This window comes from Gryllotalpicola daejeonensis, assembly GCF_039538145.1.
Classification (GTDB): domain Bacteria; phylum Actinomycetota; class Actinomycetes; order Actinomycetales; family Microbacteriaceae; genus Gryllotalpicola; species Gryllotalpicola daejeonensis.
The window spans coordinates 706038-930945 of record NZ_BAABBV010000001.1 but is presented as its reverse complement, the minus strand read 5'-3'; the positions used below and the strand labels follow the sequence as shown (position 1 = coordinate 930945).

The window sequence follows — 224908 nt, the reverse complement described above, 5'->3', positions numbered from 1 at the left end:
CCAGCGGAACGAGGCATGCCGCAGCGGAGCGAGAACGGGCGACGACACCATCGGGGATTAGCAACGGGCGGGCGACGTGTTCGGGAAGCGCGATCGGGGAACCGCCAGAGCGAACCGAGTCAGCAGCACGAAAGGCATGGAAGATGGCACGCGCGACCGCAAGCACGAGGACCTCGACCCGAACCGCGGCGAAGAAGCCGACCCCGCGCGAAGGCGCCGCGCGCTCGAAGAAGGAGAACGCCGAGAACGGGTTCCTGGCCTCTGAGCAGCTGACGGGGCACCTGCAGCGGGTGCTCGTCGACCTGATCGAGCTCTCGCTTCAGGCAAAGCAGGCGCACTGGAACGTCGTCGGCAAGAACTTCCGGGATCTGCACCTGCAGCTCGACGAGATCACCGAGTCGGCGCGTGAGTTCAGCGATGTCGTCGCCGAGCGGCTGCGCGCGCTGCACGCCGCGGTCGACGGCCGTAGCGCGACGGTGAGCGCCGAGACCTCGCTGCCGCCGTACCCGAACGGAGAGGTCGCCACGACCGACACCGTCGACCTGATCACCGTGCGCCTCGAAGCCGTCGTCGGCACGATGCGCGAGGTGCACGACGACGTCGACGAAGAGGACCCGACGACCGCCGACATCCTGCACGAGATCATCTCGACCCTCGAGCAGTACGCGTGGATGGTGAGCGCCGAGAACCGCACGCCGTCGGTCTAGCGGCTACACCTTCGCGTCCTGCCGCGGGATCACGAGCTGCTGCACGATCAGCAGCACCGATGCCGTGACAGGGATTGCGACGAGCGCCCCGAGGATGCCGAGCAGGGTGCCGCCCACCAGTGCGCCGATCACGACGAGCGCACCGGGGACGGCCACCGCCCGGTTCATCACTCGGGGCGTCAGCACGTATGCCTCGATCTGCATATAGATGAGGTAGACGACCGCGAACACGAGGGCCGCGACGGGGCCGCTGAGCAGCGCCACCACACCGCCGAAGACCCAGAACACGACCGAGCCGACGAGCGGCACCAGCGTGACGGCGAAGGCGATGACCGCCATCAGCACGGGAAACGGCAGCCCCAGGAACAGATAGAGCAGGAACACGACGACCGCGTTGAAGAAGGCGAGCACGACCATCCCGCCGAGGTAGCTTCCGATCGAGTCGGCGATCTGCGCCAGCATCCTCGAAGCAGTCGGCCGGCTGCGCGCCGGCATGAGCCGCGTGAACGCGGCTTTGATGGCCGGCAGGGATGCCAGGAAGTACAGGCTCAGCACCAGCACGATCACGGCCCCCGAGAGGCCGGTGCCGATCGTCACGGCGAGGTGGGCGACGCCGCCGCCGAGGTCGGCGAGCCGCACCGGGTCGCCCGCGAGGTTCTCTGCCTCGGAGAGCGCGGTGTCGACGCCGCTTCCGAAGGCATCCCTCAGCCACTCATAGAACTCGCCATGTCGAAAACTCGCGATCGTGCCGGGCAGATCGTGCAGGAATGCGGTCTCTTGAGTGAGCATCGCCGGCACGATGAGCCAGAGCACCGCGGCGACCAGCACGGCGAAGCCGGCATAGACGATGACGATGCCCCGGGCGCGTCCGATCCTCGCCCGCTCGAGGCGCCTGACGACCGGGTCGAGGCCGAGCGCCGCGAACAGCGCGATCGAGATGTAGGCGAGCACCTGCGAGAGGCTCTCGATCGCGAGGCCGAGCACGAAAGCGGCCAGCCCGCCGAGCGTCAGCATGAACCCGACGGCGAACGGGTTGCTGAGGCTGGCCCAGAACGTGTGCGGAGCAGGCTGGCGTTGCATCGCACCTCCCGCGCTCAGAGTAGGGGCGCGAGGGATGCCGCGTCGATGACAGACCCCCCAAATGGGGGTGCGTGCCTGTTAGCCTGAGCGAACCTCGCCCGGCACCGCCGGGCTTCCGACCACAAGGGGGAACCATGTCATTCGCTTCACGATGGGCCGCCGGGGCGGCCGTCGCTCTCGTTGCGGCAGGTGCGCTCGCAGCCGCGGCTCCGGCCGGCGCCGCGCCGGCTCACAGTGCGCAGACCGCGCAGACCGCCTCGGCTGTCCATGCCGTCTCCGGCCAGCACCGCTTCTTCCCGGGTCCCGGCGGCCGCGGGCACCGCCTGCCGACGACCACGGGCTCGACGAGCGGCGCGCAGTCGTCGTACAACTGGGCGGGTTACGCCAAGACGGGCACGTTCTCGTCGGCGTCGGCCACCTGGACGGTGCCGACCACGCTGTCGACGAAGTCCGGGTATGCCTCGACCTGGGTCGGCCTCGACGGCTACGCCGACTCATACCTGACCCAGACCGGCATCGAAGAGGATGTCGTGAACGGCCGCGTCACCTACGGCGCCTGGTGGGAGGTCATCACGCCGACCAACGTCGCCCCTGAGGTGGCCTTCAGCGGCTTCACCATCAAGCCCGGCGACTCGATCACGGGCACCGCGACCCGCAACGGGTCGACCACCACACTGACACTCAAGGACAACACCACGGGCAAGACCGCCTCGCACACCGCGTCGTTCGCCGGCCCGGGCGCCTCGGCCGAGTGGATCCAAGAGGACGTCGACGTCAACGGCTACATCTCGACCGCGCCGGACTGGCAGAAGGTCACCTTCACCGGGGTCAAGACGAACGGCGTCTCGGCTGGGCTCACGAGCAGCCAGTCGATCGACATCGTCGACACGCAGGGCACTCGCGAGACCTCGACCAGCGCACCGAACTCGACCAAGGACGGTTTCACCGTCACCTGGCTCGCGACCGGAACGCGGACGCGGGCCGACTGAGCCGCCGCCGCTACGCGATCAGCTGATCCTGGTCTTCGTCTCGATACGAGGCGGAGACCAGGATCGGTTTGTGATCGGAGACGCCGGCGGGAAGCGTCGTGACGCTGCCGATCTCGAGACCGGTCGACGTCGCGAAGTCGAAGTGCCCGCGGAAGTACTTGTAGCGCGCGTAGGTGGTCTGGTCGCTGCGCGAGAGCTCGTAGCCCGACTGCACCATGCGGGCGCGCAGCCCCTTGTGGAACCAGGGATAGTTGAAGTCGCCGACCATGAGGGCGGGAAGGCCGGGGCCGAGCTCGCGCAGCCGGGCGTGCGCGGCGTCGATCTGCGCGCGGCGCAGCGAATTGACGGCGGTCAGCGGCGAGGCGTGGAACGACGCGATCACGACCTCGCGCTCTTCCTCGGTGTCTTCGAGGCGCGTGCCGACGACCCGCTCCTCCGCGGGAGCGAGCACATGGTCGTGCAGCGACTTCTTCAGTGCGAAGTTCTCTGAGGTGACCAGCTCGAAACGGTGCTCGCGGAAATAGAGCGCGAGTCCGAGGCGATTGCGCAGCGTCGCGCCCGCCAGCTTGAGCTCGCCGATGCGGTCGGGAAGACCGGTCGATCCGCACTCCTGCAGGCACAGCACGTCGGGGTCGTGGTGCTCGACCAGAGGCACGAGCTCGCCAGCGGCGTGGTTCTCACGGAGGTTGTAGCTGATCACTCTCACGCGGCCAGGGTACGGGGCCAAGCCGCGAGCCGCCCGGGATTGCGCGCGAGCCGCCGGTGTGTCATCGCGAGTTACAGAAGGATTCACTGCCGGGTCACTGCCAGACCTCAGCAGCGATAGCCACCACTTCGCGCACCTTCGCCCACTGCTGGGCTTCCGTGAGCGCGTGCCCGTCCTGCGTCGAGGCGAAGCCGCACTGCGTGCTCAGCGCGAGCTGGTCGAGGCCGACATAGCGCGCCGCTTCGTCGATGCGCGCCGTGACGACGTCCGGGTTCTCGAGTGCGCCGTCTTTCGAGGTGAGCAGCCCGAGCACGATCTGCTTCGCCGTGCCGTTCGCCGGAGCCGGCACATGTCGCAGCGGCTCGAAACCTCCCGCGCGCTCGGTGTCGTACTCGAGGAAGTAGCCGTCGTAGTCGGTGCCCGCGAGCAGCTGCTCGGCGACCGGTTCGTAGTCGCCGGTCGAGATCCAGGCCGAACGGAAGTTGCCGCCGCACACGTGCGTGGTCACCGTGAGATCCTTCGGCTTGCCCGCGAGCGACGCGTTGATCAGGCTCACGTAACGCTCGGCGAGGCCGTCGACGCGGATGCCGCGCGCCGCTGCCTTCTCGCGCTCGGCGCGCGAGCAGAGGTAGGTCCAGGTCGTGTCGTCGAACTGCAGGTACCGGCATCCCTCGTCATAGAACGCGCGCACCGCGTCGCGATAGGCGGCGGCGAGATCGTCGAAGAGCTCGTCGTGGTCGACATAGGCGCCGCCGGCGAGCCCCTCGCGGTCGAGGCGGAAGTGCAGCACGGCCGGCGACGGGATAGTCATCTTCGGTGTGACGCCCGCAGGAACGTGGTCGCGCAGGAAGCGGAAGTGCTCGAGCATGGGGTGCTCGCGCGAGAACCCGAGCCGGCCGCCGACGAACATCGCCTGGTTCGTCGTGCGCACGCCGCCCACCTCGATCGCACCGCCCGCGCCGGTGACCGAGACGCCGTCGAGGCCCGCGAAGAAGTCGTACTGCCAGGAGCCGCGGCGGAACTCGCCGTCGGTGGCGACCTGCAGCCCGGCATCCGCCTGCTTCGCGATCACGTCTTCCACCGCGGCGTCTTCCACCGCGCGCAGCTCGTCGGCGTCGTTCCGGGCCCGCGCGCGGCGAATGCTCGCCGGCCGCAGGAAGCTGCCGACGACCTCGGCGCGGAACGGGGGAGCGGCGGCCGCAGGGCCCCGGCGGCGAGTCGTGGGGCGCCGACTCGGCGCGAGTGCGGCGGCCTGGGTGCGCAGTGCCTCGAGCACGGCGCGCACGCCCCGGCGGTGCAGCGTGTCGGGCCGCGCGAGCACGTCGATGCGCCGTGTTGCGGCGATCTCGGGCGCGAGCGGGCGCAGACGCACGCCGGCTGTGCGGTAGGCGGTGCCCGTGTGCCGCGGCATGAGCGCGATGCAATCGGATGCCTCGAGCATCGCCGCCGCGACGGCGAAGTCGTTCACCCGGTGCGCGATGACGGGCTCCGCGCCGGTCGCGGTGCCGATCGCCTGCACGGCGGCGGCGAGCGGAGCGTCGTCGTGCACGGCGATCCACGGCAGGCCGCGCAGTTCGGCGGCGGTGATCGGCAGGGCGTCGGGAGCGCCGGTGCCGGCGCTGTCGAGCCGGTGGCCGGCGCGGAACGCGAGGTCGAGCTGCTCGGTGAGCAGGGGCACGACCGCGAGCTGCGCCGGCCATTCCTCCGCGCCGACGAGCCGCTGGGCGATGACGAGGTCGGTGTCGGCGACGAGGCCGGGGTAGTCGGCCTGCCTGACCTCCTGATCACGCAGCACCAGCTGGGGCCGGCCGGCGATCGCCGCGCCCATCAGCCGGGGGAAGAGCGCGACCGCGGCCGAGTGGAAGGCGCTGACCGAGACGGGAGCCGCAGAGTCGTCATGGAACTCGGTGATCGAGTTCGCGGCATCGATGAGCGCGGATTCCACGGCCACGGCCGCGTCGGCGAGAGCCGCCCCCGCGGCGGTGAGCACCGTGCGCCGGCCCTCGAGCTTCGTCAGCGGCACCCCGACCGAGCGCTGCAGGCCGGCCAGCTGCTGCGAGACGGCCGACGGAGTCACGCGGAACGCGGCGGCGACGGCGGCGATGCTGCCGCGGTCGCGCAGCTCGCGCAGAGCGCGCAATTGAGCCAGTTCCATTAGACCAAGCTAATCCATGCGTGAAGAGATTGGCGGCTGGTCTTACGCATCGCTCGATCGCAGGGTGGAAGCATGAGCACGCCCTTCCCCACCGGAACCATCCTCGGCTACCCCCGCATCGGCCGCCGCCGTGAGCTGAAGCGCGCCATCGAGTCGTTCTGGCGTGGCGAGATCGACGCGGCCGAGCTCGAGTCGCGCGCTGCGGACTTGCGCCGTGCCACCCGCGAGCGCCTGGCGGACCTCGGCCTGGGCCGCACCGACTCGTCGATTCCCGAGTCGTTCAGCTACTACGACCAGGTGCTCGACGCCGCCGTCACCGTGGGCGCCGTGCCGGCCGCCGACCTCGACGGCTACTTCGCCTTCGCCCGCGGCACGGCCGCGCAGGCGCCGCTCGAGATGACGAAGTGGTTCGACTCGAACTACCACTACCTCGTGCCCGAGATCGGCCCGGAGACCGAGTTCCGGCTCGCGAGCGACCGGATCGTCGCCGAGTTCGAAGAGGCGAGGGCCGACGGATTCCTCACCAGGCCCGTCATCGTCGGGCCGGTCACCCTGCTCGCGCTCGCGAAGCCGAGCGCCGGGGCGCCAGAAGGCTTCCGGCCCCTGGCGCGCCTCGCCGAGCTGCTGCCCGTCTACGCACAGCTGCTCGAGAGGCTCGCGGTCTCAGGCGCCGCCTGGGTGCAGCTCGATGAGCCGGCACTCGTCAGCGAGAGCCTCGGCGACACGACTGCCGAGCTGCGCGCCGCGGCCGGCACGGCGTACGCGCACCTCGGCCGCCTCGAGAAGCGTCCGCAGATCTTCGTGGCGGCGCCGTACGCGTCGCTCGACGCCACGCTGGCCACGCTCGCCGGCACACCGGTCGAGGCGATCGGCCTCGACCTCGTGCGGGGCGCGATTCCCACCGAGCTGCACGACTGCACGCGCGAGGCGCTCACGACGAAGACTCTCATCGGCGGCGTCATCGACGGCCACAACGTCTGGCGGGGCGACCTCGCTGCCGCCTTCGCCAAGCTCGGCCTGCTGCGCGAGCTGAGCCCGCACGTCGCCGTCTCGACCTCGACCTCGCTGCTGCACGTTCCCCACGACACGGGTGACGAGCCGCAGCTCGACGAGCGACTGAAGTCGTGGCTGGCCTTCGCCGACCAGAAGGTCGAGCAGGTCGCGACGCTGGCCACGGGACTCGAGCGTGGCGCCGTCGCGATCGACGGTGCGCTGGCACAGGCATCCGCCGCCCTCGATGATCGCCTCACCGCACCGGGGGTGCGCGTGCCCGCGGTGCGCGAGCGCCTCGCGGCACTTCGCCCGTCCGACTTCAGCCGCGCGCCCTACGCAGAGCGCGTCGCCGCGCAGGACGCAGCGCTCGACCTGCCCGCGCTGCCCACGACGACGATCGGGTCGTTCCCGCAGACCGGCGACATCCGCCGCGCGCGTGCTGCGCTGGCGAAGGGCGAACTCGACGCGGCCGCCTATGACGAGGCGATGCGGAACGAGATCCGCCACGTGGTCGAGCTGCAGGAGGACCTCGGCCTCGACGTGCTGGTGCACGGCGAGCCCGAGCGCAACGACATGGTGCAGTACTTCGCGGAAGGGCTCGACGGCTTCGCGGTGACCGTCAACGGCTGGGTGCAGTCCTACGGCACGAGGTGCACGCGCCCGTCGATCCTCTGGGGCGACGTCTCGCGGCCGGCGCCGCTCACCGTCGAGTGGTCGCGCTTCGCGCAGAGCCTCACGAGCAAGCCGATGAAGGGCATGCTGACGGGGCCGGTGACGATCCTCGCGTGGTCGTTCGTGCGCGACGACCAACCGCTCGGCGACACCGCGAACCAGGTCGCGCTCGCTCTGCGCGACGAGATCGCCGACCTCGAGCAGGCGGGCATCCGCATCATCCAGGTCGACGAGCCCGCGCTGCGCGAGCTGCTGCCGCTCAAGCGCGCGGCCCAGCCCGCGTACCTCGACTGGTCGGTCGGGTCGTTCCGCCTCGCGACCGGCGGCGCCCACCCCGCGACCCAGGTGCACACGCACCTCTGCTACTCCGAGTTCGGTGTCGTCATCGATGCGATTCGGGCTCTCGACGCCGACGTCACCTCGATCGAGGCGGCGCGCAGCCGCATGGAGGTCGTGCACGACCTCGAGCGCTCGGGGTTCGATCACGGTGTGGGCCCCGGGGTCTACGACATCCACTCGCCGCGCGTGCCGAGCGTCGCCGAGCTGACCGAGCTGCTGCGGCGCGCGGCAGCTGCAGTGCCGGAGCGGCAGCTGTGGGTCAACCCCGACTGCGGCCTCAAGACACGGGGTTATGACGAGACCGTTACGAGCCTGCGTCACATGGTTCAAGCCACTCGCGCCGTGCGGCAGGGGGCTGACAAGATCGCGGTGTGACCGATCGAGACCTCGGCGAGCTTGCCGCCGCATACGGCGTTCAGACCGAGTACTGGGACTGGCAGGGCAAGCACGTCGAGGTCTCGGCCGCCACGCTGCGCGCGATTCTGAGCGCGCTGGGCGCGGACGTCGCGGACCCTGCGGCCGCGCTCGAAGAACGCCGGCTGGCGCCGTGGCGACGGATGCTTCCACCGGCCGTCGTCGTCACCGAGGGCCGCCGCGCGCAGGTCGAGGTGCACGTCGCCGACGGCAGCGACGTCGAGGTGTGGGTCGACCTTGAAGGCGGCGCCGGCCGCCGCGGCCTGCGGCAGCTCGACAACTGGAACGCGGCGCGCGAGATCGACGGGGAGCGCATCGGCGAGGCGTCCTTCGAGATCCCCGGCGACCTGCCGCTCGGCTATCACCGGCTTCACGCCCGGGCGGTCGCGCGCGAGGCCGACGTACTGCTCGCGGTGACACCCGCGCGGCTCGAGCTGCCGGAGCACCTGGCGGCGACGCCGGGGTGGGGATTCGCGGTGCAGCTCTACAGCGTGCACTCGGCCGGCTCGTGGGCGACGGGCGACCTCACCGACCTGACCGACCTGAGCGTCTGGGCCGCTACCGAGCACGGCGCCGACTTCGTGCTCGTGAACCCGCTGCACGCGGTCGCACCGAGCGAGCCGATGACGCCGTCGCCCTACCTGCCGGTGACTCGGCGGTTCACGAATCCGCTGTACGTGCGGCCTGAGCGGGTGCCCGAGTGGCTCGGCCTCAAGAGGGGTCTGCGCAAGCAGCTCGAAGAGCGCCGCGCGCAGCTCGCCAAGGCGACGAAGAAGTCGACCACCGTCGAACGCGACGCCGGCTGGAACCTCAAGCGCGCCGCGCTCGAGGCCGTGCACGCGGTCACGCGAACGCCGGGGCGCGAGGCGTCCTACCGCTGGTTCGTAAAGCAGAGCGGCCGCAGCCTCGAGGACTACGCGCGCTGGTGCGCCCTCGCCGCCGAGTACGAGGACGACTGGCGCGAGTGGCCCGAGGAGTTGCGCGACCCCGACTCGCCGGCCGTCGCCGCCTTCGCCGACGAGCACGAGTGGCAGGTCGACTTCCACCGCTGGCTGCAGTGGCTCGCCACCGAGCAGCTGGACGAGGCGCAGGCCGCCGCGCGCCGCCACGGCATGGCGCTCGGGGTGCTGAACGACCTCGCCGTCGGCGTGCACCCCGGGGGAGTGGACGCCTGGCGGCTGCAGCAGGTCTATGCGCCGGGGATGCTCGTGGGTGCGCCGCCGGACGCCTACAGCCAGACCGGTCAGACCTGGGGTCAGCCGCCGTGGAGTCCCGACGCGCTCGCCGAGGCGGCCTACGAGCCGTTCCGCGAGATCGTCGCAGGCGTGCTGCGTCACTCGGGCGGCGTGCGCATGGACCACGTCGCCGGGCTCTTCCGCCTGTGGTGGGTGCCAGAGGGGCGCTCGGCGATCGACGGCACCTACGTGCGCTACGACCACGATGCACTCGTCGGCATCCTGTGCCTCGAGGCGCGGCGCGCCGGCGCGGTCGTGGTCGGTGAGGACGTCGGGGTCGTCGAGCAGTCCACCCGCGAGTACCTGGCCGGCCGCGGCATCCTCGGCACCTCCATCCTGTGGTTCGAGCGCGACTACTTCGGCGACGGGCGGCCGCTGGCGCCCGAGCGATGGCGTGAGCTGTGTCTCGGCTCGGTGACGACACACGATCTGCCGCCGTCGCTGAGCTACCTCGCCGGCGACCACGTCCTGCTGCGCGAGAAGCTGGGGCTGCTGACGCGGCCCGTGGAGACCGAGCTGGCTGAGACGCGCGCCGAGCGCGAGCTGTGGCTCGAGACGCTGCGCTCGCGGGGTCTCGTGGGCGAAGACCCTGGCGAGGAGGAGATCGTGCTTGCCCTGCATCGCTTCCTGGCCGAGACACCCGCGCGCCTGCGCGCGCTCTCGCTCGCCGACGCGGTCGGCGACCGGCGCACGCAGAATCAGCCGGGCTCGGTCGACGAGTACCCGAATTGGCGCGTGGCGCTGACGGATGCCTCGGGCAAGCCGGTGCCGCTCGAGAAAGTGTTCACGTCTGAGCGCGCGGCGCGGCTGATCGCGGCCGTGAAGGGTGGCGGCGCCAGCGTGTGAACGCCCACCTGCTGATCACCCTCGGTCTGCTGGCGGCCGCGATCGCGATGTTCGCGATCGGGCGGCCGCGGCTCGACGTGGTCGCGGTGCTGATGATCGTGCTGCTGCCGATCACCGGCGTGCTCACCGTGCCTGAGACACTCTCGGGCTTCGCCGATCAGAACGTGGTGCTGATCGGTGCGCTGTTCGTCGTCGGCGAGGCGCTGTCGCGCACGGGTGTGACCTATCGCCTCGGCGACTGGCTGTCGCGCACGGCCGGCACGAGCAGCACCCGGCTGCTGGTGCTGCTCATGGTCTGCGTCGCTCTGCTCGGCGCGGTGATGAGCTCGACGGGAGTCGTCGCCATCTTCATTCCCGTCGTGCTGAGCATCGCGAGGCGGCTGCGAGTCTCGCCACGGCAGCTGATGATGCCGCTGAGCTTCGCGGCACTCATCAGCGGCATGCTCACCCTGATCGCGACCGCCCCGAACCTCGTCGTCGACGCCGAGCTGCGCCGGCTCGGTCACGCGGGGTTCGGATTCTTCACCATCACGCCGTTCGGGCTGGCGGTGCTCGTGCTCGGGATCGTCTATCTGCTCTTTGCGAGACGGTGGCTCGCTGGCGGCGAGGTCGGCGAGTCCGAGGCCGAGCGGGCGACCTTTCCCGCGCTGATCGCGAAGTACGGGCTGGCCGCCCGCGAGCGGCGGCTCAGGGTGGGGCGGCGATCGCCGCTGATCGGGCTGGTGCCGAACGCGGCCGAGGTGCGGCGCGAGTACGGCCTGCGCATCCTCGCCGTCGAGCGCAGCCGCTGGGGCCAGAAGACCCTGACGCTCGGCACCGAGCCGCACGGCCTGACCGTGCGCGCGGGCGATGTGCTGCTCGCGGACGTCTCGGGGGAGGGGGCGGGCCCGTCGCTGGAACGGCGCCTGGGCATCGCGGAGCTGCCGCTGGGCGACGGCGTCTTCGTCCAGACCTCGCGCGAGCTCGGGCTCGCCGAGATCATCCTGCCGCCGAACTCCGGTGCTCTCGGGCGCACCGTCGCGGAGCTGCGGATGCACCACGACTACGAGGTCGACGTGATCGGCATCCGCCACGGCTCCACGGTCGTCTCGCGCGCGCTCGCCACCGAGCGGCTGCGGCTCGGCGACACCCTGCTCGTCGTCGGCAGCTGGGAGGCGATCCGCCGCCTCGGTGCCCCCGGCGGCGACTTCATCGCGCTCGAGCTGCCCGCAGAAGTGGAAGAACGCGTGCCTGCCGCGAGCCGTGCCCCGCTCGCCCTGCTGAGCCTCGCCGTCATGATTGCGCTGATGGTCACGGGCATCGTGCCGAACTTCGTCGCCGCCCTGATCGCCTGCCTGCTGATGGGGCTGTTCGGCTGCATCGACCTGGCAGCCGCCTACCGTGCGATCCACTGGCCGACGCTGCTGCTCATCGTCGGCATGCTGCCGTTCGCCGTCGCCCTCGAGAAGACCGGCGGCATCGACCTGGCCGCGTCGGGGCTGGTCGACTGGCTGGGCGGCGCGGCGCCGAGCCTCATCCTGACCGGCCTGTTCGTCGTGACGGCGGCGATCGGGATGTTCGTCAGCAACACCGCCACCGCCGTGCTGATGGCGCCGATCGCGATCAGCATCGCGAGCCACCTCGGGGCGTCGCCGTACCCCTTCGCGATGGTGGTCGTGCTCGCGGCATCCGCGGCGTTCATCACGCCCGTGTCGTCACCGGTGAACACACTCGTGCTCGACCCGGGGCGGTACCGCTTCGGTGATTTCGTGAAGGTGGGCGCGCCGTTCACCGTCGTCGTGCTGCTGGTCGCGGTGTTCCTCGTGCCTGTGCTGCTGCCGATCCACCCCTGACGGGCAGCGGTCAGGGCAGGTCAGAGCCGGTCGGGGTCGAGGTTCAGGGTCGTGCCCGCATACAGGTACTGCTGATCGCCGAAGACCTGCAGATTCGCGTTGAGCCAGATGAGGTCGGTGACCGAGATGCCGAAGCGCTCGGCGACCACCGAGGTGATGTCGCCCTGCGCCACGAGATAGCTGCGCGGCGCGCGGGTGCTCGTGGTCGCAGTCACCTTGCCCGCTGCGTAGCTGCGGGCGCCGTGGTCGACGGGGTGAACGTTCGTGGCGCGCACCGGGATCGACCAGTGCACGGTGTTGACCGCGAGCACCTTGTTCGGCCCGAGCTCCACCGGGATCCCGTCGCTCGTCGGCGCCGACGAATACGTCACGAGCGTCGTGAGATACGAGGGCTGGCCGAGATTTCCCAGGGATGCCGTCGATGCGGTCGCCTTCGTCGTCGGGCCGCCGAGCACGTGGTCGCCGACGCCGTGCCACGTGAGCCCGTCACCCACGCGCGGCGGGATGTCGATGAGCGTGACAGACACCGGCACCGGGATCGTCGACGTGAAGCCCGAGTAGCGCACGGAATAGGTGTTGTTGCCGTTCGCCACCGCCTGGTAGTGGAAGTGGATGCTGCCCTTCGGCGAGGCGACGTCGCCCTGCGCGACCACCGTGCCGGCCGGCACAGGGGTCAGCGTCGGCTGCACGACCGGGGTCGTCACCGGCTCCGGGGTGGCGAGATGCGATTCGGTGGGATTCGGCGCGACCGAGGGCGTCGCCGGCGCCGACGTGGCCGTCTCTTCGGGCGTCGCCGTCACGCGGGGATCGGGCGAGGCGGTGGTCGACTTCTGGCCCGAAGCGCTGGCCGAGTCATCGGCGAGCAGCGAGCAGCCGGTCAGCAGCGCGGCCAGCGTGAAAGCAACGCCGACCGCGGCGAACCCCCGTGTTCTCACAGAGGCGATCCTTTCACAACAGCAACTACCTCATTGGCCCCCGAAAGGGAGGGCATCACGCAGGTCGCGCCGCTGTGACCTCCTGCAGCTTCTCCTTCGACCGGAAGTCGATGCCCTTCGCCTGGCGGCCGAGCGCCGTCAGCAGGATCACCGCGACGGCGGCGCCCGCGACCGTCCACGTCATCGCCCAGGGGTAGCCGATGTGCGGTGCGAGCGACTGCTGGATCGGCAGGTTGAACGCCGCGATCACGTTGCCGAGCTGATAGGTCACACCGGGGTAGAAGCCGCGGATCGCGTTCGGCGACATCTCGTTGAGGTGCGCGGGGATCGCTCCCCACGCGCCCTGGGTCGTGAGCTGGATGAGCGCGGAGCCGAGGCACAGCCAACCCGCGGTCGTCGAGAACGCGAACAGCGGGATGAGCGGCAGGGTGAGGGCTGCGCCCAGGATGATCGTCGCCTTGCGCCCCCAGCGGTCTGACAGCGAGCCGAGCAGGACGCATCCCACGATCGCCCCCACGTTGTAGATGACCGCGATCCACGTCGCCGTCGCGGGGGAGAGGCCGGCCCCGCCGTCATCCGTCGCCTTCAAGAAGGTGGGGTAGATGTCCTGCGTGCCGTGCGACATCCAGTTGAACGCGGCCATCAGCACCACGAGGTAGATGAAGCGGCGCAGGATCTTCCCGTTGAAGAACACGGTGCGGATCGAGGTCTGCGTGATCTTGAGGTTCGTCTGCGTGGTCTCCCACACCTCCGACTCGCGCACGCGCGTGCGGATGATCAGAGAGATGAGGGCGGGCAGGATGCTCAAGGCGAACAGCCACCGCCAGCTGAGTCCGGCGGCCGAGACGACGAGCAGGAACGCGAGAGAGGCGAGCAGGTAGCCGGCGGAGTAGCCCGCCTGCAGGATGCCGCTGTAGAAGCCGCGCCGGGTGGGAGGCACCTTCTCCATCGTGAGCGCCGCGCCGAGGCCCCATTCGCCGCCCATGCCGATGCCGTACAGCAGGCGCAGGATGAACAGCGCCGTGAAGTTCGGCGCGAAGGCGCACAGGAACCCGACCAGCGAATAGAAGCAGACGTCGACGATGAGCGGCGTGCGGCGGCCGATCTTGTCGGCCCAGAGGCCGAAGAGGTATGCCCCGACCGGTCGCATCAGCAGCGTGATGGTCGTGAGAAACGCCATGCGCTCGAGCGAGACGCCGAAGTCCTTCCCGATGTCTGCGTAGACGAGCACGATGATGAAGTAGTCGAAGGCGTCCATCATCCAGCCGAGGAACGAGGCCGCGAAGGCGCTGCGCTGGTCCGAGTTCAGGCGGAATGGCGGGGTATGAGCGTCGCTGGTCATGATCTTCAGTTCATCCCCTGTTCGAGGGGATTTCACGCAGGCGCGCCAAGTTCGGATGCATGAGCAAACTCCCCATTCTGCGCCGCCGCACCCGAGTGCTCCTCGCGGCCGGCGCCACCGCTGCCCTCGCCTGCACCGGCGTCGTCGCCGCCCAGGCGAACGGCTGGGTCACCGCCCCGACGCACGACTTCAGTGCGGCATCCGACACGTTCTCAGGCCACGGTGTCGTGACCGGCAACGTCCTGCGCAACGACCGAGGTGCGAGCGCCGTCGTGCGCAACACGGACCCCGCGAACGGCACCGTCACGGTGAACGCCGACGGCTCGTTCACCTACACGCCGAAGGCGGGCTTCACCGGCACCGACACCTTCACGTACACGACGACGGATGCTGTCGAGCTGTTCCGCGACACGACGGCGAAGGGCGCGCCCCTGCCGCCGCTCGGCACGGTCGCGGGACCCAACGGCACCACCACGACCCTGTCTGGAGAGGGCTACGGCTCGTCGCTCGCACCGGTGCCGGGGAAGAACGGCTGGTTCTACGGCCTCACCGACCGCGGCCCGAATGCCGACGACCCGCTGGGCAACAAATCTGAGCCGCTGCCCGGCTTCACGCCGCAGATCGGCGAGTTCAAGCTCGTCGACGGGAAGGCCGAGCTGCAGAAGACCATCACGCTCAAGGGACCGAAGACCGTCACAGGCCCCGCCGGCCAGAAGGGCCAGCCCTACAGCGGCCGGCCGCCGCAGCCGGACACGAAAGAGACCATCGACGACGTGGCGAAGAGCAGCGGTGCGACGGGCGTGCCCGTCGCACCTGACCCCGACGGCTACGACTCCGAGGGCCTGGTGGCGCTGCCCGACGGCACCTTCTGGGTCTCCGACGAGTACGGCCCTTACGTCACCCACTTCGACGCGAACGGCTACGAGCTCGGCCGCCTGACCCCGTACAAGGACAGCCCGAACAACGCCTTCCACAAGATCGTCGGCTACCTGCCCGCCGAGCTCGCCTACCGCTCGAACAACAAGGGCATGGAGGGCCTGACCGTCACGCCCGACGGCTCGACCCTGGTCGGGGCGATGCAGGCGGCCCTGCAGCTGCCCGACCTCGGGTCGACCAAGGCCTCGAAGGTGGCTGCCACGCGCATCGTGACGATCGACCTGCACACCTTCAAGACCCACGAGTACCTCTATCTGCTCGACGACCCGGATGACACCGGCGACGCCGTCAGCGAGATCACCGCGCTCTCGAAGACGAAGTTCCTGGTCGACGAGCGCGACGGCAACGTCGAGCCGTTCGCCAACAAGGACCTCTACGAGATCGACCTGAACGGCGCGACCGACGTCAGCGGCCTGACGGTCGGCGGCAAGTCGCCAGAGGCGCTCGTCGGCAAGTCGGGCACCAACGTCGCGCTGGCCACCCTGACCGCGGCGGGGATCCACGTGGCGCAGAAGCAGCCGTACGTCGAGGTCGGCCAACTGGTCAGCCAGCTCGACCCGACGGGCAAGCTGTTCGGCCACGACAAGGTCGAGGGCGTCGCCACGACGGATGCCGGAAAGACGCTGTACCTCTCGAACGATGACGACTTCGGCATCGACTACATCGGGAACAACGGCGACGACGAGCCGCAGGCGGACGCCGACGGCACCTGGGGCGTGCACCAGAAGGTGCTGCCGGCGACCGGCGCCGAAGACGACGGCGAGATCCTCAAGGTCGACACGACCAAGCTGCCGGCCGTGCTGAAGACCGTCACCGTGACGGTGCACGTGCGGTAGGCCCCGTGGGCTCGCGGTTACGCCTTGGTGACCGCGAGCTCCACGACCGCCCACGACAGCGCAGGCAGGGTGACCTTCAGATCGCCGTGCTCGTCGACGCCGACGCCGTCGAGTCGGGTGAGCCCCACGGCGTCCTGCGCCTGCTCGGTGTTCGCGGTGAAGCGGTCGCCGCCCTCCGGCACCGTCAGCGCCTCGGCCCGCGTGACCTCGCCGGCAGCCAGGCCGCGCAGGGTGACGGTCACGTCCGCTGCTTCGTCGAGCCCGCGGTTCGCAAGGAAGACGGCGACGCGGCCACGCTCTTCGTCGTAGGTCGTGCTCGCGTCGACCACCGGTGCATCCCCGTATTGAGTCGAGTCGAAGCGGTCGCCCGTCTGCGCCGTGCGCAGGATCTGACCGCTCGCGAGCTCCGCCATCCGGGCGAACGGCCAGAAGATCGTCTGGCGCCATGCCGGACCGCCCTGCTCGCTGCGGATCGGGGCGATCACGTTGACGAGCTGCGCCTGGTTCGCGATCGTCACACGATCGCCGTGCCGCAGCAGCGAATTGAGGAAGCTGCCGACGACGACGGCATCCGTCACGTTGTAGGTGTCCTCGATGAGGCGCGGGTGCTCCCGCCAGACGCCCGCCTTCTCGACGACGTGCGGCTGGTCTTCGGTCTCGAGACCGCGCTGGTACCAGACGTTCCACTCATCGAACGACAGGTTGACGTTCTTCGTCGACTTGCGCTTCGCCTTCACCGCGTCGACGGTCGAGATGACCTCTTCGATGAAGTAGTCCATGTCGTTGGAAGCCGCGAGGAATGACGCGACGTCGCCGTCGAGCTCCTGGTAGTAGGCGTGCAGCGAGACGTAGTCGACCTCGTCGTAGGCGTGCGAGAGCACCGTGTGCTCCCACTCGCCGAAGGTCGGCATGTGGCGCCCGGACGACCCGACGGCCACGACCTCGATCGACGGGTCGACGAGCTTCATCGCCTTCGCCGACTCCTGCGCAAGGCGCCCGTACTCGTCGGCCGTCTTGTGGCCGATCTGCCAGGGGCCGTCGAGTTCGTTGCCGAGGTTCCAGACCTTGATGCCGAACGGGTCCTTCGCGCCGTTCTTGACGCGCAGGTCGGACCAGTAGGTGCCGCCGGGGTGGTTCGCATACTCGACCAGTGCGCGCGCCTCTTCGACGCCGCGGGTGCCGAGGTTGATGGCCTCCATGATCTCGACGCCGGCCTTCTTCGCCCAGCCGGCGAACTCGTGAAGGCCGAAGGCGTTGGTCTCGACGGTGTGCCAGGCTCCGTCGAGGCGGCGGGGGCGGTCTTCGACCGGCCCGATGCCGTCTTCCCAGCGGTACCCCGAGACGAAGTTGCCGCCGGGGTAGCGCACGATCGACACGCCCATCTCGCGCGTCAGGTCGAGCACGTCACCGCGATACCCGTTCTCGTCGGCGGTCGGGTGGCCGGGTTCGAAGATGCCCGTGTACACGCAGCGCCCCATGTGCTCGACGAACGAGCCGAAGAGGCGGCGCGGCACGGGGCCGACGGTGAAGTCGCGGTCGACGATGATGCGCGCTGAAGTCATGCGGTGATCTTTACATCGTTGTAATACAGGTCGCAAGTCCGGGTGGCGGCGCGTCGCTAACGGCGTGCGACGCTGTCCCGATGCACGAGCTCGTGCGGGATCACGATGTCCGAGGCGGGGGCGTCGGGCTCGGCGATCCTCTTCGCGAGGGCGGTCAGCGCGGCATCCGCAATGCTGCGCTTGTCGAATCTCACGGTCGTGAGGGCGGGAATCGCGAACGCCGCCTCGCCGATGTCGTCGAAGCCGACGACCGACATGTCGTCCGGCACCCGGATGCCGCGCTTCGCGAGCACGTGCAGCACGCCGAGCGCCATCGAGTCCGTGAAGCAGAACACGGCGTCGGGCAGCGCGCCGCCCGCGTTCTCGAGGTGGTCGAGAAGCCCGGAGAATTCGGATGCCGCCGCGGCCGGCGTCCACTCGGGGGCGACCACATTCAGGGCGGGCTCCTCGGTCAGCCCCGCTTCGGTGAGCGCCGCGCGGTAGCCCTCGTGCCGCAGCAGGCTCGTCGCCGAGCGGAACCGGTCGTCGGAGCCGCCGACGATGGCGATGCGCCGGTGGCCGGTCTCGATCAGGTGGGCGGTCATCTCGCGCGCCGCGGCAGGGCTGTCGACGTGCACCTGATCGATGCCGTACGGCTCGACCTCGCCGATCACGACGATCGGCGGCAGCCGGACCCCGTCGAGATCTGCCTGCGCGTTCTGCTGCGCGACGACGCTCATCGACAGGAGCGTCGGGTTCAGGATCAGCCCGTCGACGAGGTGGGTGCGGGCACGCGAGACGAGCTCGACCTCGCGGTGCGGGTCGTTGCCGCTCTGCTCGAGCTGGATCGCCCAGCCCCGCTCGTGCGCGAGTTCGACGAAGTGTCGGGCGAGCTCGGCCGAGTATGCGGTGCTCAGATCGGGCAGGGCGAGCGCGATGTTTCCCGAGCGCCCGTTGCGCAAGCCGCGCGCCGACATGTTGGGCACGTAGTCGAGCTGGGCGAGCGCGGATTCCACGCGCTCCCGCGTCTCAGCTCGCACCGGCACGACGCCGTTGATCACGTTGGAGACGGTCTTCGGCGACACTCCGGCCAGCTTGGCCACGTCCCGTACGGTTGCGCGCATCGTGGCCAGAGCATATCGAGCAACGAAGCTCTTGCGCGAAGATTCCAACGATGTAATGCTCAGGCGCAGTGCCCCAGGACAGGGGCACACGCCACATGACGAGGAGGTCAAGATGGCGCAAGCATCGGGACTCTCGCGACGGGGATTCCTCGCCGCGGGTCTCGCCGGGCTGGCAATCCCGGCACTCGCCGGCTGCGCAGGGCCCGTCGCCGCGGGTCTCGCCGGCTCGCAGCTCAACCCCAAGACACTGGTCTACTGGAACCTCTTCGGAGGCGGTGACGGCGGCCGCATGCAGACCATGGAGGCCGGCTACCGGAAGACGCACGGGGGAGCGAGCTCCCTCCAGGCCACCACGTTCACGTGGGGCAACCCGTATTACTCGAAGGTGACCCTGTCGACCGTGGGGCACAAGCCGCCGGACGTCGCGGTCGCGCACCTCACCCGCGCGAAGCCGCTGTGGGAGGGCGGCATCCTCGATCCGATCACCGACGAGGACCTGGCGTCGGTCGGCCTCAGCGCCGACGACTTCAGCGAGGCGCCGTGGAAGGCCCAGAAGACGAACGGGCACAACATCGCGATCCCGCTGGACACGCATCCGCTCGTCATGTTCTACAACGTCGACGTGATCAAGAAAGCCGGCCTGCTCGGCTCCGACGGCACGATCGTGCCGCTCAACTCGATGGACGAGTTCGAGGCGGCGCTCGCGGCGGTGAGCAAAGTCACGAAGGGTCCGGCGATCACCTCGGCGAACGTGGCGGGCGAGACGGCAACGCCGTGGCGAGTGTTCACGACGCTGTACAACCAGCACGCGGATGCCACGCCGTTCCTCTCGGACAACGGGGCGAAGCTCACCGTCAACTGGGACGTCTTCGAAGACGTCGTCAGCCGCATCCAGTCGTGGGTGAAGAAGGGCTGGCTCAACAGCGGCCTCGACTACGGCACCGCGCAGTCGTACATGTTCACCGGCAAGGCGGGCATGTACCTCGAGGGCGAATGGGAGCTCACCACGGCGCAGCTCGTGAAGGGGCTGAAGTTCGACATGGCGCCGCTTCCCACGCTGTACGACAAGCCGGCCGCGCAGGCCGACTCCCACACCTTCATCCTGCCCAAGAAGGACCGCTCGCCCGAGCAGCGCAAGCAGGCGATGGAATTCATCAAGTCGATGCTCGACCAGAGCATGACCTGGGCGCAGGGCGGTCACGTGCCCGCCTACCTGCCGGTGGCGAACAGCGACGACTACAAGAAGCTCAAGCCGCAGGCGCACTACGCATCGGCGGCCGACCACGCGGTCTACGACGACCCTGCCTGGTACGGCGGATCGGGCTCGACCTTCGAGGGGATCGTCGGCGCAGAGCTCGGGCTCGTGCAGCAGCGCGCCGCGACGCCCGCCCAGGCCCGGGAGTCGATCACGAGCCAGCTCAAGATCTACCTCAACACCCCCAGCCCGCTTTAGAACCGGAGGTACAACGACGTGACCACCGCACAAGCCCCGGCTGCCGCGCTGATCAAGCCGCGCGCGGCCCGCACAGCACCCATTCCCCGATCGGTCTCGCCGCTGCGCCGCGGCGACGGCCGCAGCGGGTGGCTGTTCCTGGCGCCGTTCGGCGTGTTCTATCTGGTGTTCCTGATCGGCCCGACGATCTACATGATCGTCGCGAGCTTCTTCAACACCTCGATGGTGCACACGGACCTCGGCTCGTTCGCGGGCTTCGCGAACTACGCGGAGATGCTGACGCGGCCGGACTTCTGGAGCGCCATGTGGCACACGCTCCAGTTCACGATCTACACGACGCCGCCGCTCGTCATCCTGGCGTTCATCTTCGCCGTGCTGACGAACCGAGTGCGCCGCGGGCAGTGGTTCTTCCGGCTCGCGTTCTTCCTGCCGTTCATCCTGCCGAGTGCGACCATCTCGCTCATCTGGGTGTTCGTGTTCACACCGGCGACCGGCCTGTGGGCGTTCATGCAGCAGTCGCTCGGCATGACGCCCGGCAACGGCATCCTCGCGAATCCGAACACCGCCATGATCGGGATCGCGATCGCGACGGTGTGGTGGACGCTCGGGTTCAACTTCGTGCTCTACCTCGCCGGCCTGCAGGACATCCCGCGCGAGCTGTATGAGGCGGCCGCCGTCGACGGCGCGTCGAACTGGTCGCAGATCCGCTACATCACACTGCCGCTGCTCGGCCGCACGACGACGCTCGTCATCCTGCTGCAGATCATCGCGAGCCTGAAGATCTTCGACCAGGTGTATCTGATGACGAGCGGCGGGCCGGGCGTCTCGACGCAGGTCGCCCTGGGGCTCGTGACCGGAACCGCCTTCACCGACAACCGTGTCGGCGCGGCATCCGCCGCCTCTGTCCTGCTCTTCATCGTCATCGTGGCTGTCGCCGTCATCAGGCAGCTGTTCGACCGCGCCGCAGCCAGAAGGGAGGCGTGAGATGACCACGACCGCAGTTCGGCCGGGCAAGCGCCCGTCCTACGTCTCAGGTGCCGCGCCCGCCGCCAACGCCGGCCGCATCGGCACGAGCGGCAAGACGTTCCAGATCGTCTCGGTGATCGTGCTCGTCGTGTTCGCGATCATCTGGCTCATTCCGAGCCTGTTCGCGCTCAAGACCTCGCTCACCGACAACGGTGTCGCGGCGCTGGGCGCACAGGCGATCCTCACGAACTGGAACCCGACGCTGCACTCGTTCGCGTCGTTCTTCCAAGCCGGCGACATCTGGAACTGGTACCTCGCGAGCGGCATCACCTCGGTGATCACCGCGCTGCTGACCGTGTTCTTCGCGTCGATGGCGGCGTTCGCGCTGTCGCGGCTGCGGTTCCGCGGCCGCAACGTGTCGTTCCTGCTCGTGATCCTCGGCATCATGATCCCGACGCAGGTGCTGATCGTGCCGATCTTCCAGATGCTGAACTGGATGTCGCTGCTGAACACCTACTGGTCGGTGATCTTCCCGCAGGTGCCGGCCGTGATCGCGGTGTTTATCTTCAAGCAGTTCTTCGACGGCATCCCCGCCGAGATGGAAGAGGCCGCGCGCATCGACGGCGCCAACCGCTGGCAGGTCTACTGGTCGCTGATCCTGCCGCTGTCGCGGCCGGTGCTCGCGGCGGTGTCGATCCTGACCTTCGTCGGGGTGTGGAACAACCTGCTGCTGCCGCTGTTCGTGCTGTCGAACCCGAACCTGATGACGATTCCGGTCGGCCTCGCGACGGTTCAGTCGAGCTTCGGCCAGCGCTACGCCGACATCCAGGCCGGGGCGATCCTCGCCGCGCTGCCGCTGATCATCCTGTACCTGATCTTCCAGCGGCAGATCGTCGAGGGCGTCACGGGCAGCGGGCTGAAGGGGTAGGCATCCGCTCTATTCACGCCAGTCGTCGCTCGTCAAGTGCGAGCCCGCCTGCGGGCCCATCTGCAGCATGCCGCCGTCGACGGCCCACGAGGCACCGGTGACGTAGCTCGCCTTCGGCGAGGCGAGGAAGGCGACGACGTCGGCGATCTCGCGCGGGTGGCCAGGCCGGCCGAGCGGGATTCCGGGGCGGTGGGTGCGATACGCATCTGCCGCCTCGGCGTCGTTCATAGGCGTATTAATCTCCCCGGGGGCGACGGCGTTCGCGGTGATGCCGTATTCCCCGAGCTCGAGCGCCAGCGTCTTGATGAGCCCGCCGAGTCCGTGCTTGGCGGCGTCGTAGGCGGCCGAGCCGACACGCGGCTGGTGCTCGTGCACGCTCGTGATGGCGATGATGCGGCCGCCGTCGCGCGGGTCTGCGCCCGGCCGCCCGCGCTCGGCCTTCGCCTGCTCGACCATGTGGCGCGCGGCGCGCTGGATGCACACGAACGCGCCGCTCAGGTCGGCGGTGATGGTCTGCTGCCAGGTGTCCCAGTCGGTGTCGAAGAGCCGGGGGCCGCCGTTGATGCCGGCGTTGTTGACGAACACGTCGATGCGGCCGCCGAGCTCGTCGATGAGGCGTTCGATCACGTCGCCACAGGCGGGGGAGTCGGTCGTGTCGAGCTGCGCGACGACCGCCTTCCGGCCCCGCTCGCGCACGAGCCGCGCGGTCTCGTTCGCGCCGTCCTCATCGCTGTGCCAGGTGATGCCGACGTCGAAGCCATCTTCCGCGAGGGCGATGGCGCTTTCGCGGCCGATGCCGGAGTCGGATCCCGTGACGATGGCGGTGCGGGTGCTCGTTTCTGTGCTGTCGCTCATGTCGGGCAGGTGCCCGCCGAACGCCGCCCGCATGCAGTCGGCGCGGCTCAGATCTGGATGAGCACCTTGCCGACCGCGCCGCCGTCGACGGCGTCGTGCGCCGCCGCGGTCTCGTCGAGCGGGAAGCGGTGCAGCGGCAGGCCGTGCTCTTCGCCGACTTTGAGCACCCCCGCGGCGACCGCCGCGCTCACGTCGGCGACTGCGGCCTCGAGCAGCTCGGGGGCGAGCGTGTAGAGCAGCAGCCCCTGGTAGCGCAGGCCCAGCGAGAAGGTCGGCCTGATGTCGAGCACCAGCTGGTCGCCGCCGTTGTTGGCGTAGAACGCGATCGTCGCGCCCGTCTTCACGACCTTCTGGTCGAGCTCGTTGTTGACGGCAGGGGCGACCTCGACGATCAGGTCGACGCCGTCGGGCGCTGCGTCGCGGATGCCCGCGGCGGCATCCGTGTGCTTGTAATCGACGACGTGGTGCGCGCCGGCCGCGCGTGCGAGCGCGCCCTTCTCGTCGCTGCTCACGGTGGCGATGACGGATGCCCCGGCCCAGCGTGCCAGCTGAATGGCGGCGTTGCCCACCGCGCCCGCGCCGCCGTGCACGAGAACATGCAGGCCGGCGAGCGAGCCGGGGGAGAGCCGGGCGACGGGGCCGCTCGTGAGCGCCCGGTGCGCGGTGATGGCCGGCACGCCGAGGGCGGCGCCGAGGTCGAACGCTTCGGGGCCCGTCACCGTGTCGGGCAGGCGCACCGCGCGCTCGGCGGGAACGGTGACGTACTCGGCCGCGGTGCCGTGCGGTTGCCCGTGCTGGGCGAGATAGAGCCAGACGCGGTCGCCGACGGCGAGGCCCTCGACGCCGATGCCGACGGCGTCGACGGTTCCCGCGCCGTCCTGGCCGGGGGTTACCTCGTCATGGTCGCCGCGAGCTGCCGCGCCCGAGCGGCTCTTCACGTCGGTCGGGTTGACGCCGGCGACCACGAGCTTCACCCGCACCTCGCCGACGCCGGGCTCGGGCACGGGCCGGTCGACGAGCCTCAGAACGCTGGACGGACCCTTTTCCGTATAGACGATGGCACGCATGGACTCCACGCTACGCCGCGGCGTGTTTGGCGTGCGCGAGCTTTCCGTCGTGCAGCTGCAGCACGCGGTCGGCGTACTCGGCCATGCGCGGATCGTGCGTCGAGACAATGGCGGCGACGCCCTGCTGGTGCGCGAGCTGCGCGATGAGCGCCATCATCTGGGCGGCGGTGCCCGAGTCGAGCTGCCCGGTGGGCTCGTCGGCGATGAGCACCCGCGGGCGGTTCGCGAGGGCGCGGGCGATGCCGACGCGCTGCTGCTGGCCGCCCGAGAGCTCATACGGCCGCTGGTTCGGGTGATCGGCCAGGCCGACGGCGGCGAGCAGTTCGGTGACGCGCGCCGCGCGCTCGGCGACCGGCGTGTGCACGATGCGCAAGGGCACCTCGATGTTCTCGGCCGCCGACAGCACGGGCAACAGGGCGAACGACTGGAACACGAAGCCGATGTCGCGGCGACGGATGCCGGCGAGCTCGTCCTCCGACGCCGTCGTCAGCTCGACGCCGCCGAGCGACACCGTGCCGGTGGTCGGCCGGTCGAGGCCGCCGAGAAGGTTGAGCAGCGTCGTCTTACCGCTTCCAGACGGGCCGCGCAGCAGCACCAGCTCGCCCGGGTGGAGCTCCAGCGAGACGTCGGCGACGGCCTCGACGCGGGTGTCGCCGCTGCCGAAGACGCGCGACAGCCCGCTCGCCGAGATGATGGCGTCGCTCATTCCGTGTCTCCCTTCCGCACCTGCACGTGGTCGGTCTCGAGCGAGAGCTTCACGCGGCGCCGCAGCTCGAGTGCCTGCACGTAGTCGGGCGGCAGCTGCAGACGGCCGACGCGGTCGAGCACCGCGAATTCCTCGGCGATGTGCCGCTCGGCTCCGTCGTCGCTGACTTCGGTGCGCCGCAGCGTCTCGGTCGAGGTGCGGCCGTCGCGGATCTGCACGGTGCGCCGCACGTGGTCGGAGACGCCGGGATCGTGCGTGACGATCAGCACCGTCACCCCGAGGCGCTCGTTGACATCGCGCATCGCCTCGAGCACGAGCGCCGAGTTCGCCTCGTCGAGTTCGCCCGTCGGTTCGTCGGCGAGCAGCACCTCCGGCGAGTTCGCGAGCGCGACGGCGATCGCCACACGCTGCTGCTGGCCGCCCGAGAGCTGCCGGGGCACGCGGTCGCCGAGGTCGCCGATGCCAAGCAAGTCGATCAGCTCCCCGGCGCGGGCGGCGCGGTGCGCCCTGGGGTGGCCGGCCACCGCGAGCGTGAGCGAGATGTTCTCGGCCGCAGTGAGATAGGGGATCAGGTTGCGCCCCGTCTGCTGCCAGACGAAGCCGACGACGTTGCGGCGGTAGCCGATGCGGTCGCGCTCGCGCATGGCCAGCAGGTCGAAGCCCGCGACGGATGCCTGCCCTGCGGTGGGCACGTCGAGTCCGGACAGGATCGACAGCAGTGTCGATTTGCCCGACCCGGAGGCGCCGACGAGCGCGGTCAACTCGCCGCGCGCGACCTCGAGGTCGAGGCCCTGAAGCGCCTGCACCTCGACGCCCTCCGCAGAGAAGATGCGCACCAGCTCGCGGCAGTGGATCGCGCTCGTGGGCTGTGCGCTGGTTGCTGTCATGGTCATTCGGCTCCCATCTTCACAGCGCCGGTCGGGTCGGTGCGCCGCGCGACGAGCACGGCGACGAGGGTGGCGGCCGCCGCGACGGCGAGCACGCCGGCGAGCAGGGCGGCGAGCCGCGGCCAGTCAGTGGTCACGGCGAGCCGGGTGGCGCCGCCGGTGAACGGCGCGAAGTCGGTCGTGGCGACGAGCAGGTGGGGCAGCACGAGGCCGAGACCGAGGCCGACCGCGGCGGCCGCTATGACGATCGGTACGATCTCCCACACGACCAGGCCGAGCGACTGGGTACCCGTGAGGCCCATGGTGCGCAGCATGGCGATCGCGCTGTTCCGCGAGGCCGCCGCGGCGACCGAGCCGGCGAACACCGCCACCGCGGCGAGCACGGCGCTCGTGATCGCGGCGATGATCAGAGTGACACGCAGACCGGCGGTCGAGGGGGCCGCGTTGATCTGGGCCAGGCCGGCCGCGGCATCCGTCACCGCCGCGTATGGCACCGCGCGCGCGATCACGCGCGTCACGGGAACAGAGGATGCGCCGGGCCGCAGCGCGACCATCAGCTGGGTCGCCTCGAACGCCGGCTCGCCGAGCTGCTTCGTGAACGAGCGGTCGACGAGCACCCAACGAGAGTCGGCGCCGAGCTGCGCGTCGCTGGGCAACGAGCCGGCGATGACGACCGGGATGCCGCCGAGCTTCTGCTTGGCGCCCAGGGGGTGCGCATCGAGCAGATCGGCCGAGACGACGACCGGCACGCGGCCGGCGCGCTTCGCGGCAAGCGCCGCGGGAACGTCGCCGCGCACGGCGCGCAGTTCGCGGGCGTCGGCGATGATCGGCTGCACCGTGGTGGTCCTGCCGTTGAGGCCGAGCTCGACGTTGTGAGCGGACATGACACCGGCGACATGGGCGACGCCCGGTGCGGCGCGGACGGCCGCGACGGCTTTGGCGTCGAACAGCGCTCCATCGGCGCGCACGTCGGCGCCGACGGAGGCGACGGCCTGCGCGTGCGCGCCCGACTGGATCGTGGCGAGCACCCCGGAGGACAGCACCGCCACCGAGACCCCGACGACGACCGCAAGGGCGGCCGCGACGCCGAGGGCGGGGTCGCGCATCGCGCGCGCGGCGCCGATGAACCCGACCGCTCCGCGAGATCGGCGGGCGACGGCAAGAGCGCCCCGCAGTGCGAGTGGCAGCACTCGCAGCACCACGACGCTGACCGCGAGCGCGAGCAGCAGCGGTGTGAGCGAGAGCAGTGCGTCGAAGCCGCTGCCGGCGACCGGCCCCCGCCGCACGAGCAGGTACGTCGCGACGGCGGCGGCGCCGACGACGCAGGCTTCCACGATCCAGCGCACTCCGCCGCGAGTGCGGGCAGACAGGTCGCGCCGGGTGCCGCGCAGGCCGCCGTCGGGAGCGGCGCCGAGCGCGGCGAACAGGACGGCCGGAACGAGGCCGGCCAGCAACGGGGCGACCCAGGCCCAGGCATCCGCCCCCGGCAGTATCAGCGCCGCGACGAGGGCGCCGAGCGCCGCGGCGGGCAGGCCGGCCGCGAGCCCCTCCAGAGCAGCGGCGGCGCGCAGCTGCGCACGCGAGGCACCGCGGGCGGAGACGAGCGCGAGCACGGGCGCACGTCGGCTGACCACTGCGCGCACCCCGAGGGCGAAGACGGCGACCACCACACCTGCGGGCCCGCTGACGAGCACGGCGATCACCGCGAGCGTTGCCGCGATGCGGCCGACGCTCTGTGCGATGGTCGTGCCGAGGTCGGTGTTCACCGGCACGCGCACGGTCTGGCCCGGGGTCGCTGCCGGCATCGCGATCTGCCGTGCCTCGAGCCCCCGGATGCCGGCCTCGACGCCGTGCGCGTTCGAGTTGGTGATCGCCGAGGCGGCGATGGGGAACCAGAACGTGCCGTTGAACGCGCCGAGATCTTGGAACGCGAGCAGCGTGAGTGGGTTGACGTAGCCGGTCGCCGTGTACTGCGGCGGGTGGTTGTGGTCGTCCTCGAGCTCGGGCTCGACGATGCTCGGCGTGTGCTGCCAGTAGTCCGAGTGCGGCGCCACCGGTGTGAAGATCCCGCTCACGCGCACCCGCACTGCGAGGTCGCTCACCGTCGTCGCGAGCACGTCGCCGACTGCGAGGTTCATCCTTGTGGCAGTCTGCGCCGAGATCACCATGTCGATCGGCGGCGCTGTTGCGGTGCTTCCTTCAGGCGCCTTCCACTGGTGAGGCTGCGCTCCCGAGGTGAGGGTGATCTGCTGTTCGTAGCGCGGGTCGGCGGCGAGCGCCACGAAGTAATCGCCCTTCGCGTCGACGGAGGCGGGCGGCTGCGCGCTCTTGCGCTCCGTGCGGGCGACGACGTGCGGGTCGCCGAGCACGGCGCGCAGCGGGGCGGATGCCTGCTCCCGGGCGCCCTCGAGCGCAGAGTCGACGCGCCCGAAGGCGGCTTCCGCGCTGCCTGCGGCGGGTGGCGTGCCGGGCCCCGGTCCAATCAGGAACGGGACGACCGCGCCGCTGACATCGCGGCGCGTGTCCGCGAGGCCGGTGACCGAGTAGTGCAGATCGGATGCCTGCAACCCGCTGAACGCCCGGGGGATCAGGCCGCAGCACAGCGCCACGATGAGCGTGAGCAGCGCGATCAGCGCGGTGAGCGTGCGTTCGGGCGCGATGGTGCGCACGAGCAGGCCGACGGTGCCGGTGCGGTCGCGGCTCATCGCGCCCCCTCCCGTGGGACCGCCGTGCGCGCCTGCTGCGCCACCTGCGCGCCGTAGACGGCGACGATGGCCCACACCGCGACGGCCAGCGCGAGGACGGCGACGCCGAGGCCGATCGGGTCGAGTCGCAACGGCTGAGGAAGTGCGTCGAACGGCGCGTCGATCGCGATGCGCGCGAGGCCGGGAACCGTCAGCGCGCTGACGATCACGCCGCTGAGGGCGGCGCCGACCGCGGCGCCGACGCAGACGGCGACCAGTTCCCACTGGCGCAGCCGTGCGAGTGTGCGTGGTGCGTAGCCGAGCGCCCGCAGCACGCCGACCTCGTCGGCACGCAGGCGCAGCAGCTCGCCCGCGACGGCGGCGAGGGCGATGAGCGCCAGCACGACGCCGCCGGCCATGCCGAGCCACAGGGCCACAGGCACGGCTGCCAGAACCCCTGAGCCGGCGGCGATGGCCGGGCCTGTCACGCGAGCGCCCGGCAGCGCCTGCTCGATGGCCGCGGCGCTCGCCCGCGGGGACGTCGAGCGCACCCAGACACGGTCGACGGGCAGCGGATCGCCGCCGCTCGTGATGCGCTGGGTCTGAACGGCGGCGAGGTCGGCGACGACCGCGTTGGCTCCGCTCGACCCGGGCAGCGCCGGCGCGAGCTGCGCCACCGTCGTGGTGAGCGAGCCGCCCACGCTGCCGCTCAGATCCAAGGTGAGCTCGCTACCGCGGCGCGCATGTGTCGTGGCCGCGAAGGGCTGCGACAGCGCGACCTGCACCGCCTGGCTGCCTGCCGGAACGTAGCGCAGTCGATAGCCGCCGGGGCTCGCCGTGCCGGTGAAGCCGAGCGTGCCGTTCGGGGTGGGGTCGCCAGGGGATTCACCACCGGCCGGCTTCCATGCCGCGCCGAGGTCGACGGGCTGCGCGTCGCCGTCACCGCCCGAGGCGGTGACGGCGGTCACCTGGAAGGACACCGCCTCTGGCGTGAACACCCAGGTGTTCGGGTTCTGCGGGTCGAAGGCGCCGGTGACCGGCTGCTGCTGCGGCACGTCGATGTCGAGGGCGACCAGCCGTCGGGCGGCGCCCGTGGGAAGGTCAGCGTGCAGGTGCCCCGGGGCGGTCCCGGTCGTCGCAGCCAGGGGCACGCGGGTGGCGATGCCGTCGGCGTCCACGAGGTAAGCCGCGAGGGTGGGCATCGGCCCGCTCGAGGTCGCGGTGACGTCGAGAGCGGTCGCGCCGGCGGCGATCGACGCTCCGAGCAGGCGGCCGCTGACGGCGCGGGCCAGGGCAGCGGGGTCGACCGCCCCGTCGGCGGGGGAGATCGCGTGGCCGAGGCCAGAGGCGCCGAGCGCCGAGAGGTTCACGTCGGCGCCATCGTCGGTCTGCCACGAGAACGTCACGGTGGGAGCCGCGGCGCGCACCCCGGGCAGCTTTGCGATGGCCGCGGCATCCCCTGGCCCTGCTCCCGTAACGACGAGGTCGGCGCCGGCGTGCAGCGCGGCCGTTCGGCCCGCGGCGAGCTGCCAGGTCGGGGTGTACGCGGCGGCAACCACCAGACCTCCGCCCGCGAGCGCGATCAGCACGATGGGAGACGCGGTCATGCGCGGCCGCCGAGCGAGCTGACCCGCGACGAGCGAGAGCTTCGCACCCTCGCCGCGGGCGGCGAGACGCTCGACGAGCCGGGCGATCGGGGCGAAGACGGCGAGGCAGAGCACGGCCAGCGCGGCGAGGCACAGTGCCGGCGCGAGCACGGCGATCGGGTCGACGGCGGCGCCGGTGCTGGTGGGCGAGAGCGGCGAGCCGAACTGCAGGTACCGCCACAGCGACAGCGCCGCCGCGGCCACGAGCAGCACCAGCAGCCCCGGCGCCGCGAGCCGTCGCGCGCGCCCAGAGTCGTCGACGGTGTCCCGCCGGAACGCGAGCCGAGCCGAGTTGAAGGCGACACCCGCGACGAGCACTGTCGCGGCGACGACAACCGCGAGCACGATCGCGATGAGCGGCGACCAGTCGAGCGGATGCTCGCCCAAGGCCAGCAGCACCCCGGTCGCGATGCCGGCGCCGAGCAGTGCTCCGACCCCCGCGACGATCAGCGCCTCGAGCGCGGTGGTTCGGGCGACGCGCACGGCCGAGGCTCCGCGCGAGCGCAGCAGGGCCGTCTCGCGCAGGCGGACGCCGTCGAGCAGTCGCGCGAGTTCGGCCAGCGTGACGAGCCCGATCACCGTGACAAGGAGCAACGGGACGGGCTGGATGCTTGCGAGCGGCGCCACCCGCGCGGCGAGCGCCCTCGCCTGGCTGTCGAGCGAGCCGGACTTCTCGACGCCCTGCGCACCCACCGTGCCGTCGTCGAGCATGGCGGTGTGGATCGCCGAGCCGGCGCGCGCGAGCACGGGCAGGTCGGCGGGGGTGATGCGCGAAGCATCCGCTCGCACCGTCCAGATGATGTCGTCGCCGTCGTCCGCGTCGCGGTGCGTGACCGTGACGGGAACGGGCGCGCCGCCACGGCGCAGCTCCCGCGCGATGATCGCGTTCGCGCGACGCAGCTGGGCGGCGGTGTCGTCGGACTTCGGCGCGTCGAAGCGCAGCTCGGCCTGCGTTCCCGACAGCTGGGCGATGCCGGCGCGGACGCCGTCGAGCGCTGCCGAGTCGAGGTGGCCGACGAGCCCGACGCCGAGCCCGGCGAGCAGTGCGCACACGCACAGCAGCGCGGCGAAGAGCGCACTGTGCTCACGCACGCGTCGGGCCGCGATCATGCCGTAACTCTATGGGGCACAGGGGACTCGGCCTCGGTACGTTGGCCTTATGGACTTTGCGCCGCGAACGGATCCGGCCCTCATCGACGATCTGCGCTCGCGGCTGCGGGCGACGCGGTGGCCGGAGCCGTTCGAGAGCCCCGGCTGGAATCTCGGCGCAGACACCGAGTACCTGCGCGACCTCGCCCAGTACTGGGCAGAGGGCTTCGACTGGCCCGCGCGCGAGGACGAGCTGAATCGCCTGCCGCGCTCCTTCGTCGAGGTCGGCGGCACAGGCATCCATGTCGTTCACTCGGTCGTGAACCGGGAAGAGGGCGCGGCCCCGGCGCCGGCGCTGCTGCTCGCGCACGGCTGGCCGGACTCGTTCTGGCGCTACCTCAAGGTGATTCCGCTGCTGGCGGGGGAGTTCGACCTCGTCATTCCCGACATGCCGGGCTACGGCTACTCGGACAAGCCGGTCGGGCCGCCGCTCGACTCGCGCGCCGTCGCCGCGCTGTGGGCGCAGCTCATGAGCCGCCTCGGCTATGAGCGCTTCTTCGTCGCCGGCGGCGACATCGGGTCGGGTGTCGTGCGTTTCCTCGCGCTCGATTTCCCCGAGCGCGTCGTGGCGATGCACAGCATGGGTGCGCAACCGGTGCCGGGCACGGATGCCTCGCAGCTCACGCCTGAGGAGCAGGCCTGGCTGCGGCGCAGCCAGGAGTGGGCGTTCGCCGAGGGCGCCTATGCGGCGATGCACCGTACGAAGCCCGACACCGCGGCGGCCGGGCTGCTCGACTCGCCCGTGGGGCTCGCCGCCTGGATCGTCGAGAAGCTGCGCTCGTGGAGCGAGCGCGGCCTCGAGTCCTACACGCAGGACGAGATCCTGACGAACCTCTCGATCTACTGGTTCACCCGCACCATCGGCTCGTCGATGCGCATGTACAACGCGAACTCCCTGGTGCCTGCGGACCAGCTGGCGCGCCGTGTCGAGGTGCCGTCGGGCTTCTCGATCTTCCCGGCGGACATGGTGCGGCCACCGCGCGAGTGGCTCGAGCGCTCGACCAATCTCGCGTACTTCTCGGAGCCCCCGGCCGGCGGCCACTTCGCACCGTTCGAGGTGCCCGAGCTCTATGCGCAGGAGCTGCGCACCTTCTTCGCGCCGTATCTGTAGGCGTTGCGCGCCGACGGCGACAAGTCGTGCCAGGTTGAGATTGTGAATAATTCGGATGCCCTGAGCGGCGCCCTCATCATCGCGTGGGTCTTCGCGGCGCTGCTTCTGCTGCTCGCGGTGGCCGCGACGCTCGCCGGAAGGGGAGTGATCAAACGGAACCCGATCATCGGAATCCGCATCCCGTCTCTCTTCGCGAGTGACGAGGCCTGGGCGCGCGGCCATGCTGCCGCCGCGCGGCCGAGTTGGATCGGATTCGTCGTCGCACTGCTGTCGGCGCTCGTGGGCGTCTTCGCGCCGGTCGTGTATTGGCTCACCATCGCGGTGTTCGTGGTCACGACGGTCTGGATGTTCATCGCAGCCAGCCGTGCGGCGAAGGCATCCTGACGATCACCTGAATTAAATTGTGCGCAATCTAATTGCGTGCAACGATCGTGGCATGGCACCTGCAGCGCCGACCTCAGCCGCCGAGGCACTCGACCCAATGCTCTGCTTCGCCGTGTACTCGGTCGAGCGTCGGTTCGGGCAGCTCTATCGCGAGCTGCTCGCCCCGTGGAAGCTCAGCTACACGCAGTACCTCGCGCTCATCGCGCTGAGCAACGACGACAAGCTCACAGTCGGTGGCCTCGGCGAGCTGCTCGGGCTCGACTCCGGCACGCTGTCACCCCTGCTCAAGCGCCTCGAGTCGCGCGGCCTCGTCGCCCGCACGCGCGCTGCCCACGATGAGCGCGTGGTCCAGCTCGGGCTGACGGATGCCGGGCGCGACCTCTACGCAGAGCTCGACGACGTTCCCCGCTGCTTCGGCGACCGCACCGGTTTGAGCCATGAGGAATACGTGCAGCTGCTCGCGCTCGCGAAGACGCTGAGCGCGCGAATGACCACCCACAAGGAGAAGGAAACCGACTGATGGACATCCTCTACACCGCTGAAGCGCTCTCAACCGGCGAAGGCCGCAACGGGCACGTCACCACGATCGACGGCCGCGTCGACCTCGACATGGCGATCCCGCAGGCGATGGGCGGCTCGGGCAACGGCGCCAACCCGGAAGAGCTGTTCGCCGCCGGCTACGCCGCGTGCTTCCACTCGGCGCTGCTCGGCGTCGCCCGGTCGCAGAAGCTGAAGCTGGAAGACGAGACCGTCGGCGCCCGCGTGCACATCGGCCCGAACGGCCAGGGCGGGTTCCAGCTCGCGGTCGAGCTCGAGGTCGCGATTCCGACTCTGCCGCATGACCAGGCGCAGGCGCTGGCGGATGCCGCACACCAGGTGTGCCCGTACTCGAACGCCACCCGCGGCAACATCGACGTGACGATCACCGTCACGGACGACTGAGCCCCAGCCACCAAGTCGTCGCCACTTTCTGCGCCCTCGCAGCTTGCGAGACCGCAGCAGGTGGCGACGACTTTCTTATCTGCTGTAAATGAGGGCGAACCGCTCGCACACCACCGGCATGTCCGGTGCGAAGCCGCGCGGAGAGTGCGTGCGCCAGAAGCGCTCGTGCACCTGGCGCCAGTGGGCCAGGCTGCGATCACCCTCTCCTTCGGCGAACGCGTGGCCGGCATCCACCTCGCGGAATTGCACCACTGAAACGGCGACCGTCTGAATGACGGCTCGTGGCTCTTCGCTTCCGTCAAGGATCACGCTGGCATCGCCCACGGCCGGAAGCGGCTCGCCTTCCGCCTCGTAATCCCAGGCGGACGACGCCGTGCCGGTCTTCACGCCGGCGAGCACAAGCGCGAGCAGCTCATCGGCCTGCTGGGCGGTTGCGCCGAACGCCCAGGCCTCTGGCTGCGAGGCCGGCAACATCGGCACCTCGGCACGTGCACGAGCCCAGAACTCCGCAAGCGTCGTACCGGTCACGTCGGAAAGGCTATCGAGCCGGTTCTCCTCTCAGCGCGACAGTGTCACGCGGTGAGGAAAAGCGCTCACGCGAAGCTCTGCGTGCCGACCACCCCGAGCAGTGCGAGCTTCTCGGCGGCTTCGGTGCGAGGCGGGGCGGTGAGCACGAGCAGCGCCTGCGACTGGTCCTCGGTGAACAGCACCTGGCAGTCGAGCTCGATCGGGCCGAGCTCGGGGTGCACGAGCACCTTGTGGTCTTCGAAGCGCCGCGCCACCTCGTGCCGCTGCCACAGCTCCGCGAATTCCGCGCTCTCGGCCGACAGGGCCCGCACCAGCTCACCGGCCCGCGACCGTTCGCCGTCGACCCCATAGGCCGCCCGCAGATTGGCGACGAGCGCTCGACTCTGTCGCTCGCGGTCGTCGGCGGGACAGAGCAGGCGTGTCTCTGGCTCCGTGAACCAGCGCCACACGTCGCTGCGCGCGAAACCGGTGCGAGCGGATGCGTCGCCGAACAGCGCCGTCGCGAGCCGGTTCGCCACCAGCGTCTCGCCGAGGTTCGACAGGATCATCGCAGGCGTGTCCTCCAACCTGTCGAGCACCCGCAGCAGCGCGGGCGCCACGTGCGGCAGCCCGCTCGAACGATCGGGTGCGGCATGCCCGGCCACGCGGAACAGGTAGTCGCGCTCGTCGTCCGACAAGCGCAGCGCCCGCGCAAGCGCCGCGAGCATCTGCTCGCTCGGCTGTGGGCCGCGGCCCTGCTCGAGTCGGGTGTAGTAATCCGCCGACATGCCCGTGAGCGCGGCGACCTCTTCACGCCGCAGCCCCGGCGCCCGGCGGCGCGCGCCCGCCGCGAGGCCGACGTCGGCCGGCTGCAGCTCGGAGCGCCGGCGGCGCAGGAACTCGGCGAGGGCGGTGCGGTCCATGCATCCGATCATCACATCCGCGTGCGCACGCAACCAGGGTCTCCGCAATCAGGGACCGCGAGTCCCACGATCGCCGCGTCCATTTTCATCGCGAGCGGATGCTTGCATCGTGGACTCATGAACATCAGCGGGAACACCATCTTCATTCCGGGCGCGACGAGCGGAATCGGCCTCGCGCTGGCCTCGCGCCTCAAGGACGCAGGCAACACGATCATCATCGGCGGGCGTCGCGCCGGCCTGCTCGCCGAGCTGGGCGAGAAGCACGGCTTCGACACGGTGCAGCTGGACACCGCGGATGCCGCGAGCATCAGCGCGGCAGCAGAAGAGGTGGTGGCGAAGCATCCCGACCTCAACGTCCTGATCACGATGGCGGGCATCATGCGCGCCGAGGACTGGCACCGGGCCGACGGCTTCCTCGACAGCGCAGAGCAGACCATCACGACGAACCTGCTCGGGCCGATCCGGCTCATCGGTGCGTTCGTCGAGCACCTCCAGACGCGGCCGGACGCCACGATCATGACGGTCACGAGCGGCCTCGCGCACACGCCGCTCGCCTTCACGCCGAGCTACAACGCGACGAAGGCGGCGATCCACATGCTGTCCGAGTCGATCCGGCTTCAGCTCGCCGACACGACCGTCAAGGTGCTCGAGTTGGTGCCGCCGCTCGTGGCGACCGAGCTGATGTCGGGGCAGTCCGAGGACCCGAACGCGCTGCCGCTCGACGCCTTCGTCGACGAGGTGATGCAGCTGATCGAGTCGCAGCCCGACGCGAAGGAGATCCTCGTCGAGCGGGTCAAGTTCCTGCGCTTCGGCGAAGCGCGCGGCGACTACGACCAGGTGGTCGCGACGCTCAACGGCGGCCACCGGGACGTCACGGCGTGACAGACTGAATCCTCGATGCGGCCAGCCTTACGCCTAAGACGGCCCGCCACTGGGTACCCTCTGCGCATGGCCTTCTTGCACAGGAACAAGGTGCCCAGCGGCGGGTCGCTGCCGCGCAACGTCGCAGTCGCGAAGGCGGAGACGACCGTCGCCTGGGGTGACGCGTTCGGCCGGTTCGCCACGCGCTGCATCCAGATCATCGCGGTGCTCATCGTCGCCGCGGTGCTCGTGCTCGCGATCACGCAGGTCAGCCTCGTCTTCATCCCGGTGACTCTGGCGCTGATTCTGGCGTGTGCGATCCACCCCTTCATGGCGTGGATGCGTCGCCATGGTGTGCCCTCGATGCTCGCCACCTGGATCGCGCTGTTCTCGATCCTCATCGTGATCGGCGGCCTCACCATGCTGATCATCTGGGCGGTGCACTCGCAGTGGGACGAGCTCGTCAAGAACGCCACCGACGGCATCAACCAGCTCGAGGGCTACTTCAACCAGCTGCCGGCCAACCTGATCAGCCAGCAGAACCTGCACGACGCGCAGAACGCGATCGTCGACTTCCTGACCTCTGCGCAGTTCGGCCGTGGAGCGCTCGCCGGCGTGGGCGCCGCGGCCGAGGGCGTCACGGGGCTCTTCCTCACGATCGTCACGCTGTTCTTCTTCATGAAGGACGGCCCGAAGATCTGGGAGTTCCTGCTGCGCCCCCTGCACGGCGAGACCTTCAAGCGCGCACAGCGCATCGGCGACAAGACGGTCACGGTGCTCGGCGGCTATGTGCGCGGCACCGCGATGGTCGCCGCGGCTGACGCGGTCGGCATCGGCATCGGCCTCGCGATCGTGGGCGTGCCCCTGGCCTTCCCGCTCGCGGTTATCGTCTTCATCACGGCGTTCATCCCGATCGTCGGCGCGGTGCTGGCGGGCGGCCTCGCGGCGCTCGTGGCACTGGTCGCGAACGGGCCGCTGGCGGCGATCATCGTCGTCGCCATCGTGGTCCTCGTGAACCAGCTCGAGAGCCACCTGCTGCAGCCGCAGATCATGGGGCACTCGCTCAACCTGCACCCGCTGGTGATCCTGCTCTCGCTGGCCGCGGGCTCGCTCATCGGCGGCATCGTGGGCGCCGTGCTCGCCGTGCCGATCGCCGCGACAGCCTGGGGCATCATCACGGTCTGGAACGCCGAGACCGGCGGCCCCTTCGCCACCAGGGCGGCGGTCGAGGCGAAACCCGCGCGGAACTAGCGCTTCGGCGTGAGGAACACCCCGCTCGCGGCATCCTCGATCGCCTGCTTCTTCAAGATGAAGTGCTGCTTCTTGCCCGTCGCCGTGTAGGGAAGCTCGTCGACGAACGCGTAGCGGCGCGGGCGCTTGAAGTCCGCGAGTCCGGGGTGCGCGCGGCAGTGGGCGTCGAGGTCGTTGGCGGCCGCCTGCGGGTCGGCTGGTGCGCCGCCCTTGTGCCGCACGTAGGCCACCACCAGCTCGCCCCACTCGTCGTCGGCGAGGCCGGTGACGATCGAGTCGGCGACTCCGGGGTGCTCGGCGAGCGCCTCTTCGACCTGCACGGGGTGCACGTTCTCGCCGCCGGAGATGAGCATGTCGTCTTTGCGGCCGACGATCGTGACGATCTCGTTCTCGTCCCAGGTGGCGAGGTCGCCCGGGTACATCCAGCCGCCGCGGAACTTCTCGGCCGTGCGGGCCGGGTCGGTGTAGGCGTAGCCGGCCTTCACCGTGCGCATGATGACCTCGCCGACGGTGTGCCCGTCCTTGGGAACGGTGTCGCCCGGCTCGGCGAAGCGGTCCTCATAGACATGCACCACGGCGACGTCGTCGTCGATGCACGCGCGGCCCGCACTGCCGGCGAAGGTCGGCAGGTCCTCGGGCCGCAGGAAGGTGTTCCAGAACGCCTCGGTAGTGCCGTAGCCGTTCATCAGCCGCGAGTGCAGCGTCTTCTGATAGCGGATCGCCGCCGCCTTCTCGAGCGGCGCGCCCATCGTCACGATGCCGCGCAGCGACGAGATGTCGCGCGGCGTCGCCTCTTGCTCGTCGGCGAGGCGCTCGAGGTTGGTCGGGGCGCCGATGACATAGGTCAGGCGCGAGTTCTGGATGGCGTCGAGCACGACGGCCTCGTCGAAGCGGCGCAGGCACACGGATTCCGCACCCACGAAGAACACCGGGTTCGGCCCCGCGCAGTAGTTGCCGCCGCGGTGGAACCACGGCGACATGTTCATCGTCTTGTCGGTCGAGGCCAGCGGGAACGCCATGATGACGTCGTGCGCCGACAGTGACTCGTTCAGCGAGGTCAGCGGCACGGCCTTCGGCATGCCGGTCGTGCCGCTCGTGTAGAGCCTGCTCGATTCGTCCCACACGCTGCCGTCCTCCGGCGCGCGGAAGGTCGGGGCATCCGCCACCAGCAGCTCTTCGAACGCGATCGAGCCGGGAATCAGCGCGCCCTTGCCCACGCCCGCCACGACAGCCGGCTTGTGCTGCGCGAGTTCGAGCGCTTGCGCGACGACGGATGCCTGCTCGCGCTCGTACACGAAGACCTTCGGCTTCGACTCGTCGAGGATGAACGCGGTCTCGCCGGGGGAGAGGCGGAAGTTCATGGGCGAGCTGACCGCCCGCAGACCCTGCGCCGCGACGTAGAGGAACGCGAACTCGGGCGAGTTCATCAGCTGGTAGGCGACCAGGTCTCCCACGCCGACGCCTGCACGGCGAAGGCCCGCGACCAGCTGTCCGGTGACGACGCCGAGTTCGGCGTACGTCCACGAACGCCCCGTCTCGGGGTCGCTGATCGCGGGCCTGTGCGCGTAGCGGTGGGTGTTGCGCTCGAAAGCGGTCGCCCACGTGAAGTGGTTCTCGAAAACGCCGCGGAGCTGGCTGATGTCATAGCCGGTTCCGTTGGCGGCGAACTGGGGCTCGGGTGACTCCAACGTCATAGGGCGAGTCTATTGAGCCCGGGCGGCAATCAGTGGTCAGTCGCCTTGTGGAAGGCATCCTTGATCGCGTCGCCGGCCTTGCCGACCTTCGCGCCGACCTGGTCGGCCTTGCCCTCGTTCTCGAGCTTCTCGTTGTCGGTCGCCTTGCCGGCGGCTTCCTTGCCCTTGCCGATGGCGTCGTCGGCGGCGTGGCGGCCCTTGTCTTCGATCGACATGTTGTCGCTCCCCTCTGTGTCGTTCACAGGGGAAGTACCCGACGGGCGCGGCCTAAAAACGCGGCTTCTCGGCCTGCTCCGCCGCGACGACGGCGAACACCGCTGCGGCGACCATGAGCGTCACGAGCACGGCCTGCACGATCACCTGCACGATCGGGATGAGCGGAAGACCGGAGAGGATGCACCAGGCCGCCGCGATGATCAGCAGCCCGAGCCACCCGAGCGTCTTGCGCGCGAAGAAGGCGACGCCGACAACGAGGACAGCCGCGACCGTCGTCTGGAAGAGCGGGGTCGAGAGGTCGCCGTGGCCGATCCAGGTCACGACGAGCGTGTAGACCCAGAACAGGAACACGAGCAGCGCGAGCAGCGTGACGAGCAGTCCGCCGAGAGCCGACGGGATGCGCCGGGCGAGGAAGCCGACGAAGGACTGGTTCTGAACGCCGTCGTCGTGGGTGACGGCCGGGGATGCTGCATTCACGGTCACGGTGTCAGCTTATCGAGTCATCTCGGTGTCAGAGAGCGCGTCGACGGCGCGCACGAACGCGAGGTGCGAGAGCGCCTGGGGCGTGTTGCCCGCCTGTCGCTTCGCCTTCGGGTCGTACTCCTCGGACAGCAGCCCGACGTCGTTCGCGATTGCCGCGACCCGGTCGAGCAGCGCGATGGCGTCGTCGCGTCTGCCGGAGCGCGCGTACTGCTCGGCGAGCCACAGCGAGCAGGCGGTGAACGGGTTCTCACCCGCGGGCAGGCCGTCGACCCCGGTCTCCGAGACGTAGCGGTCGACGAACCCGTCGTGCAGCAGCTCCTCCTCGATGCGGGCGACGGTCGCGAGCATGCGCGGGTCGTCCGGGGCGCAGAAGCCGATCTGGGGGAGCTGCAGCAGGGCGGCATCCACGTGGACTGCGCCCGCGTACTGAACGAACGCGCCCGTCGCGTGATCGACGTGGTGCTGATCGATGGTGTGACGGATGCTGTCGCGCAGCTCTCGCCAGCGCTGGCCGGGCCCGTGCAGCCCGTGCTTCTCGACGGCCTCGACCCCGCGGTCGAACGCGGCCCACGACATCGCCCGCGAGTGCGTGAACGCACGGGGCTCTCCGCGGATCTCCCAGATGCCCTGGTCGGGCGTCGCCCATACCTTCTCGAGGTGACCGAGCAGGGCGCGCTGCAGCCCCCACGAGACGGCGTCCTCGGTGAGCCCCGCCTCGCGCGCCGCCGAGAAGGCGAGCATGACCTCGCCGATGACGTCGGCCTGGAACTGCTCTGAGGCGGCGTTGCCGACTCGCACAGGGGCGGCGCCCTGATAGCCGGGCAGGGACGCGAGTTCGCGCTCGGGGAGCCACCGCTCACCACCGAGGCCGTACATGATCTGCACGTCGGCCGGGTCGCCGGCGATGGCGCGCAGCATCCACTGCCGCCAGCGGTCGACGACATGGTTGTAGCCGTGCTGTGCGAGCACGTGGATCGTGAGCGCCGCGTCGCGCAGCCAGACGAAGCGGTAGTCCCAGTTCCTGCTGCCGCCGAACTGCTCGGGCAGCGAGGTGGTCGCCGCGGCCGCGATGCCGCCGGTCGACTCGTGGGTCAGCGCACGCAGCACGAGCAGCGAGCGCAGCACGAGCTCTTGGTAGCGGGGGTCGTCGTCGTGCTGCCCGCGGTCGATGAATTCCTGCCACCACTCGCGCGTACGGTCGAGGGCCGCGTCGACGTCGAGCGGTGCCGGCAGCTCGCGGTGGCTCGGGAACCAGGTGAGCACGATGTCGACGGTCTCGCCTTCCGCCACGGTGAAGGTGCCGGAGTGCTGGTGGTCGTGGCCGCGAACGGCCGGGCCGCGCAGCACGACGGCATTCGGGCCGGCGATCGCCACGAGCTCAGCGGGCTCGACGCTGCGGTTCTGGCTGACCCAGGGAATCGTCGCGCCGTAGTCGAAGCGCAGCCGGAGCTCCTGGTTCAGCTCGACCGAGCCGCGCAGGCCGCGCACCCGGCGCACGACATCGACGCGGCCGCGGCCGATCGGCATCACGTCGATCACCTCGACTTCGCCGGTCGGCGTGGTCCAGCGGGTGATCAGCGAGAAGCCGGCCCCGTCGTAGCGTCGCTCGGCCGAGGCATCCGTCTCGGTGGGCGCGATGACCCAGCGGCCGCTCTCTTCATCGCCGAGCAGCGCGCCGAAGACGCTGGGGGAGTCGAAGCGAGGCAGGCAGAGCCAGTCGATGCCGCCGTCGCGGCCCACGAGGCCCGCGGTGAAGCAGTCGCCGATGAGTGCGTAGTCCTCGATCGCCAGTGACATGCCTGCAGGTTACGCAGAGAAGCTATGCGGCCTTGTCGTGCGTCACGGTGTCGTGGGTGATGACCGCGACCTCGCCGGTGACCGGGCGCTTGAGGTCGGCCCAGCGGGTGATCGGCGCGGGCTCCCAGCTGAGGGCGGCGGGCTCGTCGGCGGATTCCTCTGCGGCTGCTTCAGTCGCGTTCGACTCGACGCGTGGCGCGCGCAGCAGGCCGAGAGGGCCGCCGGTCGGCACCAGGGTCTCGCGGGCCGCGGCCACCGAGGCGGTCACCGAGGTGGCCAGCGAGTGCACCAGCACGTCGTGGAAGATCAGGTCGTCCTGGTCGGGGGAGCGGCGCGCCACCGTCCAGTCGCCGTTCTCGCCGAACACATCGTTCAGGCTCTTCTGCACGGCGGCGAAGATGAGCTCATCGGTGAGCTGGGGCGCGGCGGGCGGCGCGCTGGCGAGCACAGCCGGTGCCGGGGTGGGTGCGGCATGCTTGCGGCGACCGAAGAACATGCCTGTAATTTTCGGGGCTAATCAGCGCCGATTCGTGGAGACACGCCGCGCGGAATCCTCACGGACCGAGACGATGGCGGCGGCCGTGCCGAGTGCCCAGCCCGCCCAGAGCACCCACGAGCGCTGACCGAGCTGCGGCTTGCGCGTCGCCCTGACGACCGGCAGCACCGCGAGGGCCGACGCGTACAGCCGAGGACTCAGCACGTACTTTCGGAGGGTCATGCCTTCACGCTAGCCGCTGATAGCCTGGCTGACGAGCTTGGGGGTGCCGCATTTCCGCAGCGAAGTCAGCAGATCAACACTCGGGTAACCAGCAGTACGAGCTGGTGATCGTCTCGAACCGGCTTCCGGTCGACCACGTCTCGGGCGAAGGCGACGACGCCGTCTGGCGAACGTCCCCCGGCGGTCTGGTCGCGGCTCTCGAACCCGTGATGCGCGAGCGCGACGGGGTGTGGATCGGCTGGCCCGGCATGCCCGACGTGCATTTCGACCCGTTCGAGGCCGACGGCATCGACCTCGTGCCCGTGCCGCTGTCGGCCGATGAGGTGGCCGACTACTACGAGGGCTTCAGCAACGACACGCTCTGGCCGCTCTACCACGACGTCATCTCGCCGCCGAGCTACCACCGCGAGTGGTGGGAGGCGTATCAGCGGGTGAACCGCCGCTTCGCCGACGCCGCCATCGCCGTCGCGGCGCAGAACGCGATCGTGTGGGTGCACGACTATCAGCTGCAGCTCGTTCCGAAGATGCTGCGCGACGCGCGGCCCGACCTGATCATCGGATTCTTCAACCACATTCCCTTCCCGGCATACGGCATCTACTCGCAGCTGCCGTGGCGCCGCCAGATCATCGACGGACTGCTCGGCGCCGACGTCGTCGGCTTCCAGCGCGTCGCGGACGCGGGCAACTTCGCCCGCGCCGTGCGCCGCCTGCACGGCTACGAGACGCGCGGCAACCTCATCAACGTGCGCCTCGAAGAGACGCAGGCCGAGATGACGCTGCGGCACAGGGCGACGGCCCGCCGCGGGCAGCCGGTGCGCACCGTGCTCGCCCGGCCGTTCCCGATCTCGATCGACGCGCAGGCCTATCAGAAGCTCGCCGCAGACCCGAAGATCAGGGCGCGCGCGCAAGAGATCCGCGAAGAGCTCGGCAACCCGCGCGTGCTGATGCTCGGCGTCGACCGGCTCGACTACACCAAGGGCATCCGCCACCGCATGAAGGCGTTCGGCGAGCTGCTGGAAGACGGTGTGATCTCGGCGGAGGACGTCGCACTGGTGCAGGTCGCGAGCCCGAGCCGCGAGCGCGTCGACGCCTACGCGCAGCTGCGCGACGAGGTCGAGATCACGGTCAGCCGCATCAACGGCGATTTCTCGCAGCTCGGCCGGCCCGCGATCCACTACCTGCACCAGGGCTACCCGCGCGAAGAGATGGTGGCGCTCTACCTCGCGGCCGACATCATGCTCGTCACCGCGCTGCGCGACGGTATGAACCTCGTCGCCAAGGAGTACGTCGCGAGCCGCACCGACCAGGACGGCGTGCTGATCCTCTCCGAGTTCGCCGGCGCCTCCGACGAGCTGCGCCAGGCGCTGCTCGTCAACCCGCACGACATCGACGGGCTCAAGTCGGCGATCGTGCATGCGATCCGGATGCCGCAGCGCGAACGCACGCGCCGCATGCGCGCCCTGCGCAAGAGAGTGCTGAGCCACGACGTGCAGCGCTGGAGCGCCACGTTCCTCGACGCCCTCGTGCGCGAGGACCACAACGACCCGGCGAACCACCTCGACATCCCGAAGCGGGCGCAGGCCGCGCGCGACACCGGCGACTGAGCATGGCTTCAGACCCTCAGATCGACGAGCTGGCCGCCGCCCGGCGCCTGCTGGTCGCGCTCGACTTCGATGGCGTGATGGCGCCCCTCGTCGACGACCCGTCGACCTCGCGCATCACCCCGGCAGGCGCGGCGGCGCTGGAGCGCCTGCGCGCGCTGCCCGCGACCTGGGTCGCGTTCGTCTCTGGCCGCCCGCTGGGCGAGCTGGCGCGACTCACCGAGTCCGGGCCGGACGCCCTGCTCGTCGGCTCGCACGGCGTCGAGGTGTCGATCCGCGGCGAGCTCGCCGACGTCGCCCTCACCGACGACGAGCGCGCGCGCATGGCGCGCCTCGAGGCCGCGCTCACCGAGCTCGTGACCGCGGTGCCGCGCGCCCGCCTCGAGCACAAGCCGGTCGGCTTCGGCGTGCACACGCGCCGAGTCGAGCACACCGAGCTCGTCGCGCCCCTGCAGCGGGCGGCGCGCGAGGCCGCAGACTCCATCGGCGGCTTCACGACCCGCGCCGGCAAGGACATCGTCGAGTTCAGCGTGCGCGCGGTGACGAAGGGCGACGGCGTGCGGATGCTTCGCGAGCTGCTCACGGCGGAAGAGAACGCGCCGACCACCGTGCTCTACGCCGGCGACGACGTGACCGACGAAGACGCCTTCGCGGTGCTCGAACCCGGCGACCTCGGCGTCAAGGTCGGCGAGGGCGAGACGGCCGCCACCGCGCGGGTCGCCGACGTCGCGGCCTTCGCCGAGCTGCTGTCACGGCTCGCGACTGCTCGTGAGGCATCCGCTCGGTCTCTGTGATCCTTTTCGCCTCAGTAGGCTTTGTTCATGTCCGAAATCGACGTGAAACCTCGCAGCCGAGTCGTCACTGACGGCATCGAAGCCACCACCAGCCGCGGAATGCTCCGCGCCGTCGGCATGGGTGATGCGGACTGGGACAAGCCGCAGATCGGCATTGCGAGCTCGTGGAACGAGATCACGCCGTGCAACCTCTCGCTCGACCGCCTCGCGCAGGCCGCCAAGGAAGGCGTGCATTCCGGCGGCGGCTACCCGCTGCAGTTCGGCACCGTCTCGGTCTCCGACGGCATCTCGATGGGCCACGAGGGCATGCACTTCTCGCTGGTCTCGCGCGAGGTCATCGCCGACTCGGTCGAGACCGTCATGATGGCCGAGCGCCTCGACGGCTCGGTGCTGCTCGCCGGGTGCGACAAGTCGATCCCCGGCATGCTCATGGCGGCGGCCCGACTCGACCTGGCCTCCGTCTTCCTCTACGCGGGCTCCATCGCGCCGGGTTGGGTGAAGCTGTCGGACGGCACCGAGAAGGACATCACGATCATCGACTCGTTCGAGGCGGTCGGTGGCGTCAAGGCCGGCACGATGAGCCTCGAAGACGCCGAGCGCATCGAGTGCGCGTTCGCCCCCGGCGAGGGCGCCTGCGGCGGCATGTACACCGCGAATACCATGGCGTCGGTGGCAGAGGCGCTCGGCCTCTCGGTGCCGGGGTCGGCATCGCCGCCCTCGGCCGACCGCCGCCGCGACTACTACGCGCACCGCTCGGGCGAGGCCGTCGTCGGCCTGCTCAAGAAAGGCATCACGGCCCGCCAGATCCTGACGAGGGATGCCTTCGAGAATGCCATCACCGTCGCAATGGCGCTCGGCGGCTCGACCAACGTCGTGCTCCACCTGCTCGCGATCGCGAACGAGGCCGACGTGCCGCTCACCATCGACGACTTCAACCGCATCGGCGACAAGGTGCCGCACCTCGGCGACCTCAAGCCCTTCGGCCGCTACGTCATGAACGACGTCGACCGCATGGGCGGCATCCCCGTGCTCATGAAGGCGCTGCTCGACGCCGGCCTGCTGCACGGCGACGCGCTGACGATCACGGGCAAGACCGTCGCCGAGAACCTCGCCGACATCAACCCGCCCGCACTCGACGGCGAGGTGCTGCGCACGCTCGACAACCCGATCCACCCGACCGGCGGCCTCACGATCCTCAAGGGGTCCTTCGCGCCCGAGGGCGCCGTGGTCAAGACAGCCGGCTTCGACCTCGACGTCTTCGAGGGCCCCGCCCGCGTGTTCGAGCGCGAGCGCGCCGCGATGGACGCGCTGACGAACGGCGAGATCAAGCACGGCGACGTCGTGATCATCCGCTACGAGGGCCCGAAGGGCGGCCCCGGCATGCGCGAGATGCTCGCCATCACCGCAGCCATCAAGGGCGCGGGCCTCGGAAAAGATGTACTACTCTTGACAGACGGACGATTCTCAGGCGGCACAACCGGCCTGTGCATCGGCCACATAGCTCCCGAGGCGGTCGACGCTGGTCCGATCGCATTCGTGCGCGATGGTGATCTGATTCGGGTCGATATCGCTGCTCGCTCGCTCGACCTACTCGTCGACGAAGCTGAGCTGAGGGCTCGCCGCGAAGGCTGGGCCCCGCTTCCCCCGCGCTATACCCGTGGCGTTCTCGCGAAGTACTCCAAGCTCGTGCACTCGGCAGCCGAGGGCGCGATCACGGGGTAGTTCTCGTCACCCATTCGATCACCTACGCATCAAGGGGACTCTCCTCATGCCCACTGATCCACGACCTGTGCCGACGCCGCGCCCGACGGCCGCCGCCCCGGCCGCGCAGGCGGCCCCCGAGCTCATCACCGGCTCCGCCGCCATCCTGCGCACGCTCGAGAAGCTCGGCGTCACCGACGTCTTCGGGCTTCCGGGCGGCGCCGTCCTTCCGCTGTACGACGAGCTCATGGCGCAGAGCGGCGTGCGCCACATCCTCGTGCGCCACGAGCAGGGCGCCGGCCACGCCGCCGAGGGCTACGCCGCCGCGAGCGGCAAGGTCGGCGTCGCCATCGCGACCTCCGGACCCGGTGCGACGAACCTCGTCACAGCCATCGCCGACGCCTACATGGACTCCGTCCCGCTGCTCGCGATCACCGGTCAGGTGTTCTCGACGCTGATGGGCACGGATGCCTTCCAGGAGGCCGACATCGTCGGCATCACGATGCCGATCACCAAGCACTCCTTCCTCGTGAAGACGGCGGAGGAGATTCCGGCGGCGATCGCCTCGGCGTACCACATCGCCTCGACCGGCCGCCCCGGCCCGGTGCTCGTCGACATCACCAAGGACGCGCAGCAGAACCTCATGGAGTTCAGCTGGCCGCCGAAGATCGAGCTGCCCGGCTACCGCCCGGTGACCAAGGCGCACGGCAAGCAGATCCAGGCGGCGGCGCAGCTGCTCGCCGAGGCGAAGCGGCCGGTGCTGTACGTCGGGGGCGGGGTCGTGCGGGCGAAGGCATCCGCTCAGCTCCGCGAATTCGCCGAGGCGAGCGGCGCGCCCGTGGTGACCACGCTGATGGCGCGCGGTGCGTTCCCCGACTCGCACGAGCAGCATCTGGGCATGCCCGGCATGCACGGCACGGTGCCCGCGGTGCTCGCGCTGCAGGAATCCGACCTCATCGTCGCCCTCGGCGCGCGCTTCGACGACCGCGTCACCGGCAAGGTGAGCGAGTTCGCGCCGGGCGCCAAGATCGTGCACGTCGACGTGGACCCCGCGGAGATCTCGAAGATCCGCACGGCCGACGTCCCGATCGTGGGCGATCTCGCCGAGGTGCTTCCGGACCTGACGGCGGCCTTCAAGACGGCGTCGGTCGAGGCGCAGCCCGACCTCGACGGCTGGTGGACCAGGCTCAAGGGCCTCCGTGAGGAGTTCCCGCTCGGCTACACCCCGACGAGCGACGGCCTGATCGCCCCGCAGCACGTGATCCAGCGCATCGGCGAGCTCACGGGCCCCGAGGGCGTCTACGTCGCAGGCGTCGGCCAGCACCAGATGTGGTCGGCGCAGTTCATCACGTACGAGCGCCCGAACGCGTGGCTCAACTCGGGCGGCGCGGGCACGATGGGCTACTCGGTGCCGGCGGCGATGGGCGCGAAGGTCGCCCAGCCCGACCGCGTCGTGTGGTCCATCGACGGCGACGGCTGCTTCCAGATGACCAATCAGGAGCTCGTCACCTGCGCGATCAACGACATCCCGATCAAGGTCGCGATCATCAACAACTCGTCGCTCGGGATGGTCAAGCAGTGGCAGGCGCTGTTCTATGACGGTCGCTACTCGCACACCGAGCTCAACACGGGGCACGGCTCGCGGCACATCCCCGACTTCGTGAAGCTGGCCGACGCCTACGGCGCACTCGGCATCCGCGTCGAGAAGCCGGAGGAGATCGACCCGGCGATCAAGCTCGCGCTCGAGACGAACGATCGGCCGGTCGTCATCGACTTCGTGGTGTCCGCCGACGCCATGGTGTGGCCGATGGTGCCGCAGGGCGTGAGCAACAGCTACGTGCAGTACGCGAAAGACCACAGCCCGAGCTGGGGAGAGGAGTAAGCCATGAGCACCCACGTCCTGTCCCTTCTCGTCGAAGACAAGCCGGGCCTCCTGACCCGTGTCGCCGGGCTGTTCGCGCGCCGCGGCTTCAACATCAACTCGCTCGCCGTCGGCACGACCGAGGTCGAGGGTCTCTCGCGCATCACCGTGGTGGTCGACGTCGAAGAGCTTCCTCTCGAGCAGGTCACCAAGCAGCTGAACAAGCTCGTCAACGTGATCAAGATCGTCGAGCTCGACGTCGCGCAGTCCGTGCAGCGCGAGCACCTGCTCGTGAAGGTGCGCGTCGACGTCACCACGCGCTCGCAGGTCCTCGAGGCCGTCAACCTGTTCCGCGCCCGCGTCGTGGACGTCGCGACCGATGCGCTCGTCATCGAGGCGACGGGGGATTCCGGCAAGGTGCAGGCCCTGCTGCGGGTGCTCGAGCCCTACGGCATCAAAGAGCTCGCGCAGTCCGGCATGCTCGCGATCGGCCGCGGTTCCAAGTCGATCACCGATCGCGTCTTCAAGTCCTAGACCCAACCTTCGAAGAAGAAAGCAAAGCAATGGCAGAGATCTACTACGACAACGACGCCGACCTCAGCATCATCCAGGGCAAGAAGGTCGCGGTCATCGGCTACGGCTCGCAGGGCCACGCGCACGCGCAGAACCTGCGTGACTCGGGCGTCGAGGTCGTCATCGGCCTTCGCGACGGCTCGAAGTCGATCCAGAAGGCGACCGAGGCGGGCTTCGAGGTGAAGTCGAACGCCGAGGCCACCAAGTGGGCCGACGTGATCGTGATCCTCGCGCCCGACCAGCACCAGCGCCACCTCTTCGCCGACGACGTCGAGCCGAACCTCTCCGAGGGCAAGGCGCTGCTGTTCGGCCACGGCTTCAACATCCGCTTCGGCTACATCAAGGCGCCCGCGGGCATCGACGTGATCATGGTCGCGCCGAAGGCCCCCGGCCACACCGTGCGCCGCGAGTTCGTCGCCGGTCGAGGCATCCCCGACATCATCGCGGTCGAGCAGGATGCCTCGGGCCAGGCCTGGGACCTCGCGAAGTCGTACGCCAAGGCGATCGGCGGAACGCGTGCCGGCGTCATCAAGACGACCTTCACCGAAGAGACCGAGACCGACCTGTTCGGTGAGCAGACGGTGCTCTGCGGCGGTGTCTCGCACCTCGTGCAGTACGGCTTCGAGACGCTGACCGAGGCGGGCTACCAGCCCGAGATCGCCTACTTCGAGGTGTTGCACGAGCTCAAGCTCATCGTCGACCTCATGTGGGAGGGCGGCATCGCCAAGCAGCGCTGGTCGGTGTCCGACACGGCCGAGTACGGCGACTACGTCTCCGGCCCGCGCGTCATCGACCCGTCGGTGAAGGAGCACATGAAGGAGGTCCTCGCGGACATCCAGGACGGCACCTTCGCCAAGCGCTTCATCGCCGACCAGGACGCGGGTGCCCCCGAGTTCCTGAAGCTGCGCGCCGAGGGCGAGCAGCACCCGATCGAGAAGACGGGCCGCGAGCTGCGCGCGCTGTTCGCCTGGAACACCAACTCCGACGACGACTACGTCGACGGCTCGGTCGCGCGCTAAGCGACGCGCCTCCACGAGGGGTGCCGTGATGGGGTATTGCTTCGGCAGAACCCCATCGCGGCACCCCTCGGAGTCAGAGCGCATCTCCGCGCATCGAGTACGCCGTACTAGTGGTTCATGGTGCGGAATCGGCGCGACTACTGCGTAGTCGCTTCGCGATCGAGTAGCGCGAGCAGCTGCGCGTTGCGGCGCGCGATGAGCCGCCGCAGGTAGGGCACCAGGATCAGCGGCTCAACGAGCGGCGCGAAGATCGGCGACGCGAGCGTGATCGTGTCGGTCATGCGCGTCACGTCGCCCAGCCGCTCGAAGCGGTGCTCATGCCGGAACTCCCGGAACGGCCCGGCGATCTGCGCATCGACGAACCGATGCGGCCGATCGAGCTCCAGAATCCGCGACGTCATCGTGAAGCGGATGCCGAGGTGCCAGGCCTTCCAGGTGACGGTCTCGCCGAGACCGATCCTTCCCGTGGTCACCCCGGCCACGGCGCGCTCGCGACTCCCGTGCATCGATGCGACGTGCGCACCGATGTCGAGGGACAGATCGAAGAGCGCCTCGACCCAGTGGTGCGTCTCGGTCACCAGCGTGAAGGTGCGAGCCACGCTCAGCCCACCGGCAGCACGAGGGTGAACGCCGTGCCGACGCCCTGCTCGCTCTCGATCTCGAGGCGGCCGCCGTGGGCCGTCGCGATCGCGCGCACCACGGTGAGGCCGAGCCCGACTCCGGGAATCGCCTGCGCCGTCGATGCGCGGAAGAACCGCTCGGAGAGGTGCGCGACCTCATCGGCCGGGATGCCGACCCCCGTGTCGCGCACCGACAGCAAGGCATCCGTGCCCCTGAGCTCGGTCGCCACCGTGACGGTGCCGCCCGCCGGCGTGAACTTGATCGCGTTCGAGATCAGGTTGTCGCACGCCTGGCCGAGCCGCTCGAAATCGCCGTCGAGCCCCACGGAGTCCGCAAGCCGCGCCACGAGCGTCACACCTGCGTCCTCCGCCGACGGCTCGGCGGACTCGACCGCCTGCCGCACCACCTCGTTGAGGTCGACCCGCGCCCGTTGCAGCGTGAACGCTCCCGCTCCGGCCTGCGCTGTGGTCAGCAGGTCGCCGACCAGGTGGCGCAGCCGCCGCGCGTTGCGGTCCGCCACGCTCAAGAATCCGCGCTGCTCGTCCGTCAGGTTCTCGCCCGTCATCCGCAGCAGCTCGAGATAACCGAGCACGCTCGTCAGCGGGTTGCGCAGCTCATGCGAGACGAGGCCGAGGAACTCGTCCTTGACGCGGTCGCGCTCCTCGCCGGCCTCGCGCAGCCGCCTGGCGATCTCGTTGATGATGATCGCCGCGACGATGTAGACGAACGGGGTCAGCAGGTCGCGGGCGACCTCGCCGAGCGAGATCGGGGCGCCGTCGAGGTACTCCGGAAGTAACAGAGCGAAACACGTGCCGATGCCGGCGATGAGCGGATTCCACGCCCCGGGCTCGCTCGCCACCCAGACGGTCGGAATGATCAGCAGCACCCCGAACGGCGAGTCCGTGCCGCCGGTCGCGAGCCGCAGCAGCGCGATCGCGACGAAGCTCGCGCAGGGGATGAGCACGCTCCAGTACGGCCCGATACGCCGCCAGGGGAGCGCGAACGAGGCGATGGTCGCGACGAGCTCGATGATGACGGATGCCAGCAGCAGGCCGCCGCTGCTCACGGGCATCCGCGTCGCCAGCAGCACGAGCAGCGCGACGGCGAAGGTGAGCACCGTCGGGATCTGCTTCACCCACGGTGTCAGCCGGCCCGCGGTCAGTCGCAGGAACAGCGCGCGCAGCGGCCTCATGGCGTCACTCTCCCAGATGCGGGGCCGGTAGGGTTGGTGCAACGCCCACTGAAGCCACCGTAGGAAAGATGCGCTCGTGACGAAACCGGTCGTGCTGATCGCCGAAGAACTGTCCCCTGCAACCGTCGAGGCGCTCGGCCCGGACTTCGAGGTCCGAGGCGTCGACGGCACCGACCGGCCCGCGCTGCTCGCGGCGCTCGCCGACGCGAACGCGGTGCTGATCCGCTCCGCGACCAAGATGGACGCAGAGGCGATCGCCGCGGCGCCCAAGCTGCAGGTCATCGCCCGCGCAGGTGTCGGCCTCGACAACGTCGAGATCCCGGCCGCGACCAAGGCCGGTGTCATGGTCGTGAACGCCCCGACCTCCAACATCATCTCGGCGGCCGAGCTCACCATCGGCCACATCCTGAGCCTCGCCCGCCACATCCCGGCCGCCCACGCCTCGCTCAACGCGGGGGAGTGGAAGCGCTCGAAGTACACCGGCACCGAGCTGTTCGAGAAGACCGTCGGCATCATCGGCCTCGGCCGCATCGGCACGCTGATCACCCAGCGCCTGCAGGCGTTCGGGGTCAAGGTCGTCGCCTACGACCCGTACGTGACGGCGGCGCGTGCGCAGCAGCTCGGGGTCGAGCTCCTCGACCTCGATGCGCTGCTGAAGACATCCGACTTCATCACCATCCACATGCCCAAGACGCCGGAGACGACCGGCATGATCTCGGGCCCGCAGCTCGCGCTCATGAAGCCGACGGCGTACATCGTGAACGTCGCCCGCGGCGGCTTGATCGACGAGGCGGCCCTCGCCGAGGCGCTGCGCAACAACGTGATCGCAGGCGCCGGCCTCGACGTGTTCACGAGCGAGCCGCCGAAGGACGACGCGCTCACCTCGCTGCCGAACGTCGTCGTCACGCCGCACCTCGGCGCCTCGACCGATGAGGCACAGGAGAAGGCGGGCGTCTCTGTCGCGCGCTCGGTGAAGCTCGCGCTCGAGGGCAACCTCGTGCCCGACGCGGTCAACGTCGCCGGCGGCGTCATCGACCCGTTCGTGCGCCCCGGCATCGCGCTGGTCGAGAAGCTCGGCCAGGTGTTCGCGGGCCTCGCCGGCAAAGAGGCGCTGACGAGCCTCGACGTCGACGTGCGCGGTGAGCTCGCCGCCTATGACGTGAGCGTCTACAAGCTCGCGGCGCTCAAGGGCTACTTCACCAACATCGTGAGCGAGAAGGTCTCGTACGTGAACGCGCCCCTGCTCGCCGAGCAGCGCGGCATCGAGGTCACCCTCACGACCGGCGACGAGTCGAAGGACTACCGCAACACGACCACCCTCAAGGGCATCCTCGCCGACGGCACGGTCGTCTCGGTCGCGGGCACCCTCTCGGGCACCAAGATGGTCGAGAAGATCATCGGGCTGAACGAGTACGAGATCGAGGTGCCGCTCGCCGCGCACCACGTCGTCATGGTCTACGCCGACCGCCCCGGCATCGTCGCGGTCTACGGCAAGGCGTTCGGCGAGGCGAACATCAACATCGCGAACATGCAGATCGCGCGCGACGAGCAGGGCGGCAAGGCCCTGTCGGTGCTCACGGTCGACTCGCCGGTGCCGACCGAGATCCTCTCGTCGGTCGCCGACGCGATCAGCGCTGAAGAGCTGATCGAGATCGACATCACCGAGTAGGGGCGAGGGATGCCTGCACCGCGGCGCTACGTCGAGGTCGACGTCTTCGGCAACACCCCGCTGACGGGCAACCCCGTCGCGGTCGTGGTCGACGCCGAGGGGCTCGACGACGTCGCGATGCAGCAGTTCGCGTCGTGGACGAATCTCTCTGAGACGACCTTCCTGCTGCCGCCCACCGACGCCGCCCGCGAGCAGGGCGCCGACTACCGCGTGCGCATCTTCACGCCCGGCAGCGAGCTGCCCTTCGCGGGGCACCCGACCCTCGGCACGGCGCACGCGTGGCTCGAGGCCGGCGGCGTGCCCGCGCGCGACGGCGTCGTGGTGCAGGAGTGCGGCATCGGCCTCGTCGAGCTGCGGCGCGACGAGCACGGGCTCGCCTTCGAGGCGCCCGGATTCCTGAAGACCGGCCCGGTCGACGAAGCGACGCTGGCCGAGGCATCCGCCGCCCTCGGCATCGATCGCACCGCGATCGTCTCATCGCAGTGGGTCGACAACGGCCCGGGCTGGTTCGCGGTCGAGCTGCCGAGCGTCGACGAGCTGCTGGCGATCGAGCCGAACCTCGCGGGCTTCGGCGAGCACGGCATCGGCGCGTTCGCGCACTACCTCGACGACGACGAGCGGCTCATCGAGGTGCGGGCGTTCATTCCGCAGCTCGGTGTCGTGGAGGACCCGGTGACGGGTTCGCTCAACGCGGGGCTGGCGCGGTGGCTGGTCGAGTCGGGGCGGGCCAGCGGGTCGTATCTCGCCGGCCAGGGGCACGCGATGGGGCGTGACGGGCTGGTGCGGGTGACCGTCGACGGCTCAGGTGACAGCCGGAAGATCTGGGTCGGCGGCCAGACGCAGACGCTTGTGACAGGCACTCTCGCGCTCTGACGGGCCGGTCGGCTCGCCGCGACCAAATAGGCTGGGGCTATGCCCAACGTCGCGTCGAACCCCGTCAAGCTCGCCGTCATCCCAGGTGACGGCATCGGCCCCGAGGTGGTGGCCGAAGCGCTGAAGGTGCTCGACGCGGTCACTGCCGACAGCGACGTGACGTTCGAGAAGACCGAGTACCGGCTCGGCGCAGGGCGCTTCCTCGACGACGGCGAGGTGCTGCCGGCCGCCGAGTTCGAGGAGATCAAGAAGGCGGATGCCATCCTGCTCGGTGCCGTCGGCGGGAAGCCCAACGACCCGCGCCTGGCGAACGCCAACATCGAGCGCGGCCTGCTGCTGAAGCTGCGCTTCGAACTCGACCACTACGTGAACCTGCGCCCCACCGTCGTGTATCCGACCGTCGAGAGCCCGCTGAAGAACCCCGGCGAGGTCGACTTCGTGGTCGTGCGCGAGGGGACTGAAGGCCCCTACGTGGGCAACGGCGGAAGCATCCGCATCGGCACGCCCGCCGAGGTCGCGAACGAGGTGAGCGTCAACACCGCCTACGGGGTCGAGCGCGTCGTCCGGTTCGCCTTCGCGCAGGCGTCCGCGCGCCGCAAGAAGCTCACGCTCGTGCACAAGACCAACGTGCTCGTGTTCGCGGGAAAGCTGTGGCGCCGCATCGTCGACCAAGTCTCGGCCGAGTTCCCCGAGGTCGAGGTCGACTACCTGCACGTCGACGCGGCGACGATCTTCCTGGTCACCGATCCTGCTAGATTCGACGTCATCGTCACCGACAACCTCTTCGGCGACATCCTCACCGACCTGGCCGGCGCAATCAGCGGCGGCATCGGGCTGGCGGCCTCGGGCAACATCAACCCCGACGGCACGTTCCCCAGCATGTTCGAGCCGGTGCACGGCTCAGCTCCCGATATCGCGGGTCAGCAGATCGCGGATCCGACGGCGGCCATCCTGTCCGTCGCGCTGCTGCTTTCCCATCTGGGGCTGGCGGATGCCTCGGCCAAGGTCACGGCTGCCGTGCAGCGCGACCTCGCCTCCCGCTCCGGAGCCCGCTCGACGGCACAGGTCGGCGATTCGATCGTCTCTCTGCTCAATTAAGGTCTAGGTATGTCCCTCTCGCTTCCGCTCACCGACATCTCGCCGCTGCAGTTCGCAGTGACGCAGAACCCCTCGCCGAAGTCCGACGCCGAGCGCGCCGAGATCCTCGCGAACCCCGGTTTCGGCCTGCATTTCACCGATCACATGGCGCAGATCCACTGGAGCGAGCGCGGCGGCTGGCATCGGGCGACCATCGAGCCCTATGCCAAGATCTCGCTCGACCCAGCCGCGGCGGTGCTGCACTACGGGCAGGAGATCTTCGAGGGTCTCAAGGCCTACCGTCACGCGGACGGCTCGATCTGGACCTTCCGGCCCGATCAGAACGGCCTGCGCCTGCAGCGTTCGGCGCGCCGCCTCGCGCTGCCCGAGCTGCCGCTGCCGGTCTTCCTCGACTCGCTGAAGAACCTGGTGCGGGCGGATGCCGCGTGGGTGCCCGAGGGTGGCGAGACGAGCCTCTACCTGCGGCCGTTCATGTTCGCCGCAGAGGCGTTCCTCGGCGTGCGCGCCGCACGCAAGGTCTACTACTTCGTGATCGCCTCGCCCGCAGGCGCCTACTTCACGGGCGGCGTGCAGCCGGTGTCGATCTGGCTGTCGACCGACTACGCGCGCGCCGGCCACGGCGGCACCGGTGCGGCGAAGACCGGCGGCAACTACGCGGCGTCGCTGCTTCCCCAGCAGGAGGCCTATGCGCAGGGCTGCGACCAGGTGCTGTTCCTGCAGGACGGCAACCTCGAAGAGCTCGGCGGCATGAACCTCGTGCTCGTGAAGAAGGACGGCACGCTCGTGACGCCGGCCTCCGACAGCATCCTCGAGGGCATCACGCGCGACTCGCTGCTGCAACTCGCGGAAGAGCGCGGCCACGCCGTCGAGCGCCGCGCCGTCTCGATCGAGGAGTGGCGCGAGGGTGCCGCGAGCGGCGAGATCGTCGAGGCGTTCGCGTGCGGCACCGCGGCGGTGGTGAACCCGATCGCGCGCCTCAAGGCGAAGGACTTCACCATCGAGCTGCCGGTGCTGCCCGAGGACAAGTCGGTCGCGATGTCACTGCGCAAGGAGCTGACCGACATCCAGTACGGCCGCATCGAAGACACGCACGGGTGGCTGTACCGCCTTGACGCCGGTTCCGACGACGAGAGCAGCGCCAAGTGAAGATCGGGCGCTTCCAGCACGAGGGTGTGCTCACCTACGGCATCCTCGACCCTGAAGAGCAGGAGTGGGTGCTGCTCAAGGGCGACCCCATGTTCGCCGGATACGAGACGACGGGCGAGCGCGCCAAGATCACCGAGGTCACGCTCGTCGCGCCCGTGATCCCGCGTTCGAAGGTCGTCGGCGTCGGCAAGAACTATCACGACCACGTCGAAGAGATGAAGTCGGTCACCGGCGGCGACGTGCCGAAGGAGCCGCTGCTGTTCCTCAAGCCGAACACCGCGGTGATCGGTCCGAACGAGCCGATCGTGCTGCCTGCCATCTCGAACAAGGTCGAGCACGAGGGCGAGCTCGTCGTCGTCATCGGCAAGGTCGCGAAGAACGTGCCGGCTGAGCGCGCGCTCGACTACGTCTTCGGCTACACCATCGGCAACGACGTCTCGGCGCGCGACCTGCAGGTCGCCGACGGCCAGTGGGCACGCGCGAAGGGCTTCGATACGTTCGCGCCGCTCGGCCCCGTCATCGAGACCGAGTTCGAGCTGGCGGATGCCGCGATCCAGACGCGCGTCAACGGCGAGATCCGCCAAGACGGCAACATCTCAGACCTGATCTTCGACGTGCCGGCGATCATCGCGCACGCCTCAGCCGCGTTCACGCTGCTGCCGGGCGACGTCATCATGACGGGCACCCCGGCGGGGGTCGGGCCGATCGCGGCAGGCGACACCGTCGAGGTCGAGATCGAGGGGCTCGGAATCCTGCGGAACCCGGTCAAGGCCGCCTGACGCGGTACCAGAGGCACCCGAGCGCTCCGACGACCACCGGCGCCAGCAGCGACCACCCGGTCGCGATCACGAGTGCGAGTGACGCCACGAGCGCGATCATGGTGACCCGACGGCCGGTGCTTCCTCTCGGCAGAAGCCGCAGTGCGGCGACGCTCGAGACGAGGTAGGCCGCGGCGATCGTCGCCGACATGAACATGAGGATCGCCTCGCTGTCGGTGTGCAGGAGGGCGATGGCTGCGAGAGAGGCGAAGCCGAGCAGCGTGATCGTCAGCAGCGCGCGGCGCGGCTCGCCGCGCTGATCGAGGAAGCGCGGAAGCGAGCGCTCCGCGGCCAGCGCGGCGGCGAGCCGGGCCGTGCCGGCGAAGTACGAGTTCATGGTGCCGACGGTCAGAAGCGTCGCGATCACCGTCATGACGGGGCGGGCCGCCGGGCCGAGCCTGACGACGAGCAGCGATGACAGGGGCGCGCTGCCCGGCGCCGCCCCGAGCACGGCGACGGTGACGAAGGCGACGCTCAGGTAGAGGGCTGCGACGACGATGAGCGCCGCAGTGGTCGCTCGGGTGATGCTGCGCGCCGGGTCGCGGTACTCCCCGGAGAGGGAGGCCATCACCTCCCACCCGCCGAAGGCCCACACGAGGGCGCCCGCTGCGGTCGCGATGCCACCGACGCCGTGCGGCGCGAACGGCGTGAGGTTCGACGACTGCGCATGTGGCAGCGCGATGGCGACCGTCACCACGAGCGTCGCGGCGATGGCCGACATGATCACCAGCTGCACGCGTGCCGAGATGCGGATGCCGAACCAGTTCATGGTGACCACCACGAGCATGATTCCGGCGGTGGAAAGCACGCTGACGTGCCTGCCGCCGCCCGTCGCGTCGGCGATGTACGAGCCCGCGAATCCGGCTGCCACGGGGGCCGCGACACCGGTGGCGAAGACCATGGGCCAGCCGAGCGCCGTTCCCGCATAGCCCCCGAAGGCACGGCGCGCGTAGCTCGTGACGCCGCCACCGCCCGGGAAGCGCGACCCGAGCGCGGCGAACGTCGTCGCGAGGGGAATCGACAGGATGAGTAGAGCCGCCCACGCGACGAGCGAGGCGGGGCCGGCGTCGTCGGCGGCGATTCCGGGCAACGAGATCACGCCCGTGCCGAGCAGTGCGCCGATCGTGATCGTCGCGCCCTGGGTGGTCGAGAGGCCGCCGGGCGCCGCCTCCACGGCGAGCTGCTCGACGCCCGATGCGGGCCCATCGGAGGTCATGCAGTAAAGGTACTGAGCACCACCGTCATTGAACGGGCGCCGTGGCGGCCGGCTGCCGCACCGCGTCGACGATGCGGGCGACACCCCGCTCGTCGTTCCACACATGGAACGCGACCCGCGCGTTGCCGGCCCTGCCGGAGACCGTGAGCCCGGCATCCGTCATCGCCTGCACGTCGCGCCCGCCGGGGTCGGCCCACGTGACGATCGCCGAGCCGGTCGCAGGCAGGCCGAGCGCCGCCCGCAGCTCGTCGGCGAGGCCGACGTCGTGCGCCCGCACCGCCTCGAGGTCGAGCCCGGCGAACAGCTCGAGTGACGCGGCCGCGCCGACCCACGCCTGCCACGCCGGTGAGACGTCGAAGCGCCGGGCGTCATCGGCCAGCACGATGTCGGGCCCGTAACACGAGCTGAAGATGTCGGCGCCGGCGTACCACCCGGCCTGCACGGGCCGCAGCTCATGCTGGAAGCGCTCGGAGACGGTCATCAGGCACGCGCCGCGCGGGGCGCACAGCCACTTGTAGGCGTGCGTCAGCGTGGCATCCGCTCGGCTCGCATCGAAATCGAGCCAGCCCGCCGACTGGGTGAGGTCCACGAGCGTGCGCGTGCCGTGACGTGCGGCGGCATCCAGCACGGCGTCAGCATCGGCGATGCGGCCCGTGGCGGACTGCACGAGCGAGAACGCGACCAGCCACGTCTCGTCGGTGACCGAGTCCGCGAGCGCCTCGAGCGGCACCTGACGCAGGCGCACGCCGCGGTGGGCCTGCTGCGCGAACGGCATGAGCACCGAGCTGAAGTCGCCGTTCACGCAGAGGATCTCGGCATCGTCGGGCGCGGCGAGGGCGATGACGGATGCCTGCACAGACACCTGGGCGCCGATGGCGACCCTGCTCGGCGAGACGTGGGAGAGCCGCGCGAACGCGGCGCGCCCTCGATTGGCGATGTCGTCGTAGCCGCCCATGGAGGCGAGGCCTGCGGCCCACAGCTCGAGGTCGGCGCTGATGGCGCGTCGTGTCGAGGCGGGAGCGAGGCCCATGGTGCACGCGGCGAGGTAGCCGCTCGTGGCGGCGAACTCCTCGCGAAGAGACTCGATCATGGCTCAAGATTCGACCTGAGTGATTCATCACACAAGAACATGTGATCGATGGATTCGATAACCGCCGGTTATGCGCCTGGTAGACTGACCAGGTGACACTCACCCCGGCTCCGCAATTCCCCGAACTCGATGCGCAGACGCTGCGCATCGTCGGCGCGATCGCCGAGCAGGGCTCGATCACGGCCGCCGCCGAGGCGCTCGGCTACAGCCAGCCGGCCGTCAGCCAGCACCTGCGGCGCGCGGAGCAGCGGCTCGGTCTGGCCCTCGCCGAACGCGTGGGGCGGTCGGTTCGCCTCACAGAGGCGGGCGAGGTGCTCGCGCGGCACGCGCGCACGATCACCAACGCGTTCGATGCGGCCGCCGGCGAGCTCGCCGGCTTGAGCGGCCTGCGCTCGGGGCGCGTGCGGCTCGCGGGCTTCCCGACCGCCTCGTCGACCGTGGTGCCGAAGCTGGTGAAGGAACTGTCGGCGAAGCATCCCGGCCTCTCCATCAGCTATCTCGAGGCAGAGCCGCCCGAGGCGGTCGAGGCCGTGCGCTCGGGGTCTGTCGATGTTGCGATCACCTTCAGCTACCCCGGCGACCGCGTCGACCCACACCAGGAGAGCGCGCAGGGTCTCACCGTCGACTCTCTCTGGCAGGACGAGATGCTGGTGGCGCTGCCGGCCGCGCACCCGGCGGCGTCGCACCAGCGCGTGCGCCTCGAAGAGCTCGCCGGCGAGACGTGGATCGCGGGCTGCCCGCGCTGCCGCGGCCACCTGCTGCAGGTCACCGAGTCGGCGGGCTACACGCCGACGATCGCCTATGAGACCGACAACTTCTCGGCCGTGCTCGGCATGGCGGATGCCGGCATCGGCATCGCCCTCGTGCCCACGCTGGCCCTCGCCTCGACCCGCGTGCCCGAGGGCATCGTGCTGCGGCCGACGGCCCGCGGCCACTCGCGCACGATCCACGTCGTGACGACCGAGGGCGCGAGCCGCGTGCCCGCCGTCGCGGCGACCCTCGAGACCCTGCACTCGCTCGATCTCGCGCGGCTCGAACTCGCGGAAGCGGGCTCCTCGGCTCGGTAAACTTGCCGTCGTATGTCTGACGCACGCGAGTACCCGTTTTCGACCGCGACCGGCGCCGAGGTGCGCGTGCGGTTCTGCCCATCGCCGACCGGAACGCCCCACGTGGGCCTCATCCGCACCGCCCTGTTCAACTGGGCCTATGCGCGCCACAACGGCGGCAAGCTGATCTTCCGCATCGAGGACACCGACGCGGCGCGCGACAGCCAGGAGAGCCTCGACCAGGTGGTCGACGGGCTGACCTGGCTCGGCATCGACTGGGACGAAGGGCTCGGCGTCGGTGGGCCGTACGCGCCGTACCGGCAGTCGGAGCGCTACGACCTCTACCGCGAGGTCGTGGCGAAGCTGCTCGAGTCGGGCCACGCCTACGAGTCGTTCTCGAACGCCGAAGAGATCGACGCGCGCAACGACGCGAACGGCCGCCCCCGTGCCCAGGGCTATGACAACTTCGACCGCAACCTGACGGACGAGCAGAAGGCGGCGTTCCGCGCAGAGGGCCGCGAACCGGCCATCCGCCTGCGGGTGCCCGACGAGGACATCACCTTCCACGACCTCATCCGCGGCGAGGTCACCTTCCCGGCCGGCTCCTTCGGCGACTTCGTGATCGTGCGCCCCAACGGGCATCCGCTCTACACGCTCGTGAACCCCGTCGACGACGCGGTCATGCAGATCACCCACGTGCTGCGCGGCGAGGACCTGATGCCCTCGACCGGCCGCCAGATCGTGCTCTATCGCGCGCTCATCGACTTGGGCTACACGACGTTCGTGCCGCGCTTCGCCCACATGCCGCTCGTGCTCGGCGAGGGCAACAAGAAGCTCTCGAAGCGCGCGCCTGAGGCCAACCTCTTCCACCACCGCGACCGGGGATTCATCCCCGAGGGCCTCGACAACTACCTCGCGCTGCTCGGCTGGGGCTTCTCGGCCGACCGCGACGTGTTCTCACGCGACGAGTTCGTCGAGAAGTTCGACATCGCCGACGTGAACCCGAACCCGGCGCGCTTCGACCAGAAGAAGGCAGAGTCGATCAACGGCGACCACATCCGCCTGCTCGCGGTCGACGACTTCGCCGAGCGCACGATTCCCTACCTTCAGGCCGCCGGTATTCTCGGTGACACAGTCACAGAGGCCGAGCGCGTCGTGCTGCTCAAGGCGGCGCCCCTCGTGCAGGAGCGCATGCAGCTGCTCGGCGAGGCCCCCGGCATGCTCGGCTTCCTCTTCACCGATGCGGCGTCGCTCACGTATGAAGATGACGCGCTGGCGACGCTGACGGATGTCGCGCCTGCGGTGCTTCAAGCGTCGATCGCCGCCCTCGAGCCGCTCGAGACGTGGCAGACCGCCGAGATCGAAGAGGCGCTTCGTGCGGCTCTGATCGAGAACCTCGGACTCAAGCCGCGCAACGCCTTCGGGGCGCTGCGGGTCGCGGCATCCGGTCGCCGTGTCTCGCCGCCCCTCTTCGAATCGTTCGAGATCCTCGGGAAGCAGGAGACGCTCGCGCGTCTCGCCAAGCTCGATGCCCACCTCGCCGGCTGAGGGCGCGCAGCCCGACGTCGTCATCATCGGGGCCGGTCCGGCCGGCCTCACGGCGGGGCTGAACCTCGTGCGCGCCCGGCGCAGCGTGCTCATGGTCGATGCGAACCGGCCGCGGCACGCGCCCACGCTGCACTCGCACGGCACGCTGGGGCTCGACGGCATCCCGCCCCTCGAGCTGCGGCGGGTGGGGCGCGAGCAGTTCCTCGCCTACCCTGGGGCGGCGCACACGAGCGGCCTGGTCGAGTCGGTCGGCGCTGATCTGACGGTCTCCGTCACCGGGCTGCGCGGCGGGCCCGACCTGGTCGTGCACCCGCAGGCGGTGCTCGTCGCGACGGGGCTGACCGAGGTGCTGCCCGCGATCGAGAACCTGCGCGCGTACTACGGCACCGCGCTGCACTCGTGCATCGAGTGCGATGCGTACGAGAAGAGCGGGCAGGCGCTGGCGCTGCTCGGCTCGGGGCCAGATCTGGTCGACCGGGCGCTCGAGATCGCGCACTGGGCGCCCGACCTGATCGTGTTCTGCGGAGATCTTTCGGATGCCGATGCGGAGACGCTTGCCGCTGCCGGAATCGGCCTCGAGCGCGAGCCGGTGGTGGCGATCGAGGGGGAGCGCGCGGTCATGACCGGCGTGCGCCTCGCATCGGGCCGCGTCGTCGCGCGCGAGGGCGGCTTCGTGCGGCCCGACTGGATTCCGCAGGCGGATTTCCTTGCTGAGACGGATGCTTCGCGTGACGCCCACGGCCGCGTGGTCGTCGATGCGCGCTTCCGCACCTCGGTGCCGGGGCTCTACGCGGCCGGCGACGTGACAGCCCGCGAACCGATGCAGATCGCGGTCGCCGCGGGGGAGGGCGCTGTTGTGGCGCGCACCATCCACCGTGACCTGCTCGGGCGACCCGTCGCGCGGGACGGACGGCTCGCCGAGGGCTCGCCCGATTTCAGAGACGGCGAGTTCATCGGGTAAAGTGTTCTCTTGTGCCCGAGCTTCGGTTCTGGCCATTGGGGTATGGTGTAATTGGCAACACGGCTGATTCTGGTTCAGTTGTTCTTGGTTCGAGTCCAGGTACCCCAGCACTGAGAGAGACCCGCTTTCGAGCGGGTCTTTTTGTTTGCTCGAGCCAGTGGACTACGGCATCTGGTGTCGGCGACGCTGCACCACGCGCACGACGACCGTGGCGATCACGGCGACGAGGCCGACCGCCATCAGCACCTCGCCGAGACGCATAAGGTAGACGAACGCCGGATTGTCGACGAAGCTCACGTACCAGTCGCTCGTGTTGCCCGAACCGCTGTATGTGCTTATGCCGCGAGGAATCGAGAGGGCCGCCGCTTCGTAGATCGCCGCGCCGCCGGTTGCCATGAACGCACCGACGAGCGCGACCCACCAGCGCTGGAACCAGCGCGAGAATGTGGGAGTGCCACCAGCCATGACCGTCAAGCTACTCGCCGTCGCGAGCACCCTGCTCGAGGAACTTCTGTGACAGGCATCCGGCACGCAAGAGTCGACACCGTTCTCGGCGAACTGACTGTCACCGCCGACGGCGATGCCGTGACGGGCGTGTACTTTCCTGGCCACTGGTACCCGCCGACCGCTGCGGAGCTTGGCGACGAGGTCGCTGAGTCCGATGACGCGCTGGTTGCCGAGGCGGGCGCGCAGTTGCGCGCCTATCTGGCGGGGGAGCGCGACCGGTTCACGATCGCGACGATGGCGACCGGGGATGCTTTCCAGCACGCTGTCTGGGAAGAGATCAGCCGCGTGCCCTACGGCCAGACGACGACCTACGGCACGATCGCGGCGACGCTCGGGAACCCGAATCTCGCCCAGCGCGTCGGCCAGGCGGTCGGCCACAACCCGCTCAGCATCATCGTGCCGTGTCACCGCGTCGTCGGCTCGACGGGGAAGCTCACCGGATACGCCGGCGGCCTCGAGCGCAAGCGACACCTGCTCGCGCTGGAGTCGCCCGTGCCCGAGGCCACGTTGTTCTAGAGGCGCGGTGCCTCAGCCGCCCGACGGGTTGTCGATCGGTTCGCCGTTCTGGTTCGTGCCGCTCTCCGGGTCGACGTCGTCGGGGTTCTCGCCCGAGTCGCCGGAGCCCGAGTCGGGCGAGTCCGAACCGTCCGAACCCGAGTCGGGCGAGCCGCCCGAGGCGGTGTCGGCGTCGGTCGAACCGCTGTTCGGCGCGCCCTGGATGTTCTGGTCGTCGTCGGAATTCTGCTCGTTGTATGCGCGCTGGTCGCTCATGGCTGAGCGGTACCCGGCACCCGCTCAATGAAACGGGCAGCGCCCCACGAGGACGCCCGAGCGCGGCTTGGTGGGCAGCCGGCGCCGGTTCACCTCGAGCCCCTCGTCGAGGACCCGCACGCGCGGGTCGCTCAGCGCCGCGACCGCCGCCGCGAGCCCCGCGATCGCGAGCTTCTCGCCGGGGCAGCGGTGGCCGGTTCTGACATCCGCCCCGCCATGCGGAATGAACGCGGTCAGTGCCTCGTAGTCGTCGACGTCGACGAAGCGCTCCGGGTCGAACTCGCCCGCGCGTTCCCACGAGCGGTCGTCAGTGTCGGTGCCGAGCACGTCGATCAGCACGCGCCCGCCCGCGGCGAGCTGCTCGCCGTCGAGCGACACGTCGGTGGTCGCCCAGCCGGGCAGCATCGGCACGAACGGCGCGGTGCGGCGCACCTCCTGCGCGAAGGCACGCGCGAGCGGCCCGCCCACCAGTGAGCCGCGCTGTTCTGTTTCGGTCGCGATGCGCTCGCGCCACTCGGGCCGGTCGTGCAGCTCCTTCGCGGCGAAGGCCACGAAGCGCGCGACGGCGATCATCGGGCGGAAGCTGTTCTGCAACTCGACGCCCGCGACGCGCGATGGCAGCGGGCGCCCGGCAGCGTCGCGATGCCAGGCCCACGCGTGCAGCGCCGTGCCCTCAGCGGCGTCGAGCGACCCCGCGCGCACGGCCTCGATCAGCCGCTGCGCATGCCGATCGGACCACACGCGGTTGCCAAGCGCGCGCAGGTATTCGGGCGAGTACAGTGCGCCGAAGCCGTCGACGATCTGCGCCTGCCGCACCGCCCAGCGCGTCTTCGCGGCCGCGGTGCCCGGCAGCCCGGCCCACTCCATGCTCGCGCGGCCGAAGACCCCGACGGCGGTGTCGTATGCGCTGCCGCGGCCGCCATCGACCCAGGCGGCGAGGGCATCGCCCCATTCACGCTCGAGCAGGGGAAGCATCCGCTCGACCTGTTCATCCTCATACAGGGCGTCGACGAACGTCGCCTTGCGGTGCCGGTGCTCATCGCCGTCGAGGCTGTGCACCGAGCCGTTGCCGAACAGCGACTGCTGAATGAAGGCGGGCATCGCGCCGTGCCTGCGTACCTTGCTCTGGTCATAGAACAGCCTGACGCCCTCTTCGCCGCGCACCAGCAGCGCCGGTTTGCCGAGCAGCCGCAGCGGCACGGCGCGGGCGCCGTCTCGGGTGCGGCTCCAGATGTGGGCGCCGAAGTCGTAGCCTCGGGTGATGAACGCGAGCGAGTCGTCGAGCATGCGGCCATGCTCGCAGTCGACGCCCGGCGCATCTAGGGGGTGGCGCGAGCCGGGTACCGCACCTGCATGAGCAGCTTTCCCGCCGATCTCGTGCCGCCCACCGTCGCGCTCGCAAAGGCCGTTCCCGCGATTCCCGAGAGCAACGGCCTGCCAGGCGGCGCGGTGTACGAGCCGAAGTGGGACGGCTTCCGGCTCACGATCATCAAGGACGGCGACGTGCACCTGTGGTCGCGTCAGAAGCGAGAGCTGACGGATGCCTTCCCGGATCTCGCCCGCGCGGCGCACGATCAGCTGCCAGACGGTGTGATCGTCGACGGCGAGGCGATCGTCTGGAGCGAGGGACGTCTCGACTTCGGCGCACTGCAGCAACGCCTCGTGCTGCGGCACGAGCGCCGCGAACGCGAGGTGAGCGCCCGGCCCGCGGCATACGCCGCCTTCGACGTGCTCGCCGTCGACTACCGCGACGCGCGCGAGCTCGGCTTCGCCGACCGCCGCAGCCTGCTCGAAGAGCTCGCCGGTGGGTGGCAGGAACCGCTCACGCTGTCACCGGCGACTCGCGACGAAGATGAGGCGGCCGAGTGGTTCGCGACGCTCCCAGAGCAGGGCATCGAGGGACTGGTCGTGAAGGGCGCCGCGCAGCCCTACCGCGGCAACCGGCGCGACTGGGTGAAGGTGAAGCACCGCGACACCGTCGACGTCATCGTGGGCGCCGTCAACGGCACGATCGCGCACCCACGCGAGCTGATCATCGGACTGCCGGACGACGACGGCGCGCTGCGCATCGTGGGCCACAGCACGGCGCTGTCGAGCGCAGCGGCCGGTGAACTAAAGGGCGTCATCGCCAAACCCGCGGGTTCCCACCCGTGGCCGAAGACGCGGGAGGCGAACCGCTGGCGGCACGAGTCCAGTGAATTGACGCTCGTCGAGCCGTTCGTGATCGAGATCAGCGCCGACACGGCGCGAGATGACGGCGTGTTCCGGCATCCCGTTCGCTTCGTGCGCCTGCGGCCCGAGATGACGCCCGCCGATCTCGGCCGGCGGCGCGCGTGACGCGCAACCCGTAGCGCGGCGCATGGTGCTGGGCCAGGGTGGATACGGATGAGGTGAAGGGGGAGACGTGACAGAGATCGGCCAGAGTCAAGACCGCGACGACGCGCCCAGCCCGGACGACAAGCGCAAGCCGCAGTCGCCGCCCAAGCTCAAGAAGCGCTCGTGGAAGTACATCTTCCGCCGCACGCTCGCGGAGTTCTCGGCGGACCAGGGGCAGGATGCCGCGGCGGCGCTCACCTACTACGGGGTGCTCTCGGCGTTCCCCGCCCTGCTCGCCGTCTTCTCGCTGCTCGGCGTCGTCGGGCAGGGCACGAGCGCGGCGGACGCCGTGCTGAAGATCGTCGGCGAGGTCGCCCCCGGTGACACCGTGGCGCTCATCAGGGACCCGATCCACCAGTTCGCGTCGTCGTCGGCCGCCGGGTTCGGCCTGGTCGTCGGCATCGTGCTGGCGGTCTGGAGCGCCTCAGGCTACGTGGGCGCGTTCAGTCGCGCGATGAACCGGATCTACGAGATCGACGAAGGCCGCCCGTTCTGGGTGCTGAAGCCGTCGCAGCTGCTCATCACGCTCGTGCTCGTCGTGCTGGTCGCCATCATGGCCGTGCTGCTGATCATCTCGGGCCCGCTCATCGACGCGATCGGCAACGCGATCGGGGCCGGCGCGGTGTTGACCTCGGTCTGGTCGATCGCACGCTGGCCGGTCATGGCGCTCGCACTCATCTTCGCGGTGGCGCTGCTCTACTGGGGCACGCCGAACGTCAAGCAGCCGCGGTTCCGCTGGCTCTCGCTCGGCAGCCTGCTCGCGATTGTCGTGCTGGCGATCGCGACGGTCGGCTTCGCGTTCTATGTCGCGAACTTCGCGAACTACAACAAGTCGTACGGCTCACTCGGGGGCGTCATCATCTTCCTGGTGTGGCTCTGGATCGTGAACCTGGTGCTGCTCATCGGCGCCGAGTTCGACGCAGAGCTCGAGCGCGGGCGCGAGCTGCAAGCAGGCATGGATGCCGCGGAGGAGATCCAGCTGCCGCCGCGCGGTACCCGACAGAGCGAGAAGGCGCTCGAGAAGGCGGAGAAGCTGATCGCCGAGGCGAAGGAACTGCACAGCCCGGACTCATAATCTCGTCTCACGATGAGCGGGCGACGGCGGGGCAGGGCGCGGAAGCGCAGCGCGGCCGCGCGCGTCGCGATCGCCCTCAGCATCTCGGCGGCGGTCGTGGTCGGGTTGCTGGTCGCGGGCGTGGTCGGGGTCGCCATCGCGGCGAGCAGACCGCTGCCGCAGGCATCCGTCTCACCCCAGCTGCCCGCCTGCCCCGCGGCCGACCCGGTGACGATCGGCGACATCGTCGTTCCGCGTGGGCCGGTGGCCGGCTACTGCCAGGCCGAGCTCATCAACGCCGCACACATCATCAACGCGGCGCGCTCGCTCGGCATCGGCACGCATACGCAGGCGGTCGGCGTGATGACGGCGATCGGCGAGACGCACCTGCGCAACCTCGACTACGGCGACGCGGCCGGCCCCGACAGTCGGGGGCTCTTCCAGCAGCGCGACAACGGCGCCTGGGGAACGCTCGCCGAGCGGATGGACCCGTACACGGCGGCACTGCACTTCTTCCAGAAGGCGATCAAGGTGCCCGGCTGGCAGACCATGGAGCCGACGCTGCTGGCGCACACGGTGCAGCGCAACGCCGACCCGTACTACTACGCGCAGTACTGGTCGCAGGCCGAGGCGATCGTCGCGGCGCTGGGCTCCTGACGCACCCGCCAGAAGCCCGCGCGCGACGGGCTACTGCCCCGACTTGCTGACCTCTGCCGCCTTGTCCTCGAGGCGATCGAGCGCGCGGGCAGCGGCTTCGCGGCCGCCGACGCCGAAGGCGAGGGCCGCCGCCAGTGCGCCGCCGACGACCACGGAGCCGAACGCCAGGTTCACGATCGAGTCGGCCAGGCCCATGTTCTTGAGGCCCATGGCGGCGAACAGGGCGATCGTGACCCAGCGCAGCACGCGGCTCGGCAGCGGCTGGGTGACGACCTTGCCGATGAGGCCGGCGATGAGGAATCCGGCGACGATGATCGCGCCGCCGAGCAGCACGTGACCCGCGATGCCGAGGATGGTGTTCAGCGCGTCCGTGATCGGCGCGAAGCCGAGCAACTGAGCGGCCATGATGCCGAAGAACACCATGATCGCGATCTCGACGATGCGCGAGACGACCGATGCCAGCTGCTCGCCGCTCGCCTCGATGCCGGCGAGGCGCACGGCCTTGTCGAGCCCGACGCCGGGCAGGATCGAGCGCAGCAGGCGCCCGAGGAACACGGCGATCGCGAAGCCGATTCCGAGAACGATGGCGGCACCGAGAATGGCGGGCAGGGCGGCGAGAATGGATGCCAGCAGCTGCTGCGCCGGGCCAGAGATGGCGTCGAGGCCAAGCGCCTGCAGAGCGGCGATCGCCACGAGGAACACGATCACGCCGAACACGACGTTGCCAACGATGGCAGGGATGTTCGTGGTGGCCGGCACATTGGCCTTGCCGAAGTTGATCGTGCCGAGGCCCGCGACGATCAGCTTCTTGGCGATCGTGGCGAAGACATAGCCGATGAAGAAGACGAACGCCGCCCCGAGCAGGTGGGGCAGGAAGGTGAAGACCCCGGTCAGCATGCCCTGCAGCGGTGCGACCACCTGCGTCAGCCCGAACAGCTGCAGCAGCGCGATGAGGCCGAAGAGCCAGACGAGCAGGCCGGCGACCTGGCCGAGCGATTCGCCGAGCTGTCGCCCGTCGCTGCCCTGGCGCTGCAGGAAGCCCACGCGCGAGACGAGTTTGCGGATCGCCCAGCGCACGAGGCGCGCGACGATCCAGGTGACGAGCGCGATGACGATCGCCGAGCCGATTTTCACGAGCATGGTTGACAGGTCGAAATCCGACCAGAATCCGTTGTCCACGATTTCTCCTCTTTCGCGGGCGCCCGCAGGCGCCGTTGCCGATTCATCTGGAGAAGACCCCAGCTCGGGGGATTCGTGACGGCCGCGCGGGGTACTGATTCTGCATGGCCAAGATCTATGACGAGACGGCCCTCGAGGCCGGCCACGGTCAGCGGTTCTCGCTCGGCGAGCTGCAGCTGCACATCAACCGCACGCCGGCCGGCGACTGGATGGTCGACGCCGGTGGCACGGATGTCGTGAAGATCAGGCCCGCGCAGGGCGGTGGCTTCTTCGTCGACGCCGGGGCGGCGCCCGCCTACCGCAGCGCGTTCCCCTCGGCGATGCAGCTGGCGCTGCGACGGCTCAACTTCTAGGGCGTTCGGAGGGCCGTGACGGCCTTGATCACCGGCGCCCAGCGCGCCGCATAGTCGGCGAGCTTCGGGTCGTCGAGGTAGGCCGAGTCGAGTTGATAGAGCCCGGGCGCGGGGGTGATCGCGCCGAGCTCGACGAGCACCGGCTTGAGCAGCACTTCGGGCGCGAGCGCGTGGCCGGGCCCCGCGCCGAGCATGAGCGGCACCGCGACCACGCCCTCGAGGCCCGTCGCGGTCGCGAACTGGTCGAGGAACAGCTTGAGGAGGCCCGTGTAGGTCGCCTTGAACGTGGGCGAGGCGAAGATCGCGAGATCGGATGCCTGCACCTTCGCGACCGCGGCCTTGACGCTCTCGTCGCCCCAGCCGATCAGCCCGGGGCCGAGTTCGATCAGATCGATGAGCTCGACCTCGTCGGCGCCGAGCGCGGCGGCGAGCCGCTGGGCGGCGTCGGCGGTGCGGGAGGCGGGCTTCGGGTTGCCGACGACGGCGACTGCTCTCATGGCGACAAGTCTGTCGCGCGGGCCGCTTCTAAGGTGGCTGTATGACGGATGTTGCGCCCAAGCCCCATGACGCAGAGGTGCGCGGCGCGCGCCTCAGGTGGACCGAGGTGGGCGACGGCCCCACGGTGGTCTGGGCCCACGGGATGACCTCGAGCGGCTGGGCGCAGGAGCGCTCGGGCATGTTCGACTGGTCGCCGGTCTCCGCCGCGGGCCACCGGGTCGTGCGCTACGACGCGCGCGGGCACGGCGAGTCGAGCGGCACGACGGAGGAGGCCGCGTATACCTGGCCCGAGCTTGCACAGGATCTGCTGGCGCTGCTCGACCAGATCGCGCCGGGGGAGCAGGTCGACGGCATGGGCTCGTCGATGGGTACCGCGACCCTGATCTACGCAGCGCTCGCCGAGCCGCAGCGGTTTCGCCGCCTCGTGCTGACGAGCGCGCCGACGGCCTGGCAGACGCGCCCCGCCCAGGCGGAGCTCTACCGCAGCTTCGCGACGCTGATCGAGACGCAGGGGCTCGCCGCGTTCACGCAGGTGGCGGAGTCGGCCGACCTGCCCGTTCCCGAGCCGTTCGTGGGGCTCGACCGCAGCGCCGCGGCTCCGCAGGTGAGCGAGGCGCTGGCGCCGACCATCCTCCGGGGCGCGGCGATCAGCGATCTGCCGCCGATCGACGCGATCCGCGCCCTCGAGGTGCCCGTGCTGCTGCTGCCCTGGAGCGACGACCCCGGCCACCCGGTATCGACCTCGCAAGCGCTTCTCGACGCGCTGCCGGACGCGCGCCTGCAGCTCGGCCAGAAGCTGACCGAGCTGCAGGGCTGGGGCCGCATCGCAGCGGAGTTCCTGGCGGAGTAGGCGCGTGGCTTCGCGTCGCTGAGTCGATATGCGGAGATGAGCCGCTAGGACGGACGGTCGGGCTCAGATGCTCCCGCTTATCGACCCATGTCCGCTGAGCGAACGCGGTGCCCGCAGCAAAGAGAGGCCCGGGGAAGCATCCCCGGGCCCCTCGCTGATCGATGCGGTTACCGCTTCCCGCCCGCGGCGAGCTCGGCGGCGATGAACGAGCCGTTCGGTACGCCGAGACCGGTCTCGTCGTCGTAGCCGTAGGTCGTCTTCTGCGTGTCGCCGGCGTCGAAGGTGCCGAGGTAGCTTCCCGCGGTGCTCGCGAAGTGGATGCCGGGGTGCGGCGTCACGTCGGAGATGCCGACGCCGCCGACCTGGTAGAGCAGCGGGTTGGCGAAGCCGATCGCGACCCGGCGGTTCTGCTGCGCGAGCGCCTGGATGCCCGCGATCAGCGGGCAGGCGAGGCTGGTGCCGCCGAGGGACGTCAGCGTGAAGGTGCCGTCGGTCGTGATGCCGTAGTACATGCCGGTGTACGGGTCGGCATCCGCCGCGATGTCGGGAACCGTGCGCATCTTGGTGGCGCCGCGTGCCTGCGACAGCGAGTTCGGCACCTTGCCGCTCTGGTACCAGGGCTGCGTGAACAGCTGGCTGGTGCCGCCGCCGGCTCCGCCGTAGAAGTACGAGCCGGGCAGCGGGTCTTCGTAGACGGGCGTGTCACCCGAGTAGTCGACCAGATCGAACAGCGTCTCCCACCCGGTGCGGGCGACCAGCTGGTCGTTCTTGCCGAGGATCTCGCTCGTGCCGCCGACGCCCGTGACGTAGGGGTCAGAGGCCATGTATTCGGGCTGCGGGTTCTGGCCGTCGATCACGGTGTCGCCGTCGTCGCCGCTCGAGAAGTAGAAGCCGATGCCCTCAGCAGCGGCCTGCGCCCAGATCGAGTGCTCGAGCTGGATCTCGGCCTGGCTGTCGGCGTCGGTGGGCTCGCTGCCCCAGCTGTAGGAGTTCGAGACGATCGAGGCGGCGTGAGTCTCGACGACCCAGTTGGCGGCGTCATCGAGGCCGGTGTCGCAGTCGGTCGCGCCGACGTAGAGCACGTTGGCGCCGGGCGCCATGCCGTGCACGGATTCCACGTCGAGGGCTTCCTCGCCGTTCCACCCCGCCTCGCCCTGGCAGGCGTCCTGCATGCCGAACGCGCCCATGATGTGCTCGCGGTACTGGCCGGCCGCGAACGGCTTGTCACCGACGGCGACCGCGGTCTGGTTCGCGTCCGAGAGCATCGTCGGGTTGGCGTAAGCGTCGAGGATCGCCACCGTCACGCCCTTGCCGGTGTCGCCCTTGGCGACGGCGGAAGCGGTGCCGTAGGTCTTGCGCAGCTGCGCGGGCGTCACGCCGCACAGGTAGGTGTTGAAGCTCGTCTGGCCGTATGCCTCAGGCAGGGTCTGCTGGTACTCGCCCCAGTAGTCCGAGCACTGCGAGGCCGGCGGCTTGGCGGCCGCAGGCGCGCTCGCCGCAGGCGCGCCGCTCGGCGTCGCCTCTGGTGATTCGGTGCCCGGCGTGCGCACGGTCTGGCCCTGCGCGAGACCGGTGACACCCGAGATCACACCGGCGACGGATGCCGGAACGGAGATGCTCGACGACGGCGCGTACTGCTTCCGGCCGTTGTGAGAGTACGTCGACAGCGAGGTGTCGAACGCCTTGTTGACCTGCGCTGCGGTGCCAGAGGCCTCGACCCACTTGTTGCCCTGCGCGACACCCGTGACCGAGATGCCCTGGCTCGTGAGGAACGACTCGACCGCCTTCACGTCGGCGGCACTCGGCCCGAAGCGGGCGTCGTACTGCGCGGGCGTCAGGTACTTGCCGTAATCCTTGCTCTTCGGATCGGTGACGTCTTTGATGAACGCGTCGATGCTCTGCTGGTGGGGGTTCTTGACCACGACTCGGAACGGGATCCGCTGGCCGCCGGGGACGGCACCTTGGCGGTGCCCCGCGGTGGCCCACGACGGCGCGCCGCCGAGGGAGTGCCGGCTGTCGGCCGCGTTGGCGGCCGCCGACCCGGCGAAGGTGGTGAGCAGCAGCGCACCGGCGGTGACCGCGACGGTGAGCATGCGTGGGCGGCGAGATCGCACGAATACCTCCATTGGAGTGCGAGAGAGGCCCCCTTGTTGGGGGCCGTGCAACCTCTCTAGTGCCGCCGCAGTTGCTTAGTCAATAGCAACTACCGGCCGGTGACGGAACGGTTACATGTCCGCAACACCGGCGGCCGGGTCAGCCCGCGAGCGCGAGCCGCAGCCCGAGCGCGATCATGACGACGGCGATCAGGCCGTCCAGCACGCGCCAGGCGACCGGCCGCGAGAACAGCGGCCGCAGCAGCCGGGCGCCGAAGCCGAGCGCGAAGAACCACACGAAGCTCGCGGCCACCGCGCCGCCGACCCACCACCAGCGTGCAGCGGGCGCCTGCTGATTGGCGAGCGAGCCGAGGAACACGATGGTGTCGAGGTAGGCATGCGGGTTGAGCCAGGTGAAGAACGCGACGGTGGCGATGGCGCTGCCGAGACGGATGCCTGTGCCAGAGCCGCCGGCTGAGGCATCCGTCGTCTCACTCATCGCCTCTCCGCTGCGCTTCAGCGCGCGACGCGCGGCGAGCAGGCCGTACACGATGAGGAACGTCGCGCCCACGATGCGCACGACGACGAGCACGTCGGGTGCGCGCTGCACCACCGCGCCGACGCCTGCCGTGCCCGCCGCGATCAGGACCGCGTCCGAGAGGGCGCAGAACAGCACGATCGGCAGCATGATGCGACGCGCCGCGACGACGCCGAGCTTGAGCAGGTAGGCGTTCTGTGCGCCGATGGCGACGATGAGCGACAGCCCGGTGCCAAGACCGAGCAGCGCGGGAAGGAGGGTGGAGCTGAGGGGCACGGTTCGACGCTAGGTAGCGACGTGGCACAACACCAGCTAAAGAATCTGAACCGGCATAAGCTGTGCTTATGGCCGAGCTCAACACCGATCAGCTGCGCACGCTGGTCGCCGTCATCGACGAGGGGACCTTCGATGCGGCCGCCGCGCGGCTGCACGTCACGCCCTCTGCGGTGTCGCAGCGCATCAAGGCGCTCGAGCAGTCGGCAGGGGCCGTGCTGGTGCGGCGCGTGACGCCGATCCAGGCCACCGAGGCGGGGTTGGTGGTGCTGCGCCACGCGCGCAAGCTCGCGCTGCTCGACCTCGACCTGACGCGCGAGCTGAGCGCGGCCGGGCGAGAGGCAGGGGTGCTGTCTGTGCCGATCGCCGTGAACACCGACTCCCTCGACACCTGGTTCCTCGACGCGCTCACAGCGCTCACGCCGCGGGCGGACATCGTCTTCGATCTGCGCCGAGAGGACCAGGAGCACACGCTCGAGCTGCTGCGCTCCGGTGAGGTGGCGGCCGCGGTGACGAGCATCGCCGAGCCGGTGCAGGGCGCCGTCAGCGTTCCGCTCGGCTCGATGCGCTATCGCGCGGTCTGCTCTCCGGCGTATGCCGAGGCGCACCTCGGCGGCGTCGCGCACATCAAGCGCATCGCGGCGGCGCCCTATGTCGACTTCGACCGCAAGGACCAGCTGCAGCACCGGCTCTATCACGCCGTCGTAGGCACGGAGGGGCAGGCGCCGCGGCACTACGCCCCGACCACCGGCGCGTTCACGCGCGCGATCTTCGGTGGCCTCGGGTGGGGGCTGCTGCCCGATCAGCAGTGCGCGGCGGCGCTCGAGAGCGGCGAGCTGGTGCGCCTCGGGGGAGCGCGCTCGGTGCGGGTGCCGCTCTATTGGCAGCGCTGGGCGATCTCTTCGGGCGTGCTCGACGAGGTGACGGATGCCGTGCGCACGGCGGCGCGCGCGAGCCTGGTCCGCTGATGTCAGACGGCGGGGTTACCCTGACCGCATGACGCCGCACACCCTGTTGCTCGACTTCGACGGAACGCTCGTCGACTGGGTCGGCGCGCTCGAGGCGGGGGTCACGGCGGCCGCTGCGCACGTCGCCCGTCTGCACGGGCTCGACGCCGCCGAGGTTGCGGCGCGCACCATGGCCTTCGAGGAAGAGGTCTTCGAGCTGCACGCCACGGGGTGGACGCTCGGCGGGGTCGGCGCCCCTGAGCTCGGCCTCGCGATCTGGCGCCGGCTGCTCGGCGAGTACGGGCTCGACGACGAGCCCGCCGAGTTCCTCGCCGCCGCGCAGTGGCAGGCAGAGCTGGCGGCCTATCGCGCGTTCGACGACGTGGCAGCCCTGCTCGCGGGGTGCGCCGCTGCAGGCATCCGGCTCGGCCTCGTCACCAACGGCCCGAGCGCCGTGCAGCGCGCGAAACTCGAGCGTGTCGGGCTCACCGGCGCCTTCGACGAGCTCTTCATCTCTGCGGAAGTCGGCGCAGCCAAGCCCGACACCCGCATCTTCGAGGTTGCGCTCGAGCGGCTCGACGCAGACCCCGAACGCACCTGGCACGTCGGCGACAGCCTCGAGTTCGACGTCGCAGGGGCCCAGGCCGCAGGCATCGGCAGCGTCTGGCTGAACCGCTTCGACTGGCCGCGCGGCAAGCACCAGCCGGCACCTGATCGCGAGATCGCGACGCTCGACGAGCTGACGCAGGTGCTCGCCAAAGCCGCGTGATGGCGGCGCCCACCGGCGTCGACGTCAGGGGCCTCAGCAAGACATTCGGAGTCGGGCGCGGTTCGGTGCAGGCGCTCGACCGCGTCGAGCTCGGCACCGCGAAAGACACGCTCCTGTCGGTGATCGGGCCGTCGGGCTGCGGCAAGTCGACACTGCTGCGCATCCTCGCCGGGCTCGAGACGCCGACCGCGGGCACGGTCGCCATCAACGGCAGGTCGGCCGATGAGGTGCGCCGCAGCCATGAGATCGGCATCGCCTTCCAGGACTCGGCACTGCTGCCCTGGCGCACGGTCGCGAAGAACATCCGCCTGCCGCTTGAGGTCGCGGGTATCACGCCAGAGCCCGGGCTGATCGAGGGCCTCATCGAGCTCGTCGGCCTCGCCGGCTTCGAGAACGCGAAACCCGCGCAGCTCTCCGGCGGCATGCGGCAGCGCGTCTCGATCGCGAGGTGCCTCGCGGTGCAGCCGAGCATCATGCTGCTGGACGAGCCGTTCGGCGCGCTCGACGACATGACCCGCCAGCGCATGAACGTCGAGTTGCAGCGCATCATCGGCGAGCGGCCGGCGACGACGCTCATGGTCACGCACGGCATCGCCGAGGCGATCTTCCTCTCCGACGTCGTGGCCGTCATGGGGCCGCGGCCCGGGCGCATCGTCGAGGTCGTCGACATCGACCTGCCCAGGCCGCGAACCCCCGAGCTCATGCGCTCGCCGGAGTTCCACGCCTATCACGACCGCCTCTCCGAGATCCTGTTCCGTGCGCCCGCTAGGGTGGCCGAGTGACGTCCCACGTTCTGCTCTTCGACTTCGACGGCACCGTCAGCCTCGGCGACGACCCCGTCATCGCCTATGCCAGACACCTCGATGAAGAGGCCGGCAGCAGCGTCGATCTGATCACCCGGGTCGTCTCGCGCTGGCTGGCCGCCGACGGCCGGCTCGACGCGGCGACCGAGGGCATGACCGACGCCGACCCCGTGTTCCTCGGCCTGCACGTGGTCGACGGCGCGATCGACGGCTACGCCGCGGCACAGCGCCTGGCCGCGCTCGTCGGCGTCACGCCTGAGCGCATCGACGCGGCGTATCGGGCGAGCCGAGCAGACCTCGCCGACGGGCTCATCTCGACCCACGCGCCGGAAGGCTTTGCCTCGTTCCTGGCTGCGTTTCCGGCATCCGTTCACCGGGTACTGGTCTCGAACTCGCCCGAGAACGGGCTACGCGAGCAGCTCGACAAGCTCGAGCTCACGCGCTCGTTCGACGAGGTCGTGACGAGCGCGAACAAGCCGGCCGGCCTGAACGCGATCGCCGAGCGCATCCTCACCGAGCAGGGCGTCGCAGCCGAGCGGCTGCTGTCGGTCGGCGACATCTGGGTGAACGACCTTGCGCCCGTGGCGGTTCTCGGGGCTGCGACGGCATTGATCGATCGGATGCCTGTGCCGGCCGACGCCGCACCGACCGTGCGCGCCCCGCACATCGAAGACCTCTATCCCTGGCTCCTCGAGTGGGCATCCTCCTAGAGTGAGGGCATGCCGCGCGAGCTTGACGAAGTCATTCCCGATCTGAGCCTCGAGCAGAAGGCGACCCTCGCCTCGGGGGCCGATTTCTGGAGCACGAAGCCCGTGCCGGGCATCCGTCGCATCACGATGAACGACGGGCCGCACGGCATGCGGGTCGTCGCCGACATCGGGCTCAAGAGCCAGAAGCGGGCCACCTGCTTCCCGCCCGCTGTGGGGCTTGGCTCAACGTGGAACCCGGCGCTGCAGCGCGAGGTGGGTGAGGCCATCGGCCGCGAGGCGCGCGCCCTCGGCGTCGACGTGGTGCTCGGGCCGGGCATCAACATCAAGCGCAGCCCGCTGTGCGGCCGCAACTTCGAGTACGTCAGCGAGGACCCGCTGGTGGCGGGCTCATTCGGCCAGGCACTGGTCGAGGGCATCCAGTCGCAGGGCGTCGGCGCGTCGGTGAAGCACTTCGCGGCGAACAACCAGGAGACGGATCGCATGTACGTCTCGGCCGAGGTCGACGAGCGCACCCTGCGCGAGATCTACTTCCCGGCGTTCGAGCGGGTGGTGAAGAACGCGAAGCCGGCGACGGTGATGTGCTCGTACAACCGCATCAACGGCGTCTACGCCTCGCAGAACGAGTGGCTCCTCACGAGTGTGCTGCGCGACGACTGGGGCTTCGACGGCGTCGTCGTGAGCGACTGGGGTGCCGTCGTCGACCGCGTCGAGGCGGTCAAGGCCGGCCTCGATCTCAAGATGCCGACGGCGACCGGTGACGACCGTGTGATCGCAGCGGCGCAGTCGGGCGAGCTGCCCGAGTTCGTGCTCGATCGGGTCGTGTCGCGACTTTCGACGCTGGCAGAGCGGGCGGATGCCTCGCGCCTCGGCCCCGTCGAGGTCGACTTCGACGCCCAGCATGAGCTCGCGCTGCGCGCGGCCCTCGAGGGCCCCGTGCTGCTGAAGAACGAGAACGCCGCACTGCCGCTCTCAGAGCATGGCTCGACGCGCATCGCCGTCATCGGCGAGTTCGCCCGCACGCCGCGCTATCAGGGCTCCGGCAGCTCGCAGGTGCCGTCGACCCGCGTCGACAACGCGCTCGACGCCCTGACCGAGCTGATCGGGAACCGTGTGCGCTTCGCGCCGGGATTCACCTTCGACGGTGACGCGGAGGCCGACGCGGCGCTCGCGGACGAGGCGCGCACCCTCGCCGCGGACTCGGACTGGACAGTGCTGTTCCTCGGCCTGCCCGACTCCTACGAGTCGGAGGGCTTCGACCGCGAGACCATCGAGCTTCCGGCGAACCAGCTCGCGCTCATCGAGACGGTCTCCGCCGTCACGCGCCGGGTGGTCGTGGTGCTGTCGAACGGTGGCCTCGTCGAGACCGAGAGCTGGGAGTTCCGCGCTCGCGCGATCCTCGAGGGCTGGCTGCTCGGGCAGGCCGGCGGCCGGGCGATCGCCCAGCTGCTGCTCGGCCGCGCCAACCCGAGCGGCAAGCTCACGGAGTCGATTCCGGTGAAGCTCGCCGATACTCCCGCGTACATCAACTTCCCCGGCTGCGACGGCCAGGTGGTCTACGGCGAGCGCATCTACGTCGGCTATCGCTATTACGACACTCGCGGTCTGCCGGTGTCGTACCCGTTCGGCCACGGGCTGAGCTACACCGAGTTCGAGTACTCGGGGCTCTCTGTCGAGGCGGCCGGCGACGGGGCATCCGTCACCTTCACCGTGACGAACGTGGGCGACGTCGCCGGCGCCGAGGTCCCGCAGGTGTACCGCAGCGACCGGCACAGCGCGATCGACCGGCCGAAGCACGAGCTGGTCGGCTTCCAGAAGGTGTTCCTCGAGCCCGGCGCGTCTGAGACCGTGACGATCGAGCTCGACTCGCGGGCCTTCGCCTACTGGTCGATCTCGCGCCACGGCTGGATCGTCGACGAGGGCCTGTTCACGCTCTCGGTCGGCGCATCGAGCCGCGACCTGCGCCTCTCGGGCGAGGTGCGCCTCTCGGCGCAGGGCCCGAGGCAGCGCCTCACCGTGTTCTCGCCGATCGCGGACTGGTTCGCCGACCCCGTCGGCGCGCAGGTGCTGCAGGGCGCGATCGCGCAGCTGCCCGACGCGCACGCCTTCCAGCTCGACCCCAACACGAACGAGGGGAAGATGTTCGCCGCGATCCCGCTCGGGCACCTGCTGTCGATGGTGCCGAACGCGCCGTCCGGCGCCGCCCAGCAGCTGGTCGCCGCCTACGAAGAGCTCAGTCGCGGGGCGTGAGCACGAAGACGGGGATCAGCCGGTCGGTCTTCTTCTGGTACTCGGCGTAGTCGGGCCACGCCTCGACCGCGCGCGCCCACCACGCGTCGCGCTCGGGGCCGTCAGGCAGCTCGCGCGCCACGTAGTCGCCCTTCTTGCTGCCGTCTTGAAGCTCGACGTGCGGGTTCTTGACGAGATTCCAGTACCAGGTGGGATGCTGCGCCGCGCCGCCCTTGGAGGCGACGACCGCGTACTCGCCGTCGTGCTCGACGCGCATCACCGCGGTCTTGCGCAGCTTCCCCGACTTCGCGCCCACGTTGGTGACGACGACGATCGGCTTGCCGCGCAGCGTGTTCGCCTCGGCGCCCGCTGAGGCCTCGAACTGCTCGGCCTGCGTGCGGGCCCATTCGGAAACGCCCGGCTCGTACTCTCCCTGAAGTGGCATGGTTCGAGCCTAAGCGCACTGGTTGTCGAATCGATTCGGCTCTAGGCTCGAAAGCATGGATTACAGGCAGCTCGGCAACTCCGGACTTCGCGTCTCTTCCCTGACCCTCGGCACCATGGGCTACGGCGGCACCGGGTGGGCGACCCCCGTGGGAACACTGCAGCTCGACGATGTGAAGCGCCAGCTCGGCCTCGCGAAGGACGCCGGCGTGAACATCCTCGACACGGCCGACGTGTACTCCAACGGCCTCTCCGAGGAGATCCTCGGCGACGCCCTCGCCGGCGCCCGCGACGAGTGGATCGTCGCCACCAAGGTGCGCATGACGATGGGCGACGGCCCGAACGACGCGGGCGCCTCGAGGCACCACATCATCCGCGGTGCCGAAGACAGCCTGCGCCGCCTGGGGACCGACTACATCGACCTCTACCAGCTGCACGAGTGGGACGGTCAGACGCCGCTGGAGGAGACCTGGGCCGCGCTCGACCACCTCGTGCAGTCGGGCAAGGTGCGCTACCTCGGCATCTCTAACTACACCGGGTGGCAGACGGTGAAGGCGGTCATGACCGCCGAGAAGCACGGCTTCACCCGGCCGGTCGCGACGCAGGTGCACTACTCGCCGCAGACGCGCGACATCGAGGGCGAGGTCATCCCCGCCGCGATCGACCAGGGCCTGGGGATTCTGGTCTGGAGCCCCCTTGCCGGCGGACTGCTCTCGGGCAAGTACCGTCGCGGGCAGGACGCGCCGGAGGGCTCGCGCCGCTTCCAGGGCTGGACGGAGCCGCCGGTCTACGACGAGGACCTGCTCTACAAGCTGATCGACCTGCTGGTCGAGATCGGCGACGGGCACGGCGTCTCGGCCGCGCAGGTCGCCCTCGCGTGGACGCTCGGCCGCACGCAGATCAGCTCGCTGATCATCGCGGGGCGCACCGACGAGCAGCTGAGCGACAACCTGGCCGCGGCATCCCTGGTTCTCAGCGACGACGAGCGTGCCCGAATCGACGAGCTGACGCTGCCCGACCTGCGTTACCCGTTCTGGCACCAGCGCAACACCTCGACCGACCGCCTCTCGGCCGCCGACTGGTCGCTCATCCGACAGTACGTTTAGACGCCGCTTCGGAGGAATCGCGCTGGGGCGCACGTTTTCGAGGGCAAAACATGCGCCCCGCGCGGATTCTTCCGCGCCCAGGCGGCTATGCAGGCTGGGCCGCCAGCCAGTCCCGCACCGCGGGCAGCGCATCCGGGTGCCGCGGCGTGCGCCCGTGCGTCGCGCCGTCGAGCAGGCGCACGGGCATCGTCGGCAGGTAGGACTGCATGCGGGCCGCGGCACGCACCCGGATGTGGTCCTCGGTGCCGGCGATCATGAGCAGCGGCATCGGAAGGCTCGACAGCGCATGCGCGGGCACGCCTGGGTCCTCCTCGGTCTTGCGCATGTAGGCGGCGAGCGCCTTCGGGTCGTTCGAGAGCAGGGCGAGTGCCGTCGAGTTGTCCAGCGGTTTGCCGAGGTGCTCGGCCCAGCGGTCGACGAAGGCCTGCATGCCGCGGGCAACGAGCGTGTCGACGACACCGGGGAAGAAGGTCTTGTCGAAGATGCCCTGGCCGCCGGTGCGCGGCGAGCCGCCGAGCGTGACGAGGCTCGCGAGCCGGCCGGGGTGCGTGTAGGCGATCTCGAAGCCGACACGCCCGCCGAGCGAGTACCCGATGTAGTGCGCCTTCTCGACGCCCGTGGCCTCCATCACCGAGAGCACGTCGCCGACGAAGAGCGCCTGGTCGTAGGCATCCTCGTCATACGGCTTGTCGCTGCGGCCGTGACCGCGCAGATCGAGCGTGACCACCTTGTAAGTCGCCTGCAACTCGCGCACCCAGCCGAAGCCGCGCCAGATCGCCTGCGTGAGCGCGGTGCCGTGCACGAGCACGACGGCCGGTGCGCCAGGGGAGCCCTCGCCGAAGACGCGGTAGGCGATCTGGGTGCCGTCGAGGGGGTTCTCCACTGAGTCCACCCCTCAACGGTATCTTCACCGCGCCGGTAGCCTTGAGGGGTGGCGCGTGCAGTGATCCTCGGCGGTACCGGGCTGATCGGCCGGGCCGTTGCGGCCCGACTGCTGGCCGCGGGCTGGCGGGTCGATGCGACCGGGCGCGATGCCGCGCACGTGCCGGACGATGTGGCTGAGGCATCCGGCTTCACATTCGTGAATTCAGATCGAGGGGATGCCCGCGCTCTGCGTGCCGTGATCGGTGACGGCGCCGAGCTGATCGTCGACTGCCTCGCCTTCACGGAGGCGGACGCGCTGACGGTGGCGCCGTTCCTCGCCGACGCCGACGCGTCGGTCATGATCTCGAGCAAGGCGGTCTACGTCGACGAGTTCGGCAACCACGGCAACTCGGCGACGAAGCCGGTGTTCCCGCTGCCGATCCGCGAGACCGATGCGACCGTGGCCCCAGGCCGCGGTGACCCCACCACGCGGGACGGCTATGGGGCGAACAAGATCGCGGCCGAGAATGTGCTGCTCGACTCGGGGCTGCCGGTCACCGTGCTGCGCGCGGGCAAGGTGCACGGGCCCGGTGCCGCCCGACCGCGCGAGTGGGTCTTCCTGAAGCGCGCGCTCGACGACCGCGAGCAGCTCGCGCTGGCGCACGGCGGCCGCGGGGGAGACCACACGACCGCGGCGGCGAACATCGCCTCTCTTGTGGAGGTCGTGGCGAAGCATCCGGCTGCCCGCATTCTGAACGTCGGCGATACGGATGCCCCGACCGGCCGGCAGATCGCCGAGGCGGTCGCCGCGCACGCGGGCCACCGTTTCGAGTTCGAGCTGCTCGAGGACGACGTCGACCCGCAGTACGGGGCGCACCCGTGGGACGTGGTGCCGCCCGCCGTGCTCGACCTGTCGGCTGCGCAGGCGCTCGGCTGGCAGGGCAAGACCTTCGCCCTGGCGGTCGGGGCCGAACTCGACTGGCTGCTGCGCGAGCACGAGCTCGGGCGCACCGCCCGTTTCGATGACGACCCCTTCTTCGCGCCGTTCCTCGACTATCGCGTCGAGGATGCCTATCTGCTGCTGCGCAGCCTGTCCAGAGAGACCATATGAGCCCCACCATCCGCCTCACCGTTCGCTCGACCCGCCCGGGGGAGGCGTTCTCGGAGCACGGCGGCGCGAACAAGGCGCGCCTCGTGCTGGTGCGCCACGGGCAGACCGAGTGGAGCCTGTCGGGCAAGCACACCAGCGTCACCGACCTGCCACTGACCGAGGCGGGCGAGGCCGAGGCCGCGGCGATCGCCGAGGTGTTGAACGGTCACCGCTTCGGCCTCGTGCTCTCGAGCCCGCGGCACCGGGCGATCCGCACCGCAGAGCTCGCGGGCTACGGCGACCAGGTCGAGCTCGACGAGGATCTGGCCGAGTTCGACTACGGCGCGTATGAAGGGCTGACGACGCCGCAGATCATCGAGCAGCGCGGCGCGAACTGGAACCTGTGGCGCAACGGCGTTCCCGCCGGCGCGACGCCGGGGGAGTCCGCGGCCGACGTGCAGGCGCGAGCCAAGCGCGTGATCGCCCGGGCCCTCGACACGATGTGGAACGGCGACGACGTCATCTGCTTCGCCCACGGGCACTTCCTGCGCGCGATGGCCGCCGCGTGGCTCGGTCTGCGTCCGGTCGACGCGCAGGCGTTCTCGCTCGCGACGGCGACGGTGAGCGTGCTCGGATTCGAGCATGCGCAGCCGGTCGTCGTGCGCTGGAACACCCCGCCCGGCATGCTGCAGTTTCCGGCGTGAGCTGGAAACCGGGCAGGCAGAGCCCGGCGTAACACTGTGTCGTAACACGCGAGCGGCGGCGCGCGGCACCGCCATAGCGTCGAGGCATGGGCGAGCACATGATCCTCGGCGCGGCGTTCCGTGCCCTCGGCGCGTTCCCCTCCGGGTGGCGGATGCCCGGCGCTGAGCGCCTGCCCCGCCGCGAACCCCAGGTGCTCGTGAAGGCTGCGAAGATCGCCGAGCGGGCCGGTTTCGACTACCTGTACTTCGGCGACTGGCTCTCGACCGGGCCTGAGCTCGAGACGACCGCGCCGCACCTGCTGGCCAGGGTCGACCCCCTGAGCGCGGTGGCGTTCCTCGCGGCATCCACGCGCCGCATCGGGTTGCTGACGAGCATCAACACCACCTACAGCGAGGTGTACTCGATCGCCCGGCAGACGGCATCGATCGATCTGCTCTCGGGCGGCCGGCTCGGTCTCAACCTGCACGTCGGCGCGAACGCGCCCGCTGCCGCGAACTACGGCAAGGACGTCGAGTGGGACCGCCTGAACGCCTACGACCGCGCCTTCGAGTTCGTCGACGCGCTGCGACGCCTGTGGGACAGCTGGGATGACGACGCATTCATCGCGGATGCCTCGGCCGGCCAACTGGCCGAGCCGGGCCGCGTGCACCCGGCCGACTACTACGGCCGCTTCGTGCAGACCGCCGGCCCGCTGAATGCGCTGCGGCCCGTGCAGGGCGCCGTGCCGATCACCCACACGGGCACCTCGCCGCGCGCGCACGAGCTGGTGGCGACGCGCGGAAACGTGGCGATCGCGGATTTCGAGGATGCCGCGCAGGCGTTCGACTACCGCGCGGGCCTGCGCGCCGCGGCGCTCGCAGCGGGCCGTGACCCGCTCGACGCGCCGGCGCTGGTGATCCCGGTGCTGCCGGTCGTCGCTGAGACGCCCGAGAAGGCGGAAGCGCTGGCCAGCGAGCTGCTCGCCCTCGTCGCCCCAGGCACCCGCGCCCGCGTGCCCTCCCTGCTCGTCGGCGACGGCCCCGCGGTGGCTGCCCGACTGGAAGCGTGGTTCCGGTCGGGGGCCGTCGACGGCTTCCAGATCCTCTCGGCGTGGATGCCGGCGCAGCTCGAGGCGTTCGCCGAGCTGGTTGTTCCCGAGCTCGTCGCGCGGGGCGTGTTCCGCAGCGCATACGCGGGTCGCACCCTGCGGGAACACCTCGGGCTCAGGCATCCGATCAGCGCATACGCACTGGACTGATGCCTGAGCCCGAGAAGCGAGGGCAAAAAACCCTACTCGTTCGTGATGGGCAGCCCCGGCGGGTTCAGCTCGGACTTCTGCACGGCCTCGTTCGAGAGGTTGTAGGCCGCGAGCCACTTCGCATACTGACCGTTTTCGATCAGGTAGTTGATCGCATCGACGGTCGGCTGGGCGAGCCCGTTGCCCTTCTTGGTCGTCGCGGCGATCAGACCCTGCAGGCTGGCGCCGGCGCCCGAGTAGGTCGCCTCGGTGCGGGTCGGGTTCGCCGTCTTGGCGGTCTGCGTGTCGTGGTAGGCGGCCGACGGGTTCGGTCCGAAGTCGATGTCGATCTTGCCCGAGCTGAGCGCGAGGTAGGTCGAGTTGGTGTCGGCGAAGTATTTGATGGTGAAGTTCTTGCCCTCACTCCTTAGCTGCTTCTGCCACTCGAGCAGGATCTTCTCCTGGTTGGTGCCCGCGCTGACCGCGACGACCTTGCCGTCGAGCGAGTCGGGCCCGGTCCACTTCCAGGTGCTCTTCTTGAGCACCTCGAGCGCGAGGTTGTCGTCGCGGTACGAGGCGAAGTCGTACTTCTCTTTGCGCTGCTCGGTGTCGGTGATGTTCGAGAAGCCGATGTCGGTCTTGCCCGTGTCGATGCCGACGAACAGGTTGTCCCACGTGGCGTTCGAGACGACGGGCTTGAGGCCGAAGACGGCGGCGACGAGGCGGCCGAGGTCGGGCTCCGCGCCGGTCAGGGTCTTCTGGTCGTCGCCGGTGAAGGCGAGCGGGGGGAAGCCCGCGGGCAGCGCGCCGACGCCGATCTTCAGCTCGCCGCTCTTGCGCACAGACGCGGGGAGCTCGGCCCGGATCTTCGCAACGGTCGAGACATCGATGGTGGTCTCTTTCGCGGCGCCGTTGCTGTGCGCTCCGACGGTGACCGTGCCCTTGGCGCTCTGGGTGCTGGCGTCGGCCGAGCTGGCGGCGCAGCCGGCGACGGACGCGATGAGCGCGCCGGCGACCAGCAGCCCGGCGCCTGCGCGGCGCAGGCGGGTGATGGGGGTCGTCATGGGTTTCTCTTCTCTTGGTTGGGGTGAAGGGTCAGGTCAGAGCACACGCGCCAGGAAGTCGCGCGTGCGGGCGTGCGTGGGATTCACGAGCACGTCGCCGGGGGAGCCCTGCTCGACGATCACGCCCTCGTCGAGGAACACGACGTGGTCGGCGACCTCTCGGGCGAAGCCGATCTCGTGCGTGACGACGACGAGCGTGCGCCCGGTCTCGGCGAGCCGGCGGATCACGGCGAGCACCTCGCCGACCAGTTCGGGGTCGAGCGCCGAGGTGGGCTCGTCGAACAGGATCAGCTGGGGGTCGAGGGCGAGCGCGCGGGCGATCGCGACGCGCTGTTGCTGGCCACCGGAGAGCTGGCGAGGGAAGGCATCCGCCTTGTCGCTGAGCCCCACCTGCGCGAGCAGTTCGAGGGCGCGTTCGCGCGCCGCCGCCTTCGGCAGCCTGCCGGTCGCCACCGGCGCCTCGACGATGTTCTCGATCACCGTCAGGTGCGGGAACAGGTTGAAGTTCTGGAAGACGAAGCCGATGCGGGCGCGCTGGCGCAGGATCTGCTTCTCGTGCAGCTCTTTGAGCCGGTCGCCGACGAGGTGCACGCCGATCAGCTCGCCGTCGACGGCGACGTACCCCTCGTCGAGCTTCTCGAGGTGGTTCACCGCGCGCAGCAGCGTCGACTTGCCGGAGCCGGACGGCCCGAGGATCGCGGTGACGGTGCCGGGCTCGATCGAGAGGTCGATGCCGCGCAGCACCTTCTTGTCGCCGAAGGACTTGTGCGCGCCGACGATCTGCACGGCCGCTGCCGAGGTGGCGCTCATCGTGCCCCCTTCAGGCCGCGGTTGTAGAACCGCTCGACGAAGTACTGCACGAGGGCGATCGCGCTCGTGAGGATCAGGTACCAGACGCTCGCGACCACCAGCAGCGGGATGACCTCGCTGGGGTAGGTCGACTGAAGGTTCTGCACGACGCCGAACAGGTCGAGCACACTCACGTAGAACAGCAGCGAGCTGGACTTGAGCAGCCCGACGATCTGGTTGACGTAGCCCGGCACGATCGTGCGCAGCGCCTGCGGCAGCACGATGCGGGTGAATTGGCGATAGCGGGGGATGCCGAGGGCCTTCGCCGCCTCGTGCTGGCCGAGGTCCACCGCCACGAGCCCCGAGCGCACGATCTCGGCCGCGAAGGCGATCTCGGCGAGGCTGAGGCCCACGACGCCGAGCGTCAAGTCCGAGAGCACGTTCGTCGTCGAGAACTGCAGCTGAGGGCCGAAGGGGATGCCGACGCCGATCTTCGGGTAGAGAGAGGCGAGGTTGTACAGGAACACCAGCACGAGGATCAGCGGAATCGACCGGAAGACCCAGATATACAGCCACGCGGCGCCGCTCAGCACGCGGTTGCGCGAGCGCCGGGCGAGAGCCACGATGACGCCCCCGACGAAGCTCACCACGGCGCTGATCGCGGTCGCCTCGAGGGTGATCGTCAGGCCCGTGAGAATCGCGGGGTTGAAGAACCAGTGGCCGACGCGGCTCCACTCCCACGCGGGGTTCGTGAAGAGCGTCTGACCGAAGTTCAGCGCGAGCAGCAGCACGACGCCGGTCGCGACCCACTGCCAGGGGCGCCGCAACGGCTGCACGCGCCGCGTGAGCGCGGCGGCGGGCACGAGCTGGGCGCGGTGCTCCGGACTCGCGGGCGCGCTGACGCCGGAGCGAAGGGATGCGGTGGTCATGGTTCGGCACGCTATGCGGATGCTTCGCGAGGCGGAAACGCCGGGGAAACATCCCGTAACCGCCGCAACACAGCGCAACATGCGGCCGGCGCCCGGAGCGCCGCAGGGCATGCTGGCAGTCATGCCACCGCTCACCGTCGCCGTGCTCGGAGCCGGCCCACGCGGTGTCGGCTGGCTCGAGCGCGTCGTCGAGAATCTGCGGGCAGGTGAGCTCGGGCAGGGCGCCGTGGCGGCAGGCATCCGTATCGTCCTCATCGATCCGTATCAGCCGGGGCCCGGTCGCCTCTGGCGCTACGACCAGTCGCCGCTGCTCAAGCTGAACTCGCTCGCCGCCGACGTGACCATGTTCACGGATGCTTCGTGCACGGTCGAGGGGCCGATCACCCCCGGACCCTCGCTGTCGGAGTGGGCGGAGCAGTTCCGGGCGGGCGAGCTCGACGTGGTCGTCGACGACGATGCGGTGCGCGCCGAGCTCGAGGCGCTGGGACCCTCCAGCTTCCCGACGCGCCGCCTGCAGAGCTTCTATCTCGACTGGTTCCACCGCCGCACGCTGGCCCGGCTGCCCGAGGGCGTCGAGGTCGAGTGGCTGCGCACCTCGGCCGTCTCCGTCGCCGAAGACGGCGACCACCAGCGGGTGGGCCTCGCAGACGGCACCACCCTGGCGGCCGACGCCGTGCTGTACGCGCTGGGCCACAACGGCTCGCAGCTCGCCGGTGAGCACGAGCTACTCGACCGCTTCGCGCGCGAGCACGACGCGTATTACCTCGCGCCGGCGTTCACCGCCGACGCCGACCTCGACGGGCTTCCGCCGGGGGCCGAGGTCATCGTGCGCGGCATGGGGCTCGCGGCCATCGACCTCGTCGTGCTGCTCACGCTCGGCCGCGGCGGCCGCTTCGAGCCCGACAACGCGGCGCCCGGCGGCCTGCGCTACCTGCCGAGCGGCAACGAGCCGCGGCTGCACCTCGGGTCGCGGCGCGGCGTGCCGTATCACTCGAAGGTCACCTCGCAGCTGGTGGCGCCGCGGCCCGAGCAGCGGTTCTTCACGCGCGAGATCGCGGCGGAGCTCGGCGCGCGTGGCGCCGACTTCGCGGCAGACGTCTGGCCGCTACTCGCGCAGGAGGCGCTGCACGGGTACTACCACGAGCTGTTCCTCGGCCACCCTGAGCGGGTGCGGATGCCGTGGGGTGAGTTCCTCGAGCGGTTCGCCACGCTCGACCCCTGGTCGGACGAGCTGCGCGCCCTGGTCGCCGACGCACTCGTCGACCCCGCCGATGCGCTTGATCTCACGGCCTTCGACCGTCCGCTCGCCGGTCTCGAGTTCGCCGATCATGATGCGCTGCAGCGCCATCTGATCGACTACATCGTCGATGACGTGCACCGGCGCACCGCCGCAGAGCACTCGGCGACGCTCGGCTTCTTCACCTCGCTGCTGTTCGCGTTCTTCGCCATCGGCGGCTCGGGCATCGAGGTGCCGCCGTGGTTCAAAGCCTTCTTCAGCTACGTCGCCTCTGGGCCGCCGGTGCACCGGCTCGAGGAGCTGCTCGCGCTCGCCGAAGCGGGCGTCGTGCGTTTTCTGGGGGCTGAGCTCGAGGTGCGAGCGGATGCCTCGGCCGGCGTGTTCCGCGCGTCGAGCCCCTCCGTCCCTGGCGAGCTCGTGTCGCGCTATCTGGTCGACGCGTGGCTTCCTGAGGAAGCGGCGCACGCCAGTGAGAACCCCGCGCTGCGAGATGCCGCCGGGCAGGCATCCGTCGCCCCTCTCCTCACCGTGCACCCGGACGACTCGCGCCTCATCGGCCCTGACGGCGAGCCGCATGCCGCGCGCTTTGCCATCGGGCCGTTCACCTCGGCGCCGAACGCCGGCGCGTTCGCCCGGCCGCTCACGGATGCCATGAGCTTCCGTGAGAACGACCGGGTCGCGCGCGCCGTGCTTCGGCTGCTCGACGAGCTCGCCGAGGCTCAGAGCTCGGCGGAGTCGCCCGCCGTCAGGTCGAGCAGCGTTCCGCCGTTCTGCTGAGCGGCCCACTCGATGCGGGCCTTGGCCATCGCCTTGCCCGGCTCGGAGTTGATCATCTCGTGCGTCGGGAACGCGCGGCGGGGCTTCACGGCGAGCACGAAGTCCATCGCCTCGCCGACCTTCAGCCACGGGGCGCTCGACGGCGCCGCGAGCACGTCGACCTCGACACCCTCGGGCACGGTGAAGGAGTCGCCGGGGTAGTACACCGCGCCGCCGTCGATCGAGACGCCGACGTTGTCGACGATCGGGATCGAGGAGTGGATCTCGGCGTGACGGCCGCCGAAGAACTCGAGCTCGAAGGGGCCGGCGACGACCGAATCGCCGGGTGCGACCACCGTCACATCGAAGCCCTGCGCGGCATCCTTGACGCCCTGCGGGCCATAGATCGGCACGGCGGGGTTCGCCTCGAGCACCGCCTGCAGGTGCGGCGCGTCCCAGTGGTCGGCGTGCTCGTGGGTGATCACGATTGCGGCGACTCCGGTCGCGTCGGGCAGCGGGCGGGCGAAGTTGCCCGGGTCGACGACGAGCTTCGCGCCGTCCTTCTCGAGGACGAACGCGGCATGTTCCAGCTTTGTGATGCGCATGTTGCCAGGCTATGGCGCTGTGCCGGAAGATGGTGACTCATGCCGCCGAGCCCAACGAAGCGACCCAGGCGACTGATCGTCGCGATCAATCCGACCGCAGCCTTCGGGCGCCATCACGGCGCGGGCGCCGCCGCCGCCGAAGCGCTGGCCGCGGCGGGTCACACCGTCATCGAGGTTCGCCAGCCGAACTACGAGCTGCTGCGGCGCGAAGTCGAGCGCGAGGTGCGCGCGGTGACCGCGCCTGAGAGCGCAGCGCTCATCGTCGTCGGCGGCGACGGCATGGTGAGCCTCGGAGTGAACGCGGTGGCCGAGACCGGGATCCCCCTGGGCGTCGTGCCGGTCGGAACGGGCAACGACACCGCCCGGAACATCGGGATGCCCCTCGGCGACCCTGCCGCCGCCGCTGCCCTGATCGTGACGGCGCTCGAGAGCGAGCCGGCTGTGGTCGATGCGGGCCGCGTGGTGCACGGCGTCCACACGACCTGGATGCTCGGTGCGCTCTCCGCCGGCTTCGACGCCGCCGTCAACGAGCGTGCGAACTTCATGTCGTGGCCCAACAGCGAGCGGCGCTACACGATCGCCGTCGTGCGCGAGCTGCTGACGTTTCGCGCGCCGCACTACCGCGTCGTCGTCGACGGGCAGCAGCGCGAGTTCGACGCCATGCTCGTCGCGGTTGCGAACCACACCTCGATCGGCGGGGGCATGAAGATCGCGCCGAGCGCCGCGATGGACGACGGGCTGCTCGATCTGTTCGTGGTGGATCGGATGTCCCGGCCGAGGTTCCTGCGCATCTTCCCCAAGGTGTTCAGGGGCGAGCACACGAACGAGCCGGAGGTCCACCTCGAGAAGGTGCGCAGCGTCCGCATCGAGGCACCCGCGGTTGTTGCATACGCCGACGGCGAGCGCATCGGGCCGCTGCCTGTGGAGGTCACCGTCGTGCCCGGCGCGGTGCGGCTGCTGAGGTAGCGGCGCTCGTCCGCTCGATTTTGTGAGCCCGCCGGCGCCATGTAAAGTAGAACCCGTTGCGCCGCTGGCGCAGCAAGTCCGGCCCCATCGTTTAGCGGCCTAGGACGTCGCCCTCTCACGGCGGTAACGCGGGTTCAAATCCCGCTGGGGTCACATCGGAAAGCCCCCGGCTTCGGTCGGGGGCTTTCGTGTATCCGGCTGCTGTGCGGGCCCACGCTAGGTGTCGGCGCGGTCCGGCTCGTAGTCGAGCTCGCAGGTGTCGCACCTCAGTGCCGCGTCGGACCGACGCAGGCCATCGCCGCAGATCGGGCAGGTCGACGTCGTCATGTGGGTCTCAGTCGTCGTCGTCATGGGGTCAGAGAATACGCCGCCTTCGGGCGTTGAGGAATACGTTTGCATCGTTCCAAGGAGGGGCGGCGACGATATCGGCCTGCGCTCGCTGGCAATCCGCACCATGAATCTGCACTGAGTGCAACGACGCACTTAGTGTAAGAACATGGTTCTCGAGCAAGCGGATCGGCGCACCGCCGCGAAGGCGCGGCACCGCACGGCGATCCTCGACGCGGCCCGCGAGCTGATCGCCGAGCAGGGCGGCCCCGGTTTCAGCGTGGACGAGTTGGCGGAGCGAGCGGATGTCTCGCGCCGCACGATCTTCAACCACTTCGCCACCGTCGACGACATCCTCATCACGCTGTGCACCGAGCTGTTGGCCGTCGTGGTGGACGACCTTGTGGCGCGGATCGGCAGCGATGAGGCATCCGCCATCGATTCTGCGTTTCTCTTCGGCACGTTCGAGACGGCCATGCGCTCGCCCGAGCTCGCCCGCGCCATCAATGCGATCGTGACGATCCTCGGCGGGCCGGACACGACGCCCGCGGCGGCGGCACGCGCCGACGCACTGAAGCAGATCGCGTTCAACCGCATCGCGCGCGACTCCGTCGAGAAGATCGCGCGGCGCAGCGGCGGCGCCGACCCGCTCGACGTCGAGATCATGTTCGGCGCCGTCATGGCCGGCGTCGTCGTGATCGCCGACCGCTGGGTCGCGCAGACCGGGGCGTCCCTCGGCGCGCGGTCGCTCGCTGCGTGGGATCGCCTCGTCGGCGACCTGTTCAGCCGACTGGGCTCGGGTTTCCGAGCCGCTGACTGAGAAAGGACCAGGGGATCGCATGGCCGGGCTTCTCTATCGACTGGGGCGCTTCTGCGCGCGTCGCCATTGGGCCGTCGTCATCGCGTGGGTCGTCATCCTCGGGCTGGCCGGTGCGGCATACGGCCTGTTCCACGGTGCGATCTCGTCGTCGGTGAGCGTTCCGGGAACCGCGACCAGCAAGGTGACCGACGAGCTCAGCAGCCGATTCAGCTCGGCGAGCGGCGGCAGCGGCACACTTGTCTTCGCGACCGAGGACGGCTCGGCCTTCACGGCGCAGCAGAAGACCGAGATCGGTGACCTGCTGACGCGTATCGCCAAGGACGACGGCGTGGCTTCTGCGGTGAATCCGTTCGAGAGCCAGGCCAAGCTCGCCGACCAGCGCGCGCAACTCGAGGCCGGCCGGCAGCAACTCGCGGCTGCCCGGCAGCAGCTGGATGTGCAGAGCGCGCAGCTGCCGCCCCAGCAGCTTGCCGCAGCCCAGGCCAAGCTCGACGCGCAGCAGAAGCAGCTCGATCAGGGCGACAGGCTGCTCGCCCTGTCGAAGGACCTGCGCTTCGTCTCGAGCGATGGATCCACGGCGCTCGGCACCCTGCAGTTCAGTACGCCGGCGATCGAGCTGCCGCAGCCGCTCAAGACGAAGATCATCGATCAGGCGCAGAATGCCGACATCGACGGTGTCGCGGTGCACGTGTCCAACGACCTCGCGCAGAGCGTGCCGGCCTCGGTCGGCGTCGGCGAGATCGCGGGTGTCGTCATCGCCGCGATCGTGCTTTTCGTGATGCTCGGCACCCTCGTCGGCGCCGGGCTGCCGCTGCTGTCGGCCCTCGTCGGCGTGGGGGTCTCAGCGCTGGCATCCCTGTCGTTCTCCGGAATCGTCCAGTTCATGTCGGCGACGCCGACCCTCGGTCTCATGCTCGGCCTCGCCGTCGGCATCGACTACTCGCTGTTCATCCTCAACCGGCACCGCACCCAGCTCAAGCGCGGCGTCGATGCGCACGAGTCGATCGGCCTCGCGAACGGCACCTCGGGAAACGCCGTGGTGTTCGCCGGGTCGACCGTGATCGTCGCACTGCTCGCGCTGAACGTCACCGGCATCCCGTTCCTCGGCCTCATGGGCACCGTCGGTGCGGTCGCTGTCGCCACCGCGATCCTGGTCGCCATCACCTTCACCCCGGCCATGCTGTCGCTGATCGGGCCGCGCATCCTGAAGAGGACGGAGCGCGCCTCTATCGGCCACGCCGACCACCACCGGGTTCCGCAGAAGCCGATGCCGACGTGGCGCGCGATCGTGACGCTCGTGCTCGGCGTCGCGGTGCTGGGCGTCGTCGCCGTTCCCGCCGCGCAGATGCGGCTGAACCTGCCGACCGGCGCGTCAGAGAATGCGGCGAGCACGCAGTACAAGGCGTACAAGGCCGTCGAGGATGCCTTCGGGGCCGGTCAGAACGGACCGCTGGTCGTCGTCGCCGATCTTCCACAGAAGGTCACCGACGACACGCTGGTCGCCCACGAGGTCCAACTCGGCGAGAAGATCGCGGCCCAACCGCACGTCGTCTCGGTCGTGCCGATCGGAACCTCGGACGACAAGGAGGCGATCGCATTCGAGGTGATCCCGTCGGGCGGCCCCGACAGCGTCGAGACCGAGCAGCTGGTGCATGCGCTGCGCGAGCTGGATCTCGGCGTCGCCGGCAATGCGAGCGCGGCGATCGACGTCTCACAGAAGCTGGGGGATGCCTTGCCGCTCTACCTGGCCGTCGTGGTGGGGCTCTCGCTGATCATCCTGATCGTCGTCTTCCGGTCGATCCTCGTGCCGGTCGTCGCGACGGCGGGCTTCGTGCTGTCGCTGCTGGCGACTCTCGGCGGCCTGACCGCGATCTTCCAGCTCGGCTGGCTGGGCGCCGTCTTCGGCGTGCACGACCCGGCGCCGATTCTGAGCTTCCTGCCGATCATCCTGGTCGGAGTGCTCTTCGGACTCGCGATGGACTACCAGCTGTTCCTCGTCTCGGGCATGCGTGAGGCATACGTTCACGGCGCGTCCGCGCGCATCGCGGTGCAACGCGGGTTCCATGCCGGGCGCACGGTCGTGACGGCCGCGGCGATCATCATGATCTCGGTGTTCGCCGGCTTCATCTTCGCGGATTCGTCGATGATCAAGCCGATCGGATTCGGCCTGGCTTTCGGCGTGCTCGCCGATGCGTTCATCGTGCGGATGCTGCTGATCCCGGCCGCAATGCACCTGCTGGGGCGGGCGGCCTGGTGGTTCCCGAAGTGGCTCGACCGCCTCGTTCCGGACGTCGACGTCGAGGGAAGTCAGCTCGAGAGAACCCACCCCGTCGAACCACCGGCGCGCGACACCGTCACCACAGGCGCCAGCCGACCAGCCGCACAGCCAGCTCGCCGGCCAGCAGGGCGGCGCTGAACACGCCGGCGAAGATCGCGCTGCACGCCAGCAGCAGCTCGGAGCTCGGCCCGGTGTCGGGTTCGTCGTCAGGGTGCACGACGTCGAGCTGGACGTCGAGCAGCTCGGGCGGCAGCTCGCGCACCGGGCGCGGAGCGAGTCGAGAACGGTCGGCGGCGATGGTCACGCGGACTCCTTGGCATGGACACAGGCAGGCGGACAGGCGGCTGTCGGCCGGGAGCCCGGGTCGGTCCGCTGCGGATGCCAGATCGCCCTGCACCGCGGATGCGGTGGCGGCGTCTGCTGCTCACGAGCTGGACGCGGCCCTGGGGCGGCGAGCGACCCGGGCTCATGAACCGGCTGGTTGGGGGCCGGCGCGCTCGGGCCCCCGACATGACCTAAATTAGCACTCACGGCCTTCGAGTGCCAGCGTGACTGGGCCGTTTCGGCCGCGCCTGCTGTGGGCAGAATCGAACTATGCGCTACGTCACCCTCGGAACCAGCGGAACCGTCGTCTCGAACCTCGCCCTCGGCACCATGACCTTCGGCGCGGAGGCCGACGAGGCCACCTCGCACAGCATCCTCGACGCCTTCATCGAAGCCGGGGGCAACTTCGTGGACACGGCAGACGTGTACAGCAGCGGCGGCTCCGAGACGATCATCGGCCACTGGCTCGCCACCCACCCGACCGAGGCGCAGAACGTCGTGATAGCGACCAAGGGCCGGTTCCCGATGGGGGAGGGCGTCAATGATCTCGGCCTCAGCCGCCGCCACCTCGGCCGGGCGCTCGACGCGTCGCTGCGGCGCCTCGGCGTCGAGCAGATCGACCTGTATCAGATGCATGCGTGGGACGCGCACACCCCGATCGAAGAGACCCTGGGATTCCTCGCCGAGGCGGTCGCCGCGGGGAAGATCGCATACTACGGCTTCTCGAACTACCTCGGCTGGCAGCTCACGAAGGCGGTGCACGTCGCGCGCGCCCACGGGTGGCCGGCCCCCGTCACGCTGCAGCCGCAGTACAACCTGCTCGTGCGCGACATCGAGCACGAGGTGGTGCCCGCCGCGCTCGACGCGGGCATCGGACTGCTGCCGTGGTCGCCGCTCGCCGGCGGCTGGCTGAGCGGGAAGTACCAGCGCGACGTGGACCCGACCGGTGCGACGCGGCTCGGCGAGAACCCGAAGCGCGGCATGGAGGCGTGGGAGGCACGCAACGCGGACCCGCGCACGTGGGAGGTCATCGATGCCGTCGGGCGTGTCGCCGACGCGCATGGCGTCTCCAAGTCGCAGGTCGCGCTGGCGTGGCTGGGAGCGCAGCCGGCGGTGACCAGCGTGATCCTCGGGGCGCGCAACCTCGACCAGCTCGCTGACAACCTCGGTGCTGCTGACCTCGAGCTGACGGCCGACGAGCTGCGCACGCTGTCGCAGGTCAGCACGCCGCGGGTGGACGACTACCCCTACGGAACGGCCGGCGTCGCGCAGCGCGACCGCAAGCTCACCGGCGGTCGCTGACCGTATTCGGCACGTGCCGCGCGTGGTCGGGGCGGAAGCCGTGCTCGACGCCCCACAGGATCGCGTTCGAGCGGTTCGTGACTCCGATGCGGCGGTAACAGGAGCGGATGTAGGACTTGATCGAGTTGATCGACAGGTGCGTGCGCTCGACGATCTCGGCGTTGCTCAGGCCCTGCGTGATCAGCGCGAGAATCTCTGCCTCGCGCTGAGTGAGCCCTTCTTCGCGGCCCGGCCAGTCGCCGATGGTTGCGGCGGGTGCGCCCTCCGGAACCGCGTGCACGGGGCCCTCGCCTCTGTGGACAGCCAGTAGCGCGGCGACGAGTTCACGCGCCGGCAGGCCCTTCGATACGTAGCCGGCCGCGCCGTTCGCCAGAGCCCGCGCGACGAGCTGCTCGTCGAGATCCCACGAGTAGACGACGACCCTTCCCGCCAGTGGGTTGTGTGCGAGCGCCTTCACTTCGTCACGGTCGCCGGCGGCCGCCGCGAACGTGTCGTACAGCGAGAGGTCCACCTGCGTGCTCGGCACGGTTCCCGCGTCGAGCTCGACGATCTCGAAGGTGTCCTGGTAGCCGCGCAGCATCGCTGCGAGCCCTTTGCCGACGACCTCGTAGTCGTTGACCAGCGCGATGCGGATCGGTGCCATGCCTCCATGCTAAGGGGGAGGAGATACACCCCTCGGGGTGAGGCGGCCCGCACCAAGCATCCGTACTCTCGACCCTGATGACAAGTGAGACGCCATGGGCACGCTGACCTACGCAGGAGCGGACTATCGGTTCGACGACCGCGTGCTGGCGCACCTCAAAATCGCGATCACCGCGAAGCTGCGGATCGGCGAGTCGTTCCTGCTGAACTGGCAGGTCCCGGTGGAAGACGGCTCGGGGCGGATCAGCCTCTGGATCTCGCCGCAGATTCCGATGGCGTTCCGCTTCAGCGGATCGAAGCCGCCCGAGCTGAACAAGTACTGGATCGATGCGCTCGCCCGCTCGGCGCACGGCATCCGCGGCATGGTCGTGATGGACGAAGATCAGGCGCGCGAGTACGTCACCAGGGCGGGTTCGCCCTCGGCGCCGTAGCGGGAATCAGTGCGTCGCCACTTTCGGCGCCAAGATCGCGGCGGTAGCGCCAGAAGTGGCGACGCGGTGAGCGTTCAGCCGAGCTCGCGTGACCAAGCCGCTCACGCGACCCTGGTCGAGCACGAGGGCGACCTGCCAGTCGGGATCGAGGGATGCCGCGCGCGCCGCCGCCGCGGCGACGGGCTCACCCGCACCGAGCCGCACCCCGGTTGCCACCGCCGCGGCGCCCGCCGTATCGGCTTCGGCGAGACGCGCTGCGGTCGTCCAGCCTGCGATGTCGGCATGGTGCGGGGCGGCGTTCGGCAGAGGGCGCCCATAGAGCACGGCGACGGGCTCGTCGCCCGCGATGACCGACGCGAGCTCGCGGGCCGCCGACGCCCCGGTGCGCGTGCGCCCGACCGCCCGCAGCGGGGCGGCGAGATCTCCGACGACGGCCCCTGACTCGGCGCGGAATCCGTTCGCCAGCAGCCAGTCGTCGTTGTAGTAGGTCGACAGATACGCGCGACCGGAGTCCGGCAGCAGCACCACGACCGTGTCCTCCTCGGTGAGCGTCGCAGCCAGCCGGAACGCGGCCGTCAGCGCAACGCCCGACGAGCCGCCCGCGAGAAGCCCCTCGCTGCGCGCGACGTCGCGGATGGTGGCGATCGCCTCTGCGTCGGTCACCGACTCATAGGCGTCGATGACGGAGAGGTCGAGCGACTGCGGCCAGACATCCTCGTCGGCGAGCGGGTGCACGAAGTGGCCGGCGCCCTCAATGAACTTCTGACTGCCGTCGCCGCCCGAGTAGCTCGAGGTCGCGGGGTCGGCGCCGATCACGCGCACACGGCCGCCCGAGATGCCCTTGAGGTAGCGCCCCGTGCCCGAGATCGTGCCGCCGGTGCCGACGGTCGCGACGAAGTGGGTGACGGCGCCTTCGGTGTCGGCCCAGATCTCGGGGCCCGTCGAAGCGACGTGCGCGGCGGGGTTCGCCGGGTTGTCGTACTGGTTCGCGAGCCACGCCCCCGGTGTCGACGCGACGAAGCGCTCGGCCACCGATTTGAGCGAGTCCGGGTGCGACTTGGGCACGAACGCGTCGACGAGCCGCAGCTCGGCGCCGTGGGCGACGAGCAGGTCGCGCTTCTCTTTCGAGATGCTCGAGCTCGTGAAGATCACCGAGCGGTAGCCGAGATGCGCGGCATAGAGCGCCAAGCCGATGCCCGTGTTGCCGCTCGTGGTCTCGACGACCGTGCCGCCGGGGCGCAACAGTCCGTCGGCCTCGGCGGCGCGCAGCATCGAGAGGGCGGCGCGGTCCTTCACGCTGCCGCCCGGGTTGTACCACTCGGGCTTGACGTAGATGCGCGGGCGCAGACCGGTCTTCGTGAGTCGGATCAGCGGCGTGCCGCCGATCGCCTCCGCGACGGATTCGAAGCGGGTCATCTGTTCCTCTTCCTAATGCACCTGGTAGCTGAGATCGGCGGTGTACTGCTCGAGCGGCCCGGCGACGACGGTGACGCTCGCCGTCCATTCGCCCGTGCGCGGCACCGTGACCGCGGCACTCGTGAAGGCGACGGGGGTCGGCTTGCCGGGGTGCAGCACCCCGGCGATGCGGTAGGGGAACTGCACCTTCAGCGCTTTCACGGGTCCGCCGGATTGGCCGAGCGTGACGTCGAGCGATTCGGGCAGCGCCGCGTTGAAGCTGGGCTCGAGCACCGTGATCTTGAGCGTCTCCGGCCCGGTGCGGGCGGGCGCGACCTCGAGGGTCACCGCATAGGGCCCGATCGTCTCGTGCCGGGTCGCGGTGGGCGCGTAGTCGGCGGAGGCGGGCGTGATCGACGACAGCACACCGGAGACGATGACGACGGATGCCGCCACTGCGGCCTCCCAGCGCACGCGGTTCCGCAGGCGGGCGGTGCGCCCCGGCGCCGGGCGCGCGTCGCGGGAGGCCGCCGCGGCGCGGCTCTCGCGGCGCACCCACCGATGGCCGCCGATCGCGACGGCGAGCACCGCGGCGACGAGGGCGAGCTTGATCAGCAGGATCCAGCCGTACTGGGTCGTGACGAGCGCGCCGGGGTAGCGCACCTCGACGAGCCCCTGCACCACGCCCGACAGCGCGAGGGTGGCGACGCTCACCCCGGCGTAGAGCGACCAGTGCGGCATCCGGCCCAGCCTGTCGGCACTCAGCCGCCCGCGCAGCAGCAGCCAGCCGAGAACTGTGAGCCCGCCCAGCCAGGCGACCGCCGAGATCGCGTGCAGCGCGGTCGAGGCGAAGTACCACCAGGCGTGCGAGCCGCCGTGCCCGTTGACGACGACGGTGCCGACCGCGACGAGCGAGGCGCCCGTGAACACGGCGCGAGCGGCGCGGCGCGGCCGGTCCGCCGCAGCGGGCCCGGCTGCGAGGCCGGCGATCGCCAGCGCCGCGAGGCGCACGTAGACCGCGATCGCGTACGACGAGCCGGCGAAGGTCGCGATCGCGCCCGCTTCCCACAGGTGCTGAAGAACGAGTTGAAGAGCGGATGCCACCGCCGCGGCCGCGATGCCGAGCAGCGCTGTGCGCAGCACGAGTCGGCGCTCGTCGGCGGCGGCGCCGAGCAGCACCGCGGCGACCGGCACGCCGAGGCCGACGACGAGCGCGAGGTACAGCAGCCCCTTCGCGACGCCCACGAGCAGCGACAGCAGCGCACTGGGCTCGGCGGCGGCCGGCTGCGCGGCAGCGGCGGCGGTGGCCGGAACCCCGTAGCCGAACTCGAGCGAGCCGCCGACGGGGTGGGTGTCGGCCGAGATGACCGACCAGCTGGCAATGTAAGCGCCCTTCGGAATGCCCGCCTTGACGCCGATCGTGAGAACGGTGCGGTCGGCGCTCAGCTGCGGCGCGCCGGTGTCGACGCGCGTGCCGGATTCGTCGAGCACGGTCGCCTCGTCGGCCGTCCCAGGCAGCGTCACCGCCTCGTCGAAAGTGACCCGCACGCTGCCGGGCGCCGTGCTCAGCTCGGCCCCGTTGGCCGGCGCGGTCGAGACGACATAGGCGTGGGCCGAGGCCGGCTGCTGCGGCAGCACGGCCCCGGCCCCGGCAATAAGGAGGCCGAGGGCGGCGCCGAGCGCCGCGACCTGCGCGTAACGGCGCCAGCGCGCCCTCGGCCGGCTTGTCACGGCCGCGCGCGATGCAGCGCGACGACCGCGGTGGCTGAGGCGATGAGCGCCACGACGACTCCGGCGACGCCGAAGCCGAGCGCCCAGCGGTTCGCGGGGGAGCGGGTCGCTGCGGCTGCGGTCACCGAGAGGTTCGCGGCCGGGGCGGCGCCGGCCGCGGCATCGGCGCTCTTCGTGATCCGGATGCTCGGGGCCGGGTGCTCCGCCTCCGCCCCGCCCTGCGCCTGCTGCGACCAGTCGACCTCGGTGCCGTCCGAGTACTTCTGGATCGCGGGCAGGAACAGCGTGCCTGCGTCGGGCAGAGGGCCGACCGAGAGCGGGAACTGACCGAATTGGCCGGGCGCGAGGCCGCCATCGGTCGCCGTCCACACGACCTGGGTCACGGCAGAGGTGATGGTGTTGCCGTCATCGTCCTTCAGCGGCTTCGGCAGCCTCGAGGTGACGAGCTTCGCCGACCAGCCCGGCAGCGGCTGATACGACACCGACGTGAACGGGTGATCGGTCGGCAGCTGCACCGTGAGCGAGACCGTGCCCGCGGTCGCCGACTCGGTGGGCACCCGGAAGGTCAGCACCGAGTAGCCGCCCGCTTCGGCCGACGAGGCGCCCACCGTGACGTGCGCGTCCGCCGCGGGCGCGGCGACGAGAGCGAGGGCGACGGATGCCACGACCACGGCACCTGCGGCGAAGAGCTTCCTCACGACGCGTTCTCCAACTCGTCGGGCTGCAGGCCTGCGGCATCCAGCTCGCCCAGGATGCGATCGCGCAGCGCGATGAACTCGGGGCTCGACTGGTCGCGCGGGCGCGGCAGGTCGACGTCGATGATGTCCTGCACCTTGGCGGGGCGCGGCGAGAAGACGACGACGCGGTCGGCGAGCACGAGCGCCTCCGGAACGTCGTGCGTGATGAGGACGGCTGTGAAGCCGCGCTGCTGCCAGAGCTTCGCCAGTTCGCCCTGCAGCACCCGGCGGGTGAGCGCGTCGAGCGCGCCGAGCGGCTCGTCGAGCAGCAGCACGGACGGCTCGTTGACGAGAGCGCGGGCGAGCGCCGTGCGCTGAGCCATTCCGCCCGAGATCTGCGACGGGTAGGCATCCGCGAAATCAGAGAGCCCGACCAGCTCGAGGACCTCGTCGATCTTGTCGCCCGAGTCCTTGAGGATGCCACGCGCCTGCGGCCCGAGCGCCACGTTCTGGCGCACCGAGCGCCACGGCAGCAGCGTCGGGTCCTGGAAGACGAGGGCGCGGCTGGGGTCGGGCCCCGAGACGGGCTTGCCGTCGACGTAGACCTTCCCGAACAGCGGCTTGTCGAGGCCCGCGAGCAGACGGATGAGCGTCGACTTGCCCGAACCGCTCGGGCCGACGAGAGCGATGAACTCTCCGGGCTTCGCCGAGAACGAGACGTCGTCGAGCACGAGCAGATCGTTGCCCTTGCTGCGGAACGCCTGCGTCACCTCGACGAGGTCGATGGGGGCGCCGCGGCCGGTCGTGGTCACCATCTGGTCAGCTCCTTCTCCCACCGCAGCACGAAGTTGCGGAGGCGGAACAGCAGCGTCAGCGCGGCGCCGCAGACGACGACGAGCACGACGATGCCGGCGTACAGGCCCGGGTAGTTCCCGAAGCCCTTCATGTAGTTGAGGTACCAGCCGAGGCCCGCGTTGACGCCGAAGTTCTCGGCGACGGTGAGGCTCACGAACGAGGCGCCGAGGGCCATGAACGCGCCGGTGAAGATGCTCGGCAGGGCGGCGGGCAGGCTCACGCGCGCCACGAGGAACCAGCCCTTCGCGCCGAGGGTCTGTGCGACGTCGTAGTACGAGCGAGGCACAGAGAGGATGCCTGCCCGGGTGAGCACCGTGATGGGGAACCACACGCTCAGCGCGATCATGAACACCGCGCCCGAATAGGTCGACGGGAAGAGCACGAAGACGATCGGCACCCACGCGAGTGAGGGCACCGGCCCGATGAAGATCAGAATCGGGTGCACCCAGTAGTTCGCCGCCTGGAACCAGCCGATGGTCACGCCCGTGACCAGGCCGGCGACGAGGCCGACCGCGAACCCGACCGCGAGCAGCAGCAGCGACGCGCCGAGGCTCTCGGAGAGGATGCCGCGCTCCTGCCAGAGACTCGTCAGGATCTGCTGCGGCGCATCGAAGTACGGGGGTGCGAGCAACCCGGTCTTCGCCGTCGTGAACTCCCAGAACACGAACCAGATGCCCGCACCGAGCACCCATTTCGCGTCGTGGGTGAGATGGCGCACCGCCCAGGCGCGCGCCGGGCCGTGCACAGTGCCGAGCACCCAGATCGCGGCCCAGACGGCGGCGATCGCGAGCGACACGGTGACGACGAACCCGGTCGCCGCGTCGATCGACCCGGTGGCCGACATCGGAAGGTCGACGTTGTTCGGCACCAGTTTCGAGACGCCGGCGAAGACGACCCACGCGGCGATGCCGCCGCCGACGGTCGCCGGGTTGACGCGCTCGGGGTTCGTGATGCGCTCGAGCGCGGTGGTGATCTGCGCAGGGCGCGGCAGCGCCTGGACGATGTCTGCCATCGCAGTCCTTAGAAGTTCAGGCCGAGGTCGACGAACGCCTTGTCGGCGAGGGCCTTGGCGTTCGTGTCCTTCGGCAGGAATCCGGTCTTGATGTACTTCTCGATGCCCGGCTCGAGAACCTGGTGCAGGTTCTTGGGTGACGGGTCGAAGGTCAGCGTCTTGAGCACCGGCAGGATCTCCTCCGCCGTGCCCGCGACGTACTTGCCCGCGGCGAGCTTGGCCGTCGCCTCGAGGTTCGCGCCGGCCCAGCGGGAGCCGTCGGCCCACGCGGTGACGAGCTTCGCGGCGGTCACCGGGTCCTCGCTGACGAAGGTGTTGTTCAGCACGACCGCGCAGCACGGTTCCTTGGCGTTCTTGCTGAGGTTCTGATCGCGGTTGTTCGAGATCTCCTTGAGCCGGCCGTCCTGCACGGCCTGGATGACGGGCAGGAATCCGCCGGCCGTCGCGATCGCATCGACCTTGCCGTCCTTGAGGGCCTGCGGCAGCAGGGTCTGGTCGGTGATGACGACCCACTCGACCTGCTTGGCCTCCGGGCTCGAGTTGATGCCCGCGTCGAGCAGGTCGAGTGAGAAGTAGTTCGTCGACGAGCCCTGCAGGCTCGTCACGCCGATCTTCTTGCCCTTGAGGTCGGCGACCGTGTCGATGCCGCCGTCCGAGAGGACGTACAGGTCGAGGCAGCCGTGGTGCAGGCCGCCCGAGAGCTTGACGGGGGTGCCGTTGTAGATCGGGTCGAGGTAGTTGAAGAAGATGCCGTTCGACGCCGTGTACTTGCCGGAGCCGACCGCCTCGACGACGTTCTCGCCGTCACCGGTCTTGAGCAGCTTGACCTTGAGGCCGGCCTTCTCGAACAGCCCGTTCTCGTAGGCGACGATCAGCGGCGCCTCGCAGACACCGCTGGGGCTCGTGATCGAGATGGTCTTGTCGGCCCACGACTTCGTCACGGCGAGGCCGTTGGCCGTCTTCTTCGGCTGGCTGCGCACGAAGGCCCAGCCGCCGAGGCCGCCGGCGACGACGATGGCCGCGCCGATGCCGACGCCGGTAAGCAGACCGCGGCGCGACACCTTCTTCGGGGCGTCGAGGTCGTCGGCTGCGGTGTTGTCGATGCGCGCGCCGCTGGGCAGCAGGTTGTCGTCGGGGGAGCTGGGCGTGTTGTCGCTCATGTTGTTCCTCGTTGTTGTGCGTGGCAGGGGATGGTGCGCAGGTCGTGGGTGAAGCTGGGTGAAGCTGGGTGAAATCGGGCGGATCAGCCGAAGGTGCCGGCCGAGAGGTAGCGCTCGCCGGTGTCGGGAAGGACGGCGACGATGATGCGGCCGGCGAATTCCGGGCGAGTGGCGAGCTGCGTCGCGGCGTAGAGGATCGCGCCGCTCGAGGTCCCGACGAGCAGCCCCTCTTCTCGGGCGAGCGCCTGAGCGGTCTCGCGCGCCTGCTGAGTCTCGAGCGGGATCACCTCGTCGGCGATCGCCGAGTCGTAGTTGCCGGGCAGGAACTCGGCCTCGACCTCGCTGACCTTGTGCACGCCGTCGATCTCGGCGGGGTAGGGGTTCTCCGGCGTCGGCAGCGAGCCCTCGCCGGGCTCGGCGACGGCCACGTGGATGCTCGGGTTCTGCTCTTTGAGGAAGCGGCCGGTGCCTGAGATGGTGCCGCCCGTGCCGACCGCGCCGACGATCGCGGCGACCTCGCCGTCGGTGTCGCGCCAGATCTCGGGGCCGGTGGTCTCGTAGTGCACCTGCGGGTTGACCGGGTTGCCTAGCTGGTTCGCGAAGAACGCCTCGGGGTTGTCCTCCGCGATCTTCTCGAGGAACGCCGGCAGGAACGCCGGGTCGGTGAACTCACTGTTCGGCACCTTGACGAGCTCCGCTCCGTAGGCCTCGAGCAGAGTGATCTTGTCGGGGCTGATGTTGTCGCTCAGATAGAACTTGGTCCGGTAGCCGAGCCGCGCAGCCAGAGCGGCCAGAGCGATGCCGGTGTTCCCGCTCGTGATGTCCACGATCGTGCCGCCGGGCTTCAGCTGCTCTGAGATCTCGCCCTGGCGGATGATCGCGTGGGCGGCGCGGTCTTTCACGCTGCCTGCCGGGTTGAAGTACTCGACCTTGGCGACGATCCGGCCGACGAGTCCGCGGTTCTCGGCGTACTTGCCGAGCTCGAGCAGCGGGGTGTTCCCGATCAGCTCGGTGATGTTCTGGTGGATGTTGGGCATGGCACCAGAGAGAAGCAGGCTCCGCGCCGGGTCCGCATCTGCGCGGCAACGAGCCGTAACGGGATGAAACTGTTCGTCATGTGGCGTGGCTCGCGTGGCATCCGTCGCATCGCCCGCCATAGCGTCGATCCATGACCGTCACCGAGATCGAGCAGGCGACCGGGTTCGCCGACGCGTGGGCCGCGTGGCACGCCCGCCACGAAGAGCAGCGCGCGAGCGAATACGGGTTCCTCGCCATCACGAGCATCCGCTGGCTGACCGGCACCCCCGAGCGCTTCGACGACGTTCCCGGCGCCTGGTCGACGGGCGAGGGCGGCATCGTCGTCGAGCTCGCCGACGGCGAGAGCCTCGAGTTCGGTGACGCCGTGATCACCGGGCGCCACGAGTTCGGGCCGCTGGCCGAGCGCGCGAGCGAGTTCGCCTACTTCGAGGCGCCGGAGGGCCGTGCCGCGGTCGAGATCGCGCGCCGCGGCGGCAACGACATCATCCGGCCGCGCCACGCGAACGCGCCGATCCTCTCGGCCTACACCGGCACGCCGGCCTACGCGCCGGACGAGCGCTTCGTCATCGACGCGCGCTTCGTGCCGTTCGAGACGCCGCGTGAGGTCACCGTCGGCTCCGTGGTCGACGGCCTGCAGCACGTCTACGACGCCGTCGGCACGATCGAGTTCGAGCTCGACGGGCCGCGCTCGCTGCTCGCGTGGGGCGGCCAGGCCGGCGGCCTGCACGTACTGTTCACCGACCTGACGAGTGGCGTCACGACCTACGCCGCGAACCGTAGTCTGAACACGCCGGCCCCCGACGCCGAGGGCCGCGTCCGACTCGACTTCAATCGGTCGACCAACCTGCCGTGCGCCTACACGCCGCACGCGACCTGCCCGCTGCCCCCTGCCGAGAACCGCCTCGGCGTCGCCGTCGAGGCGGGGGAGAAGGCGCCCATTTCGCACGAGGAGAGCAAGTAATGACCCCACGACCGTTCTCCGTTGCCATCGAGCTCGACGGCGCGGGTGCCCACCCGGCGGCCGCGCGGGCTCTCGGCCTCGACACGCGCGAGGTGCTCTCCGGCTCGCGCCTCGCGGCGCACGTGCGCGAGGCGGAGCGTGCCGGATTCACCGCGGCGACGCTCGCCGACTCACCGCTCGGCACGCGCATCGACGCGATCCAGCGCACCGCGTTCGTCGCGCCGCTGACCGGCGCCCTCGGGCTGATCCCGACTGCGCACGCGGTGTACTCGGAGCCGTTCCATGTCGCGACGCAGCTGGCCACCGTCGACTTCGCCTCCTACGGCCGCGCCGGCTGGATCGTCGGCGTCGACCCGGACCCGCGCATCGCCGTCGCGTACGGCCGGGACGCCGTCGGCTCCGAGCACGCCGCGGCGACCGCGACCGACTTCATCGAGGTCGCGCGCCGCCTCTGGGACAGCTGGGAGGACGACGCGGTCATCCGCGACACGACCACCTGGCGCTACTTCGACCGCGACAAGGTGCACTACGCCGACTTCGAGGGCGAGAGCTTCTCGGTGAAAGGCCCGAGCATCATCCCGCGTCCGCCGCAGGGGCAGCTTCCGGTATTCACGGATGCCTCGTCGGGCGTCGTCGGCGACGTGGCGCTCGTGACGTCGAGCGCCCAAGCGGCGGTCTCTGCCGCGCGCGACGCCGGCGCGACCCTGGTGTGGCTCGAGCTCGAGGTCGCCCTCGACCGCGCCGGGCTCACCGGCGCCGAACGCGTCGAGCGGCTCGACGCCACCGAGACCTGGGCCCGGGAGGGCTTCGGCCGCTACGTCGGCGACGCCGCGGGCCTCGCCGACCTGATCGGCGAGCTCGCAGGCTCGTTCGACGGCATCCGCCTGCACCCGGCCGTCCTCGATGAGGACCTCGAGGAGCTCGGCCGCGCCGTCCTTCCCGAGCTGCGCCGTCGCGGCCTGCACACCCCGCCCGTCGTCGGCAGCACCCTGCGCGAGAGCATCGGCCTGCCGGCATCCGTCAACCGCTACGCATCGAAGGCCAACGCATGAGCGCGACCCAGCCCCAGCAACGCAATCAGATCCAGTTCGGCGTCTTCTTCCAGGGCGTCAACTTCTCGACGATCTGGACAGAGCCCGAGAGCGGTTCGCAGACCGACTTCGAGTCGTTCCGTCGGGTCGCGCAGACCGCAGAGCGCGGCCTGTTCTCGGCTTTCTTCCTTGGCGAGGGCCTGCGCCTGCGCGAGCACCTCGGCAAGTTGCACGACCTCGACGTCGCCGGGCGGCCCGACGCGCAGACCCAGCTCGCGGCGCTGGCCGCCGTGACCTCGAAGATCGGCCTGGTGGCGACGCAGAACGCGACCTACAACGACCCCTTCGACCTGGCGCACCGCCTGCAGAGCCTCGACCTGCTCTCCGGCGGCCGGGCCGCGTGGAACATCGTGACGACCGACAACGCGTGGACGGGCGCGAACTTCCGCCGCGGCGGCTACCTCGACCACGCCGACCGCTACACCCACGCCGAGCAGGTCGTCGAGACCGTGCGCGCGATCTGGGACTCGTGGGACTCGGAAGGACACGCCCGGCTCGTCGCGCGCGACTTCGGTGCCTTCGACGTGCGCGGCACCGGCCGCCTGCCGCGCAGCGCGCAGGAGCACCCCGTGCTGTTCCAAGCCGGCGACTCGGACGAGGGCCGCGACTTCGCCGCCCGCAGCGCCGAGGTCATCTTCAGCGCTCACGGCCTGTTCGAGCCGGCGAAGAAGTTCGCCGAGGACATCCGTCGCCGCACCGTGGCCGCGGGCCGCCCCGCCGATGACCTGAAGATCTTCCCCGGCCAGCAGTTCGTGCTCGCCGACACCGACGCGGAAGCGCGCGACAAGGCGATCTGGGTGCGCGAGAAGCAGATCACGCCGGCCACCGCCCTCGCGTTCCTCGAGAACATCTGGGGAACGTCGCTCGCGAACTACGACCCCGACGGCCCGCTGCCCGACATCGATCCCGTCGTCGAGGTCACCGGCGAGACGCGCGGCGCGGGTTTCCGAGCGAAGAAGACGAAAGAGACGGCGGATGCCTGGCGCGAGCAGGCCGCAGCAGAGAACCTCTCCATCCGCGAGTTCGTGTTCAAGGTGGGCGGCCGCCTCGAGGGCGGCATCATCGGCAGCTACCAGACGGTCGCCGACCTGCTGGCGCGCTACGCCGACGAGCACGTCGTCGACGGCTTCAACGTCTCGCCGTACCTGATTCCGACGGGCCTCGACGACATCGTCGACCGGCTGGTGCCCGAACTGCAGGAGCGCGGGGTCTACCCGACGGAGTATCGCGGCGACACGCTGCGCGAGCACCTCGGCCTGCGGCCGCCGCTGACGCGCCGTGGTGCCGAGGCCGACGCCGCGCGCCAGACCCCGTCGTTCGACCTGGTCTAGCCGCCGGCGGGGGCCGCGCGCCTCTCGCCCCCTCCCGGCATATGTCCCGCCGAGAAGTGCCGCGATGTCGGCCCGCTCGTGACGTTTCGACATCACGGCACTTCTCGTGGACGGCTTCGGTGCGGACCGGTCGGCGGCCACAAGGACCCTTCGCCCGAGAAGTGCGCTTGTGCCGGCTAGGCGCGAACGCATTCGCATCGCGGCACTTCTCGTGGACGGCTTCGGTGCGGACCGGTCGGCGGCCACAAGGACCCCTCGCCCGAGAAGTGCGCTGATGTCGGCCGGGTTGTCGCGCACCCGCATCGCAGCACGTCTCGGCGGGGGCTGCGCGCCCGACCGCGTCCGATCAGTGTGCAGATCTTGCCGCTCACAGCACCGCGTTCACTCCGGTCATCCACGATTCGGCGCCGTGACAGAACGCGCCTACCTGCTCGCCGGGCACACTCGCCGACATGACCCGCGCGCGCCGGCTTCCAGATCACCTCGCCGCAGCCCCATTCACCGTGGCTCAGGCGGATGATGCGGCCGTACCGAGAGGGCGCCTTCGAGCAGCCGACCTCGCCCGGCCCTTTCGCGGCGTGCGCGTTCCCCGGGAACTGCTCCTGGAAGCGGACGACGACAGGCGGTTCGAGGTCCTCTGCGACGCATACCAGCAGCAGATGCCCCGTAACTGGTTCTTCAGTGGTCCGACTGCGGCGCGGCTCATGGGGGTCCCGCTCCCGCGTCGTCTCGAGGAGTTGAGGGTCCACGTGACCGCTGTCGGAGCATTCGCGCCGCGCGGCCGCTACGTCATCGGCCACACCGCCCGGGCGGCAGAGACGACACGGGTCAATGGAAAGCGGGTGCGGGTGCCGCACGAGGTGTTCTGCGAGTTGGCGACCGTGCTCGGGCTTGACGAGCTGATCGCCGCAGGCGACCGGATGCTTTCTGAGAAGCCGTTTCTGCTGGCGACTCGCCGCCATCTCGAAGCCGCGATCGCCGCGCATGGCTCGAAGCGCGGCGCTCGTACCTTGCGGGCGACACTGCCGCAGCTGCGCGAGAACGTCTGGTCACCCCGCGAGACGTGGGTACGGCTCGTGCTGATCCGGGCGGGACTGCCCGAGCCGACGCACAACCACCGGATCTTCGGAACCGACGGGCGCCTCGTTGCAATCGGCGACCTGGTCTACGAGAAGCTGAAGATCGTCATCGAGTACGAAGGCGAGCGGTGGCACCGCGACCCGTGGTCGGTGATCGACGTCGACCGCTACAACAAGCTGACACTGCTCGGGTGGTCGGTCATCAAGGTTCGTCGAGATCACACGGCCGCCGACGTCGAGCGGATGGTGAGCGACGCGCTCGCTCTGCGCGGGTGGCAGCGCTAATGCTGTCACCACGAGACGTGCCGGAATGTCGGCTGCTTCGGCGACCGGCGACATCGCGGCACTTCTCGGCGAGAGCCCGGCGGCTATGAGGCGGCAGGTTCCGCCAGCGCCGCCGCGATCGCCTCGCCGAGCTCGACCGGCTTGGAGAACTGCGGCCAGTGGCCCGTGTCGATGTCGACCCAGGTGATGTCGCGGAACTTCGCGAGCTCGGACACCCACGGGTGGCCCTGCTCGAGCAGCGGCGTGTATTCGGCCGACGGGAACGCGGTGCAGATCATGGTGAGCGGCACGTCGTAGCGACGCTCGTCGTGCAGCTCGATGGGGGCCGTCGCAACGCCGGCGGGCTCGGGCACCGCCTCTGCCTCGAACTGCGCGCGCAGCTCGGGCGTGAGCCCCTTCACCTCGGCCTCGCCGAACGCCGACCAGTCGGGCAGCGGCACATCGTCGCCGTCGACGGGGTACTCGGACTCGGTCTGCCCGCGCTCGGGCATGGGGAAGGTGTCGACCTCGATGACGCGCGTCACGCGATCGGGCCGGGCGTCGAGGGCCCCGTTGGCGACGGCGCTCGCGCCGGAGTGCGCGACGAGGGCGACCGGCCCCCGGCATCCGTCGATCTCGGCGATCGCCGCATCGATCTGCGTCTGCAACGTGATGCCGGCGCGCGACGCATCACGTGCCTCGAGGCCGGGGAGCGTGAGCGGGTGCACGGAATGACCCGCCTTCGCGACGATCGGCGCGACGTCGCGCCACGAGGAACCGCCGAGCCAGTAGCCGGGAAGCATGATGACATCCATGCGCCCACGGTAGGCGCACCCACCGACATCGCATATCCTGAAGCGATCGAAGGGGAGTATCCCTCGGCGCAACGATCGTCATCACGGGCCGCACGGCCCCGGGCGTTGCGGCACCTCGGTGCGGGAGAGACTTTCGGAGCCGTCTCAACGACCCCGAAAGGCCCTGAATGCACCTCGAGCTCCCGTTCTGGTTCGAGTTCGGCTCATACGCCGTGCTGTTCCTGATCCTCGTCGGCGACCTCGTCCTCGCCTACCGGCGCCCGCACGTGCCGAGCCCCCGCGAGAGCGGGCTGTGGATCGCCTTCTACGTCGTGCTCGCGCTGGTCTTCGCCGGCATCCTGTGGGCTGTCGGCGGCGGTGAGCCTGCGGGCCAGTTCGTCGCCGGCTGGCTCACCGAGTACTCGCTCTCCGTCGACAACCTGTTCGTCTTCGTGCTGATCATGGGCCGCTTCGCGGTGCCGCCGAAGTACCAGCAGGAAGCGCTGATGGTGGGCATCATCTTCGCCCTCGTCTTCCGCGGCGTCTTCATCATCCTGGGCGCGGGCCTGATCGCCGCATTCAGCTGGATCTTCTACTTGTTCGGCGCATTCCTGCTCTACACCGCGATCAGACAGGCATTCGAGAAAGAAGATGAGAGCGAAGATTCCGAGGATGCCGAGGGGCCGGTGGCCCGCTTCCTGAAGCATCACCTGCGCATCGGCAACGAGTTCGACGGCAACAAGCTGCACACCGTGGTCAGCGGGCGCCGCGTGCTGACGCCGATGGTGCTCGTCTTCATCTCGCTGGGCACGACCGATCTGCTGTTCGCGCTCGACTCCATCCCGGCGATCTTCGGCATCACGCGCAGCCCGTTCCTGGTGTTCTCTGCGAACGTCTTCGCCCTCATGGGCCTCCGGCAGCTCTACTTCCTGCTGGGGCACCTGCTCGCAAAGCTCGAATACCTCAAGTACGGCATCGCCGTCATCCTCGCCTTCATCGGTGTGAAGCTCGTCTTCGAAGCGCTGCACACGAACGAGGTGGCCTTCATCAACGGCGGTCACCCGGTCGAGTGGGCGCCGGAGTTCTCGACGGTCACGTCACTCGCCGTGATCGTCGTGACCATGGCGATCGCGACGGCCGCGAGCCTCGTCCGCCTGCGGCTGACCCGCAATTCGGGGTGATAACCTCACAACATGCCGGCTGCGCAGCTCTCTCCTGCTGAGCGTCACCCCTTCGGTGACGCGGGCGTCGCCGCCCTCGCGGGGCGCCTTAGCTGCCGCGACGGGGCCTAGTTTCCTGGCCTTTCCCGTCGCGGAGTCTTGTTCTGGGCTGAACCCGCAGGAATCAAGGAGCAACGAAGCAATGACCGACAGTCCCATTCCGGGCACCGCCGCCCCCCGCACGCTGGCCGAGAAGGTCTGGAACGACCACCTCGTCGTGAAGGGCGAGAACGGCGAGCCCGACCTGATCTACATCGACCTGCACCTCGTGCACGAGGTCACGAGCCCGCAGGCGTTCGACGGTCTTCGCCAGGCCGGCCGCCCGGTGCGCCGCCCCGACCTGACCATCGCCACCGAGGACCACAACACCCCGACTCTGGCGATCGACAAGCCGATCGCCGACCTGACCAGCCGCACTCAGATCGAGACCCTGCGCAAGAACGCCGAGGAGTTCGGCGTGCGCCTGCACTCGCTGGGCGACCTCGAGCAGGGCATCGTGCACGTCGTCGGCCCGCAGCTCGGCCTTACGATGCCGGGCATCACCGTCGTGTGCGGCGACTCCCACACGTCGACGCACGGCGCCTTCGGTGCGATGGCGTTCGGCATCGGCACGAGCGAGGTCGAGCACGTGCTCGCCACGCAGACCCTGCCGCTCAAGCCGTTCAAGACCATGGCGATCAACGTCGAGGGCACGCTGCGCCCCGGCGTCACCGCGAAGGACATCATCCTCGCCGTGATCGCCAAGATCGGCACCGGCGGCGGCCAGGGCTACGTCTTGGAATACCGCGGCAGCGCCATCCGCTCTCTCTCGATGGAGGGGCGCATGACGATCTGCAACATGTCGATCGAGGCCGGCGCGCGCGCCGGCATGGTCGCGCCCGACCAGACCACCTTCGACTACTTGAAGGGTCGCCCGCACGCGCCGCACGGCGCCGACTGGGACGCGGCGGTCGCCTACTGGAAGACGCTCGCCACGGACGAAGGCGCCGTCTTCGACGCCGAGGTCGACATCGACGCCGACACCCTCGAGCCGTTCGTCACCTGGGGCACCAACCCCGGGCAGGGCGTCTCGCTGTCGGAATCCGTGCCCGATCCGGCGACGATCGCCGACCCGAACGCGCGCGCGAACGCCGAGCGCGCGCTCGAATACATGGATCTCACGGCCGGCACGCCCATGAAGGACATCCGGGTGGATGCCGTGTTCATGGGTTCCTGCACGAACAGTCGCATCGAGGACCTGCGCGCCTTCGCCTCGATCATCAAGGGCAAGAAGAAGGCAGATGGCGTGCGCGTCATGGTCGTACCCGGCTCGGCGCGCGTGCGCATCGAGGCAGAGGCAGAGGGCCTCGACAAGGTCTTCGAGGAGTTCGGGGCGGAGTGGCGGTTCGCCGGCTGCTCGATGTGCCTCGGCATGAACCCCGACCAGCTCGCCCCCGGTGAGCGCTGCGCCTCGACCAGCAACCGCAACTTCGAGGGCCGCCAGGGCAAGGGCGGCCGCACCCACCTGGTGTCGCCCGTGGTCGCCGCGGCCACCGCCATCCGCGGCACCCTGTCGAGTCCGTGGGACCTGGAGCTGGAGGAGTCGAAGTAATGGAGAAGCTGACCGTCGTCACGGGTGTCGCCGCGCCGCTGAAGCGCTCCAACGTCGACACCGACCAGATCATCCCCGCCGTGTTCCTCAAGCGGGTCACGAAGACCGGCTTCGACGACGCGCTGTTCTACTCCTGGCGTCAGGACCCCGACTTCGTGCTGAACCAGGTGCCGTACCAGGGCGCCCAGATCCTCGTCGCCGGCCCCGACTTCGGCACCGGCTCGTCGCGCGAGCACGCGGTGTGGGCACTGCGCGACTTCGGCTTCAAGGTCGTCCTGAGCTCGCGCTTCGGCGACATCTTCCGCGGCAACTCGGGCAAGCAGGGTCTGCTCACCGGCGTCGTCGCCGAAGAGGACATCGAGAAGCTGTGGGCCGCTATCGAAGCCGCTCCCGGCCTCGAGCTGACCGTCGACCTCGAGGCGCGCACGGTACGCGCCGGTGACCTGACCGTCGCTTTCGAGATCGACGATTACACTCGGTGGCGCCTCATGGAGGGCCTCGACGACATCGGGCTCACCCTCCGCAACGAGGCGAAGATCACCGAATTCGAGAGCCGCCGCGAAGCCTGGCGCCCGAAGACCCTTCCCGTACAAGCCGGGTAGCTACAAACAACCCCAGGGGGTTACGTGAACACACTCCTCGAAGATGCGCAGGCTGCAGGCGCAAGCGTCGGCCTGACCGCCGATCGCATCACGCTGCAGGGCGGCAAGCCGCTCGTCGGGCGGATCGAGCTCAAGGGCGCCAAGAACCTCGTCACCAAGGCGATGGTCGCCGCACTGCTCGGCGAGACGCCGAGCGAGTTGCGCAGCGTCCCCGAGATCAGCGACGTCCGCGTCGTGAAGGGCCTGCTCGAGGTCCACGGCGTGAAAGTGTCGACGGTGGGCGACGACACGCTGCTTCTCGACCCCGCCGCCGTCGAGAGCGCGCACTTCGAGGTCATCGATGCGTACGCGGGCTCGAGCCGCATCCCGATCCTGTTCTGCGGGCCGCTGCTGCACCGCCTCGGTGAGGCGTTCATTCCCGACTTGGGCGGCTGCCGCATCGGAGACCGGCCGATCGACTTCCACCTCGATGGCCTGCGCCGCTTCGGCGCGGTGGTCGACAAGCAGCCGCAGGGCATCCGTCTGACGGCGCCCAACGGACTCAAGGGCGCGAAGATCGAGCTGCCGTACCCGAGCGTCGGTGCCACCGAGCAGGTGCTGCTGACCGCCGTTCGTGCAGAGGGCACGACCGAGCTGCGCAACGCGGCGGTCGAGCCCGAGATCATGGACCTGATCAACATCCTGCAGAAGATGGGCGCCATCATCTCGGTCGACACCGACCGGGTGATCCGCATCGAGGGTGTCGAGCGACTCGAGGGCTACAAGCACACGGCGCTGTTCGACCGCAACGAGGCCGCGAGCTGGGCGGCCGCCGCGCTCGCGACCAACGGCGACATCTTCGTCGGCGGCGCGCGCCAGTCCGAGATGCTCACCTTCCTCAACGTCTTCCGCAAGGTCGGCGGCGCATTCGAGATCCAAGACGACGGCATCCGCTTCTTCCACCCCGGCGGCAAGCTCAAGCCCGTCATCATCGAGACCGATGTCCACCCCGGCTTCATGACGGACTGGCAGCAGCCGCTCGTCGTCGCCCTCACCAAGGCCGAGGGCGTGTCGATCGTGCACGAGACGGTCTACGAGCAGCGCTTCGGCTTCACCGACGCCCTCGTCGACATGGGCGCGCAGATCCAGCTGCACCGTGAGTGCCTGGGCGGCGCGGAGTGCCGCTTCGGCCAGCGCAACTTCAACCACTCCGCCGTGATCGTCGGCCCGACCGAGCTGCACGGCGCCGACATCGTGGTGCCCGACCTGCGCGGCGGCTTCAGCCACCTGATCGCGGCGCTCTCGGCCGAGGGCCAGTCGACCGTCAGCAACGTCGGCATCATCGCCCGCGGCTACGAGAACTTCATCGAGAAGCTGCGCGCCCTGGGCGCCGACTTCGTGCTCGAGGCATAGGGGTGGCGCTGAAAGAAACCCATCGGCCGTCGATCTTCTGGCCGATGGCGTGGATCTGCTTCGGCCTGCTCGGCGGCAGCGTGAAGTTCCGCGTCGCGCACCCAGAGCGGATCCCTGCCACCGGCGCGTACGTCATCGCACCGAACCACTACAGCGAGATCGACCCGGTGATCGTGGGCATGATGCTGTACCGCCTGGGCCGGGTTCCGAGCTTCCTCGCGAAGGCGAGCCTGTTCAAGATCCCCGTCGTCGGCTGGTTCCTGCGCCGCAGCGGCCAGGTTCCTGTCGAGCGCACGGCCGTCGCCGCAGCGCACGCTCCGTCGCCGCTCGCCGGCGCCGCGACGCTCGTCGAGAAGCAGCGCGTCGTGGTGGTGTACCCGGAGGGCACCCTGACGCGCGAGCCCGACATGTGGCCGATGCGCGGCAAGACCGGCGCCGCGCGCATCGCGCTCGAGCAAGGCATCCCCGTGATCCCGGTCGCGCACTGGGGCACGCAGGGCCTGATGGGGCGCTACGCCAAGAAGGTGAACCTCTTCCGCAGGAATCCGATCGACTTCGCGATCGGCGAGCCGGTCGACCTCTCCGAGTTCGAGGGCAAGCCGATCGATACGCACCTGCTCGCTGCGGCGACCGAGAAGATCATGGCCGCCATCACGGCGCAGCTCGAGACGCTGCGCGGCGAGAAGGCGCCCACCCGCCGCTGGGACCCGGCGGAGCAGGGCCAGAGCGAGACCGGACGGTTCTGAGTGGCACCGAGGAAGCCCCTGCGCCGCGTGACGGTGTTCGGGGCCGGCAGCTGGGGAACCGCGTTCGCCAAGGTGCTCGCCGATGGCGGCTCGGAGGTGACCATGTGGGCGCGCCGCCCCGAGGTCGCCCGCGAGATCCGCGAGACGCACCGCAACACGCAGTACCTGCGCGGCATCAACCTGCCCCGCACGATCACCGCGACGAGCAGCCTGCGCGACTCGCTGCGCGGCGCCGAGCAGCTGTACCTCGCGGTTCCGAGCCAGACGCTGCGCGACAACCTCGAGTCGCTGAAGCCGATGCTGCCGCCCGGCATCCCGGTCGTCAGCCTCATGAAGGGCATCGAGAAGTCGACGAACGAGCGCATGAGCGAGGTCATCGCCAGCGTGCTCGAGATCGACGACGAGCGCATCGCGGTGGCATCCGGCCCGAATCTCGCTCTTGAAATCGCGAAGGAGCAGCCGACGGCCGCCGTCGTGAGCTCGGTGAGCCTCGAGACCGCGCAGGCCGTCGCGCTGGCCGCGACCAACCGCTACTTCCGCTCCTTCGTCAACACCGACGTCGTCGGCACCGAGTTCGGCGGGGTGCTCAAGAACCTCATCGCGGTGGCGATCGGCATCGTCGACGGGGTCGGCTACGGCGAGAACACGAAGGCGTCGATCATCACCCGCGGCCTCGTCGAGATGACGGACTTCGCCGTCGCGCACGGCGGCCACCCCGATACGCTCTCGGGTCTCGCGGGCCTCGGCGACCTGATCGCCACCTGCCAGTCGCCGCTGTCGCGCAACAACACCGCCGGGCGCCTGCTCGGTCAGGGCTATGCCCTCCACGAGGTCGTGCGGCAGATGAACCAGACCGCAGAAGGGCTCGCCTCTGTGGCCCCGATCCTCGCGCTCGCCCGCGCCCGCGGCGTGCAGATGCCGATCGTCGAGCAGGTGCACCAGGTGCTGACCGGTACCCTCAAGCCGCAGGACATCGCGCCTCACCTCACCACCGACGACACGCCCACGGGCGAAAGGACCACCGATGACGGACAAGCTCGCACTGGCTCTGCTCTTTGGGGGGCGCTCAAGCGAGCATTCGGTGTCCGTGGCCACGGCGGGGGGAGTACTGGGGGCGCTTGACCCCGAGAAGTACGACATCGTGCCGGTGGGCATCACTCGCGACGGCGCGTACGTGCTCGGATCGACCGACGTCGACGACTACTTCATGGGCGACGGGCGCATGCCCGAGGTGCACGACGACGGCAGCCGTGTGGAGTGGCCGCGCGACGCCCGCTCGCACGAGCTGACCGTGATCGGCGCCGACGGCTCATCGCGCGCCGTGCACATCGACGTCGTCTTCCCGATCCTGCACGGCCCGTGGGGCGAGGACGGCACGGTGCAGGGCATGCTCGAGCTCGTCGATCTGCCCGCGGTCGGGTCGGGCGTGCTTGCGAGCGCACTCGGCATGGACAAGCGCTTCATGAAGACCGTCTTCCTGCAGGCAGGGCTTCCGGTGGCGCCGTGGGCGTCGATCTCGCGTCGGCAGTGGGCGGAAGATCAGGCGTCCGTTCACGCGGCGGCCGAGAAGCTGGGTTACCCCGTTTTCGTGAAGCCTGCGCGCGCAGGCTCCAGCGTGGGCGTGGGCAAGGCGACGGATGCCTCAGGCCTCGCCGCCGCGGTGGAGGGCGCCCTCGCTGAAGACGCGTACGCGATCATCGAGCCGACGGTGGTCGGCCGCGAGATCGAGATCGCGGTGCTCGGGGGCCGTGGCGGGTCCGCACCCCGCGCGTCGGTCGCCGGCGAGATCGTGCTGACCGGCCGCGAGTTCTACGACTTCGAGGGCAAATACCTCGGTGGTGACGGCGTCGAGCTGCAGCTTCCCGCCGCACTGACCGATGCGCAGTTCGCGGAGATGCAGTCGCTCGCCGTGCGGGCGTTCGAGGCCATCGGCGCGGCAGGGCTGTCGCGCGTCGACTTCTTCCTGACCGAGCAGGGCTGGGTGATCAACGAGATCAACACCATGCCCGGCTTCACGCCGATCTCGATGTACCCGAAGTGCTGGGAGGCATCCGGGTTGCCTTACCCGGCCCTCATCGACGAACTCATCGCGCTGGCGCTCGACGAGCGCTGAGCCCGGCTATTCTGCGTCGCCGCTCGCGTCGCACTTGTGGACCTTGGACTGGGGGATGCTGGACACCGCCTGCGCGAGGTCGGGAAGCACGTTCGCGTCGCTGACGCCGCCCTTCCCGTGCTGGATGGTCACCTCGACCGCCGGCGTGCGGCCGTAGGTGACGTAGGTGAGCACCTTGCTCGCCGGGTCGTTCGTGAGCACCCAGTCCACCGAATCCCGGCCGCTCGCGACCGTGACGCACGGCTTGGTGGTGGGCCCCAGCGGAGCGACGCCGCAGCGCAGCTGGACGGCGACGGGATCGCCCCATGCGCCGGTCGCCTGCGCGTTCGTGTAGTCCTTGTGCTCGTGCGCGACCTCGTCGGGCAGCGCGACGGTGACCGAGGCGCACTTCGGGTCGTTGGCGTGCGGTGCCGCGTTCATTGCGACGGTCGGCGTGCAGCCGGCGAGCAGGGTCGCGAAGGCGACGGCGGCAATGGCAGCGGCGGCGACACGAAGGCGGGACATCTCGGTCGCAACGCTAGCGTGGTGCGTATGGCGGAAGCTGAGCGGCCCACCCTGGAGGAACTCGGCGAGATCGCCGTGCTGGGGCGGATCTTCCCGCGGCTGCCCGAGGCGGAGGCCACGCTGCTCGGCCCCGGCGACGATGCGGCGCTGCTCGCCGCCCCCGACGGCCGCTACGTCGTCACGACCGACATGCTCATCCACGGCCCCGACTTCCGGTGGGAGTTCTCGACGCCCGAGGACCTCGGGTGGAAGGCCGCGGCCACGAATCTCTCCGACGTCGCGGCGATGGGAGCCCGGCCGACGGCGCTGGTCGTGGCGCTCGCGGCCCCTGCGACGACGCCCGTGGACGTGCTCGAGTCATTCGCCGACGGGCTGCGGCTCGGGTGCGCGCAGCTCGCACCCGGGTGCGGCGTGGTCGGCGGCGATCTGTCGACGTCTGACGTGTTCACGATCGCGGTCACCGCTTTCGGCGACCTCGAGGGCCGAGCGCCGGTGAGGCGATCGGGCGCGCGGCCGGGGGATGCCGTCGCCGTCGCCGGCGAGCTGGGGGTGGCGGCACGCGGTCTGCGGCTGCTGTTCGAGCAGGGGCGCGCCGACGCGCTGCGAGCCGACGCGCACGCGGTCGGGCGGCAGCTGCGGCCGGCGCCGCCCATCGCCCTCGGCACCGTCGCCGCCGACGCCGGCGCGACGGCCATGATGGACATCAGCGACGGGCTGGTGCTCGACGCGAGGCGGCTGGCGCAGGCATCCCGCGTCGATCTTGAACTCGACGATCTCGGCGACGACGCGCTACGCGGGGGAGAGGACCATTCGCTGCTCGCGACGTTCCCGGGTGACGTGCCGGTGCCCGAGGGATTCCGGCGCATCGGCTCCGTCGTCGCGGGAGAGGGCCGCGTGCTGGTTCGCGGGGCGGAGTACGACGCGCTCGGCGGCTGGGATCCGTACGAGCAGTGGGACGGCCGCCTTTCGTAGCGTGGTGCCTGCGCGTCACCGCTCGGCAATATGATCTGGCCATGACTGACCCGGGGGACCTGCAGAAGCAGGCGGAAGAACTTCAGAAGCAGGCCGACGAGCTCAAGCGGCAGGCCGAAGCAGCGATGAGGAAGGCGCAGGAGGCCGCTGCGGGGGCAGCGGCTGCGGCACCGGCAGCACCGGCGGCGCCGACTACGCCCGAGAGCGCCGATGGGCCGCTCACGCAGGCCGATATCGACAAGATCAAGGCGGGCTACGGATTCACCGACACGAGCCTCGAGCTGGGAGCGCTGCTCAACGGGGAGCCGCTGCCCGACGCGCAGATCCGAATTCCGCTTGGCATGCTGAACCGCCACGGGCTGATCGCGGGGGCGACCGGCACGGGCAAGACCCGCACTCTGCAGGCGATCGTCGAGCAGCTGTCCGCAAACGGCGTGAGCGTCTTCGCCGCCGACATCAAGGGCGACCTGTCGGGCGTGCTCGTCGACGGCGAGCCGAGCGACAAGCTGCTGGCGCGCACGAAGGCGATCGGGCAGGACTGGTCGCCGGCGCACTTCCCGACAGAGGTGTTCTCGCTCGGCGGCAAGGGCAAGGGCGTGCCGATCCGTGCGACGGTCGCCGGTTTCGGGCCGCTGCTGCTCGCGCGCGTGCTCGGCCTCAACGAGGTGCAGGAATCGAGCCTCGGGCTGGTGTTCCACTATGCGGAGGAGAAGGGCCTGGCGCTGCTCGACCTCGAGGACCTGCGCGCAGTGCTGCAGTACCTGACGAGCCCGGAGGGGAAGGCGGAGCTCGCCGGCATCGGCGGCATCTCGCCGGCCACGGCGGGCGTCATTCTGCGCGAACTCGTGTCGTTCGCGGCGACGGGCGCCGAGGCATTCTTCGGCGAGCCCGAGATCGACACGGCCGAGTTCCTGCGTCAAGCGCCCGACGGGCGCGGCATCATCAGCCTGCTCGAGGTGCCCGGCGTCGCCGACCAGCCGCAGCTGTACTCGACGTTCCTCATGTGGCTGCTCGCCGATCTCTACAACGGTCTGCCGGAGGTCGGCGATGCGCCGAAGCCGAAGCTCGTGTTCTTCCTCGACGAGGCGCACCTTTTGTTCACGGATGCCAGCAAGGAGTTCATCACCCAGATCACGCAGACCGTGCGTCTGATCCGCTCGAAGGGCGTCGGGGTGTTCTTCATCACGCAGTCCCCGAAGGACGTGCACGAAGACGTGCTGGCCCAGCTCGGCTCGCGCGTGCAGCACGCGCTGCGTGCGTTCACGCCCGACGACGCGAAGGCGCTTCGCGCCACGGTGTCGACCTATCCGAAGTCCGGCTACGACCTCGAGTCCGTGCTCACGAGCCTCGGCACGGGTGAGGCGATCGTGACCGTCATGAACGAGTCGGGGGCGCCGACGCCTGTCGCCTGGACGCGCATGCGCGCGCCGCAGTCGTCCATGACGACGGCGCCCGAGTCGGCCATCGACGGCGTGATCAGCGCGTCACCGCTGTTCGAGAAGTACGGCACGCCGATCGACCGCGAGTCCGCAGGCGAGATCCTGACGGCGAAGCTGAACGCGGCGGCCGAGAAGGCGCAGGCCGAGGCCGACGCGAAGGCACAGGCGAAGCAGCACGCGGCGGATGCCAAGCAGAACGCCGCCGCGCAGAAGGAGGCCGCCCGTCAGGCCAAGGCGCGCCAGACGCAGGCCGAGCAGATCGGCAAGACGGCGGTGAAGGTGCTCACCTCGCGCACGACCCAGACCGTGCTCAAGGGAGTGCTCGACGGCATCTTCGGCACCCGCAGGCGCTAGGCGCGCTGCGCGAACCAGATCGTGGTCTCGCCGTACTTCTTCGGCTTCGCCGGGGTGAGTGCGGCGGGCCACGCCGGCTCTGGAGAGCGCGAGGAGCGCTCGACGACGACGAGAGCATCAGGTGCGAGCAGCGGCACGAGGGCCTCGAGGTCGGCGGCGACGTCGGCGTCGGTCACCTCGTAGGGCGGGTCGCTGAAGACCAGATCGAACGGGCCGGTCGCCGAGGCGAGGAACGAGGCGACCGAGCTCGCCACGACGCCGACGGCACCGGCATCCGTTCTCATCGCTTTGGACACGAGCCCCGCGTTCGTCTTGGCGACGCGCGCGGCCGCGGCGTTCTTCTCGACAAGGACGACGGATGCCGCGCCGCGACTGGCCGCCTCGAGGCCGAGCGCCCCCGAGCCGGCGTACAGATCGAGCACGCGCGCGCCGTCGAGCGCGTCGCGGGCCTCGAGCGCCGAGAACAGCGCTTCGCGCACCCGGTCGCTCGTCGGCCGCGTTCCCGCCTTCGGAACGGCAAGGGTCACGCGCCCCGCGGCGCCCGCGATGATCCGGGTCATATCCACAAGCTATCGTGTGGCACCGCTCCATGTCGTAGCTGTGTTCTAGACTCCGAAGCATGGTCGGGCTCGACACCAAGCTCAGCGCCGTCGTCGGGGCGCGTTCGGCGACGCCGTTCCAGAAGGCGTGGGGCATCGTGACGGTCGCAGACCTGCTGAGCCAGTACCCGCGCCGCTACGCCCACCGCGGCGAGCCGACGGCTCTCGACTCGCTGCCAGACGGCGAGGTCGCGACCGTCGTCGCAACGGTGATGCGGGTCACGAGCAAGCCGTTCAAGACGCGGCGGGGCTCGATCCAGACCATCACGATCGGCGACGGTCGCAGCGAGATGACGGCGACCTTCTTCAACCAGCCGTGGCGCGAGAATCAGCTCTCGAAGGGCGACCGCGGCCTGTTCTCCGGAAAGGTCACGCGCTTCAAGGGCGAGGCACAGCTGACGCACCCCGAGATCAAGCTGTTCCGCGAAGACGAAGACATTCCCGACCCCGCTGTCGATGTCGAGCGGGCGAGGCAGTGGGCGATCCAGCCGATCCCGGTCTACCCGGCGACGGCCTCGATTCCGAGCTGGAAGGTCGCCGACGTCGTCGCCCACGTGCTCGCCTCTCTCGACACCGACGAGGTGCTCGACCCGCTTCCCGACGAGGTGCGTGCCGAGCACGGGTTCCTCGGCTACGTCGATGCGCTGCGGCTCGTCCACCAGCCGCAGACCGACACCGATTGGCGGCGCGCGCGTGACACGCTGCGCTTCCACGAGGCGTTCGTGCTGCAGACGGCTCTGCTCCAGCAGCGGGCGGTGAGCCGCTCGGCGCACACCCTGCCGCGTCGGGCGCTGCCCGGCGGCTATGCAGAGCGGCTCGACGAGGCGCTGCCTTTCGAGCTGACGCCCGACCAGGGGCTCGTCGGGGCAGAGTTGGCGTTCGACCTCGCCCGCGACATCCCGATGAACCGACTCGTGCAAGGCGAGGTCGGCAGCGGCAAGACGCTCGTGGCGGTGCGCGCGATGGCTGCGGTCGCGGACTCTGGCGGCCAGTCCGCGCTGCTCGCGCCGACCGAGGTGCTCGCGGCGCAGCACCTGCGCTCGATCGTGCGCGCGCTCGGCCCCGACCTCTCTGCCGAGCTGATGCCGACGCTACTGACGGGCCAGCTCACGGCCGCCGAGCGGAAGAAGGCGCTGCTGCGCATCGTCACGGGGCAGGCGCGCATCGTGGTGGGCACGCACGCCCTGCTCTCCGACGCGGTCGAGTTCTTCGACCTGGGGCTCGTCGTCGTCGACGAGCAGCACCGCTTCGGCGTCGAGCAGCGCGAGACGCTGCGGGCGAAGGGCAAGACGCCGCCGCACCTGCTGGTGCTCACCGCGACGCCGATCCCGCGCACCGTCGCGATGACGGTGTTCGGCGACCTCGACATCTCGACGATCCGCCAGTTGCCGCAGGGTCGCCAGGGCATCGAGAGCTTCGTCGTGCCGCTGGCCGAGAAGCCGAACTGGATCAACAACGTGTGGAAGCGCGCGAAGGAGGAGATCGACAAGGGCCGCCAGGTCTTCGTCGTCTGCCCGGCGATCAGCCCGAAAGACATCGAAGAGGGCGATGAGATCGAGCGCGATGACGATTCCGGGGATGCTGCGCCCAAGCATCCGCTCGCGAACGTGGTCGACGTCTACGCCGCACTCACCCAGCGCCAGGACCTCGCGGGCGTGCGCATCGGGATGCTGCACGGCCGCATGACCTCCGACGAGAAAGACGAGGTGATGGGCGCCTTCGGCCGCCGCGAGCTCGACCTGATCGTCGCGACGACCGTGATCGAGGTCGGTGTCGACGTGCCCAACGCGTCGACCATGATCGTGCTCGATGCCGACCGCTTCGGGGTCAGCCAGCTGCACCAGCTACGCGGGCGCGTCGGCCGCGGCGACGTTCCCGGCATCTGCCTGTTCGTCACGGGCGCAGAGCAGGACTCGCTGGCCCGGGATCGCGTCGAGGCCGTCGCCGCGAACAGCGACGGATTCGAGCTCGCGCAGATCGACCTCGAGCTGCGCCGTGAGGGCGACGTGCTGGGGGCGCGCCAGTCGGGCGGCCGCTCGTCGCTGCGGCTGCTTCGGGTGGCGATCGACGGCGAGGTGATCGCGCAGGCGCGTGCGGCCGCGGCATCCGTCATCGACACTGACCCGACGCTGCGCTCGCACGCCGCGCTCAAAGCGGCGGTCGATCGTCGCCTCGACGAGTCGGAACGCGAGTTCCTATCGAAAGGCTGAGTGCGGCTCAACAGTCGCCCCGCGCCGTTAGGCTGAAAACCTATGAGCAGGCTCGCCGTCGTACCGGGCTCATTCGACCCGGTCACTCTGGGGCACCTCGATGTCATCGAACGGGCCGCGAGGCTGTTCGAGGACGTCCACGTGCTCGTCGTCCACAACCCCGACAAGCCGGGCGGGCTGCTGACCCCGGATGAGCGGGTGGCTGTCATCGAGAAGGCCGTGGCCGCCGCGGGGCTTCCCGCCTCGGTCACCGTCACGCAGTACTCGGCCGGCCTGCTTGCCGACTACTGCGCTCACGTGGGGGCGACGGCGCTCGTCAAGGGAATCCGATCGCACACGGACCTGGTGTATGAGACTCCTATGGCCATCGTCAACGAGCACCTCGCAGGGGTCGAGACCGTGTTCGTGCTGCCGCGCCCCGAGAACGCGCAGGTCTCGAGCACGCTCGTGCGACAGGTCATCTCGCTCGGCGGCGACGTGAGCCCCTACGTGCCCGCATCGGTGCTCGAGGCGGTGGGGTCGCGATGACTACGCTGCCGAGCCCGGCGGCCGACCCGGTCCAGCCGGAGTCGCTCGCCGATGTCGCGGGCCGCATCATCGCCAGCATTGAGCAGGTCATCGACGGCAAGCACGAGCAGGTGGAGACGGCCCTCACGGTGCTCCTGGCCGAAGGGCATCTGCTCATCGAAGACGTGCCCGGCGTCGGCAAGACGATGCTCGCTCGCTCGCTGGCCAAGGCGATCGCGGGTTCCATCAGCCGTATCCAGTTCACCCCTGACCTGCTGCCCAGCGACGTCACCGGCGTCAGCGTCTTCAACCAGGCGAGCCGTGAGTTCGAGTTCAAGCCCGGCGCGGTGTTCGCGAACATCGTCATCGGCGACGAGATCAACCGCGCGAGCCCGAAAACCCAGTCCGCGCTGCTCGAGGCGATGGAGGAGCGGCAGGTCTCGGTCGACGGCGGCACCTACCCGCTTGCCGACCCGTTCATCGTCGTCGCGACGCAGAACCCGGTCGAGATGGAGGGCACGTATGCGCTGCCTGAGGCGCAGCGCGACCGCTTCATGGCGCGCATCGCGATGGGCTACCCGGATGCCGCAAGCGAGATCGACATGCTCGGCGCTCGCGACACCGTGAACCCGATCGAGGCGCTCACCCCGGTGGTCGACCTGCCCACGCTGCGGCAGATGATGGCAGGGGTGCGGGCCGTGTTCACGTCTGCCGCGGTCAAGCAGTATGCCGTCGCGATCGCCCGCGCGACTCGTGAAGACCCCGACATCAGGCTCGGCGCGAGCCCGCGCGCGACGCTTCAGCTCGTGCGTGCGGCGAAAGCGCGCGCAGCCATCGCGGGCCGCGAGTTCGTGCTGCCCGACGACATCGACGCGCTCGCGGTTCCCGTGCTCGGCCACCGCCTGCTGCCGACGAGCCGCGCGCTCGGCCGCCAGCACGAGACGACGGCGCTCGTGGGTGAGCTCGTGCAGCGCATCGTCGACGCAACCCCCGTGCCGTCAGGGCACTAGGTGGCCGCCGTGTCCCGCCCGCTCCCGACACTGCGCGGCTGGGTCGTCGGCGCGTGCGGGGTGGTGCTGCTCGTCGCCGCCGGCTGGTTCGGCCGCGTCGACCTGCTGTTCGCCGGGCTGCTGCTCACCCTGGCTCCGCTGGCTGCACTGATCGCGCTGACGTTCGACCGCCCGTGGCTCGACGTGTCCCGCACGTACGCCCCCGATGCCGTCGCCGCCGGCGATGAGGTGCAGGTGCGGCTCGGAGTGCGCAATGTCTCCCCGCGACCGACGCCCGCGATGACGTGGGTCGACACGCTGCCGGCCGGTTTCGCGCCGACCGCGGCGCGCTCCCTTCCGTCGCTCGTTGCGCGCGCCGACACGGGCGTCGCGCGCGGCGCCGACACCGTCACGCTGCGCTACACGGCGCGCCCGCAGCGCCGCGGCACGTACCTGCTCGGGCCGCTGCTGGTGACCCGCACCGATCCCTTCGGCCTCGCGCGCGGTGGCTACGGCGTGGGGGAGTCGAAGGTGCTGGTCGTCACCCCGCGGGTGAGCGCGCTCGGTCCGGGCGTCGCGGAAGTGTCGCGGGGTGAGGGCACCGATCCCGAGCTCGTACGGCATTCGATCCCGAGTTCCGACGAGGTCACGCCCCGCGAATACCGCCCCGGCGACCCCCTGCGCCGGGTGCAATGGCGTGCGACGGCTCGGCTCGATCGGCTGATGGTGCGTCAGGAGGAGCAGCTCAGCAATCCAGAGGCGTGGCTGCTGCTCGACACGGTGCGCGCGCGACCGGGCGACGGCGAGGCCTTCGAGCGGGCCGTCGAGCTCGCGGCATCCGTCGCTGTTCATCTTCTCGAACTGGGTTACCTGGTCGGCGTGCACGAAACCGGTGAGCGCAGGCTCGCGGGCAGCTACCAGCTCCCAGGGGGTGACCACCTGCTCGTCGGCGAGCTCGCGGCGCTCGCACAGAGCACCGAGCCGGGCGGCGATGTCGTGGGCCGGTTCGCGGCCGGGCTGCGCGGGGCGCGCGCCGCGGTACCGACCTTCCTGATCCTCGCGGGCGGCGAGCCCGGTTTCGGTGGCGAACTCGCCGCGCTGCGGCGGTACGCCTCGCCGGCCATCGCGTTCCTCATGACGCCGGCGGCGTCGGCGGCGCGGGAGTCGCTCGAGCGCGCCGGCTGGGTGTGCGTGCAGGGCGATGAGGGCAGGGATGCCGCCGCGGTCTGGTCCCTCGCGGCGCAGGCGCACCAGCGGGCCACCGCCCAGCGATTCGCAGAGGTCGGCGATGTTTGACCGCCCCCGCCCCACTCTGGCTCAGACGGCCGTCACGCGAGGCTCGTGGCGCGTGGCCGGCGCGCTGTTCCTCGAGATCATCGCCTGCAGCATCGCGCTGATCGGGCTCATCCAGGGCACCGGCTGGTGGTTCGCGCTGATCGGCGTCTCGGCGCTGCTGCTCGCCGTACCCGCCGCGCTGCGCGCCCTCGGGCTCAACGCGTGGGCCGCAGCCGGGCTCAACGTGCTCGTCTTCGGGCTGCTCGTGCAGCTCGCCTTCGTCCCGCGCCTCGCGCTACTCGGGGTGATCCCGACGCCGCGTTCCTTCGCCGGGCTGGCCGAGCTGTTCCGGCAGGCGCTGGTCGCCATTCAGAGTCAGCACACACCCGCGGTGGCGCTTCCGGAGCTGGTGTTCTTCATCGTGCTGTTCGGGGGCGCGCTCGCGGTGGTGCTCGACGTGCTGGCAGTGGCGCTGCGGCTGCCCGCGGTGACCGCGGTGGTGATCGGCGGCGTGCTGGTCGTTCCCGCCCTTCTGCAGGCCGACGGACTCAGCCTCATCGCGCTCGGTGCGGCGGCAGCCGCGTGGTTCGTGCTGCTGGCGGCGGACGGCAGGCTGCTGCGCGGGATGCGGGGCAGCGGTGCGACCGCGCTCTCGATCGGGGCATCCGCGACTCTGATCGCCCTCGTCATCGCCGCGACCGCCCCGGGCTTCATCGAGCAGGGAAGGCCCGCGACGCAGGGTCCGGTGGCACTCGGCAGCACCGTGAACTCGCTCGTCGACCTCGGTGCCGACCTGCGCCGGCCGACTCCCGTCGACGTGCTGCGCTATACGACGACCGCCGAGACTGCGCCGTATCTGCAGCTCACGACCCTCGACACGATCCGCGGCACCAACTGGACGCACACCGCCGGCTCCGTCGCGCCCCTCGCCGACGGCACCGGCCTCACGGAGGTGCCCGGGCTCGCCGACACGACGGGCGTCTCGCTGCACAGCGTCAAGAGCACGATCGACGTGCAGAACCTGAACAGCCAGTGGGTCCCTGCGCCGTACCCCGCGACGAAGATCTCCGGCGGCCGCACCGCTCGCGGCTACCAGCCCGACGACCTGACCCTCTTCGCGAGCGCCGCCCTCAGCGGCCGCAGCTACTCGACGACGAGCCTCGACGTTGAGCCGACCGCGGCGCAGCTCGCGGCCGCCGGGCCGTACACCGGCGAAGGGACCGAGTTGGCGAGCGACGACCTCGAACTGCCCGCCGAGGTGCCCGAGATCATCAGCAGCACCGCCGGTGAGATCGCCGGCGAGGCGGCCGGCGACAGCGAATACGACCTTGCCGTAGCCATCCAGAGCTACTTCCAGAGCTCAGACAACGGCTTCACCTACTCGACCGATTCCCCCGACACGGTCGACGGCGGCAGCCTCGACGTGATCGCAAAGTTCCTTGAGGTCAGAGAGGGCTACTGCGTGCACTTCGCGAGCGCGATGGCGGTGATAGCGCGTGTGCTCGGCATCCCGAGCCGCATCGCCATCGGGTATCTGCCGGGCACGCCGATCTCGCAGCACGACGGCAAGACGACCTACCAGGTGGACTCGAGCGATCTGCACGCGTGGCCGCAGCTGTTCTTCCCCGGCCTCGGCTGGCTCAGCTTCGAGCCGACGGTGAGCCGAGGCTCGCCGCCGGCCTACACGCTGGCCACGACCCCTGATGCCGTGCCGACGACCGCTCCGAGCGCGGTCACGCCCAAGGCGGCGGCGCCGACCCCGACGGCCAGCTCGCGCGCCATCGCCAACGAGCAGGCGGCCGCCTCGAATCCGTCCGCCGCGCGCAACCGCGTGCCGCTCGCGCTCGGCATCCTCGTGCTCGTCGCCCTGCTCGCGGCGCCCGCGGGCGCGCGCGCCGCCCGTCGGCGCGGCAGGCTCACCCGTCTGCGGGAAGAGGGGGCATCGCCCGACGTCGCCTGGGCCGAGATCCGCGACACCGCGCAGGATCTGGGGTTCGCCGCGTCGGCGACAGAGACGCCGCGCGCGTTCGCGGCGCGATTGCGCTCGCAGTGGCATCCGGATGCCGCGCACCAGCGCGATCTCGATGAGATCCTCGCCCTCGTCGAGCGCTCAGAGTTCGGGCCGCCGAGGCCGTGGGCGCGCTACTTCGAACTCGCGGACCAGACCGCGAGGGTGCTCGCGGCGATGCGCGCCTCGCGGCACTGGACGACACGGGCGATCGCGACGTTCGCCCCGCGCTCGCTGTTCGCGGTGCTGGGCGAACGCCGCAGGGAGCCGGTGCGCACCGGCATGTAGCCTTGAAGGTTGTGAGCGCCAAGAATCCCTATTCGGTCGCCGTGTTCGACCTCATGCACCAGCCGGGGCAGAGCAAGGAGCTCGAGCTCGACGTCGTCACGCCCGAGAAGCTGGGCGAGGGCATGATCGCCGTGCCCGCAGGCGAGCCGATGCACATCGACCTGCGCCTCGAGGTGCTCCACGACGGCATCCTTGCCTCCGGCGACATCGACGTGACCGCGGTCGGCCAGTGCGTGCGCTGCCTGACCGACGTGTCGGAATCGCTCCAAGTCGATTTCCAAGAACTGTTCGCGTACACTGAGGACGAAGCTTTTGACTTCGAGGTTCACGACGACCACGTGGATCTTGAACCTCTGGTCAGGGATTCGGTAGTGCTGGCACTGCCTTTCCAGCCGGTGTGTCGCCCCGACTGCCCTGGTCTCGACCCAGAGACCGGTGAGCGGTTGGCGGATCACCCGGACCGCAAGCCCCGTGAAAACACAGACCCTCGTTGGGCTGCGCTTGCGGATTTCCGAGCTTCCGAAGACACCGAAGCCGGCACCCCCGGCACCGACACAGAAGAGAGATAGCCATGGCTGTTCCCAAGCGCAAGCAGTCGCGCTCCAACACGCGTGCCCGTCGCTCGCAGTGGAAGGCAGAGGTCCCCACGCTCGTCAAGACCGTCGAGGGTGGCCGAGTGACCTACAGCCTGCCGCACCGCGCGAAGGTCGTCACCGACTCGCAGGGCACCGAGCTGTTCCTCGAGTACAAGGGCCGCAAGGTCGCTGACGTTTAAGCGATATGCCTGACGGCAATCACCCTGAAGGGCGTCCGGAACCGGACGCCCTTCAGTCGCGTTCGGTGCTGGTTGAGCGGCTGGGCGTCGAGATCGACCCTGAGCTGCTCGAGCTGGCGCTGACGCACCGCTCGTTCGCGTATGAGAACGGCGGCCTGCCGCACAACGAGCGCCTCGAGTTCCTCGGCGACTCGATCCTCGGCCAGGCAGTGACCGTGCGTCTGTACCTCGACAACCCCGAGCTCGACGAGGGCGCGCTCGCCAAGCGGCGCGCCTCGGTCGTCTCGGGCGTCGCCCTCGCCGAGGTCGCGCGCACGCTCGGCCTCGGGGAGTTCCTGCGGCTCGGCCGCGGCGAAGAGCTCACCGGCGGCCGCGAGAAGGTGTCCATCCTCGCCGACACCGTCGAGGCGATCATCGGCGCCACCTATCTCTCGGCAGGCCCCGACGAGGCGACCGCACTGGTGCTGCGCCTGATCACGCCGCTCATGAGCGACCCGGCGCGCTTCGGTGCGGCTCTGGACCCGAAGACCGCGCTGCAGGAGCTCGCCGACGAGCGCAAGGCGCCCGCACCCGTCTATGTCGTCGAGGGCACCGGGCCCGACCACGCCAAGGTGTTCCATGCGACCGTCACGGTCGACGGGCTCGCCACCGGCCGGGGTGAGGGCACCAGCAAGAAGCACGCAGAGATGGCGGCTGCCCTCGACGCCTGGACGCAGGCCACGACCCGGTAGTGCCTGAGCTTCCCGAAGTCGAGGTCGTCCGGCTCGGCCTCGCGCCGGCCGTCACCGACGCGGTGGTCACCGCGGTCGACGTGTACGACCCGCGCGCGATCACGCGCCACGACCACGGGCGCGGCTCGTTCCCAGATCGCCTCGAGGGACGACGGATGCTGGCCCCGCGGCGTCGCGGCAAGTTCATCTGGATTCCGCTCGAGGACGGCCCCGAGGCGGTCCTCGCGCACCTCGGCATGACCGGTCAGCTGCTGCTTCGCGAGGCGTGGGCGAGGCCTGAGGACGAGCCGCACGTGAGGGTGCGCATCGAGCTCAGGCATCCATCGCTCGCCGAACTCGCCGTCTTCTTCAGAGACCAGCGCACCTTCGGCTCACTCGCGCTCGATGAATTGGTGACAACGGATGCCGGTGACGCGGTGCCCAGCCAGGTACTGCACATCGCCCGCGACCCGCTCGACCCGCTCTTCGACGACCGCGCGTTCCTCGCCGCGCTCACGCGCAAGAACAGCGCGATCAAGCGGGTGCTGCTCGACCAGCGCGCGATCAGCGGCGTCGGCAACATCTACGCGGACGAGGCGCTGTGGGCCGCGCGCATCCACCCCGAGCAGCCGGCGAACACGCTGAGCCGGGCGAAAGCCAAGCTGCTGCTGTCAGAGATCAGGATCGTGCTCGGCAAAGCGCTGATCGAGGGTGGCACGAGCTTCGACGCGCAGTACGTCAACGTCAACGGCCAGGCCGGGTACTTCGCGCACTCCCTGAACGCCTACGGCCGGCAGGGGCAGCCGTGCCCGCGGTGCGGCACCCCGATCGTGCGCGTGTCGTTCATGAACCGCTCGTCGCACTTCTGCCCACGCGATCAGCGGCTACGGTAAGCACAGCGCGAATTGAAAGGACCCGCCCGTTGCACCTGAAGAGCCTGACCCTGAAGGGGTTCAAGTCCTTCGCGCAGCCGACGACCTTCGCCTTCGAGACCGGCGTGACGTGCGTGGTCGGCCCGAACGGCTCGGGCAAGTCCAACGTCGTCGACGCGCTCGCCTGGGTGATGGGGGAGCAGGGGGCCAAGACCCTGCGCGGCGGGAAGATGGAGGACGTCATCTTCGCCGGCACCGCGACCCGCGGTCCGCTCGGCCGCGCCGAGGTCACGCTCACGATCGACAACAGCGACGGCGCCCTGCCCATCGAGTACACCGAGGTGACGATCTCGCGCACGCTGTTCCGCAACGGCGGCAGCGAGTACGCGATCAACGGCGAGTCCTGCCGCCTGCTCGACGTGCAGGAGCTGCTCTCCGACTCCGGCCTCGGCCGCGAGATGCACGTCATCGTCGGCCAGGGCCAGCTCGACCAGGTGCTGCACGCGACCCCCGACGAGCGCCGCGGCTTCATCGAAGAGGCCGCCGGCATCCTCAAGCACCGCCGCCGCAAAGAGAAGACGCTGCGCAAGCTCGAGGCGATGCAGACGAACCTCACGCGCCTCTCCGACCTCGCGGGCGAGATCCGGCGCCAGCTGAAGCCGCTCGGCAAGCAGGCGGAGGTCGCGAGGCAGGCGCAGACCGTCGCGGCGGTCGTGCGGGATGCCCGCGCCAGACTGCTCGCCGACGAGGTCGTCACCCTGCGCGCGCAGCTCGAGAACTACGGGCGCGACGAGCAGGCCAGGCACTCCGAGCGCATCGTGCTGCAGGAGCAGCTCGAGCAGAAGCGCCTGCGCATCGGGCGCATCGAGGCCGCGATGGTCGGCGACGCGGTCGACCGGGCCCGCTCGGTCGCCCACGGGCTGGAATCCGTACAGGAGCGCCTGCGCGGTCTCGACACGCTCGCGCGCCAGAAGATCGCGCTGCTGTCAGCCGAGTCGCAGGCGCCCGAGGTGGTACCGGGAGTCACGCAGGCGGCGGTCGACGAGGCGCGCGCCGAAGCCGAGACGCTGCGCGAGGCGGTGACGGATGCCGAGGCCGCGCTGTCTGCGGCGCAAGACGCCACCCGCGCGACTCGTGCACGGCTCGACGCCATCGACGAAGAGGTCGCGGCCCAGGCCGAGCTGATCTCGAAGCACGACCTCGAGCTGACGAAGCTCGCCGGCCAGGCCGATGCGGCCGCTCAGCGGCTCGCGGCCCTGCGCGGTGAGGTGCTGCGGCAGCAGAACCAGCTCGACGCGGCCGCTCAGCGACGGGCCGCCGCCGAAGAGGCCCTGGCCGACAGCGAGGGCGATTCGCCGCTCGGGCCCGACGCGCAGGGAGAGCTCGCCGAGGCGTACGAGCTGGCTCAGGCATCCGTCTTCGAAGCAGAGGCGGAGATCGAGAGGCTGCGCGACGAGCTGCGCACCCTCGAACGCGAGCGCGACGCGCTCGCCGGGCAGGCCACCGCGCTCAGCCGCGCACTCGACGTCAAGGACGGGTCGGCGGCGCTGGTCGCGGCCGAGCGACCGGGGATCCTCGGGCTGCTCGCTGAGCACCTGACGATCGAGCCGGGGTATGAGGTCGCGGTCGCCGCTGCACTCGGGTCTCTGAGCGAGGGCGTTCTCGCCAAGGGACCCGAGTCGGCGGCGGAAGCGCTCGAGTATGCGCGCGCCGAGGACCTTGGTCGCGTGTCGATCGTCACAGAGACCGCGAATACCTGGGCCGTGCCTTCTGCAGACGGTCTGCCCGACGGCGTGCGCCTGGCGCAGGACTTCGTGCAGGGACCGGCGACCGTGCGCACCCTCCTCGCTCACACTCTGATCGCTGATTCGGCCGCCGTAGCGCGAGACGCCCTGCCTGGCCTCGGCGGCAAGTGGGAGTTCCGGATCGTCACGCGGGACGGCGACGTGATCTCCGACCACGTGCTCGAGGGCGGCTCGCAGCGCAAGCAGAGCCGCCTCGAACTCGTCGCCGAGCGCGACGCCGCGGCCGCACGCCTCGAAGAGCTCGAATCCGCCATCGCGAAGGCGAAAGCCGAGCACGACGAGCAGCGCGAGACGCTGCAGGCGGCGAAGCAGTCCTCGGCCGCCGCGCTCACGCAGCTGCGCGCCTATGACGCGCAGCTCGCCGAGTACACCGAGAAGACCAGCCGTCTGACCGCCCAGCTCGAGGCCGCGAACGCCGAATCGGAGCGCATCGCCCGCAGCATCGCCGAGTCTCAGGCCAAGGCCGCCGAAGCCGAGCAGGCATCCGCCGCAGCCAAGCGCGCGCACGAGACGCACGCCTCCAAGCCGCGCCCGATTCTCGATGTGAGCCAGCGCGACGCGGTCTATGCCGAGGTCGAGAAGGCGCGTGAGGCCGAGATCCAGGCGCGCCTCGCGGTCGAGACGGCGCGCGAGCGCGTCCGCGCCCAGTTGCAGCGCGCCGAGCAGCTCGCGCAGCGACAGAAGGCCGAACGGGCCGCAGCGGAGGAGGCGGCGCGGCGCGCCGTCATCCGCCGCCATCAATTGGATGCCGCGCAGGCGGTCGCGAACGACCTGCCGGCCGTCCTCGACTCGATCGACCGCTCTCTGTCACAAGCGCGCCTCGAGCTCGAGGGCGCCGAGCGCGAGCGGGCGAGCCAGAACGAGGAGCTCGCGGGGCTGCGCCGCGAGGAATCCGCGCTGCGCGAGCGCCTGCAGTCGGTGAGCGAGAACGTGCACGGTCTCGAGCTGCAGATCTACGAGAAGAAGCTGCACCTGTCGAGCCTGCTTGAGCGCGCGGGCAGCGAGCTCGGGCTCGTCGAGGACGTGCTGATCGCCGAATACGGGCCGGAGGTCGCGATCCCCGCAGAGGAGGAAGGTGGCGAGCCGACCGCGTTCGACCGCGCTGAGCAGCAGCGGCGGCTCGAGAAGGCGCAGCGCTCGCTCGACCAGCTCGGTCGCGTGAATCCGCTCGCGCTCGAGGAGTTCGCGGCGCTCGAGCAGCGCCACCAGTTCCTCACGGAGCAGCTGACCGACCTGCAGAACACGCGCAAGGACCTGCTGACGATCATCGAAGAGCTGGATGCCACGATGCAGACGGTCTTTCAGGCGGCCTTCGAAGACACCAAGAACGCGTTCGCCGAGGTCTTCCCGATCCTGTTCCCGGGCGGCGCGGGCAGCATCCAGCTCACCGACCCCGATGACCTGCTCACGACCGGCATCGAGGTCGCGGTGCGGCCCGCCGGGAAGAAGATCGAGCGGCTCTCGCTGCTCTCTGGCGGCGAGCGGTCGCTCGCGGCGGTGGCGTTCCTGGTCGCGATTTTCAAGGCACGGCCCAGCCCGTTCTACATCATGGATGAGGTCGAGGCGGCGCTCGACGACGCCAACCTCGGCCGGCTGCTGACGGTGTTCGAAGAGCTGCGGCAGTCGAGCCAGCTCATCGTCATCACGCACCAGAAGCGCACGATGGAGATCGCCGATGCGCTCTACGGCGTCTCGATGCGCCAGGACGGCGTCAGCGCCGTCGTCGGCCAACGGGTCGGCACGGCGGCCTAACTAGACTGGCTTCCATGGCAGAAGCTCGCTCGTGGTCGTTCGGCGGCGCACTCCGCAACCTCTTCACCGGCCAGCAGAAGCGGGTCATCGACGAGGACACGTGGGACGAGCTTGAGGTCGCCCTCATCGGCGCCGACTTCGGGCCCGACATCACCGAGAGCGTGATCGACGAGCTGAAGGCGAAGGTCGAGCGGTATCGCACGACCGATTACGCGGACCTGCAGCGGATGCTGCGCGAAGACCTCGAAGAGCGCCTGTCGAAGTTCGACACCACCCTCAAGCTGAGCGAGCGGCCCGCGGTCGTGCTGGTCGTCGGCGTCAACGGCGTCGGCAAGACGACCACGATCGGCAAGTTCGCGAAGTTCCTCACCAACTACGGCCGCAGCGTCGTCGTCGGTGCGGCCGACACCTTCCGCGCAGCGGCCGTCGACCAGCTCGGAACCTGGGCGGAGCGCGCGGGCGTCCAGATCGTCAAGCCTCAGCAGGCCGGCCAGGATCCGGCATCCGTCGCCTTTCAGACGGTCGACTTCGCCAAGCGGAACGGCGTCGAGATCGTGATCATCGACACGGCCGGCCGCCTGCACACCAAGGGCGGCCTCATGGACGAGCTCGGCAAGATCAAGCGCGTCGTCGAGAAGCAGGCGCCGATCGCCGAGGTGCTGCTGGTGCTTGACGCGACCACAGGGCAGAACGGACTCATGCAGGCGCAGGCGTTCGTCGAGCACGCGGGCGTCACCGGCCTCGTGCTCACGAAGCTCGACGGTTCCGCGAAGGGCGGCTTCGTGCTCGCCGTGCAAGAGAAGACGGGGCTGCCGATCAAGCTCGTCGGCCAGGGCGAGGGCATCGGCGATCTCACGGGCTTCACTCCGCACGTGTTCGCGCAGCAGCTGGTCGGCTGAGTTTTCAAAGGGGCTTACGGATGTCTGTCGAGCACGACTACTTCGGAGTGGTGGATTCCACGAGCGGCGGGGGTCTCTACTGGGACGACACGCTCGAGGTCGGCGATCAGTTCGTCGATCTGGTGCTGGCCGCGGAAGACGAGGATCTCGTCAGCCAGGCTTCCCTCGATCTCGCTGCGGCGATGGCGCAGGGGCTCGAGGCGTTCGACGGCCGCGCCCGCGAGGCCCTCGTTGCACAGCTCTCGGAGCGGCAGTCGGCCACCACGACCTTCATCGACCGGCAGGTCGACAGCAAGGGCGAAGATCTGCAGACGCTGCTCGACCTGATGGTCGACAACTCCGGTGACATCGCGATCGACGTGCTCAAGTCGCTCCAGCTGCTGCGGGTCGTGATCCACCCCGAGCACGTTGATGGCGACGACGCCTTCGCGACCTTCGACTACGCGATCGACCCCGACGAGTCCGACGAGCTGCTTGTGGTCTCGTTCGGTGCCGACGGCGACGTGATCGACGTCGAAGACGTGCCGGAGTAGAGCACCCACACGTCGTCCTCAGTGGGCTCATCGCCGAGGAGTAACGCGGCGGCGTCGCGGGGCGCTAATGGCCCGATCGGGCGTGCGGCCCGAAACCAGCGGTCGTCGCGCCGATACTCCAAGAAGCCGTCGAGGTCGAGCATGCCGCGCCGTCTCGAATCTTCGGCCCGGTACAGCGCCCCCTTCATTCGCGAACCGCGTGCGTCGACGATGGTGAGTGCGCCGTCTTCTGCGGCCCACGCCATGGCGAACGCGCCGCCCGAGCTGAACCGCCAGATCGGGCGACCCACGGGAATGGGCGTGTTGCATGATCGCTGCCACAGCTCGTCGAGCGTGTCGCCCGTGCGCACGTGCCACGCAGTCCAGCCGTTCTGGCGGTGGCCCGCAGCGAAGCTCGACGCGCCGGTCGGCGAATCGAACAGCTCGCCAGACGCGAATTCGATGAGGCCGTCTGCGGTCACGGTGGCGTTGACGGTGACGCCGCTGTTCCGCCGGCGCCACACGAGCGGGTCACCGGGCGCAAGCCAGCGGCGAGCGAGCAGGGTCGCCAGCGACCGGCCGGCGGGCGCGGAAGCCGCGGTGCGCGTGATGCCGAGCAGCTCGCGGATCACCGCGTTGGGCGTATCGACGAAGGCGCGCGCTCGCGCCTGCAGCGCCTCGTAGACCTCGTCATCGACGCGAATGGAGGGGGGCATCGGTTCCACATGTCCTTTCCTCTGGCTGCGACAATGTCACACGCAGAGGAAAAGTGCGCGGGAGTGACAGCGATGTGCAGCGCGACGGATTCTGCCGACCGAACGTAGCCGGGATCGCATCTTGCGCACTCGACTTCTCCACCGACGGCGCTGTCCGGCGTTGCGCGAGGTAGCACCGGGCGCAAGACTGTTTGCGTAAACATCGACAAGGGAGTCGCATGGAACAGCAGATCTCACGCCGCGTCCTGATCGGTGGCGGCGTCGCCGCCGCGCTGGGGGCTCTGGTGCCGTCGGGCGCGGCTTTCGCCTCGACGAAGCCGGCCGGCGCAGGCATCCACGTAGATCGAGTTCGCGGCCTCTCGCCCGATTTCGCGATGGGTGTGGATGTCTCGACGGTGCTGTCTCTCGAGGAGAGCGGCGTGGTGTTCCGCGACGCGCACGGCCGCCCGGCCGACCTGTTCCGCGTGCTCGCGCAGAACGGGGTGAACTCGGTGCGCATCCGCGTATGGAACAACCCCTTCGACGACGTGACGCACCAGGGCTACGGCGGCGGCAATGTCGGCATTGCGCGTGCGGTCGAGATCGGTCGCCGAGCGACGCGCGCGGGGCTCGGGGTGCTGGTGGACTTCCACTACTCGGACTTCTGGGCGGATCCGGCGCGCCAGCTCGCGCCGAAGGCCTGGGCGGGAATCTCCGTCGCGCAGACCGCCCGTGCGTTGCACGACTACACCGTGCAGTCCCTGCGAGCCTTCAAGCGGGCGGGGGTGCGGGTCACGGCCGTGCAGATCGGCAACGAGATCAACAACGGCATCGCCGGCTACACGCGCCCCGGCATGGAGATCGACGGGTCGTTCGCCGCGCTGCTGGAAGCCGGCGCCTCCGCCGTGCGCTCGACGCTGCCGCAGGCGAAGGTCGTCGTGCACTTCACGAACCCCGAGACGGCCGGCCGGTTCGCGACCTACGCCGCGGGACTCAGGCGGTACCGCGTGGACTACGACGTGTTCGCGAGCTCGTACTACGCCTTCTGGCACGGCACGCCCGAGAACCTCACCTCCGTGCTGACGCAGGTCTCGCGCACTTACGGAAAGGAGGTCATGGTGGCCGAGACCAGCTGGGCGCGCACGCTGGAGGACGGCGACGGCTACGGCAATTCGATCGGCAGCGCCGACCAGGCGCCCGAGTACGAGATCAGCGTGCAGGGGCAGGCAGATGCGCTGCACGACGTGATCGCGGCGGTGGCGGCAGTCGGCCGTGCGGGCATAGGCGTCTACTACTGGGAGCCGGCCTGGCTTCCCGTCGGGCCGCCGACCGATTACGCGCACAACAGCGCCCTGTGGGAGAAATACGGCTCGGGCTGGGCCACGAGCGCCGCGAGCTCGTATGACCCGGCCAACGTGGGGCCGTGGTACGGGGGCTCCGCGTGGGACAACCAGTCGCTGTTCGACTGGGACGGCACGCCGCTCGAGTCCCTGCGCACCTTCCAGTACGTGCGCACCGGCAAGCGGTAGGGGCAGCGCCGGTAGAATCGTCTGACCATGGCGATCTTCGGCTCACTCTCCGACCGGCTCACTGAGAGCCTCAAGAACCTCCGCACCAAAGGCAAGCTCTCCGCGAGCGATGTCGACGGGACGGTTCGCGAGATCCGTCGCGCGCTGCTCGAAGCCGACGTCTCGCTCGAGGTCGTCAAGAAGTTCACGGCGGCGGTGCGCGAGCGCGCGCTCTCCGACGACGTGAACCGCGCGCTGAACCCGGCGCAGCAGGTCGTGCAGATCGTCAACGAGGAGCTCATCGAGATCCTCGGCGGCCAGCAGCGCCGCCTCGAGTTCGCGAAGAACCCGCCGACCATCATCATGCTCGCCGGCCTGCAGGGTGCGGGTAAGACGACCCTCGCAGGCAAGCTCGCGAAGTGGCTCAAGAAGGAGGGCCACACGCCGATGCTCGTCGCGGCCGACCTTCAGCGGCCCAACGCGGTCACGCAGCTCCAGGTCGTCGGCGAGCAGGCCGGGGCATACGTCTATGCGCCCGAGCCCGGCAACGGCGTCGGCAACCCGGTCAAGGTCGCGAAGGATGCTGTCGACGAGGCACGCCGCCGCCAGTACGACACCGTCATCATCGACACGGCGGGGCGCCTCGGCGTCGACGCCGAGCTGATGAAGCAGGCATCCGATATTCGCAAGGCGACGAGCCCCGACGAGGTGCTGTTCGTCATCGACGCGATGATCGGCCAGGACGCGGTCGCGACCGCGAAGGCGTTCCAAGACGGCGTCGACTTCACCGGCGTCGTCCTCTCGAAGCTCGACGGCGACGCCCGTGGTGGTGCCGCGCTCTCGGTGGCCTCGGTCACGGGGCGCCCGATCATCTTCGCCTCCACCGGTGAGGGACTCGACGACTTCGAGCCGTTCCACCCGGACCGCATGGCGAGCCGCATCCTCGACCTCGGTGACATCCTCACCCTGATCGAGCAGGCGCAGCAGGCGTTCGACGAGGAAGAGGCGCGCCAGGTCGCCGAGAAGTTCGCGACCGACAGCTTCACGCTCGAGGACTTCCTCAAGCAGATGCAGCAGCTGCGCAACATGGGCTCGATCAAGAAGATGATCGGGATGCTTCCGGGCGCGGGCGCCATGCGCCAGCAGCTCGACGATTTCGACGAGCGCGAGATCGTGCGCACCGAGGCGATCATCCAGTCCATGACACCGGCCGAGCGCCGCAACCCGAAGGTGCTGAACGGCTCGCGCCGTCTGCGCATCGCCAAGGGCTCCGGCATGACCGTCACCGACGTCAACCAGCTCGTGAACCGCTTCGAGCAGGCGGCCAAGATGATGAAGACCGTCGCGAAGGGCGGCACGCCGCAGATCCCCGGCATGGGGCCGATGCCCGGTGGCGGCTTCGCTGGCGGCCGTGGCAAGAAGCAGCAGCAGAAGAAGGGCTCGCGTTCGGGCAATCCCGCGAAGCGCGCCGCCGAGAACGCGGCGCTCGCGGCCGGCGTCAAGCCGGGCGCCGCCGAGCCGACGGGGGCGAGCTTCGGCCGCGCAGGCGGCAAAGAGCAGAAGGCGCCAGACCTCGAGCAGATCCAGAAGCTCTTCGGCCGCTGAACCGCTACAGGCTGAACTACACAGAAAAGGGGCCGGTGTGCATGCCCGCAGAGGCATCCATTCGCCGGTAGCGTGAAATCGTGCAGTTGATCTCCAGAGGAACCACACACAAGCTCGAAGGCACACTGGAGATCCCGGTCTCCAAATATCACGCGCACCGCGCCCTGGTGCTGGCCGCTTTGGCCGAGGGCACGAGCGTGATCACCGGGATCTCGTCGACCAGGCAGGTCGAATGGACGGTGAGCGTCCTGCGGGCACTCGGCACCCAGATTGAGATCACGGATTCCGGTTATGTGGTCACCGGCACGGGCGGCCGCTTCCACGGCGCCCCCGTCATCGAGCGCGGCTCGCGCGGTGAAGACGGTCTGCTGAACGTCGGCTCCTCCGGCACGACCCTGTACTTCATCACCGGCCTCATGTCGCTGTCCGACCGCCCGACGACGGTGACGGGCATGAAGTACTTCCGGCGCCGCCCCATCAAGGCGCTGCTGACCGCGCTCACCGAGATGGGCCTCGAGCTCGAGTCGACCAACGACTGCCCGCCGATCACGGTGCAGCCGAAGCGCCCGACGGGCGGCGACGTGCACATCGCGGGCACGCTCTCGCAGTGGGTCTCCGGCCTGCTGCTGACGGCGATCTTCGCCGAGAACGACACCACGATCCACATCACGGGCGGCCAGCTCAACGAGCAGCCCTACGTCGACCTGACGATCCGCATGATGAAGCACTGGGGCTTCGAGGTCGAGGTCAGCGACGACTGGCTGACCTATGTGGTGCGCGCCGGCCAGACCGGCACCGCGGCCGACTACACGATCCCCGCCGACATCGGCTCTGCGGCCTTCGGCATCGCGGCGGCCGCGCTGCACCCCTCCGACGTGCTGTTCAAGGGTCTGCCTGCCGCCACGACCGCCGAGGTCGACCACCCCGAGGCCGAGTTCCTCGACATCGCTGCCGGCATGGGCGTGCCGATGATCATCGACGAGCAGACGGGCTGGGTGCGCATCAAGCACGACGGCTTGACGCTCAAGCCGTTCGACGTCGACGCGACGCCCATTCCTGACCTGCTGCCGATCCTGTCGGTCATGGCGAACTTCGCCGAGGGCACCAGCCACCTGCGCAACGTCGGCCACGTGCGGCTCAAGGAGTCCGACCGCGTCGCGGCGATGCTGCAGCTCAACAAGATGGGCGGCAACGCGACGCAGGAGCCGACCGAGCTGCACATCAACGGCACCGCGGGCGCGCGCGGCACCGGCGCGAAGCTCTCGAGCTTCAACGACCACCGCGTGCTGATGTCGCTCGCGATCGCCGGCACGAAGTCCGACGGCGAGACGAGTCTCACCTACCCCCGCGCGTACCGGATCTCGTACCCGACGTTCCTCGAGGCGATGACCTCGATCGGCCTCGACATCGACGTCGACGCGCCGTCGAAGGGCGATGGCGACGACGAAGAGACGCAGGTTCAGGCATCCGCCCCCGCATCTGCCGACCCGCTGGTGCTGCCGATCGCCGTCCGCGAATACGCGAAGACGAAGGCGGACGAGGCCGCGGTGATCGAGGTCGGCGGCACCGCCCCGATCACGACCACGTGGGCCGAACTGCAGGCAGAGGCAGACAAGGTCTCGCAGCTGCTGCTCGAGCTCGGCGTGCAGAAGGGCGAGTCGGTCGGCGTGCAGCTGCCGAACTGGAGCGAGTTCGTCTCGATCGCCCTCGGTGCGATGCAGATCGGCGCCGTCGTGACGCCGATCATGCCAGTGTTCGGCCCGCGCGAGGTCGCCATGACCCTCTCGCGCTCGCGCGCGCGGGTGCTCTTCCTGCCGAACCTGTTCCGCAAGCGGCACGCCGCGATCGAGCTTGTCTCGGTCGCCGACGAAGCCCGTCAGCAGGGCCGCAAGCTGCACCTCGAGCACGTCGTCGTGCTGCAGGCCGAGAACCGCGACGGCCACGAGTCGACGAACATCCCGCCGATTCCCGAAGAGGCTGTCGCTCGTGCAGAGGCCGCGTCGTGGAGGTGGCGCTACTACGAGGCGGCGCTCGCCTCCGTCTCGCCCGACCTGTCGCAGATCGCCGATCGGATGCCTGAAGCGGACGACATCTGCCAGCTGCTGTTCACCTCTGGCACGACCGGCGAGCCCAAGGGCGTCCAGCACCCGTACCGCACGCTCGGGCTCGCGACCGCGATGCACGTGCAGCGCTCGGGCCTCGGCGCCGACGACCGCATCTTCATCCCGAGCCCGCTCGCGCACCAGACCGGATTCCTGTACGGCATGCTGCTGGCCTGGCGCCTCGGCGTGGCCTCCGTCATCCAGCCCGTGTGGGACGGGCAGGTCGCACTCGACCAGGCGTTCGGCCAGGCGAAGGCGAGCTTCGTGCAGGCCGCGACGCCGTTCCTCACCGACCTGGTCGCGCTCGTCGAGGGCGGTCAGCCGAAGCCGGAGTCACTGCGCATCTTCGTCGCGACCGGCGCCGCCGTGCCGCGCGAGCTCGCCCGCAAGGCGACCACTGTGCTCGACACCGCGGTGCTCGGCGCCTTCGGCACCACCGAGACCTGCCTCGGCACGCTGTCGGGCCCGAACGACGAGCCCGAGAACATGTGGGGCACGGACGGCCGCGTGATGGACGGCATGCGCATCCGCATCGTCGACGACGAGGGCGTCGAAGTGCCGGTCGGCACCGAGGGCGACTACGAGCTGCACTCGCCGACCATGTTCGGCGGCTACCTCGAGCGCCCCGACCTGACCGCCGACGTGTTCACGGAAGACGGCTGGTACAAGACCGGCGACCTCGCCTACATCGACGAGGCCGGCTACCTGCACATCACGGGCCGCGTGAAAGACGTCATCAACCGCGGCGGCGAGAAGATCCCGGTCGTCGAGATCGAGAACCTGCTCTACCAGCACCCGCTGGTGGCCGATGTCGCGATCGTCGCGATGCCCGACCCGCGGCTGGGCGAGCGCGCGTGCGCCTTCGTCGTGAACGCGAAGGCCGATGCCAAGCTCGAGTTCGCCGCCATGCAGGACTACCTGAACACCCACGGTGTCTCGAAGTACTACTGGCCCGAGCGCCTCGAGTACATCGACGAGCTGCCCCGCAACGCCGTCGGCAAGATCCAGAAGAACGTGCTGCGCGAGCAGGCTGCGGCCCTCGTCGCGAACAAGGAAGGCAAGTAGGTGTCAGTCGCTGAATTCGACGACGCGGAGTTCGCCGCGCTCAAGGCCGAGATCACCGCGTGGGTCAAGGGGCCGGGCGAAGAGTGGGCCAACAGGATCGAAGAGACCGGGGATGTCCCGCCAGAGCTCTTCGCCGAGCTGAAGGACCGCGGCTGGCTGAGCCTCGCCGCCCCCGCTGAGCTCGGAGGCCGCGGCATCCCGTTCAGCCGCTATCTCGAGCTGCTCGAGCAGATCTCGAAGTCGCACGGGTCGATCCGCATGCTCGTGCACGTCATCAACGGCACGTGGCGCGCGATGGCGCCGTATGCCACGCCCGAGCTGCTCGAAGAGGTTGTGAAGCCCTCGGTGGCTGGTGAGAAGCTCGTCGCGTTCACGCTCACCGAGCCCGACAACGGCACGGGCGCCGACATCACGACGACGGTGCGCCGCGAGGGCGACGAGTACGTCATGAACGGCACGAAGCACCTCATCACCTTCGGCGTGAAGGCCGACTACCTGCTGATCGCGGCGCGCCTCGAGGGTTCGACCGGCAACGACGGCACCGTCGCGTTCGCCATGCCGAACCGCCTGCCGGGCGCCGAGGTCATCGACGACTCCGACACCATGGGCGTGCGCGGCACCGACCACGCGATCCTCAAGTTCAACGAGGTGCGGATTCCGGCGAAGTACCGCCTCGGCGAAGAGGGCCAGGGCCTCGAGGTCGCCCTCGGCGGCTTCCTGCTGCCGAGCCGCGTCTCGGTCGCGATGAGCGCCGTCGGCCTCGCCGAGCGCGCTCAGGAGCTCGCCATCGAGTTCTCCAAAGAGCGCGTCACCTTCGGGAAGCCGCTCGCGCAGCGCCAGGTGATCCAGTTCTACATCGCTGAGAACTTCGGTCGCATCGCCGCCGCCAAGGCGCTCATCATCCAGGCCGCTCGCGCGTATGAGGTGGGCGCTCCTGAGGCATCCGCTCTCTCCAGCGCTGCCAAGATGATCGCCGTCGAGATGCTCGCGACGGTGACCGACAACGCGCTGCAGGTCTTCGGCGGCCGCGGCTACTGGAAGAAGAACGCCATCGAACGCGTCTACCGCGACGCGCGCGCCCAGCGCTTCGAAGAGGGCACGAACGAGATCCAGAAGCTCGTCGTCGCCCGCGCCGCCATCACCGGTGAGGCGAACACGGAAGGAATCCTGAATTGGTAACGGAAAACACCCCGCGCGTCGTCGTCATCACGGGCGCGAGCCGCGGCATCGGCCGCCTGCTCGCCGAGAAGCTCGGCGCTGAGGGCGCGCACGTCGTCATCAACTACAAGAAGAACGCCGATCTCGCCGAGGAGTCGCTGGCCGCGGTGCGCGCCGCCGGCGGCGACGGCATCACGGTCCAGGCCGACATCGAGGTCGAAGACGGCATCCAGGCGCTGTTCGCCGGCGTCGACGAGCACTACGACCACATCGACGCCTTCGTCGCGAACGCCGCGGCCGCGGCGTTCAAGCCGATCACCGAGATGAAGATCCACCACATCGACCGCAGCTACGCGATGAACGCGCGCAGCTTCGTGCTCGGGGCGCAGCAGGCTGTGAAGCGAATGCCGCACGGCGGCCGCATCCTGTACATCTCGAGCTACGGCTCGCTGCGCGCCTTCCCGACCTACGCCGCCCTCGGTGCGTCGAAGGCGATGGCCGAGCAGTACATGAAGTACATGGCGGCCGAGTTCGGCCCGAAGAACATCACGGTCAACGCGGTCAACGGCGGTCTCATCGACACCGACTCGCTCGACTACTTCTACAACAAGGTGCCGGGCATGGCGCCCATGGACTCCGTCATCTCGAAGCTGCCGCTCGGCCGCCCCGCGAAGGCGGACGACATGGCGGATGCCGCGCAGTTCCTGCTCTCCGAGAAGGCCGGCTACATCACCGGCCAGGTGCTCACGGTCGACGGGGGCCTGACGATCATCGCCCCGCCGTTCTGGTCTGACACCACCGGCGAGCTGCACGCCTCCATCTACGGCGAGTAAGTGGACCTGCCGCTCCTTCGCAGCCCGTGGCGGCTCGGATCCCTTGAGCTGCCCCACCGCGTGGTGATGGGCAGCATGCACACGGGGCTCGAGCCGCGCGGCGACGGGGGAGCGGCGCTTGCCGCCTTCTACCGCGAGCGCATCGAGGGCGGCGCGGCTCTCGCGATCACGGGCGGCATCTCAGTCAACGCCGAGGCCCGAGGCGGTCCCGACTACGTCGTGATGACGGATGCCTCGACGAGGCAGACCTACACGGCCGTCACGGCCGCGGTGCACGACGCAGGCGGGTTCATCTCCGCCCAGCTGTTCCACGCGGGCCGCTACGCCGTGGGGGAGTGGGCCGTCGCTCCGAGCCCCGTGCCGTGGCGGGCCGCCCGCGGTCTCGTGCCGCGCGAGCTCACGTCGGCCGATATCGAGCGCACGATCGCCGACTTCGCCGCGTCGGCCGTCGCGGCGCGCGAGGCGGGCTTCGACGCCGTCGAGCTGATGGCGAGTGAGGGCTACCTGCTCAACCAGTTCCTGTCGCCGCTGACGAACCAGCGCACCGACGAATGGGGTGCCGATTCGAATGGCGAGCAGAGTGCGGCGGCGCGTCGGCGCTTCCCGCTCGCCGTGTTCGACGCCGTGCGCGCCGCAGTCGGTCCCGACTTCCCGGTCACGGTGCGCATCTCGGCCACCGACCTGATGCCCGGCTCGACGACTGAGGCCGAGGTCGACGAGTTCGCCCTCGCGCTGGCCGACGCCGGGGTCGACGCGCTGAGCATGGGCGTCGGGTGGCACGAGTCGACGGTGCCGACGGTGCAGGCATCCGTGCCCCATGCCGCATGGATCAGCTACGGCGAGCGGCTCGCCGACATCGTCCACGCGCGCCACCCCGAACTGCCCGTCATCGGCAGCAACCGCGTGATCGACCTGCGTGACGCAGAGGGCATCCTCGCGCGCGGCCACGTCGACGCCGTCGCCCTGGCGCGCCCGTTCCTCGCCGACCCCGAGATCGTGAACCGTTCGTTCGCCGGCGACTTCGCGCTCATCAACTCGTGCATCGGCTGCGACCAGGCCTGCATCGACCGCTCCCTCGTCTTCCAAGAGATCAGCTGCCTCGTGAACCCGCGCGCCGGGCGCGAGACCGAGTACCCGCTCGGCATCACGAACGCCCGCAAGCGCGTCGCCGTGGTCGGCGGCGGCCCGGCAGGTCTCGCCGCGGCCGACGATCTCGCGCGCCGCGGCCACGCCGTCACGGTGTTCGAGGCGCGCGGCGAGCTCGGTGGGCAGTTCAGCCTCGCGGCACGCGTGCCTGGGAAAGAGGACTACGCGCTCACGGTGCGCTCGGCTGCGAAGCGACTCGCGGCGGCCGGCGCGGAGGTGCGCACCAACGAGCGCGCGGGTGCCTCGGCCCTGGGCGCCTTCGACGGAGTCGTCGTCGCCTCAGGCGTCACCCCGCGCGCCGTCGACATCGAGGGTGCCGACCTGCCCCACGTGCTGAGCTACGAGCAGGCGATCAGAAACGGCGTGCCCGCGGGCACCGTCGCCATCATCGGCGGCGGAGGCATCGGCGTCGACCTTGCCGCCTTCCTCGTCGAGTCGCACGACGAGAAGACCCGAGCCCTGGCCTTCGAGGAACGCTTCGGCGTCGACGGCTCGGCCGAATTCGCCCGCTCGCGCCCGACGCGCGCCCTGCAGCAGCCGTGCCCGGGCAGCGAGGTGACCGTGCTGCGCCGCAGCGGAAAGTTCGGTCAGGGCGTCGGCATCACGAGTCGGTGGGTGAACGTCGGCGCGTTGCAGCATGCGGGTGTGCGCATGCTGGCCGGAATCGACTACCGACGGATCACCCATGAGGGCGTCGAGGTGGTGCACGCGGACGGGTCCGTCGAGCTGATCCCCGGCGAGACGGTCGTCATCTGCGCAGGCCAGGAGCCGAACGAGACGCTCTCCGCAGAGCTCGCCGCCGCAGGCATCCGTCATGAAATCGTCGGGGGTGCGCGCGACGCGCGATCCGTCGATGCGGTGCGCGCGACCAGCGAAGGGCTCGCGGCCGCGCGCCGTGTGGTTCAACCGGCGGAGCCCGATTAGTCCCACCGCCTTTTCGTCTGGCAGAATGGAATGTCGGTTTCATGCGTTCCGACCCTCTATCCGAACGCGTGAGCCTCCATCAGACCTCCTGCGCGGGTGTGCACCCCACAGCCTGCGCAGTCAGTTCGCTTACAACCTTTGAAATCAACAGGAGAACTGTGGCTGTCAAGATCCGCCTCAAGCGCCTCGGCAAGATCCGTGCCCCCTACTACCGTGTCGTCGTCGCCGACTCGCGCACCAAGCGCGACGGTCGCGTGATCGAAGAGATCGGCAAGTACCACCCCACCGAGCAGCCCTCGGTCATCGAGATCGACTCCGAGCGTGCGCAGTACTGGCTCGGCGTCGGCGCGCAGCCGACCGAGCAGGTCGCGGCGCTGCTGAAGCTGACCGGCGACTGGGCGAAGTTCAAGGGCGAGAAGGACACCGAGTCCAAGGTCAAGGTCGCCGAGCCCAAGGCCGCTTTCGTCGCCGACGAGAAGAAGAAGCCGGTCCTGAAGCCCAAGACCGAGACCCCGGCCAAGACCGAGGAGCCCGCCGCTGAGGCCGAGGCCCCCGCCGAGACCGAGGCCGCTGCCGACGAGGCTGCGGAGTAGGTTCCACCACGATGCTCGCTTCCGCTGTCACCCATCTCGTCAAGGGAATCGTCGATCACCCCGACGACGTTGAGGTCGCGCAGAAGAGCTCGTCGCGCGGCGAGGTCCTCGAGGTTCGCGTGAACCCCGAGGACCTCGGCCGCGTCATCGGCCGCGGCGGTCACACCGTCAGCAGCCTGCGGACGGTCGTGAACGCCCTCGCGAAGGGCGAGCGAGTCCGCGTCGACGTCGTCGACACCGACCGCTGATGGCGGCCCAGAACTCAGGAACGCAGCTGCGCGTCGGCCGCCTCACCAAGGCCCACGGCCTGAAGGGCGCCATCAAGCTCGAGCTGTACACCGACGACCCCGAGCGCCGCTTCGTGCCTGGCGCCGTGTTCTCGCTGCAGGTTCCCGCCGAGTCCAAGTGGCACGGCAAGAGCCTCGAGCTGCGCGAGCTGCGCTGGTACAACGGCCACCCGGTCGGCTTCTTCGTCGGCGTCGACGATCGCACCGAGGCCGAGACCCTGATCAAGGCGATCCTGTGGGTCGATGCCGACGCCGACGAGGCGCCGGAGGAGAACGCCTGGTACGACCACCAGCTCGTCGGCCTCACGGCGCTGCGAGACGGCGAGCCCGTGGGCAAGGTCTCCCGCGTCGACCACCTGCCCGCGCAGGACCTGCTCGCCATCGAGACCGCGTCGGGCGAGGTGCTCGTGCCATTCGTCGCGGCCATCGTGCCCGCCGTCGACATCGAGGCGGGAACGCTGACCGTGACGCCGCCAGCCGGCCTCTTCGAAGAGCTGCCCGACGAGGACGAGGAAGGCGAGGCAGGCGCGCCCGAGGCGTAGCCCGTTTCATCACTCCGAAACACGCGGGTGCCCCCGCCGAAACACGGCTCTCATACGTTCGAGCCATGACGGTGCCGGCCCTCCTCGCAGTCGTCGAGGGCGCAAGCGAAGTGACGGATGACGGCGCCGTCGAGGTTCTGCTGTCAGCTGTGCGGCGTGCGGCGCCCGAGGTGCGGGTGGTTCGCGCCGACATCGACGTGCACCAGCCCGAGCTCGCGCCGGTGCTGGCCACCGAGCTCGATGACGGCGAGGCGGTCGTCGCCGTTCCGCTGATGCTGTCGCCCGGCCCGCACCTGCATCGAGATCTCTCGAGCGAGCTCGCCGCCGACCGGGGCCGCGCGGCGGCGCTCGCGCCCGCTCTCGGCTCAGACGACACGGTGATCGAGCTGCTCGCCTCACGCCTCGTGCACAGCGGTCTGGGACCGGACGACGTCATCGTCATGGCCGCCGCAGGATCGAGCGACCATCACGTGGTGCGTGAGAGCGTCGAGGCCGGCAGGCGGCTCGCGCACCTGCTCGAGCGCTATGTGACGGTGGGATTCCTGTCAGCGGCGGTCCCTCGCCTCGCGGGCGCCGTCGCCACGATGCGCAGCCTGCACCCCGGCAGCCGCGTCGCTGTCTCGAGCTTCTTCCTCTCATCGGGGCGGTTCGCCGAGTCGGTCGCGGACGCCGGCGGCGATGTCGTAGCCGGGCCGCTGCTCGCGCCCGGCAGGCGGCCGCCTGAGCCGCTGGTCGAGCTGGTACTGAGCCGGTACCGGCAGGGTGCTGCGGAGCTCGCGCCCGTGCGGCATCCGTAATACTTCTTGCATGCGCATCGACATCGTCACGATCTTCCCGACGTTCTTCGATGCACTCGACATCTCCCTGCTCGGCAAGGCGAAGACGAGCGGTCTGATCGAACTCGGCGTGCACGACCTGCGCGACTTCACGCACGACCGGCACCGCACCGTCGACGACACGCCGTACGGCGGGGGAGCGGGCATGGTCATGAAGCCCGAGCCGTGGGGCGAGGCGCTCGACGGCCTGCTCGCGGAGTCCTCCGACCCGCTCGTCATCTTCCCGTCGCCCGCCGGCGAGGTGTTCACGCAGGCCACCGCGCGGGCACTGGCAGAAGAGGCGCACCTCGTGTTCGGCTGCGGTCGCTACGAGGGCATCGACCAGAGGGTGTTCGACGACACCGCCGAGCGCGCGCGGGTGAAGCTCGTGAGCATGGGCGACTACGTGCTGAACGGCGGCGAAGTCGCGGTCATGGCGATGATCGAGGCGATCGGGCGCCTGATCCCCGGCGTGGTCGGGAACCCGGAGTCGCTGGTGGAAGAGAGCCACGAGAACGGGCTGCTCGAGTACCCGAGCTACACGAAGCCCGCGGTGTGGCGCGGCCGCGAGGTCCCGCCGATCCTGCTGTCCGGTAATCATGGCGCGATCGCCGCGTGGCGCCGCGAGCAGCAGCTGGAACGCACGCGCAGGGTGCGCCCGGACCTGCTCGGCGACTGAGCGGGTGATTTGGCCGCTGCCCGCGGCTCTGGCAGAATGGATGTTTGTGCCGCACGCGGCCCTGCCACAGGGGAGCGGCCCCATCTTCGGGGAACGACGCGAGCGGCGACATCCTCATCTTCATCATCAATGATCGCGGTCGACCTGTGGCGGCCGCAGAGAGCGAAATCTCATGCACATCCTCGACCAGGTCGACGCGGCCAGCCTCAAGTCGGACATTCCCGACTTCCGCCCCGGTGACACCGTCAAGGTTCACGTCAACATCGTCGAAGGCAACCGCTCCCGCGTGCAGGTCTTCCAGGGCGTCGTCATCGGCCGTTCGGGCCACGGCATCCGCGAGACCTTCACGGTCCGCAAGGTCAGCTTCCAGGTCGGCGTCGAGCGCACCTTCCCGGTGCACTCCCCGATCATCGACAAGATCGAGGTCGTGACCCGCGGTGACGTGCGTCGCGCGAAGCTGTACTACCTGCGCGAGCTGCGCGGCAAGAAGGCCAAGATCAAGGAGAAGCGCGACGCGTAAGCGCCGCTGACCCGCGACGAGTCAGAGCCCCCGTGCCCCTAAACTGGGCCGGGGGCTCTGTTCGTTGAGGCCTCAGGACAAGGGCGAGATGGCAGAGAGCATGACGGAACCGGCGGCGACCCGAGGGGCGGACCGCACCGCCAATCGGAGCAAGGGCCGCGCTGTCTGGCTCTTCATCCGCGACATCATCGTCATCTTCATCGTGGCGCTGCTGGTGTCGTTCCTGATCAAGACCTTCCTGATCCGCTCGTTCTACATTCCGTCCGCCTCGATGGAGGACACGCTGATGGGCGGCCCGGGCGCGCCGGACAACGACCGCATCATCGTGAACGAGCTCGAGCCGAAGCTGCTGCCGGTCCACCGCGGTGACATCGTCGTCTTCACCGACCCGGGCGGCTGGCTCAACGGCAGCGAGAACGTGCAGACACCGGAGCCGACGAATCCCGTCGCGCGGGGTCTCAGCAACTTCTTCACCTTCATCGGCCTCGGCACCGCAGACAGCGACAACCACCTCGTGAAGCGCGTCATCGGCGTGCCGGGCGACCACGTGGTGTGCTGCAACGTGCTCAACCAGCTGACCGTGAACGGCGTGCCGCTCAAGGAGCCGTACACGACCGTGCAGCCGGGCGAGCAGGCGGCCGGCCAGAAGTTCGACGTCACCGTGCCGCCCGGGAAGCTGTGGGTGCTCGGCGACAACCGCTCGGACTCGGAAGACTCGAGTGCCCATCAGAACCTGCCCAGCAAGGGCTTCGTTCCCGAGAAGGACGTCGTCGGGCGCGCGTTCGTCATCAGCTGGCCCATCTCGCGGTGGAGTTGGCTGTCGAACTACCCCGAGGTGTTCCGCGGCGTCGAGAAGAAGGGCTCGTGACCCATCCCGCGGCATCCCCGGCGCCCACGCTCGATGTCGAGCGCGAGCTGTTCGTGTCGTCGGGCGCGCGCTACGTCATCGGCGTCGACGAGGTCGGGCGCGGTGCGCTCGCCGGCCCGGTCGCCGTCGGCATGGTGGTCATCGACGCAGACATGCCGGCGCACCCCGAAGCTCTGCGGGACTCGAAGCTGCTCACTGAGGCGGTGCGGGAAGAGCTTGCGCCCCTGTGCGCCGCGTGGGGACTGTACTCGGCGGTCGGCGAGGCGACGCCCGCCGAGATCGACGAGCACGGCATCATCGCGGCACTGGGGCTCGCGAGCTGGCGCGCCCTCGGGGCGCTGCGGGCCGCCGGCGCGCCGGTGGACGAGGCATCCGTTCTGCTCGACGGGAATCACGACTATCTGAACCCGGTGCTCGAGACGCGCATGTCGGTCACGACCCGCACCAAGGGCGACATGACCTGCGCCTCGGTGGCGGCGGCGTCGGTCATCGCGAAGGTGCATCGCGACCGCTACATGATCGGGCTGCATGACGACTTCCCGGCTTACGGGTGGGTGTCGAACAAGGGCTACGCGGCGCCGGTGCATATGGCGGCGATCGCCGAGCTCGGGCCGTGCGACCACCACCGTCGCACCTGGATCCACTGAGCGCACCGAGCCATAGACTGATTCCACGATGGACGAGGACGAATTCGACGACTACGACCGTGAGGTCGAGCTGGCTCTGTACCGCGAGTACCGCGACATCGTCAGTCAGTTCAAGTACGTGATCGAGACCGAGCGCCGGTTCTATCTGGCGAACGAGGTCGAGTTCGTGCGGCGCGACACCGAGCACGACTTCTATTTCGAACTCACGATGCACGACGTCTGGGTGTGGGACGTGTACCGCGCAGACCGCTTCGTGAAGTCGGTGCGTGTGCTCACCTTCAAAGACGTCAACATCGAAGAGCTCTCGTCGAAGGAGTTCGAGCTTCCGAAGGAGCTCGCGCTCGACGAGTAGCGCACCTCTTGCCCTGCACAGGGCGCAGGTCGGGTCGGTTCTGCCAGTTTTCCGGGCTCAGTTGCATAGGCCAACGGATGCCTCGGCGAGGCTTCCTGCATGGCAGAGAAAGACGTCCTCGGCAGAAGCGGCGAGCAGCTGGCCGCGCGCTTCCTCGAGGCAGGCGGGTACCAGATCGTCGGGCGGAACTGGCGCGGCAGCCGGGGCGAGCTCGACATCATCGCCGAGCATGACGGCACGACGGTGTTCGTCGAGGTCAAGACGAGGTCGGGCACCCGGTTCGGGCATCCGTTCGAGGCTGTCACGCCCCGCAAGCTGAGGGCGCTGCGACGTCTCGCGGGCGAATGGTGCGCTCAGGCAGACGCGGCGCGCGGGCGTATTCGCCTCGACGTGATCGCGGTGATCGGTGGCCTCGACGGCCCCGCCCGCATCGAGCACCTGCGCGGGGTCGGCTGATGGGCGTTGCGCGCACGATGGCCGTCGCCCTGCAGGGGCTGCGGGGGTCGCTGGTCGACGTCGAGGCGTCGATCACGTCGGGCCTCCCCAAGTTCACCTTGATCGGGTTACCGGATGCCTCGCTGTCGGAGGCCGCGCACCGGGTGCTGGCGGCCGCCTCGAACTCGGGCTCGTCGCTCGCCCAGAGCCGCGTCACCGCGAACCTCTCGCCTGCGACGCTGCCGAAGCACGGCTCTGCATTCGATCTCGCGATCGCCTTGGCCGCAATGGCCGCAGCGGGCAGCCTCTCAGCCCGCTCGATCGCGGGCACGGTGCACCTCGGCGAGCTGGGGCTCGATGGCAGGGTCCGCCCAGTGCTCGGCATCCTTCCCGCCGTGCATGCGGCCGTGCAGGCCGGGGCACGTCGGGTGATGGTGCCGGTCGGCAATCTCGCCGAGGCGCAGCTCGTTCCCGGGGCAGAGGTGATTCCGGTCGCCTCACTGCGCGAGGCGGCGATCAGGCACGGGGGCGACTTCACGCCGATCTCCGTCGAGCCGATTCTCGCCGCCCCGGCTGCGCCGCGGCCCATTGACGACCTCGACCTCGCCGATGTCATCGGGAACGAAGAGGCGATCCGTGCGCTGATCGTGGCGGCGGCGGGCGGCCACCACCTGTACTTCCTCGGCCCGCCTGGGGCCGGAAAGACGATGCTGGCGGAACGGATTCCCGGGCTGCTACCCGATCTCGACGAACGCGCGGCGCTCGAGGCGACCTCGATTCGATCGCTCACCGAGCTCGGGTCGGTGAGCGAGCTCGTCACCCGGCCACCCTTCGAGTCCCCGCATCACACGGCGTCTGCGGCGGCGCTGGTGGGCGGTGGCAGCACCCGCATCCGCCCCGGCGCAGCCGTGCGGGCCTCGCACGGCGTGCTCTTCCTCGACGAGGCACCCGAGTTCCAGCCTGCGGCGCTCGACGCCTTACGCCAGCCGCTCGAGTCGGGCGTCATCACGATCAGCCGTGCCCATCACTCTGCAGAGTTCCCGGCGCGATTCCAGTTGGTAATCGCGGCGAATCCGTGCCCGTGCGGGCTGTATGAACTAGGTGCGCAGAGCGAGTGCGTGTGCGGCCCGGGGCGGCGACGCGCCTACCTCAACCGGCTCTCGGGCCCCCTCATGGACCGCATCGACCTGCAGATCAAGGTCAGGCGGCTCGCGCCTGCGCAACTGATCGTCGCCGGCGAGACGCAGCGGCGAACGACTGCCGAGGCGCGGCAGCGCGTCGAGGCGGCGCGTGCGGCGGCGCGCGAGCGCTTCGAGGGCAAGCGATGGGGTCTGAACGCCAGGGTGCCGAGCAAATGGTTCACGGAAGGCTCGGGGCGGTTGCCGAAGCGCATCACCGCGCCGCTGGAGCGCTACTACCAGACATACGGTCTGTCGATGCGGGGCTACGTCCGGGTGCTGCGTGTGGCGTGGACGCTGGCCGATCTCGACGGCGCCATGTCTCCTGGCGCCGAGCATGTCGGGGCCGCGATCGACTTGCGCGAGGGAGTCAACGCATGACGGTCGACGTGGGGATGTCCCAGAGCGAGCGTGCGCGCCTCTGGGACAGGCTTCGTCCCGGACGGACGAGCGATGACGCCGAGCTGACGGCGCTCGTCGCGTGGAGTGCGCTGGCGGAACCGGGGGACGGCATCGCAGGTCTGCTCGTGCGCGAGCTCGGCGCTGCGGCTTCGCTCGACCTGGTGTTCCGCGAGCAGAAGTTCGCCTCGCAGGCGGAACTGCGGCGCGAGGCATCCGCCGTAGCGGCCGCGGTCCACGCCGCGTACGGTGAGCGAGGCCTCGAGCCGCCACCCGGGGTGCGGGCCGGCTTTCTGCGCTGGCAGCCGCGGATGACCTCCGAGTTCCTCGCGTCGGTGTTCGCGATGGCGGCCGCTTCCGGCGGCGAGCTTCTCGTGCCCGGCGACGCGCAGTGGTCGAACGGGTTCGAGAGCCTCGGCGATCATGCGCCGTTGCTGCTGTGGGCACTCGGGAACGTCGAGCTGCTCGGGGATTTCGAGACGTCGATCGCGATGGTGGGTACGCGTGCGGCGACCGGCTACGGCAACCACGTCGCGACCGAACTGGCGGTGGGCCTCGCTGAGCGCGGGTGGACGGTGGTGTCCGGCGGGGCATACGGGATCGACGCGACCGTGCACCGTGCGGCGCTGGCAGCGCACGGCAGGACCATCGCCGTGATGGCAGGCGGGCTCAACAGCTTCTATCCCATCGGGAACACCGAGCTGATTGCGCGAATCGCGCGCGAAGGGCTCGTCGTCGCCGAGGTTCCCTTCGGCACTCCGCCCACGCCGTTCCGCTTCCTGTCGCGCAACCGCATGATCGCGGCCATGGCGAGTGCGGTCGTGGTCGTCGAGGCCGGCGGCCGCTCGGGCTCGATCAACACGGCGAATCACGCGGGCACCATCGGTCGGCCGATCGGCGCGGTCCCTGGCCCGATCACGAGCCCGTCGTCGAGCGGGTGCCATCAGCTGTTGAAAGAGAACAAGGCCGAGCTGGTTGCGACCGTGGACGACGTCATCACCCTTGCGCACGGAAAGGTGGAAGAGCCGGAGCCCCTCGCAGACCCTGAGGACCCGCGCTTCAGCCGCGTGCTGACGGCGCTGAACGGCCGCACGCCGCGCTCGGTCGAGCAAGTCGCCCGCAAAAGCGGGATCGGCGCCGACGAGACCGCCGGGCTGCTCGGGGTGCTGCTGCTCGACGGAGTCGTTCGCAAAACCGCGGACGGGTGGGTGTCGGTCGCGCGGAAGGCGTGAGGGCGCTGCATCCTGAACGGGTGAGACTCTCCGACGCGACGGCACGCTTTCTCGAGCACGCGCGGTACGAACGCGGTCTCTCTGATGCGACGATCACGTCGTACCGGGCCGATCTCGCAGGACTCGAGCGGTTTGCCGCCGAGGCGGGCGTCCGCGACCTCGAGGACCTCGACCTGGAAGTGCTGCGCGCCTGGCAATGGGCGGGGTCGGAATCGGGGCTCGCGGCATCGACCCTCGCCCGTCGCAGCGCAGCCGCCCGCAGCTTCACGAGCTGGGCCGCTCGCGCCGGGTTGCGCGAGACGGATCCGGGAGTGCGGTTGACCTCACCCAAGCTCGGCCATCATCTGCCGCGGGTGGTGGCGCAGGATCAGATGCGCGAGCTGCTCGAGCGGGCGGCGCAGCGCGCCGAGGCGGGCGACCCGAAAGAGGTGCGCAACCGGGCCGTCCTTGAGCTGCTCTACGCCAGCGGCGTGCGCGTGTCAGAGCTCGTCGGCCTCGACACGGGCGACCTCGATCTCGACCGGTTGACCATGGTGGTGACGGGCAAGGGGTCGAAGCAGCGCACCGTACCCTTCGGCGTACCAGCGCTCGGGGCCGTGGTCGACTATCTGCGCACGGGCCGCCCGACGCTGCTCGCGCGCGGTGACGGCTCAGCTGGAGATGCGCTCTTCCTCGGGGCCTCCGGGCGGCGCATGAGCACCCGCGCCGTCTACGAACTGGTCGCCCGCGCGCTCTCGGCGTTTCCGGGCGGCGGCCCGCGTGGGCCGCACACGTTCAGGCACACCGCGGCCACGCACCTGCTCGACGGGGGCGCCGATCTGCGCGCCGTGCAGGAACTGCTCGGTCACGCGAGCCTCGGCACGACGCAGATCTACACCCATGTCTCGGTCGAGAGGCTCAAGCAGAGCTACGCACAGGCGCACCCGCGGGCGTAGAGAGCGGGCGGCACCGTCAGTCGAGCGGCAGCAGGACAGCCGGAGGAATGCCTGCATAGAAGAGCAGGGGCGAGACGTATTCGCCGTCGACGCGGACACCGACGTGAATGCACCGGTCGTCGCAGTGGCCGCCGTGCGCCACCGTTCCGAACGCCTCACCCGCGTGCAGCTCGGACCCGGTCGAAGCTGCCGTGGCCACCGGCTCGAAGCTCACGAGCACGCTGTCGCCGACGGCCAGGGTCACCACCGGCCGATCGACGACGACGCCGGCGAAGTGAATCGTGGCGTCGGCCGGCGCGAGCACCGGTTCGCCGGGCGATGCCGCGAGGTCGATGCCGCGGTGGCCGGCTGCGTACGGCCCGGGCGGCGCCTCGAACGGCTGGACCACGGGGCCCGGGGGAGAAGTCGGCCAGCGCCAACGCGGCGCGTCGGCCGGAGCCGGCGGATTGGGCCCGTCGAAACCTTCCGTCGCCACTGCGCGCCCCGGCGCGAGTGCGAGCGCGACGACGAGAGCCAGACAAGCGGCGGATTTGGCGAGCAGCATGCGCGCGAGCATCGCAGACGGGCTCGACGGATTCCCTTGCGGAACAGGGCTTCGGTGCGCAATCCGTTGCGGCGACGCCTGTGGAGGGAAAGAGTGATGGCAGGAGAGAGGGGAACGCGAGATGTCTGTCGGGCAAATCGAGAAGATCGATCCGAGGTTCCGCCGCCGGGTGACCGGCCTTGCCATCGCCGCTGCCGTCGGCGGCTTCCTGTTCGGTTTCGACTCGTCGGTCATCAACGGCGCCGTTGACGCGATCGGCAAGCAGATCGTCGCCCCTGCCGTATCCGGCGCGGCAGAAGACTTCGTGAAGGGGTTCGTCGTCGCGGTCGCGCTGCTCGGCTCGGCCGTCGGTGCGTGGATCGCCGGCGGTCTCGCCGACCGCTGGGGTCGGCCGCGCGTCATGCTCCTCGGCGCCATCCTGTTCTTCGTCAGCGCGATCGGCGCGGGCCTCGCCCAGACGGTCTGGGACCTCGGCGCCTGGCGTGTCATCGGCGGTCTCGGCATCGGCATCGCATCCGTCATCGCCCCCGCGTACATCGGCGAGGTGGCCCCGAAGGGCGTGCGCGGCGGCCTCGCGTCCCTGCAACAGCTCGCCATCACGATCGGTATCTTCGTCGCCCTGCTGTCGGACTTCGTTCTCAACAGCGCCGCGGGCAATGACGCCACGGCGGCGCTCTGGATCAACCTCGGGGCCTGGCGCTGGATGTTCATCGTCGGTGTCATCCCAGCTGTCGTCTACGGCTGGCTCGCGCTGACGATTCCCGAGTCGCCGCGCTATCTGCTGCTCATCGGCAAGCGCGATGAGGCAGAGCAGGTGTTCTCGACGATCGTGCCGAAGGACGAGGTCGAGGGCGCCATCGCCGACATCGAGAAGGCGATCGCCGAAGACAAGAAGAACGCGAACGCCACGCTGCGCGGGCCCTCGTTCGGCCTGCACCCCATCGTCTGGGTCGGCATCATCCTGTCCGTCTTCCAGCAGTTCGTCGGCATCAACGTCGTGTTCTACTACTCGAACTCACTGTGGACGGCTGTCGGGCTCGGTGACCACGCCTTCCTGCTCAGCGTCATCAGCGGCATCGTGAACGTACTCGTCACCTTCATCGCCATCGCGCTGGTCGACAAGCTCGGCCGGCGCCTGCTGCTGCTGATCGGCTCGGTGGGCATGGCGATCCCGCTCGGGCTCGAGGCCGTGGCCTTCAGCTTCGCGACTCTGCAAGACGGCCAGCTCAGCCTGCCGACCGGGTGGGCCACCGTCTCGGTGATCTCGGCGAACGTCTTCATCATCGCCTTCGGCGCCACCTGGGGTCCGCTCGTGTGGGTGCTGCTCGGCGAGATCTTCCCCAGCCGCATCCGCGCTCGGGCGCTGGGTGTCGCCGCGGCCGCCCAGTGGATCGCGAACTTCATCATCTCCGAGACGTTCCCGCCGCTGTCGGCGTGGTCGCTGCCCTGGACCTACACGATCTACGCCGTCTTCGCGGCGCTGTCGTTCTTCTTCGTGCTGTTCCGCGTGCCGGAGACGAAGGGCGTCGCACTCGAACACACCGAGGACCTCTTCCTCAAGCGGCATCCCGAACTGCGCGAGACGAACTGATAGACTTTGCGAGCACCCCGCTCGGCGGGGTGACTACGCGTGCCCAGTGGCCGGCTCATCGTCGGCGGCACAATTCCCCCAGGTCCCAACACCGCCGATGCGGTCGCGGGCGGGAGCGTGTCGGGCACTAGGACTATCAACCTCAAGAACAAAGGAACGATCATGGCCGTCGTCACCATGCGCCAGCTGCTCGACAGCGGTGTCCACTTCGGGCACCAGACCCGCCGCTGGAACCCGAAGATGAAGCGCTTCATCCTCACCGAGCGCTCGGGCTCCTACATCATCGACCTGCAGCAGTCGCTCACCTACATCGACAAGGCGTACGACTTCGTGAAGGAGACCGTCGCACACGGCGGCACCATCCTCTTCGTCGGCACCAAGAAGCAGGCCCAGCAGGCCATCGCCGAGCAGGCGACCCGCGTCGGCCAGCCCTACGTCAACCAGCGCTGGCTCGGCGGCCTGCTCACGAACTTCAGCACCGTCTCGAAGCGCCTCGCCCGCATGAAGGAGCTCGAGGAGCTCGACTTCGAGGGCAACACCAGCGGCTTCACCAAGAAGGAGCTGCTGATCAAGAAGCGTGAGCTCGACAAGCTGCACAAGTCGCTCGGCGGCATCCGCAACCTGACGAAGACCCCGAGCGCGATCTGGGTCGTCGACACCAAGAAGGAGCACCTCGCCATCGACGAGGCCGAGAAGCTCGGCATCCCCGTGGTCGGCATCCTCGACACCAACTGCGACCCCGACGAGGTCAACTACCCGATTCCGGGCAACGACGACGCCATCCGCTCCGTCGCGCTGCTGACCCGCATCATCGCCGACGCCGCCGCCGAGGGCCTCATGTCCAAGCACGGCCAGACCGATGGCGACGAGGCCGAGCCGCTGGCCGAGTGGGAGCAGGAGCTCCTGAACGCGGGCGACGCCGACGAGGCCACCCCTGCGCAGTCGAGCGCCGAGACCGAGAAGGTCGCGGAGGCCGAGCCGGCCGCCAGCGCCGAGTAAGACTCGCACCCCCTCACCGCTCACAACACTCACAACAGGGAGTTCCAGAGGAATGGCAACCATCAGCATCGCCGACATCAAGGCGCTGCGTGAGCAGCTCGGCACCGGCATGGTCGACACCAAGAAGGCCCTCGAGGAAGCCGACGGCGACCTTGAGAAGGCGACCGAGATCCTGCGCCTGAAGGGCGCGAAGGGCAACGCCAAGCGTGCAGACCGCTCGACGAGCGAGGGCCTCGTGGCCGCTCGCGAGAAGGGCAACGAGGCGTGGCTCATCGAGCTCGCGTGCGAGACCGACTTCGTCGCTAAGAACGACAAGTTCATCGCCCTCGCCGACGGCGTGCTCGAGGCCGTCGTGCTCGCCGGCGCGAAGTCGCTGGAGGAGGCGCTCGCCGCCCCCGCCGCGACCAAGACCGTCGCCGACGTCATCGAGGACCAGGCCGCTGTCATCGGCGAGAAGATCGTCCTGCGCCGCGTTGCGTACCTGACGGGCGACGCGTTCGCGATCTACCTGCACAAGACCTCGAAGGACCTGCCCCCGCAGGTCGGCGTCGTCGTCGCGTACACCGGCTCCGACGAGGAGACCGCCCGCAGCATCGCGCAGCACATCTCGTTCGCGAACCCCGACTACGTCACGCGCGACGAGGTCCCGGCCGACAAGGTCGACAACGAGCGCCGCATCGTCGAGGAGATCTCGCGCCAGGAGGGCAAGCCCGAGGCGATCCTTCCGAAGATCGTCGAGGGCCGTCTCGGCGCCTACTACAAGCAGGTCGCCCTGCTCGAGCAGGACTACGCGAAGGACAACTCGCTCACGGTCGGAAAGGTCGCGCAGAACGCGGGCCTGACGATCACCGGTTTCGCCCGCTTCAAGGTCGGCGCGTAACACAACACATGGGGGTCCGGATGCATGAGGCATCCGGACCCCTTTTTCGCGCGCCCGCGCGCCGGGCGCTGCCCACCAGCTAACCTCGACCACAGAGCAGACCCACACCGGAAGGACGACACCACCAGATGGCAGACGACACGAAGCGCAGAGTCCTTCTCAAGCTCTCGGGCGAGGCGTTCGGCGCAGGCTCCCTCGGGGTGAACCCCGACGTCATCGCGGCGCTCGCGCGCGAGATCGCCGAGGCGGCGCGCTCCGTCGAAGTCGCGGTGGTGGTCGGCGGCGGCAACTTCTTCCGCGGCGCCGAACTCAGCCAGCGCGGCATGGACCGCGGCCGGGCCGACTACATGGGCATGCTCGGCACCGTCATGAACGCTCTCGCCCTGCAGGACTTCCTCGAGCAGGCCGGGGCTGAGACCCGCGTGCAGTCGGCGATCGCGATGACGCAGGTCGCCGAGCCCTACATCCCGCGTCGTGCGGAGCGCCACCTCGAGAAGGGCCGCATCGTGATCTTCGGCGCCGGCGCCGGCCTTCCGTACTTCTCCACCGACACCGTCGCGGCGCAGCGTGCCCTCGAGATCGGCGCCGACGCCGTGCTCGTGGCCAAGAACGGCGTCGACGGTGTGTACACCGCAGACCCCAAGCACGACCCCACCGCCACGAAGATCGACCGGCTCACCTACCAGGACGCGCTGCGACGTGGCCTCAAGGTCGTCGACTCGACCGCCTTCAGCCTGTGCATGGACAACCGGATGCCGATGCAGGTGTTCGGCATGCAGCCGGAGGGCAACGTGAGGGCGGCTCTGCTCGGCGAGCCGATCGGCACGCTCGTCACCCACTGACGAGAGCGTCGATAGACTCGACCCGACAGTTCTACGAAGGAGCTACCGTGATCGCTGATGTCCTGTCCGACGCGACCGAACGCATGGGCAAGTCCGTCGAAGCCGCGAAGGAGGACTTCTCAGAGGTCCGCACCGGCCGCGCGAACCCCCAGTTGTTCTCGCGCGTGATGGTCGAGTACTACGGCAGCCCCACGCCGCTGCAGCAGCTCGCCTCGCTGCAGGTGCCTGAGGCGCGTGTCATCCTCATCCAGCCCTTCGACAAGACGGCGCTCAAAGAGATCGAGAAGGCCATCGTCGCCCGCCCCGACCTCGGCGTCACGCCGAACAACGACGGCAACATCATCCGCATCACGATGCCCGAGCTGACGGAGGAGCGCCGCAAGGACTACGTCAAGGTCGTGCGCGCGAAGGCGGAGGAGGCGCGGGTCTCGATCCGCAACATCCGCCGTCGTGCCAAGGACGAGCTGGACTCGCTGAAAGAGGTGGGCGAAGACGAGATCGCCCGCGCCGAGAAGGAGCTCGACGCGTTGACGAAGAAGCACGTCGACCAGATCGACGAGGCGCTCACCCGCAAGGAAGCCGAACTTCTCGAGGTCTGACCCCATGGCGCAGCGGCCGCAGGGCCCCGACTTCAAGGCGCAAGCCCAGGCCGCGCGCGCCGATATCGAGCGACAGCTCCAGGAATCCCGCGCGCAGTTCGAGAACGCCCGTGCCCAGTTCGACGAGGTCAACGAGCGCATTCGCGCGCGCACCGGTCGCAACCTGATTCTCGCGATCCTGATCGGAGTGGGTGCAGGCGCGCTCGTGCTCGCGAGCCTGCTGTTCATTCCGGAGCTGTTCATGCTCGTCGGCGCGGCGATCGTCGCATTCGGGGTGGCGGAGCTCAGCACGGCGCTGCGGGGGAGCGGCCGCGACATCCCGCGCACCGCGAGCGTCATCGCGGCGCTCGCCCTGATCCCGGCGTCCTACTATCTCGGCGCAGAGCTGCGCTGGCTCGTCTTCATCGCGGCCGCCGCGTTCGTCGTGCTGTGGAGGCTGATCGAGTATGCGTGGCCGAGCCGTCGTGGCGGCGGGGATGCCCTGCTGCGCGACCTCGCAGCATCCATTCTCGTTCAGGCATATGTCGGGTTGCTGGCGAGCCTCGCGGTCCTGCTCGTCTCACCGCAGTCGTCGCCTGGTGGCCGCTGGTGGTTGCTCGCGGCTCTCATCATCGTCGTCGCGACGGACACCGGCGCGTATGCGGCCGGCCTGAATCTCGGCCGCCACAAGATGGTGCCGACCATCAGCCCGAGCAAGACGTGGGAGGGCTTCGCCGGGGCTGGGGCCGCGGCGATCATCGCCGGTGTGCTGCTCTCGCTGTTCATGCTGCACGTGCCGTGGTGGTTCGGCCTCGTGATCGGCCCGGTGCTGCTGGTGACCGCGACGGTCGGCGACCTCGCCGAGTCGCTGATCAAGCGCGACATCGGCATCAAGGACATGAGCTCGTGGCTGCCGGGCCACGGCGGGGTGCTCGACCGCCTGGACTCGATCCTGCCCTCGGTGGCCGCGACCTACGCCCTGTATCTGATCTTCTATCCGCTGTTCTCGTGAGGAGTCCCGTGACGAGTTTCCCCACTGTCGGCCCGAAGAAGCGCGGCTACAGTGCCGCGCAAGTCGATGAGTTCCTGACGAAGGCCCGAGCGGTGTTCGACGGGCGCAGCACCGGGCTGACGGCGGTCGACATCCGCCGCACTGCGTTCGACCTCACGAAGGACGGCTACGAGCCGAGCGCGGTCGACGCGGCGCTCGAGCGCCTCGAGGATGTCTTCGCCGAGCGCGAGCGGCAGCGCGCTCGGAGCGAACTCGGAGAAAAGGAATGGTTCGGTCGGGCGCGTGAGTTGGCGCAGGTGATCGTCAACCGCCTCAACCGCCCGGACAAGCACCGCTTCACGCGCACCGGGCCCCTCACGCTCGGGTACAACACGGCGGAGGTCGACCGGTTTTCCTCCCGTCTGATCAGGTATTTCGCTGAAGGGTTGCCCGTGACCGTCGACGAGGTCCGCACGGTCACCTTCCGTCCGCAGCGCGGCGGATACACCGAGGCGCAGGTCGATCTGCTGCTCGATTCCGTGACCGACGTGATGCTGGCGGTGCGATGACCGCTGTGGATTCTGGTTTGGCAACCGCCCACCGCGCCGTTATGGTTCTGTGATCGTGGGTAGGCGCGTAGCAACCAAGACGGCAGATGCCGCCGGCCGCCCCGTCACAACTATGCACAATTCATTCAAGAAGAAGTCCAGGCCGATCGTGGTCCTGCTGGCTGTCGCAGCTATCGCAGGGTTCGTGCTCATCAACCTGGTCAACCCGAACAGCTTCGCGACCGCAGATGCCTCCCTGCAGTTCGCGCATGTGACCGACCGATACGCCGGCCAGCAGCCGCAGGCGCTCGACGTCGGCGCCGACTACCAGCCGGTGGCGGTGCAGCGCGACCAGTTCACCGCTGCGGTGCCGCCCAAGCCGACGCCGAAGCCGACCCCGACGAAGACACCGTCGCAGGCGTCGTCGACGCAGACGACCGCGACCGCGACCGCCGCGGCGCCGGTTGCTCCGCCCGCAGCCCCTGGCACCGCGCAGGCGTGGGCGAAGACCTACCTCGCCTCGCTGGGCATGGGCGACGACCAGTTCAACTGCCTCGTGTCGCTCTGGAACCGCGAATCCGGCTGGAACGTGCACGCCTCGAACCCGAGCGGCGCCTATGGCATCCCGCAGGCCCTTCCCGGCAGCAAGATGTCGAGCGCGGGTCCCGACTGGCAGAACAACTACGAGACGCAGATCAAGTGGGGCATGGGGTACATCACCGGCCGCTACACGAACCCCTGCGGCGCGTGGGGCCACTCGCAGTCCACCGGCTGGTATTGAGCCGAGCGCACAACCGACTCGCGTAGGCTGGAATCCATGCCGCGCAGCAATCGTCCCCGGGGTCGCAAGACCGCCGGGGACGATTCGTCTGAGCTCGACATCGAACGGCTGACGCTCGGTTGGCGGCGCACGGAGACGCGCCGCGGCGCGAGCTACACGGTTCAGCCCATCTCTGCGGCGAACGCCCGCAAGAGCTACGTCTGCCCCGGCTGTGGGCGTGAGGTGGCGCCAGGCGTCGAGCACGTCGCCGTCTGGCGCGCCGACGGCGTGCTGGGCGACGCCGCCGACCTCTCCGGTCGGCGGCACTGGCACACGCACTGCTGGAGGATCGCGTGACCGTGGTGGAGGTCCGTGCGGGCGTTGAGCTTCCCGCCGTTCGGGAAGAGGTCGAGTTCACGACCCTCGACCGGCTTCGCCTGGTCGGCGAGCTCGCGACTCCTCTCGACAGGCATCCGGTCGCGACCCTCATCACGCTGCATCCGCTGCCGACGCACGGCGGCTTCATGGACTCGCACATCCTGCGCAAGGCGGCCGCTCGACTTCCCGCCCTCGCTGACCTGGCGGTGCTGCGCTTCAACACACGCGGCACCTCGTCCCCGCGCGGCACGAGCGACGGGGCATTCGGCGAGGGCGTCACCGAGCGCTTCGACCTCGAGGCCGCGGTGCGCTTCGCGCGCGACCGAGAGCTGCCCCGCCCCTGGCTCGTCGGCTGGTCGTTCGGCACCGAGGTCGCCATCAAGTACGGGCTCGCTCACGATGAGATCGAGGGCGTCAGTCTGCTCTCGCCGCCGCTGCACCGTGCGACCCGCGACGAGCTCGCTGCCTGGCACGGTTCGGGAAAGCGGATGGTGGTGCTGGTTCCTGAGCTCGACGACTTCCTGCGGCCCGAGCAGGCCGAGCCGATCTTCCGCGAGGCGGTCCCTGAGGCGGAGTTCCTCGCCGTCCCAGGCGGCAAGCACCTCTGGGTCGGTGAGGCGCAGACCCGCACAGTGCTCACCGAGATCGTGCGGGCGGTCAACCCGGCGGCGCTGCCGCTGCCCGAGACCTACGAGCTCTAGACGGCCGGTCTCACAGCTCGTTCTGGCGCGGGATCACGACCTGGCGGACGATCAGCAGCACAGAGGCCGCGAAGGGGATCGCGATGAGCGCCCCGAGCACGCCGAGCAGGGTGCCGCCCGCGAGTGCCGCGACGACCACCAGGGCACCGGGCACGGCGACGGCGCGGTTCATGATGCGCGGGCTCAGCACGTATGCCTCGACCTGCATGTAGATGAGGTAGTAGATCGCCGCGACGAGCGCAGTCAGCGGCGAGCCGAGCAGCAGCGTCAGCAGGCAGATCAGGGCAGATCCCGTCAGGGTGCCGACGAGCGGCACGAGCGAGAACGCGAAGGCGATCACCGCGAGCAGCATCGGGTACGGCGCGCGGATGATGCTCAGGAAGATCGCCGAGAGGATGCCGTTCACGAGCGCGAGCGACACCTGGCCGATCACGTACTTCCCGACGGAGTCGGTGACCTGCTCGGCGATGTCGATGAAGCGGCGGCGCTTGCTCGCCGGCACCAGCGCATACGCCCCGCGTTTGATGTTCTTGAGGCTCGCGGCGAAGTAGACCGTGAGGATCAGCACGATCAGCACGCCGAACGCGCCCGTGATCAGCCCGAGGCCGGCCTGCAGCACCCCGCCCGTGATGGTGCCGAGGTGCTTCTGCAGTTCCGTCCACATCTGGCTCACCGCGTTGTCGACGACGCCCGGCTCGAACTGCGACTGCAGCCACTGATACCACTGCTGGTACGTGCCCTGATCGACGAAGTCGGTGACCGACTGCACGAGTTGCGAGCTCTGCTCGATGATCACGGGCACGATCGCCAGGATCACGCCGGTCGCGACCCCGAGGATGACCACGAAGACGATGACGATGGATGCCCAGCGGGGCACGCCGCGCCTGGCGAGGAACTCGATCAGCGGCTCGAGGCCGAGAGCGATGAACAGCGCGGCACCGATGTACGTGATGACCGTCGACAGGTTGACGATCGACGCGAGGATCAGAACTCCGAGTCCGACGCCGAGCGTGCCGACGAGCCCGAGCGTGAACGCGTTCTTGATCTTCACGCATTCAGATTATCGGCAGGCCCTCACTCGGCAGATGCCACGCCCTCGGCCTGGGCGAGCGCGCCGCGGAGGCTCTCGAAGTAGCCGGCGACCGACTCGCGCTCGATGCGGATCTGCGAGAGGCGGTCCTCTGCGTCGTCCACGAGCTTGCGCGTGCGGTTCTCGGCGTCCTCGATCATGGCCTTCGCGCGGTCCTCGGCCTCGCGGACGATGCGCGCGGCCTCGGCCTCGGCTTCCTTCCGCTTCGAGTGGACCTCTGCGCGGACATCCGTCTCGATCGCCTTGGCCTCTTCGCGCGCGTCGTTGCTGCGCTTGAGCGCATCGGCGAGCTGCACGTTCGCGTCGTCGAGGAAGCGCTGCGTCTGCGCGACGGCCTCCTGGTGGCGGGCGAGGTGCTCCTTCTCGGCCTCGTCGCGGCGGGACTTGAGCTCGACCTCGAGATCGATGCGTGCCTGCTCGGCCTCGTGACGCTGCTGGTCGACCTCTGCCTGTGCCGCCTGGCGCAGTGCGGCGAGCTCGTTCTCGTGGTCGATGCGTGCCTGCTCGACCTTGGCGCGGTGCTCGGCGAGCTCGGCCTCGAGCTGCGACGCCTGCGCTGCCGCGGCCTGCGCGAGCTCCTGACGGTGGGCGATGCGCTCGGCCTCGAGTTGCGACTCGTGTGCGTTCCGGCTCTCGGCGAGTTCGCGCTCGAGCTCTGCCCGGCGCTCGGCGACCTCGGTGTCGAGGCCGGCCGACGCCTCGCGGCTCGCCTGCGCCTCCTTCGCGGCGACGGCGCGCACCTCTGCGGCCTCGCGCTCCGCCTCCGACTTGGTCGCAGCCGCTTCGCGCTTGCTCGTGGCGCGCACCTCTGCGGCCTCGGTCGCGACGGCGCCGCGGATCGCCGCCGCCTCGCGCTGCGCGTCCTGAAGCAGCTGCTCGGCGTCGCGCTTCGCGTCGGCGATGATCGAGTTCGCCTCGATCTGCGCGTCCTGCAGGGCGGAAGCAGCCTGGGCGCGGCCCTCGTTCACCACGCGCTCCGCCTGCGACTTCGCCGCCTCGCGGATCTGCTCGGCCTCGCGGGCGACCTGGGCACGCAGCTTCTCCGCGTCGATGTCGGCCTGCGCGATCATGCGCGTCGACTGCTCTTCCGCGACGCGCAGGGTGTTCTCGAGCTTCGTGCCGAGGCCGGAGAACGTGGGGCTGCCGACCTCTTCGATCTCCGCGTTGAGTTCATCGATGCGGCCGTTGAGTCGCTTGATCTCCTTGGCGGCATCCGACGCCTGCGTGTTGGCCTTGATCAACTCGCGGCGCAACTCCTGCAGCGCTTTGTCGACCTCGTCCTTGTCATAGCCGCGGAAGACCTGGGTGAACTCTGACTCTTCGGGCACTGTGGCTCTCCGGGGGGATCGAAAGGCTGCTGGGAGGGGGGTGCGGCGCTGCGTCGCGCCGTACCCCAGAAATGCTACAAGCCCGACGAGGCGCGCCGAACGCCGCATTCAGGGTTCGTCCCGGGTCTGTCCAGGCGCGTCGAATAACCTGGAGCGACTTTTGGCCGCCGGTCGACACCCGATAGACCGGCCAGGAAGGATTCATTCGTGCGTTTCGTCATTGCCATCGCGGCATTCCTCATCGCCGCGATCATGATCGGCGTTGGGGTCGCCCAGCGAACGATCTGGGCACCCGCCGCAAGCGTGACCGCCGCCGCAGAGGTGCACTCGCATGCACCGTACATCGTGATCTCCGGTGCCACGCTCAATGCCAACGAGGGGCAGCAGACGCTGCGCGTCACCGGTGCATCCAACCCGTTCGTCGCGTACGGCCGCACGGCAGATGTGAAGGCCTGGATCGGCGACGAGCCGTACACGCGGGTCAGCTACGACCAGGCCACCCAGTCGTTGAAGTCGACGCTGGTGCGCCCCGGCGATCACAGCGCGAGCGAGTCGGGGGATGCCACGGCGACGCCGACGCCGACGAGCACCCCCACCGCCAGTGCCACCCCCACTGCAGGGGCGTCGGCGAAGACCTCGGAACTCGCTGACTCGATCGATCCGAAGGCGCCGAACCCCGCGGGCAGCGACCTGTGGCTCGAGGAGTTCACGGGCGCGAAGGCTGCCACCACGACGATGAACGTGCCGGACAGCGTCAGCGTGATCATCGCGACCGATGGCGCGCACGAGGCGCCGGCCGGCGTCTCGCTGACCTGGCCGATGGATACACGCACGCCGTGGGCCGGCCCGCTCATCGTGCTCGGCGGCCTGCTCGCCATCGCGGGCATCGTGTTCTACATCCTCGCCCTGCGGCACATGCGACGTGGGCGAGGCCCGCGCCGCGGTGGAAGCAACGGGCGCCCGCAGCGTCTGCCGCGCGCGCCTCGCGCGGCACGCGTGCGCTCCGTGGGCCCTGCCGCGGCTGAGACGCACGGCCGCCGCTCGCTGGGGCGCGGTCTGATCGCCGTTCCCGTGCTGCTCGCTGGCGCCGTGACGATGGCCGGCTGCTCGTCGGACTACTGGCCCGCGATCGGCGCGAACTCCGCTTCGCCGACGCCGACCGCTTCGCCGATCGCGACGCAGCTTCCGGGCCAGGGCACCGACCGCCCGGCGCCCGCGGTCACCGAGCCGCAGCTGCGCAACATCGTGACCCGGATCGCGGAGACCGCGAAGACCGCAGACGCGAACAAGGACGCAGCCCTGGCTGCCACCCGCTTCACGGGCTCTGCGCTGCTCGAGCGGCAGACCAACTACCGCATCCGGCAGAAGCTCTCGACGTACGCCGCGCCCACCGCGATCCCGGTGAACCCCAAGCTGTCGATCGTGCTGCCGCAGGCGACCGCCACGTGGCCGCGGGCCGTCGACGTGATCGTGTCCGACCCCGCGACGAAGAACGCCGCGCCGATCGCGCTCACGCTCACGCAGGCGAGCCCGCGCGACAACTACAAGGTCGCGTACTCGATGTACATGCTCGCCGGTGCGAAGATCCCGAATCTGGCCCCTGCCGATATCGGTGCGACGTCTGTGCCGCCGGACTCGAAGCTGCTCAAGGTGCCGACGAGTCAGGTCGCCCAGGACTATGCGGACGTGATCGCGCTCGGCGCGAAGAGCAAGAAGTACGACGAGTTCGACGAGTCGCCGAACTCGCTGATCCAGAACTTCGGCGCGCAGAACAAGGCGGACCTGCTGAAGAAGTTCCAGAAGACGGCCGGCAAGATGACCTTCGCCGATCGCCCCAGCGCCGACGCGCCGGTGTCGCTCGCGACCAACAATGCGGGTGCGCTCGTCGCGACGACGATCGAAGAGGTGCAGACCGCCCGCACCACCGACCCGCTGGGCACCATGAGTGCGCCTTCCAAGAGCGGCACCGCGGCTCTGACGGGCAAGACATCGAGCCACAAGGGCTTCGAGACGACGTACGATTTCCAGCTGCTGCTGTACGTGCCGCCGGCTGAGTCCCAAGAGAAGATCCGTCTGCTCGGCTACACCGCAGCGGTCACCGGTTCGGTCGAGCTGAAGTAGCCCGCCGGCGCGCCAGGCGCACGAGAACTCATATCCTTGGCCAGAGGACTGGCTGACGTGAGAGGACATGCATCAGTGACTGACGAGAGAGCTGCGCAGGCAGCGCGCCTGCGCGGAGCGGTGGACCTTTCCGGACTGGTGAACAGGCCCGACCCTGCTGCCGCGGGAGCGACGGCTGCGGCGCCGAGCGGCGCCCGGGCCGGCGGCCTGGTGGTCGACGTCGACGAGCGCAGTTTCAGCCAGCTCGTCGAGCTGTCGAGCACGGTCCCCGTGCTGGTCGATCTGTGGTCGGCGCGCACCGATCAGAGCACCCGCCTCTCCGCGACCCTGATCAAAGTCGTCCGCGAGTACAAGGGCCGCTTCGTGCTGGCGCGCATCGAAGCCGAGCGCAACCCGCAGCTCGCCCAGGCCTTCCAGGCGCAGGAGGTGCCGACGGTCGCCGCGATCATCGGTGGCCGCCCCGTCGGACTCTTCGTCGGCGAACTGCCGGAGCCCGAGATTCGCGACGCGGTCGAGCAGGTGCTCGCGTTCGCCGCGCAGAACGGCATCACCGGCACGGTTCCGGTTGACGATGCGGATGCTTCAGCCGAGGGCGCTGAGCCCGAGCCGGCGCCTCTGCCGCCGCTGCACCAGGAGGCGTACGACGCCATCGAGCGCGGCGACTTCCAGGCGGCGATCGACGCGTACAGCAAGGCGATCGCTCAGAACCCGGGGGACGCCGACGCGAAGGCGGGTCTCGCGCAGGTGAGCCTGCTGCACCGCCTGCAGGGCAAGAGCCTCGACGCGGTGCGCGCTGCGGCCGCAGCCGCGCCCGACGACGTCGACGCGCAACTGGACGTCGCCGACGCCGACCTGTCGGGGGGTCACGTCGAGGACGCCTTCGACCGCCTGCTCACCCTCTTCCCGAAGCTGGATGCCGCCGGAAAGAACCGCGTGCGCGAGCGCCTCGTCGAGCTGTTCGAGGTCGTCGGTTCTGCGGACCCGCGCGTCGTCAAGGCACGCGGTCGTCTCGCGAGCCTGCTGTACTAGCAGGCGGCCGCGTCAGTAAGATCTTCGTCTCAATCGGGGCCTAGACGGCTATCCCCAGGCCGAAGACCACTAAGCCGTCTCAGCTGCCCGAGCCAGGGCTCATCCACGACCAGGCGCGCGGGCGCACCTGGTCGAACGGGGTCAGCGCGGGCGGTGCGTCGTCTTCGGTGTCGCCGTCGAACACCGATGATGGGATCTCGGCCATCGCCTCGAGGTGGTGCTCGGAGAAGTCGGCGACCGGATCCGCGACCGGTTCGGTGACGGCGTCCTCGTCAGGATCTCTTCAAGCCGGCGCCTGCGGCGTCGGACGAAGGAAGATCGCGCCGAGCGGGGGAAGGTTGACCGCCGCGCTCGCCGAGCGGCCACCCCAGGCGAGGTCCTCCGCATGGATGCGGCCGAGGTTTCCCACACCCGAGCCGCCGAAGGCTGAGGCATCCGTGTTCACGATCTCGTCCCACTCGCCTGCGAACGGAAGGCCGAGTCGGTAGCCGTGATGCGGCGCGCCCGAGAAGTTGAACGCGCACACGACCGGGCCGTCCTCGCTCCAGCGCAGGAAGGCGAGCACGTTGTGCTGCGCATCGCCCGCCTCGATCCACTCGAAGCCGCGCGGCTCGGTGTCGTAGCGCCAGAACGCCGAGTTGGCGCGATAGACCCGGTTCAGCTCACCGACGAGCTCCGCGATCTGGTGGTGGTCGTCGTAGTCGAGCAGGTCCCAGTCGAGACCCTTCGCCTCGCTCCACTCGGCCCACTGCCCGAACTCCTGCCCCATGAAGAGCAGCTGCTTGCCGGGATGCGCCCACATGAACGCGAGGAACGCGCGCAGGTTCGCACGCTTCTGCCAGTGGTCGCCCGGCATCTTGTCGATCAGCGAGCCCTTGCCGTGCACGACCTCGTCGTGGCTGATCGGCAGGATGAAGTTCTCGGAGTACGCGTAGACCATCGCGAAGGTGATCTCGTTGTGGTGGTACGAGCGGTAGGCGGGATCGCGCTCGATGTACTGCAGCGAGTCGTGCATCCAGCCCATGTTCCACTTGAAGCCGAAACCGAGGCCGCCGTCGCTCGTCGGGCGCGTCACGCCGCTCCAGCTCGTGGACTCCTCGGCGATCATCATGATGCCGGGGTAGCGCTTGTATGCCGTCGCGGTCGTCTCTTGCAGGAATCCGATCGCCTCGAGGTACTCGCGGCCGCCGTGGATGTTCGGTACCCACTCGCCGTCATTGCGCGAGTAGTCGCGGTAGAGCATCGAGGCGACGGCATCGACGCGCAAGCCGTCGACGTGGAACGTCTCGAGCCAGTAGAGCGCGTTCGCGTAGAGGAAGTTGCGCACCTCGGTGCGGCCGAAGTCGAAGACGTAGGTGCCCCAGTCCTTCTGCTCGCCGAGCCGTGGGTCGCCGTGCTCGTAGAGCGGCTGCCCGTCGAAGCGGGCGAGCGCCCAGTCATCCTTGGGGAAGTGGCCGGGAACCCAGTCCATGATCACGCCGATGCCGGCCTGGTGCAGGCGGTCGATCAGATAGCGCAGGTCGTCGGGGTGGCCGAAGCGGCTGGTCGCCGCGTAATAGCCGGTGACCTGATAGCCCCACGAGCCGGCGAACGGGTGCTCGGCCAGCGGCATGAACTCGACGTGGGTGAAGCCGAGCCAGGTGACGTACTCGATGAGCTGGTCGGCCGCATCGCGGTAGTTCAGGCCTGGGCGCCACGAGCCGAAGTGCAGCTCGTAGATCGAGATCGGCTTGTCATGGTGGCTCGTGCGCCGGGCCTCGAGCCAGGCGTCGTCATTCCACTCGTAATGGCTCTCGCCGACGACCGACGCCGTCGCGGGCGGCACTTCGGTGTACTGCGCGAGCGGGTCCGCCTTGCGCACCCAGTCGCCCGACTGCGTGCGGATGTCGTACTTGTAGAGCGTGCCGGCACCGAGGCCCGGAACGAACAGCTCCCACAGTCCGCTGCCGCCCATCGAGCGCATGGCGTGGCCGGTGCCGTCCCAGCCGTTGAAGTCGCCGACCACCCGCACAGCGGTCGCGTTCGGCGCCCAGACGGCGAAGGCGACGCCCTTCGTCGCCTTCTCGACCCCCCAGTGCTCGCGCACGTGCGACCCGAGCGCGTTCCAGAGCTCCTCGTGGCGTCCCTGCTGGATCAGCCAGGTGTCGCCCTCGCCGAGCGTGGGGGAGAAGCGGTAGGGGTCGTCGGCGGTGTAGACGCTGCCGTCGGCGTACCGCGCCTCGATGACGTAGTCGCTGAGCCCCGTGATCGACACGCCCTGCCAGATTCCGAAGCCGATGTGGCCGAGCTCGACGTGCGCACCCGAAGCCAGCACCGCGTGCACGGATTCCGCGAGCGGTCGCAGGGCGCGGATCACGGTGACCGGGTCGGTGACGCTGCCCGCGGCGATCGGATGCTGGCCGAGGATCGCGTGCGGCTCGTGGTGGCGTCCCTCCGCCAGTGCCTGCAGCGTGTCGTCGGCGATGCGGGGCAGGGTGACACTGGCCATCAGCTGGGCTCCTTCACGTGGAGGATGTGCACGGGCTCGTAGAACGAGTCGAGTCGGACGTAGTTGCGCGCCGACCAGTTCCAGCGCTGACCGGTGACCAGGTCGCGCACCTCGAATTCGGCGCCGGGCTCGAGGCCGAGCGCGGTGACGTCGAGGTGCACGATCGTCTCGCGCACCGAGTGCGGGTCGAGGTTCGCGACCACGATCACGGTGTCCGACTTGCCCGACCGGCTGAACTCGCGGGAGAGGTGCTTGGAGTACACCAGCACGGCGTCGTCCTCCGAGCTGTGCAGCGTGAGGTTGCGCAGCTGGCGTAGGGCGGGATGCGCCTTGCGGGCCTGGTTCAGCATGGTCAGATACGGGGCGAGCGAATCGCCGGAGGCGAGGGCGCGACCGAAGTCGCGCGGCTTGAACTCGTACTTCTCGTTGTCGATGTACTCCTCGGCCCCCGGGCGGGCGACCGACTCGTAGAGTTCGTACCCGGAATACACGCCCCACAGCGGGCCTGCCGTCGCCGCGATCGCGGCGCGGATCTTGAAGGCCGGCTTGCCGCCGAACTGCAGGTACTCCGTGAGGATGTCCGGCGTGTTCACGAACAGGTTCGGCCGGTAGTAGGCCGCCCAGTCGCGCGAGATGGTCGTCAGGAACTCCTCGAGCTCTGGCTTCGTGTTGCGCCAGGTGAAGTACGAGTACGACTGCTGGAAACCCGCCTTCGCGAGCGTCTGCATGACGGCGGGCCGGCTGAACGCCTCGGCGAGGAAGACGACATCGGGGTGCTCGCGGTTCACGTCGTGGATCAGCCACTCCCAGAAGCGCAGCGGCTTCGTGTGCGGGTTGTCGACGCGGAAGGTGCGGACGCCGAGAGAGATCCAGTACTCGACGATGCGGCGGATCTCGGCCTTGAGCCCGTCGTAGTCGTTGTCGAAGTTGATCGGGTAGATGTCCTGATATTTCTTCGGCGGGTTCTCTGCGTAGGCGATCGTTCCGTCGGGCAGCGTCGTGAACCACTCCGGGTGCGACTGCACCCACGGGTGATCGGGGGATGCCTGCAGCGCCAGGTCGAGGGCCACCTCGAGCCCGACGAGCTCGGCCTTGCCGAGGAAGTGCTGGAAGTCCTCGACGGTGCCGAGCTCGGGGTGGATGGCGTCGTGGCCGCCCTCGGCCGAGCCGATCGCCCACGGCGAGCCGGGGTCGTTCGGGCCGGCCGTCAGCGAGTTGTTCGGCCCCTTGCGGAACGCCCGGCCGATCGGGTGGATCGGCGGAAGGTAGACGACGTCGAAGCCCATCGCGGCGACCTCGGGTAGGCGCAGCGCGGCGGTTCGGAAGTCGCCGGACTGCCAGGTCCCGTCCGGCCGCCGCTTTGCGCCGATGGAGCGCGGGAAGAACTCGTACCAGGCGCCGACACCGGCGCGGCTGGGCTCGACGACGATCCGCCGCGTCTGCGACAGCGTCTGCAGCGACACGACGGGCCGCTCGGTCATCAGCTGGGTCACGCGCGGTTCGGACGCCGCGGCCATGCGCGCCTCGACGGGGGCGGCCTCTTCGCGCAGCATCTTGGCGAGGTCCGCGCACATGCGCCTCTCGCCGGTGGGTCGCCGGGTGTCGGCGGCGGCGCGCTCGGCGAGGACGGCGCCCTCCAGGAAGGTGACCGTGACGTCGACGCCGACGGGGATCTTCTTGTCGGCCACCGCGCGCCAGGTCGCCCACTCGTCGGCCCACGCCTGGAAGCGGAAGCGCCATTCGCCCTCGGCCTCGAGCAGCGCGAGCGTTCCCCAGCGGTCGGGGAACTCGCGCCCGAGCGGGTGCATGCGGTGCACGCTCTCTTCGCCGTTCGGGGCGAGCAGCAGCAGGTCCACGCCGATGAGATCGTGGCCCTCGCGGAAGGCGGTGACCTCGAACGGCACCACCTCGCCGGCGAACGCCTTCGCCGGGAAGAGGCCGCCGTCGACCTCGGGGGACGGCTCGAGGAGCGGGATCCGGCCCAGGACGGGAGTGAAGGCATCCGTGTCGTTCGCCACGATGCGAACCTATCGCGTATCACCGGCGATACCCCATGGAAACGTGCCGTCGATACGGTACGAGCGTGAACGAGTTCGACGCGCTGGATGCCACCAAGCCAGAGACCCCACTCACCGCCGATGAGGCCCAGACGACAGAGTCGAGGCGTGTCGGCCCGAGCTTCCAGCCGACGCATCCGCTCGCGCTCGCGCCCGTCACCTCGCCGCCGCATTCCGTCGACGGCTTCGTGCGCGAATTCCTGCGCGAGCTGAACACGGACTCCGGCGTCACGCTGTCGCGCTCGACCGTCAACGACCAGTACCTGTCGCTCGCGCGCGCCGTGCGCCACTACCTCTCGGCGCGCTGGCTCGAGAACACGCGGAAGGTGCGCGAGACGAAGGCCAAGATGGTCGGTTATCTGTCGGCCGAGTTCCTGCTGGGGCGCCAGCTCGGCAACGCGCTGCTGGCAACCGACCTTGAGGAGATCGCCGAGAAGGCGCTCGCCGAATGCGGCATCGACATCGCCACTCTGCGCGCACAGGAGGTCGAGCCGGGGCTCGGCAACGGCGGCCTCGGCCGGCTCGCCGCCTGCTTCATCGACTCGCTGGCGACGATGGGGGTGCCGTGCATCGGCTACGGCATCCGCTACGAATACGGCATCTTCCGGCAGACGTTCGTCGACGGCCGTCAGGTGGAGCAGCCGGACACCTGGCTGACTCTCGGCAGCCCGTGGGAGTTCCCGCACCCCGAGCACGCCGTGCAGGTCGACTTCGGCGGCCACACCGAGACGTATGTCGACACCGACGGCGTCGAGCGCACGCGGTGGGTCCCCGGCTGGAACGTGCTCGGCATGCCGTTCAACTACATGGTGCCGGGCTATCAGAACGGCCAGGTCAACACGCTGCGGCTGTGGAGCGCCCAGGCCACCAACGCCTTCGACCTGCCGACGTTCAACAGCGGCGACTACGCAGAGGCCGTGCGGGCGCAGACCTTCGCCGAGAACATCACCAAGGTGCTCTACCCGGAGGACTCGACGCCCCAGGGCAAGGAGCTGCGGCTGCAGCAGCAGTACTTCTTCGTCGCCTGCTCGATCCGCGACTTCATCGACCGGTTCATCCTCGACGGCGACGTCACGACGCTGCCCGAACGGGTGATCTTCCAGCTCAATGACACGCACCCCGTTATCGCGGTGCCCGAGCTGATGCGCGTCCTCGTCGATATCGAGAAACTCGAGTGGGATGCCGCGTGGGAGATCACGAAGAAATGCTTCGCCTACACCTGCCACACCCTGCTGCCGGAGGCGCTCGAGGTGTGGCCGACCGAGCTGCTCGGCCGGCTGCTGCCGCGGCACCTCGAGATCATCTACCGCATCAACGACGAGTTCCTCGCCGAGGTGCGCGCGGCGTTCCCCGATGACGAGATGCGCGCTCGCCGCATGTCGATCATCGCCGAGTACCCCGAGCGGGCGGTGCGCATGGCCTACCTCGCGACCGTCGCCGGCGCGAAGGTGAACGGTGTCGCCGAGCTGCACTCGCAGCTGCTGCGCGACAAGGTGCTGCACGACTTCTCGGAGTACTGGCCGGAGAAGTTCACGAACGTCACGAACGGCGTGACGCCGCGGCGCTTCATGCGGCTCGCGAACCCCGGCCTCTCGCAGCTCATCACCGAGACGCTCGGCACCGGCTGGCTGACCGATCTCGAGCGGCTCGCCGAGCTCGAGCCGTATGCGGAGGATGCCGAGTTCCGGGCCGCGTTCGTGCGCATCAAAGAGGCGAACAAGACGCGCCTGTACCGGTTGCTGCGGGCCCGCGACCAGGTCGCCTTGCCCGATGACCACCTGCTCGACGTGATGGTGAAGCGCCTGCATGAGTACAAGCGCCAGAGCCTCAAGCTGCTGCACATCGTCAGCAGCTACGAGCAGATCATCTCGGGCAAGGTCGACCCGTCGCAGGTCACGCCACGCACCTTCGTGTTCGGGGCGAAGGCGGCACCCGGCTATCGGATCGCAAAGGAGACGATCCACCTGATCAACTCGGTGGCCGCCGTGATCAACGCGGACCCGCTCGTGAAGGACGTGCTCAAAGTCGTCTTCCCGGCCAACTACAACGTGACGCTCGCAGAGACGCTGATTCCGGCGGCCGACCTCTCCGAGCAGATCTCGCTGGCCGGCAAGGAGGCGTCGGGCACGGGCAACATGAAGTTCGCGCTCAACGGCGCGCTCACGATCGGCACCGACGACGGCGCCAACGTCGAGATCCGGCAGCTCGTCGGCGACGAGCACTTCTTCCTGTTCGGGCTCACCGAGCCGGAGGTCGCGGAGGTGCAGACGGCCGGCTACCGCTCGCACGAGTACTACGAGGGCGACCCGCAGCTCAAGGCGACGCTCGACCTGATCGCCTCAGGCCACTTCTCGGGCGGCGACCGCACGGTGTTCGAGCCGCTCGTGTCGAACCTGCTCTACGACGATCGGTTCATGGCGCTCGCCGACTTCCGCTCGTACGTCGAGGCGCAGGCCCGTGTCGACGCGTACTACGCAGATCAGGATGCCTGGGCCCGTTCAGCCGTGCTGAACGTGGCACGGTCGGGCTTCTTCTCGTCTGACCGCTCGATGCGCGAGTACATCGCCCGCATCTGGCACACGCAGCCCTTGCGCTAGGTAGCCTGGCGACCGTGAAGGCCATCCGCAGATTCACCGTCCGTGCCGTCATTCCCGAAGCGCTCTCTGCGCTGGAGGAGCTCGCTCTCAACCTGCGCTGGTCGTGGCATCGGCCGACGCAGCGGCTGTTCCGGTCGATCTCCGAGCCCGCATGGCACGCGAGCCACGACCCGATCCAGCTGCTCGGCGCTGTGGAGCCGGCGCGCCTTGAGGAGCTGGCGGCCGACGCATCCTTCGTGCAGCGCGCGAACGAGCTGCGCGACGAGCTGCGGCGCTACATCGCCGAGCCGCGCTGGTATCAGAGCCTCGAGGGCGCGCCCGCGTCGATCGCCTACTTCTCGGCAGAGTTCGGGGTCGCGGCCGCACTGCCGCAGTACTCGGGCGGCCTCGGCATCCTGGCGGGCGACCATCTGAAGGCGGCATCCGATCTCGGCATCCCGATCATCGGCGTCGGCCTGTTCTATCGGTCCGGCTACTTCCGCCAGTCGATCTCCGGCGAGGGGTGGCAGCAGGAGGCATACCCGGTCCTCGACCCGGACGGCCTGCCGCTCTCGGTGCTGCGCCACCCTGACGGGATGGCCGCCCGCGTCTCGCTCGCTCTGCCGGACGGCCGCTCTCTCTCGGCGCGCATCTGGGTCGCCGAAGTCGGGCGCGTGAAGCTGCTGATGCTCGACACCAACATCCGCGAGAACGACGAGGACCTGCGGTCGGTGACCGACCGGCTCTACGGCGGTGGCGGTGAGCACCGCCTGCTGCAGGAGCTGCTGCTCGGAGTCGGGGGAGTGCGCGCGATCGATCTCGCCGTCGAGCTGCTCGGCCTCACCCCGCCGACGGTGTTCCACACCAACGAGGGCCACTCGGGGTTCCAGGGCCTCGAGCGCATCTCGAACCTGATCGCCGACGGCCTGAGTTTCGACGAGGCGCTGCAGGTGGTCCGCGCCGGCACGGTGTTCACCACGCACACGCCGGTGCCCGCCGGCATCGACCGCTTCGAGCGACCCCTCATCGAGCGCTACTTCGCGACGGCCGACCTGCTACCCGGCGTCACCCTCGACCAGGTGCTCGGCCTCGGGCTCGAGTCGCAGATGGGCGGCCCCGACAGCGTGTTCAACATGGCGGTGCTGGGGCTGCGACTCGGCCAGCACGCGAACGGCGTCGCAAAGTTGCACGGCCGTGTGTCGCGCAGCATGTTCCGCCCGCTGTGGCCCGGATTCGACGCAGACGAGGTGCCGATCACCTCCATCACGAACGGCGTGCACGCGCCGACGTGGGTCGACTCGACGCTCGTCGCGCTGGCCGAGGCGCAGTTCGGCACGGGAGACACCACGCGCGTCGACTGGCAGAGCGACCAGGTGACGGATGCCCAGCTGTGGGCGGCGCGCAACGAGATGCGCGCCGCGACTGTCGCCGACGCGCGGCGCCGCGTGCGGGCTGCACACGAGGTCACCGGCGGAATCGCCCCCGCGTGGACCGCACAGGTGCTCGATGCCAACACGCTGACGATCGGCTTCGCTCGCCGTGGAGCGACCTACAAGCGCCTGACGCTGATGCTGCACGACCGGGCCCGGCTGACCTCGATCCTCACGGACTCCGAACGACCGGTGCAGATCATCGTCGCCGGGAAGGCGCACCCGGCCGACGATGAGGGCAAGCACCTCATCCAGGAGCTCTACGAGTTCTCTGAGCAGCCGGAGATCCGCGGCCGCATCGTGTTCCTGCCGAACTACGACATCACGATGGCGCAGTCGCTGTACCCCGGCACCGACGTGTGGCTGAACAACCCCCTGCGCCCCATGGAGGCGTGCGGCACGAGCGGCATGAAGGCGGCGCTCAACGGCTCGCTCAACCTGTCGATTCTCGACGGATGGTGGGACGAGTACTACGACGGCAAGAACGGCTGGGCGATTCCGTCCGCCGACTCAGCGGGGGATGCCGCCGAGCGGGACGCCCTCGAGGCGAGCGCGCTCTACGACCTGATCGAGCACCAGATCGCGCCGATGTTCTACGACAGGGGCGCCGACGGCGTGCCGAGCCAGTGGATCAGCCACGTGCGCTACGCGCTCGCGACGCTCTCGCCCGAGCTCTCCGCCGACCGGATGGTCAGGCAGTACGTGCAGGAGCTGTACACGCCGGCTCACCACCTCGCGGTCAGGCTCACCGCCAACGGCTTCGGTGCCGCGCGCACGCTGTCCGCGTGGAAGAAGAAGGTCGCCGACGCCTGGCCGCAGGTCGCCGTCGCCCACGTCGAGTCCGGCGGCCTGGACGCGGTTCCTCAGGTCAATGACGAGCTGCACGTGCGCGCCCACGTGGCGCTGGGTCCGCTGACTCCCGCCGACGTTCGGGTCGAGGTCGTCTACGGCCACAGCGAGCCGGGTGCCGGCGACGAGCTGACCGAGCTGCGCAGCCAGGAGCTCACCGTCGACCCGGCCGTCGCCGGGCAGGACGGCGCCGGCACGACGGCGTTCATCGGCAGCGTCGTGCTCGACCGCGCGGGGTCGTTCGGCTACACGGTGCGCGTGCTGCCGAAGAGCGACCTCCTGGCGTCGCCCGCCGAGCTGGGGCTCGTCGCGGTGGCCGGTTAGCGCGAACAGGCTCAGGCGAAGTCGTGCCCGCTGCAGCGGAAGAGCTGCAGCGACGCGGGGCGCACGGTGACCGTGTCGCCGGGCCGGAACGTCTGCGTCTCGGTCTTCGGCACCTCGTCGCTCGAATCCCACACGAACTCGTAGCCGTCGACACCTTCGTGCGCGGGCAGCGTCACCTGGATCTCGGACTCCGTGCCGTGCACGATCAGCAGAATCCGATTGAAGTCCTCGAATTCGGGCGTCGAGGCCGCGATGTACTGCAGCGTGCGCGCGGAGGGGTCCTGCCAGTCGGCGAGGTCCATCGTGTTGCCGCCCGCGTCGTACCAGTCCATCTGGCTCGACTGCGGCACGTGCTCGCCGAGCTTCGCGTAGCGCACCGGCCGCACCGCGGGGTTCTCACGCCGCAGCCGGATGAGCTCCGCCGTCACGGCGCGCAGCCGCTCGGCATCCTCGTCGCGCTCCCACGACAGCCACGTGAGCTCGTCGTCGTGGCAGTAGGCGTTGTTGTTGCCCTGCTGGCTGCGCCCGTACTCGTCGCCCGCGGTGAGCATCGGCACACCGGCCGACAGCAGCAGCGTGCCGAGCAGATTGCGCATGGCGGTGCGCCGCGTGGCGAGGATGCCCTCGTCATCGGTCGGCCCCTCTGCGCCGTGGTTGAACGACCGGTTGTTGTCTGAGCCGTCGCGATTGAACTCGCCGTTGCCGAAGTTGTGCTTGACGTCGTACGAGACGAGGTCGGCGAGCGTGAACCCGTCGTGGGCGGTGACGAAGTTGACGGATGCCAGCGGGCCGCGCTCGCTGCTGAAGGTGTTCGACGACCCGGCAAGACGCGTGGCGAGGCCGCCGATGCCCGTCGACGCAGAGCCGTGGGCGCGGGCATCCGCGATGTCACGCAGCCAGAACTGGCGCACTCGGTCGCGGTAGCGGTCGTTCCACTCGCTCCAGCCATCGGGGAAGTTGCCGGTCTGCCAGCCGCCGAGCCCGACGTCCCACGGCTCGGCGATCAGCTTCACGCCCTGCAGCTGCTCGTCGTCGGCGAGGCCGGCGAGCAAGGGGTGGTCGCGCGTGAACGCCCCCGTCTGGTCGCGGCCGAGGGTCGCCGCGAGATCGAAGCGGAAGCCGTCGACCTGGCACTCGTTCGCCCAGTAGCGGATCGAGTCGCGCACGAGCTCACGCGCGGCGGACTGGCCGAAGTCGACCGTATTGCCGCACCCGGTGACGTCGTAGTAGGTGCCGTCGTCGAGCTGGCGGTAGTAGCTGGAGTTGTCGATGCCGCGGAAGCTCGTGCGCGGGCCGCCGAGGCCGAGCTCTGCGGTGTGGTTGTAGACCACGTCGAGCAGCACTTCGAGGCCGGCGTCGTGCAGCAGCTTGACCATGCCCTTGAACTCGCGCAGCACGGCGCCAGGACCCTGCTTCTGCGCGGACTTCGTCGCATAGGGCGAGTGCGGCGAGAAGAAGTTGACGGTGTTGTAGCCCCAGTAGTTCGAGAGCCCCTGGCGCAGCAGCCGCGGCTCCGAGGCGAAGTAGTGCACCGGCAGCAGCTCGACCGCGGTCACGCCGAGGCTCGTGAGGTACTCGATCGAGGCGGGGTGAGCCAGCCCGGCGTAGGTGCCGCGCAGCTCTTCGGGAACCGCGGGGTTGAGCTTCGAGAAGCCGCGCACGTGGGTCTCGTACACGACGGTCTTGTCGAGCCCGTGGCCGGGCTTGCGCGAGGTGCCCCAGTCGAAGCCGCGGTCGACGACCACAGCCCGCCACTGGTCGGCGCGCAGCTGCGTGACGCCCTTCGCGTAGGGCTCGATGAGGTTCGTCGTCGGGTCGAAGGCGTTGCGCGGCGCCTGCGGGCCGTCGACGCGGATCGCATAGCGCGTGTCGGGGACCAGCCGCTCGGAGGCGCCCGACCACACGTCGTGGTCGCCGCGCGTGAGCGGCACGGTCTCGACGACCCAGTCGGGGTCTTTGCGGTCGAAGATGACGAGATCGATCTTCGAGGCGTTGGCGCTCCAGACCGCGAGGGTGCCGCCGGCGTCGCCTTGGGTCACGCCCAGGGGGGTCGCCGCGGCCGTCTCGAGCATGGTGTCTACAGTAGTGAGCGTGGGCGTCTACCTGGACCACGCCGCGACGACGCCGATGCTCCCTGAGGCCATCGACGCATATGCGCGGGCGATGAGCGAAGTCGGCAATCCGTCGTCGATCCACTCGGCCGGCCAGAACGCGCGCCGGCTGCTCGAGGAGTCGCGCGAAGCGGTCGCCGAGTCGCTCGGCTGCGACCCCATCGAAGTCGTCTTCACGTCGGGCGGCACCGAGGCGATCAACCTCGCGCTCAAGGGCGGGTTCTGGGCCGCGCGCGCGGCATCCGACGAACGCCGCCGCATCGTCTCGCCCGAGGGCGAGCACCACGCGACCATCGACACGATCGAGTGGCTGGTCGCGCACGAGGGCGCGCAGGCGTCGTGGGTTCCGTTGGATGAGCAGGGATTCATTCAGACGGATGCCTGGGCCGAAGCCCTTCGCGGCGACGACGTCGCGGTCGCCACCGCGCTCTGGGCCAACAACGAGGTCGGGACGATCGAGCCCGTCGCTGCGCTCGCCTCGGCCGCGGCATCCGCTTCGGTCCCTCTCCATCTCGATGCGGTGGCCGCCTACGGCCACGTGCCGATCTCGTTCCGCGAGCTCGGCATCGCGTCGCTCTCCGTGTCCGCGCACAAGATCGGGGGGCCGGTCGGCATCGGCGCGCTCGTGCTGTCGCGCCGGGCCAGCGTCGTGCCGACCGTGCACGGCGGCGGTCAGCAGCGCAACGTGCGCTCGGGCACGCAGGATGTGGCTGCCGCGGTGTCGTTCGCGGTGGCGGCTCGGGCTGCCGTCGCCTCACTCGACGCCGAGCGGGAGCGGCTCACCGCGCTGCGCGACCGCCTGATCGCGGGGGTGCGCGCTGCCGTGCCGGCTGCTCGGCTGTCGGGGCCGGAGGGCGACGCCCGCGTCGCGTCGAACGCGCACTTCACGTTCCCCGGGGCGCAGGGCGACTCGCTGCTGTTCCTGCTGGATGCCGCGGGGGTCGCGGTCTCGACCGGGTCGGCGTGCCAGGCGGGCATTCCCGAGCCGTCGCACGTCGTGCTCGCCATGGGGCGCGCTACGGCCGAGGCATCCTCTGCCTTGCGCATCACCCTAGGCAGAACGACGACGCAGGCCGACGTCGATGCGTTCCTGGCGGCGCTGCCCGACGCCTACGCGCGCGCCGCGAAGGCCGGGTTCACCACTTCCGGGTGAACGGCAGCGGCTTCCGCATGCGGATGAGCAGCAGCAGGGGGAAGAGCACGTACGGGCCGTTGTAGAGCAGGAAGATCAGCGGGTGCGGCGTGCGCTGCCCCTCGGGCCCGAAGAACTCGACGCCGAAGATCGGGATACCGGTCAGCGAGATGATCATCGTCGCGTAGATGACGCTCGGCAGCTGGATCCAGTTCCAGCGGCGCACGATCGCGATGATCAGCACGACATAGAACGCGACGTAGACGAACGCCGAGGTGCCCGAGATGAAGCGCAGCCACAGCGGGTGCGACTGGTACAGCGGGTCGAAGTTCGACGAGTAGGTGTAGTTCCACTGCACGAGCAGGTTCGGGGAGTTCGGCACCTGGTCGAGGCCGAGTCCCTCCACCGAGTCGCTGATGATGCAGGTCACGATGAAGAGGCTGAAGACGACGAGGAACACGATGTCCATCGGTCGCTCGCGCAGGGGAAGGTTCGTGGTGCGGGTCGGGTCGCCCGCGGCAATGGTGCTCACGAAGCAGAAACGTACCCCTGCCACGGCGCGTTCAGCGGCAGCCGCGTACCCTTGAGGCATGCGTGTTCTGGCGGCGATGAGCGGTGGTGTCGACTCCTCGGTGGCTGCTGCGCGCGCGAAAGACGCCGGCCACGACGTCGTCGGCGTTCATCTCGCGCTCTCGCGCATGCCGGGAACGCTGCGCACCGGCTCGCGCGGCTGCTGCACGATTGAAGACGCGATGGATGCCCGCCGCGTGGCCGACCTCATCGGGATCCCGTTCTACGTCTGGGACTTCTCGGAGCGCTTCAAGGCCGACGTCGTCGACGACTTCATCGCCGAGTACGAGGCCGGCCGCACGCCGAACCCGTGCATGCGCTGCAACGAGCGCATCAAGTTCGCGGCGCTGCTCGAGAAGGCGCTCGCGCTCGGTTTCGACGCGGTCGTCACGGGGCACTACGCGGCCATCGTGACGGATGCCGAGGGCAACCGCGAGCTGCACCGGGCCGCCGCCTGGGCGAAGGACCAGTCGTACGTGCTGGGCGTGCTCACCGCTGAGCAGCTCGCTCACGCGATGTTCCCGCTCGGGGCGACGCCGTCGAAGGCCGAGGTGCGCGCCGAGGCTGAGGCGCGCGGCTTCGTCACGGCGAACAAGCCCGACTCCTACGACATCTGCTTCATCCCCGACGGCGACACCCGCGGGTGGCTCGCCGAGCACGTCGGCATCTCGAACGGCGCGATCGTCGACCGCTCAGGCGCGGTCGTCGGTACGCACGGCGGAGCGCAGGGCTACACGGTCGGCCAGCGCCGCGGTTTGAACCTGACGGTGCCCGCGCCCGACGGCCGCCCGCGCTTCGTGCTCGAGGTCAAGCCGCAGACCAATGAGGTTGTCGTCGGCCCGAAGGAGGCGCTCGACATCGCCGAGCTCGCGGGGTCGCGCTTCACGTGGGCGGGGCTGCCGCCGCAGCATCCCTCGGACCCCTTCGAGTGCGAGGTGCAGATCCGCGCGCACGCCGACCCGGTGCCCGCCGTCGCCGTCGTGCGCGACGGCGAGCTCGTGATCACGCCGAACGCGCCGATCAACGGCGTCGCGCCCGGCCAGACGGCGGTCGTCTACGTCGGCACGCGGGTGCTCGGGCAGACGACGATCGACCGCACGGTGAGCGCCGTTCCCGCCGACGTCTGAGCCCGTCAACCGCCCTGCCGATGTCGGCGGTGCTCGCTAGCCTGATCCCGTGGCAGAACTGACGCAGCAGCAGGCGCAGGCCGAGGTCGACGAGCTGACCGATCGCATCAATGCGGCGCGTGAGGCGTACTACGGCGAAGACGCGTCGCTGGTCGACGACGCGACCTACGACTCGTGGATGCACCGGCTGGAAGAGCTCGAGCGGCTGTTTCCCGAGCTCGCCAAGCAGGACTCGCCGACGCAGACGGTCGGTGCTGCCGAAGAGACCGGTCTCGACACGATCGAGCACGCCGAGCGCATGCTCAGCCTCGACAACGTGTTCTCGCTCGACGAGCTGCGCGACTGGTGCGCGAAGGCGCAAGAGCTCGCCGGCAGGAAGGTCGAGTGGCTCACCGAGCTCAAGATCGACGGGCTCGCGATCAGCCTGCGCTACGAGAACGGGGTGCTGACGTCTGCCGCCACCCGCGGCGACGGGCGCATCGGCGAGATCGTGACCGAGAACGCGCTGAAGCTCGCCGACATCCCCGAGAGGCTCACGGGGTCCGGGCACCCACCGCTCGTCGAGGTGCGCGGCGAGGTGTTCATCCCGGTCGCGGCGTTCGAGCGGCTCAACGAGCTGCAGGGCGAGTTCCGCGAGCGGTATGTCGCCGAGAAGCGCGCGCAGCACGAGGCGCGCTGGGGTGACAAGCGCGCGTTCGACGAAGAGAAGGCGAAGGGCACGGCCGGGCGGATGTTTCCGGCGTTCGCCAACCCGCGCAACGCGGCCAGTGGTGGGCTCAGGCAGCAGCTCGACAAGAAGAAGACGGCGCTCGAGCGCGAGGCATCCATCGCCCGCATCGAATCCCTCCAGCTCTTCGTGCACGGCATCGGGGCGTGGCCTGACCCGCCGGTCGCGTCGCAGAGCGAGGTCTACGACCTGCTCAAGGCGTGGGGGCTGCCGACGAGCCCGTACTACAAGGTCTTCCCGTCGATCGACGGCGTGACGGGCTTCGTCGAGAAATACGGCGCAGAGCGGCATTCGGTGCTGCACGAGCTTGACGGCATCGTCGTGAAGGTCGATGAGCTGGCGCTGCACGACGAGATGGGCGCCACGAGCCGCGCGCCGCGCTGGGCGATCGCCTTCAAGTACCCGCCGGAGGAAGTGCAGACGAAGCTGCTCGACATCGTCGTGTCGGTCGGTCGCACGGGGCGCGCGACGCCGTTCGCCGTGATGGAGCCGGCGCACGTCGCCGGGTCGGTCGTGCGGCAGGCGACGCTGCACAACCAAGACGTCGTGAAGGCGAAGGGTGTGCTGATCGGCGACACCGTCGTGCTGCGCAAGGCCGGCGACGTGATCCCCGAGGTGCTCGGACCCGTGGTCGAGAAACGCGACGGCAGCGAACGCGAGTTCGTGATGCCCGAGCGATGCCCGGAGTGCGGAACGCCGCTGGCGCCCGCGCGCGAGGGCGACATCGACCTGCGCTGCCCGAACGCCAGGTCGTGCCCGGCGCAGGTGCGCGGGCGCGTCGAGCACATCGGCTCACGCGGGGCGCTCGACATCGAGGGCCTCGGCGAGGTGGGCGCCGCCGCGCTGACTGAGGCGGCCGACGGGCAGTCGGCGCTGCTCGCGACGGAGGCCGGGCTGTTCGACGTGACGGTCGCCGACCTGTTCCCGGTACGGGTGCTCGTGCGCGACGTCGAGACCGGTGAGCCGCGGGTGCGCGAAGACGGCAGCTACGACTACCGCACGCCGTTCCAGCGGCGCCGGAAACTGACCGGGCGCGATGCCGACAAGCCGTTCGACCCCGAGTCAGACGTCTTCGACGGCGATGCGCTCGCGGTGCCGTCGAAGGCCGCGCACGAACTCGTGGACGAGCTCGAGAAGGCCAAGACCAAAGATCTGTGGCGCATGCTCGTGGCGCTGAACATCCGCAATGTCGGGCCTGTGGCGGCGCGGGCGCTCGCGGGGTACTTCGGGTCGCTCGACGCGATTCGCTCCGCCTCGCTCGAGCAGCTCGCCGAGGTCGAGGGCGTCGGGCCGATCATCGCCCAGTCGCTCACCGACTGGTTCGCCGTGGACTGGCACCGCGAGATCGTCGAGCGGTGGGCCGCGGCGGGGGTTCGGTTCGAGATCCCGGGGCACCCGGGGCCGGGAGCGGCCGTCGAGACCGGGGGAGTGCTGTCTGGCCTCACGGTCGTCGCCACGGGGTCGCTCGAGGGGTTCTCGCGCGACGGCGCGAACGAGGCGATCATCGCCGCCGGCGGCAAGGCCGCCTCGAGCGTGTCGAAGAAGACGGACTATGTGGCCGCCGGGCCCGGTGCCGGCTCGAAGCTCGCGAAGGCCGAAGAGCTGGGCATCCCGATTCTGGATGCCGCGCAGTTCGCGATCCTCGTCACCCAGGGCCCAGAGGGGCTGAAGCAGCAGTGACCGACGTGCTCGACGAAGGGCCGTTCTATCACGGCACGAAGGCCGACCTCCAGGTGGGCGATCTGCTGACGGCCGGCTTCCGCTCGAACTATCGGCCCGAGGTTGTCATGAACCACATCTACTTCACGGCACTTCGCGATGGTGCGGGTCTCGCGGCTGAGCTCGCCGCAGGCGAGGGAGAGCCGCGCGTCTACGTGGTGGAGCCGACCGGACCGTTCGAGAACGACCCGAACGTGACGGACAAGAAGTTCCCCGGTAATCCGACGCGCTCCTACCGCAGCGCCGACCCGATCCGGATCGTCGGCGAGGTCGACGACTGGACCCGGCTGACGCCCGAGGCGCTCAAGGAATGGCACGACCGGCTTGCCGCGCTGGCCGCGGACGAGCGCGGCGAGATCATCAACTGACCCGAGCTACAGATACGAGACCAGCCGGTCGGCGAGCGCGTCCGGCTGAGAGACCATCGCGAGGTGGCCGCCCGGCACCTCGTCGGGGTCGATGCCCAGGCGATCACGCACGACCCGGTGCATGAACTCTGGCGGGAAGAACCGGTCGTCGGCGAACAGGATGGCGCGCGTCGGAACGGCGGGCAGGGCGGGCAGCGGCCAGGGCTGGGAGCCCGGCGTGTCCGACTGGCGGCGTTCGAAGACGGATGCCTGCTCGCGCGGCTCGATGTCGGAGTAGAACAGCTCCCCGAAGTCGTCCGAGCCGGCCTGCCAGCCGGTGTGCTCGAACCACTCGCCGCCCTTCTCACCGGGCGCGGGCACCATGGCAGAGGCGAAGACGAGCAGCCGAGTCGGCAGCCGGGCCGCCGCGAGAGCGGCGCTGAAACCGCCGAAGGAGTGGGCCACGATCACGGGCGGGGCGAGGCCGGCTGCGGCATCCTCGATCTTCTTCGCGTAATCGTCGAGCCCGGCAGCGTGATCCTCACATGGCAGCTGAACGGGAATGCCGCGATGGCTGCGCGCAGCGAGGGCGTCGACGAGCAGGTGCCAGTATCCGGCGTCGCAGCCGGCGCCAGGGACGAGAAGGAACTCGGCCATGCGGTCAGCCTGGCACGCGACTCAGTCGGCGTCAGCCCTGTCGGCGGCTCGCTTCAGGTAGCGCTCGACGCGCCGATCGGGAATCAGCCAGATCAGGGCGACGATGATCGCAGGTACGAGTCCGAGCCACGGGGTCACGAACGCGAGCCCGATGCCCGCGAGATACAGGAACGGCGAGAGTTTGCCTTTGAGGTCACGGCCAAGCGCCTCGCGCAGCGCGTTGCCCGACGGCGTGCGGAAGATGGCTCGCTCGACGAGGTAGTACGCGATGGCGGCGCCGAGCAGGTTGATGCCGTAGACCACGGCCGGATCGCGCGCGATGGACGACTCATCGAGCCAGCGCTGCGTCAGTGGAACGAGCGAGAGCCAGAACAGCAGGTGCAGGTTCGCCCAGAGCACCGTGCCGTCGACCTCGTCGACGACCTGGAACAGATGGTGATGATTCGACCAGTAGATGCCGATGTAGACGAAGCTCAGCAGGTAGGTGAGGAGCCCGGTGCCTGCGCTGTGCCAGAACTCCTGGAAGGTGTCGCCGTGGTCCGGCAGCGTCAGCTCCAGCACCATGATCGTGATGATGATCGCCAGCACGCCGTCGCTGAACGCCTCGAGCCGATTGCTCTGCATGCGCCGATCATGGCAGGCGGGCGGCCCGAATAGGATTGCCGTGTAACCCGCCCGAACATTCGACGGAGCCGCATGTCTGAAATCAGCACCGATCTGGTGCGCCATCTCGCGGGGCTCGCCCGCATCGACCTCTCGGAATCCGAGCTCGAGAGCCTCACGGGCGAGCTGGCCCAGATCGTCGACAGCATCGCCAAGGTGAGCGAGGTCGCGACGCCCGACGTCGTGGCGACGAGCCACCCGATCCCGCTCTCGAACGTCTTCCGCGAAGACGAGGTGCGGCCGTCGCTCAGCGTCGACGAGGCGCTGCGCGGCGCGCCCGAGCGTGAGGGCGACCGCTTCAAGGTCGCGTCGATCCTGGATGAGGAGCAGTAGAGCGGATGTCTGAACTCATCACCCTCAGCGCCGCCGAGCTCGCCTCGAAGCTGGCCTCTGGCGAGGTCTCGAGCGTCGAGGCCACCCAGGCGCACCTCGACCGCATCGCCGCCGTCGACGGCGACGTGCACGCCTTTCTGCACGTCTCAGAGCACGCACTCGACACCGCGCTCGCGATCGACCAGCGCCGCGCCGCAGGCGAGCAGCTCGGCGAACTCGCCGGCGTTCCGGTCGCCATCAAGGACGTGCTGTCGACGAAGGACATGCCGTCGACCTCTGGCTCCAAGATTCTCGAGGGCTGGCGCCCGCCGTACGACGCGACGGTCGTCGCGAAGCTGCGCGCCGCAGACCTCGTGCCGCTCGGCAAGACCAACATGGACGAGTTCGCGATGGGTTCGTCGACCGAGCACTCTGCCTACGGTCCTACGCACAACCCGTGGGATCTGACCCGCACGCCCGGCGGCTCAGGCGGCGGCTCATCGGCCGCAGTGGCCGCGTTCGAGGCGCCGCTCGCCCTGGGCAGCGACACCGGCGGAAGCATCCGTCAGCCGGCGGCCGTCACCGGGTCCGTCGGCGTCAAGCCGACGTACGGCGGCGTGAGCCGCTACGGCGCGATCGCCCTGGCGAGCTCGCTCGACCAGGTCGGCCCCGTGAGCCGGACCGTGCTCGACGCGGCCCTGCTGCACGATGTGATCGGCGGCCACGACCCGCTCGACTCGACGTCGCTCACCGACGCCTGGCCGTCCATGGCCGCCGCCGCCCGCGCGGGTACGACCGGCGACCGGCTCAAGGGGCTGAAGGTCGGCGTCGTCCAGGAGCTCTCCGGCGAGAGCGGCGGCTTCCAGGCCGGTGTGAAGCAGCGCTTCGACGAGACCGTCGCCGCGCTCACCGCAGCTGGCGCCGAGGTCATCGAGGTCGCCGCCCCGAGCTTCGAGTACGCCGTGGCCGCCTACTACCTGATCCTTCCGGCCGAGGCATCCAGCAACCTCGCCCGCATGGACTCGGTGCGCTTCGGACTTCGCGTGACGCCCGAGGAAGGCCCCGTCACCGTCGAGCGCGTCATGAGCGCGACCCGCGACGCGGGCTTCGGCGCAGAGGTGAAGCGCCGCATCATCCTCGGCACCTACGCCCTGAGCGCGGGCTACTACGACGCCTACTACGGCAGCGCGCAGAAGGTGCGCACGCTGATCCAGCAGGACTTCGCGAAGGCATTCGCGCAGGCCGACGTGCTGATCAGCCCGGCGGCGCCGACGACCGCGTTCGAGCTCGGGTCGCTCGTCAACGACCCGCTGGCGATGTACCTGAACGACGTGACCACGATCCCGGCCAACCTCGCGGGCATCCCCGGCATGGCCATACCGATGGGTCTCGCGCCCGAAGACGGTCTGCCCGTCGGCCTGCAGCTGCTCGCGCCCGCTCACGAGGACGCGCGGCTGTACGAGGTGGGCGCGGCCATCGAGACACTGTTGACGGATGCCTGGGGGCACACCCTGCTGAGCCAGGCGCCCGCACTGAAGGAGGTCGCCCGCTGATGGCGAAGGACAAGCTTCTCGACTTCGACAAGGCGATCGAGCTCTACGAGCCGGTGCTCGGCTTCGAGGTGCACGTCGAGCTGAACACCAAGACCAAGATGTTCTGCGGCTGCGCGAACGCCTTCGGCCAGGGTGCGAACACGAACACCTGCCCGACCTGCCTCGGTCTGCCGGGCGGCCTGCCGCAGGTCAACAAGAAGGCGATCGAGAGCAGCATCCGGCTCGGTCTCGCCCTCGGCTGCGAGATCGCGGAGAACTGCCGATTCGCGCGCAAGCAGTACTTCTACCCCGATCTCGCGAAGGACTTCCAGACCTCGCAGTACGACGAGCCGATCGCCTTCGACGGCTCGGTGACGGTCGAGCTCGAGTCGGGCCGTGAGGTCACCGTGCTCATCGAGCGCGCCCACATGGAGGAGGACGCGGGCAAGCTGACGCACGTCGGCGGCGCGACCGGCCGCATCCAGGGCGCCGACTACTCGCTCGTCGACTTCAACCGCGGCGGCGTGCCGCTCGTCGAGATCGTCACGAAGATCATCGAGGGCGCCGAGGCGGATGCCCCCGAGGTCGGCCGCGCGTACGTGGCAGCCGTTCGCGACATCGTGCGCTCGCTCGGCGTCTCGAACGCGCGCATGGAAGAGGGCAACATCCGCTGCGATGCCAACGTGTCGCTGCGCCGCCGAGGCACGACCGAGCTCGGCACGCGCACCGAGACGAAGAACGTCAACTCACTGCGCTCGGTCGAGCGCGCCGTGCGCTATGAGATCCAGCGTCAGGCGGCGATCCTCGAGGCCGGCGGCACCATCACACAGGAGACGCGGCACTGGCACGAGGACACCGGAACGACGAGCGCCGGCCGCCCGAAGTCCGACGCCGATGACTACCGCTACTTCCCAGAGCCCGACCTCGTGCCCGTGGCGCCGAGCCGCGAGTGGGTGGAAGAGTTGCGGGCCACGCTGCCCGAGCCGCCGGCCGCTCGCCGCACCCGCCTGCGCGAGGCGTGGGGCTTCACCAAGCTCGAGTTCCAGGACGTCGTGAACGGCGGCCTGCTCGACGTCGTGGAGGAGACCGTGGCGGCGGGTGCGACGCCCGCCGACGCCCGCAAGTGGTGGACCGGTGAGCTGACGCGCATCGCCAACGCCCGTGGCGTCGCGGTCGAGACTCTGGTCACGCCGGCCGATGTCGCGCAGCTGTCGTCGCTCGTCGCGAGCGGCGAGCTCACCGACCGTCTGGCACGCCAGGTGCTCGAGGGCGTCGTCGCGGGCGAGGGCTCGCCGGCCGAGGTCGTCGAGAAGCGCGGGCTCAAGGTCGTCTCCGACGACGGTGCTCTCATCGCCGCGATCGACGAGGCGCTGGCGGCTCAGCCCGATGTTCTCGCCAAGATCAAGGACGGCAAGGTGCAGGCAGCCGGTGCCGTGATCGGCGCCGTCATGAAGGCGATGAAGGGCCAGGCGGATGCCGCGCGCGTCCGCGAGCTCGTGCTGGAGCGCGCCGCGCAGTAGCACTGTCGCCGCGTCGCCGCTTTCGGCTCCATAGCTTCGGTTCTCGAGCCAAAGGCGGCGACGCGGCGCGTCACTCGGCGCGCGCCGCGGCCGCGAACTCGCGCGGCGTCGGGCCGACGGTCGCCGCGAAGTCCCGGCTGAAGTGGGCATAGTCGGCGTAGCCGAGCTCCGCGGCGAGGGTGCTGAGCTCGGTCGCGGGCTCCGAGCGCAGGCGGGCAGCCGCCTCTTGCAGCCGGCGCCTCTGAATCATCCACTTCGGGGTGAGTCCGACATAGCGCGCGACGAGCCGCTCGAGGCGCCGGGTTGTGAGGCCGAAGCGCGCGGCGAGCTCGTCGACACGCATGAGGGTGGAATCCGCTTCGACGGCCGCTGCGACCTCGTTCATGAGCAGGTCGTCGTCGGTGAGTGACGGCACCGGTTGCGCAAGCCAGTCTTCGAACGCGGCGATCGCGGCGGCGTGTCTGGTCGCGGCATCCCCGGGGCCCTGCATCAGGGCGCGCACTCGCGCAACCGCCGGGTTCTCGCCGATGGCGATCGAGTCGCCGACGAACTCGTCGACGGGGCGGGCTGCGAGACGCGAGCCGGTGGCCACCTGGAGCAGGACGCCGAAGGCAATGCCAGCGCCCTCGAGATGCTGCACTGCGAGCCGCGGGCTCGGTGCGTACAGGCGCGCCTTGTCGTGCTCGATCACGAGATTGCAGGCCGGGTAGACGAGGATCGGCACGTCGGTGCCGCCTTCGGGCGGGAAGCCGTACTCGACGAGCCAGTAGTGGCGCACCAGCGCGGCCGCCCGGCCGGATGCCGGGTAACGGCGGAAGTCGATCGGTCGGTCGAGGGCGGCAAGCGGCCCTCTGCTGACCACGTCGTCACGAGCGCCCACGAGGCAACGCTACGCGTCGGAAAAGTTCAAGACGAGGGCGCAGCGCTGCTCGTACCGTGGCGCACATGACTGTGATCGAGGGCCGCCCGGCCGGCTACACCACCCTGACCCCATATCTCGTCGTCGAGAACGCGGCAGCGGCCATCGATTTCTACGCCGCCGTCTTCGGCGCCACGATCGTCAGCAGACTCGAGGGCACGGCGCCCGACGGCTCGCGGTACATCGGCCAGGCCGAGCTCGACTTCGGTGGGGCAGGCCGCCTGCAGGTGTCGGACCCGCAGCCCGCCTTCGGACTTGTGGCGCCCGACAAGCGGGCAGAGGGCGTCAGCCAGTCGATCATGATCTACGTGCCCGATGTCGACGCGACCATCGCACGTGCCGCCGAGCTCGGCGCCGAGGTGAAGGAGCAGCCGAGCGACTTCGTCTCGGGCGACCGATTCGGCGCCTTCGTCGACCCGTTCGGGCGGCGCTGGGCGGTGATGACCCGCGTTGAGGACCTGCCCGCTGACGAATCCGCGCGCCGCGTCGAGGAGTGGTGGGCACAGTTGACGGCATCGCCGCAGACAGGCGCGTGACGAGCGTAGGTGGGCATGCTTAGTCTGCCGTCATGCTTCAGGTGACGCCGACGGGTCCTTACGACAAGAGCCGTCACGCGAGGTTGCCACTGACCCTCGACGAGCTGCTCGCCGACCTGCGCGAGTGCTTCCTCGCCGGTGCCGACGGCGTTCATCTCCATGTGCGCGACGAAGCCGGCGCAGAGACACTCGAGCCGGCCCGGGTGAACCTCGTGGCGGCTCGGGTGCGCGAACTCGCGGGCGAGCTGAGTCTGCCGGTCGAGATCGGGCTCACGACAGGCGCGTGGATCTGCCCCGACCTCACCGACAGGCTCGCGATGATCCGCGAGTGGGAGGGCGTCGACTGCGCGACGGTGAACCTCTCGGAGGACCGCTTCGAGCAGGTGATGCAGACCCTGCTCGACGCCGGCGTCGGAATCGACGTCGGGCTCTGGGCGCCACGAGAGCTCAAGCTGCTCGTCGCCTCCGGCTACCTGCCTGCGGCGCAGCGGGTCAGCATCGAGCTGGATCCCGGTGAGCCGTATTTCCTGCAGGGCACGCCACGTGAAGTGGCGGACCGAGTGAACGCAGCGCTCGATGACGCGGGCTCGCGTTGCCCCAGGCTGACGCACGGCATGAACGTCTGGACCTGGCCGCTGGTCGAAGACGCCTTCCGGCGCGGCCACGACACGCGCGTGGGTTTCGAGGATTCTGTGCTGCTTCCAGACGGGCGCACTGCGGGCAGCAACGCAGGCCTGGTGCGCGCGGCGCTCAGCCTCCAGAAAGAGATTTCAGCACCCGTGTCGAAAAACGAATGACGGCTCCGACCCCTCTGTGACACGGTAAGGCCCAGAAGGGATCGGACATGACGCACTACGTCGTCGAGGTGATCGAGTGAGCACCATGAACGGGCGCCTCGACACGATCTTCGACGCGAACATCCGCGCCGTGATCCCGCTGGTGACGGCCGCGCTCGTGCGTCGGTACGGCGGACTCGCCGACTGCGAGGATGCCGTCCAAGAGGCGCTGCTCGAGGCATCCGTCAGCTGGCCGAAAACGGGCGTGCCGCGCGACCCGCGCGCGTGGCTGCTCACGGTCGCGCGCAGGCGCTATATCGACGCAGTGCGAGCGGATGTCGCGCGCCAGGCTCGCGAGGAGCGCGATGCGACCCTCGACCTGGTCGGCGGCGCGGCGACTGCGCAGGACGACTCGCTCGCGATGCTCGTGCTCTGCTGTCACCCCGTGCTGCAGCCCGCATCGCGTGTGGCGCTCACGCTGCGCGCCGTGTGCGGGCTGTCGACCGCGCAGATCGCCGCCGCCTTCTACGCGACGGAGGCCACGATGGCCCAGCGCATCACGCGGGCGAAGCGCACGATCGACGAGACGGGCCGGGACTTCGGCGAGCTGTCACCCGCCATGCTGCGCGAACGGGCAGAGTCCGTCCGCACGGCGCTGTACCTGATGTTCAACGAGGGCTACGCGCCCTCCGGCGGCGAGCTGCCCGTGCACGGCGAGCTGATCGGCGAGTCGATCCGGCTCACCCGGCTGCTGCACGCCGCCCTGCCGAGCGATGTGGAGACGACCGCGTTGCTCGCGCTGATGCTGCTGACGGATGCCCGCACCGAAGCGCGTACCGACGCAGACGGTCTGCCCGTCGCGCTGCCCGACCAGGACCGGTCGCTCTGGAACGCCGACAAGCTCGCCGAGGGCCGTGCTCTGGCAGCCCAAGCGCTGGCCGAGGGGCCGGCGACGCCGCTGTCGATCCAGGCCGCGCTCGGCGCCGTGCACGCCGCGGCGGCGGATGCGGACTCGACCGACTGGGGCCAGATCCTCGGGCTGTACGACGTGCTCGTGCAGCTGCAGCCGGGGCCCGCAGCCCAGCTGGGGCGCGCGGTCGCGGTCGGCATGGCGCGCGGGCCGCTCGCCGGGCTGGCCGAGCTGTCGCTCCTCGAGAACGATGAGCGGCTTGCACGCGGGCACCGCCTGCTGTCGGTGCGCGCCGGCCTGCTCGAGCGCGCAGGCGCGTTCGACGAGGCGATTCAGACGTATGCCGAAGCAGGAATGAAAGCACCGAACACCGCTGAGCGTCGCTGGCTCGAGAACCAGGCGCGCCGGCTCGAGGCCATCGAGAGGACGAAGAAGTGACAGACGCAGTGAAGACCAGGTACCTGGTCGTGCATATGACCGATCCGACCGCCGAGCAGTGGGATGACGAGGTCGATTCGCCCGCTCTGCAGCGGTGGATCGACGCGGGGCGGACTGGGGAGCGCTGGGAGCTCGACGGGTCGCCCGTCGGCGACCGCGACACCGCGCGCTCGGTCGTGACCCGGAACGGCGAGGTGATCGTCACCGACGGCCCGTTCCCCGAGCAGAAGGAGTGGTTCATGGGCTTCGACTGGATCGAGGCCGAATCCATCGACGAGGCGGTCGCGATCGTCTCGACACATCCATCCACCAAGATCGGCCGGCTGTACGTCGTGCCGGCCGCCCCGCTTCCCGAAGGAGTGAACTGACATGACCGACACCACCCAGGAGCAGTACTTGCTGCTCTTCACCGACGCCCCCGACGCCGAGCCCTACAGCCAAGAGGCCGACGACATCTTCGACTGGCTCGAGGCCGTCGCCGACCACCGCATCTTCGGCGAGCGGCTCACCGGCCGCGAGGAGGCCCGGCTCGTCACCAAGCGCCAGGGCGAGGTCTTCGTGACCGACGCCCCCGTCGCCGAGTTCAAGGAGTGGTTCTCGGGATTCGACCTGATCTCGGCGTCGAGCCGAGACGAAGCGGTCGAGATCGGCTCGCGCCACCCGTGCGCACGCTTCGGCCGCGTGCTCGTGCTGCCGCTGATGGGCGCGATCCAGTCGAACGCACTGCTCGAGCAGACCGTGCATGCGCGGGCGAACGTCGCGGCAGAGCCGACGGCCCTCGCATGAGCGACGAGGCGCAGAAGCGGCCGTTCCTGTTCCTGTGGACGAGCGACCCTGGGCGAGAGTCCGAGCAGCCGGACGACCCGAAGATCGAGGACTGGCTGAGCGAGGGCGAGGCCGCGGGCGCGTGGCAATTCGGCGACCCGGTCGCAGGCCCGGGCGAGGCGCGCTCGGTGGTGCGTCGCGGGGCCGAGGTGATCGTCACGGACGGACCGTTCCCCGAGTTCAAGGAATGGTTCTACGGCTTCGATGTCGTGCTCGCGCGCGACATCGATGAGGCGGTCGAGTACGCGTCGAAGCATCCTCTCGCCCGCGCGGGCCGCGCGTATGTGCTGCCCACCGTGCCGATGGAGGATTCGAACTAGGGATGCCGCAGCCGGGCCGTGCCAGGATCGAGAGCGTGCCTCGCATCGACACGGACCTGATCGCCCTTCTCCGCACCGATCTCGCGGCGGCCGACTTCACGGTGGACACCGTGCGCGGGCTGTGGTCGGATTCGGCCGGGGGAGCGCTGAGCCGCTTGCATCGCGTGCCCGCTCAGCGCGAGCTGGCGGCAGCGCGGGCCGCGGGCGAGCTCACCCCGGCCGGCACCTTGGCGTGGCTGTTCGTGCTGGGGCTGCCGGTATCGGGTGCAGAGCTCGACGCGGCGCTGCCCGAGCTCGCGGCCGACGGCGCCGCCGCGCTGGGGCTCGTCGAGCTCGAGGCATCCGCCCCGGATTCTGATCTGATCACCCCGCTCGTCGACCTGCGCCCCTACGGCTTCACGGACGCGCGCGGGCAGGCCGAGTGGTGGCTCGCGAGCGACCTCGGCGAGCTGGCCCTCGGCCACGCGCTCGGCCCCGAGCACGTGCTCGGCGTCGGCGGGGCCTCGACGACGCTGTCGAGCCTGATCATCGGCAGCGACGTCGAGCTCGCCCTCGATCTGGGCACCGGTTGCGGCATCCAGGCCATGCACGTGTCACGGTTCGCGCGCCGGGTGATCGCCACCGACATCTCGGCACGCGCGCTCGAATACGCCGAGTTCAACGCGCGCCTCAACGGCATCGAGGGCATTGAGTTCCGACTCGGCAGCCTGTTCGAGCCGGTCGCGGGCGAGCGCTTCGACCGCATCGTCAGCAATCCGCCGTTCGTGATCACGCCGCGCGTCGCCGACGTGCCCGAATACGAGTACCGCGACGGCGGCTTCACAGGCGACGAGCTGGTGCAGCGTGTGATCGCGGGGGTGCGCGAGCACCTGGCCCCGGGCGGCGTCGCGCAGCTGCTCGGCAACTGGGAGTACCTCGCCGGCGCTGAGGGCCTCGACCGCGTGCGCTCGTGGACCGAAGGCCTCGATGCGTGGGTGGTCGAGCGCGAGCTGCAGGACGCACCGCGCTACGCAGAGACCTGGATCCGCGACGGCGGAACACGCCCCGGCGACCCTGAGTTCGACGTCTGGTACGACCGGTGGCTCGAGGACTTCAGCGCGCGTGGAGTCGAGTACGTCGGCTTCGGCTATCTGACCTTGCGCGCACCCCTCGACGGCGAGCCGACGCTCACGCGCTTCGAGCAGGTCGAGTCGAGTGGCACCAACCCGGCGGGCATCGGCGCGCACGTCGAGCGCGCGCTGGCCGCGCACGACGCAGTTCAGGGCATGACGGATGCAGCGCTCGCCGAACTGCGCCTGAAGGTCGCCTCGGACGTCACCGAGGAGCGGCACTCGTGGCCGGGCGACGAGGCGCCGATCGTGATCTCGCTGCGGCAGGGCGCCGGGTTCGGGCGCGCGGTGCAGGTCGACCCCGCGCTGTCGGGCCTCGTCGGCGCGTGTGACGGCGAGCTCACCGTCGGCCAGATCTCCGACGCGATCGCGGCGCTGTTCGAGGTCGACGCCGCCGAGCTGCGCGCCGACCTGCTTCCGCGGGTGCGCGAGCTGCTCTTCACGGGCTTCGTCGACCTCGCGTAGGGAAGACTGTTCTCTATGACTGCACCCGAGCGCCCGGCATCCGCACCCGTCGTCGATCAGAGTCGCTGGGTGTTCCTGTCGATCGTGCTCGACGTCGTGCTCGTGGTGCTGTTCACGGTCATCGGGCGCGTGAGCCACGGCGAGGACCTCGGCTTCGCCGGCGTCGTGAAGACCGCCTGGCCGTTCCTGGTCGGCACGCTGCTCGCGTGGCTCGTGACCGCAGCGTGGCGCCGGCCACTCGCCCTCGTGCGCACCGGCATACCGGTGTGGGTGCTGACCGTCGTCGTCGGCATGGTGCTGCGCCTCGTCTCGGCTCAGGGCGTCGAGGTGAGCTTCATCATCGTCGCGAGCATCGTGCTCGGCGTCTTCCTGCTGGGCTGGCGTGCGATCGTGAATCCGATCGCCCGTCGCGGCGCCCGCCGCAGCGCCCAGCCCCGCGGCTAGGACGAGGTGCCGAGCCCGACGACGAGGTTGATCGTCGAGGCGAGGATGACGGTGCCGAACAGGTACGACAGCAGCGTGTGCCGCAGCACGATGCGCCGCAGCCGCCGCGTGCGCACGGCGGTGTCGGAGATCTGGTAGGTCATGCCGAGGTCGAACGCGACGTAGGCGAAGTCGCTGAAGATCGGCTTGTCGTCGGTGTCGCCGTCCTGGGTGGGGAAGTCGATTCCGCCAGACGGGGCCATGTAGTACTCGCGGGCATAGCGCTGCGCATAGAGCGTGTGCACGAGGAACCACGAGAGCGCGACGCTGAGCACCGAGACGCCGCTGATCGCCGCACGCTGGGCGGCCGGGTCGTGTGCCGCCCTGATCAGGATGAGCGCGACGGCCGCCAGCGACGCGATGCTCGCGCCGATGACGAGCACATCGCTCAGCACGATGCCGGGGTCTTCGCGCGTGGCGTGCAGCCGCATCGCCTCCGAGTCGAGCGGCCAGAGGTGGAACCACACCCAGGCGATGTAGATCACGCAGGCGACGATCCAGCCGACCACCCCCGCGTACCACCACGACGTCACGAGGCCGGCGATCACCGCGGCGACCGCTCCCGCGGCGAGCATGATGGCAATGCGACGAGCAGCGAGGCTGCTGGGCCGGTCGTCGTTGGAGGATGAGGAAGAACTCACGCGCTAAGGCTGACACGCGGCATACGCTCGAGCCATGACTGACACGGATGTCCCGCTCCGATCTCTCACCGTCGAGTGGGAGGATCCGGCGCCGGCCGCCGCGCAGATTCCGGCGGTGAGCGGACTCAACTACATCCGCGGGCTCGCCGACGGCACCTATCCGCCCGCTCCGATCGCGAAGCTCATGGGCTTCACGCTCAGCGAGGTGGAGCAGGGCCGCGTGGTCTTCGAATGCGCGCCGGGCGAGCAGCACTACAACCCGATCGGCACCGTGCACGGCGGGCTCGCATGCACCCTGCTCGACTCGGCCGTGGGGTGCGCGGTGCAGACGACGCTGCAGCCGGGCCAGGGCTACACCTCGATCGACATCTCGGTCAGCTACCTGCGCCCGATCGTCGCGACGAGCGGCGCTCTGCGCTGCGAGGGCGTCGTCACGAAGCCGGGATCGCGGGTCGCGTTCGCCGAAGCCAAGCTGTTCGACGGCGCCGGCCGCCTCGTGGCGACAGCGACTTCAAGCCTGCTGGTGTTCGCGCTGCAGTAGCTGCTCGCGCACCTTCTTGCGCAGCACCTTGCCGATCATGTTCCGCGGCAGCTCGTCGAGCTGGACGATCTCCTTCGGCACCTTGTACGGCGTCAGGTTCTCGCGCAGCGTGGCGCGCATGGCAACCGGGTCGAACGGTGCGCCCGGCTGCATCACGACGGCGGCGACGACCTTCTCGCCGGAGTGCGGGTCGGGCAGGCCGACGGCCGCCGCATCCTGCACGCCCTCGAGCGCGACGACCGCCTCTTCGACCTCGCTCGGCGCGACGTTGAAGCCGCCCGTGATGATGAGCTCTTTGATGCGGTCGACGATCTCGAAGAATCCCCGGTCGTCCATGACGGCGATGTCACCGGTGCGGAACCAGCCGTCGCGAAGGACGGCCGCGGTCTCCTCCGCCCGCTTCCAGTAGCCGGCGAACACCTGCGGCCCGCGAACGACCAGCTCGCCCGCCTCACCGGGCGGCTGCTCGGTCTCGTGGTCTTCGCGGGAGAGGATCTTCGCCTCGGTGCTCGAGACCGGCAGGCCGATGCTGCCCGCGTGCCGCTCGTCGGTGAGCGGGTTGATCATGAGGATCGGGCTGGTCTCGCTGAGCCCGTAGCCCTCGACGAGGATGCCGCCCGTGGCGTCCTCCCACTTCTGGATCAGCGAGGTGTCGAGCGCCATGCCGCCTGAGACGCCGATCGTGATGCCCGTGAGCGACACCTTCTTCTCTTCGGCGCGCTTGAGCAGGCGGTCGATGATCGGCGGCACGGCCGGCAGATAGGTCGCCGGGTGCTTCTTGTGCGCGGCGAGCACCAGGTCGGGGTCGAACGCAGGGAAGAGCACCAACCGCGCGCCCATCGACATCGCGAAGGTGAGCCCGAGCGTCAGACCGTAGGCGTGGAACACCGGCAGCATCGCGTAGACGACGATGCCCTTTCCGCGCTTCACGTCGGGAATCCACGCCTGACACTGCATGGCGTTGGTGATGAGGTTGGCGTGCGTGAGCATCGCGCCCTTGGGTGTGCCGGTGGTCCCGCTCGTGTACTGGATCACAGCGAGATCGGATGCCTCAGGCCGCGGCACCTTGTCAGAGATCCGCTTGTTGCCCAGCAGCTTCTCCCACGGCAGGGCGCCCTTGGGCAGCGGAGCCCACATCTTCTCCTTCGCCTCGCGCGCCGCCTTCACGGGAAGGTTCATCGCGAAGCGCTTCGAGCCGGGCAGCCCCCGCGTGATGTCGATCGAGATGACGGTGTTGACCTCGAGGTCTGCCGGCAGGTCGAGCACCTTCTGCGCGACCTTCTGCCACACGATCGCGAAGCGCGCCCCGTGGTCTTCGAACTGATGCCGCAACTCGCGGTCGGTGTAGAGCGGGTTGTGCTCGACGACGACGGCTCCGAGCCGCTGCACCGCATAGAAGGCGGCGATGTGCTCGGGGCAGTTCGGCAGGACGAGGGCGACGCGGTCGCCGCGCTTCACGCCGAGCCTGCGCAGGCCCTCTGCGGCGCGGGCGATCTGGTCGCCGAGCTCGCGATAACGCGTCTCGGCTCCGAGGAAGTCGAGGGCGACCGCGTTCGGGAAGTCCTTGACGGTGCGTTCGATGAGGCGGGGCAGGGACTCTGTCACAGCCGGGATCTCAGCGACCACGCGAGGGGCGTAGTGCGCGAGCCACGGCTTGTCGGCCGACGTCATGCCACTAACTTAGCCGTGCGACCGCCTCGGCGATGGGGGTCGAGCCGCCGGTCAGCTCCCACTGTTTACCCGCCGTTCCCGCATTGTCGAGCACGGCGACGATCGTCGCGGCGACGTCTGCCCGGGCGATCGATCCGTTGGCGCGGTCGACGCTCTCGGCGAGCTCGATGAGTCCGGTGCCCTCGCCGGTCGTGAGCGTGGTCGGGCGCAGGATCGTCCAGTCGAGCCCCGAGGAGCGCAGCTCGGCGTCGGCGTCGCGCTTCGCGCGCACGTACGCCACCCATTGCTCGTCGGGAACGACGGTCTCTGTGGTCGGGTCGTCGACGCCGGCCGCGGAGATCTGGATGAAGCGACGGATGCCTGCGGCCTGCGCCGCCTGCACAGAGAGCACCGAAGCCCCGTAGTCGACGGTGCGCTTCCGCTCGACGCCGCTGCCGCCGCCCGCGCCGGCCGTGAAGACCACGGCGTCGCAGCCCTCGATCGCCTGCGCCAGCGTTGCGGCATCCGTCGCCTCGAGATCGAGCCGCACGCCTTCGCCGCCGAGGCGGAAGACGTCCTCCGCATGCTCCTCGCCGCGGGCTATCCCGACGAAGTCGTGGCCGGCGTCGTAGAGCTCGCGCATGAGCTCCTGACCGACCTTGCCGTGTGCACCGATGATCGCGACTCGAGCCATGCGTCCATCCTGGCACCGGGCATTCCCGCGGGTCGACTCGCCGCCCGCGGCGAATGGAGACCGCCCCTACAGCCCCTCTGCCACCGTCGCCGCGACCTGCAGCCACGCTTCGCGCGTCTGGCGCGAGAGCAGCTCGTAGCTGATCGTGCCGCCGTCGACCAGCGCCGGGTCGTGGGGCACCTCGAGCACGGCGCGCGTGAGCGAACCGAAGTGGCCGCGCAGCCGCCGCGCCAGCTGCGGGTCGGGCGAGTCGGTCGTGGCGGACAGCACCGTGACGGCGTTGTCGATCTTGGCGTCGAGGCCCTTCTCGCGCAGCCCGTCGACGAGCCACGCGGCGCTGGCGGCGGTGTCCTCGCGCACGGTCGTCACGATCACGAGCTGGTCGGCCGCCTCGACGGCCGCGAGCCAGTTCGGGGCGCGCATGTTGTTGCCGGTGTCGATGACGATGAGGCGGTAGAAGCGCTCGAGGGTCGAGTGCAGCTTGCCGAACGCCTCGGCGTCGACGAGCTCAGTGGCGTTCGGGTCCTCGTCGCTCGCGAGCACGTCGAACTGGGCCGAGCCCTGCGCGCGCACGTAATCGTCGAGATCGCCGATGCGCGACGAGCCGGTGTCGCTGAAGCGGTCGAGGTCGTTCAGCAGGCTGACCGCACTGTTGTGATGCGCGGCCGCGCGGGCGCGCCAGCCGAGCGTGCCGCGGGTCTCGTTGTTGTCCCAGGCCAGGGTGTAGCCGCCGCGGTGCTCGCCGAAGGTCGCGGCGAGCATCATGGTCGCGGTCGTCTTGTGCGCACCGCCCTTCGGGTTGATCACGACGATCGTGCGCGGGCCGGCGAAGGTGCGCTGCACCTTGGCGATGGCCGCGCGACGCTCGATCTCGGCCTCACCGGGCGCGGGGCTGATCAGGCCGAACGAGGCCTTGCGCACGATGCCCTGCCAGCCGAGCTCTGCTGGGGCGACGGGCGTGTCGGGGCGCTGGGCCATGAAGTCGTCGAGCGTCGGCACGTGCTCGGGGCCGACGGGCTGGGCCGGCAGCGGAATCGCCGTCGACGCCGCGTCGGTCTGCGGCGAGAACGGCTCGAAGCGGTGCGACGGTGCGGGGGTGGGGGTGGGGGTGGGCGCGGGCTCGTCGGCCGGGGCCGGCGCGGGCGCGGGCTCCGGAGTCGCGACCGGCGCAGGCGGTGGCGCGACGCGGTTCACGGTCGGCATCTGCTCCGTCGGGGCCGCGGCCGCGGCATCCCTCGTGCTGTGCTCGGTGGGCGACGCGAAGAGGTACTCGAGATCCGGAATGGCGGCCGAGCGGCGCGCGGGCTGGGTCAGGGTGTCGTCATCGCTCACCGGCACCTGGCCGCTGCTGTGCTGGTCCCCGAGCCCGACGATCGCGTCGAAGTCGAGCCCGCCAGCGGGGCCGGAGGCCGGGGGAGTGGGAGGGGTGGGGGGAGCCACCGCGCTCAGGGCCTCGGTGTAGCCGTCGGGAGAGACTCGCACCTCCTGTGTGCCGAGGCTGTCGCGGGCGACCAGGCGCACCGGCCGCTCGAGTCGCTGCGCGACGCCCGCCACGGCGCGGATGATGTCGCGACGCACGCCGTCTTCTGTGCGCCCCTCGATCGTCGAGATGGCGCCGTCGACCGAGATCTGGCCGATGTACGGGCCTTCGGCGCTGCGCACCACGGTGGCTTCGATGTGGGGTGTGTGAGTCATGGGGGTGGTGTCCGTCACGGGGTTCCCTCCGCTGATGATGGGTCCAGAGCGTCGGGATACGGCCCTGTAACCCTAATGGGGGTAGATAGTACCCGATCGTTTCCGGGAACCGTCAAACGAATGGGCCGCCCCGAGGGGCGGCCCATCGCTGCTGCATCGGCTCAGGCGACGCGCGTCTCCGGCGACTGCGTCAGCGTCGGGTCCGTCTCGGCGAGCGAGCCGAGTGCCTCGTCGATCTTCGCGAGCACGGATGCCTCGAGCTTGACGCCCGCTGCCGCGGCGTTCGACGCGATCTGCTCAGGGCGGCTCGCACCCACGATCGCACCGGCCACGTTCGGGTTCTGCAGGACCCACGCCACGGCGAGCTGCGCCTGGGTGAGGCCGAGCTCGTCGGCGATCGGCTTGAGGCTCTGCACCGCGGTGAGGATGTCGTCGCGCAACCACCGGGCGATCATGTTCTTGCCGCCCTTCTCATCCGTCGCGCGCGAACCCTCGGGCGCCGGCTGGCCGGGCAGGTACTTGCCCGTCAGCACGCCCTGAGCGATCGGCGAGAAGACGATCTGCGAGAGTCCGAGCTCTTCAGAGGTCGGCACGACCTCCTGCTCAATGACGCGCCACAGCATGTTGTACTGAGGCTGGTTCGAGATGAGCTGGAACCCGAGCTCCTTCGCGAGCTTGTGGCCCGCGCGGATCTGGTCGGCGTTCCATTCGCTGACACCGATGTAGAGCGCCTTGCCCTGGCGCACGATGTCGGCGAAGGCCTGCATCGTCTCTTCGATCGGCGTCTCGTAGTCGAAGCGGTGCGCCTGGTACAGGTCGACGTAGTCGGTGCCGAGGCGGGTGAGCGAGCCGTTGATCGACTCCATGATGTGCTTGCGGCTGAGACCCGTGTCGTTCTTGCCGCCGGGCCCGGTGGGCCAGTAGACCTTCGTGAAGATCTCGAGGCTCTCGCGACGCTCGCCCTTGAGCGCGTCGCCGAGCACGACCTCGGCCGCCGTGTTCGCGTAGGCATCGGCCGTGTCGAAGCTCGAGATGCCCGCGTCGAGCGCCGCATGGATGGTCGCGTTCGCCGCGTCGTTCTCGACCTGCGAAGCGTGGGTGAGCCAGTTGCCGTAGATGATCTCGGAGATCTTGAGACCCGAGTTGCCGAGGTATCTGAATTCCATTCCTCAAGCCTATGCAGATTCGTCGAATCGTTTCGACCCAGGCTGGTTGTCAGTTCCCCGCGAGATGATGAACAGCGTGGGCAGGGCAGACGGCAGCGACCGGCAGGTGACGGTCGGGCCGGTGGACGACACCGGCGCCAACATCCTGCATGTCGACATGGATGCCTTCTATGCGTCGGTCGAGGTGCTCGACCGACCGGAGCTCGCGGGGAAGCCGCTGATCGTCGGCCACGCGAGCGGCCGCTCGGTCGTCTCGAGTGCGTCTTATGAGGCGCGCAGGTTCGGTGTGCGCTCGGCGATGCCGGTCGCGCAGGCGCTGAGACTGTGTCCGGATGCCATCACCGTCGACCCCCGCATGGACAGGTACGCCGAGCTGTCGCGCCAGGTGATGCAGATCTTCCGCCGGGCGACGCCGCTCGTCGAGCCGGTGTCGATCGACGAGGCGTTCCTCGATGTGAGCGGCGCCCGCAAGCTGCTCGGCAGGCCGGCGCACATCGCGGCGCAGCTGCGCGAGTGGGTGCGTCACGAGACCGGGCTTCCGGCATCGGTCGGCGTCGCGGGCACGAAGTTCGTGGCGAAGCTGGCCTCCGGTCGCGCGAAGCCCGACGGGCTGCTGGTGGTGCCCGTCGCCGAGACGCTGGCGTTCCTGCACCCGCTGCCGGTCGGGGCGCTCTGGGGCGTCGGCCCGTCGACGCAGACCGCGCTCGCGAACCTCGGCCTGCGCACCGTCGCCGACCTCGCCCAGGCGCCGATCGAGTTGCTCGAGAAGCGGCTGGGCGTCGGTGGCAGGCGCCTGTGGCAGCTGGCGAACGGCATCGACGTGCGCGAGGTCGAGACGACCCGCATCGAGAAGTCGATCGGCCACGAAGAGACCTTCGAGTTCGACGTCACCGATCGCGCGGTGCTGCGGCGCGAGCTGCTGCGCCTGGCGTCTCGCGCGGCCGAGCGGCTGCGTGCGGCATCCGTCGCCGGCCGCACGGTGAGCCTCAAGCTGCGCTACTCCGACTTCCGCACCATCTCGCGCTCGCGCACTCTGCCCGAGCCGACCTCGGTCGGCCGGCGCATCTTCGAAGAGGTCTCAGGCCTGCTCGACGAGGCGTGGCAGGACCGAGCGCCGGTGCGGCTGATCGGCGTGCGCGTCGAGCAACTCGAGCAGGATGCCGGCCAGCCAGCCCTCTGGGACCCCGATGGGGACTGGCGGGAGACCGAGCGCGCCGTCGACGGCATCGCGGCGAAATTCGGCGCGGGCGTGCTGGGGCCGGCGGCACTGCTCGGCACGAAGCCGCGTAAGGTCGGCGAGAGCGACCACTATCGCGGCTGAGGCTGTGGCCAGTGTGCCCTGGCTAGTCGTCGCGGCCGAGCCCGACCTGGATCGGGCGGTGATCGCTGCCGTTCGGCGGCAGCACGACGTTCGAGACCACGTGAAGGCCGCGCTCGACGACGTGGTCGACGCGTGCGACCGGGAACCGGGCGGGCCAGGTGAAGCCGAATCCCCACTGGCTCGTGCCCGGCTCGTTGACCGTGTCGAGCAGCTGGCGGAAGGCGCGGTCGGTCGAGGCGGCGTTGAAGTCGCCGACGGCGATCAGGCGCGAGGAGTCGTCACGCCGAAGCGTCGCGGCCAGCGTGCTCAGCATCTCGTCCCGCTGGGCGAACTCGCCGGGGCGCAGCGAAGCGGCGTGCAGGGCGTAGACCCGCACCGGGCCGGCATCCGTCTGCACATCGACGCTCAGCGCGCGCTTCCAGCCCAGGCCCAGCGTGAGCGAGTGCGCGTTCGACAGCGGCAGCGAGCTCCAGACGCCGACCGTGCCGACGACGTAATGGTGGGGATACGCAGCGTCGAGGGTTTTCGACGCGGCGGCGGCGGAATCCGCCGTGAGCTCCTGCAGGGCGATGACCTGGGGGTGGCGCGCGGCGATCGACTCGACGGTGTTCGCGGGATTCGTGTTGTCGGCGTCGACGTTCTCGCTGATGACGGTGAAGTCCGTGTTCCCGGTGCTGCGGTGCGGGGTGATCACCGGAACGTAGAGCGCGGCCCAGACGATGGCCGAGACGAGTGCGCCGATGGCGATGAAGGCCGAGCGCCGCGTGGCTGCGACGATCGCGAACAGGACGATCAGGATGCCGAACCACGGCAGCACCGACTCGATGAGGCCCATGACCCCACCGCGGTCCGAGATGGCGCCGTGCCAGAGCAGCAGGGCGCCGACCGCGAGCGCCACGACGCCGAGAACGGCGTCGGAGACCATGCGAGTCGGGCGGCGGGCAGGCATCGGTCGATCTTCCCATGCGCGGCTAAGAGCGGCTGAGAAGACCCTGGCACCTGAATGGCGCGCCGCGTAGCGTGGGCGGCATGAGCAGCGTGGTGGAGCGAATCGCGGAACAGATCAAAGGCCTCGGGCTGTCGACCGTCTATGGCGAGGCGACCGAGTTGAACGGCGTGCACATCATGCCCGTCGCGCTCGCGTTCCACGCCTTCGGCGCAGGCGAGGGTCGCGGCAACGGCGGCGGTGCCGGCGAGAGCGTGAACGTCAACCTCAACGGCGAGGGCGAAGGCAGCGGGGGCGGCGGCATCGCGGCGAGCATCCCGTTCGGCGCCTATGTGCGCGACATCCGTGGTCTGCGATTCGAGCCCAACCTCATCACGCTGATCGCCGTGGCGACCCCGCTCGTGTGGGTCAGCGGAAGCGTGCTGAAGGGCCTCGCGCGCGCATCGCGCAAGCGCCGTCGCTAGTCCGCGGCGCTCGTCACCGCTCGCGCCGTTGCGCGCGCCGCTTCTCGTCGCGCCGCCGCTGCCAGATCAGCACGCGCAGCAGCACGATGAAGGCGACTGCGAGCGCGATGACGGGAGCGAAGGGGGTCACGCCGCTCAGTCTATGATTGGGCGTGTACACGGGAGTCCGGTGAGCCGGGCTGAGAGGAAGGTTCTCAACCTTCGACCGTCGAACCTGATCCGGGTCATGCCGGCGCAGGGAGGCAGACAATCTCACATCCCGTGCCCTCGTTTCCGAGAGAAAGGGATGAACGAGTGCACGCAACAATCGAGACCCTGACGGATGCCGCGCCGAAGCGCCTCACAGCGCGGAAATGGCGCCCCGTCGACATCATCGTGGCCGCCGTTCTCGGCATCGCCATCGGCGTCGTCTACTGGCTGTGGGACACCCCTGGCTATGCCTGGTACGGCGCGGCTGACGCACTGACGCCCGGGCTCGGGGGAGTCGCAAACGGCGGCTGGCTGCTGGCCGGCGTCGTGGGTGCCCTCGTGATCCGCAAGCCGGGCGCGGCGATCTTCGTCGAGCTGCTGGCCGCCGTCGTCGAGATGGGCATCGGCGAGCAGTGGGGAATCACGACGGTCTACTCGGGGCTCGCCCAGGGCGCCTTCATCGAGCTCATCTTCGCGATCTTCCTTTACCGCCGCTTCAACGTCGGCGTCGCGATGCTCGCGGGCGCAGCGGGCGGCTTCGGCGAGTGGGCGCTCGAGCTGTTCTTCTTCGGCAACCTTGCGAAGTCGGCCGCATACAACACGATCTACCTCGTGAGCTCTGCGGCCTCGGGCGCCGTGCTCGCCGGGTTCGTCGGCTGGCTCGTGGTGCGGGCGCTCGCCGCGACCGGTGCGCTCGACCGGTTCGCCTCCGGCCGCGCGGCGAAGGCGCGGGTCTGACCACGGCAGGCGACACGCGACCGGCCCGCGTCGAGGCGCGCGGCTGGGGCTGGCGGCACACCGGGCGGCTGCGCTGGGCCGTCTCGGGGCTCGATCTCACGATCGAGCCGGGGGAGCATGTGCTGCTGCTCGGCCCGAGCGGGGCGGGGAAGTCGACGCTTCTTGCCGCACTCGCGGGCGTCGTCGGCGGTGAGGAGGAAGGCGAGCAGCTCGGCGAGCTGATGCTCGACGGCGTGCCACCGGCCGCGGCGCGCGGGCGGGCGGGTCTGGTCCTGCAGGACCCGGACGCGCAGGCGGTGCTGGCCCGTGTCGGCGACGACGTGGCCTTCGGCTGCGAGAACCTCGGCGTGCCGCGCGAGGAGATCTGGGCCCGCGTCGCGGAGGCGCTCGACGCAGTGGGGCTCGAGGTGCCCCTCGACCAGCCGACGTCGCAGCTTTCCGGCGGCCAGCGGCAGCGCCTCGCCCTGGCCGGGGTGCTCGCGATGCGGCCCGGGCTGCTGCTGCTCGACGAGCCGACCGCCAACCTCGATCCGGCGGGCGTCGTCGAGGTGCGCGAGGCGGTCGCCAGGGCTGCGGCGCGCACCGGCGCCACGCTCGTCGTCGTCGAACACCGGGTTTCGGTCTGGGCCGATCTGGTGGACCGGGTCGTCGTGCTCGACGGCGAGGGCGCGCTGCTGGCCGACGGCCGGCCGCGTGACGTGTTCACCACCCATCGTGCGGCTCTCGAGGCCGCAGGAGTGTGGCTGCCGGATGCCTCGCCCGACGTGCCCGCGGCGGCGCCGACTCACGAACCGGCCGTCATCACTGCGGCCGGCCTCGCGATCGGACGCCGCAGGGACTCGGTCGTGCGGGCGGGACTCGAGCTCGCGATTCCCGATGCCGCGTCGACCGTCATCACCGGGCCGAACGGCGTCGGGAAGTCGACCCTCGCGCTCACGCTCGGAGGACTGCTGCCTCCGCTCGGCGGCGCGGTGCAGGCATCCGATCGTCTCGCTCGCGGGCTCGCGCCGCAGCCGCACCGGTGGCGCTCGACACAGCTGCTCACGCGCATCGGCACCGTTTTCCAGGAGCCCGAGCACAGTTTCGTGGCGCGCACCGTGCGCGACGAGATCGCCGTCGGCCTGCGGGCGCTCAAGACACCGCGCGCCGAGCTGGATGCGCGCGCCGACGAGCTGCTCGCGCGGCTGCGGCTCGAGCACCTCGCGCTCGCGAACCCGTTCACGCTCTCCGGTGGCGAGAAGCGGCGTCTCTCCGTCGCCGCGGTGCTCGCCGCACGACCGCCGCTGCTGGTTCTCGACGAGCCGACCTTCGGACAGGACAGGGCCACCTGGACGGAGCTCGTGCGGCTGCTGCGGGGCCTCGTGACAGACGGCTCGGCGCTCGTCAGCGTGAGCCACGACGCCGAGCTTGTGCGTGCGCTCGGCGACCGCGTGCTGCGGCTCGAGCCCGCGGGCCTGCGTGAGCAGACGGGGGTTGCGGCATGAGACTCGTCGCACGCACCAACCCCGTCAGCCGGCTCGCGGCGGCCATCGTGGTGACGGCGCCGCTGCTGCTCACGCTCGACTGGTCGAGCAGCGCCGTGATCCTGGCGTTCGAACTCGTGCTGCTGCTCGCCGCGGGCGCGAAGCTGGGTTGGATCCTGCGCAGCACGTGGCCCTTGCTGATCGCCGCGCCGCTGGCCGGCATCGGAATGCTGCTCTACGGGGAGCCTTCCGGCCATGAATACGCCTCGTTCTGGCTCGCGCACATCACCTCGGGCTCGATCGCGCTCGCGATCGCCGTGTCGCTGCGCGCGCTCGCGATCGGCGTACCGAGCATCCTGCTGTTCCGCGGCGTCGACCCGACCGAACTGGCCGACGGTCTCGCCCAGCGCGTGCGCCTGCCCGCTCAGCTCGTGCTCGGCACGCTGGCGGCCCAGCGGCTGGCCGGGCTGCTCATCAGCGACTGGCGGCAGATGAGCCTCGCGCGGCGCGCCCGCGGGCTCGGCGACGCAGCGGCGATCCGCCGGTTCCTCGGCATGGCGTTCGCTCTGCTCGTGCTCGCGATCCGGCGTGGAACGAAACTCGCCACCGCGATGGAGGCGCGCGGCTTCGGCGCGCCGGGGCCCCGCACGTGGGCGCGCCCGTCGACATTCGGGGGCAGGGATGCCGCGCTCGTGGCCATCGCCGCGGTCGTCGCCGCGACCGGACTCGGGCTCGACCTCGCGTTCGGCACTCTGCACTGGGTCTGGTCATGACCGCGCCGGTGCAGAAGGTCGTCGCCGCCGTCGCGGCGCTCGAGGTGACGAATCCGATCGTGCTGATCGACGGGCCGAGCGGCTCCGGCAAATCGACACTCGCCGACGCGCTGCTCGCGGCGTGGCCGACAGCCGCAGCGCCCCGGCTCGTGCGCCTCGATGATCTCTACCCGGGGTGGGGCGGCCTCGCGGTCGGCAGTCACGCCGTCGCCGCTGAGCTCGTCGGGCCGCTGCGCGAGAGCGGTGTCGGCCGCTGGCGCGAGTGGAACTGGGCCGCCGGGCACCCCGGCGAGTGGCACGAGGTGCACGGCGATCGGCCGCTCGTGGTCGAGGGCTGCGGGGCGCTCAGCCAGGCATCCGCTCGCCACGCCGATCTCAGGATCTGGCTCGGCGCAGACGACGCGGTGCGCAAGCGGCGGGCGCTCGCGCGCGATCGCGGCGCGTTCGACGCGCACTGGGAGATGTGGGACGCGCAGTTCACCGAGTTCGTGCGCACGCAGCATCCGCTCGCGCTCGCTGACCTGATTCTCGACGGCACGCGAGCCCCTAGCCCGGTTTCGTGAGCAGGGTCTAGATTCACGGCATGAGCACCGCAGAGACCGCGAAGGAATACATCCTCGAGTTCCTCGACGGCCCCCTTCAGGGACAGACCCAGCACCGACCGTACATCGACGGGGAGTACGAGAAAGAGGTCGACGCGTTCGTCGCCGTCGAGGGCCTGCCGTCGCAGCTGCACTACGTCGCGCGCGACTCGAGGAAGGTCGGCGAGAACCTGTTCGTGAGCTACCGCTGGGACCCGGCCGACAGCGACTCGATCGAAGTCGACGACCAGGACACGAACATCTAGTCGGGCTGACTAGGCCCAGCCGAGGCGGTGCAGCTCGGTGTCGTCGATGCCGTAGTAGTGCGCGATCTCGTGCACGAGTGTGACATGCAGTTCGTCGCGCAGCTCGGCGATGCTGTCGCACGCGGCGAGGTGCGGTTCCCGGTAGACGATGATGCGGTCGGGAAGCTCGCCGAAGCCGTAGCGGTCGCGGGCCGTGACGTCGACGCCGTCGTACAGACCGAAGAGGTCGAGCGAGCCGTCCTCCGGCCGGTCCTCGACGAGGAACACGACGTTCTCGAGCCCGTCGACCATGTCGTCAGGCAGTACGTCGAGCTCGGCGACCACGAGTTTCTCGAAGTCGTCATGGCCGAGCTCAAGCACGGCCTCACGATACCGTTGGCCGCGTGAAGAACGGCGAGGTGTCCTTCTGGTGGTCGCAGCTCGGCCGGGCGACGCCGCTGCCGCCGCTCGACGGATCGCGTGAGGCGGATGTCTGCATCGTCGGCGCCGGATACACGGGGTTGTGGACCGCCTATTACCTGAAGCGCGCGCAGCCTTCGCTGCGGGTGGTCGTGCTCGAGCAGCGCTTCGCCGGCTACGGCGCCTCAGGCCGCAATGGAGGCTGGCTCGCGAACTCGATCACGGGCGGGCGCGAGCAGTACCTCGCCTCGCACGGGCGGTCCGTCGTCGCGCGCTTCCAGCAGCTCGCCAACGAGACCGTCGACGAAGTGATCGCGGTCGCCGCGGCCGAGGGCATCGACGCTGACATCCACAAGGGCGGCGAGTTCACGGTCGCGACCGACCGGGCGCAGCTCGAGCGGCTCACGGCGTTCGCCGCGGCCGAGCAGAAATGGGCCGAGAGCGGCGTCGAGCTGCTGTCGGCCGGCGAGGCACGGGCGCGCATCGACATCGCCGGCGGCCTCGGCGCGGTCTGGCACCCGCACACCGCCCGGCTGCACCCTGCGAAGCTCGCGCGCGGGTTGCGTGAGACGGTGGTGCGCCTGGGCGTCGAACTGTACGAAGGCACCCGCGTCGTCTCGATCGAGCCGCATCACGCGCTGACAGCACGCGGCACCGTGAAGGCCCCCGTGATCATCCGCGCCACAGAGGGCTTCACGGCGGGCTTCCCGAAGTTCCACCGCGAGTGGCTGCCGCTGAACTCCTCTCTCGTGGTGACGGCGCCGCTGCCGGCATCCGTCTGGCAGGAAATCGGGTGGGACGGGCGTGAGACGCTCGGCGATCTGGCTCACGCCTACATGTACGCGCAGCGCACCGCCGACGACCGCATCGCGTTCGGCGGCCGAGGGCGCCCGTATCGCTTCGGGTCGCGCGTCGATGCCGACGGGCAGACGCCCGCCGCGACCGTCGCCGAGCTGCGCGCGCTGATCGAGCGGTTCTGGCCCGTCTTGCGTGGCGTGCAGCTCGACCACGCGTGGTCGGGGGTGCTCGGCGTTCCACGGGATTGGTCGGCCACGGTGGGGCTCGATCGCGGCACCGGGCTCGGCTGGGCGGGCGGCTACGTCGGCACGGGCGTCGCGTCGACCAACCTCGCAGGCCGTACGCTCGCCGACCTCGTGCTCGAGCGCGACACCGAACTCGTGACGCTGCCGTGGGTCGGCCATCGGGTGCGCACCTGGGAGCCCGAGCCGCTGCGCTGGGTCGCCGTGCAGTCGCTCTATGCGCTGTACCGCGCGGCGGACCGCGCAGAGCACGCCGGGCGCACGACGACCTCGCCGCTCGCCCGGCTCGCCGACCTAGTGTCTGGGCACCGCTGAAGCGCCGCTCGACGCTAAGAGAGCAAGCGGCGCACCTCGCCGTCACTGGTTTGCGTGAAATCGCGGTATGCCTGACCGACCCCGAGGAAGGCAGCAGGGAACCAGGGGCAGATCAGGGCGTCGACGGATGCTTCGACCGCGGCGCGCGCACCGGTGAGCACCACCGGCGAGGCGGCGATGAGACGGCTCGGGCGAAGTTGCCGGGCAGCGGCGGCGGCCGCGCGCATCGTGGCGCCAGTGGCGATGCCGTCGTCGACGAGCACCACGGTGCGCCCCTCGAGCGCGAGCGGCGGTCGGTCGCCGCGGTACTCGGTGACGCGTCGTTCGAGCTCGACTCGCTCGTGTGAGAGGACCTCGGCCCAGGCATCCGGCCCCGAATATGCTGCGACGCGCTCGCGCAGATCATCGTTCGCGACGATCGCGAGCTCGCCGCCCACTGAGGCGATCGCGCCCATCGCGACCTCGGGCGAGCCGGGCACGCCGAGCTTGCGCACGACGAGCACGTCGAGCGGCGCGCCGAGGGCCCGGGCAACGGCGGCGGCGACGGGGACGCCGCCGCGGGGGAGTCCGAGTACGACGGCATCGGCGCCGTCGGGGACGATCTCGGCCACCGACGCGGCGAGAACCTCGCCCGCGTCGACGCGATCACGATAGGGATTCACGGCTCGACCATGCGGAATCACTGCGAAGAATTGGGGTGATCGACGGGGCTTGAACCCGCGACCCCCTGGACCACAACCAGGTGCTCTACCAACTGAGCTACGACCACCATGCGACCCAGCTCAGATGGCGAGCGGGCAACCAGTCAAGTGTATTACATGCGCGGGGCCCACTCGTTCACCACGGACGTGGCGACGGCGAGCGCCTGCTCTGAGGTCGGGCCCGGCTCAGCGACGAAAACCGCCTTGCGGTAGTAGTCGAGTTCGCGGATCGACTCGAGGATGTCGGCGAGAGCGCGGTGGCCGCCGGCCTTCTCGGGCGCCTGGTAGTAGACGCGGGGGAACCAGCGGCGCGAAAGCTCTTTGATCGAGCTGACATCGATCGAGCGGTAGTGCAGGTGCGAGTCGAGACGCGGCATGTACTTCGTGATGAACATGCGGTCGGTGCCGATCGTGTTGCCGGCGAGCGGTGCCTTGCCCTCGTCTGGCACGTGGGCGAGCACGTACTCCATGACCTCATACTCGGCCTCGGCGAGGCTCTTGCCGGTGGGGATCTCTGTGATGAGCCCGCTCGTCGTGTGCATGTTGGTCACGAACTCGCTCATGCCCTGAAGCGCCTCGTCACTCGCCTTGATGACGATGTCGATGCCCTCGGCGACGGGCTTCAGCTCAGAGTCGGTGATGACCACTGCGATCTCGACCAGCTCGTCCTTGTCGGGGTCCAGGCCCGTCATCTCGCAGTCGATCCAGACGAGACGATCCGAGGCAGCAGACATGCTCCGATCCTATTGCGCACCCTTTGCTTAGGCTGGGTTGGTGGAACTCACGCTCTTCACCTCGGCGTTCTGCGGGCCGTGCATGGCGACGCGAGCCGTGCTTGCAGAAGCGGGGCGGCTGATTCCCGGCGCCGCCGTCGTCGAGAAGGACGTCGTCGCATTCGAAGCAGAGGCTGAGGCGTCAGGCGTCAGAACGACGCCCACCGTGATCGTGAAGGATGCCGGCGGAGCCGAGGTGTTCCGCGCGGAAGGCGTTCCGACGCTGAACCAGGTGCTGGTCGCCGCGGCGAAGGCGCTCTGACCCGCCTCCTCTGAGGGCGTTCGCTACTCTTAATGTGCCAGCCTCCGTGGCCAAATGGATAAGGCAGCCGATTTCTACTCGGCCGATTGCGGGTTCGACTCCTGCCGGGGGCACCAGCGCTCGCCGAGATGTTCCAAAAGGGCGGTTCGCGGATCCGTAACCGCCATTTTGGAACATCTCGACGTCAACGCTTGCGGCCGAAGACGAAGTAAGCCGCCGGCCCGAACCAGTTGACGAGGATCACCGGGATCCAGGCGGGCTTCGGGCCGCGGACCTCGTCGGCCGGTCGCCCCGCGAGGTCGGTGAAGGCGAGCACGGCGAGTCCCACCTGAGCGACGCCCAGCGCGACCACCCCGGCCTTCGCCGGCGTCGATAGTTCCGAGAAGTTGCGCTTCGTACGGCGGCTCATGTCGTCATTCTGCGCGCTGCACCACGGCGCCCGCACGCACTGCTTGCGGGATCTCGGCGATCTCGTCGACGCGCTGCAGCAGGGCGGAGACAGCGTCGGGTGAGGCATCCGCATCGAGTTCAACGACATACCGGATGCCCGTGGACCGCCACTGCGCATCGAATCCGCCCGACGCCCGCACGCGCACGCCGCGCACCGCGACGCCGAGCGGTCCTGCCTCGCGATAGACGTCGTTCAGCACGCAGCCGGCGACGGCGAGATTCAGCAGGTGGGCACCGCTGAAGGCTGCGTCGACGGCGACACCCTCGGCGGTCCAGCGGTGTGGGAACGCGATCACGCCGTCGGATGCGACGCGGAGCGATCCTGCGCCTGCGACCACTTCGTACTCGGACATGGCGGGATGCTGGCAGAGCAGCCTTCGCGCCACCAGATCGGCGGTCGCGCCGCGGCGAAATGCCGCAGATCAACCGGGTTAAACGCGCCAGTGTCAAGAAGCCGGGTCACTGTTGCATGGCCCCCTGACCGGCGACACCGCGGGTGCTACTGTGTGGCTCGTGAGCACGCTCGACGACGTGATGGAGTCGGTCATTCAAGAGGTCGACGGCGCGCTCGGGTGCGCAGTCGCAGATCTGCGCTCAGGCGAACTGCTCGGGGTGGCGCACCACGTGTCGTACTTCACCCGGGAGTACCTCGATGCCGTCGCCGCGGCCGCCGTCGAGATGTTCCGCGGTGAGACCGTGCGGCACGTCGAAGATCTGATCTCGGCGAAGCGCGGGGTTCCGAGCGAGCGTCTGCTTGAAGAGATGCAGATGACCACTCGGCACACCATCCACTTCATGATGATCCTGCCCAATCATCCCGAGGCGGTCGTCGTGCTGATCACCAACCGCGAGACGTCGCTGGGCATGGGGTGGTCGGCCACGCGGCGCTCGGTGCTCGACATCGAGCCCATCCTCGACGAGCTGACTGTCTGAGGCCGCACGATGCAGCTGCCCCCCAGCACCGGTCGCCTAGAGGCTGAGGCGGTTGCGCGCGGCGTCTCGGCTGAGCGCTATGACCGCGTCGTGCGACTCGCCCAGGCGATCTTCGGCGCGCCGATCGCCGCGCTGAACCTCATCGGCAACGACAAGCAGTTCACCGTCGCGTCCGTCGGCTACCCGAAGGGGGAGGGGCCCGTCGAGGACTCCGTGTGCCGCGTCACCGTGCAGCACGACGAAATCCTCGAGGTGCGCGATCTGCGCGAGGACGAGCGGTTCGCGAGCATTCCGGCCGTGACGGGCGCGCCGCGGGTGCGCTTCTATGCGGGCATCCCCGTGCGTGGTCAAAGCGGGCAGAACATCGGCGCGCTGTGCATCCTCGATCTCGTGCCGCGCACGCTCGGTCGTCAACAGCGTGAGATGCTCGCGGACCTCGGCGCACTGCTCGAGCGTGAGCTCGCCGTGCAGGAGGAGATGGATCTCGCCGGCCAGGTGCAGCAGCTGATGCTGCCGACCTCCGCTCCTGAGATCGGCGGCGTCGAGATCGCCGGGCGGGTTCAGCCCGCGCGCGAGGCCGGTGGCGACTACTTCGACTGGTTCGTCGTCAACGACCCGGAAGGCGGCGGCAAGCGCCTTCAGGTCGTGCTCGGCGACGTCATGGGCAAGGGGCTCGCGGCATCCCTCATCGCCTCCGAGGTGCGCGCGGTGCTGCGCGGCCATTCACGCTACACGGACGTCGGCGACGCAATCGCCCGCACCTCCACGACCACTCGCCACGACCTCGAGGCGAACAACCGCTTCTCGACGCTGTGGGTCGGCCGCCTCGACCCCGTGACGGGGGCGCTCGACTACATCGACGCCGGGCACGGCCTGGCGATCATCGCCTCGCAGCGCGGCTATCGGCGGCTCTCGCAGGATTACCTTCCGCTGGGGATGCCTGTCGAGGACGACTGGACGCGGGCGACCGACCACCTCGCAGAAGACGAGCTGCTCGTCGTCGTCTCGGACGGGGTCTTCGACGTGCTCGACGATTCCTTCGAGCAGGCGGAGGCGCGATTGAGTGCCATCCTCGACCCCGAGCTGAGCTGTCGACAGGTCGTCGACCGCATCGTCGAGTTCGCGATGGCGCACGAGGCGACAGATGACGTCACCGCGCTGGTCGTGAGGCGGGCGCCCGCCCAAGGTGCCGCCGAGCAGGCATCCGCCACGAATTGAATACGAGAGAAGGAGAACGCGCCGATGAGCTTTGAGGAAGTCGACAAGGGCACCTACGTGGTGCTTGCGCCCGAGGGCAAGTTCAACCTCGTCGCCGCGCCGGCGCTGAAGTCGCGCATCGACGACCTTGTGGCCGGCGGCCAGGCACGGCTGGTCGTTGACCTGCACGGGATCGACTTCATCGACTCGTCGGGGCTGGGCGCGCTGATCGGGGGGCTGAAGGCGGCCAGGCAGAAGGGCGGCGATCTGCGCATCGCAGCCGCGGGCGCCCAGGTGCTCGCGGTGCTCAAGCTCACCAACCTCGATCGGATTCTCGCGCCGTACGACAGCGTCGAGGAGGCACGGCATGACTGGTGACGCCGGTGATGCGCCGGAAGACAAGGAGTACACGCTCGAGGGCTTCGCCGTGCCGGAGCAGTTGGATGCCGTGCACAAGCTTCTTGCCGAAGCCGCAGGCGACCACCCCGAGCTCGACCCGATGGACGTGATGCTGTTCGAGACGGCCATCATTGAGATCGCGAACAATGTCGTCGAGTACGGGCGCCCGGAGGGTGCGGTGCGCTGGAAGTTCACGATCCGCGTGCATGCCGACGACATCGAGGCCGAGCTCGACGACACGGGTCAGACGTTCACGCCTGCGCAGGGCGTCGGGATGCCCGGGGAGGACGCCGAAGGCGGCAGAGGCCTGGCTCTCGCCGAGGCCGTGCTCGACAAGATCGAGTTCACGCGGTTGGGGGACACCAATCACTGGCACATGGTGCGACGATTGGGCCGGATCCCGGAAATCTGAGTGGATGCGGCGGGCCGACCATGCGCCGCGTGAGAGTTCGCCGACGAGACTTGCTCTAACCTCCGGGGAAGGGGGATCATAGATACATGTCCGATGCTACGCCGATCTCCTATGACGTCAACGCGGCTCAGTTGAACACGCTGGCGACGGATGGGAGTGCCGTCCTTGCGCCGGGCAGCGGGGCGGCGAGCACCTCCGCGTCCGAGCCGACGTCGGAGTCGACGTCTCAGTCGAGTTCACAGTCGGTGTCGGCATCTGGGTCGGCGTCGGCGTCGGCGTCCGGGTCGGCGTCGCAGTCGGCGTCGCAGTCGGTGGCCGCGGGCGCGTCGAGCGGCTCGGTCTCGGCGTCGCAGTCAGCGAGCGCCTCTGCGTCGGGCAGCGCCTCTGCGTCGACCTCGACGAGCGCGTCGACATCGCTCAGCGCATCGGCGTCTCAGAGCCAATCCGCCAGCCAGTCGTCGACCGCGGCGAAGCCCACCCTGCGGACGACCGCGGCCGCGACATCCACCACCACCATCCCCACGTACTCGGATCAGGGGCTGACCAACGCGTCGATGTCCTACGGCGGGGGAGCAGACGCCAGCCTCTCGGCCACGCAGGCCGGTCACGCGTCATACGCGGGCACCGCGAGCAACACCTTCAACGGCAAGACGGTCACCTATCAGACCGCCATCACGACACAGGACGCCAACATCACAGCGGCGAACTTCAACGCCGTCATCGCTGCGCTCAACGTCACGATCGGCGGGGTCAAGGCGCACTATGTCGCGCAGCAGTTCTACATCGGCAACACGCTGTACTCGGGCTACCTGACGACCGACAACGGATTGGTGATCGCCGTGCAGGCGATTCCGAGCGGGGGCGTGTCGGTCTACAACATCAACTCGCTGTTCTATTACTTCAACGGCTCTGGGGCGCCGGCGCCGAGCAATCTGATCTCACAGAGCGAGTCGGCAAGCGCATCGGCCAGCCAATCTGCGGCGCCGTCCAACACAACGAGCGCGAGCCAGTCGACATCGACGTCGAAGTCGCAGTCGGTCTCGGCGAGCGCGTCGCAATCCGGGTCGGCATCTGCGTCTGCGTCTGCTTCGACCAGCGCCTCGCAGTCCGCGTCGGCCGGTGCTTCCACGAGCACCTCGAAGTCCGCATCGGTCAGTGCCTCGCAATCAGGTTCCGTGAGCGCGTCGCAGTCCGCTTCATCGAGTGCGTCGCAATCCGCATCGTTGAGCACCTCGAAGTCTGCCTCTACGAGTGCTTCTCAGTCGGCGTCTTCGACCAGCTCGTCGCAATCAGCGTCCGCGAGCGCGTCCCAGTCGTTGTCGGCGAGCGCCTCGCAGTCCGGTTCGGCCAGCGCCTCGCAGTCGGTCTCGGCGAGTGCATCGCATTCTGCCTCGACCAGTGCCAGCGCCTCGCAGTCGGGTTCCGTCAGTGCCTCGCAGTCGACTTCTGCGAGTGCGTCGCATTCTGCGTCGGCGAGCGCGAGCGCATCTCAGTCCGGTTCGGTCAGTGCCTCGCAGTCTGCATCGGCGAGCGCGTCGCAGTCCGGTTCACTGAGTGCGTCGCAGTCCGCGTCGACGAGCGCGAGCGCGTCGGTGTCCGGGTCGGCGAGTGCGTCGCAGTCGGCATCCACCAGTGCGTCGCATTCTGCGTCAACGAGCGCGTCCCAATCCGCGTCCTCCAGCGCCAGCGCGTCGCTATCGGGTTCGGCGAGTGCTTCGCAGTCGGGCTCGGTTAGTGCGTCACAGTCACTGTCGACCAGCGCTTCGCAGTCGGGATCCACGAGCGCGTCTCAGTCGGCATCCGCAAGTGCATCACAGTCGACCTCGACCAGCGCGTCTTCGTCGGCCTCGATGTCGAGCTCTTTGAGTGGTTCTGCGTCGACCTCGCTCAGTCAGTCGGCTTCGCAAAGCCTGAGTGGTTCTGCGTCGGCATCGTTGAGCGAGTCGACGTCGGGGAGTTTGAGCGCTTCGACGTCGACTTCGGTGAGCGAGTCGACCTCGGGCAGCCTGAGTGCATCGGCGTCTACTTCGGCAAGTGAGTCGACTTCCGAGAGCTTGAGCGGCTCTGCATCGACTTCGTTGAGCGAGTCCACCTCGCAAAGCTTGAGTGGGTCTGCTTCGACTTCATTGAGCGAGTCAACTTCCTCGAGTTTGAGTGGTTCCGCGTCGACGTCGTTGAGTGAATGGACGTCCGGCAGCCTGAGCGGTTCTGCGTCGACCTCAGCGAGCGAGTCGACCTCAGGCAGCCTGAGCAGTTCGGCGTCGACGTCGCTGAGTGAGTCGACGTCCGAGAGCTTGAGTGGGTCCGCGTCGACCTCGTTGAGTGAGTCGACGTCGGAGAGCTTGAGTGGGTCTGCTTCGACCTCGTTGAGCGAGTCCAGCTCGCAGAGCTTGAGCGCGTCCGCGTCGACGTCGCTGAGTGAGTCGACGTCCGAGAGTTTGAGCGGGTCGGCTTCGACCTCCTCGAGTGAGTCGACGTCGGGCAGCGTGAGTGGGTCTGCTTCGGCCTCGTTGAGCGAGTCGGCATCGACTTCATTGAGTGAGTCGACGTCCGAGAGCTTGAGCGGCTCCGCCTCAACGTCGTTGAGTGAATCTACGTCCGGCAGCCTGAGCGGTTCTGCGTCGACCTCAGCGAGCGAGTCGACCTCAGGCAGCCTGAGTGCTTCGGCTTCGACCTCCTTGAGCGAGTCGACTTCGGGCAGCCTGAGTGGGTCTGCTTCGACCTCGTTGAGCGACTCGGCATCGACTTCTTTGAGCGAGTCCAGTTCTCAGAGCTTGAGTGGCTCTACGTCGACCTCACTGAGCGAGTCGACTTCCTCGAGTTTGAGTGGTTCCGCGTCGACGTCGTTGAGTGAATCTACGTCCGGCAGCCTGAGCGGTTCTGCGTCGACCTCGGCGAGCGAGTCGACCTCAGGCAGCCTGAGCGCTTCGGTGTCTATTTCGGTTAGTGAGTCGACATCGGTGAGTTTGAGTGGTTCTGCGTCGACGTCGTTGAGCGAGTCGACGTCGGAGAGTCTTAGCGGCTCTGCGTCGACCTCGGTGAGTGAGTCGACTTCGGGCAGCTTGAGTGGCTCTGCTTCGACTTCTTTGAGTGAATCGACCTCGGAGAGTCTCAGCGGTTCTGCGTCGACGTCGGAGAGTCTGAGCGGTTCGGCTTCGTTGAGTGAGTCGACTTCCGAGAGCTTGAGTGGGTCTGCGTCGACGTCGTTGAGTGAGTCGACTTCGGGCAGCTTGAGTGGGTCTGCGTCGACGTCGTTGAGTGAGTCGACTTCGGGCAGCTTGAGTGGCTCTGCTTCGACTTCTTTGAGTGAATCGACCTCGGAGAGTCTCAGCGGTTCTGTGTCGACGTCGTTGAGTGAGTCGACGTCGGAGAGTCTGAGCGGTTCGGCTTCGTTGAGTGAATCGACCTCCCAGAGTCTGAGCGGGTCTGCGTCGACGTCGTTGAGTGAGTCGACTTCGGGCAGCTTGAGTAGCTCTGCTTCGACGTCGTTGAGTGAATCTACGTCCGGCAGCCTGAGTGGTTCTGCGTTGACCTCGGTGAGCGAGTCGACCTCAGGCAGCCTGAGCGCGTCGGCGTCCACGTCGGCAAGTGAGTCGACTTCTGAGAGCTTGAGTGGTTCTGCGTCGACCTCCTTGAGCGAGTCGACGTCGGAGAGCTTGAGTGGGTCTGCTTCGACCTCGTTGAGCGAGTCCAGCTCGCAGAGCTTGAGCGGCTCCGCGTCGACCTCGTTGAGTGAGTCGACTTCTGAGAGCTTGAGCGGCTCCGCATCGACTTCTTTGAGCGAGTCCAGTTCTCAGAGCTTGAGTGGCTCTACGTCGACCTCACTGAGCGAGTCGACTTCCTCGAGTTTGAGTGGTTCCGCGTCGACGTCGTTGAGTGAATCTACGTCCGGCAGCCTGAGCGGTTCGGCGTCGACCTCGGCGAGCGAGTCCACCTCTAGCAGCTTGAGCGGTTCTGCGTCGACCTCCTTGAGTGAGTCGACGTCGGAGAGTTTGAGCGGTTCTGCGTCGACGTCGTTGAGCGAGTCGACATCGGGCAGCCTGAGTGGGTCTGCGTCCGCGTCGCTGAGTGAGTCGACCTCTGGGAGCTTGAGTGGGTCTGCGTCGACGTCGTTGAGTGAGTCGACTTCGGGCAGCTTGAGTGGCTCTGCTTCGACTTCTTTGAGTGAATCGACCTCGGAGAGTCTCAGCGGTTCTGTGTCGACGTCGTTGAGTGAGTCGACGTCGGAGAGTCTGAGCGGTTCGGCTTCGTTGAGTGAATCGACCTCCCAGAGTCTGAGCGGGTCTGCGTCGACGTCGTTGAGTGAGTCGACTTCGGGCAG

217 protein-coding genes, 4 tRNA genes and 1 riboswitch (1 of these 222 running past the window's edge) are annotated in these 224908 nt (G+C 69.6%); of the genes, 140 read left to right on the top strand and 81 right to left on the bottom strand.

Annotation, left to right across the window (positions count from 1 at the left end; translation table 11 throughout):
- On the bottom strand, nucleotides 1-51 hold the beginning of the coding sequence (locus ABD736_RS04645; protein WP_425554988.1) for an MFS transporter. 1182 nt of this gene lie to the left of the window's left edge; 51 of the gene's 1233 nt are visible here — the first part of the coding sequence; it begins with the start codon at nucleotides 49-51; its stop codon lies beyond the left edge, outside the window.
- A 92-nt stretch (nucleotides 52-143) separates the two neighbouring features.
- Here ABD736_RS04645 and ABD736_RS04640 point away from each other — a divergent pair, with 92 nt between their 5' ends.
- The gene (locus tag ABD736_RS04640) at nucleotides 144-707 is read left to right on the top strand and encodes a Dps family protein (RefSeq protein ID WP_344790571.1); all 564 of its coding nucleotides are present in this window, start codon (nucleotides 144-146) and stop codon (nucleotides 705-707) included.
- A 3-nt stretch (nucleotides 708-710) separates the two neighbouring features.
- On the opposite strand, the gene ABD736_RS04635 is transcribed toward ABD736_RS04640, so the two are convergent.
- Nucleotides 711-1787, bottom strand: a complete 1077-nt coding sequence (locus ABD736_RS04635; RefSeq protein WP_344790570.1) for an AI-2E family transporter — start codon at nucleotides 1785-1787, stop codon at nucleotides 711-713.
- Between the two features lie 134 nt (nucleotides 1788-1921).
- Here ABD736_RS04635 and ABD736_RS04630 point away from each other — a divergent pair, with 134 nt between their 5' ends.
- Nucleotides 1922-2776 (top strand): G1 family glutamic endopeptidase, encoded by an 855-nt coding sequence (locus tag ABD736_RS04630; protein WP_344790569.1) that lies wholly within the window; start codon nucleotides 1922-1924, stop codon nucleotides 2774-2776.
- A gap of 10 nt (nucleotides 2777-2786) precedes the next feature.
- On the opposite strand, the gene ABD736_RS04625 is transcribed toward ABD736_RS04630, so the two are convergent.
- Together ABD736_RS04625 and ABD736_RS04620 are read right to left on the bottom strand one after the other, a co-directional pair.
- Nucleotides 2787-3482: an endonuclease/exonuclease/phosphatase family protein gene (locus ABD736_RS04625; protein ID WP_344790568.1), complete on the bottom strand. Its 696-nt coding sequence runs from the start codon at nucleotides 3480-3482 to the stop codon at nucleotides 2787-2789.
- Nucleotides 3483-3576: 94 nt separating this feature from the next.
- Complete coding sequence (locus ABD736_RS04620) at nucleotides 3577-5637, bottom strand: 5-methyltetrahydropteroyltriglutamate--homocysteine S-methyltransferase (protein ID WP_344790567.1); 2061 nt, start codon at nucleotides 5635-5637, stop codon at nucleotides 3577-3579.
- A gap of 72 nt (nucleotides 5638-5709) precedes the next feature.
- Between ABD736_RS04620 and metE the strand changes: the two genes are divergently transcribed.
- From metE to ABD736_RS04605, 3 genes are read left to right on the top strand one after another with little or no spacing between them, the layout of a single operon-like run.
- The gene (gene metE, locus ABD736_RS04615) at nucleotides 5710-8016 is read left to right on the top strand and encodes a 5-methyltetrahydropteroyltriglutamate--homocysteine S-methyltransferase (protein WP_344790566.1); all 2307 of its coding nucleotides are present in this window, start codon (nucleotides 5710-5712) and stop codon (nucleotides 8014-8016) included.
- Nucleotides 8013-10136, top strand: a complete 2124-nt coding sequence (gene malQ, locus ABD736_RS04610) for a 4-alpha-glucanotransferase (protein ID WP_344790565.1) — start codon at nucleotides 8013-8015, stop codon at nucleotides 10134-10136. The genes metE and malQ overlap by 4 nt, the downstream gene beginning before the upstream one ends.
- Complete coding sequence (locus ABD736_RS04605; RefSeq protein WP_344790564.1) at nucleotides 10133-11968, top strand: SLC13 family permease; 1836 nt, start codon at nucleotides 10133-10135, stop codon at nucleotides 11966-11968. The genes malQ and ABD736_RS04605 overlap by 4 nt, the downstream gene beginning before the upstream one ends.
- A 20-nt stretch (nucleotides 11969-11988) precedes the next feature.
- On the opposite strand, the gene ABD736_RS04600 is transcribed toward ABD736_RS04605, so the two are convergent.
- Both ABD736_RS04600 and ABD736_RS04595 read right to left on the bottom strand, forming a co-directional pair.
- Entirely contained in the window at nucleotides 11989-12903 is a 915-nt protein-coding gene (locus tag ABD736_RS04600; protein ID WP_344790563.1) for a LysM domain-containing protein, read from the bottom strand.
- A 55-nt stretch (nucleotides 12904-12958) separates the two neighbouring features.
- Nucleotides 12959-14245 (bottom strand): MFS transporter, encoded by a 1287-nt coding sequence (locus ABD736_RS04595; protein ID WP_344790562.1) that lies wholly within the window; start codon nucleotides 14243-14245, stop codon nucleotides 12959-12961.
- Between the two features lie 59 nt (nucleotides 14246-14304).
- On the opposite strand from ABD736_RS04595, the gene ABD736_RS04590 reads away from it, so the two are divergent.
- The gene (locus tag ABD736_RS04590) at nucleotides 14305-16017 is read left to right on the top strand and encodes an esterase-like activity of phytase family protein (protein ID WP_344790561.1); all 1713 of its coding nucleotides are present in this window, start codon (nucleotides 14305-14307) and stop codon (nucleotides 16015-16017) included.
- 17 nt (nucleotides 16018-16034) lie between these two features.
- Here ABD736_RS04590 and arfA read toward each other — a convergent pair whose 3' ends face one another.
- Both arfA and ABD736_RS04580 read right to left on the bottom strand, forming a co-directional pair.
- The gene (arfA, locus tag ABD736_RS04585; protein WP_344790560.1) at nucleotides 16035-17579 is read right to left on the bottom strand and encodes an arabinosylfuranosidase ArfA; all 1545 of its coding nucleotides are present in this window, start codon (nucleotides 17577-17579) and stop codon (nucleotides 16035-16037) included.
- Nucleotides 17580-17635: 56 nt separating this feature from the next.
- The gene (locus ABD736_RS04580) at nucleotides 17636-18661 is read right to left on the bottom strand and encodes a LacI family DNA-binding transcriptional regulator (RefSeq protein ID WP_344790559.1); all 1026 of its coding nucleotides are present in this window, start codon (nucleotides 18659-18661) and stop codon (nucleotides 17636-17638) included.
- Between the two features lie 133 nt (nucleotides 18662-18794).
- Between ABD736_RS04580 and ABD736_RS04575 the strand changes: the two genes are divergently transcribed.
- From ABD736_RS04575 to ABD736_RS04565, 3 genes are read left to right on the top strand one after another with little or no spacing between them, the layout of a single operon-like run.
- A complete protein-coding gene (locus ABD736_RS04575; protein WP_344790558.1) occupies nucleotides 18795-20135 on the top strand; it encodes an extracellular solute-binding protein in 1341 nt (446 codons plus the stop codon).
- Between the two features lie 18 nt (nucleotides 20136-20153).
- The gene (locus tag ABD736_RS04570; protein WP_344790557.1) at nucleotides 20154-21119 is read left to right on the top strand and encodes a carbohydrate ABC transporter permease; all 966 of its coding nucleotides are present in this window, start codon (nucleotides 20154-20156) and stop codon (nucleotides 21117-21119) included.
- 1 nt (nucleotide 21120) lies between these two features.
- Complete coding sequence (locus tag ABD736_RS04565) at nucleotides 21121-22029, top strand: carbohydrate ABC transporter permease (protein WP_344790556.1); 909 nt, start codon at nucleotides 21121-21123, stop codon at nucleotides 22027-22029.
- A 9-nt stretch (nucleotides 22030-22038) separates the two neighbouring features.
- Here ABD736_RS04565 and ABD736_RS04560 read toward each other — a convergent pair whose 3' ends face one another.
- Genes ABD736_RS04560 through ABD736_RS04535 form a run of 6 tightly spaced genes read right to left on the bottom strand, consistent with a single transcriptional unit; the run spans nucleotide 22039 to nucleotide 30984 of the window.
- Entirely contained in the window at nucleotides 22039-22884 is an 846-nt protein-coding gene (locus ABD736_RS04560; protein ID WP_344790555.1) for an SDR family oxidoreductase, read from the bottom strand.
- A gap of 47 nt (nucleotides 22885-22931) precedes the next feature.
- Complete coding sequence (locus tag ABD736_RS04555; protein ID WP_344790554.1) at nucleotides 22932-23951, bottom strand: NADPH:quinone reductase; 1020 nt, start codon at nucleotides 23949-23951, stop codon at nucleotides 22932-22934.
- Nucleotides 23952-23961: 10 nt separating this feature from the next.
- On the bottom strand, nucleotides 23962-24657 hold the full coding sequence (locus ABD736_RS04550; protein ID WP_344790553.1) for an ABC transporter ATP-binding protein: 696 nt from the start codon (nucleotides 24655-24657) through the stop codon (nucleotides 23962-23964).
- The gene (locus ABD736_RS04545) at nucleotides 24654-25544 is read right to left on the bottom strand and encodes an ABC transporter ATP-binding protein (RefSeq protein ID WP_344790552.1); all 891 of its coding nucleotides are present in this window, start codon (nucleotides 25542-25544) and stop codon (nucleotides 24654-24656) included. The genes ABD736_RS04550 and ABD736_RS04545 overlap by 4 nt, the downstream gene beginning before the upstream one ends.
- Before the next feature lie 2 nt (nucleotides 25545-25546).
- Nucleotides 25547-28249: an FtsX-like permease family protein gene (locus ABD736_RS04540; RefSeq protein ID WP_344790551.1), complete on the bottom strand. Its 2703-nt coding sequence runs from the start codon at nucleotides 28247-28249 to the stop codon at nucleotides 25547-25549.
- Nucleotides 28246-30984, bottom strand: a complete 2739-nt coding sequence (locus ABD736_RS04535) for an FtsX-like permease family protein (RefSeq protein ID WP_344790550.1) — start codon at nucleotides 30982-30984, stop codon at nucleotides 28246-28248. Before ABD736_RS04535 ends, ABD736_RS04540 begins: the two co-directional genes overlap by 4 nt.
- A gap of 49 nt (nucleotides 30985-31033) precedes the next feature.
- Here ABD736_RS04535 and ABD736_RS04530 point away from each other — a divergent pair, with 49 nt between their 5' ends.
- From ABD736_RS04530 to ABD736_RS04515, 4 genes are read left to right on the top strand one after another with little or no spacing between them, the layout of a single operon-like run.
- The gene (locus ABD736_RS04530; RefSeq protein WP_344790549.1) at nucleotides 31034-32134 is read left to right on the top strand and encodes an epoxide hydrolase family protein; all 1101 of its coding nucleotides are present in this window, start codon (nucleotides 31034-31036) and stop codon (nucleotides 32132-32134) included.
- 42 nt (nucleotides 32135-32176) lie between these two features.
- Complete coding sequence (locus ABD736_RS04525; protein WP_344790548.1) at nucleotides 32177-32518, top strand: SdpI family protein; 342 nt, start codon at nucleotides 32177-32179, stop codon at nucleotides 32516-32518.
- 52 nt (nucleotides 32519-32570) lie between these two features.
- Complete coding sequence (locus ABD736_RS04520) at nucleotides 32571-33038, top strand: MarR family winged helix-turn-helix transcriptional regulator (RefSeq protein WP_344790547.1); 468 nt, start codon at nucleotides 32571-32573, stop codon at nucleotides 33036-33038.
- A complete protein-coding gene (locus ABD736_RS04515; RefSeq protein ID WP_344790546.1) occupies nucleotides 33038-33460 on the top strand; it encodes an organic hydroperoxide resistance protein in 423 nt (140 codons plus the stop codon). The genes ABD736_RS04520 and ABD736_RS04515 overlap by 1 nt, the downstream gene beginning before the upstream one ends.
- A gap of 75 nt (nucleotides 33461-33535) precedes the next feature.
- On the opposite strand, the gene ABD736_RS04510 is transcribed toward ABD736_RS04515, so the two are convergent.
- Complete coding sequence (locus tag ABD736_RS04510) at nucleotides 33536-33988, bottom strand: ASCH domain-containing protein (protein ID WP_425554987.1); 453 nt, start codon at nucleotides 33986-33988, stop codon at nucleotides 33536-33538.
- Nucleotides 33989-34053: 65 nt separating this feature from the next.
- Nucleotides 34054-34890, bottom strand: coding sequence for a helix-turn-helix transcriptional regulator (locus tag ABD736_RS04505; protein ID WP_344790545.1), 837 nt, complete (start codon nucleotides 34888-34890; stop codon nucleotides 34054-34056).
- A 117-nt stretch (nucleotides 34891-35007) separates the two neighbouring features.
- On the opposite strand from ABD736_RS04505, the gene ABD736_RS04500 reads away from it, so the two are divergent.
- Both ABD736_RS04500 and ABD736_RS04495 read left to right on the top strand, forming a co-directional pair.
- Entirely contained in the window at nucleotides 35008-35772 is a 765-nt protein-coding gene (locus ABD736_RS04500; RefSeq protein ID WP_344790544.1) for an SDR family oxidoreductase, read from the top strand.
- A gap of 66 nt (nucleotides 35773-35838) precedes the next feature.
- The gene (locus ABD736_RS04495; protein ID WP_344790543.1) at nucleotides 35839-37002 is read left to right on the top strand and encodes an AI-2E family transporter; all 1164 of its coding nucleotides are present in this window, start codon (nucleotides 35839-35841) and stop codon (nucleotides 37000-37002) included.
- Here ABD736_RS04495 and ABD736_RS04490 read toward each other — a convergent pair.
- From ABD736_RS04490 to ABD736_RS04465, 6 genes are read right to left on the bottom strand one after another with little or no spacing between them, the layout of a single operon-like run.
- Nucleotides 36999-38696: a class I adenylate-forming enzyme family protein gene (locus ABD736_RS04490; protein WP_344790542.1), complete on the bottom strand. Its 1698-nt coding sequence runs from the start codon at nucleotides 38694-38696 to the stop codon at nucleotides 36999-37001. The genes ABD736_RS04495 and ABD736_RS04490 overlap by 4 nt on opposite strands.
- A 29-nt stretch (nucleotides 38697-38725) precedes the next feature.
- Entirely contained in the window at nucleotides 38726-38911 is a 186-nt protein-coding gene (locus tag ABD736_RS04485) for a CsbD family protein (protein ID WP_344790541.1), read from the bottom strand.
- 52 nt (nucleotides 38912-38963) lie between these two features.
- Nucleotides 38964-39395, bottom strand: a complete 432-nt coding sequence (locus tag ABD736_RS04480) for a hypothetical protein (protein WP_344790540.1) — start codon at nucleotides 39393-39395, stop codon at nucleotides 38964-38966.
- Nucleotides 39396-39404: 9 nt separating this feature from the next.
- On the bottom strand, nucleotides 39405-41192 hold the full coding sequence (locus tag ABD736_RS04475) for a glycoside hydrolase family 15 protein (RefSeq protein WP_344790538.1): 1788 nt from the start codon (nucleotides 41190-41192) through the stop codon (nucleotides 39405-39407).
- Between the two features lie 22 nt (nucleotides 41193-41214).
- Nucleotides 41215-41688, bottom strand: coding sequence for a hypothetical protein (locus ABD736_RS04470; protein WP_344790537.1), 474 nt, complete (start codon nucleotides 41686-41688; stop codon nucleotides 41215-41217).
- Nucleotides 41689-41709: 21 nt separating this feature from the next.
- Nucleotides 41710-41910, bottom strand: coding sequence for a hypothetical protein (locus ABD736_RS04465; protein WP_344790536.1), 201 nt, complete (start codon nucleotides 41908-41910; stop codon nucleotides 41710-41712).
- Nucleotides 41911-42014: 104 nt separating this feature from the next.
- Here ABD736_RS04465 and otsA point away from each other — a divergent pair, with 104 nt between their 5' ends.
- Genes otsA through ilvC form a run of 6 tightly spaced genes read left to right on the top strand, consistent with a single transcriptional unit; the run spans nucleotide 42015 to nucleotide 49459 of the window.
- Nucleotides 42015-43514, top strand: coding sequence for an alpha,alpha-trehalose-phosphate synthase (UDP-forming) (gene otsA / locus ABD736_RS04460; protein WP_344790535.1), 1500 nt, complete (start codon nucleotides 42015-42017; stop codon nucleotides 43512-43514).
- Nucleotides 43515-43516: 2 nt separating this feature from the next.
- Nucleotides 43517-44305 (top strand): trehalose-phosphatase, encoded by a 789-nt coding sequence (gene otsB, locus ABD736_RS04455; protein WP_344790534.1) that lies wholly within the window; start codon nucleotides 43517-43519, stop codon nucleotides 44303-44305.
- A 27-nt stretch (nucleotides 44306-44332) separates the two neighbouring features.
- Nucleotides 44333-46027: a dihydroxy-acid dehydratase gene (gene ilvD / locus ABD736_RS04450; protein WP_344790533.1), complete on the top strand. Its 1695-nt coding sequence runs from the start codon at nucleotides 44333-44335 to the stop codon at nucleotides 46025-46027.
- 46 nt (nucleotides 46028-46073) lie between these two features.
- Nucleotides 46074-47888 carry an acetolactate synthase large subunit gene (locus ABD736_RS04445; RefSeq protein ID WP_344790532.1) on the top strand — a complete coding sequence of 605 codons (1815 nt, stop codon included), beginning with the start codon at nucleotides 46074-46076 and terminating at the stop codon, nucleotides 47886-47888.
- A 3-nt stretch (nucleotides 47889-47891) separates the two neighbouring features.
- Nucleotides 47892-48401, top strand: coding sequence for an acetolactate synthase small subunit (gene ilvN / locus ABD736_RS04440; RefSeq protein ID WP_344790531.1), 510 nt, complete (start codon nucleotides 47892-47894; stop codon nucleotides 48399-48401).
- Between the two features lie 29 nt (nucleotides 48402-48430).
- Nucleotides 48431-49459, top strand: coding sequence for a ketol-acid reductoisomerase (ilvC, locus tag ABD736_RS04435; protein WP_344790530.1), 1029 nt, complete (start codon nucleotides 48431-48433; stop codon nucleotides 49457-49459).
- Nucleotides 49460-49596: 137 nt separating this feature from the next.
- On the opposite strand, the gene ABD736_RS04430 is transcribed toward ilvC, so the two are convergent.
- Both ABD736_RS04430 and ABD736_RS04425 read right to left on the bottom strand, forming a co-directional pair.
- Nucleotides 49597-50058, bottom strand: a complete 462-nt coding sequence (locus ABD736_RS04430; protein WP_344790529.1) for an SRPBCC family protein — start codon at nucleotides 50056-50058, stop codon at nucleotides 49597-49599.
- 2 nt (nucleotides 50059-50060) lie between these two features.
- Nucleotides 50061-51272: a sensor histidine kinase gene (locus tag ABD736_RS04425; RefSeq protein ID WP_344790528.1), complete on the bottom strand. Its 1212-nt coding sequence runs from the start codon at nucleotides 51270-51272 to the stop codon at nucleotides 50061-50063.
- Between the two features lie 76 nt (nucleotides 51273-51348).
- On the opposite strand from ABD736_RS04425, the gene serA reads away from it, so the two are divergent.
- The 5 genes from serA to ABD736_RS04400 are packed head-to-tail and all read left to right on the top strand — an operon-like array spanning nucleotide 51349 to nucleotide 56837.
- Nucleotides 51349-52941: a phosphoglycerate dehydrogenase gene (serA, locus tag ABD736_RS04420; RefSeq protein ID WP_344790527.1), complete on the top strand. Its 1593-nt coding sequence runs from the start codon at nucleotides 51349-51351 to the stop codon at nucleotides 52939-52941.
- A 9-nt stretch (nucleotides 52942-52950) separates the two neighbouring features.
- Nucleotides 52951-53814 carry a PhzF family phenazine biosynthesis protein gene (locus ABD736_RS04415; RefSeq protein WP_344790526.1) on the top strand — a complete coding sequence of 288 codons (864 nt, stop codon included), beginning with the start codon at nucleotides 52951-52953 and terminating at the stop codon, nucleotides 53812-53814.
- A 39-nt stretch (nucleotides 53815-53853) separates the two neighbouring features.
- Entirely contained in the window at nucleotides 53854-54912 is a 1059-nt protein-coding gene (locus ABD736_RS04410; protein ID WP_344790525.1) for a 3-isopropylmalate dehydrogenase, read from the top strand.
- Between the two features lie 9 nt (nucleotides 54913-54921).
- Nucleotides 54922-56058 (top strand): branched-chain amino acid aminotransferase, encoded by a 1137-nt coding sequence (locus ABD736_RS04405; protein ID WP_344790524.1) that lies wholly within the window; start codon nucleotides 54922-54924, stop codon nucleotides 56056-56058.
- Complete coding sequence (locus ABD736_RS04400; RefSeq protein WP_344790523.1) at nucleotides 56055-56837, top strand: fumarylacetoacetate hydrolase family protein; 783 nt, start codon at nucleotides 56055-56057, stop codon at nucleotides 56835-56837. Before ABD736_RS04405 ends, ABD736_RS04400 begins: the two co-directional genes overlap by 4 nt.
- Here ABD736_RS04400 and ABD736_RS04395 read toward each other — a convergent pair.
- Both ABD736_RS04395 and ABD736_RS04390 read right to left on the bottom strand, forming a co-directional pair.
- Nucleotides 56824-58092 (bottom strand): APC family permease, encoded by a 1269-nt coding sequence (locus ABD736_RS04395; RefSeq protein WP_344790522.1) that lies wholly within the window; start codon nucleotides 58090-58092, stop codon nucleotides 56824-56826. The two genes, ABD736_RS04400 and ABD736_RS04395, sit on opposite strands and share 14 nt — an antisense overlap.
- Nucleotides 58093-58117: 25 nt before the next feature.
- Complete coding sequence (locus ABD736_RS04390; RefSeq protein ID WP_344790521.1) at nucleotides 58118-59182, bottom strand: aminotransferase class V-fold PLP-dependent enzyme; 1065 nt, start codon at nucleotides 59180-59182, stop codon at nucleotides 58118-58120.
- Between the two features lie 92 nt (nucleotides 59183-59274).
- Between ABD736_RS04390 and ABD736_RS04385 the strand changes: the two genes are divergently transcribed.
- The 4 genes from ABD736_RS04385 to ABD736_RS04370 all read left to right on the top strand — a co-directional run bounded on the left by ABD736_RS04385 (nucleotide 59275) and on the right by ABD736_RS04370 (nucleotide 62845).
- A complete protein-coding gene (locus ABD736_RS04385; RefSeq protein WP_344790520.1) occupies nucleotides 59275-60249 on the top strand; it encodes a LysR family transcriptional regulator in 975 nt (324 codons plus the stop codon).
- Between the two features lie 12 nt (nucleotides 60250-60261).
- Nucleotides 60262-61776, top strand: a complete 1515-nt coding sequence (gene gltX, locus ABD736_RS04380; protein WP_344790519.1) for a glutamate--tRNA ligase — start codon at nucleotides 60262-60264, stop codon at nucleotides 61774-61776.
- The gene (locus tag ABD736_RS04375) at nucleotides 61757-62737 is read left to right on the top strand and encodes an NAD(P)/FAD-dependent oxidoreductase (RefSeq protein WP_344790518.1); all 981 of its coding nucleotides are present in this window, start codon (nucleotides 61757-61759) and stop codon (nucleotides 62735-62737) included. The genes gltX and ABD736_RS04375 overlap by 20 nt, the downstream gene beginning before the upstream one ends.
- A 36-nt stretch (nucleotides 62738-62773) precedes the next feature.
- Nucleotides 62774-62845: transfer RNA gene (locus tag ABD736_RS04370), tRNA-Gln, on the top strand.
- Between the two features lie 54 nt (nucleotides 62846-62899).
- Here ABD736_RS04370 and ABD736_RS04365 read toward each other — a convergent pair.
- Entirely contained in the window at nucleotides 62900-63202 is a 303-nt protein-coding gene (locus ABD736_RS04365) for a hypothetical protein (RefSeq protein ID WP_344790517.1), read from the bottom strand.
- Nucleotides 63203-63250: 48 nt separating this feature from the next.
- Here ABD736_RS04365 and ABD736_RS04360 point away from each other — a divergent pair, with 48 nt between their 5' ends.
- On the top strand, nucleotides 63251-63760 hold the full coding sequence (locus ABD736_RS04360) for a methylated-DNA--[protein]-cysteine S-methyltransferase (RefSeq protein WP_344790516.1): 510 nt from the start codon (nucleotides 63251-63253) through the stop codon (nucleotides 63758-63760).
- Between the two features lie 12 nt (nucleotides 63761-63772).
- Here the strand turns inward: ABD736_RS04360 and ABD736_RS04355 are convergent, their stop codons facing one another.
- Together ABD736_RS04355 and ABD736_RS04350 are read right to left on the bottom strand one after the other, a co-directional pair.
- A complete protein-coding gene (locus ABD736_RS04355; protein ID WP_344790515.1) occupies nucleotides 63773-64015 on the bottom strand; it encodes a hypothetical protein in 243 nt (80 codons plus the stop codon).
- A 24-nt stretch (nucleotides 64016-64039) separates the two neighbouring features.
- On the bottom strand, nucleotides 64040-65302 hold the full coding sequence (locus ABD736_RS04350; protein ID WP_344790514.1) for a cytochrome P450: 1263 nt from the start codon (nucleotides 65300-65302) through the stop codon (nucleotides 64040-64042).
- 66 nt (nucleotides 65303-65368) lie between these two features.
- Between ABD736_RS04350 and ABD736_RS04345 the strand changes: the two genes are divergently transcribed.
- From ABD736_RS04345 to ABD736_RS04335, 3 genes are all read left to right on the top strand, one after another.
- A complete protein-coding gene (locus tag ABD736_RS04345; RefSeq protein ID WP_344790513.1) occupies nucleotides 65369-66352 on the top strand; it encodes an ATP-dependent DNA ligase in 984 nt (327 codons plus the stop codon).
- Between the two features lie 67 nt (nucleotides 66353-66419).
- Nucleotides 66420-67466 (top strand): YihY/virulence factor BrkB family protein, encoded by a 1047-nt coding sequence (locus ABD736_RS04340; RefSeq protein ID WP_344790512.1) that lies wholly within the window; start codon nucleotides 66420-66422, stop codon nucleotides 67464-67466.
- 12 nt (nucleotides 67467-67478) lie between these two features.
- Nucleotides 67479-68102: a hypothetical protein gene (locus tag ABD736_RS04335; RefSeq protein ID WP_344790511.1), complete on the top strand. Its 624-nt coding sequence runs from the start codon at nucleotides 67479-67481 to the stop codon at nucleotides 68100-68102.
- A 30-nt stretch (nucleotides 68103-68132) separates the two neighbouring features.
- Here the strand turns inward: ABD736_RS04335 and ABD736_RS04330 are convergent, their stop codons facing one another.
- The gene (locus tag ABD736_RS04330) at nucleotides 68133-69281 is read right to left on the bottom strand and encodes a mechanosensitive ion channel (RefSeq protein WP_344790510.1); all 1149 of its coding nucleotides are present in this window, start codon (nucleotides 69279-69281) and stop codon (nucleotides 68133-68135) included.
- A gap of 104 nt (nucleotides 69282-69385) precedes the next feature.
- On the opposite strand from ABD736_RS04330, the gene ABD736_RS04325 reads away from it, so the two are divergent.
- Nucleotides 69386-69634 carry a hypothetical protein gene (locus ABD736_RS04325; RefSeq protein WP_344790508.1) on the top strand — a complete coding sequence of 83 codons (249 nt, stop codon included), beginning with the start codon at nucleotides 69386-69388 and terminating at the stop codon, nucleotides 69632-69634.
- On the opposite strand, the gene ABD736_RS04320 is transcribed toward ABD736_RS04325, so the two are convergent.
- Nucleotides 69631-70131: an NADPH-dependent FMN reductase gene (locus tag ABD736_RS04320; protein WP_344790507.1), complete on the bottom strand. Its 501-nt coding sequence runs from the start codon at nucleotides 70129-70131 to the stop codon at nucleotides 69631-69633. The two genes, ABD736_RS04325 and ABD736_RS04320, sit on opposite strands and share 4 nt — an antisense overlap.
- A 41-nt stretch (nucleotides 70132-70172) precedes the next feature.
- Here ABD736_RS04320 and ABD736_RS04315 point away from each other — a divergent pair, with 41 nt between their 5' ends.
- Entirely contained in the window at nucleotides 70173-70982 is an 810-nt protein-coding gene (locus ABD736_RS04315; protein ID WP_344790505.1) for an alpha/beta fold hydrolase, read from the top strand.
- A 167-nt stretch (nucleotides 70983-71149) separates the two neighbouring features.
- On the opposite strand, the gene ABD736_RS04310 is transcribed toward ABD736_RS04315, so the two are convergent.
- Both ABD736_RS04310 and ABD736_RS04305 read right to left on the bottom strand, forming a co-directional pair.
- Nucleotides 71150-73096: a S53 family peptidase gene (locus ABD736_RS04310; protein ID WP_344790504.1), complete on the bottom strand. Its 1947-nt coding sequence runs from the start codon at nucleotides 73094-73096 to the stop codon at nucleotides 71150-71152.
- A 139-nt stretch (nucleotides 73097-73235) separates the two neighbouring features.
- On the bottom strand, nucleotides 73236-73889 hold the full coding sequence (locus ABD736_RS04305) for a LysE/ArgO family amino acid transporter (protein WP_344790503.1): 654 nt from the start codon (nucleotides 73887-73889) through the stop codon (nucleotides 73236-73238).
- A 68-nt stretch (nucleotides 73890-73957) separates the two neighbouring features.
- Here ABD736_RS04305 and ABD736_RS04300 point away from each other — a divergent pair, with 68 nt between their 5' ends.
- From ABD736_RS04300 to ABD736_RS04280, 5 genes are read left to right on the top strand one after another with little or no spacing between them, the layout of a single operon-like run.
- On the top strand, nucleotides 73958-74854 hold the full coding sequence (locus ABD736_RS04300) for a LysR family transcriptional regulator ArgP (protein WP_344790502.1): 897 nt from the start codon (nucleotides 73958-73960) through the stop codon (nucleotides 74852-74854).
- Between the two features lie 28 nt (nucleotides 74855-74882).
- Nucleotides 74883-75602: an HAD family hydrolase gene (locus ABD736_RS04295; RefSeq protein WP_344790501.1), complete on the top strand. Its 720-nt coding sequence runs from the start codon at nucleotides 74883-74885 to the stop codon at nucleotides 75600-75602.
- A complete protein-coding gene (locus ABD736_RS04290; protein ID WP_344790500.1) occupies nucleotides 75602-76384 on the top strand; it encodes an ABC transporter ATP-binding protein in 783 nt (260 codons plus the stop codon). The genes ABD736_RS04295 and ABD736_RS04290 overlap by 1 nt, the downstream gene beginning before the upstream one ends.
- Nucleotides 76381-77115 carry an HAD family hydrolase gene (locus ABD736_RS04285; RefSeq protein WP_344790499.1) on the top strand — a complete coding sequence of 245 codons (735 nt, stop codon included), beginning with the start codon at nucleotides 76381-76383 and terminating at the stop codon, nucleotides 77113-77115. Before ABD736_RS04290 ends, ABD736_RS04285 begins: the two co-directional genes overlap by 4 nt.
- Before the next feature lie 9 nt (nucleotides 77116-77124).
- Nucleotides 77125-79362, top strand: coding sequence for a glycoside hydrolase family 3 C-terminal domain-containing protein (locus ABD736_RS04280; protein ID WP_344790498.1), 2238 nt, complete (start codon nucleotides 77125-77127; stop codon nucleotides 79360-79362).
- Here ABD736_RS04280 and ABD736_RS04275 read toward each other — a convergent pair.
- Nucleotides 79346-79786 (bottom strand): nitroreductase family deazaflavin-dependent oxidoreductase, encoded by a 441-nt coding sequence (locus tag ABD736_RS04275; protein WP_344790497.1) that lies wholly within the window; start codon nucleotides 79784-79786, stop codon nucleotides 79346-79348. The two genes, ABD736_RS04280 and ABD736_RS04275, sit on opposite strands and share 17 nt — an antisense overlap.
- A 55-nt stretch (nucleotides 79787-79841) precedes the next feature.
- Here ABD736_RS04275 and ABD736_RS04270 point away from each other — a divergent pair, with 55 nt between their 5' ends.
- A complete protein-coding gene (locus ABD736_RS04270) occupies nucleotides 79842-80891 on the top strand; it encodes an aldo/keto reductase (protein ID WP_344790496.1) in 1050 nt (349 codons plus the stop codon).
- A gap of 85 nt (nucleotides 80892-80976) precedes the next feature.
- On the opposite strand, the gene ABD736_RS04265 is transcribed toward ABD736_RS04270, so the two are convergent.
- On the bottom strand, nucleotides 80977-81783 hold the full coding sequence (locus ABD736_RS04265; protein ID WP_344790495.1) for an alpha/beta fold hydrolase: 807 nt from the start codon (nucleotides 81781-81783) through the stop codon (nucleotides 80977-80979).
- Nucleotides 81784-81822: 39 nt separating this feature from the next.
- Between ABD736_RS04265 and ABD736_RS04260 the strand changes: the two genes are divergently transcribed.
- The 3 genes from ABD736_RS04260 (at nucleotide 81823) to ABD736_RS04250 (ending at nucleotide 84787) form a co-directional block, all read left to right on the top strand.
- Nucleotides 81823-82866: an NAD-dependent epimerase/dehydratase family protein gene (locus tag ABD736_RS04260; protein WP_344790494.1), complete on the top strand. Its 1044-nt coding sequence runs from the start codon at nucleotides 81823-81825 to the stop codon at nucleotides 82864-82866.
- The gene (locus ABD736_RS04255) at nucleotides 82863-83549 is read left to right on the top strand and encodes a histidine phosphatase family protein (protein ID WP_344790493.1); all 687 of its coding nucleotides are present in this window, start codon (nucleotides 82863-82865) and stop codon (nucleotides 83547-83549) included. The genes ABD736_RS04260 and ABD736_RS04255 overlap by 4 nt, the downstream gene beginning before the upstream one ends.
- Nucleotides 83550-83635: 86 nt before the next feature.
- Nucleotides 83636-84787 carry an LLM class flavin-dependent oxidoreductase gene (locus tag ABD736_RS04250; RefSeq protein WP_344790492.1) on the top strand — a complete coding sequence of 384 codons (1152 nt, stop codon included), beginning with the start codon at nucleotides 83636-83638 and terminating at the stop codon, nucleotides 84785-84787.
- 32 nt (nucleotides 84788-84819) lie between these two features.
- On the opposite strand, the gene ABD736_RS04245 is transcribed toward ABD736_RS04250, so the two are convergent.
- From ABD736_RS04245 to ABD736_RS04235, 3 genes are read right to left on the bottom strand one after another with little or no spacing between them, the layout of a single operon-like run.
- On the bottom strand, nucleotides 84820-85830 hold the full coding sequence (locus tag ABD736_RS04245) for a transporter substrate-binding domain-containing protein (protein ID WP_344790491.1): 1011 nt from the start codon (nucleotides 85828-85830) through the stop codon (nucleotides 84820-84822).
- Nucleotides 85831-85866: 36 nt separating this feature from the next.
- Complete coding sequence (locus tag ABD736_RS04240; protein WP_344790490.1) at nucleotides 85867-86640, bottom strand: amino acid ABC transporter ATP-binding protein; 774 nt, start codon at nucleotides 86638-86640, stop codon at nucleotides 85867-85869.
- Nucleotides 86637-87548 (bottom strand): amino acid ABC transporter permease, encoded by a 912-nt coding sequence (locus tag ABD736_RS04235; protein WP_344790489.1) that lies wholly within the window; start codon nucleotides 87546-87548, stop codon nucleotides 86637-86639. Before ABD736_RS04235 ends, ABD736_RS04240 begins: the two co-directional genes overlap by 4 nt.
- A gap of 121 nt (nucleotides 87549-87669) precedes the next feature.
- Here ABD736_RS04235 and ABD736_RS04230 point away from each other — a divergent pair, with 121 nt between their 5' ends.
- Nucleotides 87670-89562 (top strand): FAD/NAD(P)-binding protein, encoded by a 1893-nt coding sequence (locus tag ABD736_RS04230; RefSeq protein ID WP_344790488.1) that lies wholly within the window; start codon nucleotides 87670-87672, stop codon nucleotides 89560-89562.
- Here ABD736_RS04230 and ABD736_RS04225 read toward each other — a convergent pair.
- A complete protein-coding gene (locus ABD736_RS04225; RefSeq protein ID WP_344790487.1) occupies nucleotides 89505-90146 on the bottom strand; it encodes an MBL fold metallo-hydrolase in 642 nt (213 codons plus the stop codon). The two genes, ABD736_RS04230 and ABD736_RS04225, sit on opposite strands and share 58 nt — an antisense overlap.
- Nucleotides 90147-90185: 39 nt before the next feature.
- Here ABD736_RS04225 and ABD736_RS04220 point away from each other — a divergent pair, with 39 nt between their 5' ends.
- Both ABD736_RS04220 and ABD736_RS04215 read left to right on the top strand, forming a co-directional pair.
- Complete coding sequence (locus ABD736_RS04220; RefSeq protein WP_344790486.1) at nucleotides 90186-91112, top strand: diacylglycerol kinase family protein; 927 nt, start codon at nucleotides 90186-90188, stop codon at nucleotides 91110-91112.
- Nucleotides 91113-91192: 80 nt separating this feature from the next.
- Nucleotides 91193-91265: transfer RNA gene (locus ABD736_RS04215), tRNA-Glu, on the top strand.
- 63 nt (nucleotides 91266-91328) lie between these two features.
- Here ABD736_RS04215 and ABD736_RS04210 read toward each other — a convergent pair.
- Nucleotides 91329-91463: a hypothetical protein gene (locus tag ABD736_RS04210; RefSeq protein ID WP_344790485.1), complete on the bottom strand. Its 135-nt coding sequence runs from the start codon at nucleotides 91461-91463 to the stop codon at nucleotides 91329-91331.
- A gap of 145 nt (nucleotides 91464-91608) precedes the next feature.
- On the opposite strand from ABD736_RS04210, the gene ABD736_RS04205 reads away from it, so the two are divergent.
- Both ABD736_RS04205 and ABD736_RS04200 read left to right on the top strand, forming a co-directional pair.
- On the top strand, nucleotides 91609-92259 hold the full coding sequence (locus ABD736_RS04205) for a TetR/AcrR family transcriptional regulator (protein ID WP_344790484.1): 651 nt from the start codon (nucleotides 91609-91611) through the stop codon (nucleotides 92257-92259).
- Nucleotides 92260-92278: 19 nt separating this feature from the next.
- A complete protein-coding gene (locus ABD736_RS04200) occupies nucleotides 92279-94675 on the top strand; it encodes an MMPL family transporter (protein ID WP_344790483.1) in 2397 nt (798 codons plus the stop codon).
- Here ABD736_RS04200 and ABD736_RS04195 read toward each other — a convergent pair.
- Nucleotides 94614-94841, bottom strand: coding sequence for a hypothetical protein (locus ABD736_RS04195; protein ID WP_344790482.1), 228 nt, complete (start codon nucleotides 94839-94841; stop codon nucleotides 94614-94616). The genes ABD736_RS04200 and ABD736_RS04195 overlap by 62 nt on opposite strands.
- Before the next feature lie 290 nt (nucleotides 94842-95131).
- Between ABD736_RS04195 and ABD736_RS04190 the strand changes: the two genes are divergently transcribed.
- A complete protein-coding gene (locus ABD736_RS04190; RefSeq protein WP_344790480.1) occupies nucleotides 95132-96163 on the top strand; it encodes an aldo/keto reductase in 1032 nt (343 codons plus the stop codon).
- Here the strand turns inward: ABD736_RS04190 and ABD736_RS04185 are convergent.
- Entirely contained in the window at nucleotides 96147-96806 is a 660-nt protein-coding gene (locus ABD736_RS04185; RefSeq protein WP_344790479.1) for a response regulator transcription factor, read from the bottom strand. The genes ABD736_RS04190 and ABD736_RS04185 overlap by 17 nt on opposite strands.
- A gap of 94 nt (nucleotides 96807-96900) precedes the next feature.
- On the opposite strand from ABD736_RS04185, the gene ABD736_RS04180 reads away from it, so the two are divergent.
- A complete protein-coding gene (locus ABD736_RS04180; protein WP_344790478.1) occupies nucleotides 96901-97236 on the top strand; it encodes a DUF7882 family protein in 336 nt (111 codons plus the stop codon).
- 6 nt (nucleotides 97237-97242) lie between these two features.
- On the opposite strand, the gene ABD736_RS04175 is transcribed toward ABD736_RS04180, so the two are convergent.
- The 7 genes from ABD736_RS04175 to ABD736_RS04145 form a co-directional block, all read right to left on the bottom strand.
- Nucleotides 97243-98652 carry a PLP-dependent cysteine synthase family protein gene (locus tag ABD736_RS04175; protein WP_344790477.1) on the bottom strand — a complete coding sequence of 470 codons (1410 nt, stop codon included), beginning with the start codon at nucleotides 98650-98652 and terminating at the stop codon, nucleotides 97243-97245.
- 12 nt (nucleotides 98653-98664) lie between these two features.
- Nucleotides 98665-100362 (bottom strand): copper resistance CopC/CopD family protein, encoded by a 1698-nt coding sequence (locus ABD736_RS04170; RefSeq protein ID WP_344790476.1) that lies wholly within the window; start codon nucleotides 100360-100362, stop codon nucleotides 98665-98667.
- Nucleotides 100359-101060 (bottom strand): YcnI family protein, encoded by a 702-nt coding sequence (locus tag ABD736_RS04165; RefSeq protein ID WP_344790475.1) that lies wholly within the window; start codon nucleotides 101058-101060, stop codon nucleotides 100359-100361. The genes ABD736_RS04170 and ABD736_RS04165 overlap by 4 nt, the downstream gene beginning before the upstream one ends.
- Nucleotides 101057-101854, bottom strand: coding sequence for an ABC transporter ATP-binding protein (locus tag ABD736_RS04160; protein WP_344790474.1), 798 nt, complete (start codon nucleotides 101852-101854; stop codon nucleotides 101057-101059). Before ABD736_RS04160 ends, ABD736_RS04165 begins: the two co-directional genes overlap by 4 nt.
- A complete protein-coding gene (locus ABD736_RS04155; RefSeq protein WP_344790473.1) occupies nucleotides 101848-102906 on the bottom strand; it encodes an ABC transporter permease in 1059 nt (352 codons plus the stop codon). The genes ABD736_RS04160 and ABD736_RS04155 overlap by 7 nt, the downstream gene beginning before the upstream one ends.
- An 8-nt stretch (nucleotides 102907-102914) precedes the next feature.
- Nucleotides 102915-104066, bottom strand: coding sequence for an ABC transporter substrate-binding protein (locus tag ABD736_RS04150; protein ID WP_344790472.1), 1152 nt, complete (start codon nucleotides 104064-104066; stop codon nucleotides 102915-102917).
- Between the two features lie 83 nt (nucleotides 104067-104149).
- Entirely contained in the window at nucleotides 104150-105103 is a 954-nt protein-coding gene (locus ABD736_RS04145) for a PLP-dependent cysteine synthase family protein (protein WP_344790471.1), read from the bottom strand.
- A 131-nt stretch (nucleotides 105104-105234) separates the two neighbouring features.
- Between ABD736_RS04145 and ABD736_RS04140 the strand changes: the two genes are divergently transcribed.
- From ABD736_RS04140 to ABD736_RS04125, 4 genes are all read left to right on the top strand, one after another.
- Complete coding sequence (locus ABD736_RS04140) at nucleotides 105235-106065, top strand: DUF1684 domain-containing protein (protein ID WP_344790470.1); 831 nt, start codon at nucleotides 105235-105237, stop codon at nucleotides 106063-106065.
- Entirely contained in the window at nucleotides 106065-107117 is a 1053-nt protein-coding gene (locus ABD736_RS04135; RefSeq protein WP_344790469.1) for an LLM class flavin-dependent oxidoreductase, read from the top strand. Before ABD736_RS04140 ends, ABD736_RS04135 begins: the two co-directional genes overlap by 1 nt.
- Nucleotides 107114-108487, top strand: coding sequence for an NtaA/DmoA family FMN-dependent monooxygenase (locus tag ABD736_RS04130; RefSeq protein WP_344790468.1), 1374 nt, complete (start codon nucleotides 107114-107116; stop codon nucleotides 108485-108487). The genes ABD736_RS04135 and ABD736_RS04130 overlap by 4 nt, the downstream gene beginning before the upstream one ends.
- A 749-nt stretch (nucleotides 108488-109236) precedes the next feature.
- A complete protein-coding gene (locus tag ABD736_RS04125; RefSeq protein ID WP_344790467.1) occupies nucleotides 109237-109851 on the top strand; it encodes a hypothetical protein in 615 nt (204 codons plus the stop codon).
- Between the two features lie 83 nt (nucleotides 109852-109934).
- On the opposite strand, the gene ABD736_RS04120 is transcribed toward ABD736_RS04125, so the two are convergent.
- Nucleotides 109935-110645: an alpha/beta hydrolase gene (locus ABD736_RS04120; protein ID WP_344790466.1), complete on the bottom strand. Its 711-nt coding sequence runs from the start codon at nucleotides 110643-110645 to the stop codon at nucleotides 109935-109937.
- A gap of 167 nt (nucleotides 110646-110812) precedes the next feature.
- On the opposite strand from ABD736_RS04120, the gene ABD736_RS04115 reads away from it, so the two are divergent.
- The 7 genes from ABD736_RS04115 (at nucleotide 110813) to ABD736_RS04085 (ending at nucleotide 118288) form a co-directional block, all read left to right on the top strand.
- The gene (locus ABD736_RS04115) at nucleotides 110813-111805 is read left to right on the top strand and encodes a TerC/Alx family metal homeostasis membrane protein (protein WP_344790465.1); all 993 of its coding nucleotides are present in this window, start codon (nucleotides 110813-110815) and stop codon (nucleotides 111803-111805) included.
- 181 nt (nucleotides 111806-111986) lie between these two features.
- Nucleotides 111987-113435 (top strand): 3-isopropylmalate dehydratase large subunit, encoded by a 1449-nt coding sequence (gene leuC, locus ABD736_RS04110; RefSeq protein ID WP_344790464.1) that lies wholly within the window; start codon nucleotides 111987-111989, stop codon nucleotides 113433-113435.
- Complete coding sequence (leuD, locus tag ABD736_RS04105; RefSeq protein ID WP_344790463.1) at nucleotides 113435-114037, top strand: 3-isopropylmalate dehydratase small subunit; 603 nt, start codon at nucleotides 113435-113437, stop codon at nucleotides 114035-114037. Before leuC ends, leuD begins: the two co-directional genes overlap by 1 nt.
- Before the next feature lie 24 nt (nucleotides 114038-114061).
- The gene (murA, locus tag ABD736_RS04100) at nucleotides 114062-115429 is read left to right on the top strand and encodes a UDP-N-acetylglucosamine 1-carboxyvinyltransferase (RefSeq protein WP_344790462.1); all 1368 of its coding nucleotides are present in this window, start codon (nucleotides 114062-114064) and stop codon (nucleotides 115427-115429) included.
- A gap of 2 nt (nucleotides 115430-115431) precedes the next feature.
- A complete protein-coding gene (locus tag ABD736_RS04095) occupies nucleotides 115432-116175 on the top strand; it encodes a lysophospholipid acyltransferase family protein (protein WP_344790461.1) in 744 nt (247 codons plus the stop codon).
- A complete protein-coding gene (locus tag ABD736_RS04090) occupies nucleotides 116176-117297 on the top strand; it encodes an NAD(P)H-dependent glycerol-3-phosphate dehydrogenase (RefSeq protein WP_344790460.1) in 1122 nt (373 codons plus the stop codon).
- Nucleotides 117200-118288, top strand: coding sequence for a D-alanine--D-alanine ligase family protein (locus tag ABD736_RS04085; protein WP_344790459.1), 1089 nt, complete (start codon nucleotides 117200-117202; stop codon nucleotides 118286-118288). The genes ABD736_RS04090 and ABD736_RS04085 overlap by 98 nt, the downstream gene beginning before the upstream one ends.
- A 6-nt stretch (nucleotides 118289-118294) precedes the next feature.
- On the opposite strand, the gene ABD736_RS04080 is transcribed toward ABD736_RS04085, so the two are convergent.
- On the bottom strand, nucleotides 118295-118792 hold the full coding sequence (locus ABD736_RS04080) for a DUF3515 family protein (protein ID WP_344790458.1): 498 nt from the start codon (nucleotides 118790-118792) through the stop codon (nucleotides 118295-118297).
- Nucleotides 118793-118819: 27 nt separating this feature from the next.
- Here ABD736_RS04080 and thiL point away from each other — a divergent pair, with 27 nt between their 5' ends.
- Both thiL and ABD736_RS04070 read left to right on the top strand, forming a co-directional pair.
- Nucleotides 118820-119764, top strand: coding sequence for a thiamine-phosphate kinase (gene thiL / locus ABD736_RS04075; RefSeq protein ID WP_344790457.1), 945 nt, complete (start codon nucleotides 118820-118822; stop codon nucleotides 119762-119764).
- Nucleotides 119765-119805: 41 nt separating this feature from the next.
- Nucleotides 119806-121557 carry a helicase HerA-like domain-containing protein gene (locus ABD736_RS04070; protein WP_344790456.1) on the top strand — a complete coding sequence of 584 codons (1752 nt, stop codon included), beginning with the start codon at nucleotides 119806-119808 and terminating at the stop codon, nucleotides 121555-121557.
- Here ABD736_RS04070 and rsmD read toward each other — a convergent pair.
- Nucleotides 121554-122117, bottom strand: coding sequence for a 16S rRNA (guanine(966)-N(2))-methyltransferase RsmD (rsmD, locus tag ABD736_RS04065; protein ID WP_344790455.1), 564 nt, complete (start codon nucleotides 122115-122117; stop codon nucleotides 121554-121556). The genes ABD736_RS04070 and rsmD overlap by 4 nt on opposite strands.
- A gap of 59 nt (nucleotides 122118-122176) precedes the next feature.
- Here rsmD and ABD736_RS04060 point away from each other — a divergent pair, with 59 nt between their 5' ends.
- From ABD736_RS04060 to ABD736_RS04005, 12 genes are read left to right on the top strand one after another with little or no spacing between them, the layout of a single operon-like run.
- The gene (locus ABD736_RS04060) at nucleotides 122177-124366 is read left to right on the top strand and encodes an ATP-dependent DNA helicase RecG (RefSeq protein WP_344790454.1); all 2190 of its coding nucleotides are present in this window, start codon (nucleotides 122177-122179) and stop codon (nucleotides 124364-124366) included.
- 42 nt (nucleotides 124367-124408) lie between these two features.
- The gene (gene coaD, locus ABD736_RS04055; RefSeq protein ID WP_344790453.1) at nucleotides 124409-124894 is read left to right on the top strand and encodes a pantetheine-phosphate adenylyltransferase; all 486 of its coding nucleotides are present in this window, start codon (nucleotides 124409-124411) and stop codon (nucleotides 124892-124894) included.
- Entirely contained in the window at nucleotides 124891-125883 is a 993-nt protein-coding gene (locus ABD736_RS04050; protein WP_344790452.1) for an AAA family ATPase, read from the top strand. The genes coaD and ABD736_RS04050 overlap by 4 nt, the downstream gene beginning before the upstream one ends.
- Before the next feature lie 9 nt (nucleotides 125884-125892).
- Nucleotides 125893-127158 (top strand): DUF58 domain-containing protein, encoded by a 1266-nt coding sequence (locus ABD736_RS04045; protein ID WP_344790451.1) that lies wholly within the window; start codon nucleotides 125893-125895, stop codon nucleotides 127156-127158.
- Nucleotides 127151-129433: a transglutaminase TgpA family protein gene (locus ABD736_RS04040; protein WP_344790450.1), complete on the top strand. Its 2283-nt coding sequence runs from the start codon at nucleotides 127151-127153 to the stop codon at nucleotides 129431-129433. The genes ABD736_RS04045 and ABD736_RS04040 overlap by 8 nt, the downstream gene beginning before the upstream one ends.
- Before the next feature lie 53 nt (nucleotides 129434-129486).
- Nucleotides 129487-130002, top strand: coding sequence for a YceD family protein (locus tag ABD736_RS04035; RefSeq protein WP_425555022.1), 516 nt, complete (start codon nucleotides 129487-129489; stop codon nucleotides 130000-130002).
- Between the two features lie 2 nt (nucleotides 130003-130004).
- Complete coding sequence (gene rpmF, locus ABD736_RS04030; protein WP_344778665.1) at nucleotides 130005-130208, top strand: 50S ribosomal protein L32; 204 nt, start codon at nucleotides 130005-130007, stop codon at nucleotides 130206-130208.
- 5 nt (nucleotides 130209-130213) lie between these two features.
- Nucleotides 130214-130939, top strand: coding sequence for a ribonuclease III (gene rnc, locus ABD736_RS04025; RefSeq protein ID WP_344790447.1), 726 nt, complete (start codon nucleotides 130214-130216; stop codon nucleotides 130937-130939).
- The gene (mutM, locus tag ABD736_RS04020) at nucleotides 130939-131811 is read left to right on the top strand and encodes a bifunctional DNA-formamidopyrimidine glycosylase/DNA-(apurinic or apyrimidinic site) lyase (protein ID WP_344790445.1); all 873 of its coding nucleotides are present in this window, start codon (nucleotides 130939-130941) and stop codon (nucleotides 131809-131811) included. The genes rnc and mutM overlap by 1 nt, the downstream gene beginning before the upstream one ends.
- A 29-nt stretch (nucleotides 131812-131840) precedes the next feature.
- Entirely contained in the window at nucleotides 131841-135347 is a 3507-nt protein-coding gene (smc, locus tag ABD736_RS04015; RefSeq protein ID WP_344790444.1) for a chromosome segregation protein SMC, read from the top strand.
- A gap of 14 nt (nucleotides 135348-135361) precedes the next feature.
- Nucleotides 135362-136246 (top strand): signal recognition particle-docking protein FtsY, encoded by an 885-nt coding sequence (gene ftsY / locus ABD736_RS04010; RefSeq protein ID WP_344790443.1) that lies wholly within the window; start codon nucleotides 135362-135364, stop codon nucleotides 136244-136246.
- 20 nt (nucleotides 136247-136266) lie between these two features.
- Nucleotides 136267-136779, top strand: a complete 513-nt coding sequence (locus ABD736_RS04005) for a DUF2004 domain-containing protein (protein WP_344790442.1) — start codon at nucleotides 136267-136269, stop codon at nucleotides 136777-136779.
- Here the strand turns inward: ABD736_RS04005 and ABD736_RS04000 are convergent.
- Nucleotides 136686-137474: a restriction system modified-DNA reader domain-containing protein gene (locus tag ABD736_RS04000; protein WP_344790441.1), complete on the bottom strand. Its 789-nt coding sequence runs from the start codon at nucleotides 137472-137474 to the stop codon at nucleotides 136686-136688. The two genes, ABD736_RS04005 and ABD736_RS04000, sit on opposite strands and share 94 nt — an antisense overlap.
- 218 nt (nucleotides 137475-137692) lie before the next feature.
- Here ABD736_RS04000 and ABD736_RS03995 point away from each other — a divergent pair, with 218 nt between their 5' ends.
- The 19 genes from ABD736_RS03995 to ABD736_RS03905 all read left to right on the top strand — a co-directional run bounded on the left by ABD736_RS03995 (nucleotide 137693) and on the right by ABD736_RS03905 (nucleotide 157276).
- The gene (locus ABD736_RS03995; protein WP_344790440.1) at nucleotides 137693-138982 is read left to right on the top strand and encodes a glycosyl hydrolase 53 family protein; all 1290 of its coding nucleotides are present in this window, start codon (nucleotides 137693-137695) and stop codon (nucleotides 138980-138982) included.
- A 27-nt stretch (nucleotides 138983-139009) separates the two neighbouring features.
- On the top strand, nucleotides 139010-140566 hold the full coding sequence (ffh, locus tag ABD736_RS03990) for a signal recognition particle protein (RefSeq protein ID WP_344790438.1): 1557 nt from the start codon (nucleotides 139010-139012) through the stop codon (nucleotides 140564-140566).
- An 80-nt stretch (nucleotides 140567-140646) separates the two neighbouring features.
- Nucleotides 140647-143733, top strand: coding sequence for a 3-phosphoshikimate 1-carboxyvinyltransferase (gene aroA, locus ABD736_RS03985; protein ID WP_344790437.1), 3087 nt, complete (start codon nucleotides 140647-140649; stop codon nucleotides 143731-143733).
- Nucleotides 143734-144912, top strand: a complete 1179-nt coding sequence (locus ABD736_RS03980) for an acyl-CoA dehydrogenase family protein (protein WP_344790436.1) — start codon at nucleotides 143734-143736, stop codon at nucleotides 144910-144912. It abuts the gene before it with no gap.
- A complete protein-coding gene (locus ABD736_RS03975; RefSeq protein ID WP_344790435.1) occupies nucleotides 144906-145724 on the top strand; it encodes an SDR family oxidoreductase in 819 nt (272 codons plus the stop codon). The genes ABD736_RS03980 and ABD736_RS03975 overlap by 7 nt, the downstream gene beginning before the upstream one ends.
- Nucleotides 145725-147794 carry an FAD-dependent oxidoreductase gene (locus ABD736_RS03970; protein WP_344790434.1) on the top strand — a complete coding sequence of 690 codons (2070 nt, stop codon included), beginning with the start codon at nucleotides 145725-145727 and terminating at the stop codon, nucleotides 147792-147794. It begins immediately after the preceding gene.
- Nucleotides 147795-147952: 158 nt separating this feature from the next.
- Nucleotides 147953-148387, top strand: a complete 435-nt coding sequence (rpsP, locus tag ABD736_RS03965) for a 30S ribosomal protein S16 (RefSeq protein ID WP_344790433.1) — start codon at nucleotides 147953-147955, stop codon at nucleotides 148385-148387.
- 11 nt (nucleotides 148388-148398) lie between these two features.
- Nucleotides 148399-148635 (top strand): RNA-binding protein, encoded by a 237-nt coding sequence (locus ABD736_RS03960; RefSeq protein WP_344790432.1) that lies wholly within the window; start codon nucleotides 148399-148401, stop codon nucleotides 148633-148635.
- A complete protein-coding gene (gene rimM / locus ABD736_RS03955) occupies nucleotides 148635-149216 on the top strand; it encodes a ribosome maturation factor RimM (RefSeq protein WP_344790431.1) in 582 nt (193 codons plus the stop codon). Before ABD736_RS03960 ends, rimM begins: the two co-directional genes overlap by 1 nt.
- A 65-nt stretch (nucleotides 149217-149281) precedes the next feature.
- Entirely contained in the window at nucleotides 149282-150013 is a 732-nt protein-coding gene (locus ABD736_RS03950) for a sirohydrochlorin chelatase (RefSeq protein WP_344790430.1), read from the top strand.
- 10 nt (nucleotides 150014-150023) lie between these two features.
- Nucleotides 150024-150710 carry a tRNA (guanosine(37)-N1)-methyltransferase TrmD gene (trmD, locus tag ABD736_RS03945; RefSeq protein WP_344790429.1) on the top strand — a complete coding sequence of 229 codons (687 nt, stop codon included), beginning with the start codon at nucleotides 150024-150026 and terminating at the stop codon, nucleotides 150708-150710.
- Between the two features lie 172 nt (nucleotides 150711-150882).
- The gene (rplS, locus tag ABD736_RS03940) at nucleotides 150883-151230 is read left to right on the top strand and encodes a 50S ribosomal protein L19 (RefSeq protein ID WP_344790428.1); all 348 of its coding nucleotides are present in this window, start codon (nucleotides 150883-150885) and stop codon (nucleotides 151228-151230) included.
- Nucleotides 151231-151318: 88 nt separating this feature from the next.
- Nucleotides 151319-152098 carry a signal peptidase I gene (gene lepB, locus ABD736_RS03935; protein WP_344790427.1) on the top strand — a complete coding sequence of 260 codons (780 nt, stop codon included), beginning with the start codon at nucleotides 151319-151321 and terminating at the stop codon, nucleotides 152096-152098.
- On the top strand, nucleotides 152095-152745 hold the full coding sequence (locus tag ABD736_RS03930; RefSeq protein WP_344790426.1) for a ribonuclease HII: 651 nt from the start codon (nucleotides 152095-152097) through the stop codon (nucleotides 152743-152745). The genes lepB and ABD736_RS03930 overlap by 4 nt, the downstream gene beginning before the upstream one ends.
- A gap of 28 nt (nucleotides 152746-152773) precedes the next feature.
- Entirely contained in the window at nucleotides 152774-153097 is a 324-nt protein-coding gene (locus ABD736_RS03925; RefSeq protein WP_344790425.1) for a DUF2469 family protein, read from the top strand.
- A 99-nt stretch (nucleotides 153098-153196) separates the two neighbouring features.
- Nucleotides 153197-153553, top strand: a complete 357-nt coding sequence (locus ABD736_RS03920) for a YraN family protein (RefSeq protein ID WP_344790424.1) — start codon at nucleotides 153197-153199, stop codon at nucleotides 153551-153553.
- Nucleotides 153553-155091 carry a YifB family Mg chelatase-like AAA ATPase gene (locus tag ABD736_RS03915; protein WP_344790423.1) on the top strand — a complete coding sequence of 513 codons (1539 nt, stop codon included), beginning with the start codon at nucleotides 153553-153555 and terminating at the stop codon, nucleotides 155089-155091. The genes ABD736_RS03920 and ABD736_RS03915 overlap by 1 nt, the downstream gene beginning before the upstream one ends.
- Nucleotides 155088-156341 carry a DNA-processing protein DprA gene (dprA, locus tag ABD736_RS03910; RefSeq protein WP_344790422.1) on the top strand — a complete coding sequence of 418 codons (1254 nt, stop codon included), beginning with the start codon at nucleotides 155088-155090 and terminating at the stop codon, nucleotides 156339-156341. The genes ABD736_RS03915 and dprA overlap by 4 nt, the downstream gene beginning before the upstream one ends.
- 20 nt (nucleotides 156342-156361) lie before the next feature.
- A complete protein-coding gene (locus ABD736_RS03905; RefSeq protein WP_344790421.1) occupies nucleotides 156362-157276 on the top strand; it encodes a tyrosine recombinase XerC in 915 nt (304 codons plus the stop codon).
- A gap of 16 nt (nucleotides 157277-157292) precedes the next feature.
- On the opposite strand, the gene ABD736_RS03900 is transcribed toward ABD736_RS03905, so the two are convergent.
- Complete coding sequence (locus ABD736_RS03900) at nucleotides 157293-157820, bottom strand: M23 family metallopeptidase (RefSeq protein WP_344790420.1); 528 nt, start codon at nucleotides 157818-157820, stop codon at nucleotides 157293-157295.
- 121 nt (nucleotides 157821-157941) lie between these two features.
- On the opposite strand from ABD736_RS03900, the gene ABD736_RS03895 reads away from it, so the two are divergent.
- The 10 genes from ABD736_RS03895 (at nucleotide 157942) to ABD736_RS03850 (ending at nucleotide 166088) form a co-directional block, all read left to right on the top strand.
- Entirely contained in the window at nucleotides 157942-159411 is a 1470-nt protein-coding gene (locus tag ABD736_RS03895; protein WP_344790419.1) for a sugar porter family MFS transporter, read from the top strand.
- Nucleotides 159412-159573: 162 nt separating this feature from the next.
- Nucleotides 159574-160410, top strand: coding sequence for a 30S ribosomal protein S2 (gene rpsB, locus ABD736_RS03890; RefSeq protein ID WP_344790418.1), 837 nt, complete (start codon nucleotides 159574-159576; stop codon nucleotides 160408-160410).
- A 52-nt stretch (nucleotides 160411-160462) separates the two neighbouring features.
- Complete coding sequence (gene tsf / locus ABD736_RS03885; protein ID WP_344790417.1) at nucleotides 160463-161290, top strand: translation elongation factor Ts; 828 nt, start codon at nucleotides 160463-160465, stop codon at nucleotides 161288-161290.
- A 128-nt stretch (nucleotides 161291-161418) separates the two neighbouring features.
- Nucleotides 161419-162132, top strand: a complete 714-nt coding sequence (pyrH, locus tag ABD736_RS03880; RefSeq protein WP_344790416.1) for a UMP kinase — start codon at nucleotides 161419-161421, stop codon at nucleotides 162130-162132.
- A gap of 47 nt (nucleotides 162133-162179) precedes the next feature.
- Nucleotides 162180-162731, top strand: coding sequence for a ribosome recycling factor (gene frr / locus ABD736_RS03875; protein WP_344790415.1), 552 nt, complete (start codon nucleotides 162180-162182; stop codon nucleotides 162729-162731).
- 4 nt (nucleotides 162732-162735) lie between these two features.
- Nucleotides 162736-163722: a phosphatidate cytidylyltransferase gene (locus tag ABD736_RS03870; RefSeq protein ID WP_344790414.1), complete on the top strand. Its 987-nt coding sequence runs from the start codon at nucleotides 162736-162738 to the stop codon at nucleotides 163720-163722.
- An 8-nt stretch (nucleotides 163723-163730) separates the two neighbouring features.
- Nucleotides 163731-164270, top strand: a complete 540-nt coding sequence (locus tag ABD736_RS03865; protein ID WP_344790413.1) for a DivIVA domain-containing protein — start codon at nucleotides 163731-163733, stop codon at nucleotides 164268-164270.
- 112 nt (nucleotides 164271-164382) lie between these two features.
- Nucleotides 164383-165030, top strand: coding sequence for an aggregation-promoting factor C-terminal-like domain-containing protein (locus ABD736_RS03860; RefSeq protein WP_344790412.1), 648 nt, complete (start codon nucleotides 164383-164385; stop codon nucleotides 165028-165030).
- A gap of 36 nt (nucleotides 165031-165066) precedes the next feature.
- Entirely contained in the window at nucleotides 165067-165366 is a 300-nt protein-coding gene (locus tag ABD736_RS03855; protein WP_344790411.1) for a hypothetical protein, read from the top strand.
- Between the two features lie 5 nt (nucleotides 165367-165371).
- Nucleotides 165372-166088 (top strand): alpha/beta hydrolase, encoded by a 717-nt coding sequence (locus ABD736_RS03850; RefSeq protein WP_344792204.1) that lies wholly within the window; start codon nucleotides 165372-165374, stop codon nucleotides 166086-166088.
- A 10-nt stretch (nucleotides 166089-166098) separates the two neighbouring features.
- On the opposite strand, the gene ABD736_RS03845 is transcribed toward ABD736_RS03850, so the two are convergent.
- Entirely contained in the window at nucleotides 166099-167139 is a 1041-nt protein-coding gene (locus ABD736_RS03845; protein ID WP_344790410.1) for an AI-2E family transporter, read from the bottom strand.
- 23 nt (nucleotides 167140-167162) lie between these two features.
- Nucleotides 167163-168506 carry a DivIVA domain-containing protein gene (locus ABD736_RS03840; RefSeq protein ID WP_344790409.1) on the bottom strand — a complete coding sequence of 448 codons (1344 nt, stop codon included), beginning with the start codon at nucleotides 168504-168506 and terminating at the stop codon, nucleotides 167163-167165.
- 207 nt (nucleotides 168507-168713) lie between these two features.
- On the opposite strand from ABD736_RS03840, the gene ABD736_RS03835 reads away from it, so the two are divergent.
- Together ABD736_RS03835 and ABD736_RS03830 are read left to right on the top strand one after the other, a co-directional pair.
- On the top strand, nucleotides 168714-170627 hold the full coding sequence (locus ABD736_RS03835; RefSeq protein ID WP_344790408.1) for a DUF8094 domain-containing protein: 1914 nt from the start codon (nucleotides 168714-168716) through the stop codon (nucleotides 170625-170627).
- A gap of 75 nt (nucleotides 170628-170702) precedes the next feature.
- Entirely contained in the window at nucleotides 170703-171656 is a 954-nt protein-coding gene (locus tag ABD736_RS03830; RefSeq protein WP_344790407.1) for a tetratricopeptide repeat protein, read from the top strand.
- A gap of 79 nt (nucleotides 171657-171735) precedes the next feature.
- Here the strand turns inward: ABD736_RS03830 and ABD736_RS03825 are convergent, their stop codons facing one another.
- The 3 genes from ABD736_RS03825 to ABD736_RS03815 all read right to left on the bottom strand — a co-directional run bounded on the left by ABD736_RS03825 (nucleotide 171736) and on the right by ABD736_RS03815 (nucleotide 176162).
- On the bottom strand, nucleotides 171736-171861 hold the full coding sequence (locus tag ABD736_RS03825) for a hypothetical protein (protein WP_344790406.1): 126 nt from the start codon (nucleotides 171859-171861) through the stop codon (nucleotides 171736-171738).
- A 78-nt stretch (nucleotides 171862-171939) separates the two neighbouring features.
- Nucleotides 171940-174144: a 1,4-alpha-glucan branching protein GlgB gene (glgB, locus tag ABD736_RS03820; RefSeq protein ID WP_344790405.1), complete on the bottom strand. Its 2205-nt coding sequence runs from the start codon at nucleotides 174142-174144 to the stop codon at nucleotides 171940-171942.
- Nucleotides 174144-176162 (bottom strand): alpha-1,4-glucan--maltose-1-phosphate maltosyltransferase, encoded by a 2019-nt coding sequence (locus ABD736_RS03815; RefSeq protein WP_425554986.1) that lies wholly within the window; start codon nucleotides 176160-176162, stop codon nucleotides 174144-174146. Before ABD736_RS03815 ends, glgB begins: the two co-directional genes overlap by 1 nt.
- Nucleotides 176163-176389: 227 nt before the next feature.
- On the opposite strand from ABD736_RS03815, the gene ABD736_RS03810 reads away from it, so the two are divergent.
- Both ABD736_RS03810 and glgP read left to right on the top strand, forming a co-directional pair.
- On the top strand, nucleotides 176390-178798 hold the full coding sequence (locus ABD736_RS03810) for a glycogen/starch/alpha-glucan phosphorylase (RefSeq protein ID WP_344792202.1): 2409 nt from the start codon (nucleotides 176390-176392) through the stop codon (nucleotides 178796-178798).
- Between the two features lie 14 nt (nucleotides 178799-178812).
- A complete protein-coding gene (gene glgP, locus ABD736_RS03805; RefSeq protein ID WP_344790404.1) occupies nucleotides 178813-181380 on the top strand; it encodes an alpha-glucan family phosphorylase in 2568 nt (855 codons plus the stop codon).
- 11 nt (nucleotides 181381-181391) lie between these two features.
- Here glgP and glgX read toward each other — a convergent pair whose 3' ends face one another.
- Nucleotides 181392-183452, bottom strand: coding sequence for a glycogen debranching protein GlgX (gene glgX / locus ABD736_RS03800; protein WP_344790403.1), 2061 nt, complete (start codon nucleotides 183450-183452; stop codon nucleotides 181392-181394).
- A 19-nt stretch (nucleotides 183453-183471) separates the two neighbouring features.
- On the opposite strand from glgX, the gene ABD736_RS03795 reads away from it, so the two are divergent.
- Nucleotides 183472-184644: a cysteine desulfurase family protein gene (locus tag ABD736_RS03795; RefSeq protein WP_344790402.1), complete on the top strand. Its 1173-nt coding sequence runs from the start codon at nucleotides 183472-183474 to the stop codon at nucleotides 184642-184644.
- On the opposite strand, the gene ABD736_RS03790 is transcribed toward ABD736_RS03795, so the two are convergent.
- On the bottom strand, nucleotides 184628-185155 hold the full coding sequence (locus ABD736_RS03790; RefSeq protein ID WP_344790401.1) for an EXPERA domain-containing protein: 528 nt from the start codon (nucleotides 185153-185155) through the stop codon (nucleotides 184628-184630). The two genes, ABD736_RS03795 and ABD736_RS03790, sit on opposite strands and share 17 nt — an antisense overlap.
- A gap of 58 nt (nucleotides 185156-185213) precedes the next feature.
- Here ABD736_RS03790 and mnmA point away from each other — a divergent pair, with 58 nt between their 5' ends.
- The 3 genes from mnmA to arr are packed head-to-tail and all read left to right on the top strand — an operon-like array spanning nucleotide 185214 to nucleotide 189134.
- Entirely contained in the window at nucleotides 185214-186320 is a 1107-nt protein-coding gene (gene mnmA, locus ABD736_RS03785; RefSeq protein ID WP_344790399.1) for a tRNA 2-thiouridine(34) synthase MnmA, read from the top strand.
- A gap of 49 nt (nucleotides 186321-186369) precedes the next feature.
- The gene (ligA, locus tag ABD736_RS03780) at nucleotides 186370-188727 is read left to right on the top strand and encodes an NAD-dependent DNA ligase LigA (RefSeq protein WP_344790398.1); all 2358 of its coding nucleotides are present in this window, start codon (nucleotides 186370-186372) and stop codon (nucleotides 188725-188727) included.
- Nucleotides 188724-189134: an NAD(+)--rifampin ADP-ribosyltransferase gene (gene arr, locus ABD736_RS03775; protein WP_344790397.1), complete on the top strand. Its 411-nt coding sequence runs from the start codon at nucleotides 188724-188726 to the stop codon at nucleotides 189132-189134. The genes ligA and arr overlap by 4 nt, the downstream gene beginning before the upstream one ends.
- Before the next feature lie 6 nt (nucleotides 189135-189140).
- Here arr and ABD736_RS03770 read toward each other — a convergent pair whose 3' ends face one another.
- A complete protein-coding gene (locus ABD736_RS03770) occupies nucleotides 189141-189770 on the bottom strand; it encodes an alpha/beta fold hydrolase (protein WP_344790396.1) in 630 nt (209 codons plus the stop codon).
- 21 nt (nucleotides 189771-189791) lie between these two features.
- Nucleotides 189792-190394 (bottom strand): TMEM175 family protein, encoded by a 603-nt coding sequence (locus ABD736_RS03765; protein WP_344790395.1) that lies wholly within the window; start codon nucleotides 190392-190394, stop codon nucleotides 189792-189794.
- A gap of 72 nt (nucleotides 190395-190466) precedes the next feature.
- On the opposite strand from ABD736_RS03765, the gene gatC reads away from it, so the two are divergent.
- From gatC to gatB, 3 genes are read left to right on the top strand one after another with little or no spacing between them, the layout of a single operon-like run.
- On the top strand, nucleotides 190467-190766 hold the full coding sequence (gene gatC / locus ABD736_RS03760; RefSeq protein ID WP_344790394.1) for an Asp-tRNA(Asn)/Glu-tRNA(Gln) amidotransferase subunit GatC: 300 nt from the start codon (nucleotides 190467-190469) through the stop codon (nucleotides 190764-190766).
- Nucleotides 190767-190771: 5 nt separating this feature from the next.
- The gene (gene gatA / locus ABD736_RS03755; RefSeq protein WP_344790393.1) at nucleotides 190772-192298 is read left to right on the top strand and encodes an Asp-tRNA(Asn)/Glu-tRNA(Gln) amidotransferase subunit GatA; all 1527 of its coding nucleotides are present in this window, start codon (nucleotides 190772-190774) and stop codon (nucleotides 192296-192298) included.
- Nucleotides 192298-193797, top strand: a complete 1500-nt coding sequence (gene gatB / locus ABD736_RS03750) for an Asp-tRNA(Asn)/Glu-tRNA(Gln) amidotransferase subunit GatB (RefSeq protein WP_344790392.1) — start codon at nucleotides 192298-192300, stop codon at nucleotides 193795-193797. Before gatA ends, gatB begins: the two co-directional genes overlap by 1 nt.
- A gap of 70 nt (nucleotides 193798-193867) precedes the next feature.
- Here the strand turns inward: gatB and ABD736_RS03745 are convergent, their stop codons facing one another.
- Nucleotides 193868-194677, bottom strand: coding sequence for an AraC family transcriptional regulator (locus ABD736_RS03745; RefSeq protein ID WP_344790391.1), 810 nt, complete (start codon nucleotides 194675-194677; stop codon nucleotides 193868-193870).
- 65 nt (nucleotides 194678-194742) lie between these two features.
- Between ABD736_RS03745 and ABD736_RS03740 the strand changes: the two genes are divergently transcribed.
- The 8 genes from ABD736_RS03740 (at nucleotide 194743) to ABD736_RS03705 (ending at nucleotide 200539) form a co-directional block, all read left to right on the top strand.
- Nucleotides 194743-195252: a VOC family protein gene (locus ABD736_RS03740; RefSeq protein ID WP_344790390.1), complete on the top strand. Its 510-nt coding sequence runs from the start codon at nucleotides 194743-194745 to the stop codon at nucleotides 195250-195252.
- 32 nt (nucleotides 195253-195284) lie between these two features.
- Complete coding sequence (locus ABD736_RS03735) at nucleotides 195285-196049, top strand: 3-keto-5-aminohexanoate cleavage protein (RefSeq protein ID WP_344790389.1); 765 nt, start codon at nucleotides 195285-195287, stop codon at nucleotides 196047-196049.
- A gap of 85 nt (nucleotides 196050-196134) precedes the next feature.
- Nucleotides 196135-197376, top strand: a complete 1242-nt coding sequence (locus ABD736_RS03730; protein ID WP_344792201.1) for an RNA polymerase sigma factor — start codon at nucleotides 196135-196137, stop codon at nucleotides 197374-197376.
- Nucleotides 197373-197744, top strand: coding sequence for a YciI family protein (locus tag ABD736_RS03725; RefSeq protein ID WP_344790388.1), 372 nt, complete (start codon nucleotides 197373-197375; stop codon nucleotides 197742-197744). The genes ABD736_RS03730 and ABD736_RS03725 overlap by 4 nt, the downstream gene beginning before the upstream one ends.
- A gap of 1 nt (nucleotide 197745) precedes the next feature.
- Nucleotides 197746-198162, top strand: a complete 417-nt coding sequence (locus ABD736_RS03720) for a YciI family protein (RefSeq protein ID WP_344790387.1) — start codon at nucleotides 197746-197748, stop codon at nucleotides 198160-198162.
- Entirely contained in the window at nucleotides 198159-198521 is a 363-nt protein-coding gene (locus ABD736_RS03715; RefSeq protein WP_344790386.1) for a YciI family protein, read from the top strand. Before ABD736_RS03720 ends, ABD736_RS03715 begins: the two co-directional genes overlap by 4 nt.
- A gap of 2 nt (nucleotides 198522-198523) precedes the next feature.
- On the top strand, nucleotides 198524-200095 hold the full coding sequence (locus ABD736_RS03710) for a DUF7059 domain-containing protein (protein WP_344790385.1): 1572 nt from the start codon (nucleotides 198524-198526) through the stop codon (nucleotides 200093-200095).
- Nucleotides 200096-200110: 15 nt separating this feature from the next.
- Nucleotides 200111-200539: a DUF3054 domain-containing protein gene (locus ABD736_RS03705; RefSeq protein WP_344790384.1), complete on the top strand. Its 429-nt coding sequence runs from the start codon at nucleotides 200111-200113 to the stop codon at nucleotides 200537-200539.
- Here ABD736_RS03705 and ABD736_RS03700 read toward each other — a convergent pair.
- Nucleotides 200536-201219: a DUF1345 domain-containing protein gene (locus ABD736_RS03700; RefSeq protein WP_344790383.1), complete on the bottom strand. Its 684-nt coding sequence runs from the start codon at nucleotides 201217-201219 to the stop codon at nucleotides 200536-200538. The genes ABD736_RS03705 and ABD736_RS03700 overlap by 4 nt on opposite strands.
- A 34-nt stretch (nucleotides 201220-201253) precedes the next feature.
- On the opposite strand from ABD736_RS03700, the gene ABD736_RS03695 reads away from it, so the two are divergent.
- Entirely contained in the window at nucleotides 201254-201760 is a 507-nt protein-coding gene (locus ABD736_RS03695) for a PaaI family thioesterase (protein WP_344790382.1), read from the top strand.
- Here the strand turns inward: ABD736_RS03695 and ABD736_RS03690 are convergent.
- From ABD736_RS03690 to ABD736_RS03675, 4 genes are all read right to left on the bottom strand, one after another.
- Complete coding sequence (locus tag ABD736_RS03690; protein WP_344790381.1) at nucleotides 201731-203431, bottom strand: long-chain-fatty-acid--CoA ligase; 1701 nt, start codon at nucleotides 203429-203431, stop codon at nucleotides 201731-201733. The two genes, ABD736_RS03695 and ABD736_RS03690, sit on opposite strands and share 30 nt — an antisense overlap.
- A gap of 4 nt (nucleotides 203432-203435) precedes the next feature.
- Complete coding sequence (locus ABD736_RS03685; protein WP_344790380.1) at nucleotides 203436-204104, bottom strand: SDR family oxidoreductase; 669 nt, start codon at nucleotides 204102-204104, stop codon at nucleotides 203436-203438.
- A gap of 66 nt (nucleotides 204105-204170) precedes the next feature.
- Nucleotides 204171-205799, bottom strand: coding sequence for a chromosome partitioning protein (locus tag ABD736_RS03680; protein WP_344790379.1), 1629 nt, complete (start codon nucleotides 205797-205799; stop codon nucleotides 204171-204173).
- 161 nt (nucleotides 205800-205960) lie between these two features.
- The gene (locus ABD736_RS03675) at nucleotides 205961-206965 is read right to left on the bottom strand and encodes an aldo/keto reductase family protein (RefSeq protein ID WP_344790378.1); all 1005 of its coding nucleotides are present in this window, start codon (nucleotides 206963-206965) and stop codon (nucleotides 205961-205963) included.
- A gap of 76 nt (nucleotides 206966-207041) precedes the next feature.
- On the opposite strand from ABD736_RS03675, the gene ABD736_RS03670 reads away from it, so the two are divergent.
- The gene (locus ABD736_RS03670; RefSeq protein WP_344790377.1) at nucleotides 207042-208286 is read left to right on the top strand and encodes a DNA polymerase IV; all 1245 of its coding nucleotides are present in this window, start codon (nucleotides 207042-207044) and stop codon (nucleotides 208284-208286) included.
- Between the two features lie 22 nt (nucleotides 208287-208308).
- On the opposite strand, the gene ABD736_RS03665 is transcribed toward ABD736_RS03670, so the two are convergent.
- Nucleotides 208309-209235: an endonuclease/exonuclease/phosphatase family protein gene (locus ABD736_RS03665; protein ID WP_344790376.1), complete on the bottom strand. Its 927-nt coding sequence runs from the start codon at nucleotides 209233-209235 to the stop codon at nucleotides 208309-208311.
- Between the two features lie 80 nt (nucleotides 209236-209315).
- On the opposite strand from ABD736_RS03665, the gene ABD736_RS03660 reads away from it, so the two are divergent.
- The 6 genes from ABD736_RS03660 (at nucleotide 209316) to ABD736_RS03635 (ending at nucleotide 213706) form a co-directional block, all read left to right on the top strand.
- A complete protein-coding gene (locus ABD736_RS03660) occupies nucleotides 209316-209696 on the top strand; it encodes a hypothetical protein (protein WP_344790375.1) in 381 nt (126 codons plus the stop codon).
- A gap of 148 nt (nucleotides 209697-209844) precedes the next feature.
- Nucleotides 209845-209955: riboswitch (TPP riboswitch) on the top strand.
- Nucleotides 209956-209990: 35 nt separating this feature from the next.
- A complete protein-coding gene (locus tag ABD736_RS03655; protein WP_344790374.1) occupies nucleotides 209991-210623 on the top strand; it encodes an ECF transporter S component in 633 nt (210 codons plus the stop codon).
- Entirely contained in the window at nucleotides 210620-212107 is a 1488-nt protein-coding gene (locus tag ABD736_RS03650; protein WP_344792200.1) for an ABC transporter ATP-binding protein, read from the top strand. The genes ABD736_RS03655 and ABD736_RS03650 overlap by 4 nt, the downstream gene beginning before the upstream one ends.
- Nucleotides 212104-212859, top strand: coding sequence for an energy-coupling factor transporter transmembrane component T family protein (locus tag ABD736_RS03645; RefSeq protein ID WP_344790373.1), 756 nt, complete (start codon nucleotides 212104-212106; stop codon nucleotides 212857-212859). Before ABD736_RS03650 ends, ABD736_RS03645 begins: the two co-directional genes overlap by 4 nt.
- On the top strand, nucleotides 212856-213422 hold the full coding sequence (locus ABD736_RS03640) for a nucleoside/nucleotide kinase family protein (RefSeq protein ID WP_344790372.1): 567 nt from the start codon (nucleotides 212856-212858) through the stop codon (nucleotides 213420-213422). The genes ABD736_RS03645 and ABD736_RS03640 overlap by 4 nt, the downstream gene beginning before the upstream one ends.
- Nucleotides 213423-213442: 20 nt before the next feature.
- Nucleotides 213443-213706, top strand: coding sequence for a hypothetical protein (locus tag ABD736_RS03635; protein ID WP_344790371.1), 264 nt, complete (start codon nucleotides 213443-213445; stop codon nucleotides 213704-213706).
- Between the two features lie 9 nt (nucleotides 213707-213715).
- On the opposite strand, the gene ABD736_RS03630 is transcribed toward ABD736_RS03635, so the two are convergent.
- Nucleotides 213716-214066 (bottom strand): metallopeptidase family protein, encoded by a 351-nt coding sequence (locus ABD736_RS03630; RefSeq protein WP_344790370.1) that lies wholly within the window; start codon nucleotides 214064-214066, stop codon nucleotides 213716-213718.
- Between the two features lie 23 nt (nucleotides 214067-214089).
- Between ABD736_RS03630 and ABD736_RS03625 the strand changes: the two genes are divergently transcribed.
- Nucleotides 214090-215460 (top strand): NAD(P)/FAD-dependent oxidoreductase, encoded by a 1371-nt coding sequence (locus tag ABD736_RS03625; RefSeq protein WP_344790369.1) that lies wholly within the window; start codon nucleotides 214090-214092, stop codon nucleotides 215458-215460.
- A gap of 14 nt (nucleotides 215461-215474) precedes the next feature.
- Here the strand turns inward: ABD736_RS03625 and ABD736_RS03620 are convergent, their stop codons facing one another.
- The 3 genes from ABD736_RS03620 to orn all read right to left on the bottom strand — a co-directional run bounded on the left by ABD736_RS03620 (nucleotide 215475) and on the right by orn (nucleotide 216895).
- Nucleotides 215475-216122: a phosphoribosyltransferase gene (locus ABD736_RS03620; protein ID WP_344790368.1), complete on the bottom strand. Its 648-nt coding sequence runs from the start codon at nucleotides 216120-216122 to the stop codon at nucleotides 215475-215477.
- A 31-nt stretch (nucleotides 216123-216153) separates the two neighbouring features.
- Nucleotides 216154-216229, bottom strand: a tRNA-His gene (locus ABD736_RS03615).
- Nucleotides 216230-216274: 45 nt separating this feature from the next.
- A complete protein-coding gene (gene orn / locus ABD736_RS03610; protein WP_344790367.1) occupies nucleotides 216275-216895 on the bottom strand; it encodes an oligoribonuclease in 621 nt (206 codons plus the stop codon).
- Nucleotides 216896-216935: 40 nt separating this feature from the next.
- On the opposite strand from orn, the gene ABD736_RS03605 reads away from it, so the two are divergent.
- Both ABD736_RS03605 and ABD736_RS03600 read left to right on the top strand, forming a co-directional pair.
- Nucleotides 216936-217196 carry a glutaredoxin family protein gene (locus ABD736_RS03605; protein ID WP_344790366.1) on the top strand — a complete coding sequence of 87 codons (261 nt, stop codon included), beginning with the start codon at nucleotides 216936-216938 and terminating at the stop codon, nucleotides 217194-217196.
- 40 nt (nucleotides 217197-217236) lie between these two features.
- Nucleotides 217237-217312, top strand: a tRNA-Arg gene (locus ABD736_RS03600).
- Nucleotides 217313-217380: 68 nt separating this feature from the next.
- On the opposite strand, the gene ABD736_RS03595 is transcribed toward ABD736_RS03600, so the two are convergent.
- Nucleotides 217381-217605 carry a PLD nuclease N-terminal domain-containing protein gene (locus ABD736_RS03595; protein ID WP_344790365.1) on the bottom strand — a complete coding sequence of 75 codons (225 nt, stop codon included), beginning with the start codon at nucleotides 217603-217605 and terminating at the stop codon, nucleotides 217381-217383.
- Nucleotides 217606-217609: 4 nt separating this feature from the next.
- Complete coding sequence (locus ABD736_RS03590) at nucleotides 217610-217999, bottom strand: OsmC family protein (RefSeq protein WP_344790364.1); 390 nt, start codon at nucleotides 217997-217999, stop codon at nucleotides 217610-217612.
- Nucleotides 218000-218159: 160 nt separating this feature from the next.
- On the opposite strand from ABD736_RS03590, the gene ABD736_RS03585 reads away from it, so the two are divergent.
- Genes ABD736_RS03585 through ABD736_RS03570 form a run of 4 tightly spaced genes read left to right on the top strand, consistent with a single transcriptional unit; the run spans nucleotide 218160 to nucleotide 220587 of the window.
- Complete coding sequence (locus tag ABD736_RS03585; protein WP_344790363.1) at nucleotides 218160-218579, top strand: hypothetical protein; 420 nt, start codon at nucleotides 218160-218162, stop codon at nucleotides 218577-218579.
- Between the two features lie 9 nt (nucleotides 218580-218588).
- On the top strand, nucleotides 218589-219797 hold the full coding sequence (locus ABD736_RS03580; protein ID WP_344790362.1) for a PP2C family protein-serine/threonine phosphatase: 1209 nt from the start codon (nucleotides 218589-218591) through the stop codon (nucleotides 219795-219797).
- A 24-nt stretch (nucleotides 219798-219821) separates the two neighbouring features.
- On the top strand, nucleotides 219822-220154 hold the full coding sequence (locus ABD736_RS03575; protein WP_344790361.1) for an STAS domain-containing protein: 333 nt from the start codon (nucleotides 219822-219824) through the stop codon (nucleotides 220152-220154).
- Complete coding sequence (locus tag ABD736_RS03570; RefSeq protein WP_344790360.1) at nucleotides 220144-220587, top strand: ATP-binding protein; 444 nt, start codon at nucleotides 220144-220146, stop codon at nucleotides 220585-220587. Before ABD736_RS03575 ends, ABD736_RS03570 begins: the two co-directional genes overlap by 11 nt.
- Before the next feature lie 895 nt (nucleotides 220588-221482).
- Here ABD736_RS03570 and ABD736_RS03565 read toward each other — a convergent pair.
- From ABD736_RS03565 to ABD736_RS03545, 5 genes are all read right to left on the bottom strand, one after another.
- Nucleotides 221483-221818 carry a hypothetical protein gene (locus ABD736_RS03565; RefSeq protein WP_344790359.1) on the bottom strand — a complete coding sequence of 112 codons (336 nt, stop codon included), beginning with the start codon at nucleotides 221816-221818 and terminating at the stop codon, nucleotides 221483-221485.
- A gap of 258 nt (nucleotides 221819-222076) precedes the next feature.
- On the bottom strand, nucleotides 222077-222367 hold the full coding sequence (locus ABD736_RS03560) for a hypothetical protein (RefSeq protein WP_344790358.1): 291 nt from the start codon (nucleotides 222365-222367) through the stop codon (nucleotides 222077-222079).
- A 111-nt stretch (nucleotides 222368-222478) separates the two neighbouring features.
- The gene (locus ABD736_RS03555; protein ID WP_344790357.1) at nucleotides 222479-222679 is read right to left on the bottom strand and encodes a hypothetical protein; all 201 of its coding nucleotides are present in this window, start codon (nucleotides 222677-222679) and stop codon (nucleotides 222479-222481) included.
- A gap of 675 nt (nucleotides 222680-223354) precedes the next feature.
- Nucleotides 223355-224167: a hypothetical protein gene (locus ABD736_RS03550; RefSeq protein ID WP_344790356.1), complete on the bottom strand. Its 813-nt coding sequence runs from the start codon at nucleotides 224165-224167 to the stop codon at nucleotides 223355-223357.
- Nucleotides 224168-224380: 213 nt separating this feature from the next.
- Nucleotides 224381-224908 (bottom strand): hypothetical protein (locus tag ABD736_RS03545; RefSeq protein WP_344790355.1); only part of this gene is annotated, 528 nt, incomplete at its 5' end.

Excerpts from the sequence above, each read along its gene's own strand:
- ABD736_RS04640 (WP_344790571.1), top strand. The coding sequence starts at position 144 with ATGGCACGCGCGACCGCAAGCACGAGGACCTCGACCCGAACCGCGGCG.
- ABD736_RS04635 (WP_344790570.1), bottom strand. The coding sequence starts at position 1,787 with ATGCAACGCCAGCCTGCTCCGCACACGTTCTGGGCCAGCCTCAGCAAC.
- ABD736_RS04630 (WP_344790569.1), top strand. The coding sequence starts at position 1,922 with ATGTCATTCGCTTCACGATGGGCCGCCGGGGCGGCCGTCGCTCTCGTT.
- ABD736_RS04620 (WP_344790567.1), bottom strand. The coding sequence starts at position 5,637 with ATGGAACTGGCTCAATTGCGCGCTCTGCGCGAGCTGCGCGACCGCGGC.
- metE (WP_344790566.1), top strand. The coding sequence starts at position 5,710 with ATGAGCACGCCCTTCCCCACCGGAACCATCCTCGGCTACCCCCGCATC.
- ABD736_RS04595 (WP_344790562.1), bottom strand. The coding sequence starts at position 14,245 with ATGACCAGCGACGCTCATACCCCGCCATTCCGCCTGAACTCGGACCAG.
- ABD736_RS04590 (WP_344790561.1), top strand. The coding sequence starts at position 14,305 with ATGAGCAAACTCCCCATTCTGCGCCGCCGCACCCGAGTGCTCCTCGCG.
- arfA (WP_344790560.1), bottom strand. The coding sequence starts at position 17,579 with ATGACTTCAGCGCGCATCATCGTCGACCGCGACTTCACCGTCGGCCCC.
- ABD736_RS04575 (WP_344790558.1), top strand. The coding sequence starts at position 18,795 with ATGGCGCAAGCATCGGGACTCTCGCGACGGGGATTCCTCGCCGCGGGT.
- ABD736_RS04565 (WP_344790556.1), top strand. The coding sequence starts at position 21,121 with ATGACCACGACCGCAGTTCGGCCGGGCAAGCGCCCGTCCTACGTCTCA.
- ABD736_RS04560 (WP_344790555.1), bottom strand. The coding sequence starts at position 22,884 with ATGAGCGACAGCACAGAAACGAGCACCCGCACCGCCATCGTCACGGGA.
- ABD736_RS04555 (WP_344790554.1), bottom strand. The coding sequence starts at position 23,951 with ATGCGTGCCATCGTCTATACGGAAAAGGGTCCGTCCAGCGTTCTGAGG.
- ABD736_RS04550 (WP_344790553.1), bottom strand. The coding sequence starts at position 24,657 with ATGAGCGACGCCATCATCTCGGCGAGCGGGCTGTCGCGCGTCTTCGGC.
- ABD736_RS04545 (WP_344790552.1), bottom strand. The coding sequence starts at position 25,544 with ATGACAGCAACCAGCGCACAGCCCACGAGCGCGATCCACTGCCGCGAG.
- ABD736_RS04540 (WP_344790551.1), bottom strand. The coding sequence starts at position 28,249 with ATGAGCCGCGACCGCACCGGCACCGTCGGCCTGCTCGTGCGCACCATC.
- ABD736_RS04535 (WP_344790550.1), bottom strand. The coding sequence starts at position 30,984 with ATGATCGCGGCCCGACGCGTGCGTGAGCACAGTGCGCTCTTCGCCGCG.
- ABD736_RS04530 (WP_344790549.1), top strand. The coding sequence starts at position 31,034 with ATGGACTTTGCGCCGCGAACGGATCCGGCCCTCATCGACGATCTGCGC.
- ABD736_RS04520 (WP_344790547.1), top strand. The coding sequence starts at position 32,571 with ATGGCACCTGCAGCGCCGACCTCAGCCGCCGAGGCACTCGACCCAATG.
- ABD736_RS04515 (WP_344790546.1), top strand. The coding sequence starts at position 33,038 with ATGGACATCCTCTACACCGCTGAAGCGCTCTCAACCGGCGAAGGCCGC.
- ABD736_RS04505 (WP_344790545.1), bottom strand. The coding sequence starts at position 34,890 with ATGGACCGCACCGCCCTCGCCGAGTTCCTGCGCCGCCGGCGCTCCGAG.
- ABD736_RS04500 (WP_344790544.1), top strand. The coding sequence starts at position 35,008 with ATGAACATCAGCGGGAACACCATCTTCATTCCGGGCGCGACGAGCGGA.
- ABD736_RS04495 (WP_344790543.1), top strand. The coding sequence starts at position 35,839 with ATGGCCTTCTTGCACAGGAACAAGGTGCCCAGCGGCGGGTCGCTGCCG.
- ABD736_RS04490 (WP_344790542.1), bottom strand. The coding sequence starts at position 38,696 with ATGACGTTGGAGTCACCCGAGCCCCAGTTCGCCGCCAACGGAACCGGC.
- ABD736_RS04485 (WP_344790541.1), bottom strand. The coding sequence starts at position 38,911 with ATGTCGATCGAAGACAAGGGCCGCCACGCCGCCGACGACGCCATCGGC.
- ABD736_RS04475 (WP_344790538.1), bottom strand. The coding sequence starts at position 41,192 with ATGTCACTGGCGATCGAGGACTACGCACTCATCGGCGACTGCTTCACC.
- ABD736_RS04470 (WP_344790537.1), bottom strand. The coding sequence starts at position 41,688 with ATGTTCTTCGGTCGCCGCAAGCATGCCGCACCCACCCCGGCACCGGCT.
- ABD736_RS04465 (WP_344790536.1), bottom strand. The coding sequence starts at position 41,910 with ATGACCCTCCGAAAGTACGTGCTGAGTCCTCGGCTGTACGCGTCGGCC.
- otsB (WP_344790534.1), top strand. The coding sequence starts at position 43,517 with ATGGCTTCAGACCCTCAGATCGACGAGCTGGCCGCCGCCCGGCGCCTG.
- ilvD (WP_344790533.1), top strand. The coding sequence starts at position 44,333 with ATGTCCGAAATCGACGTGAAACCTCGCAGCCGAGTCGTCACTGACGGC.
- ABD736_RS04445 (WP_344790532.1), top strand. The coding sequence starts at position 46,074 with ATGCCCACTGATCCACGACCTGTGCCGACGCCGCGCCCGACGGCCGCC.
- ilvN (WP_344790531.1), top strand. The coding sequence starts at position 47,892 with ATGAGCACCCACGTCCTGTCCCTTCTCGTCGAAGACAAGCCGGGCCTC.
- ilvC (WP_344790530.1), top strand. The coding sequence starts at position 48,431 with ATGGCAGAGATCTACTACGACAACGACGCCGACCTCAGCATCATCCAG.
- ABD736_RS04425 (WP_344790528.1), bottom strand. The coding sequence starts at position 51,272 with ATGAGGCCGCTGCGCGCGCTGTTCCTGCGACTGACCGCGGGCCGGCTG.
- ABD736_RS04415 (WP_344790526.1), top strand. The coding sequence starts at position 52,951 with ATGCCTGCACCGCGGCGCTACGTCGAGGTCGACGTCTTCGGCAACACC.
- ABD736_RS04410 (WP_344790525.1), top strand. The coding sequence starts at position 53,854 with ATGCCCAACGTCGCGTCGAACCCCGTCAAGCTCGCCGTCATCCCAGGT.
- ABD736_RS04405 (WP_344790524.1), top strand. The coding sequence starts at position 54,922 with ATGTCCCTCTCGCTTCCGCTCACCGACATCTCGCCGCTGCAGTTCGCA.
- ABD736_RS04395 (WP_344790522.1), bottom strand. The coding sequence starts at position 58,092 with ATGACCTCCGATGGGCCCGCATCGGGCGTCGAGCAGCTCGCCGTGGAG.
- ABD736_RS04390 (WP_344790521.1), bottom strand. The coding sequence starts at position 59,182 with ATGATCGAGTCTCTTCGCGAGGAGTTCGCCGCCACGAGCGGCTACCTC.
- gltX (WP_344790519.1), top strand. The coding sequence starts at position 60,262 with ATGTCTGACGCACGCGAGTACCCGTTTTCGACCGCGACCGGCGCCGAG.
- ABD736_RS04375 (WP_344790518.1), top strand. The coding sequence starts at position 61,757 with ATGCCCACCTCGCCGGCTGAGGGCGCGCAGCCCGACGTCGTCATCATC.
- ABD736_RS04365 (WP_344790517.1), bottom strand. The coding sequence starts at position 63,202 with ATGGCTGGTGGCACTCCCACATTCTCGCGCTGGTTCCAGCGCTGGTGG.
- ABD736_RS04355 (WP_344790515.1), bottom strand. The coding sequence starts at position 64,015 with ATGAGCGACCAGCGCGCATACAACGAGCAGAATTCCGACGACGACCAG.
- ABD736_RS04350 (WP_344790514.1), bottom strand. The coding sequence starts at position 65,302 with ATGCTCGACGACTCGCTCGCGTTCATCACCCGAGGCTACGACTTCGGC.
- ABD736_RS04345 (WP_344790513.1), top strand. The coding sequence starts at position 65,369 with ATGAGCAGCTTTCCCGCCGATCTCGTGCCGCCCACCGTCGCGCTCGCA.
- ABD736_RS04335 (WP_344790511.1), top strand. The coding sequence starts at position 67,479 with ATGAGCGGGCGACGGCGGGGCAGGGCGCGGAAGCGCAGCGCGGCCGCG.
- ABD736_RS04325 (WP_344790508.1), top strand. The coding sequence starts at position 69,386 with ATGGCCAAGATCTATGACGAGACGGCCCTCGAGGCCGGCCACGGTCAG.
- ABD736_RS04320 (WP_344790507.1), bottom strand. The coding sequence starts at position 70,131 with ATGAGAGCAGTCGCCGTCGTCGGCAACCCGAAGCCCGCCTCCCGCACC.
- ABD736_RS04315 (WP_344790505.1), top strand. The coding sequence starts at position 70,173 with ATGACGGATGTTGCGCCCAAGCCCCATGACGCAGAGGTGCGCGGCGCG.
- ABD736_RS04300 (WP_344790502.1), top strand. The coding sequence starts at position 73,958 with ATGGCCGAGCTCAACACCGATCAGCTGCGCACGCTGGTCGCCGTCATC.
- ABD736_RS04295 (WP_344790501.1), top strand. The coding sequence starts at position 74,883 with ATGACGCCGCACACCCTGTTGCTCGACTTCGACGGAACGCTCGTCGAC.
- ABD736_RS04290 (WP_344790500.1), top strand. The coding sequence starts at position 75,602 with ATGGCGGCGCCCACCGGCGTCGACGTCAGGGGCCTCAGCAAGACATTC.
- ABD736_RS04280 (WP_344790498.1), top strand. The coding sequence starts at position 77,125 with ATGCCGCGCGAGCTTGACGAAGTCATTCCCGATCTGAGCCTCGAGCAG.
- ABD736_RS04275 (WP_344790497.1), bottom strand. The coding sequence starts at position 79,786 with ATGCCACTTCAGGGAGAGTACGAGCCGGGCGTTTCCGAATGGGCCCGC.
- ABD736_RS04270 (WP_344790496.1), top strand. The coding sequence starts at position 79,842 with ATGGATTACAGGCAGCTCGGCAACTCCGGACTTCGCGTCTCTTCCCTG.
- ABD736_RS04255 (WP_344790493.1), top strand. The coding sequence starts at position 82,863 with ATGAGCCCCACCATCCGCCTCACCGTTCGCTCGACCCGCCCGGGGGAG.
- ABD736_RS04250 (WP_344790492.1), top strand. The coding sequence starts at position 83,636 with ATGGGCGAGCACATGATCCTCGGCGCGGCGTTCCGTGCCCTCGGCGCG.
- ABD736_RS04245 (WP_344790491.1), bottom strand. The coding sequence starts at position 85,830 with ATGACGACCCCCATCACCCGCCTGCGCCGCGCAGGCGCCGGGCTGCTG.
- ABD736_RS04240 (WP_344790490.1), bottom strand. The coding sequence starts at position 86,640 with ATGAGCGCCACCTCGGCAGCGGCCGTGCAGATCGTCGGCGCGCACAAG.
- ABD736_RS04235 (WP_344790489.1), bottom strand. The coding sequence starts at position 87,548 with ATGACCACCGCATCCCTTCGCTCCGGCGTCAGCGCGCCCGCGAGTCCG.
- ABD736_RS04230 (WP_344790488.1), top strand. The coding sequence starts at position 87,670 with ATGCCACCGCTCACCGTCGCCGTGCTCGGAGCCGGCCCACGCGGTGTC.
- ABD736_RS04225 (WP_344790487.1), bottom strand. The coding sequence starts at position 90,146 with ATGCGCATCACAAAGCTGGAACATGCCGCGTTCGTCCTCGAGAAGGAC.
- ABD736_RS04220 (WP_344790486.1), top strand. The coding sequence starts at position 90,186 with ATGCCGCCGAGCCCAACGAAGCGACCCAGGCGACTGATCGTCGCGATC.
- ABD736_RS04210 (WP_344790485.1), bottom strand. The coding sequence starts at position 91,463 with ATGACGACGACGACTGAGACCCACATGACGACGTCGACCTGCCCGATC.
- ABD736_RS04205 (WP_344790484.1), top strand. The coding sequence starts at position 91,609 with ATGGTTCTCGAGCAAGCGGATCGGCGCACCGCCGCGAAGGCGCGGCAC.
- ABD736_RS04200 (WP_344790483.1), top strand. The coding sequence starts at position 92,279 with ATGGCCGGGCTTCTCTATCGACTGGGGCGCTTCTGCGCGCGTCGCCAT.
- ABD736_RS04190 (WP_344790480.1), top strand. The coding sequence starts at position 95,132 with ATGCGCTACGTCACCCTCGGAACCAGCGGAACCGTCGTCTCGAACCTC.
- ABD736_RS04185 (WP_344790479.1), bottom strand. The coding sequence starts at position 96,806 with ATGGCACCGATCCGCATCGCGCTGGTCAACGACTACGAGGTCGTCGGC.
- ABD736_RS04180 (WP_344790478.1), top strand. The coding sequence starts at position 96,901 with ATGGGCACGCTGACCTACGCAGGAGCGGACTATCGGTTCGACGACCGC.
- ABD736_RS04175 (WP_344790477.1), bottom strand. The coding sequence starts at position 98,652 with ATGACCCGCTTCGAATCCGTCGCGGAGGCGATCGGCGGCACGCCGCTG.
- ABD736_RS04160 (WP_344790474.1), bottom strand. The coding sequence starts at position 101,854 with ATGGTGACCACGACCGGCCGCGGCGCCCCCATCGACCTCGTCGAGGTG.
- ABD736_RS04155 (WP_344790473.1), bottom strand. The coding sequence starts at position 102,906 with ATGGCAGACATCGTCCAGGCGCTGCCGCGCCCTGCGCAGATCACCACC.
- ABD736_RS04150 (WP_344790472.1), bottom strand. The coding sequence starts at position 104,066 with ATGAGCGACAACACGCCCAGCTCCCCCGACGACAACCTGCTGCCCAGC.
- ABD736_RS04145 (WP_344790471.1), bottom strand. The coding sequence starts at position 105,103 with ATGCCCAACATCCACCAGAACATCACCGAGCTGATCGGGAACACCCCG.
- ABD736_RS04140 (WP_344790470.1), top strand. The coding sequence starts at position 105,235 with ATGACCGTCACCGAGATCGAGCAGGCGACCGGGTTCGCCGACGCGTGG.
- ABD736_RS04135 (WP_344790469.1), top strand. The coding sequence starts at position 106,065 with ATGACCCCACGACCGTTCTCCGTTGCCATCGAGCTCGACGGCGCGGGT.
- ABD736_RS04130 (WP_344790468.1), top strand. The coding sequence starts at position 107,114 with ATGAGCGCGACCCAGCCCCAGCAACGCAATCAGATCCAGTTCGGCGTC.
- ABD736_RS04120 (WP_344790466.1), bottom strand. The coding sequence starts at position 110,645 with ATGGATGTCATCATGCTTCCCGGCTACTGGCTCGGCGGTTCCTCGTGG.
- ABD736_RS04115 (WP_344790465.1), top strand. The coding sequence starts at position 110,813 with ATGCACCTCGAGCTCCCGTTCTGGTTCGAGTTCGGCTCATACGCCGTG.
- leuC (WP_344790464.1), top strand. The coding sequence starts at position 111,987 with ATGACCGACAGTCCCATTCCGGGCACCGCCGCCCCCCGCACGCTGGCC.
- leuD (WP_344790463.1), top strand. The coding sequence starts at position 113,435 with ATGGAGAAGCTGACCGTCGTCACGGGTGTCGCCGCGCCGCTGAAGCGC.
- ABD736_RS04085 (WP_344790459.1), top strand. The coding sequence starts at position 117,200 with ATGACGGACAAGCTCGCACTGGCTCTGCTCTTTGGGGGGCGCTCAAGC.
- ABD736_RS04080 (WP_344790458.1), bottom strand. The coding sequence starts at position 118,792 with ATGTCCCGCCTTCGTGTCGCCGCCGCTGCCATTGCCGCCGTCGCCTTC.
- thiL (WP_344790457.1), top strand. The coding sequence starts at position 118,820 with ATGGCGGAAGCTGAGCGGCCCACCCTGGAGGAACTCGGCGAGATCGCC.
- ABD736_RS04070 (WP_344790456.1), top strand. The coding sequence starts at position 119,806 with ATGACTGACCCGGGGGACCTGCAGAAGCAGGCGGAAGAACTTCAGAAG.
- rsmD (WP_344790455.1), bottom strand. The coding sequence starts at position 122,117 with ATGACCCGGATCATCGCGGGCGCCGCGGGGCGCGTGACCCTTGCCGTT.
- ABD736_RS04060 (WP_344790454.1), top strand. The coding sequence starts at position 122,177 with ATGGTCGGGCTCGACACCAAGCTCAGCGCCGTCGTCGGGGCGCGTTCG.
- coaD (WP_344790453.1), top strand. The coding sequence starts at position 124,409 with ATGAGCAGGCTCGCCGTCGTACCGGGCTCATTCGACCCGGTCACTCTG.
- ABD736_RS04050 (WP_344790452.1), top strand. The coding sequence starts at position 124,891 with ATGACTACGCTGCCGAGCCCGGCGGCCGACCCGGTCCAGCCGGAGTCG.
- ABD736_RS04040 (WP_344790450.1), top strand. The coding sequence starts at position 127,151 with ATGTTTGACCGCCCCCGCCCCACTCTGGCTCAGACGGCCGTCACGCGA.
- ABD736_RS04035 (WP_425555022.1), top strand. The coding sequence starts at position 129,487 with ATGCACCAGCCGGGGCAGAGCAAGGAGCTCGAGCTCGACGTCGTCACG.
- rpmF (WP_344778665.1), top strand. The coding sequence starts at position 130,005 with ATGGCTGTTCCCAAGCGCAAGCAGTCGCGCTCCAACACGCGTGCCCGT.
- rnc (WP_344790447.1), top strand. The coding sequence starts at position 130,214 with ATGCCTGACGGCAATCACCCTGAAGGGCGTCCGGAACCGGACGCCCTT.
- ftsY (WP_344790443.1), top strand. The coding sequence starts at position 135,362 with ATGGCAGAAGCTCGCTCGTGGTCGTTCGGCGGCGCACTCCGCAACCTC.
- ABD736_RS04005 (WP_344790442.1), top strand. The coding sequence starts at position 136,267 with ATGTCTGTCGAGCACGACTACTTCGGAGTGGTGGATTCCACGAGCGGC.
- ABD736_RS04000 (WP_344790441.1), bottom strand. The coding sequence starts at position 137,474 with ATGCCCCCCTCCATTCGCGTCGATGACGAGGTCTACGAGGCGCTGCAG.
- ABD736_RS03995 (WP_344790440.1), top strand. The coding sequence starts at position 137,693 with ATGGAACAGCAGATCTCACGCCGCGTCCTGATCGGTGGCGGCGTCGCC.
- ffh (WP_344790438.1), top strand. The coding sequence starts at position 139,010 with ATGGCGATCTTCGGCTCACTCTCCGACCGGCTCACTGAGAGCCTCAAG.
- ABD736_RS03960 (WP_344790432.1), top strand. The coding sequence starts at position 148,399 with ATGCTCGCTTCCGCTGTCACCCATCTCGTCAAGGGAATCGTCGATCAC.
- rimM (WP_344790431.1), top strand. The coding sequence starts at position 148,635 with ATGGCGGCCCAGAACTCAGGAACGCAGCTGCGCGTCGGCCGCCTCACC.
- ABD736_RS03950 (WP_344790430.1), top strand. The coding sequence starts at position 149,282 with ATGACGGTGCCGGCCCTCCTCGCAGTCGTCGAGGGCGCAAGCGAAGTG.
- trmD (WP_344790429.1), top strand. The coding sequence starts at position 150,024 with ATGCGCATCGACATCGTCACGATCTTCCCGACGTTCTTCGATGCACTC.
- rplS (WP_344790428.1), top strand. The coding sequence starts at position 150,883 with ATGCACATCCTCGACCAGGTCGACGCGGCCAGCCTCAAGTCGGACATT.
- lepB (WP_344790427.1), top strand. The coding sequence starts at position 151,319 with ATGGCAGAGAGCATGACGGAACCGGCGGCGACCCGAGGGGCGGACCGC.
- ABD736_RS03925 (WP_344790425.1), top strand. The coding sequence starts at position 152,774 with ATGGACGAGGACGAATTCGACGACTACGACCGTGAGGTCGAGCTGGCT.
- ABD736_RS03920 (WP_344790424.1), top strand. The coding sequence starts at position 153,197 with ATGGCAGAGAAAGACGTCCTCGGCAGAAGCGGCGAGCAGCTGGCCGCG.
- ABD736_RS03915 (WP_344790423.1), top strand. The coding sequence starts at position 153,553 with ATGGGCGTTGCGCGCACGATGGCCGTCGCCCTGCAGGGGCTGCGGGGG.
- dprA (WP_344790422.1), top strand. The coding sequence starts at position 155,088 with ATGACGGTCGACGTGGGGATGTCCCAGAGCGAGCGTGCGCGCCTCTGG.
- ABD736_RS03900 (WP_344790420.1), bottom strand. The coding sequence starts at position 157,820 with ATGCTGCTCGCCAAATCCGCCGCTTGTCTGGCTCTCGTCGTCGCGCTC.
- ABD736_RS03895 (WP_344790419.1), top strand. The coding sequence starts at position 157,942 with ATGTCTGTCGGGCAAATCGAGAAGATCGATCCGAGGTTCCGCCGCCGG.
- rpsB (WP_344790418.1), top strand. The coding sequence starts at position 159,574 with ATGGCCGTCGTCACCATGCGCCAGCTGCTCGACAGCGGTGTCCACTTC.
- tsf (WP_344790417.1), top strand. The coding sequence starts at position 160,463 with ATGGCAACCATCAGCATCGCCGACATCAAGGCGCTGCGTGAGCAGCTC.
- pyrH (WP_344790416.1), top strand. The coding sequence starts at position 161,419 with ATGGCAGACGACACGAAGCGCAGAGTCCTTCTCAAGCTCTCGGGCGAG.
- ABD736_RS03870 (WP_344790414.1), top strand. The coding sequence starts at position 162,736 with ATGGCGCAGCGGCCGCAGGGCCCCGACTTCAAGGCGCAAGCCCAGGCC.
- ABD736_RS03860 (WP_344790412.1), top strand. The coding sequence starts at position 164,383 with ATGCACAATTCATTCAAGAAGAAGTCCAGGCCGATCGTGGTCCTGCTG.
- ABD736_RS03855 (WP_344790411.1), top strand. The coding sequence starts at position 165,067 with ATGCCGCGCAGCAATCGTCCCCGGGGTCGCAAGACCGCCGGGGACGAT.
- ABD736_RS03825 (WP_344790406.1), bottom strand. The coding sequence starts at position 171,861 with ATGGCCGAGATCCCATCATCGGTGTTCGACGGCGACACCGAAGACGAC.
- glgB (WP_344790405.1), bottom strand. The coding sequence starts at position 174,144 with ATGGCCAGTGTCACCCTGCCCCGCATCGCCGACGACACGCTGCAGGCA.
- glgX (WP_344790403.1), bottom strand. The coding sequence starts at position 183,452 with ATGCTCGAGACGGCCGCGGCGACCCCCCTGGGCGTGACCCAAGGCGAC.
- mnmA (WP_344790399.1), top strand. The coding sequence starts at position 185,214 with ATGCGTGTTCTGGCGGCGATGAGCGGTGGTGTCGACTCCTCGGTGGCT.
- ABD736_RS03770 (WP_344790396.1), bottom strand. The coding sequence starts at position 189,770 with ATGGCCGAGTTCCTTCTCGTCCCTGGCGCCGGCTGCGACGCCGGATAC.
- ABD736_RS03765 (WP_344790395.1), bottom strand. The coding sequence starts at position 190,394 with ATGCAGAGCAATCGGCTCGAGGCGTTCAGCGACGGCGTGCTGGCGATC.
- gatC (WP_344790394.1), top strand. The coding sequence starts at position 190,467 with ATGTCTGAAATCAGCACCGATCTGGTGCGCCATCTCGCGGGGCTCGCC.
- gatA (WP_344790393.1), top strand. The coding sequence starts at position 190,772 with ATGTCTGAACTCATCACCCTCAGCGCCGCCGAGCTCGCCTCGAAGCTG.
- gatB (WP_344790392.1), top strand. The coding sequence starts at position 192,298 with ATGGCGAAGGACAAGCTTCTCGACTTCGACAAGGCGATCGAGCTCTAC.
- ABD736_RS03740 (WP_344790390.1), top strand. The coding sequence starts at position 194,743 with ATGACTGTGATCGAGGGCCGCCCGGCCGGCTACACCACCCTGACCCCA.
- ABD736_RS03735 (WP_344790389.1), top strand. The coding sequence starts at position 195,285 with ATGCTTCAGGTGACGCCGACGGGTCCTTACGACAAGAGCCGTCACGCG.
- ABD736_RS03730 (WP_344792201.1), top strand. The coding sequence starts at position 196,135 with ATGAACGGGCGCCTCGACACGATCTTCGACGCGAACATCCGCGCCGTG.
- ABD736_RS03720 (WP_344790387.1), top strand. The coding sequence starts at position 197,746 with ATGACCGACACCACCCAGGAGCAGTACTTGCTGCTCTTCACCGACGCC.
- ABD736_RS03715 (WP_344790386.1), top strand. The coding sequence starts at position 198,159 with ATGAGCGACGAGGCGCAGAAGCGGCCGTTCCTGTTCCTGTGGACGAGC.
- ABD736_RS03710 (WP_344790385.1), top strand. The coding sequence starts at position 198,524 with ATGCCGCAGCCGGGCCGTGCCAGGATCGAGAGCGTGCCTCGCATCGAC.
- ABD736_RS03705 (WP_344790384.1), top strand. The coding sequence starts at position 200,111 with ATGACTGCACCCGAGCGCCCGGCATCCGCACCCGTCGTCGATCAGAGT.
- ABD736_RS03695 (WP_344790382.1), top strand. The coding sequence starts at position 201,254 with ATGACTGACACGGATGTCCCGCTCCGATCTCTCACCGTCGAGTGGGAG.
- ABD736_RS03690 (WP_344790381.1), bottom strand. The coding sequence starts at position 203,431 with ATGACGTCGGCCGACAAGCCGTGGCTCGCGCACTACGCCCCTCGCGTG.
- ABD736_RS03685 (WP_344790380.1), bottom strand. The coding sequence starts at position 204,104 with ATGGCTCGAGTCGCGATCATCGGTGCACACGGCAAGGTCGGTCAGGAG.
- ABD736_RS03680 (WP_344790379.1), bottom strand. The coding sequence starts at position 205,799 with ATGACTCACACACCCCACATCGAAGCCACCGTGGTGCGCAGCGCCGAA.
- ABD736_RS03675 (WP_344790378.1), bottom strand. The coding sequence starts at position 206,965 with ATGGAATTCAGATACCTCGGCAACTCGGGTCTCAAGATCTCCGAGATC.
- ABD736_RS03665 (WP_344790376.1), bottom strand. The coding sequence starts at position 209,235 with ATGCCTGCCCGCCGCCCGACTCGCATGGTCTCCGACGCCGTTCTCGGC.
- ABD736_RS03660 (WP_344790375.1), top strand. The coding sequence starts at position 209,316 with ATGAGCAGCGTGGTGGAGCGAATCGCGGAACAGATCAAAGGCCTCGGG.
- ABD736_RS03645 (WP_344790373.1), top strand. The coding sequence starts at position 212,104 with ATGAGACTCGTCGCACGCACCAACCCCGTCAGCCGGCTCGCGGCGGCC.
- ABD736_RS03640 (WP_344790372.1), top strand. The coding sequence starts at position 212,856 with ATGACCGCGCCGGTGCAGAAGGTCGTCGCCGCCGTCGCGGCGCTCGAG.
- ABD736_RS03635 (WP_344790371.1), top strand. The coding sequence starts at position 213,443 with ATGAGCACCGCAGAGACCGCGAAGGAATACATCCTCGAGTTCCTCGAC.
- orn (WP_344790367.1), bottom strand. The coding sequence starts at position 216,895 with ATGTCTGCTGCCTCGGATCGTCTCGTCTGGATCGACTGCGAGATGACG.
- ABD736_RS03595 (WP_344790365.1), bottom strand. The coding sequence starts at position 217,605 with ATGAGCCGCCGTACGAAGCGCAACTTCTCGGAACTATCGACGCCGGCG.
- ABD736_RS03590 (WP_344790364.1), bottom strand. The coding sequence starts at position 217,999 with ATGTCCGAGTACGAAGTGGTCGCAGGCGCAGGATCGCTCCGCGTCGCA.
- ABD736_RS03580 (WP_344790362.1), top strand. The coding sequence starts at position 218,589 with ATGCAGCTGCCCCCCAGCACCGGTCGCCTAGAGGCTGAGGCGGTTGCG.
- ABD736_RS03575 (WP_344790361.1), top strand. The coding sequence starts at position 219,822 with ATGAGCTTTGAGGAAGTCGACAAGGGCACCTACGTGGTGCTTGCGCCC.
- ABD736_RS03570 (WP_344790360.1), top strand. The coding sequence starts at position 220,144 with ATGACTGGTGACGCCGGTGATGCGCCGGAAGACAAGGAGTACACGCTC.